The following is a 221,414-nucleotide window of genomic DNA, read 5'->3' as shown; positions in this document are numbered from 1 at the left end:
TGAGCGTTACCCGCGTCGTCGCGGACGGCGATAACACCGATCCCGTCTTCGAAGGCGACACCGCCTATACTGGCAGCGGCCAGCTGGTGAACTCCGGCCCGCTCGACGGGATGGACGTGGAGGCCGCCAAGGCCGCCGTTATCGCCCGCGCCGAAAGCGAAGGCTGGGGCCAGGGCCAGACCGTGTACCGCCTGCGCGACTGGGGCGTCAGCCGCCAGCGTTACTGGGGCACGCCGATCCCGATCATCCATTGCGACGATTGCGGCGCGGTGCCGGTGCCCAAGGACCAGCTGCCGGTGACGCTGCCCGAGGACGTCACTTTCGATGTCCCCGGCAACCCGCTCGATCGCCATGCGACGTGGAAGCATGTCGACTGCCCCAATTGCGGCAAGCCCGCCCGGCGCGAGACCGACACGCTCGACACCTTCGTCGATTCGTCCTGGTATTTCATCCGCTTCGCCAGCCAGCCCAACGATCGCCCGTTCGATCCCGAGGTCGTGAAGAAGTGGCTGCCCGTCGGCCAGTATATCGGCGGCGTCGAGCATGCGATCCTGCATCTGCTCTATGCCCGCTTCTGGACGCGCGCGTTGAAGCATATCGGCCTGATCGACGTAGCGGAGCCCTTTGCTGGCCTGTTCACGCAGGGCATGGTCACGCACGAGACCTATTCGGTCGAGATCACCAATTCCGAAGGTCTCACGATCCGGCAATGGTTCTCTCCGAATGATATTTTTTGGAAAGAAGGCGCTGCCCGCACCAAGATATTTACTGGCATGGAAGTGCCGGTCCATGTCGGCCGCGTCGAGAAGATGTCCAAGTCCAAGAAGAACACCGTCGATCCCGAACCCATTGTGGATCAGTACGGCGCGGACGCGGTCCGCTGGTTCATGCTGTCCGACAGCCCGCCCGAGCGTGACCTGCCCTGGTCGGAATCGGGCATCGAGGGTTCGTGGCGCTTCGTCCAGCGCTTGTGGCGTCTGTTCGACGGTTCGGAAGCTGCCGAGGGCGAGGACAAGGCTCTGGCGCGCAAGCTGCACCAGACCATCGCGGGCGTGGCGGCGGACATCGAGGCGCTGGCCTTCAACAAGGCGGTCGCCAAGCTGTACGAACTGGTCAACGCGATCGAAAAGGCCAAGCCCTCCGCCACGCGCGCTGAGGCGATCCGCACCACCATGCTGCTCGTCGCGCCGATGGTCCCGCATCTGGCCGAGGAAGCCTGGTCGGGCATGGGGCAGGACGGCCTGATCGCCGACGCCGCCTGGCCGGTGGTCGATGAGAGCCTGCTGGTCGAGGACGAGGTCACCGTTGCGGTGCAGGTCAACGGGAAGCTGCGCGACACGCTGACCGTCGCCAAGGGGCTGCCCAAGGACGTATTGGAGGCGACCGCGCTGGCGTCGGACAAGATTGTCCGCGCGCTCGACGGCGCAACGCCCAAGAAGGTGATCGTGGTGCCCGACCGTCTGGTAAATATCGTCGCATGACCCGCCCCCTCCCCCTTCCCCTGCCCCTCTTCTGTCAAATCGCCGCCGGTCTGGCGCTGACGCTGGGCCTGTCGGGCTGTGGACTGCACCCGCTTTACGCGGGGGGCAGTTCGGGCCCGGTCGCCAGCGCCCTGTCACAGATCGAGGTCGCACCGATTCAGGGGAAAGCGGGCTGGCTGATGGCCAACGCGCTCAGCGACCGGCTGGGCGGCAAGAACGGTACGGCGCGCTATCGCCTGGACGTGAAACTGGACGACCAGATTCGCGGGCTTGGCGTGCGGCGCGACGACTCTGTGGTGCGCGAGCGGCGTATCCTGCGCGCGCGCTACCAGCTGGTCGACCAGACGAGCAATGCGGTGCTGGTCGATGCTACCGCCGGGTCCGATGCCGGGATCGATGTGGTCCGATCCGAATATGCGACCATCGCGGCGGAGAATACCGCGCTGGAACGGCTTTCGGTCATCGTCGCGGACGAAATCGTCGCGCGGCTGGCTACCTATGCCCGGTCGCGTCCCGGCGAGTCGATGGTTTCCGCGCGGCCGTGAGGGCTCACGGATCGTGAAAGCCAGCGCCAACCAGATTCGCCAGGCGCTGAGCCGCCCATCCGCCGATATTCGCCTCTATCTGCTGCACGGCCCCGATGAGGCGGGGGCGAGCGAATTGGCACGGTTGCTCGCTACCGCAATGGGTCGTGAAGCCGAACGGATCGATCTCGATTCGGCGACGCTCAAAAGCGACCCCGCCCGGCTGACCGATGAGGCCGCCGCCATGTCGCTGTTCGGCGGACCGCGCCATATCCGCATTGCCAGCGTGGGCGAGGAAGGCCTGGCGGCGTTCACCGCGCTGCTGGAAGCGGAATCGGCGGGTAATCCGGTCGTCGCCATCGCTCCGACGGTCAAGACGACCGCCAAGATCGTCAAGCTCGCGCTCGATTCGCCGCGTGCCATGGCCTTTGGCTGCTACGCCCCCACCGCCGCCGATGCCGAGCGACTGGCGAACACCATCGCGGGCGACTTGGGTCTGCGCTTGGCAGCGGGCGTCGCTGCACGGCTGGTGGAGGCCGCTGGCGCCGATCGGTCGGTCATTACCCGCGAGTTGGAGAAGCTGTCGCTCTATCTGGACGCTGCGCCCGACCGTCCGCGTGAGGCCGATCACGCCGCCATCGACGCGATCGGCGCCGATCTGGGCGAAGTCGAGATGGGCGATGCGGTCGAGGCCGTCATCGAAGGGCGGGTCAGCGATCTGGGCGGCGAATTGGCCCTACTGGACGAAGGTGGCGCGTCACCCATCCCGTGGCTTCGCGCACTGGCCCGACGGCTGGTTGCACTGGCCGATATGCGGGCCGATATCGACGCGGGGGAACCGGTCGATGCGGTGATGAAGCGGCACCGTGTCTTCTTCCGCGACGAGGCTCGCACCGCCCGCGCGCTGCGCCGTTGGACCCCGGCGATGCTGGCGCGGGCTCTAGCCCGAATCCGTGCCTCCGAACGTGCGGTCATGGCGCCGGGCAATGCCGGAGCGGTGCTGGCCGAGTCGGAAGCGACGATCATCGCGCAGGGAATCGCGCGGCGGGGATGAGAGATTCCCTTGGAATCCGGCTTCGCTCAGCCTGAACGGGGTATGGGGTTAGTCTGCCTCATACCAACAACCGTTCGGGCAGAGCGAAGTCGCAGCCCCCGCCCACCCCGCTCAAAAATCAAAAACGAGCTGCGCCTGTCTGCGAAGCAGACCGGCGTCCCGCTTTCAAATACCCTCACCGGTCAGTCGCTGGCACACCATGTCGAGCTGATCGAGCGTCGAATAGCTCAGGGTCAGTGTACCGCCCTTTTCGCCATGCGCGATCCGTACCGACAGGCCGAGTAGATCGGCTAGCTGCCCTTCTAACGCCGCAATATCGGCGTCGGCGGCATCCTGCCCGGACGGCTTGGTTGAACCCTTGTCGCCCGAAGCCGCCTTACGCCCGCCGCCCTTGGCCTCACGGGTCAGCTTCTCGGTTTCGCGGACGCTCAGGCCCCTTGCGATGACCTGATCGGCCAGCGATTCGACCTCGTTCGCGCCCAGCAACGCGCGGGCATGGCCCATCGACAGAGCCCCGCTGACGACCTGGCTCTGCACCGTGTCCGGCAGTTCGAGCAGACGCAGCAAATTGGCGACATGGCTGCGCGACTTGTGGACGATCTTGGCCAGCGCCTCTTGCGTATGGCCGAACTCGCCCGCCAGCCGCTGATAGGCCTGTGCCTCTTCGATCGCGTTGAGGTCCTGCCGTTGGATATTCTCGATCAGCGCGACTTCGAGCGTCTGGGCATCATCGAAATCCCGGACGACGACCGGCACCTCGTGCAACCGGGCCCGCTGCGCCGCCCGCCAACGCCGCTCACCCGCGACGATCTGATAATCCTTGCCGTGCGGACGGACGACGATGGGCTGGATCAGCCCGCGTGCCGCGATCGACGCGGCAAGTTCGTCCAGTGCCGCTTCCTCAAAATGACGGCGCGGCTGATCGGGGTGCGGCGACAGCGAACCGACCGGCAGCATCCGCACGCCGCCCGGCGTCGGCTGATCGCCGGGGCGAATCGGTGCCTCGCGCGCCATATCGCCGAGTAGGGCACCCAATCCACGACCCAGACCGGGCCGAGGGCGTTTGGCCGCAGGTTCGGCGCTCATGCCGCTGCTGCCCCCGGCTGCGTGCCTAGCGGCAGCCGCGCGATCAACTCACGGGCCAGCGCAATATAGGCCTGGCTCCCCACGCAACGATAATCATAGATCAGCGCAGGCAAGCCATGGCTGGGCGCCTCCGACAGCCGGACATTGCGCGGTATTACCGTATCGAACACGACCCCTCCCAAAACGGCGCGCACATCCGCCGACACCTGGTCGGTCAACCGGTTGCGCCGGTCATACATCGTCAAAGCCACGCCAAGGATTGCCAGCCCCGGATTGAACCGGGCCCTGATCCGCTCGACCGTGGTCAAAAGTTGCGAAAGCCCCTCCAGCGCGAAAAACTCGCATTGCAGCGGCACGAAAAGCGAATCGGACGCGACCATCGCGTTGATCGTCAGCAGCCCCAGCGAGGGCGGACAATCGATCAGGACAATGTCCCAATTCCCCTGCGACCGCCGCATCGCCTGATCGAGCCGATGGGTCCGATTTTCGAAATCGACAAGCTCCAATTCCGCGCCGGACAGATCGACCGTGGCCGGCACCACGTCCAGCCTCGGAACCTGCGTATGCACGACCGCATCGTCGATCCGCGCTTCGCCCAGCAAGACATGATAGCTGGAGAACATGCGCTGGCTGTTGGAGATACCCAGACCGGTCGAGGCATTTCCCTGAGGATCGAGATCGATCAACAGGACGTTCAGCCCCGTCGCAGACAGTGCGGTGGCAAGATTGATGGCGCTGGTGGTCTTGCCCACCCCACCCTTTTGGTTCGCGATGGCAACGCAGATCATCGGGCCCCTACTCGGTCGAGGATCACGATCGACGAGTCCGCCGATGTGATGCTATGTTCCACGTGAAACACGAAGCGCCATTGCCGCTTGAGGGTCTTGATTTCGCGCTCGTCCAGGCGGCCGCGCGGTAGCAACCACCGCGTATCCTGTTTGCCGCAGTGAGCGGCCGCGCGCAAAAGATTTTCGACTGTTGCCACGGCACGAGCAGAAATAATGTCGGCCTTGACCTGCACCGCCTCGATCTTGGACGCATGGACGGTTACGCGATCCGCCACGCCCAGAGTTTCAGCACATTCGCGCAGGAAGTCGGCGCGACGCTTGCGGGGTTCGACCAGTGCGACACGACCGGGCCAGGCCAGCGCCACCACCATGCCGGGAAAGCCCCCGCCGGTGCCGATGTCTACCCACTGGCCGTCCGAGCGCTCTGCCAGCGGAATCAACTGCACCGAGTCGAGCGCGTGCCGCGACCAGATGCTGCCAATGGTCGATGGCGCGATCAGGTTCTGCTGGTCGTTCTCGACGATCACCAGATTGAGGAAGTGGTCGATACGCTCGGCCGCCTCTTCGCCGAAACGCTGGACGACCCAGTCGCGCGCCTGCTCTTCGGTCATGCCGCCATCTTTCGTGCGTGGAGAAGGACCGCCGACAGGGCGGCGGGGGTAATCCCCCGAATGCGCGAAGCCGCCGCCAGAGTGGCAGGACGGGCCATGCTCAAGCGGTCGATCATCTCCTGCGACAGGCCAGGGATCGCCATATAGTCGATCATGGGGGGCAGCAGGATCTGCTCATCGGCACGAAGCCGTGCGACCTCCTCCGCCTGTCGTTCGACATAGGGGGCGTAGCGCGCGTCCTCCAGTGTCTCCGCTACGATCGCGGGATCGCAACCTTCGGACGCCTCTGGCGCAACATGCGCGAGCGTGACACCATCGAAGCGTAGCCATTCATAGGCCGTCCGCCGCGCGCCATCCTGGGCGATCGCGGCACCGCTCCGCGCGAGATCGGACGCGGTGCGGACCACCGCAAGCCGCTCGCGCAACAGGCTCTGCTGCTCCTGCCGCCGGCTTCGATGCGCCAGCCTTTCGGGGGAGAGACACCCCGCCGCTTCCGCTATTCCACCGAGCCGCGTTTCGGCATTATCGGCCCGCAGCGACAGCCGATATTCGGCGCGCGCCGTCAGCATTCGATAGGGTTCGGTCACGCCCTGAAGGACCAGATCGTCGATCATCACACCCAGGTAGCTGGATGCCCGGTCGAGAATAACCGGGCTCAGGTCGCAGGCATGCGCTGCGGCATTGAGTCCGGCGATCAGCCCCTGCCCCGCCGCTTCTTCATAACCGGTCGTGCCATTGATCTGCCCCGCGCAGAACACACCCGCCAGCGCACCCAGCGCGAGCCGGGCGTCGAGCGAGCGCGGATCGATATGGTCATACTCCACCGCATAGCCCGGCAGCGTGATGACGGCACGTTCCAATCCCGGCATGGAGGCGATCATTGCCTCCTGCACATCGGTCGGCAGCGAGGTCGACAGGCCGTTGGGATAGACAAGCGGATCGTCCAGCCCCTCGGGCTCGAGGAAGATTTGATGGCTGTCGCGATCGGCGAAGCGCTTGATCTTGTCCTCGATCGACGGACAATAGCGCGGCCCGTTCGCCTCGATCGCACCGGTGAATAGCGGCGAACGGTGAAAGGCCGCCGCGATGATCGCATGCGTCTGTTCGGTCGTCCGGGTAATCGCACAGGCGATTTGCGGCAGCGGCCGCACGCCCGTCATGGGCGACATGGTCCAGGGATCGAGATCGGAGAGCTGTTCGTCCAGCTTCGCCCAGTCGATGGTCCGGCCATCCAGACGCGGTGGCGTGCCGGTCTTCATCCGTGCCATGGGCAGCCCCAGCGCACGCAACTGCTCGGCCATCCGCGTGGCGGCACGCTCGCCGATCCGCCCGCCCAGATGCCGCTCGTCCCCCCGGAACAGTCGTCCGCCCAGGAACGTCCCGGTCGCGAGCACCACTGCGCGAGCCGACAGGATCGTGCCATCGCCAAGCTGCACGCCCGTCACCCGGTCGCCATCCAGCAGCAGCGCTTCGGCCTCGCCCTCAACGATGGTCAGGTTCGATTGTGCCGCCAACATCGCCTGGATCGCCCCGGCATAGCGTCGTCGGTCGGCCTGGACGCGCGGGCCCTGAACCGCGGTTCCCTTGCTACGGTTGAGCATCCGATAGTGGATCGCGCCCTGATCTGCCGCGCGGCCGATCAGCCCGTCAAAACTATCGACCTCGCGCACGATATGGCCCTTCCCCAATCCGCCGATCGCCGGATTGCAGGACATGGCGCCCAGGCCATGACGGTCGAAGGACAAAAGGGCCGTCCGCGCACCCCGGCGCGCAGCCGCCGCAGCGGCCTCGGTTCCCGCGTGACCGCCACCGATCACTACGACATCAAACATGGCTTTGCCCTACCGGAAGCCGCGGTCAGCGTCAAAGCGATCTATGGTAAACGTTCCACGTGGAACAATTATTTGCCGAGGCAGAACCGTCCGAACAACGCGTCCAGCATGGTCTCCGTCGCGCTGACCCCAAGCAATTCCGCCAGTGCCTGACGCGCAATCCGAAGCTCTTCCGCCATCAACAAAAGGTCACCCGCGGGAGCGGCCATCAGCGCACCGGCCGCCCGGCGGCACTGCTCCTGCTGATGACGTTTGAAGCCGATGCTATCCTCGCGGGGGAGAAGCATTGCTGCTGCCTCTGCAATCACGTCCCACACCGCCGCCACGCTCGCCGCATCGTCACGTCGAACCGCCAGCCGCCGCCCCCCCGGCAGTGCCTCCCGGCCGACGAGATCGGCCCGGCTATGAAGCCAGATCGCATCCGCACGAAGGGGCGTCGTGTCCGCCATCCATAGCAAAATGTCCGCTTGTTGGATCGCCTCCTGCGCGCGGGTGACACCGATCGCTTCGATCACATCGTCCGTATCCTCCGCCAGCCCGGCGGTGTCGGTGAGGATATAGGCGATGCCACCGCGCAGCACGCTCGCCTCGATCCGATCGCGTGTGGTGCCCGCAATCGGGGAGACGATTGCCGCCTCCCGCTCCACCAGCAGATTGAGCAGGGTCGACTTGCCGCTATTGGGCGGCCCCGCCAGCACGACGCGAATACCGTCATGCAAGCGATCGACCGGGGGCCGCTCCACGACCTCCAGCATCGCCGCCGCAAGCGCATCCATGTCCTGCCTGATCCGCGCCGCCACAGCGGTATCGAGCGGGACGTCATCCTCTTCGGCGAAATCGAGCATCGCCTCGATCATGGCGGACAGCGCCGACAAGCGGTCCATCCATCCCCGCAGCGCCTGACTGACCCGCCCCTCGACCGCGCTGATCGCGGCGCGGCGCTGACGTTCGGTCTGGGCTTCGAGCAGATCGGCCAGCCCTTCCGCCTCGGCCAGATCGATCCGACCATTGAGCAGCGCGCGGCGGGTGAACTCGCCCGGCTCGGCCCGACGGACACCGGGCTGCGCGGCAAGCGCCGCCTCGACCGCCGCGACCACAGCACGCCCGCCATGACAATGAAGCTCGACCAGATCCTCGCCGGTCGCCGTCGCCGGTCCGGGGAAGCATAGCATCAAGGCGGAGTCGAGCAGCGCCCCCTCCCCATCCCGCAACGGTCGCAGTCCGGCCCGACGTGGCGCCGGCAAGCGTCCGCCCAGACGCTCGGCCACGGCGAACGCCACCGGGCCGCTGACGCGGATCACCGCGATCGCGGCGGGCGGCTGTCCACTGGAGACGGCGAAGATTGTGTCGGTCATGCCTTTAATCCTTGGGGGCGATCAGCCCTTCTGCCCCTCGAACATGCGACGCCACATCGCCATGCTCGCCTCGCCCATCGGCGCCCAGCTGCGCATCATCGCCTCGACCATTTCAGGCTTCACCCCCGACTGCATCGTGTCGAGCATCATCTGGACATAGCGTTCATGGATCGGCGTCAGGTCGGGCAGCCCCATGGCGCGGCGCGCTTCTTCGGGCGTGCAGTCGATTTCCACATTCACTTTCACGGTGCCATTCTCCTCACGCGACCAAGTGAGGCATAAGGCGTTATCGTCGCGACGACCACAGGAGACCAGCATGACCGGAACCAAGACCATCGCCGCCCCGCACGGCGAAGGCCCGTTCAACGCTTATTATGCCGAGCCGGAGGGCACAGCTTCGGCCGCGATCATCGTCATTCAGGAGATTTTCGGGATCAATGCGGGCATCCGCCGAAAGTGCGATACGCTGGCCGAAGCGGGCTATCTGGCGGTTGCCCCCGATCTTTTCCACAAGATCGCGCCCGGTATCGAACTGGACCCGGACGTTCCCAACGAGATGCAGCAGGCGCTCGATCTGATGGGGCAATTCGACCAGGATGGCGGCATTCGCGATATCGAGGCGACGATCAAGGCGATCCGCGAAGAGCATGGCCCGGACTTCAAGGTCGGCGTGGTCGGCTATTGCTTGGGCGGGCGTCTCGCCTTCATGACTGCGGCGCGCACCGATGTGGACGCCAGTGTCGGCTATTATGGTGTCGGCATAGACGGGTTGCTCGGTGAGAAACACGCCATCGCCAAGCCGGTGCTGCTCCACATTCCGGAGGAGGATCATTTCGTCGACAAGGACGCGCAGAAGCGGATGCACGAGGGGCTGGACGATCACCCCAAGGTCACGCTGTACGACTATCCCGGCGAGGATCACGGCTTCGCCACCGAATTCGGTCAGCGCCGGTCGGACGAGTCCGCCAAGCTGGCGGACGAACGCACCATGGCGTTTTTTGCGGAGCATCTCCGCTAAACAATTCTACCCTCACCCTTCCCACCCGCTTTCAGCGGGCGGGCCCCTTCCCTCTCCCAATGGGAGAGGGAGGGAGGCGCGAAGCGCCGGAAGGGTGAGGGCAGCCAGCCGTTACGCGGCCTTGGCCAATGCCTCGGCGATCAGTTTGCGGCTGTTATCCACACCGTAAAGCGCGATGAAGCTACCCATGCGCGGCCCTTGCGCCGACCCCAGCAACGTTTCGTACAGCGCCTTGAACCAGTCGCGCAGCGACGGGAAGGCGTCGGTTTTGCCGATCTCATAGACGATGTTCTGGATATCCTCGGCACTCGCCCCTGCCGGGAGCGCCGCCAATTGCGCGTCGAGCTGGCGCAGTGCCTCGGCCTCATGCGGCTCGGGCGCGCGGCGCTGGAGCGTCGGGGCGACGAAGTCACGCGCATAGGCCAGCGCATGGTCGATCAGCCGGTCCAGCTCGGGATATTTCTCCGCCGAGGCTTCTGGCACATAATTGGCAAGATAGCCCCAGACCTGCTCCTTGGTCGCCTCGCCCATCACCCCGACCAGGTTGAGCAGCAGGCCGAACGTCACCGGCAACTCTCCCTGCGGCAGCTTGCCGTCATGGATGTGATGCACCGGATTGCCCAATTGCTCCTTGAGCGACTGGTTGGGATAGTTGACCCGAAACTGCCAATATTCGTCCACCGCGCGCGGAATGACGCCCATGTGCAGCTGCTTGGCCTTTTTGGGCTCGCGATAGGCGAAGAAGGCCAGGCTCTCTTCGGGGCCATAGGTCAGCCACTGGTCGAGGCTCAGGCCATTGCCCTTGGACTTGGAGATCTTCTCGCCATGTTCGTCGAGGAACATCTCATAGTTAAAGCCCTCGGGGGGACGACCGCCAAGTACTCGGGCGATCTTCGACGACTGGGTGACCGAGTCGATCAGGTCCTTGCCCGCCATCTCGTAATCCACGCCCAACGCGACCCAGCGCATCGCCCAGTCGACCTTCCATTGCAGCTTGGACAGGCCGCCCAGCGCCGACTGGACGATCCGCTCGCCCTCGTCGTCGAAGGCGATCAAGCCCGCCTCGGCGTCGATCACCTCGACCGGCACCTGAAGCACGATACCCGATTTGGGGCTGATCGGCAGGACCGGCGAATAGGTCGCGCGGCGCTCGGCGCGCAGCGTCGGGAGCATCACATCCTGAATGCCCTGATAGTGTTTCAGCACCAGCCGCAGCGCGTCGTCGAACCGGCCCGAATGATAATATTCGGTGGAGGAGGCGAATTCATAGTCGAAGCCGAAGCGATCGAGAAACTGGCGCAGCAGTGCGTTGTTGTGCGCGGCAAAGCTATCGAACTTCTCGAACGGATCCGGCACCTGGGTCAGCGGCTTGCCGAGATGCTCGCGCAGCATCTCCTGGTTCGGGACGTTGTCGGGCACCTTGCGCAATCCGTCCATATCGTCCGAAAAGGCGATCAGCCGGGTCTTCTGGTCCGACAGCGCATGAAAGGCGTTGCGGACCATGGTGGTGCGCAGCACTTCGTTAAAGGTACCGATATGCGGCAGGCCCGATGGGCCATATCCGGTTTCGAACAGGATCGGCTCACCACCAGGCTTGCCGTCGGGATAGCGTTTGAGGAGCTTGCGGGCCTCCTCATAGGGCCAGGCCTTGGACTCGAGAGCGGTGGAGCGAAGTTCGTCTGTCATGGATTTGCCTCTGGCAAGGCAGGGCGCGATGCACAAATGCATTTTACACGATCCACCCAATATCCCGCTTCGATCCACCGCTTCTCATCACATTATTCACAGACTTATCCACAGAAGCTCATGTTCCACGTGGAACAGAGCAAGAGGGATTTTGCAGGCGATTAAAAGCGGTGCGCCCCGTTGCCATCCTGTTCCGGGTCGCCGATATCCTCGCTTGTGACCGCGCCTCCCTACCCCGCCCTGCACGCCAGCCATAGCGGCGTGTGGATATCCACCCAGGGACAGACGCGCGCCGTCTCGCGTGGCGAAGCGATCGGACTCGCCGCCGAGACGCCGGTGATCCTGCTCAACGCGCCGCTGATCGGGCAGCGCCTGGGCTATGCCGAGCTGTCGGGCCTCGACCTGCTCGAACTCTTCGCCTTTTTGCGACCCGCCCAGTTCGCGGTGCCGACCCCGCATGGCCTCGCCCGTGCCTGTGGCCTGGAACCGCCGCGAAGTGACGCGGAGGTGGCCGCCTTTCTGCTCCAGGCGACCGAGACGTTGCTCGCCACCCCCGATGGTGCCTGGCCCGAGCGCGAGGGGGCATGGACCGCCGCGCAGAGTCTCGCCCGGCTGCGCTGGCCATGGGCGCCGCTGATCGGCCCGCGCCTCACTCGCCCCGAACGCAACGAGCGATGGCTGTTCAGCGCCCTGCCCGAATGGGAGGAGGACGCCCCACGCCCCGCCCCGCGCACCATCGATCTGCCCCCGCAAGACGCGGAAGTCCGCTTGCGCCGTCTGACCGGCGAGGGCGCGGAAGAACGCCCCGGTCAGCGCGCCTATGCCGCCGCCGTCACCGCCGCCTTCGCGCCGCGCGCGGTGCGTGACACCCCCAATATGGTGTTGGCCGAGGCGGGCACGGGCATCGGCAAGACGCTGGGCTATCTTGCCCCCGCCAGCCTCTGGGCCGAGCGGGCGGGCGGCGCGGTGTGGATCTCGACCTATACCAAAGCGCTGCAACGTCAGTTGAGCGGCGAGACCGCGCGCATCTTCCCCGACGCCGTGCTGCGCAAGGAACGTGTCGTCACCCGCAAGGGGCGGGAAAATTATCTCTGCCTGCTCAATCTGGAGGATGCGCTGCAAGGCGGCTTTGCCGGACGCGCGGCGGTGCTGGCGCAATTGGTCGCGCGCTGGGCCGCCTATACCAGCGATGGCGATATGGTGGGCGGCGACCTGCCCGGCTGGCTGACCACCCTGTTCCGTCGCAACGGGTCGGCCGCGCTGACCGACCGGCGCGGCGAGTGCGTCTATGCCGGGTGTCCGCATTATCGGAAATGCTTCATCGAGCGGGCTGCCCGCGCCTCGGTGCAAGCGGATATCGTCATCGCCAACCATGCGCTGGTCATGGTCAACGCCGCGCGTGGGCGCGAGACTCAGACGCGGCCGACCCGCTATGTCTTCGACGAGGGACATCACCTGTTCGATGCGGCGGATTCGATGTTCGCCACCGCGCTGACCGGGGCGGAGACGATCGAGTTGCGGCGCTGGATTCTCGGCCCCGAAGCCGGATCGCGCGGACGCCGCCGGGGTCTGGCCGCACGGCTATCCGATGTCGCCAGCTATGATGAGGGCGGCAACCGCGCGATCGGCGATGCGGTGCAGGCCGCCCATGCGCTGGCGAGCGAAGGCTGGCTCGGCCGACTGGCAGAGGGGCAGCCCTTCGGCCCGATCGAGGCGCTGCTGGCGGCGGTGCGAGGCCTGGCCTTCGCTCGTGCCGAACAGTCGGGCGATGCGGGCTATGGTCTGGAGACCGAACTCGCCGACCCCTCGCCCGAACTGATCGACGCTGCTGGACCTGCCGCCCATGCGCTCGACGCGCTGCTGCGCCCGCTCGTGACTTTGGGGCAGCGGCTGGAGGCGGTGCTGCATGAGGCACCGGACTGGCTCGACGGACCGGCGCGCGCGCGAGTGGAGGGTGCGATCGCCTCGATCGCGTGGCGCGCGGAGACGGTGGCCGCCTGGCTATCGCTGCTCGCGCGGATCGGCGGGCCGGTCGATCCCGATTTCGTCGACTGGCTGGCGGTCGATCGGGTGGAGGGGCGCGAATATGATATCGGGCTCCACCGCCATTGGCTGGACCCCACCCGGCCTTTTGCCGAAATCGTGCTGAAACCCGCGCATGGCGCGGTCGTCACCTCCGCGACCTTGCGCGCCGGAGGGGATTGGGATGTGGCCGAGGCGCGAAGCGGAGCACCGCATCTGGCGCGAAGCCCTGCTCATTTCGTCGCGGAAAGCCCGTTCGATTATCCCGATCGTGCCGAGGTCCTGATCGTGACCGATGTGAAACGTGGCGACATTCCGCAACTCGCCAACGCCTATGCACGACTGATCGAGGCGGCGAAGGGCGGGACGCTGGGGCTGTTCACCGCCATCCGGCGCCTGCGCGGTGTCCATGGCCGCATCGCCGACCGGCTGGCGCGCGAGGGGCTGGCCCTTCATGCTCAGCATGTCGATCCGATCGATACAGGCACGCTGGTCGATATTTTCCGCGACGATCCGTCCGCCTCGCTGCTGGGTACCGATGCGCTTCGCGACGGCGTGGACGTGCCGGGCTCCTCGCTGCGGCTGGTGGTGATGGAGGGGGTGCCATGGCCCAAGCCCACCGTCCTTCATGCCGCGCGCAAACTGGCCGGGGGCGGCAGCGCCTATGACGACCGGATCGTGCGCGCGCGCATGGCGCAGGCGTTCGGACGGTTGATCCGGCGTGCGGACGATCGCGGTGCGTTCGTGCTTCTGTCCGCCGCCATGCCGTCGCGGTTGCGCGACGCCTTTCCGCCGGGGGTCGCGGTCACCCGGGTGACGCTGGACGAAGCGGTCGCGCGGGTCGCGGCGCGGCTTTCCTCCGACGCCGGGATCGGGCATGGAAACAGCGAAACGCTGCCCGCCGCCGCGACGGAGTATCCGGTCCGATGAAGACGCTGACGCTGCTTCGCCATGCCAAATCGAGCTGGGACGATCCGGTCTCCCGCGATTTCGATCGGCCCCTCAACGCCAAGGGCCGCCGCGCCGCCGCGATGATCGGGCGGCATCTGAAATCGCTCGATCTGCAATTCGACCATATCGTCGCCTCCCCCGCCATTCGCGTGATGGAGACGCTGGACGAAGTGTGGGGCGGCTATGGCCGGACGCTGGCGCCGGTGTGGGACAAAGCGATGTACCTCGCCTCCGCCCCCAGCCTGCTCGACCGGGTGCATGCCCTGCCGGACGAGGCGGATCACGTCCTGCTGGTCGGCCATAATCCGGGGCTGGAGGATCTGGTCCTCGAACTGGCGCTGGACAGCGAATTGCGCGAGCGGGTGGAGGACAAATATCCCACCGCCACCGTCGCGCAGATGACCTTGCCGATCACCCGCTGGGCCGAGGTTCAGCCGCATAGCGCAACGCTGGTGGCGTTCATCCGGCCGCGCGATCTGGACCCGACGCTGGGGCCGGATACGCCTTAACGGGGCGTCCCCTCGCCCCTGCCGCTCCACAGCTTCAATTGAATCAGGACTTGCCCTCGAGCTTTGCCTTCAGCCCGGCCAACGCGCCGAAGGGTCCGGCCTCGTCCTCGCTGATGACCCCTGCTTCCTTGAGCGCCGTCGCGGCATTGGGGCTGCGCGGGAACGGGTCCAGCGACAGTGCCATGGTTTCCGCCGCTGCCTCGCCCAGGTCGATCGTGCCGCCTTCGATCTCGATCGTGTCGAGCGAGTCTTCGGACAGTTCGATTTCCTCCTCCGCCCCATGGGCGGTTGGCTCTACGAAGCGAAGCGCTACCGGCTCGTCGACCGTCGCGGGAACGGGATCGCCCGTGACCGAGCAGGGCTGAACCACCGAACCCCGCACCGTGCCGGTGACGAGGATGCCCATCGCGTCGGGTCGCACCACCAGTTCGGCGTTCAGTGCGTCGATCGCCAGCAGCCCGAACCGTCCGGCCAGCGCACGGCGTTCATCGTCATTGGCCTCGATCGCGATCGGCTTTTCCCGCTCGCCGATCGTATCGATCTTTTCGGGGCGGCTCCATTCGGGGGTCACGGTAATTCTCCAAGCAGCAGTCGGGCGAGCGATACGTCCGCCAACCCGCTATGTAGGGTACGAAGCGCCTCGCGAACATGGGCGATGGCGTTCGGATCGGCGGGGACCTCTCCGCGGTACAGATTGCGGAGCAGGGCGGCGTCGAACGCCTCCCCCTCCCCCGCCAGCCCCGCGCGATAGGCGGTCAGGCGGCCGCCAAGCATCGCCATCATCCGGCCGATATGCTTGCCGACCACGATGTCGCCGATGCCCAGTTCGCGAAGCTGTCCGTCCATGTCGGTGACGAAGCGCTCGGTCAACCGCGCCGCCGGGCCTGCGCCTTCGGGCATGGCCTCCAGACGGATCAGCACCATCGACAGGACGGCCGCGATCATGTCGAACCGGCCATCGACCGTGTCGGGCACCGCACCGGCCAGATACCAATGTGGTTCGCGTGCCCGCAGCACCACCGCATTGTACAGCGGCAGGGCTTGATCGCCGTCGCGTCCGAAATAGCGCGCGATTCCCCGCTTGAGCGTTCCCAGAACCATGCGCCCCTCCCTCCTTGCCGCACGATCAGCCGCGCGCGAATTGCTTGTATGCGCCTTTCCCTTCGCATATCGAGGGGGCGACGGTCGAGCGGATCGGTCGCCTGTATACCTGCCTGTGCGGCCGATGATCCGGCCCGGAGATGATGATGAGCGTTTCTTCCACCCGCGCCGCCCTCGGGCTCGGCCTGGCGATGGCCCTGGCCGCGTCCGCCTGTACGCCGCTGCGGTCGCATCAGGGTTATGTGGTCGATGTCGATCTCGTCAACTCGATCCAGCCGGGCGTCGACAACCGCCAGTCGGTGCTCCAGACGCTGGGCACTCCGACGATCAGCAGCCAGTTCGGCGGGACCGACTGGTATTATGTCGCGCGCGACAGCCGCAATCTGGGCTATACCCTGCCCCATCCCTCGTCGCAGATCACGCTGCAGATCAGCTTCGACAAGGCGGGCAATGTGACGACGATCCGTCGCGCCGGGCTGGATCAGGTCGCGGACATCTCGCCCTATGGCAAGACCACGCCGACCCTGGGTCGCGAGCGCGGCTTCTTCCAGGATCTGTTCGGCAATATCGGCGCGGTGGGTGCACCGGGCGCGGGTGCTGGCCAGGGCGGTGGCATGGGCGGCGGGCGCACCCGGCCATAAGGGCTGAAGCGCCTCTCACTTCCCTCCATTCCCGCTGAGCGACGTCGAAGCGCATGGTCCGCGTTTCGCCAACGGACACCCTTGGCCTTCGACCCCGCTCAGGCTGAACGGAGGGGGAGAAACGGTGGGACTGGGGCGCTCCCCCGTTTGGCCGCGTCGCGTGGTAAGCAACGACGCGGCCGTGCCGTGCTTGGACCGGCACGATCCCGAAAGGGGGTGGGATCGGGCCTGCTAACGCCCCAAAACGAAAATGGGTTCGCAAGCGGGCCTATTTCCCGCCGGCGAACCCATCAAACCGTAGCGTCGGCGGGGTTGGTGCCCCCGCCCCGCTCTTACTGGTTCATCGAGTCGAAGAAATCCTCGTTGGTCTTCGAGTTCTTCATCTTGTCGAGCAGGAACTCCATCGAGTCGATCGTGCCCATCTGCATGAGGATGCGGCGAAGCACCCACATCTTGGACAGCTTGTCCTTCTCGACCAAAAGCTCTTCCTTGCGGGTGCCCGACTTGCCCACGTCCATCGCCGGGAAGATGCGCTTGTCGGCCACCTTGCGGTCGAGGACGATTTCCGAGTTGCCGGTGCCCTTGAACTCTTCGAAGATGACCTCGTCCATGCGGCTGCCCGTGTCGATCAGCGCGGTGGCGATGATCGAGAGCGAGCCGCCCTCCTCGATGTTGCGCGCCGCGCCGAAGAAGCGCTTGGGCCGCTGGAGCGCGTTCGCATCGACACCGCCGGTCAGCACCTTGCCCGACGACGGGACCACGGTGTTGTAGGCGCGGCCGAGGCGGGTGATCGAGTCGAGCAAAATGACCACATCCTTCTTGTGCTCGACCAAACGCTTGGCCTTTTCGATCACCATCTCGGCGACCTGGACGTGGCGCTGCGCCGGTTCGTCGAAGGTCGAGGAAACGACCTCGCCGCGCACCGAGCGCTGCATGTCGGTGACTTCTTCCGGGCGTTCGTCGATCAGCAAGACGATCAGGAAGACTTCGGGGTGGTTGTCGGTGATCGCCTTGGCGATGTTCTGCAGCATCACCGTCTTACCCACGCGCGGAGGCGCGACGATCAGCGTGCGCTGGCCCTTGCCCTGGGGGCTGACGATGTCGATGACACGCGCCGACTTGTCCTTCTGGGTTGGGTCGGCGGGGTCCAGGATCAGCTTCTGCTCGGGGTAGAGCGGGGTCAGATTGTCGAAATTGACGCGGTGGCGGACCGCTTCCGGGTCATCGAAATTGACGCTGGTCAGCTTGGTCAGCGCGAAATAGCGCTCGCCGTCCTTGGGCGCGCGGATTTCGCCTTCCACCGTGTCGCCGGTGCGCAGGCCGTGCTTACGGACCTGGTTGGGCGAGACATAGATGTCGTCGGGCCCGGCGAGATAATTCGCTTCCGGCGAGCGCAGGAAGCCGAAACCGTCGGGCAGCACCTCGATCGTGCCGAGACCCATGATCTGGTCGCCCTGCTCCGCCTGCTCCTTGAGGATGGCGAACAGCAGGTCCTGCTTGCGCAGCGTCGACGCGCTCTCGACCCCCAATTCCTCGGCCAGTTGCACAAGGTCGGCGGGGGTTTTCTTCTTGAGGTCTTTCAGATGCATGATCGGTCCGGATGGTCGGAGGGCGTCGGTCGGCGATGATCGCGGCGAAACGAGGCTGTCGATAAGGAAGCGTACCCGACGCGAGGACCGCGCCGTACAGGTGCCGAGTTAGGATTCGAAGACCCCCAAGTCAATGGGGAATGGAGACGCGGGCGCTTCGCTCGCGTCTCCGGCTCCTGTTCAGAACGGCTTGATGACCACCAGCACGACGATGATCGTCGCCGCCAGCGCGGGCACTTCGTTGATCATGCGCAATTGCTTGCCGGTCAGCTTCGTCTCCCCGCACGCCAGCTTCTTCGCATAGCCGACCATCCAGCCATGATAGCCGCTGAGCAGCAGCACGAAGAACAGCTTGGCATGGAGCCAGCCCAGTCCGGGCACGCCCGAGAACAGCCCCAGCGATACCGCCAGCAGCAGCCCCAGCACCCAGACCGCGATCATCGCAGGCGTCAGGATGATCGAACGCAGCTTGCCCTCGCGCTCGACCCAGCGCGCGGCGTCCGTCGCGTCACCCGCGACCAGAGCCTCCTGATGATAGACCAGATAGCGCGGCATCATGAACAGCCCCGCCATCCAGAAGATGACGAAGATGATATGCGCCGCCTTCACCCATTCATAGGCGGCCCCCAATAGTCCGATCATAGGTCGTTCCTCACACGGGCGATCAGCCGCTCGACATGCGCGATCGGCGTGTCGGGCAATATGCCATGCCCCAGATTGAAGATATGCGGCCGGTCGCCAAAGGCGGCGAGGATGCGATCGACCGCTCCGTCCAGTGCCTCGCCCCCGGCGATCAGCGCCAGCGGGTCGAGATTGCCCTGCACCGGCAAGCCCTTGGGCATATAGGTATCTGCCCAGACCGGATCGACCGTCTCGTCCAGCCCGACCGCGTCCACCCCCGTCTCGCGGGCATAGGCGGGCAGCTTGCCACCGGCGCCCTTGGGGAAGCCGATCACCGGCACGCCGGGGCAGCGTTTGCGGAAGCCGTCGACGATCGCGGCATTGGGCGCGATCACCCAGCGCTCGAACTGCGCCGGGGACAAGGAGCCCGCCCAACTGTCGAACAGCTGCACCGCCTCGACCCCGTTGGCGACCTGCCCCGCCAGATAGTCGACCGTCATGTCCACGATGGCCTGGATGATCGCCCCGAACCCGGCCGGATCGGCATAGGCGAAGCGCCGCGTCTCGCCCTGGTCCTTGGACCCCTGCCCCGCCACCATATAGGTCGCGACCGTCCAGGGAGAGCCCGCAAAGCCCAGGAAGCTGGTCTGGGACGGCAATTGCGCCTTCACCCCTGCCACGGTGGCATAGACCGGGTCGAGCCGCTCAGGGACGCGCTCCAGGGCATTCAGCGCATGATCGACCAGCGCAGGCGCCAGACGCGGCCCCTCGCCCACCCCGAAGCTCAGATCCTGGCCCAGCGCCCATGGGACCATCAGGATGTCGGAGAACAGGATCGCGCCATCGAACCCGAACCGCCTGATCGGCTGCACCGTCACCTCGGCCGCCGCCGCCGGATCGGTGGCCAAAGCCAGGAAGCCCCCCTTCTCTGCCCGCAATGCGCGATACTCCGGCAGATAGCGCCCGGCCTGTCGCATGAGCCACATCGGTGGCGTTGCCTGCCGCTCACCGGAAAGCACGGCGAGCAGGGGTTTTTGAATCGCAACGTCGGTCAGGAGACCCCCCTTCTTCTAAATAAGAAGATTCTAAGAATGGATTGTTGAAGTGGTTGGCACGTTGGTTGTCGGGATTATGCGGCTCTCCCCGATATGCCAACACGTTGACTCATGGGGAATCGCCGATTCAACGGGATTCGGATTCATGACCCCCGTAACTCACAGGCTGTGGAAAAGAATCGGGCCTGTGAGATTCATTGTGGACGAATCGGTCGTTATCCACCGCCGGTCCGCCGCTTGGCCGGTCGGCGAAGTTACGCTACCGATTCTTCCCATGTTATCCACAGAGTCATTAGGCCGGTCATGACGACGCGGCTCCACCTCCACCTTTTGTCCGATTCCACGGGCGAAACGCTGGAGAACATCGCCAAGGCGGCGCTGGCGCAATATGACGATGTGGAAACCGTCCGGCACTTCTGGCCGATGGTCCGCACCGAAAGCCATCTGGAGCGTATCCTTCAGGAGATCGCGCAGAATCCGGGGCTGGTCATCTACACGCTGGTCAACCCGGCGACCCGCCGCATCCTGGAAAGCCGGTGTCATGCGCTGGGCCTGCCCACCGTCGCGCCGCTCGACCCGGTCAACGCCGCATTGTCGGGGCTGTTGGGTGTTCAGGCCAAGATGCGGCCCGGCCGCCAGCATGTCCTGGACGCCGCCTATTTCGCGCGGGTCGATGCGATCCAGTTCACCATCGCGCATGACGACGGCATCGCCTGGGAGGAATGGGAGGAAGCCGATATCGTGTTGGCCGGGGTCAGCCGCTCGTCCAAGACGCCGACCTCCATCTATCTCGCCAATCGCGGCTTCAAGACCGCCAACATCCCGATCGTGGTCGAAAGCCCCCCGCCCCCGTCGCTGTTCACGCTTAGAAATCCGCTGGTCGTCGGGCTGACCACGAGCGCGGATCGGTTGATCGCGATCCGGCGCAACCGGCTGCTCTCGCTCAACCAGGCGCCCGACACCGACTATGTCGCGCAGGAGGCGGTGAACCGCGAACTCACCTTCGCCCGCCGGATGTTCGCCGATAATGACTGGCCGGTGATCGACGTGACCCGCCGTTCGATCGAGGAAACGGCGGCGGCGATCATCTCCCTCGTAAATCAAAGAAAGACCGACGCATGATCATCCTCGCCTCGCAAAGCGCCTCGCGCCGGGCGATGCTCGACGCCGCCGGGGTCGCCTATGAAGCCCTGCCCGCCCGCGTCGACGAAGCGGCGGTCAAGGCGGCGATGGCGGGTTCGTCCCCCCGCGACCTGTCCGACGCGCTGGCCGAGATGAAGGCGGTGAAGGTGTCGGCGAACGCCGGGCCGGTCCCGGTGCTGGGGTCGGATTCGATCGTCGCGCTGGCCGACGGCACGCTGCTCGACAAGCCCGAGAGCCGCGAGGAAGCGGCCGAGCATCTCGCGCGGATGAGCGGCGGCAGCCACGAATTGTGGAGTGCCGCCGTCATCGCCGAGCATGGCCGCCCCGTCTGGCGGCAGGTCGAGCGCGCCAGGCTCCATGTTCGTCCCCTCTCCCCGGCCTTTATCAACCGCTATCTGGATCAGGAATGGCCCGCCATATCGGGTTGTGTCGGCTGTTTCCGGATCGAGGGACCGGGCGTCCAGCTCTTCTCGCGGATCGAGGGGAGCCATTTCACCATTCTGGGCATGCCGCTGCTTCCCATACTGGGCTATTTGCGCGAGCGCGGATGGATGCCCGCCTGATGGCCAGGCCCTATGCGGAGGTGATCGGCGATCCGATCGGCCACACCAAATCGCCGCTTATCCACAGCTTCTGGCTGGAGGCGCTGGGGATCGACGCGGAGTATCGCGCCACCCACGTCACGCCCGACGCACTGCCCGGCTATTTCGCGACGAGGGCCGCAGATCCCGACTGGCGCGGCTGCAACATCACCGTGCCGCACAAGGTCGCGGCGCTGGCGCATGTCGAGGATCGCGAGGATGTTCGCACATCGATCGGCGCGATCAACACGGTCATCCGGGCGGAGGATGGTGCGCTGACCGGCACCAACACCGACGCGTCCGGATTCGCGGCGCCGCTGGCCGGACTCGATCTCGCGGCCAAGCCGGTGACGGTGATCGGGGCAGGGGGGGCGGCCCGCGCCGTCCTGTTCGCGTTGTCGGATATGGCGGTCGGCCCGGTGACCCTGTTCAACCGTGATGTCGCGAAGGGAGCGGATTTGCTGTCGTCCTTTGGGCTCGAGGGGCAGGCGCTGCCGATCGGGGAAGCGGTTCCGCCATCGGCGCTGCTGGTCAATGCGACCAGCCTGGGGATGACGGGCCAGCCGCCGCTCGCCCTCGACCTGTCGGCCTTGCCCGCAGAGGCGGTGGTCTATGACATCGTTTATGCGCCGCTCGAAACCGGGCTGCTGGCGGCGGCGCGGGGTAGGGGTCTGGTCGGGATCGACGGGCTGGAGATGCTGATCGGCCAGGCGGCGGTGGCGTTCCGGTTGTTCTTCGGGGCGGAGCCGCCGCGCGACCGGGACGACGAATTGCGCCGTCGCCTGCTGGCATGATCGTCCTTGGCCTCACCGGTTCGATCGGGATGGGCAAATCCACCGTCGCGCAGATGTTTCGTGACGAGGGGGTGCCGGTGTTCGATGCCGATGCCTGTGTCCATGAACTGCAAGGACCGGATGGGCGGCTGGTCGCGGCGATCGAGACGGCTTTTCCCGGTACGACCGATTCGGGGGGTGTGAATCGCGCCGCGCTCGGTCGTGCCGTGCTGGGTGATGATTCCGCGATGCGACGGTTGGAGGCGATCGTCCATCCGGCAGTTCAGACGGAGAGGGCGGCCTTTTTGGCGCGCCATGCCGCCTCGCCCCTGGTGGTGGTGGACGTGCCGCTGCTGTTCGAAACCGGTGGTGATAAGGCTGTGGATAAGACGTTGGTTGTATCGGCAGAACGGGCCGTGCAGGAGGCAAGGGTGTTGGCAAGACCCGGTATGACCAAAGCCAAGTTCGCCGCGATTCTGGGGCGTCAAATGCCCGATGCGGAAAAGCGTGCGCGCGCCGATCACGTCATCGCGACCGACATTCCGCTGGCCGAAACGAAGGCGGCGGTGCAGCGGCTGATCGCTTGCATGAGGGGCGATGAAGGCCGATAGTCGGCTCATGAGAGAGATCGTTTTCGACACCGAAACGACAGGGTTCAAATTTTCGGAAGGCGACCGGCTGGTCGAAATCGGCTGTGTCGAACTGGTCAACCGGGTCGAGACCGGCCGCACCTATCACGCCTATTTCAACCCCGAACGGTCCATGCCGCCAGAGGCGCAGGCGATCCACGGATTGTCCGACGCGTTCCTGAAGGACAAACCGGTCTTTGCCGCGGGCGTGGCCGAGTTTCTGGACTTTATCGGCGACGCGCCGCTGATCGCGCACAACGCGACCTTCGACTTCGGCTTCATCAACGGCGAACTGGGTGCGCTGGGCTTTGCGCCGGTGTGCGAGAAGACCCGCATGGTCGACACGCTCGTCATCGCGCGACAAAAGCACCCCGGCGCCAAGCATACGCTGGACGCGCTCTGCTCGCGCTATGGCATCGACCGGTCGCACCGCGTGCTGCACGGGGCGCTGCTCGACGCGCAACTGCTGTCGCAGGTCTATGTCGAGCTGATGGGCGGGCGCCAGATCGGTCTCGGTCTCCTGGCGGAGACGGCGATCGATTCCGGCCCGACCATCGTCGCCCGCGCGCCGGCAAAAGTCCGTCCGCCCCGCATCTTCCGCCCCAATGACGCGGAACTTGCCGCCCATGCTGCGTTTCTAAAGGGGATCAAAGATCCGATTTGGGGGGCCGAGGCGTCCGGTTGACGCCACGGGACAGGCCAAAAGGACCGTCCCACCACGTGCATAAGGAGAAGACGATGGATATCCGGATTTCTGGTCATCAGGTCGAAACGGGCGACGCGCTGCGGACCCATGTGACGGACCGGCTTCAGGGTATCGCCGAGAAATATTTCGCCCGTGCCATGTCGTCCGAGGTGACGTTCGGCAAGGGCCCGCACGACATCGGCTTCAAATGCGATATCGTGATGCATGTCACTCGCGGCCTGGTGCTGAAAGGTCGTCACGACGCGCAGGACGCGCATCTTTCGTTCGACGGCGCGGCGACCAAGATTGAGAAACAGCTTCGCCGCTATTCCCGCCGCCTGAAGGATCGCAATGCCGGGCAGGCGATCGAACTGGCCGAAGCCGGGGCCTATGATGCGGGCTATACCCTGTTCGCCGAACAGGTCGATGAGGACGAAGCGGGCGATGCGCCCCTGATCATCGCCGAAACGCGGGTCGATATTCCCGATGCCAGCGTGTCGGACGCGGTCATGATGCTCGATTTGCGCAATACTGCGGCGCTGTTGTTTAAGAATTCGGGCACCGGTTCGTATAATATGGTCTATCGCCGGGGCGACGGAACCATCGGCTGGGTGGAACCGCAAAGAGCCTCGTCGGCGGGATAACCCCTATCGTTCTTCCGCGCGGGCCGCTAATAGGCGGGCCGCGCGGGGGCGCACCGGAAAGACCATGAACGATTTCAGCGATCTGTTGCGCCATGAAACGGTGCTGGCGGGTGTATCCGCCGCCAACAAGAAACTCTTGTTCCAGACTCTGGCGGCTGCGGCCGCCGAACCTGCGGGACAGGATGCCAAGCTGTTGGCCGATGTTCTGACCGAACGCGAAAAGCTGGGCTCGACCGGCTTTGGCGGGGGCGTGGCGATTCCACACGGGAAGGTGGCGGGACTGGACCAGATCGTCGGCGTGTTCGCCCGGCTGGCCCAGCCGGTGGATTTTCAGGCGGTCGACGATATGCCGGTCGACCTGGTCTTCGCGATGTTTTCCCCCGCCGATGCGGGATCGGCGCATCTCAAGGCGCTGGCCCGGGTGTCGCGCCGTCTTCGCGACAAGGGTTTCGTCGCCAAGCTGCGTGGCGCGGGGTCTCCCGATGCGATCTGGGCCTTGCTGACCCAGGACGAGGCGCGTGACGCCGCGGCCTGAGGGCGAGGCGGCGCATTTCCGGGCGCTGGAGGCTCTTTATGCCGAGGCTCCGATCAATCGCCTGTTCGACTCCCGTCTCGAAATTCCCGAGCCGGGAATCGCGCGTATCCGCTTCAAGGTGGACGAGCGGCATTACCACGCCGCCGGGGCCGCACATGGCACCAGCTATTTCAAGATGCTCGACGATGCGGCCTTCTATGCCTGCAACAGCCTGGTCACCGATCGTTTCCTGCTGACGACCCAGTTCAACCTGCTGCTGACGCGTCCGGTCAAGGCCGGGGAGGTGATGGCCGAGGGACGCTGGGTCAGCGGGCGGCGGCGCGTCTTCGTCGCCGATGCGCGGCTGATCGACGCCAGTGGAGAAGAGGTGGCGCGGGGCACCGGGACCTTCATGCGCTCGCAGATCGCGTTGGCGGGGCTACCCGGCTATCGGACGGCCTGAGCGCGATGGACGGCCGCCTGCCCAGCGGAATGCTGGTCACCGCGCTGCTGCGGCGGATGAACGATAGCGGCGGCATGGGCATGGTGCTGGCGCGAGGCGATGCGCAGGCGGGCGGCATATTGGTGATCGCCATCGGCCCCGACCGGACCGAGCGCGTGCTGGAGCGCGGAATCGGTCCCGATGGCCGCATCACGCTGATCGATACCACCCCGAAAGACGACGTCGCGGGCTATTGGCAACGCCGCCGGTCGCGCGATCCGGACCTCTGGGTCTTGGAACTGGATGGCGCTGCGGCGGAACGGTTCACCGCTGAAACGATCCTGAACGATTGACGAACGAGGCCGGATCGGCCACGAGCGCCCTCATCTTAATATCGCGTTGTGCTTATCGGGTGCGATCCGGTGGGTTACGCAGTCGGGGGGAAGCCCGGACGAGCGCCTTTGGGCAATGCTCGGGTCCGTGATCCAACCGCATGTCTGTTCGAGTGAATGACGGTATTCAAACGAGTCGCGGCGTCTGCGGCCATGGCTCTTTCCCTGGCGGGCCTCCTCGCCACCAGCACGCCCAGCTTGGCCAATGTCGCCGGCGGTGTTGCACCAGCCACTGCAATGGCTGTTTCCGGGATCAACGCGGCCGACCTGCCGCTGGTTCCCACGAGCGCCCGGGCCACCATGTCCCCGCTCCCCAATTTTTCCGAAGTTTCTGAAACGGATGAAGACGGCGACGACGATTTCGAGTCGCTGGCCGAGGCCGTTGCGGCCCAAGACGACATGGCGTCGAGCGAAGAGCTCCGCTGTCTCGCCGGTGCCATTTATTTCGAATCGCAGGGTGAACCGCTCAGCGGACAACTCGCCGTGGCGCAGGTCATCCTGAACCGCACCAAGTCGGGCCGCTTCCCCACCGGGGTGTGCGATGTCATCAAGCAGCGCGGGCAATTCAGCTTCGTGCGCCACGGTGAGATCCCGTCGGTCAGCCCGTCGCGCAGCGCCTATCGCACCGCCGTCGCGGTGGCGAAGGTCGCACTGGCCCAGGCTTGGGACAGCACCGCGGGCAAGGCCCTGTATTTCAACACCCCTGGCAACCGCCCGGGCGTGCGCGTGCAGAAGGTCGCGGCGATCGGCAACCATATCTTCTATCGCTGATCCTCCAGCCCCGCCGATGCGGGGCTTTGCTTTTGTTCGCCAAATGTTCTAAGCGGGTGGTATGTTGGACATGCCGCCCGCTTCGTGCGTCGACGATCCGCTGTCTCCGCTCTGCGCCGCCGATGTCGCGCGTGGGGTGACCCGGATGCTGCTCCGCCACGATCTCATCACCATTCCCGAAGTCCCGCTGGAGGGCGGCCGTCGTGCCGATCTGATGGCGCTGGATGCTCGGGGCGGGATCGTCGTGGTCGAGATCAAGGTGTCGCGGGCGGATATGCTGGGTGACGGCAAATGGCCCGATTATCTGGCGCATTGCGACCGTTTTTACTGGGCGGTGCCCGCCGGCTTCGACTGGTCGCCGCTGGAAAGTCCGGCCTTTCTGCCCGAGCGGACGGGGATCATCGTCGCCGACCGTTACGACGCCGCGATCGTGCGGGAGGCGCATAGTGTTCCGCTGCCCGCACATATCCGCAAGAAGACGACGCTGAACTTCGCAAGGCGGGCAGGGCGGCGGATGATCGGGCTGACCGATCCTGACGCGGGGATGTGAGGGCGGTTTCGCGTGGCCTTCGGCTTCGCTCAGCCGGAGCGTAGCTTGGTATCACGCCCCACAAATCTCCATGACCCGTTCAGCCTGAGCGCAGCCGTAGGCCACGTGCCACTCAACCCTACCGCGTCAAGACCAAGGTCACGATCGACCGCGGCGGCGCGACCTCGCCCGGAACCGCTTCCGCCTTGTGAGTCGCATCGGTCAGGAAGATCTGCCGCCGCCACTCACCCGGCACCGCGACGGTCAGCGGACGCGGCGACAGCCCCGGATTGACGTGTACCAGCACCAGCCGCCGTCCGTCGGGGGACAGTGCGCCCACCGTATCCTGATCGTCCACCGGGATCAGCCGGTCACCGGGACGAATATGGCGGCTGAACTGCGCCATCGCCCAATATTTGCCGGTAACGTGGATCGCATGGGGCTGATCGGGTGCGCCCATCAGATCCGCCTTGACGATGCCCCAGTTGGAGCCCTTCTCGCCCTTGCGCGTGCTCAGATCCTCCACCGCCTGCCAGAAGACCCAGGCGGCGGGCTCCAGCCGCTTGAGATCGCCGACGACATGCTCGGCAAAGGCGAGGGGGGTCGCCATACCGGTGAAATCCTCCGGATCGCGCGACAGCGGCGTGTCGTTCTCGCTCATCCACAGCTTGATGCCAGAGGCGCGGGCGATGTCGCGCACCGCCGTCTGGTGGACGGTGCCATAGCTGTGGACGTTGAGCTGCCCGATCCGGGCACGGGTGGCGGCGGGATAGGCGGCCCAGTCCTCGACGAACAGGTTGGATGAGGTTTCATCGGGCGCCGCGATGACGGTGGAAAGATTGCGCGTCTTCAGCGCGGCGGCGGTGGCGTCGATCATCTGCGCCTGCCGCGCGGGCGACCAATGCGCGCCTTCCTGCGTGTTGGTGGCGAACCAATAGTCGGTATTGGGTTCGTTGACCGGTGACAGGGTCCGGAAACGAATGCGGTGCCGCCGTTGCAGCTCGTCGGTGACTTGGACGAGATAGGAGGCGAAGGCGGTTTCCTGACCGGGGCGCAGATTGTCGTCAGTGCCCTTTTCGGCGCCCGACACGCGCCCGCTGACCGTCATGAACCAGGGGGGCGAGTTGGAAAAGGCCTCGAAGATCGGTTGCTTCACCCGTGCCGTGATCGCGTCCAGCCACCAACGCTGATTGGCGTCCTGACTCCAGTCCCACATGGCGGGATCGTCGGCATGCCACCAGTCCTTGCCGGTCGCCCCGGCCGGTTGCCGCCAGAAGCCGGGGACCGCGCGCCCGACCTTCATATAGGGCGCGGTGTCCGCCGCATTGCCACCGCCGATATTGTAGCGCGCGATCGTCCAGCCTAGCCCTTGTGGGCCATAGAAGAGATCGACCAGCCGCGTCCGTTCCGCCTCCGGCCAACCGCCGGTGACATGCGCGAACCACGCCAGCGCGGTGCCCCAGCCCTCGAACACCGTCGACGGCCGGTCGATCGCGGGACGCAGCGTGATCGGTACGGCGGGGTCGGCATGGGAAGCGGGAGGGGCCGTGGTGCCATGTTGCGCCATGGCCGGAGCCGCAAGACTTTGGGCGAGGGCGAGGGCGAGGGTCGCGCCCCAGCCCACCCGTCCGCCTCGCACGGCCCGATTTGTCTGTGCAACCCGCCGCCCCTGCCGCTTCATCGACCCACTCCTGATAATAGGTCAGGCTATAAAAACGGGCTATATGGATTCGTCAATGCCCGTAAACCGTAAACAATTTCAGTATCTAAGACGAAAAAGGCCAAAAATTGCGCTCAAAATGATGATAGGGTCCATATTTCCTATTGCGGCCGAAACGGCATATTCTTATAAATCAGACAAATAATCGACGCATCTCGAACGAAGATGCGGTTTCAAAAGGGGGGATGCACGATGAAGATCGTCAGTGTTTTGCTGTGCGGCACGTCCATGGCGGCGGTCGCACTTACGCCGGGCGCGGCCCAGGCACAGGTTCAGGCCACGGTCCAATCCGCTCAGGCGCTGACCGCTGACCAGGCCGCGACCCGATCCGATGTCAGCGATCAGGATATCGTCGTCACCGGCGTTCGCGAGAGCCTTCGTTCGGCGCAGGCGATCAAGCGCAATGCCGACCAGATCGTCGATTCGGTCCAGGCGCAGGACATCGGCAAGCTGCCCGACGCCAACACCACCGAAGCGCTGCAGCGTATCACCGGCGTCCAGATCCAGCGCCGCTACGGTGAAGGCGCGACCGACTTCGATCACCGCACCCAGCCCGCCGTGACCGTGCGCGGCCTGACCCAGGTGCAGAACTTCCTCGACGGGCGCGCGGTCTATTCGGCCTCGGGCGGCCGCGCCTTCGATCTGGAAGGGGTTCCGCCCGAACTGCTCGCCGGTATCGATGTCTACAAGAACGCACCCGCCAATATCATCGAGGGCGGCATCGGCGGTGCGGTCAATCTGCGCACCCGCAAGCCGTTCGACGCGGCGGGCCAGGTCATCTCGCTGACCGCGCGCGCCAATTATTACGACCGCGTCGACAAGTTCGGCGGATCGATCTCCGGCCTGTACAGCAACCGTTACGACAGCGCGATCGGTGAGATCGGAATCCTGGTCAACGCGGTCTATTCCAAGAGCCAGTATCGTCAGGACGGCCTGCTCGCGGGTCCCTTCGCCGAAGCGCAGCCGGGCACCATCGCCAATGCTCCCGCCAATGCCAAGATTCCCTATGGCTTCGAAATCTATGACGATACCGGCGACCGCCGTCGCTTCGGCATCGCCGCCGCGCTGCAATGGCAGGCCAATGACGATGTGTTGGTGACGGCACAGTATCAGGGGACCAAATATTGGTTCAACCGCACCGGCGCCTATTATTACGATTACAACAACCGCTCCAACCAATATAATTCGGCGGGGCAGGTCACCTCCTATGGCACCAGCGCGGCGCCGGGGGCGAACTTCACCTTCAACAACGAAGGATATGCGACCAGCGGGGCGCTATCGCCCCAGACCTTCGAGACGGGCCGTTTCGACCAGCAATTGTGGAGCGCCAGCCAGAACTATACCTTCAATGTCGGCTGGCAGGCGACCGATCGGGCCAAGGTCAATTTCGACGTCCAGTTTCTGAAATCCTATTATAATGCCGATCGCAACGGCCATGTCCTGTCGCTCTACAGCGCGTCGGGTCAGAATGCGCTGACGGCGCCGCACCCCTCGACCGTGGTGTTCGACCTGCGCGGCAAATATCCGCGTTGGGACGTGACCAATCCCTCGGTGCTCAACAATCCGGCCAATTATACGCTGCCCTTCATCGCCGACTCGCTCCAGCGCAACGATGCCGAAACGCTCGCGCTGGCCTATGACATCGAATATGAATTCGAGGGCGGCGTCCTGCAAAAGCTGCGCGGCGGTGCGCGCTATGCGGGCAATACGATCGATCTGCGCGGCACGTGGAACGGTGTCGGCCTGTACCAGGGTTATGCGCCGGGTGCGGACGCCCCCAGCGGCACCGCCCTGATCCCGCTGTCGCGCTTCCCGCAATTGTCGATGCGCGGACCCTCGTCCAACTGGTTCGACGGCAACACGGTGAAGGGCGGTATCCTCTACCCGGCCTTCCCGCAGGGTGACGGCGTCTGGGCACAGACCAAGGCGCTCTATGCGCTGTTCGGCGCCAAGACCAAGGACAGCTTCACCCCCGGCGACCTGAACAACCAGACGGAAAAGACCTATACGGCCTGGGGCATGGCCGATTACGAGTTCGAGGCGGGCGGCATCCGCTTCGACGGTAGTGCGGGCGCCCGGATCATCCGTACCGACCTGACTTCGAACGGCACCCAGTTCAATTCCGACGGCACCAATGCGCCGCTGGCGTTGAAGAACCGCTATAACCGCGTCCTGCCCAGCGTGAATCTCCGCGCCCGCCTGACCGACGAGTTCCAGATGCGCTTCGCCTATTCCAAGGGGCTGGCGCGTCCCAACTTCGACCAGCTGTCGACCAACATCACGCTGAACAATCCGAACCAAGTCAATCCCGCGACCGGACGGCCCAGCGCCAGCTCGGGCAATCCGCGGCTCAGCCCGATCGACTCGGACAATCTGGACCTGACCGCAGAATGGTATTTCGCGCCCGCGGGCTCGCTGACCGGCGGCCTGTTCTACAAGAAGGTCAACGGCTTCCTCGCAAGCGGCCGGATCGTCGGCATCTATGGCGGTCGTGCCTATGACGTGAACACGGTGGTCAATTCGGGCAGCGGCACGGTGAAGGGGGCGGAGATCGGTTATCAGCAGTTCTTCGACTTCCTGCCGGGTCTGCTGAGCGGACTGGGTATCCAGGCGAATTACACCTATGTCGACTCCAACGTCGCCAATCCGTTCGCGGGAAACAATGCCAATGCTCCCGCGTCGTTGCCGCTCGAAAAGCTGTCCAAGCACAGCTATAATCTGATTGGCCTGTACGAGAAGGGTCCGGTGACCGCGCGTGTCGCGTGGAACTGGCGGTCGAGCTATCTCGATGCCACCACGGGCAGCGGGGCGAATGGCGAGGCGCAATATGCCAGGCCCTATGCCTCGCTCGATGCGTCGCTGAACCTCAACCTGACCAAGAATCTGGCGGTGTCGATCGACGCGGTGAACCTGAACAACCGGATGAACGTGCTGTATATCGGGACGCCCGCCGCGCCGCTGCAATATCAGCTCAACGACCGGCGCTTCGGTGCGTCGATCCGCGTCCTGTATTAAGGCCCCAAACTCGGCATGGGGGCTCGACCGTCCCCATGCCGGTCTTTCGACTGGGGTAGCGGACGAATGAGGCAATCACCCGATAGCGGCCCGGATCTTGGGCAGGATGCGGCGATCCGGCGGATCGTCATCCTGGGGGGTGGCACCGCCGGTTGGATGGCGGCGGCGGCCTTTTCGCGTGTTTTGGGCGCGAACGGACCCGCGATCACCCTGATCGAATCGGAAGAGATCGGCTCGGTCGGCGTTGGCGAGGCGACCATCCCGCCGATTCAGGCCTTCAACGCACTGCTCGGTATCGATGAGCGTGAATTCGTGGCGGCCACCCATGGCAGCTTCAAGCTGGGTATCGAATTCGTCGACTGGCGGCGGACCGGGCACCGCTATTTCCACCCCTTTGGCACCTATGGCCATGATTTCGGGCTGATCCCATTCGAGGCGATCTGGCAGCGCATGGCACAGACGGGCCGGGCGGAGCCGCTGGACAGCTATGCGCTGGCGACTTTGGGCGCGCGGGCCAACCGGTTCACCACGCCGCGGCCCGGCAATACGCCGCTGGGGCATATCGGCTATGCCTATCATTTCGACGCCGGGCTCTATGCCCGCTTCCTCCGGGGCCGGGCGGAGGCGCAGGGCGTCACGCGGCGCGAGGGGCGGGTCGGCCATGTCGAACGCCGCGCCGATGGCCTGATCGATGCGATCGTCATGCAGGACGGCACCCGGATGGCGGGTGATCTCTTCATCGACTGTTCGGGTTTCCGCTCGCTGCTGCTGGGGGAGACGCTGGGCGTCGGGTTCGAGGATTGGGAGCATTGGCTGCCCAATGACCGGGCGATCGCGGTCCCATGCGCGCGAAGCGGCGCGCTCACCCCCTATACCCGCTCGACCGCGCATGGGGCGGGGTGGCAATGGCGCATTCCGCTTCAGCATCGCACCGGCAACGGCATCGTCTATGCTAGTAGGTATTTGTCTGAGGATGAAGCGACCGCAGGATTGCTCGCCGGACTGGACGGGGCGGCGATGGGCGAGCCGCGTGCGCTCCGTTTCCGGGCGGGACGGCGCGACCGTCTGTGGCAGGGGAATTGCGTCGCGCTCGGCCTTGCCGGGGGATTTCTCGAACCGCTCGAATCGACCAGCATCCATCTGATCCAGGTCGGTATTGCGCGGTTGCTCGAAATGCTACCGACGATGCGGTTCGAAGCGGCGGACCAGCGCCGCTATAACCGGCTGATGGTCGAGGAAATGGCGGATATACGGGATTTTCTGATCCTGCACTTCCACCTGACCGAGCGCGACGACACGCCCTATTGGCGGTATCTGCGCCATATGGACGTGCCGGAATCGCTGCAGGACCGGCTGGCCATCTATCGCGCGACCGGCCGAATCCATCGTGAGGGCGAGGCGCTGTTCACTAAGACGAGTTGGCTGGCGGTGATGGACGGGCAGGGGCTGAAGGCACAGGGATTCGATCCGCTGGCACTGGGCATGGCGGAGGATGAGGCCGCCGCACGGCTGGCGCATATTGCACAGGTCACGCGAAAATCGGTCGCGTTGATGCCGGATCATGACGCATTTCTCCGACAACATGGCTATGGCATGATCAACAGCGCATGAGCGCGGAGACATAAAGGGGAGTGCGATGAAGTGGCATCTGGCGGCCGGCGTGGCCGCATGGGGGCTGACCGGCCCGGTCCTGGCGCAAAACGGGCCGCAGGTCGCCCCTGTCCAGGCCGATTCCAACCGCCCCGACTGGGAAAACCCCGCCGTCAACGCGCGGGGCACACGGCCCGCCAGCGCCACCGCCTTTCCCTATGAAAGCCGCGCGCTCGCGCTCGCCGGGGATCGCACCCGGTCCAGCCGCTTCCTGAGCCTGGACGGCCCGTGGTCCTTTTCCTTCTCCCCCTCGGTGGACGGCACGCCCAAGGGGTTCGAGCGGCCCGATTATGATGTGTCCAGCTGGAAGACGATCCCGGTCCCGGCGATGTGGCAGGCCCACGGCTATGGTCAGCCCAAATACAACAACATCACCTATCCCTTTCCCGCCAACCGCCCGCTGGTGCCGCATGAGGATAACGAGACTGGGGCCTATCGCCGCGACTTCACTTTGCCGGAAGGGTGGCGCGGGCAGGATGTGATCCTTCAGATCGGTGCGGCGGGGTCGGCCTATCGCGTCTGGGTCAACGGGCAGGAGGCCGGTTACTCGGAGGATTCCAAACTTCCGACCGAATATGACGTCACCCCTTTTCTGAAGCCCGGCCGCAATGTCGTGGCGATCCGAGTCCATCGCTGGTCGGACGGCAGCTATCTGGAGGACCAGGATTTCTGGCGCGTCTCGGGGATCGAGCGTTCGGTATTCCTGCGCGCGGTGCCGAAGGCCCGGATCGACGATCTGTTCGTCCATGCCGGGCTCGACAAGGCCTATCGCGACGGAACGCTGTCGACCGAGCTGACGCTGCCGGCTTTGCCCCAGGCGATGACCGCGCGGATGACGCTGCTCGATGGCGAGCGCATGGTGATGACGCACGAGGTGACGCTGGCGAAGGGGGCGACCTCGGCCACGCTCGATACAACCGTGCCCGGCGTGCGCGCCTGGTCGGCGGAGACGCCCAACCTCTACACGCTGCTGGTCGAACTGGTCGATGGTCAGGGCCGGGTGGTACAGGCCACGCCACAGCGGATCGGTTTCCGCACCGTCGAGATCAAGGACGGGCAGGTCATGGTCAATGGCCGCCGCATCGTGATCCGCGGCGTCAACCGGCACGAGCATGACCCCGTCACCTTCCACGTCATCTCCGAAGAGTCGATGCGCCGTGACCTGGAGTTGATGAAGCGGAACAACTTCAACGCGATCCGCACCTCGCACTATCCCAACGATCCGCGCTTCCTGGCGCTGGCGGACGAATATGGCTTCTACCTGATGGACGAGGCCAATATCGAGAGGCACGCCTATATGGAGCAGGGCAACCGCCACGCCGGTGAGCGGGCCAAGTACCAGATCGGCTTCGACCCCGCCTGGGAAAGCGCGCATGTCAGCCGCGTGATGAACATGGTCGAGCGGGATAAGAACCATCCCTCGATCATCTTCTGGTCGCTGGGCAATGAGGCGGGGATCGGACCTAATTTCGAAAAGGCCGCCGCCGCGATCCGGCGACGCGATTCCTCGCGGCTGATCTCCTATCTCGGCTGGGGCACGCTCGACTGGAGCCATCAGCCGAATAGCTATGTCGACATCTATGCCCCCATGTATGACGATATCGAGAAGATGGTCGACTGGGCCGAGGACCCGACCCGGACCCAGCCGATGATCCAATGCGAATATGCCCATATGCAGGGCAATTCGGGCGGCAATTTCCAGGATTATTGGGACACCATCTACGCGCACCGAAAATTGCAGGGCGGCTTCATCTGGGATTGGGTGGACCAGTCCATGTACCGTTATACCAAGGATGGGCGGCGTTACTGGGGTGACGGCGGCGAATATGGCCCGAATCCGGGCGGCGATATCGAGTTCGGCGACGGGCTGAACCAGCCCGACCGGACGCCCAATCCGCAACTCTACGAGGTGCAGAAGGTCCAGTCGCCGATCCGCTTCGACGGTTACGATCCAAAGACCGGCCGTCTGACTGTACACAATCGTCATGACTTTATCGATCTGTCGGGTTTCACCTTCGACTGGGTGGTGGAGAAGAACGGCGTCACGGTGGCGAGTGGGCAACTCCCCGCATTGGCGACGACGGCCGGACAGGTGCAGACGGTAGCGCTTGCCCCCAAATTCGCGCGCGAGCCCGGTGCGGAATATCTCCTGACCGTTCGCGCCCATGCCAAGGACGGCACGATCCATGCGGTCCCGGCGAATTACGTGGTCGGTTGGGAGCAATTCGCCCTGAGCGATGCGCCCGTCCTACCGGTGGCGCGCAAGGGCCAGGTCGCGGTCGCCGACACCGCCGACAATGTCACCCTGTCGGCGAACGGCGTGGAACTCGTCATCGATCGCAAGACCGGGCTGGTCGCGCGCTATGCGGCGGGCGGCCGGATGCTGGCACAGGGTGGCAAGCCCAATTTCGTCCGGGCGGAAACCGACAACGACACCGCCAATGGTACGGTCGCGCAGCAAGGCCCGTGGCTTACGATGAACGGCCGCTATCAACTGCGCAGTATCGTGGTCGGCCCCGATCGCAGCGTGACCGTCGATCACGAAATGGGCGCGGGCGCGGCGCGCTTCGTCACGACATACACGATGGCGGGGGACGGCGCGGTGGATGTCGACGGGCGGTTCGTGCCCTTGAAGGCGGACCTGCCGCCGCCGGTCCGTATCGGCCTGTGGTACACCATGCCCACCGCCATGAAGACGGTGCAATGGTATGGTCGCGGCCCCCATGAAAGCTATGTCGATCGCAAGACATCGGCCGCGATCGGATTGTGGCGTGGCGCGATCGCCGAGCAGAACCATGATTATATGCGGCCCCAGGATACCGGCAACAAGGTCGATGTCCGCTGGATGGAGCTGGTGGGTGAGGGGACGGGGCTTCGCGTCCGTGCGGCCAAGCCGCTCATGATGCAGGCGCTCGCCTTCCCCTATACCGATCTCTACCGCCGGGAGCCGGGCACGTGGAAGTCGACCGACATCGTCCCCCATGGCGAAACGACGTTGATCGTCGATGCGGCCCAATGGGGCGTCGGCGGCGACACGACATGGAGCCATGTCGGCCAGCCGCACATGAAGTACCGCACCGCGCTGGAGCCGACCCGCGTCGCCTTTCGCCTGGAGCCTTTTAGCGGCGAAGGCACCATGCCCGAAAAGGCCCGGCCCGCACGCGCGACCGAGCCGCAATAGGGCTGTTCTTTACTCGGACAATAAGCCATCATGCCGTTTCAGGCAGAGGAGAATCCATGAAAAGGGCAACGAAATTCCTGTTCGCGGCGGCGGTGGCCACGCTGTTTGCGGGCACCGCGACGGCGCAGACCGCGCCCGCGAGCACGGGCGACACGGTCGCGGTGCATGGCGACCGGCCCGGCGCCGTCTACAATCGCCGCATCTTCGGCCAGTTCGCCGAGCATCTGGGCACCGGCATCTATCCCGGTATCTGGGTGGGCAAGGGCAGCAAGATCCCCAACATCAACGGCTATCGCCGCGACGTGATCGACGCGTTGAAGGCGATCCGGGTGCCGGTGATCCGCTGGCCGGGCGGCTGTTTCGCCGACGAATATCATTGGCGCGAAGGTGTGGGACCGCAGGCCAAGCGCCTGACCAAGGTCAACACCAACTGGGGCGGCGTGACCGAGGACAACAGCTTCGGCACCAACGAATTCATGAATTATAGCGAGATGGTGGGCGCGGAAGCCTATGTCTCGGGCAATGTCGGTTCGGCCGCCCCGTCCGAGATGGCCGAGTGGGTCGAATATATGACCTTCCCGTCCAAATCGACCTATGCCGAGGAGCGTCGCCGGAACGGTCGCGACAAGCCGTGGAAGCTGGCGATGTTCGGCATCGGCAACGAGCTATGGGGCTGCGGCGGCAATATGCGCCCCGAATATGCGGCCGACGTGACGCGTCGCTATTCCACCTTCCTGAAGGTCCCCGCGGGTGAAAAGCTGATGCGCATCGCCAGCGGTGCGAATGGCGACGATTACAACTGGACCGAAGTGATGATGCGCGATGCGTCCAGCGCGTTCGACGGCATCGGCGTTCATTATTACACCGTCCCAGGCGCATGGGAAAAGAAGGGCCCGGCGACCGGCTTCGACGAGGAAGCCTGGGCGCGCACCCTCTCCAAGACGCTGAAGATGGAAGAACTACTCACCCGTCACTCGGCGATCATGGACAAATACGACCCGAAGAAGCGGGTCGCGCTGCTCGTCGACGAATGGGGCACCTGGTATGATGTCGAACCCGGCACCAATCCGGGCTTCCTCTACCAGCAGAACTCGCTCCGCGATGCGATGGTCACCAGTCTGAACCTCGACATCTTCGCCAAGCACGCCGACCGCGTGCGCGGTGCGAACATCGCGCAGATGATCAACGTGCTCCAGGCGATGATCCTGACCGATGGCGCGCGTATGGTGAAGACGCCGACCTATTGGGTGTTCGACATGTACAAGGACTATCAGGACGCCACCGTCCTGCCGGTCGATGTCCAATCGCGCTGGTACAATAAGGACCAGTGGGTGATGAAAGCGGTCAGCGCCTCGGCGGTCCGCGACAGGGCGGGCGTGGTCCATGTCGGCCTGACCAATGTCGATCCCAACCAGCCGGCGACCGTCTCGGTCAAACTGGACGGCGTGACGGCGGGCCAGGTGTCGGGTCGTATCCTGACCGGTACGACGATGGATGCCCACAACACCTTCGACGCGCCCAACCAGGTCGCGCCGCAGCCGTTCAACGGCGCGACGCTGTCGGGCGGCACGTTGACGGTGCAGATCCCGGCCAAGTCGGTCGTGATGCTGGACCTGCGCTGATGAAAGCCCGCGCCGGAGCGTTGCTGCTCACCGCCGTCCTGCTTGCCGGGACGGCGGGGTCCGCCGCGCCCCGGCGCGAGGCACGATGGAACACGCCCGGGGCGGGCAACCCCTTGCTCCCGGGCTATTTCGCCGACCCCTCCATCGTGCGCGATGGAGGCCGTTGGTATATCTTCGCCACGATCGATCCCTGGGGCGATGATCGTCTGGGTCTCTGGACCTCGGACAATGGCCGCGACTGGACCTTCTCGCAGCCCAACTGGCCAACCAAGCAAGCCGCGACCAGCCCGACCTCTGGCGATTCGAAGGTCTGGGCGCCCTCGGTGGTCAAGGCCCCCAATGGCCGCTGGTATATGTATGTCTCGGTCGGCAGCGAGGTGTGGGTCGGATCGGCTCCCTCGCCGGCGGGGCCCTGGGCCGATGCCAATGGCGGCAAGCCGCTGATCGCGCGCGACTTCGCGCCCCAATATCACATGATCGACGCGGAAGCGTTCGTCGACGACGATGGCCAGGCCTATCTCTATTGGGGATCGGGGCTGAACTGGGTCAACGGGCATTGCTTTGTGGTGAAGTTGAAGCCCGACATGGTCCATTTCGATGGCGTACCGAAGGACGTAACCCCCGCCCATTATTTCGAAGGCCCCTTCATGGCGAAGGAAAAGGGCCGTTACCTGCTGACCTATAGCGACGGCAACACGACCAAGGACACGTACAAGGTGCGCTACGCGGTCGGCACATCGCCGATGGGGCCCTTTATCGAGGCGGCGAACAGCCCGATCCTGGAAACCGACGCGGGCAAGCAGATCATCAGCCCCGGCCATCACGCGATCTTCGCGGACAAGGGCCGGTCCTATATCTTCTATCACCGCCAGGCCCTGCCCTTCGCGATGGGCAGCGATCGGGTGCTGCGACAGGTGTCGATCGACCCGCTGACCGTGCGCGCGGACGGGACGCTAGAAAAGGTGGGGCCCAGCCATGATCCGGTGATCCCGGCCTTTGCGGCAAAGCGGACGCGCGGGCTGCGCTGGACGGGCAAGGGTGCCGATGCGCTGGCGGCGGACGATAATTACGCGACCGCCTGGCGGCCCGAGGCGGGGAAGGCGCCGGTGTTGACCGCCGATCTGGGCGCGGTGCGGGATGTGCGCGAAAGCCGGATCCGCCCGGCCTTCGTGATCCAGCCGCGGGATTTGCGGATCGAGGCGTCGCAGGATGGCCGGACGTGGCACGAGGTGGCGGCCGAAAAAGGGGTGAGCGGGTCCCCCATCATTCTGCGCCATGCGGGCAAGGCGCGGTTCCTGCGCATGACGGTGCAGGCGAAGGAGCCCGCGATCCTGGAGTGGTCGATCTTCTAGAAGAGACACCGAGTTCGCGCGGGAGGCGTGGAGGACGCAGAGACGTGATAGGCTGGTGATCCTGCCATGCTGATGCCCCAGGCGCGGCACCTCCGCGTTTTCCGCGCCTCCCGCGCGAACCGTCACACCCCCTTCGGCAACGCAAACGCCATCGTATAGTCCCCGTACCGCGTGCCCAGTGCGCCATGACCCCCAGCGGTGATGACGACATATTGCCGCCCGTCCCGTCCGCGATAGGTCATCGGCGTCGCCTGCGCGCCTGCGGGCAGCCGGGCGCGCCACAGCACCTTGCCGCTCTTCAGGTCATAGGCCCGCAGATATTGGTCGGTCGTCGCACCGATGAAGACCAGCCCCGAGGCGGTGATGATCGAGCCGCCCAGATTGGGTACGCCGGTCTTGATCGGCACGCCCAGATGGCTGCCGAACAGGCCGGTGTCCTGTGCGGTGCCCAGAATCTTCTTCCACACCACCTTCTTGGTGTTGAGATCGACGGCGGTCAGATGCCCCCAGGGCGGCGCGTTGCACGGTGCCCCGAACACCCCGATCCAGGCTGCGACCACGGCGACATAGGGCGTGTTATACTGGGTCTGGAGATTGGGTTCGCGTGCATTCTCGCCGCCCTTCTTCTTTGCCATATACTCCCTCACGCGCGGATCGTCGCGGCGCATCAGCCAGATCTTGAACGGCATCTCCATCGTGTTGACGGTAAAGACCTGCCGCACCGGATCGAGCGCCGCGCCGCCCCAGTCGGTGACGCCGTCAAAGGCCGGGTGGCCGATGATCGGCTTCAGTCCCGTCGGCTGATAGATGCCGGTCCCCTGGGCACGACGAATGTCGATCCGGCAGAATAGCTGGTCGATCGGCGTCGCGCCCCAAGTCGATTTCTCGGTCGGTGCGGGCGGCGTGAAGGAGGGCAGGCCGACCGACCAGGGCTGCGTCGGCGAAACCTTCACCCCCGGCGTCGCGCCGTCCTGCCGCGCAGGCCGTTCGACGATCGGCGTGATCGGCGCGCCGGTCAGCCGGTTGAGGAAATAGACCTGACCCATCTTGGTGGTCTGGATCAGCGCGGGAATCGTCTGTCCATTGGGTGCGCGATAATCGAACAGCGACGGGCCGATCGGAATATCCATGTCCCACATGTCGCGGTGGACGAGCTGGCGGACCCAGCGCAGCTTGCCGGTCGCGATCTCCAGCGCGACGATCGCCGAGCCGAACCGGTCGTCGAACGGCCGCCGCCAGCCGATCCAATAGTCAGGCGAGGCATTGCCGGTGCCCAGATAGACCAGGCCATTGCCCGGATCGGCGGTCATTGCGCCCCAGACATTGGGTGTGCCGCGCGTATAGGTTTCCCCGGCGGGCAGCGGCGGGATCGCATCCTGTGACCGGCCCACATCCCACGCCCAGACGCCCGCGCCGGTGATCGGATCATAGGCGCGCACCACACCGCTGGGGATATTGCGGTTGACGTTGTCGACGATCCGCTCGCCGACGATCAACCGGCCATTGGCGACGACGGGGGGCGAGGTGCTGATCTGATCGGCGGGCCCCGACACGCCCATATTCTGGCGCAGGTCGATGGCGCCATTCGTCCCGAAGCCGGGGCAGGGCTTGCCGGTATCGGCGTCCAGCGCCATCATCCGCGCGTCGAAGGTCGGCGCGAAGATGCGGCGGGGGCAGGGCGTGCCCGCCGGTGCCTGATAGAAGGCGACCCCGCGACAGACGAGATAGCTGTTGCCTTGACGGCTGACCTGATCCTTCCAGCTCCATTTGGTGCGCCCGGTCGTCGCGTCGATCGCCTGGACGATCGAATGCGGCGTACAGGTATAGAGGGTGTCGCCGATCTGGATCGGTGTCGCCTCCGAATGATATTCGCGCTTGTGCTCGACCGATTCCGCCCGGTCGGGCAGGTCGCCGGTCCGCTGGGTCCAGGCGAGTTCCAGCTTGTCGACATTGGCGGGCGTGATCTGCGACAGAGCCGAATAACGCTGGCCCGATAACGTGCCGCCATAGTCGGTCCAGTCGCCCACCGGTGCTTGCGCCGCGATCGGCAGGCCGGGATCCTGCGCATCGGCGGCACGGGTCTTGATGACCGGCACGGCGAAGAGCAGCGCAACGATCCCGAGCGCGGCCGGCATGGCGCGCGCCCGCGTACGCGGCGAGCGGATCGCATGGCCGATCCAGGGCAGCGCGACCAGCAGCAGCAGGACCGTCGGCGCAATCACCCGTGGTACGAGCTGGAGCCAGTCCAGCCCGACCTCCCACACCGCCCAGATCAGCGTGGCGACCCAGATTGCGACATAGAGCCACCGGCCACGCGGGTCACCACGCCCGATAAGCGCCCCCGACAGGATCATCGCCAGACCGGTCAGGACATAATAAGGCGATCCCCCCAGCAGCGTGAGATAGCCCCCCGCCACGGCGAAAAACCCGCCCAGCAGGGCCAGCACCCAAGCCAGAATCTTTGCAAAGGCGCGACCCAACACGGGCTATCCCCCTATGGCTGTAACAAAATGTTGCTGTGGCATGAACGCAGCCGAGCGGGCTTTGTTCGCATCGGATCTTGATGTGAGGCAAATTTTCAGCCGAACTCGGATGGTTGGCCGACGAAAGGATGGAGACAGTGATGGCGGCATTGCCCTCTTGGTCGGTCGACGGGCCATTCTCGCCATGGCTGACGCGCTGGATCGCGCCCGATGGCTGGGCGCATCGCCGCTTCGACCGGTCGCGGGTGGAGGGTGTGGCGCGGCGCGGACGCTTGCTGTTTCAGACCGGCCGCGCCGACATGGTCGAGAAATATGGCGATGCGATCGACCATTTCCGGGCGCAAGGCTGGGACGTCACCGCCTTTGACTGGCGTGGGCAGGGGGGATCGGGACGACTGGCGAGCGACGATACCGGTCATATCGACAGCTTCGACCGGCTGACGGAGGACCTGTCGGCCTTTTATGCCGATTGGGTGGCGGAGGAAGACGGACCGCATGTCGTGCTAGGCCATTCGATGGGTGGGTTCGTCACCCTGGCGGCGCTGGCGGCGCGTCGCATCGCGCCCGATGCGGCGGTGCTGGTCGCGCCGATGCTCGCGCTGCGTTCCCCGATCGGGCAATGGGCCGGGGCGAGGGTCGCCCGGTGGCAGGTCGGGCGTGGTGATCCGCGACGACCCGCCTGGCAAAGGCTGGAGACGGAGGCCGCCGCCACCGCACGCCAGAAGCGGCTGACGCATGACCTGACACGCTTTGCCGACCAACAGGCGTTTCGACGGCAATGGCCGGATTTATGCCTGGGTTCGCCGAGCTGGCATTGGGTGGCGGAGGCGTTTCGTGCGACCGCAGCGCTGCGCGGCGATCCCGCGCTGACGCGGATCGAGACGCCGGTGCTGATGCTGGTGGCGCTGGCCGACCGGCTGGTCGATGCGCGTGCCGCCGGACGGGTGGCGGCGCGATTGCCGCAAGGCGAAATGGTCGCCTTTGGCCGGGGTTGCGCCCATGAGATATTGCGCGAGGCCGAGCCGATGCGGAGCAACGCCTTCGCCGCGATCGATGCGTTCCTGACGCGGCGGGTTATGGGGTCGGCGTGATCCGCCTCACTTCGCGCCGCAGCGGACCGGCCCGCCACCCGTTCCGGTCATCCGGCATTTGGGCATCCCCGCGACGGTGACCCGACCCAGACCGTTATTGCCGATCGTCGCGGTGTAGCGTGCGCGAGCATCGACCTCACCCGGACCGTCCAGCACCACCAGCAGATCGCCTGCCTCCAGCCCATCGGCCATGATCGTGGCGGGGCCGCTGGCGGTCAAGCGTGCCTTTCCGACCCGCCCGCCACCGATCGCCAGCCGCCCCGACCCGAGCAGCGTCGCGGCCAGTTGCTCGCCATCCGCGCGGTCGATGCGCACGTCGCCCGCACCGTTGACCGCCAGTGACATTTGCGGGCCGCGCATCGCCTGCGCCGTCACCTGTGCCCCGCCGATGACGGTGATCGCCGACAGAGGCGGGGCGGCGATGGTCAGCGTGATCGGGCCCCGCATATTGCCGGTCCTTCCCGCGCCACGGTCGCCGGTCCGGCGTACCACCAGCGTCGCCCCGGTGATCTGGGCTTCGACCTGGCGTAGCGTCTCCGCATCGCCCGACATCCTGGCGTGTGGCGAGGATGCGGTGGTCAGGGTGACGATGAACGGACCCTCGACCCGCAATTTGTCGAAGCTGCTCAAATCGATCCGCCGCTCGGCCGCCTGCGCGGTCGCGGGCATGGCCAGGGCAGCAATGAGAAGGGCGCGGGCGAGCATGGCGTTCGGTTTCGCACCATAGGATCGTCGCGACAAGCGGCCCGCCCGCATCAGTGCGAGGAAAGGGCGAGGCCGTAGGTCGCGCTTTATCGTCCGCAGCGTGCGCTACCCGATCCCATCTTGCTGACGGTGCAGGTCGATTGTGGCCCCAGATCGGCACTGCCCGATCCCATCAGACTGACCTTGGCCGAGCCATTGACCCGCGCGACGACATCGCCCGATCCGGCGATCGAGACATCGGCCTGTCTGGCTTGCAAAGCCGCACCGCGCATATCGCCCGACCCGGCGATCGACACTTTCAGCCGGTCCGCCGTGCCGCTGGGGGTGATCGTGCCAGATCCTGCAATGCCCAGATCGGCCGCACCGACTCGCATCGCGCCGATGGTCAGGTCGCCCGATCCCGCGACGCCGGCATGGAAGTTCGGCCCGTCCACCCTGTCGACCGTCATGCGGCCCGATCCCGAAACCTCCGCATCGGCCAGACGCGGCAGGGTGACGAGGATTGGCGCACTTTTGCCGCCGCCCCAATGCACGCCGTTTTTGCGCCCGATGCGCAGCGTGTCGCCGTCGCGCTCGATCCGCAGCTGGTCCAGCACATCGGACGGCCCCTCGGCCCGCACCGAAAAGCCGCCGCCGACCCGTATATCGACGGGGTCGCTGCCGCGCAGATCGATGCCGGTAAAGTCGCGCACGGCATAGCTGCGGCTGTCGCCCGAGCCCTGCGCGGGAACATCCCGCCCCTCGTCCGACCGGCTAGAGGAACAGGCGGTGGCCGGGATGGCCAGTGCGAGGATGGCGAACAGGGGCAGACGGATTGCGGGCTTCACCATGACGATCTCCTGTATTGCTTGCACAATACACTAGAGGACGTGCGGCACGCAAATGAAAAGGGGCGGCCCCGGATGGGACCGCCCCTGATCGTCAGGTCGAGACCGACGGCGTCAGGCCGCAGGCTTTTCCTTATTATAGATGGCGGCCGCGGCGCGCAGGATTTCCAGGATCTTCTCCTGGGCGCGGGGCTCGTCCACCTCTTCCATCGCGGCGAGTTCGCGGGCGAGGCGGCTGGTGGCCGCTTCGAAGATCTGCCGCTCGGAATAGCTTTGCTCGGGCTGGTCGTCGGCGCGGAACAGGTCGCGGACCACTTCGGCGATCGACACCAGGTCGCCCGAGTTGATCTTGGCTTCATATTCCTGGGCACGGCGCGACCACATGGTCCGCTTGACCTTGGGCTTGCCCTTCAGCGTTTCCATCGCCTCACGCATGGTCTTGTCCGAGGACAGCTTGCGCATGCCGACCGACTCGGCCTTGTTGGTGGGAACGCGGAGCGTCATGCGCTCCTTTTCGAACCGCAGCACATAGAGTTCGAGCTGCATCCCTGCGATTTCCTGCTTTTGCAGCTCTATAACGCGGCCCACGCCATGTTTGGGATACACGACATAGTCACCGACGTCGAAGTGGAGCGCCTTGGCAGCCATTGGGGGCCTTTCCGGATCAGGGCCTTCACGCGAGCGCCGAACGAGCGGAAATGGGTCCACTGATCAAGTCGGCCTCGGGAAGGAAGGGTCGAACACATCAAAGGCGGGCGGTCGCGAAAACAGCTAGGCCCGTCGCGGAACCATATAGCATGGTCGCAACAAAATTACCAGCATATGTGCAGGGTAACGGGAACCATTCAGCGCCGCACCGAAACATTCCTCCCCTGCAAGGGGCGGAATGACCTTGGATCAGTCGCCCTTGCCGGGCACGTCCCGGTTAGTCGCCCTTGCCGGGTTCCGGGCTGAAGAACTGTTCGTACTTGTTCTCCACACCCTTCATCGCATCGGCGTCGGGCGGGGTCTGGTCCAGCTTGCGCGTGACGTTGGGCCATTGGGCGGAGAAGGTGTTGTTCAGCTCCAGCCACTGTTCCAGACCGCTCTCGGTATCGGGCAGGATCGCCTCGGCCGGGCATTCCGGTTCGCACACGCCGCAGTCGATGCATTCGGACGGATTGATGACGAGCATATTCTCGCCCTCATAGAAGCAGTCGACGGGACACACCTCGACACAGTCCATATACTTGCAGCGAATGCAGGCATCGGTGACGACGTAGGTCATGACAACTCCCAAGGTACGAACGCGTGCTGCTATGCCGCATGCGACGATCCGTCAACGCTTGAAACCGGCGAAGTGACCAGATCGCAGTAGCAGGCGCGTCCTTCGGCGGGTGGTCCGCGCCGGACGGGGAGCGATTCCACCCGCAGCACGCGCACCTGACCATGATGCGCGAAGGTCAGGATGCTGCCGATCCGTACCGGCGCATGGGCGCGGTCGATCGCGCGCCCATCCATCCGGAAATGCCCGTCGCACGCCATCGCCTGCGCTGTATCCCGCGACTTGGCGATCCGCGCCCACCAGAGGAAACGGTCGAGCCGCATCGATTCGGGGGCAGGGGCGCGGTTCGTCATAGGGTCAGGCGATCCTTTCCAACGGAGAAATCCAAAACATATTATCCGCCCCGGCGGAGGCCGGGGCCCAGTCGCCATGCAGCCGCGTGGCGAGCCATGACCTTCATCGCAACTGGACCCCGGCTTTCGCCGGGGTGGCGAGGTGAAGGGGACTCACGAAGGCCGTCCCCAATCGGCAAGCGCGGCGAAGGCGTTGCCGGGGCGTGCCTCGACGCGCGGCGCGGGACGGGCAGGGGGGCGGCCGCGCCAGATCCAGCGGGGGGCCTGGTCCTCGGCGTCGCCACGCACCTTGCGGAAACCCAGATCGCCCATCAGCCGGTCGAGCGTCGCGGGTTCCAGCCCGATCGAGGTCGCCAGCGCCGGGTCGGGTGCGAACGGTCCGCGCCCCTGCCGCGCGTCATGGGTGGCGCGCGCGATTCGCTCGACCAGATCGATCCGCACCGCCTGCTCGCCCAAGGGCCGAAAGCCCGAGGCCACGGTCCGCCCCGGCTCGTCCCGGCGCAAGGTGGTCGCGCCGATCCGCGCCAGTTCCGGGCTCTGCCCCCAGAGAGTCATCAGCGTGCGCCGCCACGCCGCGGCGGCAGGCTTGAGCAACCGCGCATCGAATATGTCGAGCGTCCCGATGGTAATTCCCAGCCCGCGCAGCCGCCGCCGCTCGTCGGGCGACAAGGCGTCGATCATCAGCCGCAACGGCTGGCGCGGCACGATCCCGCCCGCATCCTCCAGCGCGGCGGCGACGGCGCGCAAAGCGGGCGAGGCCTTCGCCTCCCGCGCCAGCCCAGCCAGGCGAACGATCGCGGGCACCTGCTTTTCGAGCGAGCGCGCCACCCAGCCGTCGAGCCGCGCCTTCACCCGCTCGCGAAGCGGCTGGCTCAGGCAATCCAGATCGCGCTCCAACCGGACCACCGGCCGCCCCAACGACGGGCCGGCGGTCAGCCTCGCCACGCCATGCCCGTCCCAGACCAGCCGATCCTCGACGATCGCGATCGCGTCATGCTCGGCGGCGATCAGCGCCTCGGCCCGACGCGACCGTTCGGTGCCCAGCCGCTTTTCGGCGGCGGCGAGCAACAGCCTTTTGTCATTGGCCCGCGCCCCCGCCTCGACGGTGAAGCGGAACCCCTCCAGCCGCCCGATGGGGTGATCCTCGACCAGCACCTCGCCCTCGGGGCCGATGGTGACGGGCAGCGCCCCGGCATCCGCGCCGATGCGGCGGATCAGCGCGGTGGTGCGCTTGTCGACGAAACGCTGGGTCAGGCTTGTATGAAGCCCGTCGGACAGACGCTCCTCGATCTCGCGGGTTCGCTCGGCCCAATGCTTCGGGTCGGCCAGCCAGTCGGCCCGCTGCGCGATATAGGCCCAGCTCCGGATCGCGGAGAGCCGCCCCGCCAGCGTCTCGACATCGCCCGCCATGCTGTCCAGCCGCGCGATCTCGTCGGCGAACCATTGGTGCGGGACATGGCCCAGCCCCTCGGACAAATGGCCGAACACGCGCGAGACGAAGCGGGCATGGGGATCGATGCCGACCTTGCGGAAATCGGGAATCCCGCACGCCGCCCACAGCCGCGCGACCATGGCGGGCCGCCGCACCCGGTCGCGGACCCAGGGTTCGTCGGCCAGCCGCTTCAGAACCTGTAGATCGGTGGCGAGCGGCGCGGCGCGCAGCACGCCAGGCTCGGGCTTGCGCTCCAGGCTCTTGATCAGCGCGTCGATGCTCGACAGGTCGGGATCGCCGTCGCGCCAATAAAGATGGTCGAGCCGGGGGAAGCGATGCTCCTCGATCGCCAGCATCTCTTCGGGCAGGAACGCGTCGGGGCCTTCCTCGGCCAGCGCGCCGAAGGTGCCGTCGCGGTGATGCCGCCCGGCGCGCCCGGCGATCTGGGCCATTTCGGCGACGGTCAGGCGACGGCGGCGGCGGCCGTCGAACTTGTGCAGCCCGGCAAAGGCGACATGCGCGACGTCCATGTTCAGCCCCATGCCGATCGCGTCGGTGGCGACGAGATAATCGACCTCGCCCGCCTGGAACATCTGGACCTGGGCATTGCGGGTGCGCGGGGACAGCGCCCCCATCACCACTGCCGCGCCCCCGCGCAGGCGGCGCAGCATCTCGGCGACGGCATAGACCTCCTCGGCGGAGAAGGCGACGATGGCCGAGCGCTTGGGTAGGCGGCTGATCTTCTTGGCGCCCGCATAGGACAGGGTCGAGAAGCGCGGCCGTGCGACGATCTCCGCCTCGGGCACCAGCGCGCGGATCATGGGTTTCAGGGCCTCGGAGCCCAGGATCATCGTCTCGTCCCGGCCGCGCGCGTGCAGCAACCGATCGGTAAAGACATGACCGCGCTCGGGATCGGCGCCCAGTTGCGCCTCGTCCAGCGCGACGAAGGCGACGTCGCGGTCGGGCATGGATTCGGCGGTGCACAGGAACCAGCGGGCGTCGGGCGGCACGATCTTTTCCTCGCCCGTCACCAGCGCGACCTTTTCCGGTCCCTTCAGCGCGACGACGCGGTCATAGACCTCGCGCGCGAGAAGGCGGAGGGGAAAGCCGATGATGCCGCTGCTATGCGCGCACATCCGCTCGATCGCGAGGTGCGTCTTGCCGGTGTTGGTCGGCCCGAGAACGGCCGTCACGGCGCCCGATACGCGGCTGGTCATATCCCCTACATCGGGCCTCTCGCGCCCGGTTGCAACGGCATGAAGCAAGATGGGCCCGCCGCCGCGATATTCGGCCCGGTCCGGTCACGTTTTACCGCAGCATCGGGGCAGCAGGGCGTAGCGTGTTTGACTTTGCCCGCGCCCCCCTACACCCGATCAGCGTGCGCCGGGGGGATCGGCGACATGGATCGACGATAGACGGACGCACCCTTTAGTCATGTTCCTGGCCAGCGACGACGCATTACTCGTATCCGGCGGTACCGCAGCGCGGCCGTTGAAGACGGCCTTTCCGCTCGCCCCGACCGGACGGCTGGCCTGGTGGCGACAGGCGATGCGCGGGGTCGACTGGGTGCCCGATCTGGGCGCGCAGATCGGCAGCCGCGACTGGTGGCGGGGCCTGGCGACCTGTTCCACCCTCTGCGCCGCGACGATCGCCATGGCACCGGGCTTTCACCATCGCATTCCCGCCCGCGCTCCCGCGCCGCTGACCGGCGATGCGTGGAAGAATGCACGCGCCCAGGCGATTACCCCGCTGGCCCTGGGGGCCGATAGCGGCCGGCGCATGGCGGCGGGCGATCTGGTCGAGCATCTCGCCGAAGCGCCCGAACGGCCCAGCGTCGACCTGTCCGCCACCATGGGATCGGGCGACTCGCTCGCCCGCGTGCTGCAACGCGCCGGGGTCTCCCGCGATCAGGCCCGCGCCGCCGCCGATCTGGTCGACCAGGCGACCGAGGGCGAGGCGATCGCCTCCGGCACCCGTATCGCGCTGACGCTGGGGCGGCGACCCAGCCGGATGGTGGCGCGCCCGCTGGAGGGGATGAAGCTGCGCGCGCGTTTCGATCTGGCGGTGACCTTGACCCGCACGCCGCAGGGGCTGGCGATGACCAGGCAGCCCATCGCGATCGACCGCACCCCGCTGCGCCTGCAAGGGCTGGTGGGGGCAAGCCTCTACCGCTCGGCGCGGGCCGCCGGGGCTCCGGCCAAGGTGGTGGAGGCCTATATCAAGGCGCTGTCGTCGCATGTCTCGGTCGGGCGGGACGTGCGGCGGTCGGACAGTTTCGACCTGATCATCGCGCGCGAACGGGCGGCGACCGGCGAGACGCGGCTCGGCCAGTTGCTGTTCGCCGGGCTCGATCATGGCGGGCGCAAGGTGCAACTGGCGCGGCTGGCCGATGACGATGACGGCCAGTGGTACGACGTCAATGGCCAGAGCGAACGGCGCGGCAGCATGGGAATGCCCGTCGCGGGCCGCATCACCTCGTCCTTCGGCAAGCGGATGCACCCGATTCTGGGCTTCATGCGGATGCACAAGGGGACCGACATCGGCGCCCCTTATGGCGCGCCGATCCACGCGATCATGGACGGCGTCGTCCAGTTCGCCGGGCGGTCGGGCGGCTATGGCAATTTCATCAAGCTGTCGCACAGCGGCGGCGTGGCGAGCGGTTACGGACATATGAGCCGCTTCGCCGTTCGGTCCGGCGCTCATGTCAAACAGGGGCAGGTGATCGGCTATGTCGGATCGACCGGCATGTCGACCGGCCCGCACCTTCACTGGGAAGTGTGGAAGAACGGTGTGACCGTCAATCCCCGCACCCTGAACCTGTCGAGCGTCGCGACATTGTCGGGCGCGAAGCTGCGTGCCTTCCGTCGTGAGGTGCAGAGCCTGCTCGCGGTGCAGCCGGGACGGTAACAGGCCCGGCCTTCGGTCTGCCCCCTATTTCCCCGCCGCCCGCCACCGCGCCACGGTGTCGTTCAGCACGGCTTCGCCCCGCGACGGCGTCGCCCAGAGCGAGGTGACCTTCATGTCGTTGGAGGCGGGTCGCTTGCCGTCCTCCAGAGTGTCGAGGCTGGCGCGCATCGGAAAGGCTACGCCCTCGCCCGACAATATGGCCTCGCGATTGCGCAGGGCCGAGATGGTGTCGAGCAGGCCGCGACCGCCCTCGGGCATCGCCGCGCGGACCATTGCCTGATCCCGCTCGTTGTTCAGGCGCATCGCGATGATGGTGCCGCATTGCGACAGCACGCTTTCCGACAGGTCCGACGGTCGCTGGGTCACCAGTCCCAGCGAGACGCCATATTTGCGCCCTTCCTTGGCGATGCGCGATAGGACGCGACCGACCGCCGAGCCCCGCTCGGCATCGGCGGGGATATAGCGGTGCGCCTCTTCGCAGACCATCAGGACGGGGCGGCGCTCCTCGGGCCGTGACCAGACGGCATGGTCGAAGATCATCCGCGCCAGCACCGCGACCACCACGCTCGTCACGTCGGAGGGGACACCCGACACGTCGATGATCGAGATGGGCCGTCCGCCGCCGGGCATCCGCAGGATACGGCTGAGAAAGCTCGCCATCGTATCGGCGACCAGCATCCCCGAGAACATGAAGGCATAGCGAGGATCGCCCTTCACCTCCTCGATCTTCGCCTTGAGGCGCAGATAGGGCGCGGTATCGCCCGCGCGTTCCAGCTTGCTCATCTCCTGCGACAACAGGCTGGTCAGGTCGGACAGCAGATAGGGGATCGGCGTGTCGACGGTGACGCGGGGCAGGTCCTGCGCCGCGCGGTTGCGCATCCGCGCCGCCAGAAGGCAGCGTGCCAAGACATCCATATCGCCCTGGCGATCGTCCGACCCGGCGGTGACGAGGATTTCGCAATGCTCCTCGAAATTCATCAGCCAATAGGGCATCCGCAGATTGCCGACATCGTGGATCTGGCCGCTGTCGTGAAAGGCGCTGGCATATTCGCCATGCGGATCGATCATCACGATATGACCCTGCGGCGCGAGTTCGCAGATACGGTGCAGGATCATCGCGGTGGCGGTCGACTTGCCGGTGCCCGTCGAGCCCAGCACCGCAAAGTGGCGACCCAGCAGCGCATCGACCACCAGGGTCGCGGGCACACTGCGCGCCGGATGGACGGTGCCGATCCGTATCGTCGCGATGTTGCGATTGGCGTGAATGCCCGCCAGTTCCGCATCGGTGATCGCATGGATCGTCGCCCCCGGCAGCGGATAGGAGGTGACGCCGCGGCGGAATCCGTACATCTCGCCGGTTTCGGCGTGACGCATGCCCTCGCCCATCAGGTCGATCTCGGTCGCGATGGCGGCGGCGTCGCTGGCCGGGTCGAGCGACAAGGCGCGGATCGAGCCGATGATCCAGCGATCGTCGCGGCGGATCTTGACCGGCATCGCGACCTGCCCCGCCGCCGCCAGCACCGGGTCGTCATGCTCCGCCAGAGCGCTCACCGCTTCCCGGTCGAGGACGATGCGTCCGCTCGCCCCGGCAATGCCCAGAAGCCAGCCGATGACGGGCGCATCGGGGCGGGATGGCATGGGGTGTTCGAAGACGAGCGAGGGGGAGTCCATCAAGACGACATGGTCCGATCCGGGGAAAAGGGCGATCCTTCTACCCCGGTGAACCTTAAAATGCCGTATCTACAACCGCCTAGACGCGGCGAGCGATCCAGCCGGCGGTCCAGCCCAGCAGGATCGAAAGCGCGACGGCGGTCAGGCCATAGGGGATGGCGGCGCGATCGGCGGCACGCGCGACGAACCGCTCGAACCCCGACTTGCGGATGTCGATGTCGCGCACGGCGGCGGCCAGGACGCGGCCGTCGCGGATCAGAAAGGTCTCGGCGGTGAAACGCCCCACCGGCACCCGCGCCGGAATCGTCACCCGCGCGCGGTAGAGCACATCGTCGGTGATCTCGACGGCGCGCGGTGCCTCGACATACAGGCCGGCGCGGCGGCGCTGATCGACCAGACCTTGCTGGAATCGCGCCTGGACGGCGGCGGGGGCGTTGGAGGCGGGGGATAGCTGAAGGCTGTCGAGCCCGAGTTCGTAGATGGCGCGCGTCCGGTCGTCGACGATCCGCTCGATCGGGCGGGACGAGGCGATGGCGTAGAAGGACGGTGCCGACTGATAGCGCAGCCGCCCGGCATTGACCCACAGCCCGGCGATCTTCTCCTTCTCGCGGATCAGGATCGACTGGGTCGGGCCCTTGACCACCACCACGATATCGGTCGGGCGGTCGTTGCTGGGTGGGCGGCCGCCGGGATAGAGGATCGCGCCGAACAACAGCAGTTCGGCTCCGGTGAAGCTATAGGCGATCTGAATATCGCGCTGCGACACGTCGGGGACCAGCACGGGCTTGGCCTGCGCCATCAACAGCGGCGACAGCAGCGCCAGCGCGGCGGCGGCGATCCTCATGGCGGCCGGCCTCATAGCGGCTGGACCGTGAAGATTTCCTCGGGCCGCCAGACCAGGCCCAGCAGGATGCGCAATCCCACCAGCAACACGATGACGGCCAGGGCAAGGCGGAGATATTCGGGCTTCGCATTGGTGGCGAGCTTGGCTCCGACCTGCGCCCCCGTCACCGATCCGACCAGCAGCAATCCGGCGAGCACGATGTCCACCGCCTTGGTGGTGGTGGCGTGGACCATGGTCGCGGCGGCGGTGACGAACAGCGTCTGAAACAGCGAGGTGCCCAGCACGACATTGGTCGCCATGCCGAGGATATAGATCATCGCGGGGACCAGGATGAACCCGCCACCCACGCCCAGCAGGATGGTCAGGATGCCCGTGAAGAACCCCAGCATCAACGGGGCCAGCGGCGAGATATACAGGCCGGAGGCATAGAATCGGGTGCGGAAGGGCAGGGCCGCGACGATCGGGTGATGCCGCCGCCGGGCCGCACGCTGGGGCAGGCCCCGGCGCTGCGCCAGGATCGCGCCCGCCGCCTCGCGTGCCATGACCAGCCCGATCCAGCCGAGCATCAGGACATAGACGATCGCGATGACCGTATCGATCTGACCACTGGCTTGAAGCAGGCGAAAGATCCATGCGCCCGCGAACGACCCGATGATGCCGCCCGCGACCAGCACGCCGCCCATCTTCACGTCCACCCCGCCGCGTCGCCAATGCGCGGACACGCCGGATACGCTGGCCCCCGTCACCTGGCTGGCGGCGGAGGCGGCGGCAACGGTGGGCGGGATGCCATAGACGATCAGCAACGGCGTGGTCAGGAAGCCGCCACCGACGCCGAACATCCCCGACAACAGACCCACGCCTGCCCCCAGCGCGATGATGACGAGCGCATTGACCGACAAATTGGCAATCGGAAGATACAGGTCCACGCCCGCGTTATAGACGCACGCGTCTTTCCGAACAGTATCGACGGCTCAGAAATCGCCCGCCAGCGACAGGGCAGCGCCGGAATCGGGCGAAGCCTGCCCTGCCACCCGCTGTCGCCAGTCGAGCGACAGCCGCAGGCGGCGATTCGCGACCGGCACCGCGATGCCCATCGTCGGCCCGACATCCAGCCGGTGCGCGTCGCGCTGCGCCCCGCCCCAGGCCCCCAGCCCCAGATCGATCATCGGGCTCAGTGCTGTGCTGACACGCACCGCGCCATCGGCAAAGGGCTCGATCCGCTCGCGTGCCACCGCGCCACCCTGTGCATAAGCCGCCAGGACAAGGCCGGGCGCGACCGGCTGGGGGCCGATTCCGGCCACGACCAAAGCGGCGGGGGCGTCTCGGCCCGAATCGAGGGCGATGCGCTGTTCGACCAGCAACCGGACCGGCCCATGCCGTACGGGACGCCAATCGATCCCCACGGCCATCTCGCGCCCGATACCCTGCCACGGCGTCGACAGACGCAGGCTGGCGGACAGGACGCCCCGCTTATCGATCCGCCGCAACACACGGACGCCGGCCTGCGTGCCCCCCAATTGCCCGCCGGGCAGCAATGTCCGCCCCCCGTCGCGGGCGATCGCCCATAGGCTGGCACTCCATCGTCGTGCCGGGGCGGGGGTTTCGGGCAGCGCCGGGATCGGCGATGGCGGGATGACCGACGGTGGCGATGCGATGACGGGCGCATCCTCAGGCGGGGTCTCCTCCACCATTTCCACCGAAGGCGGCATGACCATCGTCGGCCTTCGTGCGTTCGGCCGAGGCGAATGTCCGCTCGCAAGCCCCATCGGTCGCGAGTCGGGACGGAGCGGGGCAAGGTTCGTCATTGCCACCTTGCTCGCCCTCGGCTTGGCCGGTCGTTCGGGCCTGACCGCCATCTCGACCACCGCATCGGAGGGCAGCAGAAAGGCCAGGCGGCCGAGCGTCCACAGCCCGACAATGGCTCCCAGAAATCGCAAGGGTCGACCGCTCATGGTTGCGGCGACAGGTCGGGGAAGTGATGGCTTGTCTTGTCCCACTTGGCGGCACCGCCGCGCAGGACATGGATATAGCGGATCAGCGCACGGGGAATCGCCGCCAACGCCACGAAATTGCCGATGATGAATCGCGGCAGGGACCAGAACGCCTCGCGCCAGCCATAAGCGCGTCCCGTAAACGTCATCCGCACCGCCAGTCGCCAGGTCAGCAGCAAGGCGTTGATCCCGAACAGCATGCGCAGACCAGGATGGACCGGCGGCAAGGGGCTGTCGGTGACCCAGTGGACCAGCACCGCCACCGCATCGGCGGTCATGCCCAGATAGGCCGCCGCCAGCACCAGCATCGCCACAGGCCCGCGCCGATCCCGCAGGCGCCACCAATGATCCCCCATCGCCAGAGCGCGGCCCCAGCCGGTGCGGTCCCATCCGATCAGCGCGATGCCCGTCATCCAGCGCGCCTTTTGCCGTACCGCCGCCAGCAACGTGGCCGGGAAATAGGCACGGACCGCCACCACCCCGGCCCGCCGTCCATCGGCCACGCGGGCGAAGAGTCCCTGACCGCCCAGCTCGGCGATGCGCAGACCCAGCTCATAATCCTCGGTCAGGCTGGTCGCGTCGAACGGATCGCCGCCTCGCATGGCGGCGATCCGTTTCAGAATGTCCGGCGATATGGCGCAGCCCGTACCCGCCAGCGGCAGGCCCGCGCCGATCCAGGTCCGCACGACCAGTTGCTTGATATGGCTTTCCGCAAACTCGTCCGCATAGTGGCCCGATACGAGTCGCGATCCCGGTACGACCAGCGGCAATACCGGAAGCTGGACCACCGCCCGCCCTTCGATCAGCGAGTCGAAGACGGCCAGTTCGTCGGGATGCACGACATCCTCGGCATCGTGCAGGACGATCGCCTTGGCATCGAATCCCTCCGTCGCCGCGTCACGCCACAGGGCATGCCAAAGCGTGTTCAGGCAATCGGCCTTGGTCGTGGGGCCGTCACGCGGACCGATCACCAGACGGATGCGATCGTCCCGCTCCGCGACATAAGCGGCGGCGGCGATGGTGCCGGGATCATTGGGGTAAAGCCCGACATAGATGCGATAATCCGGGTGACGAAAGCGGGCGAGCGCGGTCGACAGCATCGCGCCGATCACCGCCGCTTCGTCCCAGGCGGGGATGAAGACGATCATCCGCCCCGGCTGGACGGGCGGGGTCAGGGCATAGCTGCGGATCGGGGTCGCCGGGCCCTTTACCAGGCGTCGCGCCAGATAGAGCAGGTCGACCAGAAGATCATCCAGTCCCCCGATCAACAGCCCGGCCGCCGCGAACAGCAGCAACTCGCGCGCCACGATTTCGATCACCCCCGTGACCCCACCCATTCGGCATTCCCCCTTTGCCGAACGGGATTGTGCCTGTCCGAAATGGACCGATCAACCGCGACGTGATCGACCGTTTCGGGACAGTTACGGAGGCCGGGTATCGGCGCCTTGCCAATTCTCTTTGGAAATCATTGTCACGGAAGCAAGCTGTCGGTTGCGCATCGTGTTGCGGTGCAACATATGCGTGATGAAAGGATTCTCATGCCCCGGACATTCTCCCCCGGCATCGTCCACGCTGCGCTGGCGGTGGGCGGTTTCGCGATCGGCACTACCGAATTCGCCGCGATGAGCCTGGAGCCGGACCTCGCGCGCGGGCTGCATATCGATGCGCCGACCGCGGGGCATGTCATCAGCGCCTATGCGCTGGGCGTGGTGGTGGGTGCGCCGATGCTGGCGGTGCTGTCGGCGCGGATGGCGCGGCGGACCCTGCTGATCGCGCTGATGCTGATGTTCGCGATCGGCAACGGCCTGTCGGCGATGGCGCCCGATTATCACTGGATGCTCGCCTTCCGCTTTCTCAGCGGCCTTCCGCACGGAGCCTATTTCGGTATCGCCGCACTGGTCGCCGCCTCCCTCGTCCCCGATGAACGGCGGACGGTGGCGGTGGGGCGTATCATGCTGGGCCTGACCGTGGCGACGGTGGTGGGGGTGCCACTGGCGCAGATGCTGGGTCAGTGGCTCAACTGGCGCTGGGTCTTTGGCGTCGTCGCCGCGCTGGCGCTGCTGACCGCCACGCTGGTCGCCATCGCCGCGCCGCACGACCGGCCGGAGCAGGGGGCGACGATCCGGCGCGAACTGGCGGCGCTGGGCCGGGGCCAGGTGTGGTTGACGCTGGCGATCGGGGCGATCGGCTTTGGCGGTATGTTCGCGGTCTATACCTATCTCGCCGCGACGCTGACCGAGGTGACGGGGGCGTCCACCGCGACGATCCCGCTGGTGCTGGCGGTGTTCGGCATGGGCATGACGATCGGCAATATCGTCGTGCCGCGCTTTGCCGACCGGGCGTTGATGCCGACGGCGGGTGGGTTGCTGCTCTGGTCGGCGGCGATGCTGGCGCTCTATCCGCTGGCGGCGGGAAGCCTCTGGACGATCCTGCCCAATGTCTTTGCCATCGGCCTGGGCGGCGCGCTCGGCACCGTGCTCCAGACGCGGTTGATGGACGTGGCGGGCGAGGGGCAGGGGCTGGCCGCCGCGCTCAACCATTCGGCGTTCAACACCGCCAACGCCATTGGCCCATGGGCAGGCGGCCTGGCGATCGCGCAGGGACTGGGCTGGACCTCGACCGGCTATGTCGGCTGTGCGCTGGCGCTGGGCGGCTTTGCGATCTGGCTGGTCGCGATGCGATTCGCCGGAGACACGCTCAGCGGGCCAGCGGATCGATCGAATCGTCCGGTGCTGTCGCACTGAGGCTTTTCGCCACCGCGTCTACCTTTTCCATGACGCGAAGGATGTTGCCGCTGGTCAGCGCGGCGAGGTCGGCATCGCTCCAGCCGCGCCGGACCAGTTCGGCCAGCACCAGCGGATAGCCGTCCACGCCGGTCATGTTCTCCGGCCCGGTGCCGTTGATCCCGTCATAATCGCCGCCGAAGCCGACCGCGCCGCGCCCTGCCACCTGGGCGATGTGCGCGATATGGTCCGCGACCATCGCCGCCGTCACGCGTGGGGGTGGATTGGCGGCATCCCAGGCGATCAGCGGCGCGGGACTGCGCGGGCCATAGACATTGGCGGCCACCCCGACCGACTTGGCATAGGCGGTGCGCGTCCGATCCCAGGCGCGCCAGTCGCTCGACAGGAAGGCGGGGTAGCAATTGACCATCACCACGCCGCCGCCTGCGCCGATCCGACGGAGCAGGTCGTCGGGGATGTTGCGCGGCGCATCCGCCAGCGCGCGCGCGTCGGAATGGGAGGCGATGACCGGCGCCTTGCTGGTGTCGAGCACCGCCGCCATCGTCGCGTCCGAGACATGCGCGACATCGACGATCATGCCGATTCGGTTCATCTCGGCGACGACCGCGCGGCCGAACGGGGTGAGGCCGTTGGCGATCGGCGCATCGGTCGAGGAATCGGCCCAGGCCAGGCTGTGGCCATGGGTCAGCGTCATATAGGCGACGCCCAGCGTCCGATACTGACGCAGCACCGACAGCCGCCCGTCGATCTGGTGGCCACCCTCGACCCCGATCAGCGACGCGACTTTGCCGGAGCGGGCGATGCGGCGCATATCCTCTGCTGTGCGGGCCATCGCCATCCGGTCCGGATGCGGGGCGACGAGGCGGTGGACGCGGTCGATCTGCTCCAGCGTCATCTCCACCGCGCGCGGACCCGTGACATCGGCGGGAATCCACACCGACCAGAACTGCCCGCCAACACCGCCGCGCTTCAACCGCGGCAGGTCGGTCTGAAACGGATGAGGCAGGGCGGTGGTGCCGGTGTCGAGTGCGGGCGACTCGGGTGGAACGCCGGAGTCGCGCAATTCCCAGGGCAGGTCGTTATGCCCATCGACGATCGGCGCCCGGGCCAGGACCGTTTCGACCCGGCGCGTGACGGCGGCATCGGCCATGGCGGCCTGAGCAAGAAAAAGCACGATCATAGCGTGGGCCTCCGTTCGAAATGGGTGAGCGCGGGGTCGAGCGGCGCGTCGCTTGGCACGACGTGCGCGACCCGGGCGGCGGGCGGACCGTCGGCGGCCTCGGCGATCATCCGGGTCAGGGCCGCGTTATCGCCTTGGACCAGCGCTTCGACCGAACCGTCCGCGCGGTTGCGGACCCAGCCGGTCAGTCCCAGCGAATCGGCGCGGGTCCGGAACCACTCACGATAGCCCACGCCCTGCACGCGCCCGGTAATGCGGAGATGACGACCGACCATACGCTGACTGTCGCGTGGGAGGGGGACAAAGGGAAGTCCCCTATTCCTCCTGTGCATGGGGCGGTGGCAGGGTGGAATGTCCCGACCATCCTCGACCCCGTGGGCGGGTTCGACCTGGCACGCCCCTCCCGCGATGCGCCCCAGGTCCCATCCCCTTGCAGGGGAGGAATCCTGGTTCGCGGGGAGGCGCAGAGCTCGCGGAGAAGACGTGTCTGTTCTTCTCTGCGTCCTCCGCGCCTCTGCGCGAACAAAGGCCTTAGACCTTTTCGGTCAGTTCGGGCACGACGGTGAAGAGGTCGCCGACCAGGCCGATATCGGCGACCTGGAAGATGGGGGCGTCCTCGTCCTTGTTGATCGCGACGATGACCTTGGAGTCCTTCATGCCCGCCAGATGCTGGATCGCGCCCGAGATGCCGACCGCGACATAGACTTCGGGTGCCACGATCTTGCCGGTCTGGCCGACCTGATAGTCGTTGGGGGCATAGCCCGCATCGACCGCCGCGCGGCTCGCGCCGACAGCGGCGCCCAGCTTGTCGGCCAGCGGGTCGATCAGCGCATGGAACTGCTCTTCCGAACCCAGCGCGCGACCACCCGAGACGATGACCTTGGCGCTGGTCAGTTCGGGACGGGCATTCTCGGCCTTCTCGGCACCGACGAAGCGCGACTTGGCCGCATCGCCCGTGGTCGGGATGGCCTCGATGGTGCCCGATCCGCCCTCGGCCGCCGCCTTTTCGAAGGCGGTGGTGCGCACTGTCAGGACCAGCTTGGTGTCGCTGGTCTTTACGGTCGCGATGGCATTGCCCGCATAGATGGGCCGGGTGAAGCTGTCCGGTCCCTCGACCGACAATATGTCGCTGATCTGCATCACGTCGATGAGGGCTGCGACGCGCGGCGCGATGTTCTTGCCCGTCGTGGTCGACGGCGCGAGGAACGCGTCGTGATGGCCCATCAGCTCGGCGATCAGCGGCGCGACATTCTCAGCCAGCGCGTTCGCATAGGCCGCGTCGTCCGCGACATGGACCTTGCCGACGCCCGCGATCTCCGCGGCGGCCTGCGCCACGCCGTCGACGCCCTGCCCGGCGACGATCAGGTGCACCTCGCCCAGCTTGGCCGCCGCCGTGACGGTCGCCAGCGTGGCATCCTTGACGGTCCCGCCGTCATGCTCGACCCAAACCAGCGTCTTCACTTGGCCACTCCCAGTGCCTTGAGCTTTTCCACGAGTTCATCGACCGAGCCGACCTTGACGCCCGCCTGGCGCTTGCCCGGCTCGGCGACATGGGTGATCGTCAGCCGGGGCGCGATGTCGACGCCGTAATCGGCCGCCGTCTTGGTCGCCATCGGCTTGGACTTGGCCTTCATGATGTTGGGGAGCGACGCATAGCGCGGTTCGTTCAGGCGCAGGTCGGTGGTGACGATCGCGGGCAGCGTGAGCGCCACCGTCTCCAGACCGCCATCGACCTCACGGGTGACGTTGGCCGTCTCACCCTCGATCTCGATCTTCGACGCGAACGTGCCCTGCGCCCAGCCGAGCAGCCCGGCCAGCATCTGGCCGGTCTGGTTGTTGTCGCCGTCGATCGCCTGCTTGCCCAGGATCACGAGGCCGGGCTGTTCCTCCTCGACCACCTTGGCGAGCAGCTTGGCGACGCCCAGCGGCTCGGGTGCCTGGTCGGCGGTGATCAGCACCGCCCGGTCTGCCCCCATGGCGAGCGCGGTGCGCAGCGTGTCCGCCGCCTTAGGCTCGCCGATCGAGACGACGACCACTTCCGTCGCCGCCCCCTTCTCTTTCAGCCGGATCGCCTCTTCCACCGCGATCTCGTCGAACGGGTTCATCGACATCTTCACGTTCGCCAGGTCGACGCCCGTCCCGTCCGCCTTCACACGCGGTTTCACGTTATAGTCCAACACCCGCTTCACGGGCACGACGATCTTCATCGCGATTCCTTCCCGGCTGGATAGCCCATCATGCCGCCGTCTTTGGCGGGCTTGCGACCGCATCGCAAGAGTTACGCCCGACCAACGAGAAAGGGGCCCGGACGTTTCCGCCCGAGCCCCCCTATATCGGTCCGTCAGGGCCAAAGGTGCGGTTTAGGCGACCTTCTGAACCTCGGCGACGATCTTCTTGGCGGCGTCGCCCAGATCGTTGGCGGGGACGATGGCGAGACCCGAATTGGCGAGGATTTCCTTGCCCTTCTCGACATTCGTGCCCTCGAGGCGCACGACCAGCGGAACCTGCAAGTTCACTTCCTTCGCCGCCGCGACGATGCCGTCGGCGATGATGTCGCAGCGCATGATGCCGCCGAAGATGTTGACCAGGATGCCCTTCACGGCGGGATCGCTCAGGATGATCTTGAACGCCGCGGTGACCTTCTCCTTGTTCGCGCCGCCGCCGACGTCGAGGAAGTTGGCCGGGAACATGCCGTTCAGCTTGATGATGTCCATCGTCGCCATGGCGAGGCCAGCGCCGTTGACCATGCAGCCGATGTCACCGTCGAGCTTGATGTACGCCAGGTCGTACTTCGACGCCTCCAGCTCCATCGCGTCTTCTTCGGTGGTGTCGCGCAGTTCCATCAGGTCCTTGTGACGGAACATGGCGTTGCCATCGAAGCCGACCTTGGCGTCGAGCACCATCAGCTTGCCGTCCTCGGTGACGGCGAGCGGGTTGATCTCGATCTGCTCGGCATCCGTGCCCAGGAACGCGGCGTACAGCTTCGACGCGACATTGGCGGCCTGCTTGGCGAGGTCACCGGTCAGCTCCAGCGCGGCGGCGACGGCGCGGCCGTGATGCGGCATGAAACCGGTCGCGGTGTCGATGTCGATCGAGTGGATCTTCTCGGGCGTGTCATGCGCCACGGTCTCGATGTCCATGCCGCCCTCGGTCGAGGCGACCATCGAGACGCGGCCGGTCGCGCGGTTGACGAGCAGCGCGAGGTAGAATTCCTTGGCGATGTCGACGCCGTCGGTCACGTACAGGCGGTTGACCTGCTTGCCCGCTTCGCCGGTCTGGATGGTGACCAGCGTGTTGCCCAGCATGTCGGTCGCAGCCGCGCGCACTTCCTCGGCGGTCTTGGCGAGGCGGACACCGCCCTTGGCGTCGGGGCCGAGTTCCTTGAACTTGCCCTTGCCGCGGCCGCCCGCATGGATCTGCGCCTTGACGACGTAGAGCGGTCCGGGGAGCTTGGACGACGCCTCGACGGCCTCTTCGACGGTCATCGCGGCGAAGCCGGCGGGGACGGGCACGCCGAACTTGGCGAGCAATTCCTTGGCCTGATATTCGTGGATGTTCATACGCTAGCCTTCCGCCTCTCGGGTGGTTCTAGGGAAATTGGTTGCGGCTAAAGCACAGGCCGGGCGGTAAATCCACCCCGAAACCGCTTTATTGCAATTGCATCGCAGATGCGATTTGCAATCGGTCAGGGCGTTCGATGGCGGCGATGAAGGGAATTGTGCGCAAAATCATCGCATATGCGTTATAGCACCGTCATGCATTGGGCTTTCGGTATCCTCCTGTTTCTCGGCACCGTGATCTTCATGGAGGGATTCGCCTATGCGGCGCATCGCTGGATCATGCATGGGCCCGGCTGGTTCCTGCATGAAAGCCACCATCGCCCGCGCACCGGCAATTGGGAATTGAACGACCTGTACGCGGCGATCTTCGCGGTGCCCTCCTTCGTGATGATCCTGGGCGGCGCGCAGCTGGGCTGGTGGCCGGGCTTCACCTGGATCGGGGCGGGGATCGCGGCTTATGGCGCCATCTATTTCGGCTTTCACGACGTGATCGTGCATAAGCGCCTGCCGAGCCGCTATCTGCCCAAATCCGAGTATATGAAGCGCATCATCCAGGCGCACCGGCTGCACCATGTCGTCGAGACCAAACATGGCACGGTCAGCTTCGGCTTTCTGGTCGCGCCCAGGCCTGAAGCGTTGAAGGCCGAATTGAAGCGGCGGTCGCGGGCGGGGGTGCGTCGCCCGGCGGGTGCGCCGCCCGAGCGGGATGCGGCGTTGTCGGAAAAGTAACCTTCTTTCGGATAAGATGAAGGCACTATGGAAAAACCGGTCTTTACCCCGCCGTTCGAGCCGGTTGCCGGCCAGGATCTTCGCCGTTCGCTACGCCATGCGGTGCGGATGCGCGCCCATTTGCGCGACAAAGGGCAGACCCGGTTCGAGATCGACGTGGTCGATCTGTCGCCCGAAGGCTTTCGCGCCGAAACCAGCTTCACTCTTTGGCCGGGCACCATCGTCTGGCTGACCGTGCCGGGCTTGGCGCCACTGGAGGCGGTGATCGCATGGCGCGACCGGTTCCGATATGGTTGCGCCTTTTCGAAGCCGCTTCACCCGGCGGTGTTCGAACATATCGTCGGCTTGGGGAATCGCTGATTTTCAGTCGCCATTGGGCGCCGGTATTTCCTGAGTCCATGTGACGTTGGGTGGATCGGCCCGACCCCTTGCTGGCTTTTCCGGTTCCGCAGACGTTATGGGCAAAGGTGCACCTGCGAATATAACTGGAATCACCGGGACTCGGTGTGCCCTCGCCCTGGTGGTTTTGGCTACCTTGCCACCCGAATGCCGAGTCGTCGCAATCGGGCGCTCCGCCGCTGTCGCAACCGTAGTCCCCACACTCATGGCCCCCAGCGCCATCGCGGCGAGCGCAGGCCGCAATACCGTATAGCGGACGCAAAGATTTCCAGAATTCGACTCGACCAGGTGGCGTCGCTGGTCGTCGCTCATGCTCGTCAGATCATGGACGACCTTGTCGCAAAGCGAGCAGCGCCCCGCTGTCACGATGTCATCGAGCTTGCCCGGATAGGGGCAAGGGCTTTGGATTTTCGGGAATAGAGCCATCCGCATCCACTCCATGCGTCCGGCGATCCAAGGCGAAGGCCGGTTTCGACCTTCGCCCCATAGCATCAATCGAACAGGCTCGAAACGCTCGTCTCGTCCGCGATACGCTTGATCGCCTCGCCCAGCAGCGGGGCGATCGGCAGGTGGCGGATCTTGCCGGTGGCGTTGATCGACTCGTGATTCCCGATCGAGTCGGTGATCACCAGCTCGCGCAGCTCCGAGCCATCGACGCGCGCCACCGCGCCGCCCGACAGGACGCCATGGGTGACATAGGCGACGACATCCTGCGCCCCCGCCTGACGCAGCGCGGCGGCGGCGTTGCACAGCGTCCCCGCCGAGTCGACGATGTCGTCGATCAGGATGCAGAAGCGCCCTTCGACGTCACCGATGATGTTCATCACCTCCGACTCGCCTGCACGCTCGCGACGCTTGTCGACGATGGCCAGCGGCGCGTTGTTCAGCCGCTTGGCAAGCTGGCGCGCGCGGACCACGCCGCCCACGTCGGGCGAGACGACCATGAGATTGTCGTTCTTGAACCGCGCGAGAATGTCCGCCGACATGACCGGCGCAGCATAGAGATTGTCGGTCGGGATATCGAAGAATCCTTGGATCTGACCGGCATGGAGATCAACCGACAGGACGCGGTCGGCGCCCGCGACCGTGATCAGATTGGCGACCAGCTTGGCCGAGATCGGCGTGCGCGGGCCGGGCTTTCGATCCTGGCGCGCATAGCCGAAATAGGGGATGACTGCCGTGATCCGCCGCGCCGACGCACGCTTCAGCGCGTCGATCATGATCAGCAATTCCATGAGGTTGTCGTTCACCGGATAGCCGGTCGACTGGATCACGAACACGTCCTCGCCGCGGACATTTTCCTGGATCTCGACGAAGATTTCCTCATCGGCGAAACGGCGGACAAGGGCCTCGGTCAGCGGCACTTCCAGATAGGCCGAAACCGCTTTGGCCAGCGGCAGGTTCGAATTGCCGGTCATCAACTTCATGCTACTACCCCGTCCCCGCAGACAGTCTCTGATCGCGGCCCCTTTAATCGCGCTGTCACAATAGCGCAAAGGCGATTCCCGGATTATGGCGCGGGGCATGACCGTGACCCGTTTCGCTCCCTCGCCCACCGGGCGGCTGCATGTCGGCAATATCCGCACCGCGCTCCACAATTGGATGTACGCTCAAAGCACCGGCGGCCGCTTCCTGCTGCGTATCGACGACACCGATGCCGAGCGGAGCGAGGAACGCTATGTCGATGCGATCCGGGCCGATTTGGCGTGGCTGGGCCTGATCCCGGATGCGGAGGTGCGCCAGTCGCAGCGTTTCGCGCTATACGAGGCGCGCTTCACCGAATTGGTCGCGGGCGGCCATGTCTATCCCGCCTATGAGAGCGCGCAGGAACTGGACCTGAAGCGCAAGATTCAGCTCGGGCGGGGTCTGCCGCCGGTCTATGACCGCGCCGCGCTGGCCCTGAGCAACGAGGATCGTGCCAAGCTAGAGGGTGAGGGCGTTCGCCCGCACTGGCGGTTCAAGCTCGATCACGGCGCAGCCATCGAATGGGACGATGCGGTGCGCGGAGCCCAGCGCTTCGATCCGGCGACGATGAGCGATCCGGTGATCCGCCGCGCCGACGGCACGTGGCTCTACATGCTCCCCTCGGTCATCGACGACATCGACATGGGCGTGACCCAGGTGGTGCGTGGCGAGGATCACGTCTCCAATACCGCGCTCCAGATTCAGATGTTCCAGGCGCTGGGGGCGGAACTGCCCCGCTTCGCCCATGCTGCGTTGCTGACCGGCAATGAGGGCAAGCTGTCCAAGCGACTCGGCTCGCTGGGCGTCGATCACTTTCGCGAGATCGGCATCGAGCCGCAGGCGGTGCGTGCGCTCCTCGCACGGATCGGGACCAGCGATCCGGTCGAGCCGGTCGCCGACATGGCCCCCCTGATCGCCGGATTCGACTTTTCGCGCTTCGGTCGGGCACCGGCGCGGTTCGACGAGGCGGAACTGGCGCAACTGAACGCGCGCATCCTCCACCAGACGCCCTATGACGCGGTCGCCGATCGCCTGCCGACCGGCATGGGCGCGGCGGAATGGGAGGCGGTGCGCCCCAATCTTTCCACCGTCGCGGAAGCTGCCGACTGGTGGCAGGTGATCGAGGGACCGGTCGAGGCCTCCGAACCTGCCGAGGACGACCGCGCCTATCTGGCGCAGGCGGCGCAGGTTGCGGGCGAAATCGACTGGGCGAGCGACCCCTGGCATGCGCTCACCGCCGCGCTGAAGGACGCGACCGGGCGCAAGGGCAAGACGCTGTTCCTGCCGTTGCGACTCGCGCTGACCGGGCGGGCGCAGGGACCGGACATGGCCGCGCTGCTGCCGCTGATCGGGCGCGAGCGGACGGTCGCGCGTCTGTGGGCCTGATTTACCGAACGGCCTTTCATTACCGCATCCCCTCGCCCACATAGGGCGGGCAACACGTAAAGGAGCGTCTTTTGGCCACGTTGGGAATGTCGCCCGCCGAGAAGGAGGCCGTCACCGCCTTCCGCCGCGATGTCGTAGAGCCGTCGATGACCAAGCTGGTCATCCTCGATTTCTGGGCGGAATGGTGTGGGCCGTGCAAGGCGCTGGGCCCGACGCTGGAGAAGGTGGCCGAGGCCTATGCCGACAAGGGCGTCGTGCTGGCCAAGATCGACACCGACAAGAACCAGTTCATCGCCAACCAATTCCAGATCCGCTCGATCCCGACCGTCTATGCGATGTTCCAGGGACAGCTGGTCGCCGACCTGACCAGCGCGCGCACTGAAAGCGCGCTGCGCACCATGCTCGACCAGTTGCTCAAGCAATTGCCGATCCAGTCGGAGGCAGCGGATGCGGCGGCGGAGCTGGAACCGTTGATCGCGATGGGCGAGGAAGTGCTCGAGGCCGGCGACGCCGAACGCGCGCTGTCGATCTTCGACCAGCTGCTCGACATGGCACCCGATCACCCCGCCGTTCTGTCCGGTCGCATCCGGGCGCTGATCGCCGCCGGACAGGTGGACGAGGCGGAAGCGGCGGTGGATGCGTTGCCCGAGACGTTGGCGAACGACCCCGCCATCCACCGCGCCGTCGCCGCCGTGGCGCTGGCCCGCTCGGCACCTCCGGCGGCGGACTATGCCGGATTGGCCGATGAAGTCGCCGCCAACCCAGACGATCATGAAAAGCGGTTCGCGCTGGCGAATGCGCAGATGGCGGCGGGGGACCGTGACGGGGCGGCGGACAATCTGCTCCACATCGTCGCGGCCGATCGCAGCTGGAACGAGGATGCTGCGCGTCAGCAGTTGCTCAAGCTGTTCGAGGTTGTCGGCATGACCGATCCCTGGGTGTCCCAGCAGCGGCGGCGCCTGTCCGCCATCCTGTTCGGATAAGAGCGGATGGCGCGGCTCTCGATCTTTCCGCTGGCGGGCGCGATCCTCTTTCCGGGGATGCCGTTGCCGCTGCACATCTTCGAGCCGCGCTACCGGGCGCTGGTATCCGACGCGATGGCGCGTGACCGGCGGATCGGCATGGTCCAACCATCGGGCGAGGGGGACAAGCCCTCGCTCTATGCGACCGGCTGCGTCGGCCGTATCGCCGAGGTCGAGGCGATGGAGGACGGCCGTTACAATCTGGTGCTGGAGGGCGTGTCGCTGTTCCGCATCGTCCGTGAGCTGGAGGTGACGACGCCGTTTCGCCAGGTCGAGGCAGAGCTGCTGCCCGTGGTGGACGAAGACCTGTTGTCGCTGGGCCGCCGCGCCTCGCTGGAACAGGAATCGCGCCGCTTCGCCGATCTACAGGGCTATGCGGTCGACTGGGACGCGGTCGGTCGGCTGGACGATGAGAGCCTGGTCAACGGCATCGCCCAGATCGCGCCCTTCGACATCGCCGCGAAACAGGCGTTGCTGGAAGCCCCCGATCTGGAGCAGCGCGCCGAGCTGATCATCCAGTTGATGCAATTTTTCGGTCGCCATGACGGCGAGGATCGGGTGACGCTGCAATGAGCCTGGACCCGTGGCTGCTCGAACGACTCGTCTGCCCGGTGACGCGGACGCCGCTACGCTATGACGAAGCTGCGCAGGAACTGGTGTCGGAGGCGGCGGGGCTGGCCTATCCGATCCGCGACGGCGTGCCGGTGATGCTGGTCGAGGAAGCGCGGGAAATCTGATTCCCGTCTTAGTTCAACCAACCCCCACCTCCGTTCGCATTGAGCGAAGTCGAAGTGCACGTTCCGCGTTGGCGGATAGGGTTTCTCTTGGCCTTCGACTTCGCTCAGGCTGAACGGAGGATGGGAACGGTCAAACGATTCTGCCGATCAACGCCACCAACACGATGACCAGCGCCGCGACGCTGGAATAGAAGGTCAGCGCAAAGCCGAACGCCCGCGCCGCTGCACCCCGCGTATAATTCGCCCAGAACAGCGTCCGCCCCACCGAGAACAGCGCGGCGAGCGCCGGGATCATCGCCCCCGACCCTTCCACCACCCAGGCGAGCGCCAGATAGGCGGGAATCGCCAGCACCACCTGTTCCAGCGTGTTGCGCAGCACCGCCTGCGCGATGACGACCCGCGGCGAATCTCCGCTCCCGCTGGCTGCCGCATCGATGTCGGCGGGCGATTCGAAGCGGAGCGCCGCGACATGTCCGATCGCCACCGCCAGCCAGAGCGCTGCCACCGTCGCCGTCGCCACCGCGCGGAGCACCCGGTCCGTGGGCGACAGGACGGGCGCGATACCCCAGCCGATCGCCAGCGTCAGGACCACGACGGCCAGAGCCGCCCCCATGCCGCGCGCCACGCCGGTCTGGCGGCGGTCGCGAATTGGAGCCCGAACGGGGCGGGTGGGGCGATCAGGATAATCAGGCCCAGGGATCATAGCTGCCGAAACTCCAGACATGGCCTTCCGGGTCGCGCGCCGCATAGCCTCGCCCGCCATGGGGCTTGTCCGCCGGCTCGGCTATGATCGTCGCACCGCCCGCACGGGCCTGGGCCGCATGGGCGTCGACATCCGCGACGACCAGATACAGGTCCATCGTCACCCCGCCGGCCTGGGTCGGCGTCTTCGATCCCGCCACGGCGGCATGGGGCGTGAACAGCGCGCTCGACACCATCACCATCCGCTCCTGCCATACCAGTTGCGCGTGATGGATGACGGTCGGATCGTCGGGATCGGAAAACACCGCCTGCCGCGCGAACCCGAAGGCGTCACATAGAAAGTCGATGGCGCGCGGCGCATTCTCGTACCGGAGGCAGGGAATGATATCGTGCCGCATCGCCATCTCGCTCGACTGGGTTACACCATCACGCCCTGCAACAACCGGGGCAGCTGTCCGGTTTCGCCGCGCGCCTCGGCCATGAAGCGGTTCTTGATCGGCGGGATATGGTTGATCGCGGTGATGCCCAGCCGCCGTATCGCGCTGGCCGTCTTTCCGGGCACGCCGAAGATGCGGTTGAAGCTGTCGGTCGCTACCGACACCATCAGCGTGTCGAGCCCGCGCCATTGCTGGTAGCGCTGGAGCAGCGCCGCATCGCCCAGATCCATCCCGGTCCGCTTGCCCTCGACCAGCACCTCGACCAGCGCGGCGACGTCGCGATAGCCGAGGTTCACGCCCTGCCCCGCGATCGGGTGGATGCCATGCGCCGAGTCGCCGACCAGCACCAGCCGGTCGCCGGTCATGGTCGCGGCGCGGTGGAAGCCCAGCGGATAGGCCGAACGCGGGGAGGCATGGGACAGCGCGCCCAAGAAGCCGCCCATGCTCTTCTCCGCCTCCGCCAGGAAGGCCCGGTCGGAGAGCTTGAGCATGGCATCGCCGTCGCGCCCCGGCACCGACCAGACGATCGCCGAGCGATGCCCGATCTCGTCGTCCGGCAAGGGCAGCAGCGCGAAGGGACCGGTGGGGTAAAATATCTCGAACGCGATATTCTCGTGCGAGGCTTCGTGGTGGAAGGCGCTGATGATTGCCTTATGGTCATAGGACCAGCGCGCGACCTTGATTCCCGCCGCGTCGCGAGTCGGGGATTGCCGCCCCTCCGCCGCGACCAGCAGAGGCGCGCGGACGGTGGTGCCGTCGCTAAGCTGTGCGATGACGCCGCCCGGACCACGCTCGACCGACAGGGCGCGGGTCTGCATCCGCAGATCGACCAGACCCGCCTCATTGGCGGTGGCATGGATCGCGCGGCGGAGCAGCTTGTTCTCGAACATCGTGCCCAGCGCGCCGTCATCGGCGTCGGGGATGAAGTCGAGCGCGCCGGGCTCCAGCCCGTCGCTGACCCGAATATGCCGAATCTCGCAGCCCTGGCCCGCCAGCTTCGCGCCGATCCCGATCGCGTCCAGCATCCGCCAACTGGCCGAGGCGACGGCGGAGGCGCGTCCGTCGAAACCGGGGGCCAGGATCACCGCCGGATCGGCGGGATCGACGATGATCGAAGACAGGCCATGCGCGGCCAGCCCGACGCCCAGCGTCGCGCCGACCAGGCCGCCGCCGAGGATGATGACGTCGCTATTCATAGCTTCGCTCCTAGACCTTCCTATCGCGCCAAACAATGTGGCAGGCGCTCGCGCCTTGACGTGGGAACCATCAGAGGCGATGAATTTTCCCGCATTTTCGGACATTCCTGAAGGACAACACCCATGGCCAGCCGCGCGCAGCCGGTTCTATGGCGCGAGACGGTGAAGGCGGGGGCGGTGCGCAGCGGCGCGCTGGTCACGGCGATCGCCCTTTTTGCCGTTACGCTGATGCTGGTGCTGGCGCTGGCCAGCTACCGGGCGAGCGACCCGGCGCTCAACACCGCCTCGGGCGCGGTGCCCGCCAACTGGCTGGGGCTGCCGGGCGCGTGGGTGGCCGATATCGCGCTGACCCTGTTCGGGCCCGCCGTTGCGCTGATCCTGCCGGTGGGTCCGATCATCGCGACCCGGCTGTGGCGCGACCGACCGGCGGGACGCTGGGTGCGGATGCTGCGGCAGGCGGTGATCGGCGTCGCGCTGATGGCCTGTGCCTTGTCCTTCGTGTCCGACTCGGCGGTGCTGGCGCTGCCCGCCGGATGGGGCGGGGTGATCGGCCTGTCGGCCGTCGGGCTGGTCGACTGGGTGCTGGCGTTCAGCGGACAGCCGGCGGTCGTCACCTGGGGTTCGGTCGTGGCGGGGCTTGCCTTCGGCCTGGGCGGTGCGCTGATCTGGGGACGCAGCCTGGAACTCGATCTGGCCGAACGCGGTCTGGCGCGGTTGCGCCGTCGCCGCGCCGCCATGTCGGGCGACGAGGCCGATGGCGTGCCCTGGGACGATGAAGACGAGTCGCTTTACGACGACGCAGAGGATGAGGAGCCGTTGACGCTGGCGCGCAAGGCGGTGCCGGTGCGCGAGGACCGCCCCGCCCCCGTCATCGCCGACCGCCAGGTCGCACCCGCCCCCGCCCGGCCCAAGGCGGCGGCCGACCGCGATGCGCCCTATCAGCTCCCCGGCCTCGACCTGCTGACGCCCGCGCCGCCGACGCCGGCGGGCACGATCGACAAGGCGGGGCTGGAGCGCAATGCGCGGCTGCTGGAGAATGTCCTCGACGATTTCCGCGTCCAGGGTTCGATCGTCGAGGTGCGCCCCGGCCCGGTCGTCACCATGTACGAACTGGAGCCCGCGCCCGGCATCAAGGCCAATCGCGTCATCGCGCTGGCCGACGACATTGCCCGCAACATGTCGGCGATCTCGGCGCGCGTCGCGGTGATTCCGGGGCGCAACGTCATCGGCATCGAACTGCCCAATCAAAAGCGCGAGATGGTGTCGCTGCACGAACTCGTCGCGTCGCAGAGCTTTGCCGACCAGGCCGCGCAATTGCCGATCATCCTGGGCAAGAATATCGCGGGCGACTCGGTCGTCGCCGACCTCGCGCCGATGCCCCACCTGCTGGTCGCGGGTACGACGGGTTCGGGCAAGTCGGTCGGCCTCAACGGCATGATCCTGTCGCTGCTCTATCGCCTGACGCCCGAGCAGTGCCGTATGATCATGATCGATCCCAAGATGCTCGAACTGTCGATGTATGACGACATCCCGCATCTGCTCTCCCCGGTCGTCACCGATCCGGCCAAGGCGGTCCGCGCGCTGAAATGGGCGGTCGAGACGATGGAGGACCGCTATCGCCAAATGTCCTCGGTCGGCGTGCGCAGCCTCGCCAGCTTCAACGACAAGGTGCGCGCGGCCAAGGCCAAGGGGCAACCGCTGGGGCGCAAGGTCCAGACCGGCTATCATCCCGAGACCGGCCAGCCGGTCTATGAGGAGGAGAAGCTCGAATACGAGCCGCTGCCGCAGATCGTGGTGATCGTCGACGAGCTGGCCGACCTGATGATGACGGCGGGCAAGGAAGTCGAATTCCTGATCCAGCGGCTGGCGCAAAAGGCGCGCGCGGCGGGTATCCACCTGATCATGGCGACGCAGCGCCCGTCGGTGGACGTCATCACCGGCGTCATCAAGGCGAACCTGCCGACCCGCATCAGCTTCCACGTCACCTCCAAGATCGACTCGCGGACCATCCTGGGCGAGCAGGGGGCCGAACAGCTGCTGGGGCGCGGCGACATGCTCTACATGCCCGGCGGCAAGGGCATCGTGCGGGTCCACGGCCCCTTCGTCTCGGATGACGAGGTGCACCGGGTCGCCGATCACTGGCGCGCGCAGGGGCAGCCCGACTATATCTCCTCGGTCACCGAGGAACCGGCGGAGAGCTTCGCGCTCGACGGTGCGCCCACGGGCGAGGACTCGGCCGAGGACCAGCAGTATCGCGCCGCGATCCAGCTCGTGTGCGAGAGCCAGAAGGCCTCGACCTCCTGGCTCCAGCGGCAATTGCGCATCGGCTATAACTCGGCGGCGCGGCTGATCGAGCGGATGGAGACCGACGGCATCGTAGGGCGCCCGGATCATGTCGGTCGGCGTGAGGTGCTTCGCGATACGGAGGGGCATCCGATTTAGAGATTGGGGCCGTACGCTCAGCGGGCACTTCGACTTCGCTCCGTGCGAACCGAGGTTGGGGAATCACCCCTAAACCCGTTCAGCCTGAGCGAAGTCGAAGGCCACGGCATAACGCCAGCCCCTACGACCCCACCGGCTTCAACGTCGCCGAGTCGATATGCCAGCGTAGTTGCTCCGCGCTTGCGCCCGGCACGCCGTTGACCCGGCGTACGACATATTGGCCGACGAAGCGCTGCCGTCTTCCGTCGTTCAACTGCGCATCGACCGTCACCGGGACGGTCGCATAGATCGATCCCGCCGCCCCTTCGCTGGGCGGCATCGCGCCGATCGTCACGCTAGTCGCGCGGGTGTCGGCAAAGCCCTTTTGGAAATCGGCGAAGCGCTGGCCCGGACGCCCATTTTCGCCCCACTGGCTCCAGGCGGTGGCATAGTCATGCGCGTTGATCGCCGAATAGTAGCGACGGACGACCGCTGCGGCGGCGGCATCGCTTTGGGGGGCGACCGAACAGCCGGTGGTTTTTGCGGCATCCTCGCTCAGCAATGCGCAACTCCGCGCGATCTCATCCTCGATGATCGCACAGCTATTGGCGGCATTGCACGGCGGATGGGTGGCGGGGGAGACCGAGGTACAGATCTTGACCAGCCGGTCGGCCGCCGCCTGTCCCCGCTCGGCGGAACAGGACAAGATGCCGTCCGGATCGGGCGAGGATGCGGTCTTGATCGGCGCGGAGAGGGCGGCCTGCTCCGCCTCGGGTGCCGACGGCGACGGGGCAACGGGCGCAGGGCTGGCCGTGACGGGGGCGCCGTCGTTGCGGGCAGGATCGCTGCCGCTGCTACAGGCGGTCAGCGGCAGCAGCAACGAACCCGCCAGCCAGCGGGCGATCCGGGGAGCGGCACGAGTCACGGCGAAGTCTCCAAAGAAGCGATCGGGATCAACGCCCCGTCATCGCCTCCCGCTCCTCATCCGGCCGCATCCGGCGCTTCGCCTGCCGTCGGAACCGCCAGTGCCGCGATGGTCAGATGGTGGGCGATCCCGATGCGGTTTCGGGCTCGGGCGCGGCGGGGGTCGGAGCACCCTCGGCCGGGGGTGCGTTCGTCGCTGGGGCCGTCACCGGAGTCGTCACGATCGGCGCCGGAGCGGTGACGGGCGTGACCAGCGCGGCATTCTCGATCAGGTCGAGCGCCCGGCGGGCCGCGACATAACGCTGCGCGGCATGCTGCCAGGCTTGGGCGGTCGCGGCACCGGGCAACCGCGCGACCTCGGCCCGCGCGGCCTCCACCTGCCCGCCGTCGAGCAGGCGACGCGCGCGATCCAGCCGGTCGGCGGGGTTGGACGAGGGGGCGGTGGCCTCGCGGATCACGATCAACCGGCCGATTTCCTGCCGGAGCCCTTCCCACCAACCATCGGATTCGTTGACGACCAGATCGGGTGCCAGCGTGTCCAGCCCCTGGCGCAGCGTCTCCAGCGTCACCGGCTGGCGCGCATTGCCGATCAGCACGGCGACCGCGCGCGGCTCGTTCGCGCCGAAGCGGATGCGCAACTGTTCTTCGAGATAGCCGAGCGGCTGGCCGCGATCGACCGCGCGGCGGGCGGCGGCGGCCACCAGGATCGATTCGGCGCGGCCCGCCTGCGCCCCCGCCGCCGAGGCATCGGTGGCGATGGTGGCGGCGCGCGTCTCCAGCGCGGCGAGTTGCGCGGCCAGAGCGGCCTCGCGCGTGGCAAGCGCGATCGGGTCGGCGGCGGCGCGCGCCACATCGCCCCCGGATGATCCGCCATTGGGGGGGCTGCCCGGCTTGGCGGTGGACACCGCGTTCGTCCTGGCGGCCTGGGTGCCGCCGAACCAGGACAGGTTGCGCATCGCATAGGCCATCAGAATCAGTCCGGCAGCAAAGGCGAGCAGGATCAGCGCGACGGTCGCACCCGTACGGGGGCCGCGCGACGGCGGTCGGTCGGATGGCGCGAAATTGTTCATGCCTCGCTTATCCCCGTGGCGGCTGTCCGGGTCAACGCCCGCGCGGCGGCGACCATCGCTTCGTCGCGGGGGGCCACCGCCACCGCCACGGCGCGCCAGCCCGAGCCCGCCGCCTCCGCCACCTTGGCACTGATCGCGACGATGGCGATGCCGGTGCGCGGCACCCCCGCCGCATCGACATGCTCGGCCAGCCGCGCGGCGGCGCGGGCGGAGTGGAGCAGCACGGTCTCCCCGGTCAGCGTGGCGAAGGAGGACGTCGCCACCGGCACCGGATCGGCGGCATAGACGACCCGCACCATCGCCCCCGTCTCCACCCGGTCGCGTCCCGCCAGATGAAGCAATCGGGCCAGCCCCATCGCCCGCGCCTGTGCGACCACCGTGGCGGCGTCGCTGGTCCCTGTCAGCGCCACCGACAGCCCCGCCTTCCGCGCCGCATCGGCGGTGGCGGCACCGACCGCGACGACGGGGCGATGCCTCAGTCCCTCCAGCCCCCGCCCGGCCAGCCGCACCGCCTGCGCGCTGGTGAACAACAGGGCGTCGATGCTGTTGGGATCGGGCGGGGTCCAGTCGCGCGCATGGGTCGCGAAAAAGGGCAGTGACCGTGCCTCCAGCCCCGCATCGCGCAGGGCGGCGATCGTCGCGGCATGGCCGGGTTCGGGCCGGACGACGACGACCGCCATGCGGGTCAGCCCCCAGCGAACAGGCGGCGCACTTCGGGCGGTGCGCGGTCGAGCAGGTCCATCGCCAGCCGCGCCCCCAATTCCTCGTCCAGTGCCCCCTCGACCCAGCCCGTCACCCGTGCCGAGCCATCCTCGGCCAGCAATTCGGCGCGCAGCGTCAGCATCTCGCCCGACAAGGAGGCGAGCGCGGCGACCGGGCTGTGGCAATCCGCCTGCAACGCGGCGAGCAGCGAGCGTTCGGCCATGACGCAGCCATGGGTCTCGGCATGGTCGATCGAGCCGATCAGCATGGTCGCCGCGGCATCATCGGCGCGCGTCTCGATCCCGACCGCGCCTTGGGCGGGGGCGGGCAGCATCTGGTCGGTCGGCACCGCATGCCCGACCTCGCGCCCCAGCCGGTCGAGCCCGGCGGCGGCGAGCAGGGTCGCGTCCAGGTCTCCGTTCGCAACGGCGGCCAGCCGCGTGTCGACATTGCCGCGTAGCAGCGTGATGGCCAAATCGGGGCGGTGCGACAGCAATTGCGCACGGCGGCGCGGGCTGCTGGTGCCGACCACTGCACCGGGGGGCAGTTCAGCGATGGTCTCCACCCCGATCAGCCGGTCGCGGACATCGGCGCGCGGCAGCATCGCGGCGATGTGCAGCCAGTCGGGACGGATCGTCTCCACATCCTTCATCGAATGGACAGAGGCGTCGATCTCCCGGTCATAGAGCGCGCGGTCCAGTTCCTTGGTCCACAGCGCCTTGCCGCCGATCTCGGCCAGCGCTCGGTCCTGGACCCGGTCGCCGGTGGTCTTGATCGGCACGATCTCGATCGCATCGGCGTCCCAGCCTTGCGCATCGGCCAGTGCCGCGCGCACCATATGCGCCTGGGTGAGGGCCAGCGGCGAACCGCGCGTACCGAGCCGAAAACGAACCATGATGCCGCCTTTGCCGCAATACAGCCCCCTTCGACAATATCCCGCAAGGCGCGTATGGGGTGGCCCATGCTGATCCTGGGACTGGAATCCTCGTGCGACGAGACGGCCGCCGCACTCGTCACCGATGACGGGCGCGTGCTGGCGCATCGTCTGCTGGGGCAGGAGGCGGCGCATGCCCCGTTCGGCGGCGTCGTCCCCGAAATCGCCGCGCGCGCGCATGTCGAGGCGATGGAGCCGCTGGTCGCCGCCGCCTTTGCCGATGCCGGCGTGACCCTGGCCGATGTCGACGCGATCGCCGCAACGGCGGGGCCGGGGCTGATCGGCGGGGTGATGGTCGGCCTCGTCACCGGCAAGGCGCTGGCCCATGCGGCGAGCAAGCCGCTGATCGCGGTCAACCATCTGGAGGGGCACGCCCTGTCGCCGCGCCTGTCGGACCGCGAGCTGGCCTATCCCTATCTGCTGCTGCTGGTCTCCGGCGGGCATTGCCAGTTGCTGCTGGTCGAGGGCGTCGGGCGCTATCGCCGGATGGCGACGACGATCGACGACGCGGCGGGCGAGGCGTTCGATAAGACCGCCAAGCTGCTGGGTCTCGGCTATCCCGGCGGCCCCCGAGTCGAGGCAGCGGCGCGGGAGGGCGATCCCTTTGCGGTGCCGCTTCCCCGACCGCTGAAGGGCGCGGCCGAGCCGCATTTTTCCTTCGCCGGGCTGAAGAGCGCGGTCGCGCGGGCGATCGGGCAATATTGCCCTGAGGATATTGCCGCGTCCTTCCAGCAGGCGGTGGTCGACTGCCTGCTCGACCGCACCCGCCGGGCATTGGCGGACGTGCCGCCGGTCACCGCGCTGGTGGTCGCCGGTGGGGTGGCGGCGAACGGCGTGATCCGGGCCGCGCTGGAGGCACTCGCCGCCGAGCATGGTCTGCGCTTCGTCGCGCCGCCGCTCTGGTTGTGCACCGACAATGCCGCGATGATCGCCTGGGCGGGCGTCGAGCGATTCCGCGAGGGGCTGACCGATCCGCTCGACACGCCCGCCCGGGCGCGCTGGCCGCTCGACCCGGCGGCGGAGGCGGTGCGCGGTGCGGGGGTGAAGGCATGAGGATCGGGGTGATCGGAGCGGGTGCCTGGGGCACCGCGCTGGCGCAGGTGGCGGCCTATGGCGACAGGCCGGTGCGGATCTGGGCGCGCGATCCGGCGGTGGCGGAGGCGATCAACACCACCCATGCCAACCCGCTCTATCTGCCGAACATCGCGCTATCGTCGAGTATCGAGGCGGTCAGCGATCCCGCCGCTATGGCCGAGATGGACGCGCTGCTGGTCGTGACGCCCGCGCAGGCGGTGGGTTCGGTGCTGGCGACGATGCCGGTGGGGTCCAAGCCGTTGGTCCTGTGCTCCAAGGGCATCGAGGCGGGGTCGCGGCGGCTGGTCGGCGAGGTGGCGCGGGCGATCCATCCGGATGCGCCGATCGCGGTGCTGTCCGGCCCGACCTTCGCGCATGAGGTGGCGGCGGGGCTGCCCACGGCGGTGACGCTGGCATGTGAGGAGCCGGAACTCCGCAAGGCCTTGTCCGCGCGAATCGCCGCGCCGCATTTCCGGCCCTATGCCACCGACGACGTGACCGGCGCGGAGATTGGCGGCGCGATCAAGAACGTGCTCGCCATTGGCTGCGGCGTGGTGGAGGGTGCGGGGCTGGGCCAGAATGCCCGCGCCGCACTGATCGCGCGCGGCTTTGCGGAGATGACCCGGTTCGGGCTGGCGCGCGGCGGTCGGGCGGAGACGCTGGCCGGGCTGTCGGGGCTGGGCGATCTGGTGCTGACCTGTTCCTCCACCGCCTCGCGCAATTTCTCGCTCGGCGTCGGGCTGGGGCAGGGGCGGTCGGCGGCGGAGTTGCTCGCCGACCGGCGGACCGTCGCGGAAGGTGCCTTTACCGCGCCCGTGTTGCGCCAGGCGGCGGCGGAGGCGGGTGTCGACATGCCGGTGTGCGAGGCGGTGTGCCGCTTGCTCGACGGCGCAGCGGTGGGCGAGGTGATCGGCACGCTGCTGGCGCGGCCGTTGAAAGCCGAGGGGGCTTGATCCCTCCACCGCTCCGTTCAGCCTGAGCGAAGTTGAAGGCCAAGGGACTCCGGTGGCCCAGGCCCCCTTTTGCGAGCGTTCCAACGTTGCCTTCGACTTCGCTCAGGCTGAACGGGGGCGGGATGGGCGGAGACACGGTCTTAGCGCAACACCTGTCGCGCGAGCGACCCGCAGGCCGCGTCTTGCGCCTTGGGTCCGGAGTCGCCCGTGATCGCCCGGCCGATCGATTGGAAGATATCGCCGACCGATTTCACCTCCTTGGGGATGACCAGATCGGGCTTCTCCAGCGTCCCCGACACCGTCGCCGCACCCGCCAGCCGGAGCGTCGCGTCGTGTTTGGGCGCGCCGGTCAGGCGCAGCGCCAGCCGCTCGTCGGGGAAGCTGACCGTCCCCGTGCCGTCCAGCCGACTGCGCGAGGTATCGACGATCAGCGGATCGGCGCGGCCCGTGCCGTTTTTCATGTCGACGCCCAGGATCAGGCAGCGCAGGCTTGCCCGCTTGCTATCCCCGATGAACGCCGCACCCGCATCGAAGCCCAGGGCCGCGGCATAGCGATCGGGCAATGAACCATTTGCGACGACCAGGCCGATGCGGCCGTCCGACCGCCCGACGGCGTCGCGCACCGTTTCGCCGCTGCCCGCCAGTTTCGCGCGGGCGGCGACCTGGCCGGTAATCTCGGTCTGGCCGGACAGCGAAAGGACGCTGGCCCCGGTCAATCGCAGGTCGAGCGCCAGATGCGGCATTTTGCGTCCGTTGCGCTGGTCGATCACCGCCCGACCCGTCACCACGCCTTCGCGCAGGGCCATGCGGATGTCACCGATGGTCAGCAACTGGTGATCCATCGTCATCCGCCCGGCCAGGCCGGTGATCGGCGAGGAGCCCTGCGCGCTGACCACCCGGCCGACGCGAAAGCGGATGGTGCCGTCGGTCGTGTCGATCTTGGAGATGTCGATCCGCGTATTGGGCACCAGCCGCGGCCCGATCCGCCGTTCGAGCGCGGCGGCCTCTGCCCGGCCTTCCGCCGAAGACAGGTCGTCAAAGTCGAGCTGCCGCGCGGTCACTTCGCCGTCCAGCAACGTGCGTCCCGCCTTCTTGTCGACGGTCAGATGCCCGGCCAGGTCGGAGCGGCCGATCCGCCCCTTCAGATCGGTGATGGTCCAGCGGGGGCGTTCGTGGCGGACATGGGCGGATAATGCGACCGGGCGGGTCTGGAACAGCCCCGCCTCGATCACCGCGTCGATCCGTTTCAGGTCGTCGGCCTTGGCCGTCAGGTCCAGCGTCATCGCATCGGTATCGAACGGGCGATCCATCGTCCCGCGCGCCGTCATCGACAGCGTGTTGCCCGTGATCGTCGCGGCAAAGGGCCAGCGCCCCGGTTTGACCGCCGCGCCGGTGAACATGATCCGCACCGGCGCGCCGCGCACCGATCCCGGCCCATCGGCCCGAACGCCCTGGTCGGGGTCGGCGGTGATATGCAGCACGGCGTCGCGATCCTGCTTGGCATCGCGGTAGCTGATGGTGCCATCGGTGATGGTCAACCCCTGCAGATCGGTGGAGCCGCCGCCCTCCTCTGGTTCGCCGGGGCGCGACCAGTTGGTGCGGCCTTGCTTGTCGCGAACCAGTGCGAGACGCAGGCCCGAGACGCGAATATCCTCGGGTACGAAGGAGCCTTTCAGCAACGGCCAGACCGAGAAGCGGATTTCGGCGCGCTCCATCCGTGCGAAATCTCCCTTCCCCGCCCAGTCGGCCTGGGGAATTTGCAGCTTTTCGACCGCAATGACCGGGTGGAAGCCGATACTGTCGACGCGGTGGACCGACCCGATGGTGACCGGCCGTCCGAACCGCTCGGTCGCCTCGCGCGTCACCGCGCCGCGAAGCACGCCCCAAGGAAAGATCGCGAGAATCGCCAGAAGCAGCAGCGGCACGGCCACCAACACCCCCAATACGATCCGTCCCCAATGTCGCTGCCGCGTCCCCGCACGATCCGTTGCTTGTCCCATGTTAAGCGGGACGCGCGACCCGGTGCTTCGTTCCGGCAGCGTCAGGAGTTGGTGCGCGATGATTGCCCCGACCGTCCCCGCGCCCTAGATAGAGGACAAAGACCTTCAGGAGCTCCCTGCGTTGATCCTCATCCTTCAGATTCTCCGAATTCTCCTCGATGTCGTCTGGTGGGTGATCATCGTGCAGGCGATCCTGTCCTGGCTGATCGCCTTCAACGTCATCAACACCTCCAATGATTTCATCCGGTCGATCTGGTATGCGCTGCAACGGATGACCGATCCGCTCTATCGCCCGATCCGGCGGATCCTGCCCGATTTCGGCGCGCTGGACCTGTCGCCGATGGTGGTGCTGCTGATCGTCATCATCCTGGACAAGGTGCTGGATACCGCGATCGCCCAGCAGATGTACGGGGGCGCGGTCGTCGTCGGCTGAGCCATGCCCGCCTGGGCCCTGCGGGACGACGGCATCCAGATCGCGGTGCGGGTGACGCCGCGCGGCGGTCGGGATGCGCTGACCGCCGGCACGGAGGAGCATTTTGCCGCGCGCCTGTCTGCCCCGCCGGTCGATGGCGCGGCCAATGCCGCGCTGGTCCCGCTGGTCGCCCGGCATTTCGGCGTGCCCAAGCGCGCGGTGAGGATCGTCGCGGGCGAAACCGCACGATTGAAGCGGTTGCATGTCGTCGGGGAGCCGCAAGTGCTGGCGCGCATCGCCGAGGCGCTTTATGGCGATGCGCCATGACCAGCGCCACGATCATCGACGGCAAGGCGTTCGCCGCCGGCCTCCGCACCCGCATCGCCACCCAGGTCGCGACCTTCCGCGAAGCCGCCGGCCGCGCGCCCGGCCTGGCGGTCGTACTGGTGGGCGAGGATCCCGCCTCCAGCGTCTATGTCCGCTCCAAGGGCAAGGCGACGCGCGAGGCGGGGATGGAAAGTTTCGAGCATCGCCTGCCCGCCGATACCGATCAGGCGACGCTGCTGACGCTCGTCGAACAACTCAATGCCGATCCGACGGTGGACGGCATCCTCGTCCAGCTTCCCCTGCCGGGCCAGATCGATGCGCAGGCGGTGATCCAGGCGATCGACCCGGACAAGGATGTCGATGGCTTCCACCCGGTCAATGCCGGGCGGCTGGCCACGGGTGTCGAGGGCTTCGTGCCCTGTACCCCGCTCGGCTGCCTGATGCTGCTCAAGAGCATCCACCCCAGCCTGTCGGGGATGGACGCGGTGGTCGTCGGCCGCTCGAATATCGTCGGCAAGCCGATGGCGCAGCTGCTGCTGGGCGAAAGCTGCACCGTGACGGTCGCGCACAGCCGCACCCGCAACTTGGCCGAGGTGGTCGGCCGCGCCGATATCGTCGTGGCGGCGGTGGGCGTGCCCGGCCTGGTCAAGGGCGACTGGATCAAGCCGGGCGCCAGCGTCATCGATGTCGGCATCAACCGGATCGAGACCGGTCTGGTCGGCGATGTCGAATATGACGTGGCCGTCCAGCGGGCCGGCGCGATCACCCCGGTGCCCGGCGGTGTCGGCCCGATGACGATCGCGGTCCTGTTGCGCAACACGCTGGTCTCGGCGGGACGGCGCGAGGGCGTCGCGATCGACCAGACGGCACTGTAAGCCGGTGCTCGAACTCTTCATCTCTTCGCTCATCACCTTCTTCGTGGTGATCGACCCGCCGGGTTGCGCGCCGATCTATGCGGGGCTGTCGGCGGGGGCCACGCCGCAGCATCGCCGGGCGATGGCAATCCGAGCGGTCTTCGTCGCCTCGGTCATCCTGTTCGTCTTCGCGCTGTTCGGCGAGGCGTTGCTGCACGGCCTGGGCATCGAGATGGCGGCGTTCCGCATCGCGGGCGGCATCATGCTGTTCCTGATCGCGCTGGAGATGGTGTTCGAGAAGCGGACCCAGCGGCGCGAGGACCGCGCGGCCAAGATCGCTGACGATCCGCACGAGGCGGAGGATGTGTCGATCTTCCCCATGGCGATGCCGATGATCGCGGGTCCGGGTTCGATCGCCACCGTGATGCTGCTGATGAGCCGTAATCAGGGGCTGGAGGCGTCGATCGTCGTCCTGGCGGCGATGGGGACGATCCTGCTGCTGACGCTGGTCGCGCTGCTGGCGGCGGGGCCGCTGATGCGGCTGCTCGGCGCGAAGATCGAGGCGGTGATCACCCGCGTGCTGGGCGTCCTGCTGGCGGCGCTGGCGGTGCAGTTCGTGATCGACGGGGTGACCGCGTCCTTGCGTTGATTTTTCGCGCGGAGACGCGGAGGCGCGGAGAAGAAGGCTGATTTACCGCCTTTGGCGGTAGACCCTCGAAACAGTCGGAGAGGAAGCGAAAGCTATCCAGTACTGCGCCCCCTCCGCGTTCTCCGCGCCTCCGCGAACCTTAAACCCGCAATCCGCGAGCGGTTCGACCGCGAGGGCGCGAAGACTCTCAATCGATCCGGTACAGCCGCAGCGGCGACCCCTTGGGCAGTGGCAGCGGGGTCAGCCAGTTCGGCACCCAGCCATGCGCCATCCGGTCGTAGAATCCCCCTGGCGCACGCGCGCGGTAATTGGTCGACTCGGCCATGTCGGGGCAGATCAGCAACAGGGTCGCGCCATGCCGCTTCATGATCGCCCGCGCCTGCGCCTCGCTGCCCTGAAAGGCGTGCTGCACGTCCAGGATCGCGTTGCCATTGCGGTGATAGGGGCCTGCGATCGCATCGTGATGGGTGGTGACGATCAGACGTGGCCCCAAGTCGACGAAGGTGAATACCGTCGCCTTGGGATAGGCGTTGACCCGCGTCAGCACCGAGGTCCGCACGCACTGCCCGGTCGCGCGATTGACCCGCGCGGCATAGGCGCTGGGCTGCGCGGCCGGCAGCTTCTTCAGGACCAGCGCGGCGACGACGCCGGTGGGAATCAGGATCACCGCGACCGTCAGCGGCACCCGCAACAGGGGTGAGCGCAACCGCTGGATCAGCGGGAGGAGCATCCACACCAAAGCCGCGACGCCCGGTACCGCCAGCATCTGCGCCGCCGGGGCCGCGCGCGCCTGCCACAACAGCATGGCGCAGGCGAAGGCGGTGAACAGCGCGACCGCGCTCCACCCGATCGTCCGACGCCGCCATGCCGCCAGGGCCGCACCGATCAGGCCGATGACCGGCATGATCGCCATGGGCAGCGCGACGCGAAGCGGATGCTTGTAGATCGGCTTGGCCTCGCGGACATTGTTCAGCCAGTTGCGCTGGAGCTCGGGGCTGACCTGTTCGGGGCGGGTCAGGCATTGCGGGAACAGGCTGGCGAACCCGCCCGCGATGATCGCCCCCGCCGCGACGGCGAGGCCAAGCCGCGCCCCCCGCGATTCCGGATTGATCCGCGCCAGCACGAACAGCAGCGCCCCCGCCACCACCGTCACCGACAACCAGACCGGAGTCAGCGCGTCGCAGCGCATCGCGTAATTGGCGTTGGAGGCAAAGGCGGCGAACCCCGCCGCGCTTCCCCCACCCAGCGTCAGCGCATAGACCGCCAGACGCGGCGCTTCCGCCCGGTCCCATACCCAGCGCAAGCATAATATGGCCCCCGCCATCGCGGCATAGGGCAGCATTTCCAGCCCGATCGCCAGCGACACCGCGCTGGCCAACCCGACCATCGCGCCGCCGCGCCGTCCTTGCGGATCGCACAGCCCCGCCACGGTGACGGCCAGCATCGCCAGCTGCCAGCCATGATGGTCGATACGCATCGGCATGTACATCAACTGCGTCGCGCTGGCGCAGAGCAGCAGGACGATTCCCAGCGGCCAGACATAGGGCTCGATCAACCGGCGGATGGTCGCCGCGATCGCCAGCATGGTGATCGACAAGGGGATGATCGGCGCGAGTCCGCAGGCGAGCCGTTCCGCCCAGGCGGGGGTGGTGAACAGGCGGAAGAACAGGATCAGGGCCGCGATGGGCAGGTCGACGATGCGGCTCCAGTGGATGTCGAATCCGACCGGCGGGTTCATCCGATACTGGCGCAGATCATACCAGCTTTGCCCCGCCATCCAGGCGCGAACCTGCATCAGGCGCATATTGTCGTCGGTATCGCCCAGCGACCACCAGCGTATCTGACCCCACCGGTCATACATGTACCAGGCGGCGACCGCGACCCAGGCGACCAGTACCCAGCGCCGCCAGTGCTGGTCGATCTCACGCTGCAGACGTTCCAAAGACGCTTCCCTCATACCCGCCCGCGGCTTAAGGCGCAGGACTTGGAGCCCGCTCTATCGCGGGCGGCGTAAAGGGCAAGGTCGGGGCAAAGGCGGCGGCGTGGCGACTCTTCAGCACCAGATCGATCGATGGCGGTCCAGCGGGATGCTGGGCCAGATCATCCGCTTCGGCATTGCGGGCGGCCTGTCGACGGTCGTCTATTCGGCGGTCTATCTGCCGCTGACCGCCTGGGTGCTGCCGCACAGCCAAGCCGTGCTGGCCGTTCCTCCGGCCTTTCTGGTCGCGGTGATCTTCGGCTTCTTCCTGCACAGCGCCTGGAGCTTCCGCGGGCACGGCACCCGCGATTCCAGCGGCAAGCAACATCTGAAATTCCTGGTGGTGCAGGGCTTTGGCCTTGCGTTGAATGCGCTCTTCACCTGGATCGCAACCGGGCTCCTGCATCAACCACCCTGGGTCGCGCTGATCCCGGTGGTCACGATCACGCCGATCGCGACCTTCGCGCTCAACCGCCAATGGGTCTTCGGATAAGTTCATGGACCGTATCGTTTACGACCGCATGGCCGCGCATGATTCCACCCATTGGTGGTACCGCGCCCGCCGCGACATCCTGGCCGATTATCTCGATCGCTATGGCAAGCTGCCCAAGGATGCGCGTATCCTGGAGATCGGCTGCGGCACCGGGCACAATCTGCCGATGCTGGCCAGCTTCGGCACGGTCGACGCGATCGAGATCGATCCCGCCGCGCGCGCGATCGCATCCCAGCGGCTCGGCCGTCCGGTCGGCGATGCGCCGCTTCCCGAACTGCCGGGGATCGAGCGGGGCGGCTATGACCTGATCGCGGTGCTCGACGTGGTCGAGCATATCGAGGACGATGTCGCCGCGCTCGCCGCGATGAAGTCGTGCCTGAAGCCCGGCGGCAAGATCCTGATCGCGGTGCCGGCGCATCAATGGATGTGGTCGGCGCATGACGTGGTGAACCATCACCATCGTCGCTATTCCAAGACGACCCTGGTCGCGGCGATCGAGAAGGCGGGGCTGAAACCCCACAAGCTCGGCTATTTCAACTCGCTGCTGTTCCCGCTGGCCGCCGCCGCGCGCATCGCGGGGCGGATCAGTGGCCGCGACGACAGCGACGACTCGCCGCCCCCCGCGCCGCTCAACAAGGCGTTCGAGGCGATCTTCCGGCTGGAGCGGCACTTGGTCGGGCGCGTGCCGATGACGCCGGGGGTTTCGATCGTGACTCTGGCGGAACCGGTTTGAGCTAGGCGTTCGGGAGTGGCCTTCGACTTCGCTCAGGCTGAACGGAGCGAAGTCCTTTGGGCCGCACATCCAAGCGGCCATTCAGCTTGAGCGCAGTCGAAGGCCACCCGATTCCTTCATAAATAAGGTTCCGCTCCTCAGCCTGGCTGGGTAGGGAAGCCCCATGCTGGACTTTCATCGCGCCGATCTGGCCCGACTGGCCGCGCGGGACCGATTGCGGGGGCTGGCCTCGCAGAGCGGCAAGGACTTCGCTTCCAACGACTATCTCGGCCTGGCGCACCACCCGCGCCTTGCCGCCGCCATTGCGCGAGCGATGGAAGAGGGCGTCCCCGTCGGCTCGGGCGGATCGCGCCTGTTGCGCGGCAATCGCCCGGAGCATCAGGCGCTGGAGGCCGAAGCCGCCACATTCTTCGGGGCGGAGGCGAGCCTCTATTTCTCGTCGGGCTATACCGCCAATGCCACGCTTCTCGCGACGCTGCCGCAACGGGGCGACCTGATCGTCCATGACGCGCTGGTCCATGCCAGCATGCATGAGGGGATGAAGCTGTCGCGCGCCGACAATGTGGCGGCGGCGCATAACGATGCCGATGCGTTCGACGCCGCGATCCGCGACTGGCGCGGGCGGGGCGGGAAAGGCACCGTCTGGATCGCGGCCGAGAGCCTGTACAGCATGGACGGTGACACCGCACCGCTGGCGGAGCTCCATGCGGTGGCCGAGCGGCATGACGCGATGCTGATCGTCGACGAGGCGCACGCGACCGGCGTCTTCGGCGATCGCGGGCAAGGGCTGGCGATACCCGGCGAGCGGGTGGTGACGCTTCATACCTGTGGCAAGGCGATGGGGTGCGAGGGCGCGCTGGTCACCGGGCCGGCACTGTTGCGCGACTATCTGGTCAATCGCGGGCGGGGCTTCATCTTCTCCACGGCTCCTTCGCCGCTGATGGCGTGTGCGGTGCGGGAGGCTTTGCGAATCCTGGCCGACGAGCCCGAGCGCCGCGCCGCGCTTCACCAGCGGATCGCGCTGGCGGGCGAGCGGCTGTCGAAGCACGGCGTCGCGGCGCAGGGCACTCCGATCCTGCCGCTGATCCTGCGCGACAATGGCCGCACCATGCGCACCGCCGAGGCGTTGCAGGCGCGTGGCTATGACATACGCGGCATCCGCCCGCCGACCGTGCCGGTGGGTTCGGCCCGGTTGCGGCTGTCCATCACCCTGAATGTCGAGGAGGCGGACATCATCGCGCTCGACGAAGCGTTACAAGAGGTTCTGGCATGAGCGCCGTCATCGTCACGGGCACCGATACCGAGATCGGCAAGACCATCTTCTCCGCCGCGCTGACGGGCGCGCTGGGGGCGAGTTACTGGAAGCCTGTCCAGGCAGGCACCGACGAGCAGGGGCATGGCGATGCCGAGACGGTCGCCGCGCTCAGCGGGCGTCCGGTCCTGCCGTCGGCCTATCGGTTGAAGACGCCCTGCTCCCCCCACCGCGCCGCCGAGATCGACGGTGTGACGATCGAGATGGAGCGGCTGGCCCTGCCGCCGGTCGACGGGCCGCTGGTGGCGGAAGGGGCGGGGGGCGTGCTGGTCCCGGTGACGCGACACATGCTGTTCGCCGATCTCTTCGCCCATTGGCAGCGTCCGGTGGTGCTGGTCGCCCGGACCGGGCTGGGGACGATCAACCACAGCCTCTTGTCGATCGAGGCGTTGCGGTCGCGCGGCGTACCCGTTCTGGGCATCGCCTTTGTCGGGGATGCGGTCGAGGATAGCGAGGCGACGATCGCCGCGATCGGTGGCGTGAAACGGCTCGGTCGCCTGCCGCGTCTGGCGAATCTCAACCGCGAGACGTTGGCGCAGGCCTTCGCCGCGAACTTCGATGCCAGGGATTTCCGATGACCTCGCCTGTCTGGCATCCCTTTACCCAGCATGGACTGGGCGAGCCGATCCCCAAGGTCGCCTCCGCGAGCGGCGCGGTGCTGACCACGGCTGACGGGCTCGAGGTGATCGACGCCATCTCCAGCTGGTGGGTGACGACGCACGGCCATAACCATCCGCGCATCGCGGCCGCCATCGCCGACCAGGCGCACCGGCTCGACCAGGTCATCTTCGCGGGATGGACCCACGAGCCCGCCGAAGAGGTGGCGGCCGAGTTGGTGCGGATCACGCCTGAGGCGCTGACGCGAGTCTTCTTCTCCGATTCCGGTTCGACCGCGGTCGAGGTCGCGTTGAAGATGGCGCTGGGATATTGGCTCAACCGGGGCGAGCCGCGTCATCGCATCCTGGTCCTCGAACACAGCTATCATGGCGACACAATCGGCGCGATGTCGGTCGGCGCGCGCGGCGTGTTCAACCGGCCCTATGCGCCACTCTTGTTCGATGTCGGCACCATCCCCTATCCCGTCGATGCCCAGGCGACGCTCGATGCGCTGGAGGCGGAGTGCCGGGCGGGCGCGGCGGCGTTCATCGTCGAGCCCCTGGTGCTGGGGGCCGGCGGCATGTTGTTCTACGCCCCGGAGACGCTTGCGGCGATGCGCGACATCTGCGCGGCGCATGGCGTCCTGTTCATCGCCGATGAGGTGATGACCGGATGGGGCCGTACCGGCACGCTGCTGGCGTGTGAGCAGGCGGGGGTGGTGCCCGACATTCTCTGCCTGTCCAAGGGGCTGACCGGCGGCGCGGTCCCGCTGGCGGTGACATTGGCGACCGAAGCGATCTTCCAGGCGCACTGGTCGGAGACGGATCGGTCCAGGCAATTCTTCCACTCGTCCAGCTACACCGCCAATCCCATCGCCTGCGCGGCGGCGGCGGCCAATCTGGCGATCTGGCGCGACGAGCCCGTGCAGGACCGGATCGACGCGCTGGCGGCGGCGCAAGCCCGGCATCTGGCGACGGTCGGCGGCGAGGGGGCGGTGCGCAATCCCCGTGCGCTCGGCACCATCGCCGCCTTCGAACTGGGCGCGGGGCAGGATTACTTCTCCGACCTGGGGCCCCGGCTGCTCGCCCATTTCCGCGAGCGGAACCTGCTCGTCCGGCCGCTGGGCAACACCATCTATGTCATGCCGCCCTATGCGATCACCCCGGAACAGCTCGGTAAAGTCTGGACCGGCATCCATGAGGCGATCGGCCGCTTCGGGGGTTAGGACGGGGAAGCTTTGACTTTACGACCAATCATTTGCTTTATCCGGCAGCGATAAAAAAGGGAGCAGGCATGAGCGTGGCGGCGGCAAGAGCGATGGGAGCTCTGGCATCAATGACGGCGCTGGTCTGGAGCCTCGCCGCCTCCGCGCAGACGGCACCCGCCACCCCGACGGCCACGCCCCCCGCGACACCCCTCGGCCCTATCAATGCCGATCTGCCGCCGGGTGGCGACAGCTATCGCCGCGCGATCGTACAGACACCGGTGGTCGCGCCCAACTGGACGCTGTCCGCCTGGGTCCAGCCGCGCGGCGTCATGGGCAAGGGCACCACCATGCTGATCGGCGGCTTCGGCGATCCGACGCGGGGGCCGCGCCGCTATCTGGCGCTGGTCGACGGACAGCCCGCGCTCGTCACCGAAGCGGGGGTGGTGCAGGGCGGCGGCACGGCGGATCGCAACAAATGGACCCATATCGCGGCCAGCTATGACGGGAAGGTCGTTCGCCTGTTCGTCAACGGACGGCAGGTGGTCCAGCGCGGCCTGTCGCTGGAACCGGTAACGGGCGTGGCGACGCTGGCGCCGCGTAGCTATCAGCCGGTCTTCGCGGGCAAGGTCATCGATTTCCGCATGGTGCGCGAGGTGGTCGATCCGCTGACCATCCGCGTCGCCGCGCGGCGCGCCCCCGATCCGGCCAGGATGGCGCTCCAGACCGGCAGCCCGAACTGGCCCTATCAGGTTCGCCAGATGCAGGGGCAGACGGCGCCGCAGGATGCCTGGACCCTTCCCCAGTCCAAGGCCCCGATCCCGACCAGCGGCACGGCCAGGCCCGAGCCCAAGGATCCCGCGCTGGTCTCCACCGCGACCGGGCAATGGGCGGTGAATGGCTGGCGGCTGATCGAGGCGGCCAAGGTCGGCCCCGGCGGCGCGGACCTGTCACAGGGAAGTTTCGACGCAAGCAAATGGTATGCCGCGACCGTGCCGGGCACGGTCCTGACCACGCTGATCGATCGCGGCGTCTATCCCGATCCGGCGGTGGGGCTGAACAACCTGTCCATCCCCGAGACGCTGGCGCGGCAGGATTATTGGTATCGCACCGAGTTCGATACGCCGCCCGAGGCCGCCGGGCGGCAGATGTGGCTGACCTTCAACGGCGTGAACTATTCGGCCGAGGTGTGGGTCAATGGCCGGATGGCGGGGACGATGAAGGGCGCGTTCATCCGTGGCCGTTTCCCCGTGACGCTGGCCGCCGGGCGCAACGCCGTCGCGGTGCGGGTCTCGCCGCCGCCGCATCCGGGGCTCGCGCATGAGGAATCGATGACGGCGGGCGTCGGCGAGAATGGCGGCGTCCAGATGCTCGACGGCCCGACCTTCGTCGCGACCGAGGGCTGGGACTGGATTCCCTCGGTCCGCGATCGCAACACCGGGCTGTGGCAGGGGGTGACGCTGGCCGCGACCGGCCCGGCGGTGATGGGCGACCCGCAGGTCGTCACCACGCTCCCCAAGCCCGACAATTCCGTCGCCGATGTCGAGATTGCGGTGCCCGTCACCAATAACGGCCAGACCCCGGTGACGACGACGGTGCACGCGGTGTTCGACGATGTGGTCGTCGAAAAGCCGGTCACCGTGGCACCGGGACAGACGATCCGCGCCGTCCTGTCGCCCGCCGAGTTCCCGCAACTGTCGGTCAAGAATCCGCGTCTCTGGTGGCCCAATGGCTATGGCGATCCGGCGCTGCACGATCTGGCGCTGACGGCGGCGGTCGATGGTGCGCTGTCCGATTCGAAGGCGCTGCGCTTCGGCATGCGGCAGGTCAGCTATGACCTGTCGTTGTTCGACGATGACGGCAATCTGGAGCGGGTGACGCTGGACCTCAACCGGGTGCGCGGCAGCCAGCGGGTGGTGGACACCAGCCATGCCGGTATCCGCAAGACGGCAAATGGCTGGGCGATGAGCTTCACCCCGGGCGGCGACCAGTCGGCGGCGGTGACGAAGGTCGCCGACGATCCGCGTCTTGCTCCCTATCTCGTGCTGCGCGTCAACGGCGTGCGGATCGCGGCGCGTGGCGGTAATATCGGCATGGACGATTATAGGAAGCGCGTCGACCGCGCCCATCTGGAGCCGTTCTTCCGCCTCCACCGCGACGCGCATCTGAATATCATCCGCAACTGGGTGGGCCAGAATAGCGAGGAGAGTTTCTTCGATCTGGCCGATGAATATGGCCTGATGGTCCTGTCCGACTTCTGGGAGTCGACCCAGGATTACAATATGGAGGCCGAGGACCCGCAACTCTTCCTCGCCAACGCCGCCGATGTGGTCCGCCGGTTCCGCAATCATCCCTCGATCATCGCCTGGTTCGGCCGGAACGAGGGCGTGCCGCAGCCGATCCTCAATAGCGGGCTGGACACGCTGCTGCGCGCCGAGGACGGGACGCGGCTCTATATGCCCTCGTCCAACGCGGTGAACCTGCAAGGCTCGGGGCCGTATAACTGGCGGCCGCCGGTCGAATATTTCACTGACCATGCCAAGGGTTTCTCGGTCGAGGTCGGCACCCCCTCGCTGCCGACGCTGGAGGCGTGGAAGCGTGCCATTCCGGCCGAGGCGGATCGCTGGCCGATCGGCGATGTCTGGGCCTATCATGACTGGCACCAGACCGGGAATGGCGCGGTGAAGAGCTTCACCGACGCGCTCGAACGCCGTTTCGGCCCCGCCACCGGCCTGGAGGATTTCGAGCGCAAGGCGCAGATGATGGAGTATGAATCCTATCGCGCCATCTTCGAGGGGATGAATGCCGGGCTCTGGACCGAGAATTCGGGGCGGATGCTGTGGATGACGCAACCCGCCTGGCCGTCCTCGGCGTGGCAGATCTTCTCGTCCGACTATGACACCCACGCTGCCTTTTACGGGGTGAAGAAGGCCGCCGAGCCGATCCATGTCCAGATGAACCTGCCCGACCACCGCGTCGTCCTGGTCAACAACACCCGCGACGCGCTGAAGGGCGTGCAAGTGCGTGCCAAGATCGTCGGACTGGATGGCCGGGCCGAAGGCGAGCAGGAGGCGAAGGTCGCCGCCAATGCCGAGGGGGTGACGCCGGTGCTCAACCTCGACCTCGGCTCGGCGATGAAGCGTGGGCCGGTGCTGGTCCGGCTGGAGGCGAGCGATGCGGGTGGGCAAATCCTGTCGACCAACAGCTATTGGCAGGCGCCGGACGATGCGGGCTACCGTGCGCTGACGACGATGGGCGCGGCGACCGTCACCGCGACGACCAGCCTTCAGGGGCAGGGCGACGAGACGACCGCCAACATCACCCTGACCAATAGCGGCACCGTCCCCGCGATCGAGACCAAGCTGACCGTGATGAACGCGGACGGCAGCCAGGTGCTGCCCGCCTATTTCAGCGACAATTACATCACCCTGTTGCCCGGAGAGACTCGCGTGATCGAGATTCGCTATCCCACGGCCAAGGCGGACAAGCCGAGCGTCACGCTTCGCGGCTGGAACGTCACCGCGATCGCGGCGGAGCTGCGCCCGTGAGCCGCCTGTCCCTGGCCGCATTGCTGGCGCTGACCCTCGCCACGTCCGCCTCTGCGCAACAGAAGGAGACGGACGGCCAGCGCTGGGCGCGCGAATGGGAAGAGCGGTTGCACAACGACTTCGCCTATCTGGCGCGCTACCGGGACGATAATGCGAAACTCGGCGCGCCCGTGGCCGGACAGCCGCGCGTGGTCTTCATGGGCGATTCGATCACCGAGGGCTGGGTCGGCAAGATGCCGCAATTCTTCACCCCCGGGCGGGTCGGACGCGGGATCAGCGGACAGACGACCTCGCAGATGCTGCTCCGTTTTCGACAGGATGTGATCGACCTGCATCCGACGGTGGTTCAGATCATGGCGGGCACCAACGATATCGCGGGCAATACCGGCCCCACGACCGATGCGCAGGTGCAGGGCAACATCATGTCGATGGTCGAGCTGGCGCAGGCCAACGGCATCCGCGTGATCCTGGCTTCGATTCCGCCCGCCGATCATTTCGAATGGAAACCCGGCGTGAAGCCTGCCCCGCGCATCGCCGCGATGAATGCATGGGCGAAGGATTACGCGGCCCGCATTGGCGCGACCTATGCCGATTACTGGTCGGTCCTGCACGTCGGCGACGCGCTGAACCCGGCCTTCGGTACCGACGGCGTGCATCCCAATGCGGCGGGCTATGCCGCCATGGCCCCGGTCGCCGATGCCGCGATCAAGCGCGCTTTGGCCAAGCCTCAGCCACGTAAGATGCGGTAGTTCAGCCGCGCGGTCGCGATCGGTTTCTCGCGATCCTCCTGCCACGCCGTCGCCTCGACATTGGCGACCCGCTGGCCGAGGCGCAGGATGGTGCCGACCGCGCGCGTTGGGTGATCGCGGCCGGTGCGCAGATAATCGGTCGTCACCGTCACCGGCTTGATCCGGCCGCCGCCCTCGCTGGCCAGCCTATGGGTGAGCGCGGCGATCCCCGCCACCTCCAGCAGCCCCGCGATCGCCCCGCCCTGGAGCAGTCCGGGCCAGCCCATGACATGGTCGCCGAACGGCATGACTAGGTGCGGAGCATCATCCACCCAGTCGATCGAGCAACCGAGCCATTCCGCATAGGGCGGCAGGACCATCGCATGCCCGATCGCGGTGCGGGGCATCGTCATGGCTTCATCCCCATGAAGGTGCCCGCGACATGCGCGACGGGATCGCCCGGATCGCCGTCATGCGCGATGCCCCGGACAAAGGCGACGCTGCGGGTGATGCGATAGCATTCGCCCCGTCCGATCACCGTCCGCTCGGGGACTGCGGGGCGGAGATAATCGACGCGCAGGTCCAGCGTCACATGCGCCTCGAAGCGCCCACGCTTCAGCCAGACGGCGACGCTGGTCGCCATGTCCATCATCGCGACGATCGGGCCGGAGGCGATGACCCCGCTCGCCGGATCGCCGATCAGCCGTCGGTCATAGGGCAGCGCGAGTTCCGCCCAGTCTTGCCCATGCGCGTGATAGGCGATCCCCAGATGCCGGCCATGCCCGCCGCCCAGGCCGCCCATCGCGACGAAGCGTTCCATATCGAACCCCATGGTCCGATGGTCTACACGAGCGCAAAGCCAGTGCAAAAGGAGAGCGATATGCGGGACCGGGTGGCCATCGAGGTGGCGGGCGGCGTTGCCGATGTCCGGCTGGCGCGGGGCGAGAAGCTGAACGCGATCGACCGTGCGATGTTCGACGCGTTGGCCGAGGCGATCGCGACTCTCGCGGCCCGCACCGACCTGCGCGCCGTCGTGCTGTCGGGGGAGGGGGAGGGGTTCTGCTCCGGCCTCGACATGGCGGCGATGGCGGGGGGCGATCTGGCGGGGCTGGACCTGTCGGCCCGCGACTTCGGCCCGGCGAATCTGGTGCAGCAGGTCGCCTGGGGCTGGCGGACGCTGTCGGTGCCGGTGATTGCGGCGGTCCACGGCGTCGCCTTTGGCGGCGGGACACAGATCATGGGCGGCGCGGACATCCGGATCGCGCACCCCGCGACGCGCTTCGCGATCCGCGAGGTGCATTGGGGGATCGTTCCCGACATGGGCGGCTTCGCCCTGTGGCGCGGTGTGCGCGAGGATATATTGCGCGAATGGGTCTATACCGCGCGCGAATTCGATGCGGCCGAGGCGCTGGCGGCGGGGTTCGTCACGCGGTTGGCGGAGGACCCGAGGGCCGAGGCGCTGTCGCTCGCCCGCAGGATCGCCGAGCGTAGCCCCGATGCGGTGCGCAGCGCCAAGCGACTCTTCGGCGCGATGGCGACCACCGAACCGGCGACGATGCTGGCGATGGAAAGCGCCGAGCAGGTAGGTCTGATGAAGGGCGCGAATCACCGCGAGGCGGTGCGAGCAAATATGGAGCGGCGGCGGCCGGATTTTCGCGATTCGTAATACCCAGGATTCCTCCCCTGCAAGGAGAGGAATTGTGAAGCCTCTGCCGGGGGGCAACGAAAAAAGGGGAGCCTCTTTCGAGACTCCCCTTCAAAACCATCCGGTTCGCGGGAAGATTACTCCGCGGTCGCCTTCAGGATCTTGCCCGGATTGCGGGGCGGCTCGCCCTTGGGGAGCGCATCGACATGCTCCATGCCGCTCTCGACCTGGCCCCAGACGGTGTACTGGCGGTCGAGGAAGCGCGCGTCGTCGAAGCAGATGAAGAACTGCGAATTGGCCGAGTTCGGGTCGTTGGTCCGCGCCATCGAGCAGGTGCCGCGCACATGCGGCTCGGCGTTGAATTCCTGCTTCAAGTTCGGCTTGTCCGAACCCGACATGCCGGTGCCGGTGGGGTCGCCGCCCTGCGCCATGAAGCCGGGGATCACGCGGTGGAACACGACGCCGTCGTAAAAGCCTTCATTGGCGAGCCCGCCGATGCGCGCGACATGCTCGGGCGCGAGGTCGGGGCGCAGGGTGATGACGACATCGCCGCTGTCGAGCGTCAGGGTCAGCTTGGAAAAAGTCTCGGCCATAAGGGTCTTCCTTGGTTGATGCCCCGCAGGTAGGGATTCCTGTGCCCGCTGGCAAATCCAGGCGCCTCTCTATAGAGGCGTGACACCGCGTTCATCCACGATCGAGGGAGGCCGAGATCAGCGACACCGAACTCCCCGAACTGGAAACCGAGACCCCGCTGCCCGAGACGCAGCTGGACGAGGACGACCGGCTGAAGCCTGAATATGTGACGGCCGTGCTCGACGCGCTGGAGGCGGGCGACGACGAGGGTGCGCGCGCGCTGGTCGAGCCGCTCCACCCCGCCGACATCGCCGACCTGTTCGAGCTGGTCGGGGACGAGGAACGCGTCAACCTGGCGCGTGCGGTCGCGGATTTGCTGAACGGCGACGTCTTCGCCGAGATGAACGACTATGTGCGCGAGCAGCTGATCCAGGCGCTCGAACCGCATGAAGTCGCCGACATCGCCTCCGAACTCGACACCGACGACGCGGTGGCGATCATCGAGGACATGGACGAGGACGAGCAGCGCGCGGTGCTGCGCGCGCTCGACCCCGACGACCGCGCCGCGATCGAGGAGGCGCTGTCCTTCCCCGAGGAGTCCGCTGGCCGCCTGATGCAGCGCGAGCTGATCGCGGTGCCTGAACATTGGACGGTGGCCGAGACGATCGAGTTTCTGCGCGACGACGAGGAACTGACTACCGATTTCTGGGAAATCTTCGTCGTCGATCCCGGCCACCGCCCGATCGGCACCTGTCAGCTTTCGTGGATTCTTCGCGCGCCGGGCCAGATCGTGATCGGCGATGTGATGAAGCGCGAGCAGACGCTGATCCCGGTCGACATGGACCAGGAAGAGGTGGCGCTGCGCTTCCAGAAATATGCGCTGATCTCGGCCGCGGTGGTCGATGGCAGCGGGCGGCTGGTCGGCATGATCACGGTCGACGATATCGTCCACATCATCCAGCAGGAAGCGGGCGAGGACGTGCTGCGCCTGTCGGGTGCGGGCGAGGGCGACATCAACGAGCCGATCCTCGACAGCTACAAGAGCCGCGTCCGCTGGCTGCTTGCCAACCTGATCACCGCGATGGTCGCCTCTTCGGTGATCGCCGCGTTCGAGGGGACGATCGCGCGGATGGTGGCGCTGGCGACGCTGATGCCGATCGTCGCCGGGGTCGGCGGCAATGCGGGGACGCAGACGCTGGCGGTGACGGTACGCGCGCTGGCCACCAACCAGCTGACCCGATCCAACACGGCGCGTGCGATCATGCGTGAAATCCGCGTGGCGATGATGAACGGCGTCACCGTCGCGGCGGTGATCGGGGTGGGGGTGAGCCTGGTCTTCGGCAATCCGGCGCTGGGCATGGTGATCGCGGCGGCGATGATGACCAATATTCTGGTCGCGGGGCTGGCGGGCGTGCTGGTGCCGGTGACTTTGGATCGGTTCGATGCCGACCCGGCGGTGGCGTCGTCGGTGTTCGTGACGATGACGACCGATTCGATCGGCTTCCTGGCGTTCCTGGGACTGGCGACGGCGGCCGGGCTGACGGGGTAATCCTCCCCGTGCCGGGGAGGAATTTTGCGCTCCGATCAAAACTATGGCGGTCATGCTTCACCATGCTTATGGTGCACCCCCGCGCAGCCGGGGGGCCGCGTATATCCACCACCCGCCCCAAAGCGGCCCAGTTAAGCAGCGCGCATGAATCGTTTCGCCATCGGTATCGCGGGTATTCTTGTTATTCTGGGCATCGCGGTTGCCCTCTCCACCGATCGCCGCGCCATCCGCCCGCGCGTCGTCGGCGCGGCTTTCGCGTTGCAGGCCGGGATTGCGGTGCTCGTCCTCTATGTCCCCTGGGGCAAGAAGGTGCTTCAATGGCTGTCGGGCGGCGTGGCTGGGCTGCTCGGCTATGCCAATGAGGGGACGAAGTTCCTGTTCGGGGCGCTGGCCTCCGACCCGCTGGGCCGGAATTTCGCGATCCAGGCGCTGCCCGTCATCATCTTCTTCGCCGCGCTCGTCTCGATCCTTTATTATCTGGGGATCATGCAGCTGGTCGTGCGCTGGCTGGGCGGCGCGATCGAGAAGGTGATCGGCGTATCAAAGGTGGAGTCGCTCTGCGCGGCGGCCAACGTCTTCGTCGGCCAGTCTGAATCGCCTCTCGTCATCCGCCCCTATCTGGCGAGCCTGACCCCGGCGCAGTTGTTCACCGTGATGACCAGCGGCATGGCGGGCGTGGCGGGCACGATCCTGGCGGCCTATGCCTCAATGGGCATCTCGATCGAATATCTGCTTGCGGCCAGCTTCATGGCGGCGCCCGGTGGCATATTGATGGCCAAGATCATCATGCCCGACCGGATCGAGCCGCCCGTGGGCGAATTGCCCTTGGAGGACATGTCAGGTGAGGATCGGGACATCCGCCTGGCCGCCAGCCGCCGGATCGGCCCTGGGCTCGGCTTAGCGGCCCTGCCCAGCGAGGGCGCGGCGGGCGAGCCTCTTCCCGAAGCGAGCCATGACGAGGAAAAGCCCGCCAACATCATCATGGCGGCCGCGCAGGGCGCGCAGACCGGCGTGAAGCTGGCTGTGGCGGTCGGCGCGATGGTGCTGGCCTTCGTCGCGCTGGTCGCGCTGGCGAACGGGTTGCTCGGCGGCCTGGGCAATCTGATCGGCATTCCGGGGCTCAGTTTCCAGGCGCTGCTGGGTTATGTGTTCCAGCCGATCATGGCGCTGCTCAACGTGCCGTGGAACGAGGCGGGAATCGCGGGCGGGCTGTTCGGCGAGAAGATCGTGCTCAACGAGTTCGTCGCCTATATCGACCTGGGCAAGCAGGCGGCGCAGCTGTCGCCGCGCACCGTCGCGGTCGTGACCTTCGCGCTGTGCGGTTTCGCCAATTTTTCATCGATCGCGATCCAGATGGCGGTGACGGGCAGCCTCGCCCCCAACCAGCGCCCGACCATCGCGCGCCTCGGCATCCGCGCGCTGATCGCGGGGAGCCTGGCCAATCTGATGTCGGCGGCGCTGGCGGGGTTGTTGATCGCCTGACGTCCATTCGGGGTTGATCCAGCGCGACAGGGCGTTATGGCGCGCCCTGTCGGTTGCCAGCGTGGCCGACCAACACAACAGGATCATAATGCCCCGATCTAGTCCCTTGTCCGGCGACGAGGACAGTAGACGCTTCGGCGTCCACGTCTTTGCCGACCGTCTGACGGGCCTGACGGGGTCGCCGATAGCGGCCCGCTAAAAGCCGTTCCTCGCCGACCTTCCGCCGGGCTCGACCATATGAACCCGAAGGAGGTCCGCCATGACCCGTACCATGTTCCGCGCGCATATCCGCGCCCAGTCCCTCGCCACCGTGATGGCGAGCGTCCCGCGCGAGCGCGCACGCCTGCTCCGCGCGCTCGCGTCCACCCGTCCGCAGACGATCCGTCGCACCCGCCCATCGGTCTGATGCTGCGACCCCGGCACGCCTGACGACCGATCCTCCCCATACTGGATGGGGAGGATCTGGGGCTCACCGCGTCGGGACGGGCTCCGCGCCCGTATAGTCGTAGAAGCCGCGCTTGGTCTTGCGGCCATACCAGCCCGCCTCGACATATTTGATGAGCAGCGGGGCGGGGCGGAATTTGGGATCGCCGGTCCCCTCGAACAGCACGCGGGTGATCTCCAGGCAGGTGTCGAGCCCGATGAAATCCGCCAGCGTCAGCGGGCCCATGGGATGGTTGAGCCCCAACTGACACGCCGCATCGATGTCGGGGATGGTCGCCACGCCCTCGCCCAATGCGAAGATCGCTTCGTTGATCATCGGCATCAATACGCGGTTGACGATGAAGCCCGGCGCGTCGTTTGCGTGCACCACGCGCTTGCCCAGTTCCTGCGCGAACGCCTCGACCCTGGCGACCGTCTCGTCCGAGGTGGCGAGACCCCGGATCAACTCGATCAGCCCCATGACCGGCACGGGGTTGAAGAAATGCACGCCGACGAACCGCCCCGCATCGGGTGCCGCCTGCGCCAGCCGGGTGATCGGGATGGAGGAAGTGTTGGTCGCCAGGATCGCGGTGTCGGATAGCCCCTTGCCGACCTCCTCGAAGATCGCGCGCTTGACGGCCTCGCGCTCGGTCGCGGCCTCGATCACCAGTTCGCACGACCCCATGGCGGAAAGGCTGCCGACCGGCTCGATCCGTGACAGCAGCGCATCGGCGTCTGCCCGAGTCGTCTTTTCCTTGATCACCAGCCGGTCGAGCGCCTTGGCGATTCCCGCCTTGCCCGCTTCGGCCCGCTCGGCGGAGACATCAGCCAGCTTGACCGAATAGCCCGCCGCCGCCGACACTTGCGCAATGCCCGCGCCCATCTGGCCGGCACCGATCACGCCCACTGACTTCATCGCGACACTCTCCTTATTCTTTGACAGTCGCCCTATCCGTTTCGGAACGTCACCGCCAGCAAAGGGGTTGGTCCATCATGATTCGCAGTGCCGCTTTTACGATCCTGGCCGGGCTGGCGATGCCCGTCATGGCGGCGACACCCGATACGCCGACGCCCGCCAGACTGAAGCTGTTCCGCGACTGGATCGTGACATGCGACAATGGCGGCGGGTGCGAGGCGGCGTCGCTGTCGTCCGAGGACGGCGCGTTGCAGGATGCGGGCTTGCTGATCCGCCGCGCGGCCGATGGGACGCTCGCCGTGAAGGTGGCGGACATGACCGGCAAGGCGAAGGCGGCGACGATACGGATCGACGGACGATCGGTCGCCACCGTCACGCTGCCCGAACAGGCCGAGGGCTGGCTGCGCGGGGCGTCGGCCGACACCCTGCTCGCCGCGATGGTCAAGGGACGCCGCGCCGCCATCCTGACGCCGGAGGTCAGATCCGTCTCGCTGAACGGGGCCACCGCCGCCCTTCGCTATATGGACGATCGGCAGAAGCGGGCCGGGACGAGGGGCGCACTGGTCGCCCGGGGAAGCGCCCGCTATCGCGGCCGGGCGCCCATCCTGCCGGTCGTGCGGGTGGTGACGCCGCCGCCGGGCGCGGCCCCGGCGATTCCCAATGCGGCGCTCAACGATATGCGACGGCGGCTCGACTGCCGGAACAGCCTGGGCAGCCCGGTCAGTGCCGAGGCCTATCGGCTGGACAGGCGATCGACGCTGGTGCTGCTATCCTGTGGTGCGGGGGCGTATAATTATCTGGTCAAGCCGCTGATCTGGCAGGGCGGGCGACTTGCACCTGCGACGTTCGACTTCGCCTTCCCCTTTGCCGAGGAGGCGAAGCGAGGTGGCGCGGTGACCCTGGTCAACAGCGAATGGTCGCCGACCGGCCGCCTGTCGAGCTGGGGCAAGGGACGCGGCCTGGGCGATTGCGGCGATCGCCAGCTTTTCGGTTGGGACGGGACACGCTTCCGCCTGCTCGAAGCGGCGAGCATGACCGAATGTCGCGGCGCGATCGACACGCTGACCGTCTGGCGGACGCGTCCCATGGCCATGGCGGCGCGATAGGCAAGGGAGACAGGATCATGCTCGAACATCTGCCCGCCTGGTTGGGCAAGGCGATGAGCGGCTGGCGCGCCGGGGTCGAATCGATCGCGTTGGTGCGGCCCGAACTGGCGCCGCCCGCCGCCCTGTCGCTTCACAGCCCGGCCTTTGGTGACATGGCGCGCCTGCCCGAGCGCTTTACCGCCGATGGGGAGGGGGTATCGCCGCCGCTGGTCTGGGGCGATCCACCGAGCGGAACGGCGATGCTCGCGCTGCTGGTCGAGGATGCCGATGCCCCCACGCCACAGCCGCTGGTCCATGCGATCCTGTGGAAGCTGCCGCCCCATGCCGGGGAATTGGCCGAGGGCGCGATCGCGCCGGACGGAACCGGAACCCCCGATGGCGGGGATGTCGGGCGTAATTCCTATCTGGGCGAAGGCTGGTTGCCGCCCGATCCGCCGCGCGGCCATGGCGAGCATCGTTACGTGTTTCAGCTCTTCGCGCTGGATCACATGGTCGAGATGGACGGCACGACGCCGGGGCGCAGTGCGCTGGTCGAGGCGATGGCGGGGCATGTGCTCGCCGCCGGGGTGCTGACCGGCACCTATTCGCGGGAAGAGGAAGCACCGGTGGGCCCGGTCGGTGCGGTGGCTCCCGCCTGATCGTTCGGAAAGGGACGGTCGGGCATCGGGACAGGATCGCCCGACCGCGCCTTGAAAGGCCGCGTCACGCGTCAGGCGATCGGAAAGATCGGCGCGGCGCTGGTGATGGCAAGACCGGCGAAGACGATCGCGCCGAAGCAGGAAACGAGGATCTGGCGAGCCTGGAACGAATTGAACATGGTGAAACTCCCTTGATGATCCGGTCGTCCAACCATTTGGCGACCGATACCAGACGCTTTGCAGGGAGCGTGCCAATTCAATAAGCGACAGAAATCAGGGCTTTTTAATTTCCGGCGGGTCAGGTTTGGGAATCTGCGCCAGCGATAGTGCGGATTTTACGCCATGACGTGGCGGAAAATCAGCTATCGGCAACGGCGCGGTCGCGACCCTCGTTTTTCGCGCGATACAAAAGCGCATCGGCCCGTGCGAAAAGCGTTTCCTGCGTGTCATCCGGACGAACGGCAGTGATCCCGGCCGAGAAGGTGATCGGCCCCAGCGCTGCTCCGGTCTCCCGCACCTTCATCTGCCGTCCGCGCAGTGTATCGCGGGCCCGCTCGACCAGCGTGAAGGCTTCCGCATCGGTCAGGTGCGAGATGAGGATGGCGAACTCCTCGCCGCCATGACGGCTGACCAGATGCCCCTTGCATTCCTCCGCCAGGATATTGCCGATCGCCAGCAACACCCGGTCGCCCACCCCATGGCCCTGTTCGTCGTTGATCCGCTTGAAACGGTCGACGTCGCACAGGACGAGGTGACAGCGATGCCGCGCCTGGAAGCACTGGACGAGCGCTTCGTTGAAGCCCAGTCGGTTGGCGAGCCCGGTCAGCGGATCGCGCCGGGCCGCCGCCCGCGCCTCGGTCAGCTTTTCGCGGAGCGTCTCCGCCTCGGCCGTCGCCCGTTGCAGCCGGTGTTCGGAGGCGTGGATCCGCTTCAGCATCTCGCCGGTCAGCGTCGCCAGCGTGGACAGGCCGATCGCGTCGCCGCGCTGAAGCTCCGCCGCGTTGCGCGCCAAGTCGACGCCGAAGGCCGAGGTATCCTCCTGAATCGCGCGAATGACTGCCGCGAAGGTCTCCACCTGATCCTGGGTCTGTTCGGCGAGCGCGGCGGTCTGCGCCTCGGCGGTGGGAACGGCCAGGCGGATCGGGGCGGGTCGTGGCGGTGGTGCGGCTACGGCGCCGGGCTGGCTCGCGGCCTGTGGCCCACCCAGTCGCGAGATGTCGTCGCGATGCAGCCGCACGCCGCCATCGATCAGGGCCGCCACGGCGCGCGCCAGATTGCCATTCGGCTCGGTCATGATGGCATGGACGAACGCGTAATGCGCCGGATCGGGCGACAGGCGGTGGTCGCTCAGGAAGCGGCCGATCCGCCGATACAGGTCGTCGGTCGCGTGGGCCGTGCCGCCCGCGCCCGCTTCAAACGGATCCCCCAAAGCCATGGAACGCCCCCCCGGCATGTTCGGGTCAGCGACGGCTCTTGAGATCGCGCACAGCCGCCAGCGTCGTGGCGACATGTTCGGCCGGATTCATGTCGTCGTGGACAAAGGCGATCTTGCCGTCGCGACCGATGACATAGCTGGTCCGCGAGGTGATATCGCGCCCTTCCATCTGGCGGCCGAGCGCGACGTCATAGCCCTTGACGATGGCGGGCCCTGCGCTGGCCACGGGGAACTTGCCCGCGCATTCGGCCTTGGAAAAGGCGGCGAGCTTGTCGACCGGGTCGGCGGACATGCCGATCACGCGGGCGCCGGCGGCGCGGAAGGCGTCGATCTTCTCGGCAAAGGCGCGCGCCTCGGCGCTGCATCCGCTAGTGAAGGCGGCGGGGAAGAAATAGAGGACGACCGGTCCGTGGCGCAGCTGGTCCTTCAAGTTCAGCGTGAAGACCTTGCCCGCCACCGCGCCGCGCGTGGTGAAGTCGGGGGCCGCCGCTCCCGGACGGAGGGCAGCCGCGGCGGGAACGGCCGCCATCGCCAGAAGAACGCCGAGCATCACGCGCATCACTCTACCCCTACAAACTTCTCCAAGAAGTACCGCGTCATGGAGATGGCGTCCATTGCTGATACATCCAAGCTACCCTATCGATTGACCCATGTCCGTACATTCTGCCGATATCGATCTGGCAATAAGGCTGGCCGATGCCGCCGGTTCCGCCATCCGCCCCTATTTCCGTCGTGAAATGGGCCTGGAAATCAAGGAGGATCGCTCCCCCGTTACGCTCGCCGATCGCGAGGCGGAGGCGGTGATGCGCCGCATCCTGGAGGCGGAGCGCTCGGGCGACGGAATCCATGGCGAGGAATATGGCGTCAAGCCGGGCGTGACGGGGCGGCAATGGGTGCTCGACCCGATCGACGGCACGCGCAGCTTCACGGTGGGGCGGCCGATTTTCGGCACGCTGATCGCGCTGGTCGACAATGGCTGGCCGGTATTGGGCATCATCGACCAGCCGATCGGGCGGGAGCGCTGGCTGGGCGTCACGGGCCGCCCGACCCTGTTCAACGGCCAGCCCGCCCGCACGCGCCCCTGTACCGAGCTGGCGGGCGCGACGATCGCGACGACCAGCCCGCATCTGTTCGACGATGAGGACGTGCCCCATTTCATGGCCTTGGTCGGCGCGATCAGTGGGAACAGCCCGCGTCAGGGTCCGGTCTATGGCGGCGATTGCTATAATTACGGCCTGCTGGCGAGCGGGCATATCGATGTGGTCTGCGAATCGGGGCTGAAACTCCACGACTTTGCCGCACTCGTGCCGGTGGTCGAGGGTGCAGGCGGGCGGATGTGCGACTGGAACGGCGATCCGCTGACCGTCGACAGCGCGGGCCATGTGCTCGCCATCGGCGATCCGGCGCGCACCGAAGAGGTGCTAGAGGCGCTGCGCAACGTGCCGCATTCGCACGATCACGGGCACGATCACTGAGCATTCCCCGACCGGCACGGCCGGGGGCTATTTGAAACGCGCCCCTGCAGATTTTCTGGGCGAAGTTCAGAAAATGCCCAGGAATTTCTTGCGCTGCGCCTTGGCTTCGCCGGGATTGCCGCGGCCTTTTTCGTCCTTGGCGGTGGTGCCGCGACCCACATCGTCGCGCGGCTGGCCCTTGGTCGTCCGCTGAGCCCCCGCCCGCGCGCCTGCCAGCACCGGCCCGCACGCCGCCGCCTTGGCATCGCCGACATCGACAAAGGCGAGCACCCCCGCCAGCGGCGTCGCCACCACCGCCAGGCCCAGCCCTGTGCCGGCGCGGGCGAGCAGGTCGCCGCTGATCGGGTCGATTCCCGGCGAGACGAAATGGCCGGTCAGCCCGACCGGGGACTGGCCGGAAAAGAGGCTGAACTTCTTGGCGTCGGCGCGAATGGCGAGGTCGATCGCCTCGTTGCGGAAGCTGAATCCGCCGCGACCGACGATGACGTTCTTGGACGTGTCGATCAGAATCGGGTCCGCCGCCGCCACGCCGCTGCGCACGGTAAAGGCGATCAACCCGCAATTGATCCGAACCGGTTCTTTCAGCCGTTCCTCGAACATCTTCTGGACGAAGGTGCCCAGGTCCAGCTCCGCCAATTGCGCGTTGCGAGTCCAGAGCGAACCAGCGGGGAGGATGAAGGCCATGCGGCCGTCGGCGCTGGCCAGAGAATCATGGATCGTATCGCCGCGCCCGGCCAGCTGGATGCGGCCCTTGACCGTGCCGGTCGTCCCCGCCTCCGCCACGCCCCATCCGGCGAGCAACCGGCCCAGCGGCGTCGGCGACAGCCGGATGTCATAGCTGATCCGGCTGGGGCGCGGGCGGGTGTCGAAGACCAGGTCTGACGCCACGTCACCCCGCGCCATCGCAAAGCGCAGTGGCGACAGGGTCAGCTTCCCGCGATCCAGCGCCAGCGTCATGTCGACATCGGAAATCGGCACGCGGCGCGACCGGACGGTGCGGATCGTCCATTTCAGATCGGCATCGAATCGCTGCATCGTCGCCACGGGCAGCGCGGCATCGGGCAACAGCCTCTGCGCCCCCGCGCCCGTCGCGGCGGCGGCGGCCTGTGCGCCCTTGGACGCGACGATGTCGGGATTGTAACCGATAAAGGGGGCGGCATCGACGATGTCCAGCTTCTTCGTCGCCAGTTCCGAATCGAGGTGCAGCCGCTCGCCATTGGTGACCGTCAGCCTGCCCGCCAGATCGCTGTCGCCGAAACTCCCCGTCATCCGGGTGAAGCGATAGGCCTCGCCGTCCTTCACCAGTTGCGCGCGCAGGTCATAGCTGCGGGTGCGCGGGATGACGACGCCGATCACGTCGAGCAGGGTGGACAGGTCCTTGCCCCGCGCCCGCGTCTTCAGCGGGACATTCTCGATGTCGGCGATCGAGGGCAAGGTACCCGATAGGTCGACCACATTCCCCGCCGCCCGCATCCGCGCGATCAACTCGTTCCTGCCGCGATTGGCGGTGGCGTCGGGGGACAGGAGTTGCGCGGTCAGGGTGAAGGGGGTGGCGCGGATCACGCCCTTGCCCCGCACGCCGACCGCCTTGCCGATCCGCGCGTCCTGCGACCGGATGTCGTCCAGTGCGAGGTCCGCCGTCACCCGCATCCGGGGATCGCGATAGCGCACCGTCGTCCCGGTCACCGCCGCCACATCGATGCGCGGGAACTCCAGTGGCTTGCCGCCCTTCTTCTCGCTGAACGTCCATGTGTTGGTTCGGTGGTCGGGCGTCCATTCCAGATCGATCGCGCCGTTCGTCAGCTCCAGCCAGGTGAAGCGCCGTTTGCCGAACAGCAGCGACAGCGGCGCGATCCGCGAATCGATCCGGTCGGCGGTGAACAGGTTGGGGCGGCTGGCCCAGCCGGGGTTGGAGATCGCGATCTTCTCGGCGACGAACTTGATTCGCCACGGCGCGAAATAGAGCTGGAAGTCGCCGCCCACCGTCACCGTGCGATGCGTCTGCCGCCCGACGATCGACTCGAACGGATGGCGCAGGAACCGCCCCTTGGTGACGAACAGCACCAGCCAGATCGCGGCGACGAGGGCGAACAGCCCGACGACGATCCGCAACGCCCATCGCCGCCATCCCGCACGGGCGGCGGTTGGGTCGGCGGGGGTGTCGGCCGCGGGCACCTGATCCATGACAGCCCCAAGCGCGCGAAGCGAGGCGGTGGTTCCCTGTGCCCCATCTCAGAGCGCAAGGTTGCAATCCGCCCCCGCTTGGGCTAAGCGCCCCGCTTCCCGAGCGAGGTGTCACGAACGGCCCGGCCATCAGGGCTGCCGCGGCCGTTTCTGCCTTGCTCAAAGCGAAAGGACCAAAATGCCCAAGCTCAAGACCAAGAGCGGCGTCAAGAAGCGCTTCAAGCTCACCGCGACCGGCAAGCTCAAGCACGGCGTGGCCGGCAAGCGCCACCGCCTGATCAGCCATAACGGCAAGTATATCCGCCAGAACCGCGGCACCTCGGTCCTGTCCGATGCCGACACCAAGACCGTGAAGGCCTGGGCGCCTTACGGCCTGAACTGATTTCTGGAAGGATAGAGAGATATGGCACGCGTCAAGCGGGGCACGACCACCAAGGCGAAGCATAAGCGGATTTTGGAACAGGCGAAGGGCTATTATGGCCGTCGCAAGAACACCATCCGCATCGCGCGCCAGGCCGTCGAAAAGGCCGGTCAATATGCGTATCGCGACCGCAAGGTTAAGAAGCGGACCTTCCGTGGTCTGTGGATCCAGCGCATCAACGCCGGTGTCCGGGCCGAGGGCCTGACCTATTCGCAGTTCATGCACGGCCTGAAGCTGGCGGGCGTCGAACTGGACCGGAAGGTCTTGGCCGACATCGCGATGCACGAGGGCGAAGCCTTCTCGGCGATCATCGCCCAGGCGAAGGCCGCTCTGCCGCAGGCTGCGTAATCCGCAACCGACGGTTAGCGCCGGAAATCAGAAAAGGGCGTCGATGGGTTTCCATCGGCGCCCTTTCTGTTTGGGCAAAGCCGCACGGATGGGGTGAAGCGGTCTCGTCGAAACGATTGGCCCCGCCGTCCGGCGGCGTTGGCCGCGTTCATAGAGTCGCAGCCGCCCAGGCCTAGCGATCCTGCCCCTTCGCCCCCACATGGTCGGCGACATGGCGCTTCATCTGACCAAGGTCGCGTTCGGGGCGGCCAGTATCGATCATCTGGCGGAACGACTGAAGATACGGGCGCAGGAAGGGCCGGTCTTTCTGACCACGCGCTATCTGCCCAAACGGCATGAGGAAGTGGCGGGGCAGGGCTCGCTATTCTGGATCCTCAAGCATCAACTGGTCGCGCGCTCGCCGATCCTGTCCTTCGGCGAGGCCGAAGGCGGGCGGTGCGCGATCCATATCGATCCGGCACTGGTGCTGGTGCAGGCCTTGCCCCGCCGCGCGCATCAGGGATGGCGCTATCTCGAAGCGATCGACGCCCCGCCCGATCTCACCGGCGCGGCCAGCGGCATTGAGGCGATGCCGCCGGTCCTGGTCGGCAAGCTGGTGGAACTGGGGCTGATCTGATCCCCCCCTTTCGGGGAGGATCGAGGATTTAGAGCTTTGGCCCGGACACCGCCGCGCGGGTCTTTTTGGGGGTTTCGGCGAACAGCTTGGCGATGGCGGTGTTGCGGGCGTCCTGCGACGCATATTCGCGCGCGGTCAGCCCGGCGACATTGTCGGCCTGATCGGGATCGGCCCCGGCACTCAGCAATTCGCGGACCATGCCGATGTCATGACGCTGCACCGCGCGGATCAGCGGGGTTTCGCCGGAGGCGTTGCCGATATTGGGATTGGCCTTGGCCGCGGTCAGGATGCGGATCATCTCCGGCTGGCCGCCCGATACTGCCAGCAGCAGCGGGGTATTGCCGCGCCCGTCGCGCAGATTGGGGTCGGCGCCCTTTTGCAGCAGGAAGCGCAGATAGGTCTCGTCGCCGCGCTTGATGACGATGTGCAGCGCGCCTTCGCCGCTGGTCACGTCGCGAGTGTTGATGATGCTGGCGCCGGGACGGTCCAGCATGTTGGTCACGTCGTTGCCCTTGGCCTCGCGGACCGCCTGGAGGAATTTATAGCTTTCCGACTGCATCATCTGGGCGGTCGCGGGCACGGCGATGACACCCAGAAGCGCAGCGGCGAGCAGGGGGCGAAGGGACATGAAAGGTGATCCTGAGCAATGGAGCATGGCTTGCAACCGGCGATTTATCACAGCAAGGCTATCGACGTCATGACCCGAATATTCCTGTCCGCCCTGCTGCCGCTCGCCTTTGCGCTGGCCGGTTGCGGTTCCTCCCAGCCGGAAGCGCAGCCGCCGCTGGCGGGGACGAAGATTGGCGGCCCGTTCCGCCTGACCGGGGCGGATGGACGGACCGTCACCGACCGCGACTATGCCGGGCGGTATCGTATCGTCTATTTCGGCTATAGCTTCTGCCCCGATATCTGCCCCACCGACATGCAGGTGATCGGTGCCGGCCTGAAGCTGCTGGAGAAGAGCGCGCCGGCCAAGGCGGCGCGGATCGTGCCGATCTTCATCACGGTCGATCCGGCGCGCGACACGCCGCAGGTGGCCGGCCGTTTCGCCACCACCTTCCACCCGCGTTTCGTCGGACTGACCGGCACCGAGGCGCAGATCGCGGCGGTGGAGAAAGCCTATGCCGTCTGGGCGCAGAAGGGCGATCCCTCGCCCGGTGGCGGTTACCTGATGAACCATAGCAAACAGGCCTATCTGATGGGCCCGGACGGCATGCCGATCGCGCTGTTGCCTTCGGACGAGGGGCCCAAGGCGGTGGCCGACACGCTGGACCAATGGGTCCGGTGATGGAGCGTTTCTGGGAAAAGCCGATCGAAAGCCTCGACCGCGCGCAATGGGAGGCGCTGTGCGATGGCTGCGGCAAATGCTGCATCCACAAGCTGGAGGATGAAGAGACGGGCGAGTTGGTCGCGACCAATGTCGCCTGCCGCCTGCTCGACCGGCGGAGCGGGCAATGCTCCAACTATCGCCATCGCCGCGCCTATGTCAGCGAATGCGTGCGTCTGACCATGGGCAATGTCCGGTCGATCGACTGGTTGCCCACCACCTGCGCCTATCGCCTGCGCGCGGCCGACGAGCCCCTGCCCGACTGGCATTATCTGGTCTGCGGCGACCGGGAGGCGGTGCACCGCGCGGGTCAGTCGGTGCGCGGCTGGACGATCAGCGAGGATGACGCTGGCGATTTCGAGAATCACATCGTGGACCGCGAATTGTGATCGACGAAGTCGTCCGCCATCCGACTGCCAAGACCATCCGCCTCAGCGTCGATCCTGCCACCGGCACCGCCAGGCTGATCGTGCCGCGCCGCGCGGGCCTGAAGTCCGCGCTCGCCTGGGCCGAGGACAAGAAGGACTGGATCGCCGAACAGCGCGCGCGGTTGCCGACTCCGCGCCCCTTCGTGCCCGGCGCGTCCATCCCGTTCGGTGACCGGGTGCTGACGCTGGAATGGCAGGAGGGTCGCGCCCGCGTCATCCAGTGCGAGGGGGACCGGCTCTGCGCGTCCGGCCCGATCGAGACGCTGGAGCGTCGAGTCGAGGCCTGGCTGAAGCGTCAGGCGCTGGAAGTGCTGGCGCGCGAAACCGCGGAGATCGCGCGGGCGGCGGGCGTCACCGTGACCAAGGTCAGTGTCGCCGATCCCAAGGCGCGCTGGGGCAGTTGCGCCTCGACGGGGGCAATCCGCTATAGCTGGCGGCTGATCCTCGCGCCCGCCTTCGTCCGCCGGGCGACCGTCGCGCATGAGGTCGCGCATCGGGTCCATATGAACCATGCGCCGGTCTTCCACGCGCTGGTCGCCGAATTGCTGGGCGAGGACCCGGCGCCCGCCATCGCCTGGCTACGACGGCATGGCGCGGGGCTTCACTGGTACGGACGATCGTCCTGACGATCGCGCGCTGACCCGCGCGGCGGGTTGGAGTTGGCCCGACCGTCGCGCGGGGCCGCACCATTGCCGCGCCCGGTCACCCGGTCGATCCACGCCTGGTCCAGCCGCTGTTGCGGGGCCGGATTCTGTGCGGGCGGCTGGCCAGAGGGCGACGGGGGAACGGGCGCGCCCGGCTGCGGCTGCTGGAGGGGGACGGGCGCGGCGGGATCGCGACGGGTGGGAATCTCCATCGTCTCCTCGCCGTCCTGCGCTTCCCCGGCGACCGGCGGGGGCAGCGGATTGCCATCGGCATCGACCCCGCTCACGCCATTGTCGGGCTGGCCGAAATAGCTCTCCTCATCGGGCTCCAACTGCCATTCGGGCAGCGTCACCTGGGTCTCGAACTGCTCGATCGGGCGGCTGGCGGTGGCGACCCGCATATAGTCGGCGAACGCCTTGGCGGGCGCGGTGCCGCCATGAAGCCCCGCCACCGGGCGGTTGTTGTCGCGACCCATCCACACGCCGGTGGTGATCCCACTGGAGAAGCCCAGGAACCAGCCATCCTTGGAACTGCTGGTGGTGCCGGTCTTGCCCGCGACCGGGCGGCCGATCTGCGCCGCGCGGCCGGTGCCGGTGTTGACCGCCGTCTGGAGCAGATCGGTCATCTCGGCGGCGACGAAGGGGGCGACCAGCACATGGCTGCGATCCACCTCATGCGTATAGATGGTCTGGCCATTCGCCACGACCTTGGTGATGCCATAGGGGGTGACCTTCACCCCCTTGTTCGCAACGCTGGCAAAGGCGCTGGTCATGTCGATCACGCGCACTTCCGACGTGCCCAGCACCATCGACGGATGGGTGTTGACCGGCGTGGTGATGCCGAACCGGCGCGCCATGTCGGCGACGGTCTGGAACCCGACTTCCTGGCCCAGCTTGGCCGCGACGGTGTTCAGCGAATAGGCGAAGGCGGTACGAAGCGAGACGCTGCCCGAATTGCGGCGCGAATCGTTGCGCGGCGACCAGCCATCGATGGTGACGGGTTCGTCGACCACCTGGTCCTCGGGCTTGTGCCCGGCCTCCAGCGCGGCGAGATAGACGAACAGCTTGAAAGCGGACCCCGGCTGGCGGACCGCCGTCACCGCGCGGTTATAGTTGGTGGAGACATAGTCCTTGCCCCCCACCATCGCGCGCACCGCGCCGTCGCGGTCCAGGCTGACCAGTGCGCCCTGCGTCCCCTCGGGCGCATCGGCGCGAATCGCGGCATCGGCGGCGCGCTGCATGGTGAGGTCGAGCGTCGTCCACACGTCGAGCGGGGCGGTCTGCTCGTCGATCAGCAGGTCGAGTTGCGGCAGCGCCCAGTCTGTGAAGTAGCGGACCGAATTCTGCTTGGGCTCGGGCGCGAGCTTAAGGGCCTGGGGATCGGCGCCCGCGGCCTGCGACGCGGTGATGAAGCCGTTGCGTTCCATCTGGCTGATGACCACGCCCGCACGCCCCACGGCGGCCTCGGCATCGGCGGTCGGGGAATAGTTGGACGGCGCCTTGACCAGCCCCGCGATCACGGCGGCTTCGGACAGGCTCAGATGATCGGCGCCGTGGCCGAAGAATTTGCGTGATGCCGCGTCGATGCCGTACGCGCCGCCGCCATAATAGACCTTGTTGAGATACAGCTCGAGAATCTGGTTCTTGGAGAATTTCAGCTCCATTGCCAGTGCCAGGATCGCCTCGCGGAACTTTCGACCGAACTTCTTTTGGTTGTTCAGGAAGATGGTGCGCGTAATCTGCTGGGTGATGGTCGAGCCGCCCTGTTTCCAGCGCCCCTTTTCCAGACGCACCTCGACCGAGCGCGCGATGCCGATCGGATCGACGCCGGGATGTTGGCGGAATCGGCGATCCTCCACCGCGATCGTGGCGTCGCGCATCACGATCGGGATGCGGTCATAGGGCAGCCACTCGCCATAGCTGGGCCCGAGCGACACGATCACCGTGCCGTCGGCGGCATGGACGCGGATCATCTGGCCGTTGGGCGAGGATTTGAGCTCCTCGAAGCTGGGCAGTTGCGACTTGGCGACAAAGACCGCGATCGCCAGCGCACCGATCGCCAGTACGGCCAGGCCGATCAGAATCTGCAGGGTTACGACGATCCGGCGCCGCCAGGGAGAGCGGGGCTTGGAGGAGCGGGGCCGGGGTGACCGGGAAGACGACGCGCGAGGCATGGGACGGATCGCGAATTACAGGGCTTTGAACATGACCACAAGACGGCGATGCCCGACCCCATATTGCGCCGTGATGAACCAAAGATCGGTACGTCTCTGCAAGGCTGTTAATTTTTTGTCCGTGATGCGTTAATAGAGAAGGGAAGCCGAATTCCGTCAGGGGGCGTAATTGGCGGGAAGGATAGGCATGGAACAGATCGAACAGCAGGAAAGCGCCTCGGCTGAACGTCGTTCGGGCCAGCGGCATTCGGCTGTACTTCTGCTTGGCAAGGTGTGCGGCGACGTGCCAGGCGTCTGCCTGGTCCACAATATCTCGGGCAGTGGCCTGATGGCACGGTTCGTCAACGTGCCCGCCGTCGGCGATTCCATCTGTATCGAGGTACGCGGCCTGCCGCCCGTTCCCGGCACGGTCCGCTGGGTCCGGGGACAGAAGGCGGGCGTGCAGTTCGATACGCCGCAACCCTATCAGAACATATTCTCGGCGGAGAACGAGGACGGTACGATCCCGCGCCCGCCGCGCTTTCCGGTGACGCTGGCGGCCGAAGTGCGGCTGAGCGACCGGAAATTCGCCAGCGAGTTGATCGACGTGTCCGCCGGCGGGGCCAAGCTGGTCGCCAGCGGTACGGTCCAGCCGGGGTTGGCGGGGCATATCATCATCCGCCCGATGGGCACCGCATTGTTCGGCACGATCTGCTGGGTGAAGGACGGGCGTTTCGGCTTTCGCTTCGTGTCGCCGCTGCCCCTCGATACGCTGGCTTCGATCGTCGCGACGCGGTGATTTCGGGGCCCCTGACGCCTGGACAGGATTTCATGCGGCCGGTCGCACGCTGATCGTCGCGGCTCCGAACGGAGACCCCGCTGGTCGGGATTAGCGATGTTCCGAGGAAAATCTGGTGCGGTCGAGAAGACTCGAACTTCCACGGCCTTTCGGCCACAACGACCTCAACGTTGCGCGTCTACCAATTCCGCCACGACCGCACTCGATAGTCACCACCGGCAAGCCGGAGGGCTGGTAGGCGGCTGCCCCTAGCAAAGCGATACGGGCAGCGCAATGCCTTTCGTGAGGCGATGTCGCTTCGGCGACAATCCATGGCTTTCGCGAATGGCGCTTCGGGCATAGGGGAGGGGGCATGACGTCCTTCCTCCGCCCCGATCGTGCCGAGGCGCGCCGTCTGCTCGGGCTCGCCTGGCCGGTGATGCTCACCAGCCTGAACTGGACCATCCTGCACGTCACCGATGTCGTGGTGGTGGGTCGCGTCGGCGAGCATGAGGTCGCCGCGCTCTCGGCCAGTCGTTCGCTGACCTATGTCGCGATCGTCACGGGGCTGGCCTGGCTGTCGGGCGTGCTCGTCCGTGCCTCGCGCGCCGATGGGGCGGGGGATTGGCCCGAGACCGGCCAGGCGCTGCGCGACGGACTCGTGTTGGGCCTGATCCTGGGTATCGCGGCAATGCTGATCCTGGGACTGGGGGGATCCGGGCTGTTGCGGGGAATCGGCGTCGATCCCTCGCTGGTCGAGCCGGGCGCGCGGGTCGTCGCGGTGATGGCGCTGGGCTATCCGTTTCAGCTGGTGCTGGTCGCCGCCAGCTTCTTTCTGGAGGGGATCAGCCGCCCGCGACGGGTCACGATGGTCAATCTGTCGATCCTGCCGATCAACGCGGCGTTGGCCTGGGCGCTGGCGGGGGGAGAGATGGGATTGCCTGCGCTGGGTGCGGTCGGCGCGGCGCTGGCGACGGTGATCGCCTCGGCATTGGGGGCCGTCGCGATGGTGGCCAGCGCGATGACCCTGCCGCGCGGGGCCTTGCGTGGCGTGCGTCGGATGGACCGCGCGGCCTGGGCCCCGACCTGGCGCGGCGCGATCGGCCTGGCGCGGTTCGGCTTCGTCCCCGCCATCGCGTCGGGGCTGGAACTGGCGGGGTTCGCCATCCTGATCGCGCTGTCGACCCGGTTGGGCGACGCCACCGCCCATGGTTTCCAGATCGTCTTTTCGGTTCACAACGTCACCTTCGCGCTGGCGCTCGGGCTGGGCTCGGCGGCGGGGGTGCGCGCGGGCAATGCGGTGGGCGAGGGCGTGGCGTCGGCCGCGATCGCCCGCACCCTGCTGGCGGTCGCGCTGGCGGCGCTGGCCATGGCCGCCTGCGGCCTGGTGATGCTCGTCGGTGCGGGGCCGCTGGTCGGGCTGTTCCCCGCCCAGGCCGATGCGCGGGCGGTGGCGGTGGCGATGCTGGTCATCTGGGCACCGTTCATCCTGTTCGACGGAATCCAGGTGGTGCTGGTCTATGCGCTACGCTCGCTGGGGGATCAGGTGGCGGCGGGGATCAACAGCATCATCGCCTATTTCATCGTCACGGGCGGCGCCGGATGGTGGCTGGTCGCGCATGGGTGGGGCGCACAGGGGCTGGCCATCGCGTCGGGCGCCGGGATGCTGATCGCCGCGCTGCTCCATGGCGCGCGGTTCGGGATCGTCGCCCGGCGGCTCTGGCGGGCTTAGGTTCCGCTTCCCTCACCCGCAAAGCTCAGGTCCAGCCGCTTGGAACTGGGCGGCACGTCGAGCTTCGCCGAGTTGAAGTCCATCGACGCGCCCGGCCCCAGGGTCCGCTGCTGCGGCGCGATCGCCCAGGAGAAGACGACGCGCCCCTGCGCATCCTTCAGTTCGGCGCGCAGGTCCGGCACCCGCTGCTGCGTCGAGGAGGGGTTGATGATCTGGCCCGAAATGGCGAACAGTTCCGAGCCATTCTCCAGTTCGCGTCGCTCGATCGGGTTGGAACGGAGTTCCAGCGCCGACTCGGTGCTGCCCAGACCCAGCCAGCCGCCGATGCCCGGCATGCCGGTCCACAGGATCGCGGCCGTCGCGATCAGCATCAACAGCCCTGCCGCGACCGCGCCGATGGTCCAGCGCCGCACCGGATTGCGCCGTGCGCGGAATGGCGGGCGGTGCGCGAAGGCGTCGAAGCCGGGTTCGTCCTGCGATAGGATCGGCGGGGCGGGGGACGGCGCGACGATCGGTGGGGGCGGTGGGGGTGGCGGCGGCGCATCGACCGCATCGTCCGGAATCGTCTCATCCGGCTCTGCGGCCAGGACGGGCGGAAGAGGCAGTTCGGGATCGGGTGGCGACTGGAACCAGCTGTGTCGGCAATTGGCGCAACGCACGGTCCGACCCTCCAGCCCGATCGCGCTGTCGGGCACCAGATAGCGGGTGCGGCACTCGGGGCATTCGAGGATCATGCGGTCGGGCACTTCAACGGACAGGACGGATCGACAGACGGACAGGCCATCCGGATCAGGCCCCCCGAAAGTCCAGTAAGCACGCCGCCCATATGCGTGGCAAGCTTGAAGCGCGGGGCGGGCCATGCCAAGGCCATGAGAGCATGGCGAACATCGTCCAGTTCGAGAATGTCGGCCTTCGCTATGGTGCGGGCGAGGAAACCCTGTGCGACGTCAGCTTTACGTTGCGCTCGGGGCAATTCTATTTCCTGACCGGGGCCAGCGGTGCGGGAAAGACCTCGCTCTTGCGGCTTTTATATCTGTCGCAGCGTCCCAGTCGGGGAATCATCCGGTTATTCGGCGAGGATGCGGTGATCCTGCCGCGCGACCGTCTGCCCGGATTCCGGCGACGGATCGGGGTGGTGTTCCAGGATTTCCGTCTGATCCCGCACCTGTCGGCGGCGGACAATATCGCGCTGCCCCTGCGCGTGGCGGGCATGGCCGAATTGGAGATTGCGCGGGCGGTGCGCGAGATGCTGGCCTGGATCGGCCTGTCCGAACGGTCGGGCGCTCGCCCGGCGACGCTTTCGGGCGGCGAGCAGCAGCGGGTGGCGATCGCGCGGGCGGTGATCGCGCGCCCCGAACTGCTGGTTGCCGACGAACCGACGGGCAATGTCGATCCGGTCATGGCGGAGCGGTTGCTTCACCTGTTCAACTCACTGCACCGGCTGGGGACGACGGTGGTGATGGCGACGCATGACTGGCATCTGATCGACCGGATCACGGGTGCGCACCATATGCATCTGGAGCACGGACGGCTGGTCGATCCCGAACCGTCCGAGGCGACCGCCCCGCCAGGCGTCGCCCCCAGGGCCGAACCACCCCGGTCGACCATCGTGCGGAGCGGGTTGTGACGCGCGCCGACACGACACGGCGCGCGACGGGGGCGGAGGCGCGGGCGCTGGACGATGTCGGCGGTGCGCATGTCATGAGTTGGGTGATTGCGATCATGTTGTTCCTGACCCTGCTGGCCGGGGCCGCCGGACTGGGCACGGCGCGGGCGGCGGGGGCGCTGGACCGACAGATGGCGGGGCGACTGACCGTTCAGATCGTCGAGGGCGAGACGCAGCGTCGCGACGCCGCGGCCGCGCGGGTGCTGGCCGTGCTGCGCACCCTGCCCGATGTCGCCCGCGCGACGCCGGTGCCCCAGGCCGAGCTGGCGCGTATGCTGCAACCCTGGCTGGGGGGTGATGCCGCCGCCGCCGGGCTGCCGGTGCCCGCGCTGATCGATGTCGATCTGACCAGCGACCGGAGCGACGCCATTGCCCGTGTCGGCGCGGCGGTGGCGCGCACCAGCCCGGCGGCGCGGGTCGATGCCCATGCGACCTGGCTGGGCCCCGTCGGGCGCCTGCTCGACACCGCCGCCTGGCTCGCGGGGGCGATCATCCTGTTGATGCTGGGGGCGACGGCGGCGGTGGTCATGCTGGCGGCGCGCGCCGGTTTGGAGGCGCATCGCGCGACGATCGAGGTCATCCATATGCTCGGTGCGACCGACCGGCAGGTCGCCCGGCTGTTCCAGCGGCGAATCGCGCTCGATGCCGGAATCGGTGCTGTGGTGGGCAGCGTGGTCGCGGGCGGCGCGATCGCGCTGGTCGCGCGGCAAGTGGGTGCGCTGGACTCGGAATTGCTGAGCGGCATGCGACTGGGGATGGGGGATGTGGCGATGCTGATCGCGCTGCCCTTCGCCTTTATCGCACTGGCGGTGGTCGCGGCGCGGCTGGCGGTAATGGCCCAGATGCGGCGGATGCTCTGATGCTGCGCCTGTTCGGTCTGGCGGCGCTGGCGTGGTGCCTGGGGTTCGCGGTCTTCATGCTGACCCTGCCGCACCCCCTGGAGAACAACACCACCGATGCGATCGTGGTGCCGACCGGCGGCCCCGGGCGCATCGATCGGGGGATCGCGCTGCTCAAGGCGCATCAGGCCAAGCGGATGCTGGTGACGGGCGTCGCGCCGGGAGTGCGACCGATCGATCTGGCGCGCACCTATCACACCTCGCCCGCGCTGTTTGCCTGCTGCATCGATCTGGGCGGCGAGGCGGTCGATACCCGTTCCAATGCCGAGGAGACGGCGAACTGGGTTCGCGAACATGGCTATCGCACGGTGCGGCTGGTCACTTCCGACTGGCATTTGCCGCGCGCGAAGATGGAATTGACCGCGACCTTGGGCTCGCAGGTGCTGGTGCTGGGGGACGGCGTGCCGTCCGAGCCGCGGCTGGGGACGCTGGTCAACGAATATAACAAGCTGATCCTGCGCAGGGTCGCGCTTTGGACGGGGTTTGGTGCGTGATTCTGCTTCGTAACATCGTCTTCGTGGCGATCTTCTATCCGGTATCGGCGATCATGGCGCTGCTGTCGCCAGTGATCGCGCTGGGTGGGCGTCAGGCGGTGATCCACTGGGCGACCGGTTGGACCCGGTTTCACCGGATCTGCACCCGCTGGATCCTGGGCATCCGCGTGGTGGTGGAGGGGACGCGCCCGACCAGCCCGGCGCTCTACCCCGCCAAGCATCAGGCGATGTTCGAGACGATGGAGTTGCAGCGGATGCTGGGCGCGCCCGCCATGGTGCTGAAGCGCGAACTGGCGAATATTCCGCTCTGGGGCTGGGCGGTGCGCAAATATGGCGCGATCGTGGTGGACCGCAGCGCCTCGGCCAGGGCGATGCGCGGGATGATGCGCGACGCCCAGGTCGCGGTGGGCGAGGGGCGGGCGATCATGATCTTTCCCGAGGGGACGCGGGTGAAACCCGGCGAAACGCCGCCGCTGAAACCCGGATTCGCGGGACTATACCGGATGCTCAACCTGCCGGTGGTGCCGGTGGCGACCGATTCGGGGCTGGTCTGGCCGCGCAAAGGCTTGAAGAGGCCGGGTGTCGTGACGCTGCGCTTCGGCGAGGTGATTCCGCCCGGGCTGCCACGTGCGGAGGCGGAGGCTAGGGTTCATGCGGCGATGAATGCCCTGGAATCCTCACCGGCGCGGGGCGGTGGCAGAGCATAAACCCTGACGGAGGGGGGCTTCCGCAAGGGACGCCCATTTTTACGTCTACCCCCCTTCCGCCATGCTCCCCATGGCCCTCCCGTGCCGGGGACGATTTATCCCCCGTGACTCCGCCCGAAATCCTCGCGGGCGTCGTCCTGGCCTTGGTCGATGATCGAGCGACGGATGGCGCGGGTGCGGCTGAACAGGTCGAACAGGGTATCGCCATCGCCCCAGCGGATCGCGCGCTGGAGCATCGTCACATCCTCTGTCAGGCGTTGTAAGATCTCCAGCACCGCCTCGCGATTGTTGAGGAACACGTCACGCCACATGGTCGGATCGGAGGCGGCGATCCGGGTGAAGTCTCGAAAACCGCCAGCGGAGAACTTGATGACTTCGCCTTGCGTCACGTCTTCCAGGTCGGAAGCGGTGCCCACGATCGAATAGGCGATCAGGTGCGGAACGTGGCTGGTCACCGCCAGGACGAGGTCGTGATGGCGCGGTGTCATCAACTCGACATTCGCGCCCAGCGCTTCCCAGAAGGCGCGCAGCCGGGCGACCGGGGCTTCGGGGCAATGTTCCTCCGGGGTCAGGATGCACCAGCGGCCGCGGAACAAGGTCGCAAAGCCGCTTTCCGGGCCGCTATTCTCCGTGCCTGCCACCGGATGGCCGGGGACCAGCATCGCATCCGGCAAGACGGAACGCAGCGCCGCGACCACACTTTCCTTCGACCCGCCGACATCGCTGACGATCGCCTCGGCGGGCAGGTCGTCGGCGAACGTGGCCGCGACCGCCGCCATGGCGCCGACGGGCACGCACAGCATCACCAGATCGGCATCGATCACTGCCGCACCCGCGCTGTCGGCGACATCGTCACACAGGTCGATCCGCCGTGCCGTCTCGCGCACGCCGGCATCGGCGTCATAGCCGGTGAGCCTCGCCGTGGGCATGTTCGCGCGCACCGCGCGCGCGACCGAGGAGCCGATCAGCCCCAGGCCGATGATGGTGATCCGGGCAAAGGGCAGCATCAGTCCGCAGCCATCCGGCGGAGCGCGGCGATCACGCCCTTCACCTCATCCTCGGTGCCGATGGTGATGCGCAGGGCATGGCCCAGCCCCTGGCTCGGCAGCCAGCGGACGATGTAACCCGCGTCCATCAGTCCATGATAGGCGCGCTCTGCGGTCAATTTGCCCTCGAACAGGACCAGCGAGAAATTGGCCTTGGATGGCACGCAGCGAAGCCCGGCATTGCCGAGGTTTGCGATCTGCTCCTCGAACCAGGCCAGCCAGCGGGCGTTATGGGCACGCGACGATTCTACGAAGGCGCGGTCGCGGATCGCCTCGATCGCGGCGTTCTGCCCGGCGATGGTCACGTTGAACGGCGCGCGGATGCGGTGCAGCGCATCGATGATCGGCGCGGCGGCATAGCCCCAGCCGATCCGCTCGGCGGCGAGGCCATGGATCTTGGAGAAGGTGCGCGAGACCAGCACGTTCGCCGCGCGTTCGGCCAGCGCCAGCCCGCCATCATCCTCGCCCTCGGCCAGATATTCGGCATAGGCCTGGTCGAGGACCAGCAGGACATGGGGCGGCAGCCCGGCGTGCAGCCGGGCGATCTCACCCGCGCCAGCATAGGTGCCGGTCGGATTGTTGGGATTGGCGACGAAGACGACCCGTGTCTTGTCCGTGACGGCCGCCAGGATCGCGTCGACATCGGTGGCGTATTCGTGATCGGCGACCACCACCGGCTCCGCCCCGACGCGCCGGGTGGCGATCTCGTACACGGAAAAGCCGTAGCGGACATGGATGACCTCATCCCCCGGCCCCGCGAACGCACCCGCCGCAAGGTGGAGAATCTCGTCCGAGCCGGTGCCATAGATGATTCGCGCCGGGTCGAGGCCGTGGACCGCGCCGATCGCCTCGCGCAGCGCGGTCGCGCCCGCATCCGGATAGCGCTCTAGATTCCGCGCGGCGGCGGCGAAGGCGGTGCGCGCCTTCTCGCTGGTGCCCAGCGGATTCTCGTTGGACGAGAGTTTGGCGACCTTGCGCCCGTCATCGGTCGTCGCGCGGCCGGGGACATAGGGCGCGATCGCCTTGACCCAGGAGATCGGTTCGGGGGCGGTAAGCTCGGTCATGGCAAACGCCATAGCGGCCATGGCCTTGCGTTGCCAAGCATCGCGGCCTAGCGGATAGGGCTCCATGGCCGCTTCCGTTTCCGCACAATCCCTTGGCGACGACCAGCGTTTCGGTCTGTCACGCCATATCGTGCTGCCCGGGCCGCTTCGGCTCGATGGCGGGGGGCTGCTGTCGCCGGTCGAGATCGGCTATGAGACCTATGGCACGCTGAATGCCGATGGCTCGAACGCGATCCTGATCTGCCACGCGCTGACCGGCGACCAGCATGTCGCCTCGCCCCATCCGCGCACCGGCAAGCCTGGCTGGTGGACGCGGCTGGTGGGGGAAGGCAAGCCGATCGATCCGGCGCGGCATTTCATCATCTGCTCGAACGTGATCGGCAGTTGCATGGGATCGTCCGGCCCCGCGACCACCGATCCCTCCACGGCCGAACCCTGGGGAATGCGCTTTCCCGTCATCACCATCCGCGACATGGTGCGCGCGCAAGCCATGCTGCTCGACCATCTGGGCGTGGGGCAGTTGAAGGCGGTGGTCGGCGGATCGATGGGCGGGATGCAGGCGATCAGTTGGGCCGCGACCTTTCCCGAGCGGGTCCGCGCCTGCGTCATGGTCGCCTCGACCGCCAGGCATTCGGCCCAGAACATCGCGTTCCACGAGGTCGGGCGACAGGCGATCATGGCCGACCCGAAATGGCGCGGCGGCGCCTATTACGAGGCCAACGATCCCCCGGCGGCGGGTCTAGCGGTCGCGCGGATGGCGGCGCACATCACCTATCTGTCCGAGGCAGGGTTGACCGAGAAGTTCGGGCGGCGGCTCCAGGCACGGCCCGATCGGCCGGACGGCGCCAAGAGCTTCGGTTTCGACGCCGATTTCCAGGTCGAAAGCTATTTGCGGCATCAGGGGTTGAGCTTCGTCGACCGGTTCGACGCCAACAGCTACCTCTACATCACCCGCGCGCTGGATTATTTCGATCTCGCCGAGGAGCATGGCGGGCTGCTCGCCAACGCCTTTCGGGGGACGAAGACCCGCTTCTGTCTGGTCAGCTTCGACACTGACTGGCTCTATCCGACCTCCGAGTCGCGTGCCGTGGTGCAGGCGCTCAACGCGGCGGGCGCGGCGGCGAGTTTCGTGGAATTGTCGAGCCCCTATGGCCATGACGCCTTCCTGCTCGAAGCGCCCGAGATGAACCGGGTGATCGACGGCTTCCTGCGGGCCGAGCCATGAGCGAGATGCTTCGCCCCGATCTGGCGATCATCGCCGCGCATGTCGCACGGGGCGCTCGCGTGCTCGATATCGGATGCGGCGACGGGCAGTTGATGGCGGCGCTGCGCGACGATTCGGGCGTGGATGCGCGGGGGCTGGAGATCGACCCGGTCAACGTCGCCTCCGCCGTCGCGCGCGGGCTGGCCGTGGTGCAGGGCGACGCCGACGTCGATCTGGCGGGCTATCCCGACAAGGGGTTCGACTATGCGATCCTCAGCCAGACGCTTCAGACCGCGCGTGCGCCCGACCAGGTGCTCGACCATCTGCTGCGCATCGGCCAGCGGGCTTTCGTGTCCTTCCCCAATTTCGCGCATTGGCGGGTGCGGCTGTCGCTTTTGTGGGGCGGGCGGATGCCGGTGACGAAATTGCTGCCCGAACAATGGTATGACACGCCGAACATCCATCATGTGACGATCGACGACTTCCGCGCCTTCGTCCGGCAGCGGCGGATTACTGTGGAGGGAAGCTGGTTCCTGTCGCGCGGGCGACCCACCAGTGCGGCGGCGGCGAACGTCCGCGCGGAGCACGCCGTATTTTTGTTGCGTCGTTAGAACCGCTACACAGTCGGAACTTTATTTCGATCAAGGCCGTTATTGGCGAAAGTGACGGGAATTTGACATGAGACAAACCGCCCTGATCGTGGAAGACGAAATTTTCGTGGCCCTCGATCTAGAGCGCATTCTGACCGATGCGGGCTATCAGGTGGCCGGCATAGCGGCAGACAGCCGCACCGCCTTTGAGACCGCGCCGGGTTGCTCCTTTGCCTTTGTCGATGTGAACCTGCGCGACGGGGCGACAGGCCCCGACATCGCACGTCGGCTGGCCGACGATTATGGGGTGAAGATCGTCTTCGTCACTGCCAACCCCGCCCAGATTTCGACCGATATCGAAGCGCTCGGCTATATCCGCAAACCGTTTAGCGAGCGGGCGATCCTGGCGGCGGCGGCCATGGCCACCGGTTCCGCCGCGGACATGATGTCCGAGGAATTGATGCCGCTCAAGCTGGCGATGTAAAGCCTCTCCCGCCGGGGCCTTTCATGGCCCAGGCCTCTTTGCCAATCCATGATCATGCGTTCGGAAAGCTGCTCAGCGGCCGGGGCCCAGCCCCGCCGGACGGCTGAACGCGGCCAGCGGGACCTCGATCGTCACGACCAGTCCTTCCGCACGCCAGTCGCGCCCGACCGTGCCGCCCAATTGCCGCACCGCCGACAGCTCGACCAGTTGCGATCCGAATCCGATCCGGGTCGGCGCGGCATCGAGCGCGGGGCCGTCATGCTCCTGCCAGCACAGCGTCACCATGTCGTCGCGCCGCGTCACCGTCAGCACGACATGCCCGGTCATGACCGATAGTGCGCCATATTTGGAGGCGTTGGTCGCCAGCTCGTGGAACAACAGCGCCAGCGGCGTCGCCGAACGGTCGTCGACCGGCACATCGTCCCCGTCCAGCCGGATGCGCGCCTCGGTATCGCCGCGATAGGGCTCGAACAGATCGCCGAGCAGGCCGTGGAGCGAATCCTGCCGCGCCTTGGGCTGCGACTGCGGACTATGGGGGCGGACGAAGTCGTGCGCACGGCCCAGCGCGGTGATCCGGTCGCGCAGGTCGCTGGCGATCGCGCCAAAGCCCGGATGGCTGCGCGCGGCAAAGGCGATCAGGCCGGAGATCACCGCAAAGATATTCTTGATCCGGTGGCTCAGCTCCTGGCTGACGATCTCGCGTTCTTCCAGTGCCAGCTTCTGTTCGTGAATGTCGGTGCAGGTGCCGAACCAGCGGGTGATCTGCCCGTTCGCGTCCCGGATCGGCAGCGCGCGGCCCAGCACCCAGCGATAGGTGCCGTCGCGATGCCGCAACCGATATTCGATCTGATAGGGATCGCCGGTCGCCAGGCTATGACGCCATAGCGTCCAGGCGCGCTGCTGGTCGTCCTCATGGAACATGCCGTTCCAGGCCTCGCCATCGGTCGAGCCGTCGGGCATCCCCGTAAACTCATACCAGCGCGCATTATAATAATCGTGAAAGCCGTCGGGCAGCGTCGACCAGACCATTTGCGGCATGGTGTCGGCCAGGGTTCGAAAACGCTGCTCGCTATCGGCAACGCGCGCCTCGGAGGCCTCGACCGTCTGTTCATGCTCGCGCTGGGCACGACGGTCCTGCAACCGGCCCATGACGGCGGTCGCCAGGATCTCCAGACCGCGCTGCTGGAATGGGGTCAGCCCCTGCGGTCGGGGCTCGGGCGAGATGACGCAGATCGCGCCCAGCGGCACCCCCTCATGCGACAGGAGCCGCGCACCCGCATAGAAGCGGATATAGGGCGGCCCGGTGACGAGGGAGAAATCGGCGAAGCGCGGGTCGGCGCGCGCATCCGGCACCACCATCGTCGCCTCGCGGCCGATCATCGCATGGGCGCAGAAGGATGTATCGCGAGGCGACTGATCCGCCTCCAGCCCGACCACGGCGAGAAACCGTTGGGTCTCCTCCTCGACCAGGCTGACCAGTGCCACCGGGGTTGCGCAGAGTTCGGCGGCAAAGGCCGCCAGATCGTCCAGGTGCCCGCTTTCGCGATACCCCGCCAGGTCATAGGATCGGATCATCGCCGCGCGCCGTTCGTATGTCAACACCGATGGGTCGAGCATATCCGTCTTCCCATCCGTCTGGCCGAATATCAGGCCGGTCCTAAAACCTTCTCGATCCATCCTCGCACCATGGAACCCGTGCCCCGATCAGAAGGGAACGTCGTCATCCAGATCGTCGGCGAAACCGCCGCCCTGTCCGAACCCGCCACGATTGCCACCGTTCCCGCCCGAGGACGAAGAACCGCCGCGCTGACCGCCGCCATAGCCGCCGCCCGACGATCCGCCGCCGAATCCGCTCGATCCGCCGCCAAAGTCGCCGCCGCCGAAATCATCGCCACCGCCGAAATCGCCGCCGCCACGGCTACCGCCGCCGCCCTGACCGCCACCGGGGCCGTCGAGCATGGTCAGCACCGAGTTGAAGCCCTGCAGCGTCACTTCGGTCGAATAGCGGTCATTACCCTGTTGGTCCTGCCACTTGCGGGTGGTCAGCGCGCCTTCGATATAGACCTTCGAGCCCTTGCGCAGGAACCGCTCGGCGACGTTGGCGAGACCTTCGTTGAAGATCTTGACCGTGTGCCACTCGGTCTTTTCCTTCCGCTCGCCGCTATTGCGGTCCTTCCACGATTCGGACGTGGCGATGCGCAGCTCGACCACCTTGCCGCCATTCTGGAAGGAGCGGCTCTCGGGATCGCGTCCCAGATTGCCGACGAGAATCACCTTGTTGACGCTGCCCGCCATGTATTCAGTCCCGTGCTTGGTTCAGAGGCCGGCGAAAACAGCCAGCCAATATGTGATGCCCGCCATGACATAAGCGGTCACGAAAAGGTACCCCACCATGAAGGCGGGCCAGCGCCATCCGTTGGTTTCCCTTCGCGTCACCGCGATGGTCGAGATGCACTGGGGTGCGAAGACGAACCACATCAGGAAGGCGAGCGCGGTGGGCAGCGACCAGTTGCGCTTGAGCTTGTCGGTCATCGCCTTCTGCCCGCCCTCATGCTCGGTATCGTCGATGGCGTAGACGGTGCCGATTGCGGCCACCGCCACTTCGCGTGCCGCCATGGCGGGGACGAGTGCCAGGGAGATATCGCGGTTGAAGCCGATCGGGCGCACCACGACCTCGATCCCGCTGGCGATGCGACCCGCAACCGAATAATCGACCGGCGAGATGCCCGAGCCTTCCGGCGGCTTGGGGAAGGACAGCAGCGCCCACAGGATCACGGTGGTCAGCGCGATGGTGGTGCCCGCGCGCTTCAGGAAGATCAGCGCACGGCTCCACAGGCCGAGCAACACGTCGCGGATATGCGGCCACTGGTACTTCGGCATCTCCATCATGAAGCCCGACGACGCGCCCTTGGTGACGGTACGCCGGAGCAGCAGCGCGGCGACGAACGCACCGACAATGCCCATCAGATACAGGCCGAGCAGCACCAGCCCCTGTAGCCCGACAAAGGGCAGCACCTGCCGGTCGGGAATGAATGCGCCGATGATGATGGTGTAGACGGGCAGGCGCGCCGAACAGGTCATCAGCGGCGCGATCAGAATGGTGGTCAGCCGGTCCTTCTCGTCATCGATCGTCCGCGTCGCCATGATGCCCGGCACCGCACAGGCGAAGGACGACAGCAGCGGAATGAAGGCGCGGCCCGACAGCCCGACCTGCGCCATCAGGCGGTCCATCAGGAAGGCGGCGCGGACCATATATCCGCTCGCCTCCAGCACCAAGATGAACAGGAACAGGATCAGGATCTGCGGCAGGAAGACGATGACCGCGCCGACACCGGCGATCAGGCCATCGGTGATGAGGCTGCGGAACCAGCCCTCGGGCAGGGCGGCGCCGACCTGGGCCTCCAACCAGACAAAGCCCTGCTCGATCCAGCCGACCGGCGCTTCGGACCAAGCGAAGACCGCCTGGAACATGACGAAGAGCAGCGCGACCAGCAGGATCGGCCCCGCAATGGGGTGCAGCGCGACCGAGTCGAGCATGTGCGTCCAGCGGCGGACGGGCGTCTCCGCCACGGTCGCCGCCGCCGCGATCTGGCGGGCGCGGCGTTGCAGCGTGACGATGTCGTCGATCTGGTCGGCAGGGGCGATCGGACGGGCACGCTCCTCGGACACCAGCCGGTCGACCTCGGCCTTCAGCGCATCGAGGCCACGGCGGCGCACCGCGACGGTCGGGATCACCTTCACGCCCAGTTCGCGCGCTAGAATATCGGGATCGAGCGTCAGCCCGTCACGCTCGGCCAGATCGACCATGTTTAGCGCGACCACCACCGGCAGGCCCAGAGCGATCAGTTGCAGCGCGAAGCGCAGATGATTGTCGAGATTGGCGGCATCGACCACCACGACCAGCGCATCCGGGCGCCGCTCGCCCGCCTGCGACCCCATCACGACATTGCGGGTGACCTGCTCGTCCAGGCTGCCCGGATCGAGACTATAGGCACCGGGCAGGTCGACCAGTTCGACCGGTCGGCCATCCTCCAGCACGAGGCGGCCCGAATGCCGCTCGACGGTGACGCCGGGGTAATTTCCGACTTTCTGCCGCGCGCCGGTCAGCGCGTTGAACAGGGCGCTTTTGCCGGCATTGGGATTGCCGACGAGCGCAACCAGCGGTGCGGCGTTCATCAGATCAGGCGAACCTCAAAAATTCAGGCGCCGGTCGCGACGCGGATCGATGCCGCAACCCGGCGACGCAGCGCCACGGTCATCCGGCCGATCCGGCAGGCGATCGGCCCACCGCCCAGCGTTGCGCGGTGCAGCACCTCCACACCCACGCCTTCATCGAAACCCAGTTCGCGCAGCCGGCGCGCCTCGGGCAGCGCCAGCTGAGTCCAGTCGATCGCGGCCACGGTCGCCGGTTGCCGCCGGGGAAGGGTTTCGAGACTGCTGAGCATCGCCATGGAGACTACATAACCCCAGTGCGATTGATTATCAATTACCCGTTGATGAAATGGATGTCGGGGTTTGGGGCGTGGCCTTAGACTTCGCTCAGCCTGAGCGAAGTCTAAGGCCAGGGGAATCCCTCAACCCCGAACCGCCTCACACCGCCGGATAGCGCAACCGCCCGATAAACCGCGACAGGCTGGGCATATTCTCGCCCCGCTTGACCATGCCGGCCTTCCATTTCTCGAACCGCATGATCCCCTCGATCCGGCGAGCCAGGAAGGCGCGGGTGTCGGCATGCCCTTCGCTCTCGTCGTTCAGGAAGGCAGCGATGGTCGCGGCATAGACGGCGAATAGCGTCGCGCGCTTGGTATAGTGATTATAATCGGTCGCCGTATCGCCCGCCTGCGCCCAGATCGTGTCGACCGTCCGCCAGCCGAGTCGCGCCCCGCTCGCGGCATTTTGCGGCATGGCGAGAATGGTCAGCGCGCGGCGCAGCGCCTCGCGATTGGGGGCGAGGGCCTCCAGTCTTGCTTCGACCAGTGCGGTGATGCGCTGGCGGATCTTCATCGCGGCGGCCTGTTCGCGCGGCACCGCCGCGACCATCGCGGCATCGATCGCGGCAAACCAGGCGTCGATCATCGCGACCGGCCCGTCCTTGAAGGCGAGCCGGGCGATGTCGCGGTCGATACCGGCCGCATCCGCCGCCATGTCGCGCGCTTCGTCGCCCCAGCCGTCGAACGCGGCGTTGGACGCGATGCCGTCGGCCAGCGCAACGCGCACCTCGTCGAGGGTCAGGTCTTGAACATCGGTCATGGCAATCTCGGTCATAGGCTTCTCTCGTCGTCCCTATCGTCCGGCTTGGCAACCGCCTTGGATGATCCGCGCCGCACCAGCACCAGCGCGACCGCCACCATCGCTACCCCCGCCAGATCGGGCAGGGCCAGCGTCTCGCCATAGACGATCCAGCCAATCGCCGTCGCCACCATCGGCTGTACCAGCAGCGCGAGACCGACGACCAGCGGGCTGAGCAGCCCCAGCGCATAGATCATCAACCCCTGGCCGATGATCTGGCTCCCCAGCGCCAGCAGGATCAGCGGGCTCCACTGATCGGGCCATACCCGCTCGCCCAGTACCACCGCGAAGACGAACAGTGGCACGATGCTGGCCAGTGTCGACCAGGCGAGCGCCGGCACCGGCGGCATGGCGACGCGGACCCGCGACATCAGGATGAAGTAAAAGGCATACAGCACCCCCGCGAGCACGCATAGAAGATCGCCGACCAGATGGCGCGGATCGACCTGATAGCTACGCCCCATCAACAGCCCGGCCCCCACCGCCGCCAGGATCAGCGCGATCCCCTGCATCCGCGAGGGCCAGGCGCGTGCGACCAGAAAGCCATAGAGCGGGAAGATGAAGGTCGCCGAATTGCCGAACAGCGTGGCGTTGGCCATCGTCGTCTGGCGGATGCCGATATGCCAGGCGCCCAGATCGCCCGCAAAGGCGATCCCGCCGATCAGCAGCAGCGCCCAGAGCCCGGCCTGCCCCCGGCCCGGCATACGCGGCCGCGCGGAGCCTAGCAGCGTGACCAGCACCAGCACGGGCGCGGCCAGCGTGATCCGCCAGAAGGCCGAGGCGACCGGCCCGGTATAGGCCATTCGCACCAGCAGCGGCCCGAAGGCGAGCGCGACATTGGCGAGGATGACCGCCGCGAAGGCCAGAGGCGGCGTGGTGGTGGGCCCGCTCCGGTCCGAAAGACGAACGCTTTCAGACAATTCACTTTTTCTTGGGGGGGCGGATACGGGCATGGGCTCCCTTAACGTCCTATCTGCGTTGCGTCAGGCCGGAAAGGCCACAGAAGGATTTGATTTTGATGCCAACGCTGTTCGATCCCATCGATCTGGGTGCCATTCACGCGCCAAACCGCATCCTGATGGCCCCGCTGACCCGCGCGCGGGCGACGCGCGAGGCGGTGCCGACGCCGATCATGGCGCAATATTATGCCCAGCGGGCGAGCGCGGGCCTCATCATCTCCGAGGCGACCGGTATCAGCCGCGAAGGCCTGGGCTGGCCCTATGCGCCGGGCCTTTGGACCGACGAACAGGTCGAGGCGTGGAAGCCCGTCACCGCGGCCGTGCACAAGGCGGGCGGCCGGATCGTCGCACAGCTCTGGCATATGGGCCGCCAGGTGCACAGCTCGGTGACGGGGATGCAGCCGGTCTCGTCCTCCGCGACCCGGACCGAGGGGCAGGCGCATACCTTCGAGGGCAAGCAGGATTTCGAGACCGCCCGGCCGCTCGAACTGTCCGAGATTCCGCGTCTGCTCGATGATTATGCGCTCGCCACCCGCAATGCGCTGGCCGCCGGGTTCGACGGGGTGCAGATCCATGCCGCCAATGGTTATCTGATCGACGAATTCCTGCGCGACAACGCCAATCATCGCGAGGATGAATATGGCGGCTCGCCGGAGAACCGCATCCGCCTGCTCCGCGAGATCACCGAGCGGGTGATCGCGGTCGCGGGCAAGGAGCGGGTCGGGGTGCGCCTGTCGCCCAATGGCGACAGCCAGGGCGTGGACGACAGCGATCCGGCCTCGGTCTTCGTGCCCGCCGCGAAGATGCTGTCGGACCTTGGCATCGCCTTTCTCGAACTGCGTGAGATCGGGCCGGATGGTACCTATGGCAGCACCGACGTACCCAAGCTGTCGCCGCAGATCCGCGAGGTCTTTACCGGTCCGCTGATCCTCAACAGCGATTTCGACAGCCGGGAAAAGGCGCAAGGAGCGCTCGATTCGGGCGTGGCGGATGCCATCGCGTTCGGTCGCACCTTCCTGGCCAATCCGGACCTGCCCGAACGACTGCGCACCGATGCGCCGCTGACCCAGAGCGACATGAAGACCTGGTACAGCCAGGGGCCGGAGGGATATATCGACTATCCGACGCTCGACGAGCAGGCCCGCGCGGCGTGAGTGACGGGGGGCGGGGGTGATTCTCCCGCCCCCGCAGTATCTCTCCTGACCTATATTCCCTGCTCCGTTCAGCCTGAGCGAAGTCGAAGGCCAAGGGAGTCCGAAGCCGCGAGCCCAAAGCGTAGGCAGCGACTTCGCCCAGCGTGAACGGAGGTGGGGGTTATTCGGTGGTATCCAGCCCGTCGAGAAAGGCGGTCACCTGATCGCGCACCGTCTCGCGGCTCTTGGAATTGAACAGCAGCAGCGGTGCTCCCCAGACGATGGGAATGGCGAACGCCAGCAACACCCAGATGACCACCATCGCCACCAACCCGGCTCCGGCATAGCGCAACTTCTGCATCGCGCCTGTATCCAGCGTCAGCGTGCGCGGCCCCTTGGCGTCGTAGAAGCTATCGGTCGCCCAGCTTCCCCCGCCGTCGAAGCGCAGCTTCTCCGGTAGCTGGAATCGCGGCTTGCTCGGCGAGGCGATCGGGCGCGGCGTCGGCGTCCGCTGCGCGGGCGGCGATTTGCCCGCCTGGGTGTCGATCACTTCCAGCCGCCGGCCCCGCTCGACGACGCGAAAGCGGGTGGGCGGCATGTCGGTCATGCGGAGGCTGTACCCCGCCGGGCGCGCCATTGGTCGGCGCTCTGGCCCCAAGCGTCAACGCGAAAGGACTCAAGCGGTGCGGGCAGGCGAGTCGGTCCCTCGTTCACCGCCCCCAGCCGCTGCGCCAGCCTGATCGAGCCGATATTCTCCGGGTCGATGGTGTGGATCACATGGTCCCAGCCCAGCACATCGATGGCATAGTCGATCGCCGCGACCGCCGCCTCATGGGCATAGCCGCGCCCGGCGAACTCGCGCGCCACGCCCCAGCCGACTTCGCGGCCCGGCCAGCCCTCGGGCTGCCAGGGCCCGATCCGGCCGACCCAGCGGCCGGTGGCGCGCTCGATCACCGAGAACATCGCGAAACCGCGCACGCTCCACGCGCCCACCATGGTGCACAGGCCTCGCCATGCCGCACCGCGCGCCTGCACGCCGCCCAGGAAGCGCATCGTGTCCTCCTCGGCATGGAACGCCGCCCAGGCCTCGAAATCCTCCGCCGAGGGGAGCCGTAAGGTCAGCCGCTCGGTCTGGAGGATGGGCGATGTCACCCGAACCGGCCCTTGAGCGCCAGCATGGCGAGCGCCGCCTTGGCCGCCTCACCGCCCTTGTTCTTCTCGTCCGGCTTGGCGCGGGTCAGCGCCTGCGCTTCGTTCTCGGTGGTGATGATGCCGTTGCCGATGGGCAGGCCATCCATGGTCAGAGCCATCAGCCCGCGCGCGCTCTCGTTCGAGACGATCTCGAAATGATAGGTCTCGCCGCGGATCACCACGCCGATCGCGACGAAGGCGTCGTAACGCCCCGTGTCCGCCGCCATCGCCACCGCGCCCGGAATCTCCAGCGCGCCGGGGACGGTGATCGTCTCATGGCTGTGGCCCGCCTCCTCGATCGCGGCGCGCGCGCCCGACAGGAGCAGGTCGTTCAGATGCTCGTAGAAGCGCGCCTCGACGATCAACACATGCGCCATCAGGCGTCTCCCTCAAAATTTTCGATGCGACGTTCGCCGACGATCGACAGGCCGTACCCGTCGAGCCCGATCAGCGTGTGATGGGTGTTGGTCAGCAGCACCATGTCCTGCACGCCCATTTCGGCCAGGATCATCGCGCCGACGCCGTAATCGCGCAGTTCCTCCATGTCGATCTGCACCTCCTCGCCCGCTTTCAGCCGGACGGCGGTGGTGAAGGCGTCGGTGCGCGGGCGGTTGATGACGACGATCACGCCCGAGCCCTCCTCGGCGATCATCCGCATCGACTTGGCGAGCAGATGGCCGCGCGGCCCGGCCTCGCCGAACATGTCCGCAAAGGGCGTCATGGCGTGCATCCGCACCAGCACCGGCTTGTCGGTGTCCAGCTTGCCCTTGACCAGAGCGACCTGCTCGGTGCCCGTCGCCTTGTTGCGATAGGCACGCGCGGTCCAGGTGCCGCCCCATTCGCTCTCGAACGTGGCTTCGGATTGCAACTCGACCAGATGGTCGTAGCGGCGACGATAGGCGATCAGGTCGCGGATCGTGCCGATCTTGAGATTGTGGAGCTGCGCGAAGGAGACGAGGTCGTCCATCCGCGCCATCGTCCCATCCTCGTTCATGATCTCGCAGATCACGCCCGAGGGGTTGAGCCCCGCCAGCCGCGCGACATCGACCGCCGCCTCGGTATGGCCGGCGCGCACCAGCACGCCGCCGTCGCGCGCGACCAGCGGAAAGACATGGCCGGGCGTGACCAGCGAGTCGGGGCCTTGGCTCGCGTCGATCGCCACCGCGATGGTCCGTGCGCGATCGGCCGCCGAAATGCCGGTCGTCACGCCCTCGCGCGCCTCGATCGAGATGGTGAAGGCGGTTTCGTGCCGCGTCCCGTTCTTGGGGCTCATCAGCGGCAGGCCGAGCGTGTCGACCCGCTCGCGCGTCATGGCGAGGCAGATCAGGCCGCGCCCGTGCCGCGCCATGAAGTTGACCTTCTCGGGTGTCGCCATCTGCGCGGGGATGACCAGATCGCCTTCATTTTCGCGATCCTCGTCATCGACCAGGATGAACATGCGGCCGTTGCGCGCCTCGTCGATGATCTCTTCGGGGCTGGACAGGAAGCCGCGCCGCAGGCCGGCCAGAGCGTCGGGATTAGCGGCCACGATAATGCTCCATGCGCTGCAGGTAACGGGCGAGCACATCGATCTCGATATTGACGCGCTGGCCTTCCACGATGCCGCCCAGCGTGGTGACCGCGGCGGTGTGCGGGATGATGTTCAGGCCGATCACCGTGCCGTCGTTCGTATCCTCGACACTGTTGACGGTCAGCGAGACGCCGTCGATCGTGACCGAACCCTTGGTCGCCATGAAGGGGGCGAGGTCGGACGGAACGGCCACGAAGACGCGGTGCGATCCGCCTTCCTCGGCAACCGATATGACCTGACCGACGCCATCGACATGGCCGGTGACGATATGACCGCCCAACTCGTCGCCCAGCTTCATCGCGCGTTCGAGGTTCAGGCGCTGGCCGCTGATCCACTGGTCGGCGGTGCGCCCGATCGTCTCGGCCGAGACGTCGACCGCAAACCAGTCGGGGCCTTTCTCAACCACGGTCAGGCAGACGCCTGAACAGGCGATCGACGCGCCCAAGTCGATGGTCGCCGTATCATAGGCGGTGGCGATGACGACTCGCGTGTCGCCGCGCGCCTCGACGGCGGTGACGGAGCCGATGTCGGTGACGATCCCGGTAAACATATCAGTCGCGCTCGTAGACCTCCAACCGGTCGCTGCCAAGCATCCGCGAGTCGGCAAGGCGCCAGCGGCCATGCGCATCGGCCAGCCTGTGCAATCCGATATCGCCCAGCGCCGCGCGACCCTCGCCGATCAGGATCGGCGCGCGATAGAGGAGCAGCCGATCGACCAGATCGGCGGCGAGGAACGCCGAGGCAGTTTGCGCGCCGCCCTCGACCATGAGACGGTCGACGCCCGCCAGATCGGCGATGGCATGGGGGGAGGGGATCGTTTCCCAACCGGGTGCGGGGGTGCGGGAGAGCAGGATTCGGCGGGGGCTGCGGTCTTCCAGGCCCGGCAGGCGGACGTCTAGCCTGGGCACATCCGCCTCCAGCGTTCCACGCCCGACCAGAATCGCCTCGTGGCGGCTGCGCTCCAAATGGGTATGGGCGCGGGCTTGCGGGCCGGTGATCCAGCGGCTCTCGCCATCGGGCCGCGCGATCCGGCCGTCGAGCGAGGTGGCGAGCTTCAGCGTGACGAAGGGGCGACCCCTGGCCCGGCGGGTCAGGAAAGCCGCGATCATCGCGCGTGCCTCTGCCTCACGCACGCCGGTCGTCACCGAAATCCCGGCGGCGCGGGCGCGGGCAAAGCCCTGGCCGTTGGTCCGGGGATCGGGATCGCCCATCGCCGCGACGATTCGTGCGACTCCGGCGGCGATCAGCAGGTCGGTGCAGGCGGGGCCGCGGGGCGAGACATGGGCACAGGGCTCCAGCGTGACATAAGCGGTCGCCCCACGCGCCGCCTCGCCCGCCTCCGCCAGCGCCATCGCCTCGGCATGGGGGCGCCCGCTTGGCTGCGTCCATCCGCGCCCCAAGACGCGACCGTCACGAATCAGGATGCAACCGACATTGGGATTGGGCGCGGTCCGCCCGACGCCGCGACCCGCCAGGGCCAGCGCGGCGCCCATCCAGCGATGATCGGTCAGATGCCCCACTTGTTCAGCGCATCGTCCACACGTTTGAATTCGGCCTGGCGCTGTTCCTTGGCGGCCTTTTCCTCGGCCAGCCGCTGCTTCTTCTTTCCATAATCGATCTTCTGCTGCGCCCGGATCTCCGCATCGGTGCGGTCGGCGCGCCATTGTTCGACATAGATGATGTCCGGCTTATACGGCACCGGCACATAATCGTCGCGGGCGAAGGCATAGATGAAGAAGCCGGTGATCCCGATCGCGATCATCAGGAAGACCAGCTCATAGGGCTGGCGCTGCGACAAGAAGAATCGCAGGTCGCGGATCGCGCGAACGGGGGAGAAGCGGCCGAAGAACGACATGGGGAGAAGATAGGCGCGGCGCGCGCGGGATGCCAGTGGGGATGGGAATGCGGCTCGGCGTCGTTTTCGAAAAGCCTCTCTCCCGGCCCGGGGACGGGGGAGGCAAAAGCCGTTCGCGGTCCGCCTGTCCAATGGGCGTGATCCACCACACGCACAAAAAAGGGCGGCCGCATCGGCGACCGCCCTCTTCATTCCGGTGATGGAACCCTTCGCGGATTAGGCGACGGTCTTCATCTTTTCGGCGGCGACCGCGAAGCGGTTGCTCAGCGGCTGGGCGATCTCGCCAGCCAGCTTCATCATCGTCTCGGTCGAGCGCGAGGTCTGCGCGACCATCGAGTCGAAGGCCGAACGGGCGAAGTCCGACTGAAGCTTCAGAAACTCGGTCGGCGACTTGACCGACGACAGGGTCTGGAGCGTCTGGGTCGCGGTTTCGAACGAACGCTTGGCATAGTCCGCCGCGCCCTGGCCCAGCGACTCGGCGCCCTTGGCGGCGATCTTCGACGATTCGACGACCGCTTCCAGATTGCCCTTGTTGAAGGCGACCATGTCCTCGAACAGCTTGGCGCTCTTCTCCATGGTAGCCTGGGTGCGGGCCTGGGCGTCGCCGAAAAAGGCCTGGGTCTTGGCGGCGGTGTCCTGGGCGGCGTTTTCGATGGTGCTCGTGGCGTCCATGATCATGTCCTTGGGCTTTGAGTCCGCCGAAACCGCGGCGGTCGGGGAAGAAATTTCGGGGGTCTCCGCCACCCGAGCCGGTGCCGGAGCGGGCTTGGGCGGCTCCACCGGCTTGGCTTCGGGCGCCACCGCCACCGGCTTGGGGGCAGGCTTGGGCGCGGCGACCTTCGGAGCCTTGGGCGTCGGGGCAGGCTGCGCGACCTTTACGGCCAGCGGCAGGCTCGGGCTCTCAGGCGCAGCAGTCTCGATGGCGACGGGCTTGGCGGTCGGCGTGGGATCGGAAGGAAGGCCCGGCAGCGTCTTGGCGGCGACTGGCTTGGCCGCGCGACGCGCTTTGGCCGCTGGCTTGGCAACGGTGACGGTCGGCTTGTTCTTGTCCAACAGCACTCTCCCGATTTGTTGCGCTGCACAATAGCGATTCGCGGGCGAAAATCAAGTCCATTGTGCAGTGCAGCAAAAGCGGATCAGCGTTGCCTGACGTAAAGTCCGGGGGCGTCTTCAAGGGCGGGGAGAGAGCCTTGTCCTGGTATGCGCGCGCCTTCCACCACGATGGTGGCGGCGTCGCGGGTGCGAAGCCACGCCGCCCAATCGGGCCACCAGCTACCCTTCGTCTCTTTGGCCCCGGCGACGAACTCGGCGAGCGTTTCGGCGGGCGTATCATTGGTCCAATATTGATATTTGCCCGCCGCCGGAGGATTCACCACGCCCGCAATATGCCCCGACCCCGCCAGCACGAAGCGCAAGGGGCCGGTAAAGGCCTCGGTGATCTTCCACACGCTTTCGGGCGGGGCGATATGATCCTCTCGCCCCGCCTGGATATAGGCCGGGGTCGCCACCTTGGTCAGATCGAGCGGCACCCCCGCCACCGCCATCGCGCCCGGCGTCATCAAAAGATTGTCGCGGTAAAGGTCGGTCAGATAGCTGAGATGCCATTTGGCGGGCAGGTTGGTGACGTCGCCATTCCAGTGGAGCAGGTCGAACGGCATATAATCGCGCCCGAGCAGATAGTTGTTGGTGACGTAATTCCAGATCAGGTCGCGCCCGCGCAACAGGTTGAAGGTCGCCGCCAGATAGCGTCCGTCGAGGAAACCATCGGGCGACAGCGCGCCGATCAGCGCCAGTTGCTCGTCATCGACGAAGTGGAGCAGCTCGCCCGCCTTCGAGAAATCGACCTGCGCGGTGAAGAAGGTGGCGCTGGCGACCTTGGCCGCCTCGCCTTTGGCCGAAAGATAGGCGAGCGTCGCGGCGAGCGTGGTGCCCGCGACGCAGTAGCCGACGGTATGGACCGCTTCCACGTCGAGCAGGTCGCGCACCGTGTCGATCGCGTCGACCTGCGCGGTGACGTAATCGTCCCAGATCACGTCCTTCATCGTGGCGTCGGCGGATTTCCACGACACCATGAAGACGCTGAACCCCTGGTCGACCAGCCATTTGATCAGGCTCTTCTCGGGCGCGAGGTCGAGGATGTAGAAGCGGTTGATCCAGGGCGGAAAGATCAGGATCGGCACCGCCGCGACCTGCCCGGTGGTGGGCGTGTACTGGATCAGTTCGTAAAGCGGCGTGCGCTTCACCACCTTGCCCGGCGTGGCGGCCAGATTGCGGCCGACCTCGAATGCGCGCGAATCGCTATGGGTGAGCTGCCCGCGGCCCAGATCGGCGAGCATGTTTTGCAAGCCTTTCAACAGATTCTCGCCGCGCGTCTCGACGATCTTGTCGAGCACTTCCGGGTTGGTCGCCGGAAAATTGGTCGGGCTCATGGCGTCGACAAAGGCGCGCGCGGCGAAGCGGATCTGCTCCTTCTGCTTGGGCTCCACCCCCTCCAGCGCGTCGACGCCGCGCAGCATATGGTCGGAGATCACCTGATAGCTTTGCCGAATCCAATCGAAGAGCGGCGACTGCCACTGTTCCGCCTTGAATCGGCGATCGGGCTTGGGGGCCATGCTGGGTTCGGCGGCCGGGTCGATGAAGCGTTGCCACAGCTTCATCGAATCGGACCAGAAGTCGCGGACCCGTTCGACGGTGGCGGGGTCGTTGAAGCCCGGCACCACCGGCACGCCCTCGGGCGGCGGGGTCAGCGCGGCCTCCATCATCATCTGCTGCGCCCGGCCCATCACCCAGGTCCAATGCTGCAATTCTTCCAGGGTCGGCAGGGCGCCTGTGGAATTGGGGGCTGTCGCGTGGGCGGCCGTCATCGCATCCTCTCGTTCGTTTGGGCCCACTCTAGCGTCAGGATATTGCGCCGTCATGTCGGGTCGCGTTGTTCAACGAAAGGCGCTAAGTATCGGGTCCCAATTCGTTACACAGAGGGACCCATGTCCGAAGAGTTCTACCGCATCAAGCGCCTGCCACCCTATGTCATCGCCGAAGTCAACGCGATGCGGGCGGCGGCGCGCGCGGGGGGCGAGGACATCATCGATCTGGGCATGGGCAATCCCGACCTGCCGCCGCCGGACCATGTGCTCGACAAGCTCGTCGAGGTGGCCAAGAAGCCCGACGCGCACGGCTATTCCCAGTCCAAGGGGATTCCGGGCCTCCGCCGCGCGCAGGCGAACTATTATGGCCGCCGCTTCGGCGTCGATCTCGACCCCGAGACCGAGGTGGTCGTCACCATGGGGTCGAAGGAGGGGCTGGCGTCGCTGGCGACCGCGATCACCGCGCCGGGCGACGTGATCCTGGCGCCGAACCCCTCCTATCCGATCCACACCTTCGGCTTCATCATCGCGGGGGCGACGATCCGGGCGGTGCCGACCACGCCCGACGAAGCCTATTTCGAGAGCCTGGAGCGGGCGATGCACTTCACTGTGCCGCGCCCCTCGGTGCTGGTCGTGAACTACCCGTCCAATCCCACCGCCGAGACGGTGGACCTGGCCTTTTACGAACGGCTGGTGGCGTTCGCGAAGGAGCATGAGCTGTGGATCCTGAGCGACCTCGCCTATTCCGAGCTATATTATGACGGCAATCCGACCCCCTCGATCCTGCAGGTCAAGGGCGGCAAGGACGTCGCGGTCGAGTTCACCTCGCTGTCCAAGACCTATTCGATGGCGGGCTGGCGGATCGGCTTCGCGGTCGGCAACAAGAAGCTGATCGCGGCGATGACGCGGGTGAAGTCCTATCTGGATTACGGCGCCTTCACGCCGATCCAGGCGGCGGCCTGCGCCGCGCTCAACGGACCGCAGGACATTGTCGAGCGGAACCGTCAGCTTTACCACAAGCGTCGCGATGTGCTGGTCGAAAGTTTCGGGCGTGCCGGGTGGGACATCCCTTCCCCCCGCGCCTCGATGTTCGCCTGGGCCCCGCTACCCCCCGCACTGGCGCATCTGGGCAGCCTGGAATTCTCCAAGCAGTTGCTGACCGAGGCCAAGGTCGCGGTGGCGCCGGGCGTCGGTTATGGCGAGAATGGCGAGGGCTTCGTCCGCATCGCCATGGTCGAGAACGAGCAGCGGCTCCGCCAGGCGGCGCGCAACATCAAGCGCTATCTGCAATCCATGGGCGTCAACACGCCGGGTTCGGCCAAGGCGCTGTAAGGATGCGGGCGGCGGCAGGGTGATTCCCCGCCGCCGCCTGGCCTGTCGCATAGGCGACCGGGCTGCCGGCGTGGCGAACGCGCTTGATCGCATACATGGCGGCATCCGCCTGCTCGATCAGGGAATCGAGATTGCCATCGACCCACCCCCGCGACAGGCCGATGCTGAGCGAAGGATAAAGGGGTCCGTCCGCCAGGGCCGCGACCGCGCGGTCGAAACGGTGGGACAGCCGGGTCGCGATCGACCGCACCGTCACTTCGTCATGATCCGGCAGGATGCACAGGAACTCGTCGCCGCCGATCCGCACCAGGGTGCCGCCCGTTCCCATTTCCCGCTGCGCGAGATCGGTCAGCATCCGCAGCGCCGCATCGCCCGCCGCATGTCCCTGTCCATCGTTCAGCGCCTTGAACCGGTCGATGTCGATCAGCAGCAGCGTGACCATGCCGCGAAGCTTCGACTCGATCTCTCCCATGCCGAACCGGTTGAGCGCCCCGGTCAGATGATCCCGCGAAGCCTGTTCGCTCAATCCGCGTTGCACCCGTTCCGCATTGATCAGCAACAGCGCGAAATGGCTGAGCGAGACGAGGATGATGGCGATGCCGATGCTCCAATCGGCGGTCCATTGCGCGGTGTCGGCCCAGCTCGGGTCGTTCCACGCGGCCAGCAACAGCGTGGTGCGCACCACGAACAGCGGTACCGATGCCGCGAACAACAGCCCCATGACCCAGGCGGTCCGCAGCTTTTCCGTTTGCGCGATGGAGATCAGCATCCAGGCGGTGGTCGCGTTCAACACCGTCCGCGTGCCGCCGAGCACGACGATCGGCAGCCGGTAATCATGATCGCTGTACAGCAACAGCAGCACGCTGAAGCTCATCATCCCCGCCAGGAAAAAGATCATCGCGGGTGGTAGGCGACGTCGCGAGAAGATCGACAGGCCGGTGACGCACAAACACAGGCCGGTGAGAAGGAACAGGTCGCTGATCCGCTCCAGAAGGGAAAGCCGGCTGCCGTCGAAACACAGGCCCAGGGCATTGCTCGCGCCGACCAGGATCTTGCCGGTGCCCCACCAATAGGGCCAGCGTCCGGGCTCACGAGCGACCATGCCGGGGAAAAAATGGATCAGCCCGGATAATATGCTGCCGAGCGCCGCCACGACTTGCAGGCTGGCTATATCAAGTGTGAACAATCCGGCCCCCGATTCGTGTCGGCGGCCCCCCGACGAACACATGCTGGTCTTAATGCAGGATAAGTTACCAGGTCATTTCGTGAAGATGGTAAATTTAACGCGGGCCTCGTGGGTTTTGCGCGACCCGGGAGGCCGGTGACCGCGTGAAGGATTGATCCGGGCCACCCCTAGCCGCTACGGCGGGGGCAATCCCGCAAACCGGTCCGGCTCGCCCTCTTCGGGGCGGACCATGCGGCCGACGGAGTGAAGTGTGAGCAACGAACTCGAAAATATGCGCGAGCATCTGCTCGTCGCGATCGCCGCCGCCCCCGCGCTCGACGCGCTGGAGGTGGTTCGCGTCGATGCGCTGGGCAAGCAGGGCCGCATCACCCAGCTGCTCAAGACGCTGGGCAAGATGAGCCCCGAGGAGCGACAGGTCGAAGGCCCCAAGATCCATTCGCTTCGCGAGGCGGTGACCGAGGCGCTGGCGACCCGCAAGGCGGCGCTGGAGCAGGCGGCGCTCGACGCGCGGCTGTCGTCCGAGCGGCTGGACATGACCTTGCCGGTCGATACCACCGGCTTCGGCACCGTCCACCCGGTCAGCCAGGTGATGGACGAACTGGCCGAGATCTTCGCCGATCTGGGCTTCGCGGTCGCGACGGGTCCGGAGGTCGAGACCGACTGGCACAATTTCACCGCGCTCAACATTCCCGAGACGCATCCGGCGCGCGCGATGCACGACACCTTCTATCTGGCGGGCGTCGAGGCGGGCGGCGACGAGCGGACGGTGCGCCGCGTGCTGCGTACCCATACCTCGCCGGTGCAGATCCGCACCATGCTGGACCAGAAGCCGCCGATCCGCATCATCGCGCCCGGCCGCACCTATCGCTCCGACTCGGATGCGACCCACACGCCGATGTTCCACCAGGTCGAGGGGCTGGTGATCGACAAGGGGATCACGCTCGGCCATTTGAAATGGACGCTGGAGACCTTCCTCAAGGCGTTCTTCGAGCGCGACGACATCGTCCTGCGCCTGCGCCCCAGCTATTTCCCCTTCACCGAACCCTCGGCCGAGGTCGATGTCGGCTACACGATCGAGAAGGGCAAGCGCGTCATCGGCGGGTCCGGCGGCGGCTGGATGGAAGTGCTGGGCAGCGGCATGGTCCACCCGAAGGTCATCGAGGCATGCGGGCTTGATCCGAACGAGTGGCAGGGCTTCGCCTTCGGCTGCGGCATCGACCGTCTCGCCATGCTGAAATACGGGATGGACGATCTGCGCGCCTTTTTCGACGGCGATATTCGCTGGTTGAAGCATTACGGGTTCGCGAGCCTCGACGTACCCACGCTGTCGAGAGGAGTCGGCGCATGAAATTCACCCTGGGCTGGCTGAAGAGCCATCTGGACACCGACGCCTCGCTCGACGCCATTGTCGAGGGGCTGACCCGTATCGGCCTGGAGGTCGAGGGCGTGCACAATCCGGGCGAGGCGCTGGCCTCGTTCCGCGTCGCGCGCATCCTGTCGGCCGAGCGGCATCCGCAGGCGGACAAGCTGCAAGTGCTGTCGGTCGATGCGGGCGACGGCCCGATGCAGGTCGTGTGCGGCGCGCCCAATGCGCGCGCGGGCCTCGTCGGGGTCTTCGGTGCGCCGGGAGCCTATGTTCCCGGTCTTGACGTGACCCTCAAGGTCGCGGCGATCCGCGGCGTCGAGTCGAACGGCATGATGTGCTCGGCGCGCGAGTTGCAGATCGGCGAGGGCCATGACGGCATCATCGAACTGCCCGAGGATGCGGCCATCGGCACATCCTTTCCCGATTATGCCGGGCTCAACGATCCGGTCATCGACGTGTCGATCACGCCCAACCGGCAGGACTGTATGGGCGTCCACGGCATCGCGCGCGACCTGGCCGCCGCCGGGCTCGGCACGCTGATCGCGCCGACCGTTCCGGAGGTGAAGGGCGAAGGCCCCGGTCCCGACGTGCGGATCGAGGATGCCGAGGGCTGCCCGGCTTTCTATGCGCAAGAGGTGTCGGGCCTGACCAATGGCGAGGCCCCCGAATGGATGCGCCAGCGGCTGACCGCGATCGGGCAGAAGCCGATCTCTGCCTTGGTCGACATCACCAATTATATGACGGTCGATCTCGGCCGCCCGCTGCACGTATACGACAAGGCCAAGCTGTCGGGCGGTCTGGTCGCGCGCAAGGCCCGTGAGGGCGAGACGGTCGAGGCGCTGAACGGCAAGACCTATACGCTGTCGGAAGGCATGACCGTCATCGCCGACGACGCGGGTGTCCACGACATCGGCGGCATCATGGGCGGCGCGCATTCGGGCGTGTCGGATACGACCACCGATGTCATCATCGAATGCGCGTACTTCACCCCCGAGGCAATTGCCCGCACCGGCCAGAAGCTCGGCCTGACCTCCGACGCGCGGACGCGGTTCGAGCGGGGCGTGGACCCCGCCTTCCTGGACGACGGCCTCGCCATCGCGACCTTCCTCGTCCAGCATATCTGCGGCGGCAAGGCGAGCAACGTCACGCGGGCCGGTGAGCCGCCGGTCGTGGCGAAGACCATCGCCTACGACCCCAATCTCGCTGAGACTCTGGGCGGCCTCGCCATCGCGCCCGACCGGCAGAGGGCGATCCTCGAATCACTCGGCTTCACCGTCACCGACGACTGGCAGGTGACGGCACCGAGCTGGCGTCGCGACGTGGACGGCCCCGCCGATCTGGTCGAGGAGGTGATCCGCATCGAGGGGATCGACCATGTTCCCCCCGTCGCGCTCCCCCGCACCCCCGGCGTCGCGTGTCCCACCGCCACGCCGCAGCAGAAGCTGGAGCGCCGCGCCCGCCGCGCCGCCGCCGCGCGTGGGCTCGATGAAGCGGTGACGTGGAGCTTCATCAGCGAGGCGCAGGCCGCGCCCTTCGGCGGTGGCGCCTTCACGCTCGCCAACCCGATCAGCGAGGATCTGAAGGTCATGCGGCCCTCGCTCCTCCCGGGCCTGCTCGCCGCGACCGAGCGCAACATCAAGCGCGGCGCGACCAGCGTGCGGCTGTTCGAGATTGGGCGCCGCTATCTGGAAGAGGCCGAGCGGCCGACGCTCGGCGTGGTGCTGGCGGGCGACAAGGCGCCCCGCAACTGGCGCTCGGGCAAGGCGCAGGGCTTCGACGCCTATGACGCCAAGGCGGAGGCGATCGCGCTCCTCGCCCAGGCAGGGGCCCCTGTGGATAACTTGCAGGTGATGGGCGAGGCGGGCGAGGCCTGGCATCCCGGCCAGTCGGGCACGCTGCGGTTGGGGCCGAAGACGGTGCTGGCGGCGTTCGGCATGGTCCACCCCTCGGTGCTCAAGGCGTTCGACCTTGACGGCGCGGTGGCGGCGGTGGAGCTCTATCTCGATGCGATCCCGCCCAAGCGCGCGACCGGCTTCATGCGCCCGGCCTACACGCCCCCGGCGTTGCAGTCCGTGAAGCGCGACTTCGCCTTCCTGGTGCCCGACACGCTGGCCGCCGACATGCTGATCCGGGCGGTGCGGGGTGCGGACAAGGCCGCCATCACCGCCGCGCGCGTGTTCGACGTGTTCGCAGGCCAAGGCGTGCCCGAAGGCCACAAGTCGGTCGCGGTCGAGGTGCTTCTGCAACCGTCGCAGAAGAGCTTCACCGACGAGGAATTGAAGGCCATCGCCGACAAGATCGTCGCGGCGGCCGCCAAGCAGGGAGCGCAACTTCGTGGCTAATGAGGAAAACTGGGTCCGCATCGGCAACGACCATCTGTCGGCGGCGATCAATCCGTTCGGCGCGGAACTGTCGTCGTTACAGGACGCCGAAGGTCGTGAGCTGATGACCAATGCGGACCCGGCTTTCTGGACCGGCCGCGCGCCCTTGCTGTTCCCGGTGATCGGCGTGACCCGCGACGGCATCCGCCTGAACGGCCAGCACTACCCGATGGCCAAGCACGGCTTTGCCCGCCACTCCATGTTCGAACTGGTGACGCACGAGGCCACCCGCGCGGTCTTCTCGCTGGGCGATAGCGAGGAAACGCGCACCTCCTATCCCTTCGCCTTCCGGCTGGAGGCGGAGTTCCGGCTGGAGGAGGCGACGTTGGTGATGGAAATCCGCGTCCTCAACCGGGGCGAGGTGGCGATGCCCGCCAGCTTCGGCTTCCACCCCGCCTTCGCCTGGCCGCTGCCCTACGGCCGTCCACGCGCCGATCACCGCATCGTCTTCGAAAAGGACGAGCCCGCTCGCCTGCGCAAGATCGCGCCCGACGGCCTGATCGCCGAAGACCGCCGCGACAGCCCGCTCGACGGCCGCGTGCTGCATTTGGCCGACGACCTGTTCACCGACGACGCGTTGGTCTGGGACCCGGTTGAGAGCCAGTCGCTGACCTACGGCGTCGAGGGCGCGCCGCAGCTCCGCATCGCCTTCCCCGACACGCCCAAGCTAGGCATCTGGACCAAGCCGGGCGCCGCCTATGTCTGTGTCGAGCCCTGGCACGGCATTGCCGACCCGGAAGGGTATGACGGCGACTTCGCCGACAAGCCCGGCGTGTTCGTCGTGCCGGTCGGGGGCGAGAAGGTCATGCAGATGACGGTGACGTTGTCGGTTTAAGGAGGGGCGCTGGGCAGTATAGTATATTGCCCATCCTGCGGGGATTTCGAACAGCCGAGATAACTGCCCGGATAAACATATCTCTTGCTTGTCGCTGGGCACCTAAAGGCCCAAACTATAGCGGGAATTTGCCTTATTCCCTGGGTAATTACCCAAGCGGATACCAAAACCAATCCGTCTTCTACCATAACCTGATTCTTTCTGCCCAACTTTTTAATCTCAGGCGATGCAATATCTGATCGTGACAGTGCCGGCGGGCTGCGCCAGCGCATCCCCTACAAATTAAGGTAAATCCGCACGCAGATTATGCCGGCTGGAGCCGGCATGGTACGACCACCCGTGTATGCGGTATGCTGGAGGGCTAGGTCTCGTAATTTTGCTGCGACAGAACTCTGCGGAGCCGCTATGGGAATTCGCAATCCCTGTGCCGTTCGGCCGCCGGGACGGGCAACTCGCTGCCCCTGAACCTCTTTGCTATCCAGAGCCGCCCATGACTTCCCCCCGCCGTACCTTCGCGATCATCTCGCACCCTGACGCCGGTAAGACGACGCTGACCGAAAAGCTGTTGTACTTCGGCGGCGCGATCCACTTGGCGGGTGAGGTCAAGGCGCGCGGCCAGAATCGGCGCGCGCGGTCGGACTGGATGAAGATCGAGCAGCAGCGCGGCATCTCGGTCACCTCCTCGGTCATGACGTTCGAGAAGGACGGCGTGACCTTCAACCTGCTCGACACGCCGGGCCACGAGGATTTCTCGGAGGATACCTATCGCACGCTGACCGCGGTCGACTCGGCCGTGATGGTCATCGACGCCGCGCGCGGTATCGAGGCGCAGACGCGCAAATTGTTCGAGGTGTGCCGCCTGCGGTCGGTGCCGATCATCACCTTCGTTAACAAGGTCGATCGCGAGGGCCGTCCGCCCTTCGAACTGCTCGACGAGATCGCCGACATCCTGGCGCTCGACGTCGCGCCGATGAGCTGGCCGGTCGGCATGGGCGGGCTGTTCGAGGGTATCCTCGACCTGACCACCGGCCAGGTCAGCCGTCCCGAGGGCGACAGCCGCGCCTTCCTGGGCAAGGTCGACGACGCGCCAACGCTGCCCGCCGAAATTGCCGAAGAAGTTGAACTGGCCCAAGCCGGGTACGCTGCATTCGATGGCGAGGCCTATCGCAACGGCGACCTGACGCCCGTGTATTTCGGCTCCGCGCTGAAGGATTTCGGGGTCGCCGAGCTGATCGACGCGCTCAGCCGCCACGCGCCGCCGCCCCGGCCCCAGCCTGCCGAGCCCGCCCCCGTCGCGCCGGAGAATAAGGAAGTCACCGGCTTCGTCTTCAAGGTGCAGGCCAATATGGACCCGCAGCACCGCGACCGGATCGCGTTCATGCGGCTCTGCTCGGGCACCTTCAAGCGCGGCATGAAGCTGACCCCCACGGGCCATGGCAAGCCGATCGCGGTCCATTCGCCCATCCTGTTCTTCGCGCAGAATCGCGAAGTCGCGGACGAGGCGTTTCCGGGCGACATCATCGGCATCCCCAATCACGGCACGCTGCGCGTTGGGGACACGCTGTCGGAACGGGCGGATGTCCGCTTCACCGGCCTGCCCAATTTCGCGCCCGAAATCCTGCGCCGCGTGGCGCTCAAGGACCCGACCAAGACCAAGCAGCTGCGCAAGGCGCTGGACGACATGGCCGAGGAGGGGGTGACCCAGGTCTTCTACCCGGAGATCGGGTCGAACTGGATCATCGGCGTGGTCGGGCAGCTCCAACTCGACGTGCTGCTGTCGCGGCTGGATGCGGAATATAAGGTCGCGGCCGGGCTGGAGCCCGCGCCGTTCGACACCGCGCGCTGGATCACGGCGGACGACCCCGCCGACCTCAAGGCGTTCATGGACCTCAACCGTTCGGCCATGGCCAAGGATCGCGACGACAACCCCGTCTTCCTCGCCAAGAGCGCCTGGGAGGTCGGCTATGTCGCCGATCGCTATCCCAAGGTCCGTTTCCTCGCGACGCGCGAACGATAAGGGAACCGGCGGGCCGTTTCGCGGCTTCAACGGTCCATGCACGAACAGGGACCCATCATGGACCGTACCGCGATCGAAGCGACCTTCGAGGCCAATGAGAAGCTGATCCGCCGCCGCGCGTTGAAGGCGGGGGCCAAGGCGCTGACCATCGGCACCGAAAGCCTGGCGGAGATGATCGACCAGATCGGCGATGCCTATGGCCTGACCGGCGCGCAACGGCGACAGCTGGAACCCGGCATGGCGATCGAGGCGCAGGAAATCGCGGCCAAGCTCAAGGGTTTTGTCGGCCCGGCCGCGATCCTCGGCGACCTGCGTGGCGGATCGGGCCTGTTGTCGCAGGCGCGGGCGGCGGGAAAGCTCGCCAAGACTGCGCGGCGGATCGGGAAGGGCGGGCTGGCCGCTGGTCGGATCGCCGCGCGTGGCGGACGGGCGGCGCGGGCTGTTCCGTGGGCGGCGCTCGGCGTGGCGGCTTGGGGCGTGGGCAATGGCGGCTGGTTCTGGTGGCGTGCCCATGCCTATAACCGGGCGTGCCGGGATTTGCTGCTGGGCGGGCAGGGCGGCGTGATCGAGCCGCCTAGATAGGGCGAGCGGGTTTCGACGTCGTTCGGCCTGAGCCAAGTCGAAGCCCACGCCTCCAAATCCTATTTTTCCGCCCGGTCATCCCATGCCAGCGCTTCGGCCAGCAAATCGCGGATATGGCGTAGCGTCGTCGCCGGGTCGTCCTTGACGCGGGTTTCGCTCTCGAACAGTTGCTGCACCCCGCGCACGGTATAACCCTGCTGGTTGAGCAACCGGGCGATCCGGCGGATCAATGTCAGGTCGGCGGCACGATAATAGCGCCGGTTGCCCGCCCGCTGAACCGGTTTGAGTTGCGGAAAGCGGCTTTCCCAATAGCGCAGAACATGTTGCGCTACGCCGGTCTCGCGCGAAACCTCGCCGATGGTGCGCAGCGCACCATCGGTCTTGCCGCCGTCCGAGGGGCGTTCGGGTCTATCCAGCCGCGACAATACGATCGCGGATCATCTGGCTCGCGCGGAAGGTCAGGACGCGGCGGGGTGCGATCGGCACCTCGATCCCCGTCTTGGGATTGCGGCCGATCCGCTCCCCCTTGTCGCGCAGCACGAAGGTTCCAAAGCCCGAAATCTTGACATTCTCTCCCCGCGACAGCGCATCGCACATCTCGACGAGGATCTGCTCGACGATATCCGCCGAATCGGCGCGGGAAAGCCCCACTTCCTGATGCAGCGATTCAGCGAGATCGGCGCGGGTCAAAGTTCCGGCTTTGGTCATTTTCCATCCCCCAATGGTGTAATCGATCGCCTAACACATCGACTAATGGGACCGAAAGGGATTTATCTTGGTTAATGTCAATCGATTGTTTAAAAACGAATGACCGCCGCCCCCCATGTAAACCCGCCGCCCATCGCCTCCAGAACGATCAGATCATTCTGCCGGATACGTCCGTCGCGAACGGCCGTATCCAATGCCAGAGGAACCGACGCCGCCGAGGTATTGGCGTGTCGGTCGACCGTGACGATGACTTTCTCCGCAGGCAGGTTCAACTTGCGCGCAGTGGCGTCGAGGATGCGGGCATTGGCCTGATGCGGCACGATCCAGTCGACATCCTGGGAAGACAGGCCGGCAAGGCCCAGCGCTTCTTCCATCACCTGCGCCAGATTGACGACGGCGTGGCGGAAGACCTCGCGGCCCTTCATCCGAAGCTTGCCGACCGTGCCGGTGGTGGAGGGGCCGCCATCGACATAGAGCAGGCCGTTGTGGCGGCCATCGGCGTGGAGCTTGGTCGCCAGGATGCCGCGACCGCCCTTTTCGTCGCTCTCGCGCACTTCCAGGACCATCGCGCCGGCACCGTCGCCGAACAGGACGCAGGTGGTGCGGTCTTCCCAGTCGACGATGCGGCTGAAGGTTTCGGCACCGATCACCAGGGCGCGACGCTGCACGCCGCTGCGCAGCATCGCATCGGCGACCTGCACGGCATAGAGGAAGCCCGAGCAGACCGCCGCCACGTCGAACGCGACGCAGTCGTCGATACCCAGCATCGTCTGGACCTTGGTGGCGGTGGCGGGGAAGGTCTGGTCCGGCGTGGCGGTCGCCAGCACGATCAGATCGATATCCTGCGCCGACAGGCCCGCCGCCGCGATCGCGGCCTTGGCGGCGTCGGCGGCCAGCGTGGCGGTCGTTTCCTCCGGCCCCGCAATATGGCGGAAACGGATGCCGGTACGCTCGACGATCCACTCGTCGGACGTGTCCACCTGCTGCGCCAGTTCCTCGTTCGATACCCGCCGGGTTGGAAGCGCCGAACCCGTACCCGTGATGATCGAACGAATCATGCGGCATCCTCGAAATTCAGGAGATCCTCGGCGATACGCCGGGTCAGGTCGGCGCGCACCATCTTGGCCGCGTTGCCGATCGCGGTGGCGACGCCCAGTTCGGTCGCGCCGCCATGGCTTTTCACCACCACGCCGTTCAGGCCCAGAAAGACCGCGCCATTATGATTGTTGGGGTCGAGGTGATCGCGCAGCAATTCGGTGGCGGGGCGCGAGATCAGGAAGCCGATCTTCGACCGGGTGGAGGAGCGGAAGGCACGCTTCAGCAGATCGCCGACGAAACGCGCGGTTCCCTCTGCGGTCTTGAGCGCGATGTTTCCGGCAAATCCGTCGCACACGATGACGTCGACCTCACCGCGGGCGAGCTGGTTGCCCTCGATGAAGCCGGTGAAGTTCAGGGGCAGATGGCTCTGTCCGCGCAGCACGGCGGCCGCGTCGCGAATCTCGTCGGTGCCCTTCTGATCCTCGGACCCGATATTGAGCAAGGCGACGCGCGGATTGTCGAGTTCGAGCAAGATGCGGGCATAGGCCGCGCCCATCACCGCGAACTGGACGAGGTTGCGTGCATCGCATTCGGTATTCGCGCCGAGGTCGAGCATGACGACGTCATTGTCGCCCAGCGTAGGCAGTGGCGCGGCAAGCGCGGGCCGGTCGATGCCGGGCAGGGTGCGCAGGGACAGCTTGGCCATCGCCATCAACGCGCCGGTATTGCCCGACGACACGGCGGCGGCGGCGCGGCCACGCTTCACCAAATCGATGGCGATACCCATCGATGTCGTGCGCGCACGCCGAATCGCCTGGCTCGGCTTCTCGCTGGAGCCGACCACTTCGGGCGCGTGCACGATTTCGGACGCGGCAGACAGATTGGGATGGGTCTTCAACCCCTCCGCAATCTGCGCCTCGTCCCCGACCAGCAGGAAGCGCATGCCCTCGAAACGGCGTCGCGCTCTGGCGACACCGGCGAGCATCACCGCCAGCCCGTCGTCGCCGCCCATCGCATCGACGGCGATCCAGGCGTTATCGGCCATGCGTTCCTCTAACGGTCGTTCAGTTCAAAGGTAGAGGGATCAGCCCTCGACCGACACGACCTCACGGCCGTTATAGTGGCCGCAAGCGGTGCACAGATTGTGCGGACGCTTCAGCTCGCCGCAGTTCGGGCATTCCTGGAACGCGGCGATCGACAGCGAGTCGTGGCCACGGCGCATGCCGCGCTTGGAGGGCGAAGTCTTTCTCTTGGGGACGGCCATTGCGGCACCTTATCAATTCGAACAATGGGTGGAATACGCCACGGTCAGCACCCATTGCGCGCCCGGATCGAAGACCCGGCCGCGTGAGCACCCAGCCGGACGCATCGCGAAGCCCCGCGCCTATAGCGAGTTTTGCCGATGTTGCAAGCTTTGCCACGGAATGGCAGGCGGTGTTCGGGTTCAATATACGGAGAATGCGGCGCTTATGGTCTTGCCCGTCACGCTCAGCATCGCGGCGGCGGCCGCATTGGTCAATTTATGGCTCGCGCTGCGAATCGCCGTCGGGCGGGTAAGGGGCAAGGTTCTGCTTGGCGATGGCGGCGATTCGCGACTCGCCAGCGGCATGCGGGCACAGTCGAATTTCGTCGAATACGCTCCTTTCGTCCTGATCCTGATGGGGTTGGTCGAGCTGGCGGGTGGGTCGCCCTTCGGGCTGTGGATATTGGGCGGCGCGTTCATTCTGGCGCGCATCGGCCATGGCTGTGGCATGATGCGGCCCGCGCCCAATGTGGGGCGCGCGGGCGGCGCGATCGGAACCTGGGCGATACTGGCGCTGTTGGCGGGCTGGGCGATCGGAATCGTCTATACCGCCCAGAGCGCGCCCGCGCCGACCACCACCATTGTAAGGATCGACCGCTGATGATTCGCTTCCCCCTCATCGGTCTGGCCGCCGTCGCGCTGACTGCCGCCGCACCCGACCCCATCTCGCCGTCGCGCCTGTCGGCGGATGTGAAGGTGCTCGCCTCCGACGGGTTTGAGGGGCGCGCGCCCGGCACCCCCGGCGAAGCGAAGACCGTCGACTGGCTGGTCGCGCAGTTCAAGGCGATGGGCCTCCAGCCCGGCGGCCCGGATGGACAGTGGACGCAGGCCGTGCCGCTGATTCGCACCCAGATCGGTCAGGGCGGGATGCGTGCGGGGTCGATGCCGCTGGTGCAGGGGCAGGGCGTCTATGTCTCGACCGTCCGTCCGGTCGACCGGGTCGCCATCGCCGATGCGCCGATGGTCTTCGTCGGCTATGGCGTCCATGCGCCGGAGCGCGGCTGGGACGATTTCAAGGGCGTCGACCTGAAGGGCAAGATCGCCGTCTTCCTGGTCAACGACCCCGATTTCGAGGCGGTCGATGGCGACGATGCCAAGGGCAAGTTCGGCGACCGGCGGATGACCTATTACGGCCGCTGGACCTATAAGTTCGAAGAAGCGGCGCGGCAGGGCGCGGTGGGTGCGCTGATCGTCCATGACACGCCGGGCGCGGGCTATGGCTGGGCGACCGTCACTGCCCCGGCCGGCGAGAATTACGACATCGTCCGCTCCGATCCGACTTCGCGCGTGCTGCTGCAAGGCTGGCTGTCGGGGGAGTCTGCAACGAAGCTGTTCGCCGCCGCCGGGCTGGACCTGGCGCAGCAGCGCAAGGCTGCGCGACGGGCCGATTTTCGCCCCGTCGAGTTGAACGGCCAGCGATTCTCCGCCGATCTGCCGGTCACGACGGTGCGGGCGGAGAGCCGCAACGTTCTGGCCCGGCTGCCCGGCAAGACCCGTCCGGACGAGGTCGTCATGTTCGGCGCGCACTGGGACGCCTATGGCAAGGGCGCGGCGGATGCGGACGGACGGGTGATCCGCCCCGGCGCCAATGACGATGCGCTGGGCGTTGCGGGGGTTCTGGAACTGGCTCGCGCATTCAAGGCCGCGCCGCAGACCGACCGCAGTCTGGTCTTCGCGCTGTGGACGGGCGAGGAGCGCGGGCTGCTGGGGTCGGAAACCTATGCGGTGAAGCCGGTCTATCCGCTTTCCAAGACGGTCGCGAACCTGACGCTCGACATCCTCCAGACGGCGGGGCCTGCCAAGGACGTGATGCTGGTCGGTGACGGGCAGAATGATCTGGAAGACCGGCTGAAGAGCGCGGCCGCCGCACAGGGGCGCAGCGTGACGCCCGAGGCGCTGCCCGAACGCGGATTATTCTACCGCGCGGATCATTTCTCGGTCGCGCGGCGGGGCGTGCCGACGCTGCTGCTGATGGCGATCAGCGGGGCCCCCGATCTGGTCGAGGGTGGGCGTCCGGCGGGGCAGAAGTGGCTCGACGATTATATGCGCTGCTATCACCAGACCTGTGACGCCTGGGACGCCAACTGGGATTTGCGCGGGGCGGCGGCGGATGTCGGGCTGTTCTATCGGATCGGGCAGGGCCTGGCGGATAGCCGGGACTGGCCGGAATGGCGTGCGGGTTCGGAGTTCAAGGCGATTCGGGCGGAGAGTGCTGCGGAAAGGAAGTGATTCCCTTGGCCTTCGACTTCGCACAGGCTGAACGGGGTTGGGGAAGCGATCCTACCCTCCTTTCAGGCTGAGCGAAGTCGGAGCCCAGGCGAACCGCTTACCCCAGACCCAATACCCGGTCCGCCACGAATGCATTGCTCTGCCGCTCATGCCCGAAGGTGCTGGGCTGGCCGTGCCCCGGAATGAACGCCGTCTGATTCCCCAGCGGCCAGAGCTTCTCCACGATCGAGCGGATCAGCGTATCGTGGTCGCCGCCGGGCAGGTCCGAACGCCCGACCGAACCCTGGAACAGCACGTCGCCGACCAGCGCGAAATGCGAGGGGGCATGGTGGAAGATCACATGCCCGCGCGTATGCCCCGGCGTCTCGTACACATCGAGCGTCAGGTCGCCGATCGTGACCGTATCGCCCTCCGACAGCCAGCGCGTCGGCTCCAGCACCTGCGCCGGGATGCCATAGGCCTGCCCGTCCTCGTCCAGCCGGGCGAGCCAGAAGCGATCCTCTTCCTGCGGTCCCTCGACCGGTACGCCCAGCGCATCGGACAGCGCCTTGGCACCGCCCGCATGATCGATATGGCCATGGGTCAGCAGGATCTTCTCCACCGTCACGCCGGTCTTGGCGATGGCGTCGTGGATGCGGGGCAGGTCGCCGCCGGGATCGACCACCGCCGCCTTCATCGTCGCGGTGCACCAGACGATCGAGCAATTCTGCTGAAGCGGGGTCACGGGGACGATCGCGGCGCGCAGCGGCGGGTTCTGGGGGGCATTAGTCATGCAACCTGGGATAGAGACTGGGACAGTCGCGGCCAATCGATACTTGCATGCGCGGGGGAGGGCCGTGCATGGATCGTCCCCCATGCTGCGCCTCGATGCCCCTTTCGTGCTGCTCGACGACGCCCGTGACGGAGGAGCGGCGGCGCGGCTCTATACCGCACCGGTCGACATCGTGGTCGCGCATCTGCCGCACGAGGTCGCGCCCGCGCTGGAAAAGCTGCGGCAGGCGCGGTCGCGCGGGCTGCACGCCGCCGGGATGATCGCCTATGAGGCGGGAGCGGCGCTGGAGCCCGGCGTGCCAGCCCCGAAGGCGGGGGACGGGCCGCTTTTGTGGTTCGGGCTGTTCGAGGATTATCGAAACCTGTCGGTCGAAGGCGCGCTGCCCGATCCGGCGGGGGCGTGGATCGGCGCCTTGCGGCCCGAATGCGACGAGGAGCGTCACGCCGAGCAGTTCGCCGAGGTGCAGCGGCTGATCACGGCGGGGGACCTTTATCAGGTCAATCTGTCCTTCCGCGCGACCGCGCCGGTGCTAGGCGATCCGCTGGCCCTCTATGCCGCCTTGCGCGCCCGGTCGCGGGCGGGATGGGGTGCGGTGGTCGCCACCGGGGAGGCGACGATCCTGTCGCTGTCGCCCGAAATGTTCTTCGCGCTGAAGGGCGGTCGCCTGACCGCGCGGCCGATGAAGGGCACGGCGCGGCGCGAGGAGGACCCCGGTGCCGATGCGCGCGCCGCCCGGACGCTTCACGACGATCCCAAGCAGCGCGCCGAAAATCTGATGATCGTCGACCTGATGCGCAACGACCTGTCGCGGGTCGCGCGGGCGGGCAGCGTCGCGGTGCCCGAACTGTTCGCGGTCGAACCCTATCCGACCGTGCACCAGATGGTATCGACCGTCACTGCCGATCTGGCCGAGGGGCGCGACGCGGTGGACGTACTGGCCGCGCTCTTTCCGTGCGGCTCGATCACCGGCGCACCCAAGATACGCGCGATGCAGGCGATCGCCGCGATCGAGGATTCCCCGCGCGGACTTTATACCGGTTCGATCGGGCGGCTGGACGCGGATGGCGACGCGATGTTTAACGTCGCGATACGCACGCTGACCTGGCCCAATGGCGCGACGGACGTGACGCTGGGGATCGGATCGGGCGTCGTCGCCGACTCGGTGGCGGGGGCCGAATGGGACGAATGCCTCGCCAAGGCGGCCTTCCTGTCCGGGGGGCAGCCCGATTTCGACCTGATCGAAACCATGGCCTTCGATCCGATCGAGGGCATCCAGCATCTGGAGGCGCATCTCGCCCGGATGAAGGCGAGCGCGGCGGCACTGGGCTTTGCCTTCAACCGGCATGATGCGCGCAACGAGTTGCAGGCGGCGACCTTCCGCCTGCGCGATGCGCGGCGGATCCGCCTGCTACTCGCGCCCGGCGGCGCGCTGGTGGTCGAGGTGGCGCCGCCTCCCGCCCCCTTTGACGGGGTGGTGCCGGTGCGTATCGTGCCGCTCCCGGTCTCCCCGGAGGATCTGCGGTTGCGGCACAAGACCAGCGCACGGGGTTTCTACGATGCCGCGCGGGCCCGAGCGGGGACGGCGGAAGTCGTGTTCGAGGCCCCCGATGGCAGCCTGACCGAGGGCAGCTATACCTCACTGTTCGTGCCGCATGGCGACCGGCTGGCGACGCCGCCACTGGCCCATGGATTGCTGCCCGGTGTGCTGCGCGGCCATTTGATCGAGTCGGGGCAGGCGGTCGAGGAGCGGTTGACCCGCACCGACCTTCGGGATGGATTCTTGCTTGGCAATGCGCTTCGTGGATTGTTTCGTGCGGAGGTGGTTGCGGATTGACGCGACGGCGGGCTAAAGCGCGCCCGCACTCTCCTGTCGCAAAGGTTCCGTTCCATGCAGCCCTCCGCCGCGCTCGGCCGTATCAGCCCGTCCCCCACGCTCGCCATCACCAGCCGCGTGATGGAGCTGAAGCGCGCCGGCGTCGACGTGATCGGGCTGGGCGCGGGTGAGCCCGATTTCGACACGCCCGACTTCGTGAAAGAGGCCGCGATCCAGGCGATCCGCGACGGCAAGACCAAATACACGAACGTCGACGGCACGCCCGAGCTGAAGGCCGCGATCGCGGCAAAGTTCGCGCGCGACAACGGCCTGACCTACAAAGCCGACCAGATCAGCGTGAATGTCGGCGGCAAGCACACTCTGTTCAATGCGATGGTCGCGACGATCGACGCAGGAGACGAGGTGGTGATCCCCGCGCCTTACTGGGTCAGCTATCCCGACGTGGTGCAGTTCGCGGGCGGCGTGCCGGTGATCGTGAAGGCGGGGCCGGAACAGGGTTACAAGCTGACCCCCGAGGCGCTCGACGCCGCGATCACGCCGAAGACCAAGTGGGTCATCCTGAACTCGCCGTCCAATCCGACGGGTGCGGGCTATACCGCCGACGAGCTGAAGGCGCTGGGCGAGGTCATCCTTCGCCACCCGCATGTCTGGGTCTTCGCCGACGATATGTACGAGCATATCGTCTATGACGGCTTCCGCTTCGCCACCATCGCGCAGGTCTGCCCCGAACTCTACGAGCGCACCCTGACCGTCAACGGCTGTTCCAAGGCCTATGCCATGACCGGCTGGCGCATCGGCTATGCGGGCGGCGCGCCCTGGCTGATCAAGGCGATCGCCAAGCTGCAGTCGCAGTCGACCTCCAACCCCTGCTCGATCGCGCAGGCGGCAGCGACCGCGGCGCTGACCGGCGACCAGAGCTTCCTCGCCGAGCGCAACCAGGCGTTCCAGGCGCGGCGCGACATGGTCGTGTCGATGCTCAATGCAATCGACGGCATGACCTGCCCGACGCCCGAAGGCGCCTTCTACGTCTATCCGTCCTTCGCCCCGCTGATCGGCAAGACGACGCCCTCGGGCCGGTTGATCGACAGCGACGAGGCGTTCGTCGGCTATCTGCTCGACGATGCGAAGGTCGCGGCGGTGCAGGGCGCGGCCTTCGGCCTCTCGCCCGCGATGCGGATCAGCTATGCGACCTCGGACGCGCTGCTGCGCGAGGCGTGCACCCGCATCCAGACGGCCTGCGCCGCGCTAAAATAATTTTTCGCTTTTGCGATGCGAAAGCCAGTCGATCGGGCCAAGTGGCTCGGTCGGCTGGCTTTTTCATTGGCGACCATGCGCCGCAGCAATATGGCTTAACTGTGGCATGAACGACACGTCCACGTGCCGTTAATGCTGTGTTTCTATAAACGCCATTGTCGGAACGGCGCCGATCGACCAGATGGCGCCCGGAAGATCGCCGCCCATTCGGGGGCGACCCGTTTTAGACAGGTGAAGACGAATGCGTGCCCTCCTCAAGTCCAGCTTCGTGTGGCAGTTCGCCGGCGGATTTGCGCTTGGCGCCCTGGGTCTCGTGGTGCTTCATCCGGGCGAGGCGCCCAGCCGTTATGCTTCGGCCCCGGTTGAGGCGGTTCGCTAAGACGGATTGCTGGCGAGGTGATTCCCATGGCCTTCTAGTCCGCTTGGGGGCACGGGGGGGGGGCAAATTGACCGCCCCCAAAACCTCCGTTCAGCCTGAGCGAAGTCGAAGGCCACGCTGACACACCAGCCCCTGGCCGAACCCCAAAAACACCCCATATTCCGGTGATGCGCAATAGACTCTGCATCGCCCTGGCCGCGACCGCATTCGGAGCGGTCGCCTTGTCCTCGCTTCCCGCACGCGCCGAACGCGCCGTGCCGCTGCCCAAGGCGACGATCGACCTGCCTGCCATGGGTCGGTCGCAGACGGCGGTGCTGGCGGGCGGGTGCTTCTGGGGCATGGAGGCGGTGTTCGAACGGGTGAAGGGTGTGCGCGGCGTCACCGCCGGCTATGCCGGGGGCGGGGCGGCCGATGCCAATTACGCCGCCGTCTCGACCGAGCGGACTCGCCATGCCGAGGCAATTCGAATCACCTACGACCCCGCTCAGGTCTCCTACGCCACCCTGCTTCGCGTCTATTTCTCGATCGCGCATGATCCGACCCAGGTCGGCGGTCAGGGCCCGGACCGGGGGCCCAGCTATCGCTCCGCGATCTTCGCCCAGTCGCCGCAACAGGCGCAGGTCGCGCGCGCCTATATCGCGCAACTGACCAAGGCCCATGCCTTCGCCAGACCGATCACCACCCATATCGAGCAGGGTGGTTTCTTCCCGGCCGAGGCCGAGCATCAGAATTTCTACGATCGCAATCCGATGCATCCCTATATCACGCGCTGGGACAAGCCCAAGGTCGCGGGGTTCCGCGCGGGCTTTCCCGATCTCGCGCGCGCCGGATAGGCGTCAGGCCGCGACGGGGAAGCGCAGCATCCGGTCGCGCACCGGGACCAACGCTTCCGCCGAGCGCCCCACCGCCTCGATCAGCGCGGGGTGATCCACGTCCAGCCCGCCGGTCAGCGCCCCGAAGGCGGGCAGGACGAGCTTGTTGACGGTGCCGACGAAGCAGCGGCGCGCGACCAGCTTGCCCCGCACCCGCAGGCGAAGCTTGGGATGGAAATGGCCCGACAGTTCGGGCCGCGTTTCCGCCGGATCGGCCTCGTGGCGCAGGATCAGGCCATCGACCAGCGCCTCGTCCACCACCGCGCCGCCGCATCGGTCGCGAAGCACCGGGTCATGATTTCCCGTGATCCAGGTCCAGTCAGTCGCCCCGGTCAGCGCCAGCAACATCGCCCGCGCTTCGGGAAGCAGCCGGTCGCACCCTTCCGCATCGTGAAAGCTGTCGCCCAGGCACCAGACCTCCCGCGCGCCCGTCCGCGCCACGATCGCGGTCAGCTCGCTCAACGTGGCGAGCGAGTCGTACGGGGGCAGCATCTGCCCGCCCCCCGCATACCAGCTCGCCTTCTCCAGATGCAGGTCCGCGACCAGCAGCGCGGCCCGCGCGGGCCAGAACAGCGCGCCATCGGCCAGCGCCTCAAACGCATGCCCGCCGAACGAAAAGGGAACCATTTGCCGTCCATGCGCTTGACGCTCGGCAATATCAAGCGTTTGCAAAGGGCATGGGAAAGCCCTTGCTTCCGAGACGGAGAAGCGTAAAGCGCGCCGTCCTTTTGGCTCAGGGGGTTCCGGCGGACATGACGGGGACGGCAACCGACATTACGAGCGACCAGACCGCGGCGGAAACCGCGCACCGTCACCCCGCGCTGGCCGCGCTGACCATCGGGGCGATCGGCGTGGTGTTCGGCGACATCGGCACGAGCCCGCTCTACGCCTTTCGCGAAGCCCTGTCGCAATCCGCTGGCGACGGCATCGACCCCAGCGAGATCCTTGGCGTGCTCAGCCTGGCGCTCTGGTCGCTGATCCTGGTGGTCACGATCAAATATGTCGTCTTCCTGATGCGCGCCGACAATCAGGGCGAGGGCGGCGTGCTGGCGCTGGCTGCTCTGGCTCGCCGCTCGGTGGGGATTCGGTCGAAATTGGCGCTGGTCCTGGGGGCGGCGGGCGCCTCGCTCTTTTATGGCGATGCGATCATCACGCCCGCGCTGTCGGTCCTGTCCGCGATGGAGGGGCTGCACACCATTCCCGCCGCCGCGTCGATCTTCAACGAAGACGTGATCCGGATGTGCACCATCGTCATCCTGGTCGCCTTGTTCTTCATCCAGTCGCGGGGCACCGCCTCGGTATCCAAGCTGTTCGGCCCCATCTGTATCCTGTGGTTCCTCGTCATCGGCGGGCTGGGCCTGTGGCATATAGCCGACGAACCCTCGATCGCGCGGGTGATCTGGCCGGGCTATGGCATCAGCTTCCTGGCGAGCCATGGCGTGGTCGGGCTGTTCGTGCTGGGCGCGGTGTTCCTGACCGTGACGGGGGCCGAGGCGCTGACCGCCGATATGGGGCATTTCGGGCGATTGCCGATCCGCATCGGCTGGTTCTCGCTGGTGCTGCCGGCGCTTGCGCTCAACTATCTGGGCCAGGGGGCCTTTGCCCTGTCCGCGTTGGAGCAGGCGAGCGCCAATGGCCAGCCCTTTACCAATCAGGACTGGTTCTTCCTGATGGCGCCCGAGGCGTTTCGCCCCGCGCTGATCGTGCTGGCCGGGCTGGCCACCGTGATCGCGGCACAGGCGGTGATCACCGGCGCCTTCTCGCTGACCCAGCAGGCGATCCAGCTCGGGCTGCTGCCCCGATTGCGCGTCCGTCAGACGTCGGCTGATTTCCAGGGGCAGATCTATCTGCCAGCGATCAACTGGCTGTTGCTGTTCGGGGTGCTGGTGCTGGTCATTCAGTTCAAGACCTCCTCGGCCATGGCCGCCGCCTATGGCATCGCGGTGACGGGCACGATGGTGGTGACGACCTGCCTCGCCTATCTGGTCGTGCGGCATCGCTGGGGCTGGTCGCGTCCGCTGGCACTGGCGGCGATCCTGCCCTTCCTGGCGCTCGATCTCGTCTTCTTCGGGGCCAATATCCTGCGCGTGATCGAGGGGGGCTGGGTGCCCCTGCTGGTCGGCGCGGCCGTCGGCACGATCATCCACACCTGGGTGCGGGGGCGCGGCATCGTCGCGGCCTTCGAGAAGCGGCAGGCCATCCCCCTGGCCGATCTCGCCGCCGCGCTCGCCAAGCGTCCGCCCGAGCGGGTGCCGGGGACGGCGGTGTTCCTGACCGCCAATCCTGCCTCGGCACCCGGCGCGCTCCTTCACAATCTCAAGCACAACAAGATCCTGCACGAGCAGAATCTGATCGTGACGATCCGCACCGCCGACCGCCCCGTCGTGTCGAGCGAGCGGCGGGCGCATGTCGAACGGCTGGACGACAATTTCGCCACCGTGGCGCTGACCTATGGCTTTATGGAAACGCCCGACGTGCCGCGCGATCTGCCCCGCGACCTGGGGGTGGAGATGCGTTCCTCGGGACTGGACCCGATGAAGACCAGCTACTTCATCGGCCGCAACACGCTGAAACCCGAAGCGGAAAAGGGCATGCCGCCCTGGCAGGACCGGCTGTTCATGTTCCTTCAGCGCAATGCCAGCGATCCCACCGACTTCCTGCGGATCCCGCCGGGCAAGGTGCTGGAGCTGGGCGAGCAGGTGACGGTGTAGGTAACCACCACCGGGCTCTTGTCCGATGATGCGCGGCCTTAGCCCGTCCTTTGTTACAGCACGACCTTGGGCGGCTTGGCGGCCTCGACCGCGACCAGCACCATCTTTTCCCAGACCGCAGGGTCGCCTGCCTCGGCCATCGCCTGATCGGGTTCGCGCAAGGTGCGCAGGACCGCCAGCGCATCGGCCATATGCTCGCGCCAGTGATCGTCGACCAGCCGCGCGGCCGATTCCGAATCGCCCCCGGCATTGGCGCTGAGCCGTTGACCGCATAGGACGCGCGCGATGCGTTCGGCGGCGGGGGTGTGGGCAATATCCATGGCAACCTCTCCTGATGCGCGGATCGTTACGCGATCAACGCGGGAGAGGAGTGGGAGTTCATATGGCGTCCGGCCAATGGCGAACGGCCCGGCCTTCGCAGGGGGCGTCGGACAGTCGTTCGGCGGAGAGCTCTATCGCTCTCCGCCGCATCGAATCAGCCCTGTGCGCCGCGACCGGCACCACCGCCGCCACCGGGGCGACCCTGACCGCCACGGCCACGACCGCCGCCGCTGCGACGACGCGGCTGACGGCCCTGCGGCGCGCGGGCATCGGTCGCGCGCGGGGAATGCGTGGCGCGGGGCCGCTCCGGATCGCGCGGGCGGTCGACGCGCGGCGCGGGATCGGCACCGATCGCCTTGACCCGCTGCGACTTGATCGTCTCGGCGCGCTTCACGAAGTCCGCGGGCAGCGGCACGACTGTGATCTTCTGCCGCGTCAGCTTCTCGATATCCTTCAGATACGGACGCTCATCCTCGGCGCAGAAGGCGATGGCCAGGCCCGAGCGACCCGCACGCGCGGTGCGGCCGATGCGGTGGACATATTGCTCCGCGACATTGGGCAGCTCGAAGTTGAAGACGTGGCTGACGCCTGGAATGTCGATGCCGCGTGCGGCGATGTCGGTGGCCACCAGCACGCGGGTCTGGCCCGACCGGAACTCGCCCAGCGCGCGCTCGCGCTGGCCCTGGCTCTTGTTGCCGTGGATCGCATTGGCCGCGATGCCGTTGCCCGCCAGCAGCTTCACGACGCGGTCCGCGCCATGCTTGGTGCGGGTAAAGACCAGCGCCAGCTCGATCGCAGGATCGGCAAGCAGGATGGTCAGCAGCGCCTGCTTTTCCTGTTGCGTGACGAAGGTCACCGACTGCTCCACGCGCTCGGCGGTGGTCGAGACCGGGGTCACGGTGACGGTCGCGGGATTGTCGAGGAACTTGTCGGCCAGGTCCCGGATCGCGGCGGGCATGGTTGCCGAGAAGAACAGCGTCTGGCGCTTGCGCGGCAGCATCTTCACGATGCGGCGCAGCGCGTGGATGAAGCCCAGGTCGAGCATCTGGTCGGCTTCGTCCAGCACCAGGATTTCGATCATCGACAGGTTCAGGAAGCCCTGCTCGACCAGATCGATCAGACGGCCCGGCGTCGCGACCAGGATGTCGACGCCGCGCGACAGGTCCTGACGGTTCTTGTTCAAGCTGGTGCCGCCAAAGACGGTCGCGACCGCCAGCTTGGAGAATTTGGCATAGCCCTTTGCATTTTCAGCGATCTGGCTGGCCAGTTCACGGGTCGGCGCGAGCACCAGCATCCGGCAATGGGTCGGCAGGACGCGCTTGTTCGCCTCGACCAGACGCTGGATCGACGGCAGCACGAACGCGGCGGTCTTGCCAGTGCCGGTCTGCGCGATGCCCAGCAGGTCGCGGCCTTCCAGCAGCGTCGGGATCGAATCGCGCTGGATGGGGGTGGGTTCGGAATAGCCCTTGGCCTCGAGCGCGCGGACGAGCGGCTCGGCAAGGCCGAGTTCGGAAAAGGACATGGAATTGCTTTCGATCATGGCGCGCGAGTCACGGAAGGGCCGCGAGGAGCGGCGCCGGGGTTGATGACACCCCGCGTGACAAGGGAAGCCTGAAGACAGGGTCGGGGCGGAGCCGGGACCAGATGGTCCGTTCACGCTGCGAGTGGACGCCTCGACGGGTGGGCATGTGCGCCCTGCCTTGCGAAAAGTCAAGTTTAGGGCAGGATCGGCATGCGGTGGCGTGACAACCGTGGGCAGATGGTTACATCTGATACCAAGCAGCGAAGAGGAGTCCTGATGAAACTCGCCAGTCTGAAACACGGTCGCGACGGCAAGCTGGTCGTCGTGTCGAGCGACCTCGCCTGGTATGCGGATGCGGACCATATCGCCCCGACCCTGCAGGCCGCGCTCGACGATTGGGACCGGGTCGCCCCCGCACTCACCAATCTGGCGACCGACCTGGATCACGAAGCCATTCCGCGGGCGCGCTTTCATGAGCATGACGCGGCCTCGCCCTTGCCGCGCGCTTATCAATGGGCGGACGGATCGGCCTATGTGAATCATGTCGCGCTCGTCCGGCAGGCGCGGGGCGCGGAACTGCCCGACAGCTTCTGGCACGACCCGCTGATGTATCAGGGCGGGTCGGACGGGTTCCTGGGGCCGCGCGACGCGATTCCGCTGGCCGACGAAAGCTGGGGCTGCGACCTGGAGGGCGAGGTCGTCGTGGTCACCGGCGACGTGCCGCTGGGTGCGAGTCGAGAGGAGGCGCTGGCGGCGATCCGGCTGGTCGGGCTGACCAACGACGTGTCGCTCCGTGCGCTGATTCCGGGCGAACTGGCCAAGGGGTTCGGTTTCTTCCAGTCCAAGCCCGCCTCGGCCTTTTCGCCGGTGTTCGTGACGCCCGAATCACTGGGCGACTGGTGGCAGGACGGCAAGCTGCACCGGGTGCTGAAGGTCGATCTCAACGGCCAGCCCTTTGGTCGCGCCGATGCGGGGCAGGACATGACCTTCGACTTCGGCACGCTGGTCGCCCATGCGGCGAAGACGCGCGCGCTGGGGGCGGGGACGATCATCGGTTCGGGCACCGTGTCCAACCGCGACGCCGATGGCGGGCCGGGCAAGCCCGTCGCCGAGGGTGGCGTCGGCTATAGCTGCATCGCCGAGGTGCGGATGATCGAGACGATCCAGGGCGGCGAGGCCAGGACGCCGTTCCTCAAGAAGGGCGACACGGTGCGCATCTGGATGGAGGACGACCGCCACCATCCGATCTTCGGCGCGATCGAACAGACGGTCGAATAAGAGCCGATCCTCCCCATCGGCGATGGGGAGGATTCATGCGGGTCAGCCCACCAGCGCGTCGATGGCCTCGGCCATGTCGATGTCACGCGCCGACAGGCCGCCCGCATCATGGGTGGTCAGCATGATGTCGACCCGATTCCAGACATTGGACCATTCGGGATGGTGATCGGCCTTTTCCGCCAGCAAGGCGACGCGGGTCATGAAGCCGAACGCCTCGTTGAAATCGGCGAAGACGAACCGCCGGGTGATCGCATCGCGCGCCTCGTCCCAGTCCCATTCGGGCAGGCCGTCCAGCGCCTCGTCCCGGTCCAGCTCGCTCAGCCGCTCCACCATTGCCGTCCCTTTGCTTCTCTTGTTCTTTTGACCGGCACAGCGGTATGACGACGCGCATGAGCGGGCAAGACGGGATCGGCGAACCACCGGGTGCCGAGGTGATCGAGGCGATCGCGCGGGCTACGATCGCACGCCTGCCCGCCGCATTCGCCGCGCACCTGCACGACGTGGTGTTGATCCTCGAGGAATATGCCGATGGCGAGACGCTGGCCGCGCTGGGCATAGAGCATCCGCTCGACCTGACCGGGCTGTATCATGGCCGTCCGCTGGGCGAGAAGAGCTCGATGGATTCAGGCGGACTGCCCGATCGCATCCATTTGTATCGCCGCGCGATCCTGGACGAATGGATCGACACCGGCGTCCGGCTCGACGATCTGGTGGCGCATGTGACGATCCATGAGATCGGCCACCATTTCGGCCTGTCCGACGATGATATGCACGCGTTGGAAGACGCGGTGGATGTGTCCGCCCCGTGATCCTTTCATTGTCCGATGTCGCCTGTGCGCGGGGTGGGCGGCTGTTGTTCGCGCGATTGTCGCTGACGCTGGCGGCGGGGGAGGCGGTGGTCGTCACCGGCCCCAACGGCATCGGCAAGTCCAGCCTGTTGCGGCTCGCCGCCGGGTTGATCGCGCCGTTCGAGGGTCAGGTCGAGCATCGGGGGCCGACCGCGCTGATGGCCGAGGATTTGGCGCTCGACAGTGACCCGAGTCTGACCGGCGCGCTGTCGTTCTGGGCCAGGCTGGATGGTCGGGGCGACCCTGGCGCGCGGGTGGAGGCGGCCTTGGCAGAGGTCGGACTGGCCGGTCTAGCGGCGATACCGGTGCGGTTCCTGTCCACCGGCCAGCGGCGGCGCGCCGCACTGGCCCGCGTGCTGGCGTCGGGGGCGGTGCTGTGGTTGCTCGACGAGCCGGGCAACGGGCTGGATACCGCGGGGCTGGCGATGCTGGAACAGGCGGTGGCACGGCACCGCGCCGGGGGCGGCGCGGTGATGCTGGCGACCCATCAGCCGCTGGCTGTGCCGGGTGGCAAAGCCATCGCTCTCGATACCCTGGTTCCCGCTTGAGCGCGGCGCTGACCCTGATCGCGCGCGACGTGCGGCGTGGCTATGCCGGGGGCGGGGCGGCTTTGGTGTCCGGCTTTTTCCTGCTGGCGGTGGTGCTCTTTCCCTTTGCCATCGGTCCCGACCGGGTGACGCTGATGCGGATCGGGCCGGGGGCGATCTGGGTCGCGGCCCTGCTCGCGGCGCTGCTTCCGGTCGAACGGCTGATCGCGCCCGATTGCGAGTCGGGATGGTTCGACCAGATTCGGGTCCATGGCTTGTCGCTGACGCTGGTGATGGCGTTGCGGATCGTGGCGCATTGGCTGGCCTTCGCGCCGCCATTGATGATCGCGGCGCTGATCGCGGGGGGCTTGTTCGGGCTCGACGCGGCGGCCCTCGTGTCGGTCGAACTGGCGCTGCTGCTCGGTACGCCGGGTCTGGCGGCGCTGGCGGTGGCGACGGCGGCGCTGACGGCGGGGTTGCGCGGGGCCGGGGGGATTGCGGGGTTGCTGTTGCTGCCCTTGGCCTTGCCCCTGCTGATCTTCGGTGCGGGCGGCGCGGATCTGGGTGCGCTCAAGCTGCTGGCGGCGGTGTCGCTGATGCTGGTGGCAGGCGCACCCTGGCTGGCGGCGGCGGCGATCCGGTCGGTACGCGATTGAACGGGGCGGTGGCAGGGGTGACGGAGCAGACACCGAGCCGGGTCGCGCGTGCCTTCGACGCGGCGGCGGCCTATGATCGTCATGCCGTCGTCCAGCGTGCGGTGGCGGATTGGTTGGCCGAGCGGATCGTCGCGGTCGCGCCGCCCGGCCCGCGCGTGCTGGAGGTGGGATGCGGCACCGGGTTCCTGACCGGCGCGACGCTGCCTCGCCTGGATCGGCCCGACTGGCTGATGACCGACATCGCCCCCGCCATGCTGGCGCGCGGACTGGCGGGGCAGCCGGGCGTGCGGGGGCGGGTGATGGACGGCGAACATCCCGACCTGCCCGACGAAGCGCCGTTCGATCTGATCGTCAGCAGCCTGGCGGTGCAGTGGTTCGTCAATCTGGCCAGCGGGTTGCAGCGGCTGGCGGGCCTGCTGCGCCCCGGCGGGCGGTTGCTGGTGACGACGCTGGTCGAGGGGACGTTCGCGGCCTGGCATGAGGCGCATGCGGCGGAAGGGTTCGTGGCGGGGAGTCCTGTCTATCCGCCGGTCGGGTCGCTGGGTTGGCGGGTCGAGACCCGGCGGTTCGAGCAGCGGCACGGCTCGGCGGCCGCGTTCATGCGCGCGCTCCGGGCGATCGGGGCGGGAACACCGCGCGAAGGGCACCGACCGATCCCGCCGGGCGCGATGCGGCGGATCGCGAAGCGGTTCGAGGCTGGCGGTGCGGTGGCGACCTATGAGATCGCGTTGATCGAAATTCCCAACTCCCGTTCGTGCTGAGCGAAGTCGAAGCACACGCCCCGCCGCTATGATCTGGCGTGGCCTTCGACTTCGCTCAGGCTGAACGGAGGTTGGGACGTGTCGAGGACATGTTACCGGCTCCACCGCGCCCAGATGGCGGTGGGCAGGGTCAGGCCGCGCGCTTCCTCGCGTACGCCAAGTTCGCCGCATTCGACCTTGCCGGGCAGGTCGGCCATCACCTGGCGCATCATCTCGCCGATCGCCATCGCCGACATGCGCACCGCATACACCGTCAGGAACAGGAAGCGCGAATCAGCGTCGAGCAACTGGCGGCAATTGGCGATCAGGCCGGGCAGGTCTTCCTCCAGCCGCCACACCTCGCCCTCCGGCCCACGGCCGTATTTGGGCGGGTCGAGCAAAATGCCGTCATAGCGCCGTCCGCGCCGCACCTCGCGCGCGACGAACTTGGCGGCGTCGTCGATGATCCAGCGGACCGGCGCATCGCCCAGGCCCGACAGCATCGCATTGCTCCGCGCCGCCTCGACCGATTTCTTCGACGCATCGACATGCACCATCTTCGCGCCCGCGCTCGCCATCGCCAGCGTGCCGACGCCGGTATAGCCGAACAGGTTCATGCATTCCGGCTCGGCGAGGCCATCGACCTGCTCGCGCATCCAGCTCCACACAGGGGCCATGTCGGGGAAGAAGCCCAGATGGCGGAACGGCGTGTTCTGCGCGGTAAAGCGCACCTCGTTCCACTTCAGCGGCCAGCCCTCGCGCGGGACCGGCTCGTTGAAGTTCCAGCGGCCGCCGCCATCCTCGTCCGAACCGGGCACGAACTCGGCCGCAGCGCGCCAGTCGCTGGTCGCCGGGGCCCACATCGCCTGGGGTTCGGGGCGGATGAAGCGGAACCGGCCATAGCGTTCCAGCTTGCGACCATGGCCGGAGTCGACCAGCCCGTAATCCGCCCAGGGCTCGCCGATCATCGTTTCGAGTTTCATGCGCGCTGCGTTAGCGCAAACCATGCCCGTCGATAAAGGCCGTCACCGCGTCGAAGGTGGCGGGTAGGGTGGTGAAGCGTTCCTCGCGCTCGAACAGGTCGCCGACGCGGGGGGGCAGCGGGGGCCGCACCCCGGTCGCACGTTCGACCGCATCGGTGAACTTGGCCGGATGCGCGGTGGCCAGCGTTACGACGGGCACCGCAACGTCGCTCGCCCGCGCGGCGGACAGTGCGATGGCGGTGTGCGGATCGAGGATCTGCCCGGCCGACTCGGCCGCCCAGCGCATCGCGCGGCTCATGTCATCGGCATCGACCCGCGCGCTGGTGAAGAGCGGGGCGATATTCTGGCTCTGCGCATTGGTCAGCCGCATCGCGCCCGACGATTCGAAGCCCTTCATCTGCGCCGCCAGCGCCGCGCCGTCGCGTCCGTTCGCATCGAACAGCAGCCGCTCGAAATTCGAGCTGACCTGGATGTCCATCGACGGTGTCGCGGTCGCCTGCACCTGCCCCTTGGAATAGTCGCCCGAGGACAGGGCGCGGTGAAGGATGTCGTTGACGTTGGTCGCGACGATCAGCCGCTCGACCGGCAGGCCCATGCGCGCCGCGACATAGCCTGCGAACACGTCGCCGAAATTGCCCGTCGGCACCGAGAAGGCGATAGCCTTGCCCGGCGCGCCTAGCCGGACGGCGGCGTAGAAATAATAGACGACCTGCGCCATCAACCGCGCCCAGTTGATCGAATTGACCGCCGACAGGGTATGGCGATCGGCAAAGGCGCGGTCGTTGAACATCGCCTTCACCAGCGCCTGCGCGTCGTCGAAATTGCCCTCGATCGCGATGTTATGGACATTGGGGGCGAGGACCGTGGTCATCTGGCGGCGCTGGATCTCGGTCACGCGCCCCGCCGGGTGCAGCATGAAGATGTCGATATTGGCGCGTCCCGCCACCGCGTCGATCGCCGCCGATCCGGTATCGCCGCTGGTCGCGCCGACGATGGTCAGCCGGGTGTCGGTGCCGCGCAGGAACCGCTCGAACAACAGCCCCAGCATCTGGAGCGCCACGTCCTTGAACGCCAGCGTCGGCCCGTGGAACAACTCCAGCAGCCACTGGTCATGGTCTAGCTGGACCAGCGGCGTCACGGCAGCGTGCGAGAAGCGGCCATAGGCGGCGTCGCAGAGTCCTTGCAGTTCCTCCGCGCTCAGGCTGTCGCCGACGAACGGCGCCATGATCTTCGCGGCGGTCTGCGCATAGGTCAGACCCGCCAGCCCGGCAATCTCGTCGGCGGTCAGGCTCGGCCACTGTTCGGGGACATAGAGCCCGCCATCGCTGGCAAGACCGGCAAGGGTCGCCCCACGGAAATCGAGGACGGGGGCGGAGCCACGGGTACTGAGATAGCGCATGATGCGCTGCGGCTTAACGGCGTGCGTCGGTCACCACAACCGTTCGATTGCGTCGAAGGACGGCCAAAACATAGATTGTTGCGGCGATGGCGGCAAACAGGAACCATTGCACGGCGTAAGCGAGGTGATTGTTGGGAACGCCGCCAATGTCGGGGCTGGGATTGGCGTCCAGGCCGGGCGCGGGCGAGTCGGCTACCAGCAACATTTCCTGCGGGCGGTGGTCGAAGGCGGACTCTATCAGCGACCGACTGTCGGGCGCATGGGAGACATAGCCGGTCACGCGCCCGCCCGGCCAAGTGGTTTCGGCGCGCGGATCATGGGTGGTGCCGAGCTGAACCTGCATTTTGCCGCGCGGTACCGAACAGGTGGCGATCAGCCGGAAGCCCGCCGCGCCCGCGCCCGCGCGCCGGATGGCGATGGGTGGGCGGCAATCGGCGACGGTGCGGCGGAAGAGCAGGCGGTCATCGGGATAAAGCGGGAAGGCAATGGCCGGCCGCACCGGGTTGGCGGCGAGTTGCGCGAGATAGGCCTGCTTCTGCGGCAGCCGGTCGCGCCATTGCCAAAGGCCCAGCGCGATCATCGCGGCCACCGCCAGGCCGACGATCAGCGTGGGAAGGATCGGCACCCGCCTCATGCATCCTCGTCCTCGGTACGGACGATGGCACCCTCGCGCGCTTCGTTGCGATATTCCGCCGCCATCAGCGCGCCCTTGGCGAGCCGCAGGCTATAGACCACGCCCACCGCCGTCAGCGGCAGCCAGATCAGCATATGCAGCCAGAGCGGCGGGTGCAGCGTTATCTCGACAAGGATCGCCGCGATGGTGATGACCGTCCCCAGGATCAGGGTCAGGAACGCCGCCGGGCCGTCCCCCACATTGAACCGGGTGAAGTCGAGCCCGCAGGCCGCGCACCGATCGGCGAACCGGACCGGCCCCGCAAACAAATGGGGCTGACCGCAACGCGGACACAGCCCCTTGAGCGCGGCCTGCGCGATGGTCGGGGACGCAGGATCAGCCACTATGGACCGGCGCGCCCCAGCCACCCCAGACATAGATGGTGACGAACAGGAACAGCCACACCACGTCGACGAAATGCCAGTACCAGGCCGCGGCCTCGAACCCGAAATGCTGGCGCGGGGTGAAGTCGCCGCGATAGGCGCGGATCAGGCACACGATCAGGAAGATGGTGCCGACGATGACGTGGAAACCGTGAAAACCCGTCGCCATGAAGAAGGACGCGCCATAGTTGATCCCCTTGAAGGGGAAGGGGGCGTGCATATACTCATAGGCCTGGATCGCGCTGAAGATCAGGCCGAGCACGACGGTCAGCCATAGTCCCTTCAGCACGCCGTCGCGGTCGCCGACGCCCAATGCACCCCAAAGACCGCGCTTCTCGCCGCCCCGCTGGTTGTGGATCAGGGCATGGTGCGCCCAGGTGACGGTGGTGCCGCTGGTCAACAGGATCATCGTGTTGAGCAAGGGCAGCTTGAAGGCGTCGATCACCTCCAGTCCCTTGGGCGGCCAGGTTGCGGCAATGGCGGCGGCGCCTTCGGTCGCGCGCTCCACCTGTCCGTCGACGAAGCTCATCGCGGTCGGGAACAGCGCGAAGTCGAAAAAGGCCCAGAACCAGCCGACGAAGAACATGACTTCGGACGCGATGAACAGGATCATGCCATAGCGGAAGTGAAGCTGGACCACCGGCGTATGGTCGCCGTGATGCGCCTCGCGCACCACATCCGCCCACCAGCTTCCCATGCAGAACAGCACCGCCGCCAGTCCCGCCAGGAATGCCCAACCTCCGCCGGGCGCGCTGTGCATCCACATGATCGCACCCGAGGCCATCAGCAGTGCCGACATCGAACTGGCCAGCGGCCAGGGGCTCGGCGGCAGGATATGATAGTCGTGGTTCTTCGCGCCAGCCATGATCCCGTCCCTATATTTTGCTATTTTGAGGACAGGCTAACCCGCTTTCTTCGCCGAATCCACCGGGTAAAATGTGTAGGACAGGGTGATGGTTTCGATGTCGCGCGCGTCGGGATCGTTCAGGATCTTGGGATCGACGAAGAAGATGACCGGCATTCGCACCGTCTCGCCGGGTTTGAGCGTCTGCTGGGTGAAGCAGAAGCACTGGATCTTGGTAAAGTAGCGCCCCGCCTGATCGGGCGTCACGTTGAAGGTCGCGGTGCCGGTGATCGGCACCTTCGCATTGTTGGTCGCGGTGAAGAACACCATGTCGCGCGCGCCGATATCGACCGTTTCATGCGGGTTTTCGGGTTTGAAGGTCCAGGCCAGGCGCGAGGAGACATTGGCGTCGAAATCGACGCGAATCTGCTTGTGGACGCTGCCCGGCGCCGCCAGTCCCCGCTGCGTCGTGCCCTGATAGCCCGTCACCTGGCAGAACAGGCGATAGAGCGGCACGCTGGCCCAGGCGAGGCCGGTCATGAACACCACACCGAACAGAGCGAACACCACAGTCCGGCCCTGGCGCGTCAGCCTCATCCGTGCATCCCCGACCGGATCTTGGACAAGGTGATGAAGAAGATCAGCACCACTAGGAATCCCAGCAACAGCGCCATCGCGGTGGCGCGGGCGCGCTGCTTGGCGCGAATGCGATTCGAATCGTCGGGCGTCATGCCCAACGATCCACCACCAGCGCGCCGAAGAGAAGGAAAAGATAGAGGATCGAATATTTGAACAGCCGCTTTTCGGGCTTCATCGCATCGTCGGGCTGTGTGTGGCGAAAGGCGACGATGGCGGCGTAGAGCGCGAACAGCGCGGTCCCCGCTGTCGCGCTGAGGCCATAGACCGACCCCGTCAGCCCCAGCGGCCAGGGCGCGACCGCTGCGATCGCCATGGGAATGGTGTACAGCCCGATCTGCGCCCGGGTCACCCGCTCGCCCGCGACGACGGGGAGCATCGGCACGCCCGCATTGGCGTAATCGGTCTTCACGAACAGGGCCAGCGCCCAGAAGTGCGGCGGCGTCCAGAGGAAGACGAGGCTGAACAGCAGGAAGGGCAACAGCGCGATCTGCCCCGTCGCCGCGGCCCAGCCGATCAGCGGCGGAAACGCCCCCGCCGCGCCGCCGATGACGATATTCTGCGGCGTCCGACGCTTCAACCAGACGGTGTAAACGAGGACATAGAACAGGATCGAGACGGTCAGGATTCCGGCGGCGACGTAATTGACCGCCAGCCCCATCAGCAGGACCGAGAAACAGGCCAGGCCGACGCCGAAATGCAGTGCCGACTCGCGGCTCATCCGCCCGGCAGGCAGGGGGCGTTTGGCGGTACGCTTCATCAGCGCGTCGAGATCCGCCTCATACCATTGGTTGAGTGCCCCAGCCGCACCCGCGCCCAGCGCAATGCACAGGATGGCGGTGAAGCCGATCACCGGATCGATCCCGACCGGTGCCGCCAGCATCCCGCACAGGCCGGTGAACACCACCAGCGTCATCACCCGCGGTTTGGTCAGGGCGAGGAAGTCGCGCCAGTCGGCGGGAACGAAGACGGAGGAGGGAACGCTGGACATGGGAGCCCTGCATATAGGCGTTGGCGGCGGGGCGGGCAAATTGAAGCGAATGCAAATTCCTCCCCTGCAAGGGGAGGGGGACCATGCGTAGCATGGTGGAGGGGTGTCACCCTGTCGGGAACGGGACACCCCTCCGTCAGACCTTCGGCCTGCCACCTCCCCTTAAAGGGGAGGAATAGGGTCGGCTCAATCCTTCAGCGTCGCCATGTCGATGACGAAGCGATACTTCACGTCGCTCTTCTGCATCCGGTCATAGGCGGTGTTGACCTCGTCCATCGCGATCATCTCGATATCGGCAGTCAGGCCGTGTTCGTGACAGAAGTCGAGCATCTCCTGCGTCTCGGCGATGCCGCCGATCAGCGAGCCCGCCAGCGCGCGGCGGCGGAAGACGAGGTTGCCGACCGAAGGCGACGGGTGCGGCGAGTCGGGCACGCCGACCAGCGTCATCGTCCCGTCGCGCTTCAGCAACATCAGGAACGCATCCAGGTCGTGCGGCGCGGCGACCGTGTTCAGGATGAAGTCGAAGCTGTTGGCATGGGCGGCCATCTGCTCCGGGTCCTTCGACACGATCAGCTCCTTCGCCCCCAGCCGCTTGGCATCCTCGGCCTTGTTGGGCGAGGTCGAGAAGACATAGACCTCGGCCCCCATCGCCGCGGCGATCTTCACGCCCATATGGCCCAGGCCGCCCAGACCGACGATGCCGACCTTCTGGCCCGGCCCGACCTTCCAGTGACGTAGCGGCGAATAGGTGGTGATGCCGGCGCAGAGCAGCGGCGCGACGGCGGCCAGATCGGCGTCGTCATGGTTGATCTTCAGGACGAAGCCTTCCTTGACGACGATATGGTCCGAATATCCGCCGAAGGTGTGGCCACCCATGACGGGATCGGGGCCGTTATAGGTGCCGACGAAGCCGGTCGTCTCGCAATATTGCTCCTCGCCGTCATGGCAGGAGGGACAATGGCCGCAGCTGTCGACCATGCAGCCGACGCCGACCCGATCGCCGACCTGGTATTTGGTGACGGCATCGCCGACCGCAGTCACCCGGCCGACAATCTCGTGCCCCGGCACGCACGGATATTGGGTGCCCGCCCATTCGCCGCGTGCGGTATGCAGATCGGAATGGCAGACGCCGCAATAAAGGATGTCGATCGCGACATCGTCGGCTTGGGGGTCGCGGCGCTCGAACGAGAAGGGGGCGAGTGCGGCATCGGCCGACTGGGCGGCATAGCCCTGGGCGGGAGTGGGCATGGAAGCTCCTCTGAAATGGGGGCGACCATATGGTCGCGGCGCCCATATGGGGCCCGCCGGAGTCCATGCCAGCGAACGGCCTGGCCAGTTTTTCCGATCGCGGCTGATCGGAAAGTTACGCAAGCGCAATATGTTATATCGTTGCGATAGGCTCGGTGTGCCGGTCGCTTACCCCATGAAGCCCTGATTCCAGGTCGAGGCGTCGTAATTGCCGATATTGGGCAACACGGTGCGCAAACCGCCCGAGTCGATGCCGAACCAGCTGGCCAGCGTCGCGGCATATTGATCGACCGACATGGTGGGGATCAGTCGACCCTGGCCGACATCGTCGTCGGTGTTGGTGCCGACGATCGGTGCCTTGCCATAGAAGCGCTGCCCCCGCACCGCGCCGCCGACGATGAAGTGCATCCCGCCCCAGCCATGGTCCGATCCGTCGTCGTTCGACTGGAGCGTGCGGCCGAAATCGGACGCGGTGAAGCTGGTAACCTGGTTGGCGAGTCCCAGCGCGGCGGTGGTGTCGTAAAAGGCCTTCATCGCCGCCGATAGCTTGGCCAGCAGACCCGGATGCTGCGCCACCAGATTGTCGTGCAGGTCGAACCCGCCCATCGACACGAAGAAGACCTGCCGCTTCAGCCCGAGCGTCTGGTTCACCGAGATCATCCGCGCGACCATCTTCAACTGGTCGGCGAGCGAATTGCTGGAGGGAAAGAGCGGGAAATTGGCGGCGGGCGCCCCGGCCAGCGCGCCGCTCAACTGCGCCTGGATATCCAGCGCGCGCTTGCTGATCCGCGCATGTTCGCTGGCCATCACCGGACCCGACTCGGTCGTCATCAGCGCGCGCAGCGTATCGAGCGCGCTCGACGAGCCGTACAGCGTGCGGCTGCTGTTCAGCAAGGCGATCGGGCCGCCGGTGCCGACCGAATATTGGATGGCGTTGCGCCCGGTCAGATAGACCGCATTGCCGCTGGTGTTGATGCAGGTGAGCGCGGCATTGCCATTGCCGTTCTGGAACACGTCACCGATCCGCCCGCCCCAGCCGCTGCCCGCACCCTCGGGGCTGGACGCCTGGAAGAAGCTCTGCTGGTCGTTATGGCTGAACAGCTTGGGAGGCAGTTGCACGCTGCGCCGCTGATATTGGGACTTGCTCGTCGGTTCGACCAGCGTGCCGACATTGAGCGCGACGGCCATCTTGCCGGCCGCGAACAACTGGCTCATCTCGGGCATGCTGGGCGACAGGGCATAGGCGCGGCCGTCGGGCAGCGCGACCGAGGGGCTCAGGACCGTCCCCGCCAGCGCATCGCGCTGATAGCCGATATTGGCGCGCGCAGTGCGATAGGCGGAAAAGCTCGCCTCGTCATAGGGGACCAGCGTGTTGGCATAATCGTTGCCGCCATAGAGGAACACGCACACCAGCGCCTTATAGTCCGACGCGGTGGCGGCGGCGGCCTCGCCGATCGCGGCCAGGCTGGAGACGAAGGGGGTGGCGGTCCCGGCCAGGCCGAGCAACGCGCTGCGCTTCAGGAAAGCGCGCCTGGACTGATCATGGGGGGATTGGTCTTGCATCATGCTCATCACCGCAGGGTCAGGTAATCGGGGGAGGCCATGGTCAGCAGGATCGCGATGCCGACCCGGTTGATCGGGCCGTTGGTCGCGGTGGCGGACACGCTGTCCACCGCCGCGCGGATCGATGCCTGGGTAGCGCTGGACAATTGTCCGGCGGCGAGGATCAGATTCACTTCGTCCACCAGCGTCTTGCTGTCGGCGGCCAGCGTCAGCATCGCGGCGTAATCGGCCTTCACGTCGCCGATGCCGTTGGCGATCAGGCCGTACATGAAGTTCACATAGCCGATGACGCTCTGTTCGTTGGTGATCTGGAACTCCGGCGCGACCAGCCCGCTGCTCGCCAGGCTGGTGCCGGGCGGTGCATAGCCGGGGCGGTAGAAGTTGAAGACCGAGGGGCTGTGCCCTTTGGCCTGGCCCAACCGGTTGGACGGATTGCTGGTGTCGCCGATCGCCCAGGCGCTGGACGGCGAACTGGCCTTGAACGCCCTGGCCCAGCCGGTCAGGCGCAGCACCGGTTCGCGCAGCTTGCCCGCGGTGGCGGCGGTCGGCAGGGTGCGCGCCTCGCTGTCGAGCAGGATGGCGCGGATCACCGCCTTCATGTCGCCGCGCACCCCCTGGCCATTGTCGGCGAACTTGGTGGCGACGCGGGTGACATAGGCGGGCGACGGATTACTGGTCACCAACCGCTGGATCAGCTGTTTTGAAATGAAGGGCGGCACATTCGGATGCGCGAAGATCGCATCCAGCGCGGCGTTGATCGCCGCCATGCCGCCGCCGCTGACCGTCGTGCCCAGAAAGGTCGAGGCGCCGGTCTCGTTGTTCGCCGCGTTCATCACCAGCGGCTGGCGCAGGCGCGCAGGCGTCGAATTGTCGCTGCTGGCCGGCACCAGGCCGGTGAAGATCCGCGCCAGTCCCGTCACATCGGCCTGGCCATAGGTGTCGATCGACTGTCCGCCGTTCAGCTTGGGCGTGCCGTCCATGTTCAACTGACTGAGGCCCAGGGTGAACAACTGCATCAATTCGCGCGCATAATTCTCGTCCGGCTGGGCACCGGTCGAGGCATTGGCCTTGCGATTGTGCAGATAGGTCATGAAATTGCCCATCGCGTAATTGGTCGTCACCGCGCCCAGCAGGGTGCGGTAATTGCCGAAGGCGTTGTCGAGCAGAAGGTCGACATAGGCCCCCATCGCAAAGGCGCGCCAGTTATCGCTGGACGTGTCGATACCGACGACCAGAATGTCGAGCAGCGCCATGCCGATCCGCTGGCGAAGCTGGTCGGGCTCGACGATCATCTGCCGCCACATTGACGGGTCGAAACCGTTGATCGAATTGCTCTTGGCGGTGTCGTACCCGTTCGCGGTCAGCCAGTCCCAATGGCTGGTCGCCCGTGGCAGCGCGAACTGGTCGGTCAACCAGCCGTCATAGCCGCGCGAGAGCACCGCATCGATGTCCGCCCGCGTCGCGCCCATGCTGGCCTGTGCCAGGAAGCGGCTGGCCTCGGTCGCGGTGGGCGGTTGGGTGACGACGACGATCGGGGCGGAGGTGTCGGCCGGGGCGCTCGAACCACCCGCCGGGGTCGCCGCCGTCGTGCCGCCGCCCCCACCGCCACCACCACAGGCAGCCAGCGCGAATAGCGGGAGCAGCGAAGCACCACTGCTGGCGCGTGCCACGGCGGCGTTCGTCCCCTTCGGCATCGCAGGCGCGCCCGCCTCTTCGGTGGTGGCCGCCATCCCTGGCGACCCGTACCGTTCGTCCCACCCCGTCATCAATTGAATCCCGCAAAGCCCGCTCATTGCGGGCCACGCTCAAAATGCGGCGAGCATGGCTAATAAAGCGTGAAATGGTTCCTCGACTCGTCGCATTATTTGCGAAGTTGATCTCCGGTGAATTATTACGGAGTTGCAACAAAAAAGGCCCCGGAGCGATGCTCCGGAGCCTTTCGGGACTGGTGAGATCGAGGTCAGTCGATGCGTGGCAGCGTCTCGAACTGGTGATAGGGCGGCGGGCTGGACAGCGTCCATTCCAGCGTCGTTGCGCCATCGCCCCAGGGATTGTCCCCGGCGGGCTTGCCCGCGACCAGCGACCAGATCAGGTTGACGAAGAAGATCGCCATGCCTGCCGCCATGATCTCATAGCCATGGGTGGCGACCGCGTTCCATGTCGCATAGGCGTCCGGATAGTCGGGATAGCGACGCGGCATCCCCTGCAACCCCAGGAAGTGCATCGGGAAGAACAACAGGTTCACACCGATGAAGAACACCCAGAAATGCAGCTGGCCAAGCAGCTCGCTATACATCTTCCCCGACATCTTCGGGAACCAGTAATAGAAGCCCGCGAACAGTGCGAACACCGCGCCCAGCGACAGGACATAGTGGAAGTGGGCGACGACATAATAGGTGTCGTGCATGTAATCGTCGATGCCGCCGTTCGCGAGCACCACGCCGGTCACGCCGCCAACCGTGAACATGAAGATGAAGCCGATCGCCCAGACCATCGGCGTCTTGAACGACAGCGAACCACCCCACATGGTCGCGATCCACGAGAAGATCTTGATGCCGGTCGGCACCGCGATGATCATCGTCGCGGCGGTGAAATACATCTTGGTGTTCACGGAGAGGCCGGTGGCGAACATGTGGTGCGCCCACACCACGAAGCCGACCACGCCGATCGCGACCATGGCATAGGCCATGCCCAGATAGCCGAAGACGGGCTTGCGGCTGAAGGTCGCGATGATCTGGCTGACGATGCCGAAGCCCGGCAGGATCATGATGTACACTTCGGGATGGCCAAAGAACCAGAAGAGATGCTGGTACAGGATCGGGTCGCCGCCCCCGGCGGGGTCGAAGAAGGTCGTGCCGAAATTGCGGTCGGTCAGCAGCATGGTGATCGCGGCGGCCAGCACCGGCAGCGACAGCAGCAGCAGGAAGGCGGTGACCAGCACCGACCAGACGAACAGCGGCATCTTGTGCAGCGTCATGCCCGGCGCGCGCATGTTGAAGATGGTAGTGATGAAGTTGATCGCGCCCAGGATTGACGAGGCGCCCGCCAGATGGAGCGCCAGGATCGCCATGTCCACCGATGGCCCCGGCTCTCCGAAGGTCGATAGCGGGGCGTAAGCGGTCCAGCCCACGCCCGCGCCCGACCCGAAAAAGGGCGAGGCGAGCAGCAGCGTGAAGGCCGGGATCAGCAGCCAGAAGGACACGTTGTTCATACGCGGGAACGCCATGTCGGGCGCACCGATCATGATCGGCACGAACCAGTTGCCGAACCCGCCGATCATCGCGGGCATGACCATGAAGAACACCATGATCAGGCCATGCGCGGTGATCAGCACGTTCCACAGGTGCAGCGACTGATCGAGGCTCTGCGCCCCGCCGTGCAGCATCCCCGCCCAGATGCCCAGATACTGGATGCCGGGCTCCTTCAACTCGGCGCGCATCAGGCCGGAGATCGCGCCGCCGATGATCCCCGCGACGATCGCGAAGATCAGATAGAGGGTGCCGATATCCTTGTGGTTGGTCGACAGGAACCAGCGCGCGAAGAAGCCCGGCTTGTGATCGGCATCATGGTGCGCGTGGTGATGGTCTTCATGACCGACGAAAGCCGATCCGGGGTGAAGTGCGGTGTCGGTCATGGCTTATTGTCCAGCGTTGCCGGGGCCCGCCGGATTGCCGGTGGCGCCTTGCGCGGAAGAAGGGGATATGGCGGGCGTGGAGGCGTTGTCTGCCGGACCCGTCACCGCCTCGGAGGCATTGGCCTGCGCGGCTTCGGAGGCCGAGCCCTCGGCCCCCGGCTGCGGGATCACCGAGGAGGAGGGGGCGGCCGAACCCGGCATCTTGCCGCCCTTGGCCGCGACCCAGGCGGCGAACTGCGCCGGGGGCACCGCCTGCACCGCGATCGGCATGAAGGCATGGCGCGCGCCGCACAGTTCGGAGCATTGGCCGAAATACAGGCCCGGCTTCTCGATGGTGAAGCTCGTCTCGTTCAACCGGCCGGGCACCGCGTCCAGCTTCATCCAGAAGGCCGGGATCGCCCAGCTGTGGATGACGTCGTTGGAGGTGGTGATCAGGCGGATCGGCACGCCGACGGGCAGGACGATGCGATTGTCCACCGCCAGCAGGCGCGGACCGTCGGCATCGGTGCGCGCCCGCTCACCCGGCGCCACCTGATCCTTTTCCTTCAGCATGTTGGCGGTGATCTCGATCCCGCCATGATCCGGATATTGATAGGTCCAATACCATTGGTTGCCGATCGCCTTCAGCGTGACGGCCCCGGCGGTGGCGGGCTTGAACTGCGCCTGGAGCAGCCCGATCGAGGGGATGGCGATCAGGACCAGGACGACGACAGGGCCCAGCGTCCAAAGCACCTCGACCAGCGTATTGTGGCTGGTCTTGGACGCCACCGGATTGGCGGCGCGGCGATAGCGGAACACGACCCAGGCGAGCAGCAGCAGGACGAGCACGCAGATGGCGGTGATGACCGGCATCAGCACGCCATTGTGCATCCAGTGCGCGAACTCGCCGTTCTTCGTCACCTGCGGCTGAAGCCCGATGCGGCCGTCGATCGGCAGACCGACCTTGGGATCGATCGTCGTGGCGGGGGCTCCGTCCTGCGCCAGCAGCGGGCTGGTCGGCGCGGCGGTGGCGGGGGCGGCGGCGCTGGTCGGTGCGGTGTTGGAGACGCCCTGGCCTTCGGCGGCGGTCTGGGGGGCGGCCTGCGGCGCGGGGGGAGCGGCCGGCGTGGCGAAGGCGGCACCCGCCAGCGCGGCACATCCCAGTCCGGCGGCGATCGCTAGCGCCTTCATCCGTTTCGGCATCCTCATCCTCCGGGGTCCGGACATGCGCTTGACCTCGCTCATCCCGCTCTCGTCTCCCATCTCCCTCGCCTGTCCATCGATGGTCCGACGGGCTTTGACGGGGCATCCTGTCGTTTTTGTTAGGCGGACTATAGCACGGGACCGCGCCCCCTCAAGCCATAGCTGTCGTATGCGCGATTGCGTGCGGCGAGGGCGGATCCTATGAGGCCGGGTCATCCGCTATCGCACCCGCAGGAGTTGCCCCGCATGACCGATGAAGACGTCCTCGCCGAGTTCCGCGCCGCAGAGGCGTTGCTCGAAGGGCATTTCATCCTCTCCTCGGGGCTTCGCAGCCCGCGTTACCTGCAATGCGCGCGCGTCCTGATGGACCCGGCCCGCGCGGCCCGGCTGTGCGAGGCGGTGGCAGCGAAGATCCCGGCCGAGATCAAGGCGCAGATCAGCGCGGTCGTCGCCCCGGCGATGGGCGGCGTGATCGTCGGCTATGAAATGGCGCGCGCACTCGGCGTGTCGGGTATGTTCCTGGAGCGGCCCGATGGAACCTTCCACCTGCGCCGCGGCTTCCGGCTTGATGCAGGTCAAAAGGTGCTGATGATGGAGGATGTGGTCACCACCGGGCTGTCCAGCCGGGAGGCGATCGCGGCCATCGCGCGCGAAGGGGGCGAGACGATCGCCGCGGCCTCACTGGTCGATCGGTCCAACGGGACGGCCGATCTGGGCGTACCCTTCTTTCCGCTGATCCGGCTCGACGTGCCCAGCTACAGCCCCGACGCCCTGCCGCCCGAACTGGCCGCGATCCCCGCCATCAAGCCGGGGAGCCGAGCGGCGGCATGACCGATCACCTGCGGTTGGGGGTCAATATCGACCATGTCGCGACCGTGCGGAACGCGCGCGGGGCGGGTTATCCGGATCCGGTCAAGGCGGCCTTGATCGCGGCCGAGGCAGGCGCCGACGGCATCACCGCGCATCTGCGCGAGGATCGGCGGCACATCACCGACGACGACATCGCGCGCCTGTCCGCCGAGCTGACCGTGCCGCTCAATCTGGAGATGGCGGCGACCGAGGAGATGCTGGCCATCGCGCTGAAGCATCGCCCGCACGCCGCCTGCATCGTCCCCGAAAAGCGCGAGGAGCGCACGACCGAGGGCGGGCTGGATGCCGCCGGGCAGCGCGAATGGCTGGCCCCCATGGTGGCGAAGCTGGGCGAGGCGGGCATCCGAGTCTCTCTGTTCATCGAACCCGATCCCCGCCAGATCGAGGCGGCGCTGCACCTGGGCGTTCCCGTGGTCGAACTCCACACCGGCCGCTATGCCGAACTGGACGGCGAGGGACGCACCGCCGAGCTGCGTCGCCTGTCGGACGCGGCCGCGCTGGCGGCCAAGAACGGGATCGAGGTCCATGCCGGTCACGGCCTGACCTATGACAATGTCGCGCCGATCGCCGCGATCCCACAAGTGCGCGAGTTGAACATCGGCCATTTCCTGATCGCCGATGCGGTGTTCGTCGGCCTTCCCGAGGTCGTGCGCAAGATGCGCGCCGCGATGGACATGGCGCGTAGCGCGCCCGCGGGGCCGGCGGGGGGCCGGCGCGGGGGGGGGGGGCGGCCCCCGCGCCCCATAGGACTTGCGTCGTGGAGAACCCCCTCCACCATCGCTGCGCGACGGTCCCCCTCCCCGTGCCGGGGAGGATTTTATGATCATCGGCCTCGGCTCGGACCTCTGTAACATAGAGCGGATTCAGGCCGCGCTGGACCGGCACGGTGCTCGGTTCGAGGCGCGCTGCTTTACCGAGGTGGAGCAGGCCAAGGCGGCCAAACGCCCCTTCACCCGTGCGGGCACCTATGCCAAGCGCTTCGCCGCCAAGGAGGCTTTTTCCAAGGCGGTCGGCACCGGCTTTGCGCAAGGGGTGTTCATGCGCGACATCGGGGTCGTCAATAAAGCCGGTGGCGCGCCCACGCTGGAGCTGACGGGCGGAGCGCGCGAACGACTTGACGCGATGATCCCGGCGGGCCACGTCGCCCATATCCATTTGACCATGACCGACGATCACCCCTGGGCGCAGGCCTTTGTCGTGATCGAGGCAAGACCGGAAGTTTCCGCATGAAGGACGCGGTGTTGGACACGAACCAGGGCTCGCCTGCGGATCAACCGGCGGCCAGGCCGCTGGAATCCAAGCCGCAGCCCAAAAAGGGCACCGACTGGTGGTCCGAGGTCAAGGGGCTGTTCTGGCTGCTGCTGATCGTCCTGGGCTTTCACAGCTTCATCGCCAAGCCCTTCTACATCCCCTCCGAATCGATGCTGCCGGGCCTTCGCGTCGGCGACCGGCTGGTGGTGAGCAAATTCGCCTATGGCTGGTCCTATATCTCGCCGACCATTCCCAACCCGATCGCCTTCTTCAAGTCGGTCGTGCTGCACGAGCCCGAGCAGAGCTGGAGCGCGCAACTGCCCTTCATCCATGGCCGGTTGTTCGGATCGCTGCCGACGCGCGGCGATGTGGTGATCGTGACCCCGCCGGGCACGCATAACGACTATATCAAGCGTGTGATCGGCCTGCCCGGCGACCGGCTGGAGGTGCGCGACGGCGTCGTGATCCTGAACGGCAGGCCGGTGCAGCGCGGGCCGCTTCATTATGTCGATATTCCGGTCGACACCAACAGCCCGTGCAAGGCGTCCGACTATGGCGAGGAGGCCAAGGTGCGGCAACCCGACGGCCAGTGGGTCTGCCACCTGCCGATCGTGACCGAGACCTTGCCCAACAATCGCCGCTACGACACGGTCGAGCTGGGTTGGAGCCCGGGGGACAATTACGGACCGATCACCATTCCGGCCGACCATGTCTTCCTGATGGGCGACAATCGCGATCGTTCGGCCGACAGCCGTTTCTCGCTGGCCGAGCTGGGGCTGGGCGGGCCGGTGCCTTATGAGAATATCGGCGGCCGCGCCGAGTTCGTGACCTTCAGCCTGGACGGCGACGCGACGCTCAACCCGCTGACCTGGTGGGGTTCGCTACGCTCGGGCCGGGCGGGCAGTTCGCTTCATCCGACCACGGTGAAGCCCGGATCATGAGCGATCCCACCCCGCTGACCGATGCCCCCGCGCCCATCGAGTTTCGCGAGGGCTTCGTCCGGCGGGAGTTGACCCGCGCCGCGATCTGGCTGGGCCTGATCGCGGCGATGGCGGTGGCGGTGCTGCTGGTCCAGCCGCTGCTGGTGATCTTCGCCGGGCTGGTCTTCGCGACCCTGCTCGACGGCGGTGTGCGGTTGCTGGGCCGGGTCCTGCCGATCGGGCGCGGCTGGCGGCTGCTGATCGTCGTGCTGGCGGTGGCGGCGTTCCTGCTTGGCACCTTCTATCTGACTGGCGTCGAGGTGGCGCAGCAGGTGACCCAGCTTCGCTCGACGCTGGAGACTCAGGCGGGACGGCTGACCGGCTGGCTGGCGGAACAGGGGCTGATGCCCCAGACCTCCGACATCAACGGGTTGCTGAAGCAATCCATGGGCTCGATCGGGAAGCTGACCTCCTGGGTCGGGACCGCCGTCGGGGCGGTAACATCGCTGTTCATGATCCTGGTCATCGGCCTGTTCCTGGCGATGGACCCGGCGGGCTATGCGCGGGGATTGCAATGGATCGTGCCGCGTTCCGCCCGCGCCGAGTTCCCGATCACGCAGGGCCGCGTCATGGATACGCTGCGCAAGCTGCTCGCCGGACGGTTGCTGGGCATGGCGTTCGAGGGGGTGCTGACCGGTATCGCGCTGATGATCGGCGGGGTGCCGATGGCGCTGCTGCTGGGCATCATCGCGGGGATCCTGGCCTTCATTCCCAATATCGGGGCGATCATCACCGGCGTCCTGATGGTCGCGGTTGGCTTTTCGGCGGGAACCGATGCGGGCTTCTGGGCGATCGGCACCTATCTGGTCGTGCAGACCTTCGACGGATATGTCGTGGTGCCGATGGTCGCCAAGCGCACCGTCGACCTGCCGCCCGCGCTGACCCTGTCGACCCAGATCATGGCGAGCGCGCTGTTCGGCATACTGGGGTTGGCGCTGGCCGACCCGATGACCGCGATGATCAAGTCCGCGCTACAGCGCCGGTCGGAGCGCGAGGCGGCGCGCGACGGCGACAGCGCGCGAGCCGAGGCCGACATCGCCTGATGCGGCATCGTCGCGCCGCTGGCGCGCGGTGACGATCGAATCGAACAGCGCCAGATAGCGTTCCGCCGAATCCTGCCCCGGCTGCGGCACCGGATCGGGCCGCGGCACCACCGGGCTCAACCAGTGGCGCAACCCGGCGACCAGCGCCTGCAGATCCTCACGCGGGACGATGGTGCCGAGCGAAGGGTCGGAGACGATCTCATGCACGGCGGGGCTCGAATCGGTGGTCACCACCGGCGTGCCCACCGACAGCGCCTCGCGCAGCACGCCTGGCACGCCCTCATAGTCGGACGGGAGCGCGAGCACCGGCGCGGCGGCCATGGCGGCGGCCGGATTGGCGACATGACCGGGCAGCGACACGCGATGCTCCAGCCCCAGCACCGCGATCTGCGCGGTCAGGGCGGGGCGAAGGCTGCCCTCGCCCAGGATGGTCAGCCCGACATCCTCGGGCAAATGGGTCAGCGCGGTGATCAACCGGTCCCAGCGCTTTTGCGGCTCCAGCCGCCCGACGCCCAATATCCGTCGCCCGGGCGGCAGGATCGCGCCGGTCTCGCTAACGGGCAGGGCGGAAGGGGGATTGGGAATGACCGCGACCGACAGGCCGGTCGCCTCGCGCGCGGCGCGCGCGGTCGCCGGGGTCATCGCGACCAGCGAATCGAGGAACAGCCGGTGCCGGGCCAGCCATTGCCGCTGGCCCCAGGCGAACAGGGGGTGATGGTCCCCCCGATCGACCGCGTTGGACATCTTTCCGACGATGGGCGGGCACGACCCCGCCAGCCGCAGCCGGGCCCAGGCCGCCATGCTCGTATAGTGGTTGCCGGGGCAGAAGATGATGTCCGGCCGCACCCGCTCGATCATTGCGGGCAGGGTGGTGCATAGCCCGGTATAGCGCTGGTGCCCCAGCGTCACTATCTCCACGCCGGATGGTACGCCGCGCTGGAACTGGCCGCTTTCCTCGCCCAGGACCAGCGTCACCCGCCGTCCATGGTCGAGCCAGCCTTGAAGCATTCGGGCCAGGGCGGCTTCCACGCCGCCACGCATCGCCAACGCATAAGTGAGGATGTGATCGGCTGGCATGAGTTCCGGTAACGGATGAGGAAAGGATCGGGTACCGGGGTTACGTGCGGCTTGTCGCGTAAATATGTCAGTTTCAGCCCTAAGGTGGACACAATCGCACTACAGAGGTGAATTCTTATTCAGGTGCGAGAAAGCAGTGTTGAGGTTAGCGGGCGCCACCGGCGAACGCCGCCGAGGAATCTCCCTAACGTGCAGAATGAACGAGATGATTCTATGACCCCGCAACAGGCCGTGCCTGTCGGATCGCCGGCCGGGACCGGTGCTCCGGTGGCGCGCGACATCGCCGCGCTCGAACCGCTGAAGACGGTCAAGCGGCGCTGGCCCGCCATAATCGGCGCTCTTCTGACGATCGCGATGGTCGTCGGCCTGGGCCAGGAACTGCTTGGGCGCGGGCTGGTGGGGTTGAGCCATTCGGTGCCGACCAACCCGCTTTTCTATGTCGTGTTCGTCGGGCTCTACATGGCGCTGCCGATCGGCGACTATATCATCTTCCGCCGCCTGTGGGGCATTCCGGTCAGCGGTCTCGCCGCGTTGATTCGCAAGCGGATCGCGAACGAGGTCGCGTTCAGCTATTCGGGTGAGGCCTATTTCTACGCCTGGGCGCGGGCCCATGCGAAGATGGTCGCGGCCCCCTTTGGCGCGGTCAAGGATGTCGGGATTCTGTCGGCGATCGCGGGCAATGCGATCACGCTGCTCATGATCGGCCTCGCGCTGCCGGTTGGGCGCGAATTATTGACGGCGGAGCAGCTGCGGCTCGTCTGGGGATCGATCGCGATCGTCATGGCGACCTCCCTGCCCTTCCTGATCTTTTCGCGGCGGGTCTTCTCGCTCGACCGCAAGACCCTCTGGTGGATCTTCACGGTTCACTGCGTCCGCCTGATCGCCAACTCGCTGCTCGTCGCGCTGGCCTGGCATTACGGGATGCCGAGCGTGTCGCTGGGCATGTGGCTTTTCCTGTCGGCGGCGCGGCTGCTCGTCTCGCGTTTGCCGCTGGTGCCCAACAAGGACCTTCTTTTCGCCAATTTCGCGATCCTGTTGATCGGGCAGGATCAGGAGTTGAGCGAGCTGATCGCGTTCACCGCGGCGCTGACCCTGTTGGTCCATGTCGTCCTGATCGCAGGCTTTGGTGTGATGGAACTGGTGAAGAGGGTACGGGCATGACCCGCACGATGACGATGATGATGGCAGCCGCCCTGGGCATGGTCGCGATGCCGCAAACCGCGCCGGCGCAGATCCTGGGCAGCGATGCGGCGGCTTGTGCCAATGGCGGCCCCGCAATCCTGGCGCGGATCGAGGGGCTGAAGGATCGCAAGGGCAATCTGAAGCTGGAACTCTATCCCGCGAACGACGAGGATTTCCTGGCCGATGACGGCGTGCTGGAGCGCGCGGGCAAGACGTTTCGCCGGGTCTCGGTGCCGACCCCGGCGGGGGGCGGGGCGATCGCCATGTGCATCCGCGTGCCGCGCCCCGGCCGCTATGCGCTGCTGTTCACCCATGACCGTGACGGCAAGAACAAGTTCAATTTCTGGAGCGACGGCGCGGGCTTTCCGGCCAATACCAAGCTGGGCCGCCGCAAGCCGCCGCTCGCCTCCGCACTGATCGATGTGCCCAATGGGGTGGCGACGACGACCATTCGCGCCCAATATCTGCGCGGGCTGGGTGGTTTCGGTCCGGTGGACGCGAACTGAAGGCGGAGCGGAAAGACGATGCGCATTGTCGACGTCAATGAATTCTACTCCCCCACCGGCGGGGGCGTGCGGACCTATATCGACCGCAAGATGGCGATCCTGGCCGAGATGGGCCATGAACTGATCGTCCTCGCCCCCGGCACAGAGGATCTGGTCGAGGAGCGTCCGGGCGGCGGCAAGATCATCTATATCAAGGCGCCGCGCCTGATCTTGGATACCAATTACGGCATGTTCTGGGATGCAGGCCCCGTGTGCCGCCTGCTCGACGAGCTGGACCCCGACATCGTCGAGGTCTCTTCACCCGCCAAGCCCGCCTGGTTCGTCGCCAGCTGGCAGGGGCGGGCGAAGAAGGTCTTCTTCATGCACAACGACAATGTCGGCACCTATCCGGTCCGCTGGCTGGACGGCATCGTCGCGCAGGAGCGGGTGGAGGACTGGTTCAGCTGGTACAGCCGCTACATGAACCGCTTCCTCGACCATTACGACCTGGTGCTGTCCAACGGCCCCGCGCTGGTGAAGCGGCTGGGCAAGCGCGGGGTGCGGGTGGACGAGGGGATTCCGCTGGGGATCGAACGGCATTTCTTCTCGCCCGATCACCGCGACGATAAACTGCGCGCCGCGCTCCTTGCCCAATGCGCCTTGCCGGAGGACGCGCATCTGCTGCTGGGGCTGGGGCGGCATCACCCGGAAAAGCGGTGGCCGATGGTCATCGACGCGGTCGAGCGCGTGGCGTCGAGCCGCCCGATCGGCCTGATCCTGATCGGCGGCGGCGTCGCCAGCCGGACGCTGGAAAAGCGCATCGCGGGCAGCCCCCATATCCGCCTGTTCCGCCCCGTCTATGACCGCCCGCGCCTGGCGCGGATCATGGCGAGCTGCGACGCGCTGGTGCACGGGTGCGAGACGGAGACGTTCGGTCTGGTCGCCTCCGAAGCACTGGCCTCTGGCCTGCCGCTGGTGGTGCCCGATTATGGCGGGTGCGCCGAGGTCGCCAGCCCGCTCTTCGCCGAGACCTTCCGCGCGCGCGACGGTGCGGCCTGTGCCGAGGCGATCGAGCGGCTCCTGTCACGCGACCAGCGGGTGCTGCGCAACGCCGCACGCGTCGCGGCGGCCAAGGTGTTCAGCGACCGCGACCATGCCGAGGCGCTGATCGCACGCTATCAGCAGTTGCTCGATGGGGAGATGGGCGAGCGGGCAGCGGCCTGAGGCTCGCTTTCTCCCGCCCCCGTTCAGCCTGAGCGCAGTCGAAGGCCACGCTTCAACGCTTGCGGCTAACGATTCCCTTGGCCTTCGACTACGCTCAGGCCTAACGGAGGTGGGGCTTAAGCCGCCAGCAAATCCGCATAGCGCGACGGCGTATGGGTCTTCGCCAGCCGTGCATAGGTCTTGTCGATACTGTCGAGCAGCGCGGGCACGCCATTGTCGCCCGGATGGACCGCAACGCGCGCGACCGGGGTCGGGCGCAGGCCGTGGCGCAGCACGGCGGCGGCGGCGAGCGAACTCAATTGCCGCCCGCGCGAGCGACTCGCCCAGGTGACGACCGGCCCGCGCGCGACGATCCTGCCGTCGGTCGGGGTCCAGACGCGGAAATGATCCTCCGCCAAGCCAAAGCCCGCATCGCCCAGCGCCGCCCGCGCCTCGTCCGAATAGAGCCAGGCGGGCGCGATGAAGCCGGTCGCGCGGCGGCCGATAATGTCCTCGATCAAGGCGGTGCCGCGCTTCATCCGGCGCAGCGCCTCGGCGTGGGGCAAGCCGACGAACTCGCCTTCGCCCGCGGTCATGTGCTTGGCCTTCAGCGCGGTCTTCTGGTCGGTGTGGACCATGTCGTCCTTGTGCGACCAGCCATGGACGAACATCTCGATCCCCATGTCCGCCCAGTCGCGCAGGCGGGTGGCAAAGGGGGTGCCCGGCGCAATGGGCGCGCTGTTCCAATGGTTGGGGATGACCAGCATGGCGAGGCGCGGCCCGCCAAGATGCCCTGACAGCCGGTCGAACAGCGCATCGACCGCCCCCTCGAACCGGGGGGACACGTCATGGATCGAGGCGAGAAGGCGTTTCATCGCGTGGATTTATAGACGCTGATCATCTCATTGCCCATCGGCAGTTTCGCGGTCAGCCGGTATCCGTCCGCCATCGCCGCCAGCATCCGGGCATGGGCCTCCGCCCGCTCGCCATTATAGGGCGGGCGCATCACGACGACGGCGGGGTGTTGCGAAAGGATGCGGGTGATCTCGGCATCCTGGTCGACGCCGGTGGCTCCGGCCTCGCGCGCGCGGCTGAGATGCGCGGGCACGATCCAGCGCGACAGGGTGCATCGCTCGGTCGCGACGTACAGCATGGTGCTGCCCGAATAGACGTACAGACAGCCCGGCCCCTTGCCGACCGCCTGGGTAAGCGCGGCGAACTCGGTCGCCTCGCCCCGCTCGTGGCGCAGGCTGAACAGCACGATCTGCCCGGCCAGTGCCACGGTGAGCAATAGGGCAGGGGTGTAGCGCCGCCGCCACGCCGCGCTACCCAGCATCGCGGCGGCGGCCGTACAGGCGGGCAGCAGGATCGGCAGGCCATAATGGTCGAACCACGGCCGGAACAGCAGCACGCCGATCACGGCCGCGCCCAGCCAGACCGCGAGGAAGGTCCGCTCCCGATCGCGCTCCGCCCGTTTGAGGCCCAGCACCGCCAGCGTGACGATGGGGGAGAGGATCAGCACCATCTGCCCCAGATTGCCCGCCAGCTCCGCGATGGGATCGGGGTTGCGGTGGAAGATCGACAGGAAATTGGCGTAGAGGAACGCGTCCCACTGGCCGATCATGGCATAGACGCCCGCCGCCAGCGCGGTCGGGACCAGCGACACCATGACCAGCGCCGCGCCGTACAGGATCAGCGCGACCGGACTCCGGCTCCGCCGCCACTCGCCGCCCAGCAGCCAGAGGCCGAAGACCATCCCCTCGAACACCGCCGAATATTTGATCTGGAGGACCAATCCGACCAGCGCCATCGTGGCCAGCCCCAGGCTGCGCCCCCCCCGCCGATCCGATTCGAGGATCGCCCAGGCCGCGCTCATCACCAGCAGATTGTAGAAGACCGGTGCCTGCCCGCCCTGTCCGCCAAGCAGGCTGAGCCACAGGATATAGGCGATGCCCGCCGCCGTCGCGCCCGCGCCCCAGCCGAGCCGCTCCGCCATCCGCGCGATCAGCCATCCGGTCGCGACCACGCTGGCCAGCGCCATCGCCTGATAGGCCCAGATGCCCGCCGGAAACCCGAATGCGGCGGGCACGGCATAGAGCAGGAACAGCCCGATCGGCTTGCGGTCCCACACATCGACGAAGGGCCACGCGCCCTGCCACATCGCATGGCCGGTGAAAAAGTAGAACTCCTCGTCTACATGGACCACCGGATTGCCGAAGGTGGCCACGCGGGCGAGGATCGCTACGGCGAGCAGGATCAGGAGGCGGTGCGATCCTGACGCGGCCGGACGGTTCGCGGATGATATTGGACGTGACGACATGAGGTGAATCCAGAGGAACCCGCCCCCTCGCAGCGGATCTTGACGAAAATTGGGCCTTCCGCTCCCACACGCCCCACCCCGGCGAAGGCCGGGGTCCAGCGGTGAGACGGTGGCGAGACTATTGGCGCTTCCCCAACTGAATCCCGGCCGTCGCCGGGATGGTCCGATGGTTTGCAGCAGGGGCTAAACCCAAATTACCGCGTTGCGGTGACGAAATAGTCGAGCGCGGTCGAGTCGCTGACCATGAACCCCTTGGTCGGCGAATAGCTCAGCCCGCGCACGTCGCGCACCGTCAGTCCCGCCTGGGTCAGCAAGGCGGTCAGTTCGTCGGGGGTCAGGAATTTCGACCAGTCATGCGTGCCCTTGGGGATTGCGCCCGTCCCCTCCGCCAGCGTGATGAGCGCCAGCCTCGACAGCGGCGTGCGGTTGGGGGTCGACAGGATCATCAGCCCGCCGGGCGCCAGCGCATCGGCCAGACCGCGCACGAAGCGCGCCGGATCGGCGACATGCTCGATCACCTCCAGCGAGGTGACGAGGTCGAACGTCTCGCCCGCCAGCCCCTCGACGCTGCCCGCGCGGTAATGGATGTTCAGTTCCGACTGGGCGGCATGGGCGGCGGCGACCGCGACATTTTCGGCTGCGGCGTCCAACCCCGTCACCTCGGCACCCAGCCGAGCGAGCGGCTCGCACAACAATCCCGCGCCGCAACCGACATCGAGCGCGCGCTTGCCCTTGAGCGGGGTGAAACCCTGTCCATCGGCATCCCAATGCAGGTCGATCTGCTCGCGGATATAACGGAGTCGCGGCGGATTGAGCCGGTGCAGCATCGCGCTCGACCCCTTGGGGTCCCACCACTCGGCCGCCATCTTTCCGAAATGTGCGGCTTCGGCGCCAATAATGGTAGAATCGTTCAAATGGCTTGCGTTCGTCATGGGGGCTACCTATCAGGACCGCCGTTTTACCCCAAGGAGATTGGCAAAAACCGCATGGCCCGTATCGTGATGAAGTTCGGCGGCACCTCGATGGCCGGAATCGAGCGCATCCGCAACGTGGCGGCGCGGGTCAAACGCGAGGTGGAGGCTGGGCATCAGGTCGCGGTCGTCGTCTCCGCGATGGCGGGCGAGACCGACCGACTGGTTGGTTTCTGCCGCGAGGCCTCGTCGCTCTACGATCCCCAGGAATATGACGTCGTCGTCTCGGCGGGCGAACAGATCACCAGCGGGCTGCTGGCGATCACGCTACAGGCGATGGGCGTCCCCGCCCGTTCGTGGCTGGGGTGGCAGTTGCCGATCCATACCGACACGGCGTTCGCCAAAGCGCGGATCGGCGAGATCGACACCACCGCGCTCGACGAGAGCCTGGCGGCGGGAGTGGTCGCGGTCATCCCCGGCTTCCAGGGCGTGGCCGAGGGCAACCGGGTCACGACGCTGGGTCGCGGCGGTTCGGACACCAGCGCGGTCGCGGTCGCGGCGGCGATGAAGGCGGAGCGGTGCGACATCTATACCGATGTCGACGGCGTCTACACCACCGACCCGCGCATCGTGCCCCGTGCGCGGAAACTGTCGAAGGTCACCTATGAGGAGATGCTGGAACTCGCCAGCGTCGGCGCCAAGGTGCTCCAGACCCGCTCGGTGGGTCTGGCGATGAAGGAACAGGTGCGCGTGCGGGTGCTCAGCTCGTTCGACGACGCACGGGACGAAGACGGACATCGCGGCACGTTGATCGTGGGCGAAGAGGAAATCGACGATATGGAACGCCAGCTCATCACCGGCATCGCGCATGACAAGAACGAAGCCAAGATCACCCTGACCGCCGTGCCCGACCGGCCCGGTGCTGTGGGTTCGATCTTCGCGCCGCTTGCGGACGCAGGCATCAATGTGGACATGATCGTCCAGAACATCGCGCATTCGACCGGATCGACCGACGTGACCTTCACCGTGCCGTCGGCGGACCTCGCGCGCAGCCTGGACGTGCTGGAAAAGGCGAGCGGCGAGATCGGCTATGCCACGCTGGTCCACGATACCCGGGTCGCCAAGATCTCGGTCGTCGGCGTCGGCATGCGCAGCCATGCGGGCGTCGCCTCGACCATGTTCCAGACGCTGGGCGCGCGCGGGATCAACATCCTTGCGATCACCACCTCGGAGATCAAGGTCAGCGTGCTGATCGAAGAGGACTATACCGAACTGGCGGTGCGTGTTCTGCACACCGCCTACGGTCTGGACGCCGAGGCGGCGTAACGACCCGACCGATGCCCCGTCGTCCCAGCGAAGGCTGGGGCCTCTGGCCCGGATACGATCCCGCCCGCCAAAGATCCCAGCCTTCGCTGGGATGACGGTCGTAGGGATGGGTTCGCGCGAAGCCGCGAAGCCGCGAAGCGTTTGAAGAAAAATGGTGCGCGCGGAGGCGCGGAGACGCGGAGGTGGTGTATCCGGCCGCGCCGCCGCTCCTTTTTCAACCATCGCTGATGAAGTGATGGCGCTGCCGCGCACAGATCATCTCCGCGCCTCCGCGTCTCCGCGCGAACAAACTCTTCGCGTCATCGCGGCTTCGCGTGAACCAAATCTTGCCGTCCGCCGCGCTCCACGGCATGGAGCGCCGATGACCGACACCCTCAACACCACCACCGGCGAACAGCGTCTCGCCACCCGCATGGCGCGCGGCGCGGAATTTCTCGGCGCCGACATGGCGATCATGGCGGGTGCCATGTCCTGGGTGTCGGAGCGCAACCTCGTCTCCGCCATGTCCAATGCCGGCGGCTTCGGCGTGATCGCGTGCGGCGCGATGACGCCCGAACTGCTCGACACGGAAATCGCCGCGACCAAGGCGATGACCAGCCGCCCCTTCGGCGTGAACCTGATCACCATGCACCCGCAACTGTTCGACCTGATCGCGGTGTGCGGCCGTCACCAGGTCGGCCATGTCGTGCTCGCCGGCGGCCTGCCCCCCAAGGGCGCGCTGGAGGCGATCAAGGAGACGGGCGCGAAGGTCATCTGCTTCGCCCCCGCGCTCAGCCTCGCCAAGAAGCTGATCCGCTCGGGCGTCGACGCGCTGGTGATCGAGGGGATGGAAGCGGGCGGCCATATCGGCCCCGTCTCGACCAGCGTGCTGGCGCAGGAAATGCTGCCCGAGATCGCGGCCCAAGTCCCCGTCTTCGTCGCGGGCGGCATCGGCCGGGGCGAGGCGATCGCCGCCTATCTCGACATGGGCGCCGCGGGCGTCCAGCTTGGTACGCGCTTCGTCTGCGCGACCGAATCGATCGCGCATCCCAATTTCAAGAAGGCGTTCATCCGCGCCTCGGCCCGCGACGCGGTGGCGAGCGTGCAGATCGACCCGCGCCTGCCGGTCATCCCGGTCCGCGCGCTCAAGAATGCGGGCGGCGAGCTGTTCACCGCCAAGCAGCGCGAAGTCGCCCAGTCGCTCGACGAGGGCAAGGTCGCGATGGCCGAGGCACAACTCCAGATCGAGCATTACTGGGCGGGCGCGCTGCGCCGCGCGGTGATCGACGGCGATGTCGAGCATGGCTCGGTGATGGCGGGCCAGTCGGTCGGCATGGTCACGAAGGAAGAGCCGATCGCCGACATCCTGGCGCAACTGATGGCCGAGGCTGCCGCCGCGCTGGTCGCGCGCACGGCCTGAAGTTATTCCTCCCCTGCAAGGGGAGGGGGACCAGCGAAGCTAGTGGAGGGGTGTCCCGCTCGCGATAGGGGCTACACCCCTCCGTCAGGAATGAAGGCCTGCCACCTCCCGGCGCCGGGGAGGATTTCCAACCCTCGGACATTAGGCTCGCTTCATCGCACGGGTTACGACGCGTTAACCTAGATTCGGCATGACGTCTCCAACAGCCGGGGGCGGGGTTTTCCGAGGATCAGGGTCATGGCGAGTTTGCGTGTTGTATCGGGTATCGCGATCGGTCTCTCGCTGGCGGGATGTGCTGCGCGCGAGACCGCCAAGGTCGCGCCGCCGCCGGTGATGGTACCCGCGCCGCCGCAGGTCGCCCGCGCGCCGCTGCCCCCCGGCGCCACGCCGGGGATGCGGATCCCTGCGCTGCTCCCCGATGGGAATTACGAGACCCCGAATCGCTCGCTGACCAGCGCGGCGACCATCTGGCACCTGCGTTCGGCGTTGAACGTCGCGGCGCTGGCCTGTCGCGGCGCGGATGAGGGGCAGATCGTCACCCGATACAACACGATGCTGACGGTGCAGCGTATTGCGTTGGCGGCGGCGGAGAAGCGTTATTCGGCGGAATATCAGTCGCAGGGCGGCGACTGGCGCGATCGCTATGACGATGCGATGACCCGCCTTTATAATTTCTTCTCGATCACCCCGGCGCGCAAGGGTTTCTGCGCCGCTGCCGAACAGGTCCTGTCCGACATCAGCGCCGCGCCGGCCGATGGGTTCGAAACCCGCGCCGCGGTCCATCTGGATCAGTTGAACGCACCCTTCGTTGCCTTCTTCCGTGCCTATGATGCGTGGCGTGCGGGCACGATGGTGCCGGTCCAGCAGGCCGCGTCGCCGTTGAGCATCGCCACCAGTGCCAATCCGCCGGTCGCGCCGCGCGCGGCCAGCCAGCCGATAGTGTCGAGCCAGCCGGTTCCCGCTGCCAAGCCCTATGCGCCGCCGGTCATCAATCCGCCGAGCCTGACGGTAAATCCGGCCGCCATCCAGTAAACGGCCGGATCATCCCTCGATCCAGAACAGCGATTCGACCGACCGGCCCAATGCCCGCGCCAGCTTGAGCGCGAGCAGGGTCGAGGGTTGGAAGACGCCATTTTCGACGGTGTTGATCGTCTTACGGCTGACCCCGATCGCCTCGGCGAGCGCGCCCTGGGTCAGGCCTGCCGATTCGCGCGCGGCCTTCAGGTCGTTGCCCAGCGTCTCGTTCATCGGCTGGCGCGCAGTTCCAGTGTGGCGAAGGCGATCAGCGCGGCCATCAACCCGGCGGTGATGACGACGCGGCCCGTCATGAACGCGTCGACAGGCTGGAATGTTGCCACTGAGATCGTCAGGGCAGAGGCTAGCAGCATCGCCCAAAAACCGGCGGCAAGGCTCGACCGTCGGTGATCGCGGGTCGTCTCGTCATTGAGCAGGGCCGCCATGCCGTTCCATTTCCAGAGGCGAAAGGGCGCGCTCGTCAGGTTGAGCGCGGCGGCACCGACCATGACGAACCAGGGAATGAGGCGGGTGGAAGCGCCATCGAGATGCTGGGGAGACGTCATGGCCGACATCAATAGGCAAAGCGCCAAAAGGTAGAAGACGATCGCCCGGTCTCGGGTCTTCCGCTCGGCCTTTTCCACCAGATTCATGACGACCTCCTGTAACCTATAGGTATCATGTAACCTGTAGGTAACAGGCGCGTAAGTGCCTTTCTTCCCCCGAACGGATAGGTTAACGGGCATGCACCATGACGGTGACGGGAGAAGACCAGCCGATCGGCGGCCGCTTCGAGGGGCATGAGCATCGCTTCGCGGTGCGCGTCTATTTCGAGGATACCGACCTGTCGGGCGTGGTCTATCACGCCAATTATCTCCGCTACATGGAGCGCGCCCGCTCGGATATGCTGCGCGTGGCCGGGATCGACCAGCGTGCTGCGCACGAGGCGGGGCAGGGCGCCTATGCCGTCACCGACATCGCCATCCGCTACGCCGCCTCGGCGCGGCTCGACGACGACCTGATCGTCACCTCGCGACTGATCCAAGTCAGTGCGGTTCGCGTCGTCATTCATCAGACAGTCAGGTGCGGCACGGTCAAGCTGACCGATGCGCGCGTGACCGTCGCCTGGGTCGGCCGGAACGGTCGCCCGCGTCGGCAACCCGCCGATTGGATCGCCATCTACCAACGCCTTGTCTGGCAGGGGGACACCGAACACCCATGAATCCCGTCTTCAACATGGATGCCGCTTCCTTGTCGCCCGTCGCGCTGTTCATCCACGCCGATTGGGTGGTGAAGATCGTGATGATCGGGCTGCTGCTTGCCAGTATCTGGACCTGGACCATCATCGTCGCCTTCTCGCGCAAGCTGGCGCGGACGAAAAAGGGCATGACCCGGTTCGAACGCGATTTCTGGAAGGCGGAGGATATCGACGCCTTTCATCGGATGGAGCAGGACAGCGAACTGCCCTCGGCGCGCGTCTTTTCGGCGGGCGTGCAGGAATGGCGGCGCTCGACCGCGGGCGGGCATATCGACCGCGACGGCACGCGTGAGCGGCTGGCCACCGCGATGGGATCGGCGGTCGCAGGCGAGATCGACAAATTGTCCGACCGGCTGAACGTGCTGGCGACGGTCGGCTCGGTCGCGCCATTCGTCGGGTTGTTCGGCACCGTCTGGGGCATCATGCGCAGCTTCACCGGCATCGCCCAGGCGCAGAACACCTCGCTGGCGGTCGTGGCGCCCGGTATTTCGGAGGCGTTGTTCGCCACCGCCATCGGCCTGTTCGCCGCCATCCCGGCGGTGATCGCCTATAATCGTTTTAGCCACAGCGTGAACCGGGTCGAGGCATCGCTCAACCGCTTTGCCGACGGTTTCCACACCACGCTCAGCCGCCAGCTCGATCAGGCGCGTTGAAGGGGTCGCCGCGATGGCCATGAACCTTCCCTCCCGCTCCGGCCGGGGTCGCCGTGCGCCGATGGCGGACATCAACGTCACGCCTTTGGTCGACGTGATGCTGGTGCTGCTGATCATCTTCATGGTGACCGCGCCGCTGTTGACCACCGGCGTGCCGGTCAACCTGCCCGACAGCCGCGCCAAGGCCCTGGAGCAGGAACAGAAGCCCGAACAGATTTCGATCGACGAACAGGGACGGATGTACCTGAACGAGGATGAGATCACCGAGGCCGACCTGCCCGCCCGGCTGGACGCGATCGCAGTGCGCAAAGGCCCCGACGGGCAGGTGCCGCAAGTCTATCTGCGCGCCGACCGGGCACTGGACTATGGCCGGGTGATGCGGGTGATGGGCGAGCTGAACCGCGCCGGTCTCGACCGCGTATCGCTGGTGACGGTCGAGGGTGGTGCTGGCGAGGGGGCGGGCCCCCGCTGATGGAGCGTGGCGAGCGGATCGGATTGGCCGTTGCGGTCGCGGGGCATATCGTCCTGTTCGGCCTGTTGTCGGTCGGCTTTCTGTCGACACCGAATCCCGAAAAGCTGAAGGTCACCCCGATCGACATCTCGCTGGTCAAGGATGTCGCGCTGGAGGCCGAGTCGCCCACGCCCAACCAGCAACCGGCCCAGTCGATCGCGCCGGAGGAGGGCGCACCCGAGGACGCCGCCCCGCCCGAGCCGGTCGAGGCCGAGCCGGAGCCCCAGCCCGCACCGCCTCCGCCCGCGCCCCAGCCGAAACCGCAGCCCCAGCCCCGGCCAAAGCCCCAACCGGCGCCCGCTCCCAAGCCCGAGCCGCGCCCCGTGCCCAAGCCGGAACCCAAGCCGCAACCGCGCCCGAAGCCCGCGGAAAAGCCACAGCCCAAGCCGCAACCGGCCAAGCCCCAGCCGACGAAGCCCGCGCCTGCGAAACCGGCACCGGCCAAGCCTGCGCCCGCCAAACCGGCTCCGGCGGCCAAGCCCTCCGCGCCTGCCAGGCCCAGCCAATCGGCGGCCAAGCCGTCCCCCAACAGGCCGGCGACGCCCGCACGCGGTAGCGGCAGCAGCGCGACCGCGACGGCCGCCAAGCCGCGCGGATCGCGACTGGGCGACAATTTCCTGAAGGGCCTCTCGCCCGACGCGTCGCCGTCCAAGTCGACCGCCGCCCCCGCCGCGAAGATCGGCGCACAGCAGCTCGCCAATATCGCCTCGGCGATTCTCCGGCAGGTACAGCCCTGCGCCAATCGGCAGGTAACGCCGGGGCCGGGCGCGGAGCGGATCCGCGTGACGATGAATTTGCGGCTCAACCGCGACGGCAGCCTGGCCGGCGAACCACGCGTGATGGGGCATAGCGGCGTCGACGGCGAGAATGAACGCTATGTCGACCGCGTCGACGCGCTGGCGATCGCGACCTTCAAGGGGTGCTCGCCGCTACGTGGTCTGCCCACCGAACTTTATGACGTACCGGGCGGCTGGAGCAATTTCACGCTGCGCTACAAACTTCCGGGTTGAGGATGATGCTTATGCCCCGTTCCCTGCTGACTCTTCCGCTCACTCTGGCGCTGGCGGCCAGCGCCGTGGGTGCTCAGGACGTGCCCGCGCCCCAGCCGCAGGACCAGGCCGCCCCGCCCGCCGGGCAGCAGCCCGCGACCGCCCCCGCCAATGGTCAGGAAGGGCTGGTCGTTGATGTCGAGGGCGGCATCTCCGCGCCGATGCCGATCGCCATTCCGGCGATGCCGACCAGCGCGGTGGTCCAGACCGCGGCGGGCACGACCGATGTGGTCGGCCAGCAATTGTCGCAGATCATCGCCAACGACCTGCGCAATTCGGGGCTGTTCACGCCCGTCCCGCCAGCGCAGCTTCGCACCGTGTCCTTCCCGGAAGTGACCGCGCCCGCCTTCGACTATTGGAACGGCACCGGCGCACAGGCGCTGGTCCAGGGCTATGTCCGCGCCAATGGCGACGGGACGCTGACGGTCAGTTGCTATCTGTACGACGTGCTGGCGCGCAGCGAATTGGCGCGGCAGGGTTTCGTGGTCCCGCCTTCCGACTGGCGGCGCGCGGCGCATAAATGCGCGGACACCATCTATACCAAGCTGACCGGCGAAGGCCCCTATTTCGACAGCCGCGTCACCTATGTCTCGGAGACGGGCCCGAAGGCGCGGCGGATCAAGCGGCTGGCGATCATGGACCAGGACGGCGCGAATCATCGCTTCCTGACCAACGGCCAGTCGATCGTGCTGACCCCCCGCTTCGCGCCGAACCAGCAGTCGATCGTCTATATGTCCTATATCGACAAGCGGCCCGCCATCTATGTCTATGACATCGGATCGGGTCGCCAGCGACTGGTGGTGCAGAATGCCGCGACGACCTTCGCGCCGCGCTTCTCGCCCGATGGCCGCTGGATCCTGTTCTCGATGGCGCAGGCGGGGAACACCGACATCTATCGCGTCTCGGCGCAGGGGGGCACGCCGCAGCGGCTGACCAACGCGCCCGGCATCGACACCGGCGGCAGCTATTCCCCCGACGGTGCGAAGATCGTGTTCGAGAGCGACCGATCGGGCGGACAGCAGATCTACGTGATGAACGCCGATGGGTCGAACCAGCAGCGGATCAGCTTCGGCGGCGGGCGCTATGCAACGCCGGTATGGAGCCCGCGCGGCGACCTGATCGCCTTCACCAAGCTGGGCGGGGCGTTCCGCATCGGCATCATGAATCCGTCGGGCGGCGGCGAAAAGCTGCTGACCAATAGCTGGCAGGACGAAGGGCCGAGCTGGTCCCCCAATGGCCGCGTCATCACCTTCCAGCGTTCGACGCAAGGCGCGTCGGGCAAGGCGGACGTGTGGATGGTCGACCTGACCGGGGTGAATGAGCGTCGGATTCCGACGCCGCTCGACGGATCGGATCCGGCCTGGGGGCCGTTGCGACCGTAAGCGTTTACGAGCAAGAGTTTCGGGGGCGAAACGAACCTAAAGGGAGTGATAGTCCAGTGACCAAGATCAAGACCACGCTCGTCGTCGCCACGATGGCGCTCGCGATCGCCGGCTGTGCCAAGAAGCGGCCCGAAGTGCTGCCGCCCGCGCCGGTGGACCAGAATGCGGGCGTCGACCCCAATGCCGGTGCGAACACCAGCACCGACGGCGCGATCGTGCCGGGTTCGGACGCGGACTTCCGCCGTTCGGTGACGTCGAACACGGTTCATTTCGGGCTCGACCAATATGACATCGATCCCGAGGCGCGTGCGATCCTGGACAGCCAGGCCGCCTGGTTGCAGCGTTATCCCAATGTCCGCCTCACCATCGAGGGGCATTGCGACGAGCGCGGCACCCGCGAATATAATCTGGCGCTGGGCGATCGCCGTGCGAACGCCGCCAAGAACTATCTGGCCGCGCGGGGCGTGTCGCCGGACCGAATGAACGTCATCAGCTATGGCAAGGAGCGCCCGATCGCGCTGGGTTCGGACGAAGCCAGCTATGCGCAGAATCGCCGCGCGGTGACGGTGGTGTTGAGCTGATGTGAAAAGGCCCGGTCTTCCAAAAGGAAGCCGGGCCTTTTTTCTCGGGTTCGCGCAGAGGCGCAGAGGGATTGCCCGCCCGGCGGGCCATCCCCAAAATTCCGTTCAGCCTGAGCGAAGTCGAAGGCCACGGGACGCGCTTTCGGCAAGCTCCGGGGCGCGGACTTCGACTTCGCTCCGTGCGAACGGGTGTCGGGCGTTCAGCCTCTAAAGGCTCGGTTCAGCAGCTTCGCCAGCCGCAACCCGCCCCGCTTCACCTGCTCGCGCTCGACCGGGGCCATTGCCCGGATCGCGGCGTCATCCATCGTCATATGCGCGGGGGTCGGCTGGCAGGGATCGCCGCCCATTGCGGCGGCATAGGCGCGCTTGGCGACCGCCCAGTTCTCGCGACTCCAGGCCATCACGCCGCCCGCTGCCTCACGCCGCCGCTCGGCCGCCGGATAGGCGCGGACCAATTTAGGGGGTGTCGAGATCGCCCGCTCGGCCAGCAATCCGTCCCAGATCGAATGCAGGTTCAGCCGCGCGGTCGCATAGTCGCCATAATCGACATGGGTATCGTTGCCGCCCTTGTCGCCCTTATCCCCGGCATGGAGCGGCTGGTGAAGGTCGCCGACGAAATGGACCAGAAAGGCCAGCGCCATCACCCTGTCCTTCGGGCTGCCGTGCTTGTCCTTCAGGATCGCAAGCTGCCGCGGAATCTGCGCCGATACGCAATCGCCGGTGTCGCATGCGGGCGGCAGGCGAAAGGGCTGGCAGATGTCCACATTCTGATAATGCCAGCTATAAGCATAGCCGAAGCGCGACTTGCCATCCGCGTCCTTCAGCGGCTTGACGCAATCGGGCCAGACGCTGGCTTCCTCGATCGTCCGCACCGGGCAGGTCGGTGTGTCGAGCTCGCCTTCCGCGCGCAGGATCCGGCGGATCTCGGCGCGCGCATGGGGCGTGATATTGGCCCAGGCGATGGCCGCGACGGTCTCATGCCCATATTCCCAATAGGCGGCGGCGGGGGAGGTGAGGAACGACGCCGCGATCATCGCGACGAAAAGGCGCAAGTGCTTCATGGCGCGGGTTTTATCCCTCGTCGGCGTAGATCGCCACCCTGTGTTCGCCGCCACTCGTCGCACGGCCGCGATACATGCCCGCGGTCGTCATGCTCCATGCAATCGTGCCATCGGGCCCGGCCAGGATGGTGCCGCCGGTGCCGCCCAGCGCCTTCACCTCGGCCAGCACCAAGTCGGCGGCGGCCTGGAAGCTGTCGCCGGTGAAGCGGCGGCGTGCCGCGATCTCATGCCCGACGCCGACCCGGATGAAGACCTCGCCCGATCCGGTGCAGGACACCGCGCACGCCCGGTCGTCGGCATAGGTTCCCGCTCCGACCAGCGGCGAATCGCCGATCCGGCCCCAGCGCTTCCCCGTCACGCCGCCCGTCGAAGTCGCGGCGGCGACATGGCCCTGCGTGTCGCAGGCGACCGCGCCGACCGTGCCATATTTCATGTCGCTGTCGAACGCGTCGGCGTTGCGCGACAGGAGTTCGTCGAGTTGGCGGCGGCGTTCGTCGGTGTGGAACCAGGCGGGATCGACCTGTTCGACGCTCTGTTCGATCGCGAATCGGTCCGCCCCCGCCCCGGCGAGCAGGACATGCGGGCTGGCCTCCATCACCTTGCGGGCGAGCGACACGGGATTGCGGGTGCGGGTGACGCCTGCGACCGAGCCCGCGCGCCGGTCGCGCCCGTCCATGATCGCGGCGTCGAGTTCGTTGGTGCCCTCCCGGGTGAAGCAGGCCCCGCGGCCAGCGTTGAAATGCGGGTCGTCCTCCAGCACGCGCACCGCCGCCTCGACGGCATCCAGCGCGCCGCCGCCCGCCGCCAGCACCGCCGACCCGGCCTTCAGCGCGGCGTCGAGGCCGGCCCGCGCGCCCGCATCCTGCTCGGGCGTCAGGACGTCGCGGGTAATCCGGCCCGCGCCGCCATGGATGACCAGCGACCAGCAAGCGGACATGGACGAAACTCCGATAAGCCAAAGGGGGAAATTGCGCCGCGCCCCTATCAGATCGCGGCTTTCCTGCCATCCCCCACCGGCCCCAGATCGACCAGCGGGCCCTGGGCCGTAGGCCGATCAACGGACCCTAGGCCGTAGGCCGATCAACGGACGAAGCCAGCGCACCTCGCGTCCGATCCGGTAAAAGGCCCAGCATCCCGCCACGGTCGCGGCGATCAGCACCAGCGCGTCCAGCCATAGCGGCAGCCCGGCCCGCCGCAGATAGAAGGCGACGAGGATGATGATCGTCTGGTGGATCAGATAGAAAGGGAAGACTGCCTCGGTCAGCGTCCGCCGCCACGGGTGATCGCGGTTCCAGAATCGCTCGGCGATGCCGATCAGCGCGACGACCGCCATCCAGCCCTGCACCGCCCGCGCGCCCGCGAAGACGATGCCGAAGCCCGGCGGCGCCCCCGCCAGACCGGGCCAGCGCCATTCCAGCCCCGCCGCCACGCCATAGCTGGCAAGCGCGATCAGGCCCGCCACCGCCCAGCCGCGCCGGAAGCTGTCCAACACCCGCTCCGACCCCGCCATGCTCAATCCGAACAGCAATGCGGGAAAATAGATGGCATGGGCCAGCCAGTCGCCGAGCAGGGCATGCGTCTCCGACTGGCCGGGGAAGAAGCGAATATCGACCAGCATCAGCCATACCAGCGGCAGCACCGCGCCGCCCCATCCGCCGAACACGCGGTCGAACAGGCGCTGCGCCGCCACCGCAAAGGGACGGCCCAGCGCCAGCATCGCCGCCACCGCCATGGTATAGACCCAGAGATAGCCGACGAACCACAGATGATTCCAGGCAGGTGTCGGCACCACGCCGCCGATCGCCCGAAAGCCCAGCCAATCGTGCAGCCAGAAGGTCGCGTAGGAGCCCGGATAGCTATATTTGCTCGCCAGCTCCGCCCAGATTTGCGGCGGCACCAGCACCACGATGCCGAACAGCAGCGGAACGAGAAGGCGCAGGCTTCGCCCCCGCACGAAGCTGAGGATCGTCGGATGCCGCACCGCCAGCGCGCGGGTGGCATAACCCGAAACGACGAACAACAGCATCAGCCGCCACGGATTGCTCGCCAGCATCGGAATCGCGACCCAGGGCAGCCGGGCGAGCTGCACATGGAACCCCCAGGGCACGAACACCATGCCGATATGATAGAGGATCAGGATGGCGAAGGCGCCGACGCGCAACCAGTCTAGGCCGTAATGGCGGGGGATGGGGGCGGCGGCGGTCATGGGGTCGTGGTCATTTTGGGAGGTCTGGTACAGCACTGACTTTGAACCGCAACTCGCAGCGCGTATATAAGGGCCCATGTCCATTCGTCCCTGGCGCGACATCGTCCGCCGCCAAAGCCGTCAGATCATGGTGGGCAACGTGCCCGTGGGTGGCGACGCCCCCGTCACCGTGCAGACCATGACCAACACCCCGACCAGCGATCCGGTCGCCACGATCAACCAGATCCGGCGCTGCGAAGAGGCGGGGGCGGACATCATCCGCGTCTCCTGCCCCGACACCGATTCGACCGCCGCGCTGGCCAAGATCACCAAGGCGGCGCGGGTGCCGATCGTCGCGGACATCCATTTCCACTATAAGCGCGCGCTGGAAGCGGCCGATGCGGGCGCGGCCTGTCTGCGCATCAATCCGGGCAATATCGGATCGTCCGAGCGCGTCGCCGAGGTGGTGCGCGCCGCCAAGGCCAATGGCTGTGCGATCCGAATTGGGGTCAATGCCGGGTCGCTGGAAAAGGACCTGCTCGAAAAATATGGCGAGCCCTGTCCCGAGGCTTTGGTCGAATCGGCGCTCGATCACATCAAGCTGCTCCAGGACCACGACTTCCACGAATATAAGGTCGCGGTGAAGGCGTCCGACGTCTTCCTGGCGGTGGCCGCCTATCAGGGGCTGGCCGAGGCGACCGACTGCCCGCTGCATCTGGGCATCACCGAGGCGGGCGGGCTGATCGGCGGAACGGTCAAGTCCTCGATCGGCATCGGCTCGCTGCTATGGTTCGGCATCGGCGACACGATCCGCGTCTCGCTCTCGGCCGAGCCCGAGGAAGAGGTGCGCGTCGGCTTCGAAATCCTGAAGGCGCTGGGCATCCGCAATCGCGGCGTGCGCGTCGTGTCCTGTCCGTCCTGCGCGCGGCAGGGTTTCGACGTGATCCGCACCGTGCAGGTGCTGGAGGAACGGCTGCAGCATATCCGCACGCCCATGTCGCTGTCGGTACTGGGCTGCGTCGTCAACGGTCCGGGCGAAGCGCGCGAGACCGATATCGGCGTGACCGGCGGCGGTAACGGCAAGCACATGGTCTATCTGTCCGGCCTGACCGACCACACGGTCGAGGATGCCGACATGGTCGACCATATCGTCAAGCTGGTCGAGGCCAAGGCCGCCGAACTGGAAGCCGCCGACGTCGCCAAGGCGGCGATCGCGGCGGAGTAGCCTGTTCCAGCCCGCGAGCGAGGATGTCCCTTGCGGGTGGGAACGGCGCGCCGTTACGGTACCGTCATGACCGTCATCCACATTGCCGCCGCCCTGATCGAGGATCGAGCGGGACACGTGCTGCTGGTCCGCAAGGCCAGCAGCCGCTTCTTCATGCAGGCGGGCGGCAAGATCGAACCGGGCGAGGAACCCGCCGCCGCGCTGGCCCGCGAACTGAACGAAGAGATCGGGCTGATCGTCGCTCCTTCCGAATTCCGGCCGCTGGGACGATTTTCGGCACCGGCGGTCAATGAGCCCGACCACCGGGTCGATGCGCACGTCTTCCATCTGTGTACCGATCACGATCCGGTGCCGGCGGCCGAGATCGCCGAGGCCTTGTGGGTGGATCCGGCTGAGGCCGACGCCCTGCCACTCGCCCCGTTGACCCGCGACCATATCCTGCCACGACATCGGCAGGGTTGCTGAAGCCCTTTCCGCCGGTGTGGGATCGCAATTACAGCCGGAGCCCCAGCCGAACGCCCGCGGCCGCATCGGGCGCACCGCGACTGACCCCCGCGCTGCCCTGGACGCCCAGCGACAGGCGTTGCGACAGCGCCGTGTCGAGCCCCGCGCCGACCTCCTGCCGGTCGGTGATCTGGTCGCTGACCCGTGACGCGTAATTGTACGAGACGCTGACCTCGCTGGCCTTGCCGACGCGCAGGGCAACGCCGCCGCGAGCGCTGGTGACGTCACGCAAGGCATAGCCGTCGGGCTGTCCGACAAAGCTGTGGCCGACGGCGGCGAAGGGGGTGACCTTTCCCGGCACCGCCGCTTCCGCCGCCACCGAATAATCCGCCTTGCCCGTGCCGAGCCCGCGCGCGGCCGAGGCGGTGGGCAGCTTGGCGCTGCCGGTCAGAGCGAGGGCGAGGTGATGCGGACGTGGCTCGACCAGTTGGACCGACGCGCCGACCACCGCATCGCCCAACCCACTGCGCCGGACGCGGGTGGCGGGTCGGGTGGGGTCGGTGAAGATCGGCAGGCCCAGCGGCCCGCCCGGTGCGACGACATTGCCCGGCGCATCGACCTGTACCACCGGCAGCGCGGCAAAGACGGTCACCCGCTTGCGCCTGGCCCGCAGGGACGCGGTGGAACTGGCGCTGCGTACCAGCTGGCCGGTGCCATATTTGCCCGCCGCATAGTCCGCCCCCACCGATGCGGTGACCTGTGCCCCCGCCGGTGCTGCCGCCAACATGATCGTCGCCGCGCTTGCGATCAGAGCCGTCTTCATACCCTTTGTCCCCTGGTGCCGGTTTTAAAGGGCGAACGGATGCGGCAAGCGATTTAATCCCGAGGCGGCTTCGACGATGGCCCGATCCCGACCCTGCTGACCAGGGAAGGGCGCTCTCGCCTTTGCCGTTGCGCACCGGTAACGCGTGGGGGATGAGTGCTCGGACCTCCCCCGTCATCGCCTTTGGCGCGGCCGCCCTGGGCATCGCCGTCTATTCGGTGATGGACACACTGATGAAGCAACTGTCGATCGACAGCGGCGCCTATAGCGCGGTGTTGTGGCGGTCTTGGGTCGGGGTGGCGATCACCGGGATCCTGTTCCTGGGGCGCGGCGGGCGCTGGCCGGGGCGTGCCGCGCTGAAACTTCATATGGCGCGCGGCGCGGCCGGGGGCGCGTCGGTTCTCTTGTTCTTCTGGGGGCTGGCGCGGGTGCCGATGGCGCAAAGCGTCGCGCTGACCTTTCTGGCTCCCCTGATCGCATTGTTCCTGGCGGCGGTCGCGCTGGGCGAGCGGATCAGGCGCGCCGCGATCTGGGGTTCGGTGATCGCGGCGACGGGGGTGCTGGTGATCGCGGGAGGCGAGGTGCAGGCGCAGGCCTCGACCCAGGTGGTGCTGGGGTCGCTGGCCATCTTCGCCGCCTCGATCCTCTATGCGGTCAGCCTGGTGTTGCTGCGGCGGCAGGCACAGGTCGCGGGACCGGCGGAGGTGGCGTTGTTCACCATGCTGGTGATCGCCGTGCTGATGACTCCTGCGGCGCCCTTCGCCTCCGGCTGGCCTGCCATGGGGCAGTGGCCCGCCATCGTCATTGCCGCCGCGCTGGGCAGCCTGTCGGCGCTGCTGATCGCTTGGGCCTATGCGCGGGCGGAAGCGCAGATCCTGGCGCCGGTGGAATATACCGCCTTCGTCTGGTCTGCATGCCTGGGCTATATGGTGTTTGGGGAACATGTGTCGCCGTTCACGCTGGTCGGGGCGGTGCTGATCATCGCGGGGTGCGTCGTCGCGGTGCGGCCGGGGTCGGAAATCAAATTGGCACCCCAGAGCGAGGCGGGATTATGAGCATCACCATCCGGGCGGCGGAACGCACCGATAGCGCGACCATATTGGGCTTCGTTCGCGAACTCGCCGCGTTCGAGCGCGAGCCCGACGCGGTCGTTGCGACCGAGCCGATGCTGGCGGCGGCTTTGTTCGGCGAGCGACCGGCGGCGGAGGCGGTGATCGCCGAGCGCGACGGCGAACCGGTCGGCTTCGCGCTGTTCTTCGCCAATTTCTCGACCTGGACCGGGCGGCAGGGGCTTTATCTGGAGGACCTCTACGTCACCCCGGCGGCGCGCGGAGCGGGCGTCGGCAAGGCGTTGCTGGTCCATCTGGCCGGGATCGCGCGCGACCGGGGCTGGGCTCGGTTCGAATGGTCGGTGCTCGACTGGAACATGCCCGCCGTGGAATTCTATCGCGCGATGGGTGCACAGGCGATGGACGAATGGACCGTCCAGCGAGTTTCCGGCGAGGCGCTGGAGCGACTGGCTGGGCGCTAGGCCGAAGCTGGCTTCGCCTATCCATGCCGCAGCGAGCTACTCCCCGCTCCGTTCCGCGTGAGAGGCGCAAAAAAAAACGCCCCGGCGCTTTCGCACCGGGGCTTTTTCATGGACCTGAGAGCCGGTGCTTATTCGCGGCCGGGCACGTCGTGATCATGGGGCTCTTCGCCCTTCGCCTTGGCGTCGTCATAGCGATCGATCGCCTCGACGACGATGCGCCGGGCTTCGTCACGGTCGCCCCAGGTGCCGATGCGCACCCACTTCTTCTTCTCCAGGTCCTTGTAATGGGTGAAGAAGTGCTCGATCTGCTGGAACACGATCTCGGGAAGGTCGTCGCGACCGCCGACATTGGAATAATAAGGGAAGGTCGAGTCGACCGGCACGCAGACCAGCTTCTCGTCGCCGCCGGCTTCGTCTTCGAGGTTGAGCACCGCGATCGGACGCGCGCGGACGACGCAGCCCGGGATGAACGGCGTGCGCGACACGACCAGCGCGTCGAGCGGATCGCCATCGGGGCTCAGCGTGTGCGGCACGAAACCGTAATTGGCCGGATAGCGCATCGGCGTGTGCAGGATGCGGTCGACGAACAGCGCGCCCGACGCCTTGTCGAATTCATATTTCACGGGCTCGCCGCCGGTCGGCACTTCGATCACGACATTGATGTCGTCGGGCGGGCTCTTGCCGACGGGAATGAGGTCGATACGCATCGATCGGTCTTTCTTTGCCAATGAACCGGAAGAGTTCCGGTGGAAAATCAATGGCGGGTGCGATAGCGCAACCCGCCATAGGGTGTCGATAGAGGACGGTGACGCCGTCGTCAGGAAGACGTCAGCGTGCGGTCAGCAAACGATCGAGCCCGGTTTCGCCCGTCCCGACCTTTTGCAGACGCGGATAACGCGGCCCGCCGGTATAGTTGAGCGTCACTTCGCGGAAGCGATCCTGGTTCTTTATCACCAACTTGACCGGCTTGGCCGGATCCTTGGCGGCCAGGATCGCGGCCTTCAGGCGATCACCCGAATAGCTTTCGCCATTCACCGCCTGGATTTGCGTGCCGACATCGATCCCCGCCTTGAACGCCGGACTGTCCCAAATTGAACTGGTGACGTCGCCGCCGTTCGACACCGTCATGCCCAGCGAATAGGTGACATTGGTGCTGCCCTTTTCGCCCTGCTTGAAGGTCGCGGTCGGCTCGGCCGTATAGACCAGCTTATAGCCGTTCATCGCAAAGCCGTTGATCGGCGCGGGCTGGCCCGTCTCGGTGATGCGCTGGCGCAGGAAGCCCGCCCAGTCATAAGGGACGATGCCGTTCAGCGTGTCGGCGACATCCTGGAACGTATAGGTCACCTCGCCCCAGTCGCCGTTGCGGATACCGAAGAACGCCTTGGCGAAGTCGTCGATCGACTTGGTGCCGTTCGACTTCTGGCGGAGCATCGCATCGACCTCCATCCAGACCATCAGGCCTTCATTGTAATAATCCTCCGACCGCTGCCAGCTGGTCCAGCCCTTGGGCTTGCGCGACGAGATGATGGGGTCGTTGGTGGTGTCGAGCAGGTCGCGCCATTGCCGCGCGGGCGCGGTGTCGTAGATGCCCAGGATCGAGGCGTACTGGTCCAGCGTATCCTGCTTCGACACCAGCCCCGCGCGCGCCTGGAGCACATAGCCCCAGAATTGCGTCTGCCCCTCATAGACCCAGAGCAGCGAGTTGCGCATCGGGGTGCGGAAATCGGGCGTCCACAAATCGGCGCCGCGCCGGAACTTGCCGTCCCAGCTATGGGTGAATTCGTGCGGCAACAGGTTGCGGCGGCCCGGCCCCGAATCCCATTCGGTGAAATAGCCTGGCGTCACGCCATTTTCGGACGAGCGGTGATGCTCCAGCCCGATGCCGCCCAACTGGTCGCTGATCGACAGCAGGAACTCGTAATGATCGTAATGCTGCGCGCCGAACGCCTTGACCGCCTGATCCACCAGCCGCTGATGCGCGGCGATCTGCTCGGGCTTGGCGGCGAGTTCGGCGGGATTGTCGGCAAAGACGTTCAGGTTCACGCGCGGGGTCAGCGGGAAGACCTTGCCGTACTTGCCCGCCAGCACCGGCGAATCGACCAGGATCTCGTAATTGGTCGTGTCATAGGTGTAGGTCGAACCCGACGCCTTGGCCGGAACCGCGCCCGCCGCCGTCCAGCCGGTCGGGAAGATCGCGGTCATCTGGATCGGAATCTGGCGCGTGTAATAACCGGCCGGATAGAGGCTGACCGAATTGGGTTGCAGCGAGATCATCGTCGGGGTGACCGCGATGCGGCCCTGATCGGGCTTGGTCGCCGACAGGAACTGGAATTCCAGGTCCAGCTGCTTCGCGCCCGCCGGCACGTCGATATGGAAGGCGAAGACGTCGACCGGATCGCGCGTCCAGGGCAGGGTGCGGCCATTCGCCTTGATGACCAGGCCTGCCAGCTTTTCGATCTCGCCGCGCGGATTGTGCGCGCCGGGCAGCCATTTCGGGAAGAGCAGCGCCATCGGCCCCGCCTTGGCGACGGGGATCGTTTCCTTCACGCGGAAGATGCCGCGATCGGTATCGGTGGCGTCGACCACCAGCCTGATCGTGCCCGGATAGGGGGTGTCGACCGCATCGGGGATGGTGTTGACGAAGGGTAGGGGGGCCGCCGGGGCGGAATTGCCCGAGGGAACCTGGGCCAGCGAGACGGCGGCGGACGAAAGCAGGGACGCGACGATCAGCGAGCGAAACACGGGACGGATCATGAATAGCCTTTTGCGGCGAAAAGAGACGCGGGCAGGTTAGGCACCCGATAGGCCAGTCGTCCAGACCCTTTTGGCGGTCGCCTGGGTAGCGCGACCTGCAGCCTAACTCCCGCCGCCCAACACGTTGACAGTGAAGGCGACCACGCCGAGGTTGAAGATGAACGCCGCCAGGCACTGGCCCGTCACCACCCGCCGCATGCCGCGCGAGGTGATCGAGACGTCCGATGTCTGGAAGGTCATGCCCAGCGTCACCGAGAAATAGAGGAAATCCCAGTAATCGGGCTCCGGCGTGTCGGGAAATTGCAGGCCCCCGACATCCCCCTTCTCGCCCGCGCTATAGAAGAGATGCGCATAATGCAGCGCATAGACGATGTTCGAGAACAACCAGGCGATGATTAGCGTGCCGACGACCAGCGCGATGGTGACGACGCTGTTCCGCCCGCGCAATTCGCCGCCGACGGCGACGAGGATGACGAACAGCACCACGCCGCAAAAGACCAGCAGGACCGCGCGATTGGCGTCGTTTCGCGCCGCCCGCCGCCGCATCCGCGCCGCCTCTCCCTGCCGCAGCAACGGTACCAGCGACGCCAGGAACAGGAACGCGGCCAGATCGAACCCGGCCAGGATACCGCGCGTCAGCCCCAGTGGCGGGATCAGCAGCGCCCCTGACAGGATGAGGATCAGCGCGAAGGCCACGAAGCGCGGCGGCGCGATGCGGTCGCCGATATGGGTCTTCAGGCGCTGCCAGCGGGTGGTGGTCATGGACGCCTTTTTAGGCGCGCCGGGACAGACTTGGCTATGGCCGGGTCAATAGGATCAGGCCATATGCGCCGTGCAATCCGGCAGGTGGAAGCCGGCATTGTCCCAGCCATAGGCCAAACAACAGGGTCGGCAGGATCGAACAGGCGATCATCGGCAGAGCGACGAAGCAGAGCCGAAATTTTCCTTTACCCAAGAAGATCGTCCCGCCGCGCCTATGATGGTTGCCAAGCAATGGGGCATGGCGGACCGGGCTCGGCAAGGGGGGATCGGTACCGCGTCGGGCCGTGGATGGAATGAATACGGGCCCTGCACCGCGCTTGCACGGGCTTGTGATAGGCGGGACATATTGGAGAGGAAGCGGGGCGCCCGCCTCCTCCCCGCGACGAACTCAGTTGCGCAGGCTGTCCGGCACGATGCCGCCATTTTCGGCCAGCTTGGCCATCACCGCCTTGTGAAGCGCGATATTCTGTTCGGCCGAGCCATCCTCGGCGGCGTGCACGCCGAGTTCGTCGGCCAGTTCCTTGCGCGCGGCCAGGCTGGAATCCAGGTCCAGCAGCTTGAGCAGATCGACGATCGAGCTTTGGTAATTGCCGCCGCCATTCTTCATCGACGCCATCTCGGCGAGCACCGCGCCGACGTCGACCGATTGCGGAGCAGATGGCGCGGCGGGCGTCGCCTCCGTCACCGGAGCAGGGGCGGGGGCCGGCTGCTGCGGAGCGGCCTGGGTCGTGGTGGGCGCGGGGGCCGGTGCCGCATTGGCGGGCTTGGTGCCGCCATGATGGAAGATCTTGCCCAGAATATTGCCGAAGATGCTCATAACGCAGACTCCCTCATCGATTTGCCCAGCGGCATTGCCAGGCTCCAACGATGCGATCGGCATTCGGGTCCGATGGGTGACGGAACGTCCCGCGTCACGGCGCGCTTAGACGCCTAGTCGAATAATCTTAGGAGCTTAATGGCATGAGCATTCGCGCAACCGCCCTTGGTGCCGCCGCCCTGCTGGCCCTTGCGGGCTGTAACCGCAGCGAGCCGCAGGCGCAGAGCAACGCCGCCACCGACATGACGGTCGACAACGGCATGACCGAGGCCTCGCCCAATTCGGGCGCCACGGCGGCCGCGCTTCCTGCCGCCCAGGTCTTCGCCAATGCGGCGGCGGCAAGCGACGCCTTCGAGATCGAGACGTCCAGACTGGCCCTGACCAACGGCGCCTCGGCATCGGTCAAGTCCTATGCGCGCAAGATGATCGAGGCGCATACCGCCTCGACCGCCAAGCTGAAGACCGCGGCGGGTTCGGCCACCCCGGCGATCACCCCCGATCCCGCGTTGAACGCCGAGCAGCAGGCGAAGCTGGACCAATTGAAGGGGCTGAACGGCACCGCGTTCGACCAGGCCTATATCGCCGAGCAGACCGCCGGGCATCAGCAGACGCTCGACACGCTCAAGGCCTATGCCGCGACCGGCGACTCCGCGCCGCTCAAGACCTTCGCGACCGGCTTGATCCCGACGGTCACCGCGCATCTGAACATGGCCAAGGGCCTGAACGCCTGACGCCGACCCAGCCCCCTCTCCGCCTTGGGCGGGGTGGGGGCTGGGGCCATCCATCGCGGCGACTGAGATGGATCAACGCCGGACCGATCCGTTCATGGCATCTTGCCGCCATGGCCGATTCCGCCCCCCATTCCGCCGCGCTGATCATCATCGACATGATCAACGATCTTGATTTCGAGGGCGGCGAGCAATTGCGCGAACCCGCCGAGGCCGCCGCCCGGCGGATCACCGCGCTCCGCGACGAGGCGGATGCGGCGGAGGTGCCGGTCATCTATGTCAACGACAATTTCGGCCATTGGCATTCGGAGCGCTCCTCGATCGTGGAGCATTGCGACCGCAAGGACAGTCCGGGCCGCGCGCTGATCGCCGCGCTGCGTCCGCGCGACCGGGACTATTTTGTCGTAAAGCCCCAGTTTTCGGGTTTCTATGCGACCAACCTGCCAGTGTTGCTGCCGCAACTGGGGGTGAGCCGGGTGATCCTGACCGGGGTGGCGGCGGACATTTGCGTGCTATTCACCGCCGCCGATGCGCATATGCGCGAATATGAGCTGTGGGTACCCGGCGACACGGTGGCGAGCGAGAGCGACTCGCACCGTCGCTGGGCGCTGGAGATCATGCGGCACAGCATGTGCGCAGAAACCCGCACGACCGACGAGCTGGCACTTTCCGATTGGCTGGCCAAGGAGGCGTGATCGCACTCTAGCGCCGGGGCGCTCGCTCCCCTAGATACCGCCACCTCTATGGCACGGATCGAAACCCCCAAGCGCGTGCGCGGCACGCAGGACATCTTCGGCGACGAGCAGCGCCGCTTTGCGCATGTGCTGCGGACGTTCGAGCATGTCCACGCCCTCTACGCCTTTCAGCGGCTCGACCTGCCGGTGTTCGAGGATACGCAGGTCTTCGCCCGCTCGATCGGCGAGACGACTGACGTCGTGTCGAAGGAGATGTACACCTTCCCCGATCGCGGCGGCGACATGCTGACGCTGAGGCCCGAATTCACTGCGGGGATCGCGCGCGCCTATCTGACCGAGGGGTGGCAGCAATATGCGCCGCTCAAGCTCGTCACCTCGGGGCCGGTCTTCCGCTATGAGCGCCCGCAAAAGGGGCGGTATCGCCAGTTCCACCAGATCGACGCCGAGATCCTCGGCGCGGCCGAACCGGCGGCGGATGTCGAATTGCTGGTCATGGCCGACCAGTTGCTGCGCGAACTGGGCATATCCGAGGGCGTGACGCTCCAGCTCAACACGCTGGGCGATGCCGCGACGCGCGACGCCTGGCGCGACGCGCTGGTCGCACATTTCGAGGCGCACCGGGATCAGTTGTCCGAGGACAGTCTGGTGCGGCTGGAGAAGAACCCGCTGCGCATCCTCGATTCGAAGGACCCGCGCGACCGGCCGATCGCCGATGCCGCGCCGGATATCGATGCCTATCTGACGCCCGAAGCGCGCGCCTTTTTCGACGCGGTGACGGCGGGGCTGGATGCGGCGGGCGTCGCCTGGACGCGCAATGCGCGGCTGGTGCGTGGCCTGGATTATTATCGCCACACCGCATTCGAGTTCGTCACCGACCGGCTGGGCGCGCAAGGCACCGTGCTGGCGGGCGGCCGCTATGACGGGCTGATCGAGTCGCTGGGCGGCCCCGCCACGGCGGGTGTGGGCTGGGCGGCGGGTGTCGAGCGGCTGGCGATGCTGCTCGACGAGCCTGCCAAGCCGACCATCGATGCGGTCGTCGTGCCGATGGGCGCGGCGGCGGAGCTGCGCGCGACCGGCCTGGTCGCCGAGTTGCGGCGGGCCGGGCTGTCGGTCGATATGGCCTATAAGGGTAATATGAAGCGCCGGATGCAGAAGGCCGACGCCCAAGGCGCTCGCCACGCGATCATCCTGGGCGACGACGAACTGGCGGCGGGCGTCGCAGGCGTCAAGCTGCTCGCCGACGGCACCCAGACCCAGGTACCGCTGGCCGAGTTGGCGGGAGCGCTGGCGCAGGCATGAAAACCATCTCCGCCGAACGCATCGCGCAGATCGAGGCGCGACGCGACGAACTGCAGGCGATGATGGCCACCGGCGACCTGCCCTCGGACCGCTTCGTCGCGGTGTCGAAGGAATATGCCGAGCTGGAACCGGTCGCCAATGCCGCCGCCGAAGTGCGCCGGTTGCGGCAGGAGGCCGACAGCTTGGCCTTCATGGCGCAGGATGGCGACGACGAGTTGCGCGAGATGGCGGCGGAGGAACTCCACGCCAACCGCAATGCGTTGGCCGAGGCGGATCGGCATCTGGCGCTCGCCCTGCTCCCCCGCGACGCCGCCGACGAGCGTGCGGCGATGCTCGAAATCCGCGCCGGAACGGGCGGCGACGAGGCGGCCCTGTTCGCGGGTGACCTGTTCCGCATGTATCAGCGCTATGCCGAGCGGCAGGGCTGGCGGGTCGAACTGATCTCCGCCTCGGTGCCCGACACGGGTGGTTACAAGGAAGTCGTCGCCTCGGTCGCCGGGGCGGGCGTCTTCGCCAAGCTGAAATTCGAATCCGGCGTCCACCGGGTTCAGCGCGTGCCCGTCACCGAATCGGGGGGGCGGATCCACACCTCGGCGGCGACCGTCGCGGTGCTGCCCGAAGCGGAGGAGGTCGACCTCCAGATCGACGACAAGGATTTGCGCATCGACATCTACCGCTCGTCGGGCGCGGGTGGGCAGCATGTCAACACGACCGACTCGGCGATCCGCATCACGCACATTCCGACCGGCCTGGTCGTTATCCAGCAGGACGAGCGCTCGCAGCACAAGAACCGCGCCAAGGCGATGAAGGTGCTGCGGACCCGCCTGTATGAAGCCGAGCGCGAACGGCTGGCGGCGGAGCGGGCGGGGACGCGCCGATCGATGGTCGGCTCGGGTGACCGATCGGAGCGGATCCGCACCTATAATTTCCCGCAAGGCCGGGTGACCGATCACCGGATCAACCTGACCCTCCATCGCCTGCCCGAAATCCTGGAAGGCGAACTGGACGAACTGATCGGCGCGCTGCTGGCGGAGGATGAGGCCGAACGGCTCGCCGCGCTCGATGGGTGAGGGAGGTATCACCCTTACGTCCGACACGCGCCACCCCGGCGGAGGCCGGGGTCCAGGCGCCACGCCCTTCGAGGCGCGCCGTGACCTTCGCTTGCGAGCCGGCTGCGACTGGACCCCGGCCTCCGCCGGGGTGGTAGGTTTGGTGTAGTGGACGTCCGTACCGCGCTCTCCCAAGCCGCAGCGCGTTTCGCCTTTTCTCCCACCGCGCGGCTCGATGCCGAACTGCTGCTCGCCCATGCGCTGGGGATCGAGCGCAATGCCCTGCTGCTCGACCTGACCCGGCGCACACCCGACAGCTTCTGGCCGCTGGTCGAGCGCCGCGCCGCACAGGAACCCGTCGCCTATATCACCGGCGTCCGCGGTTTCTGGACCTTGGACCTGATGGTCGGCCCTGGCGCGCTGGTCCCTCGCGCCGATAGCGAGACGCTGATCACCGCGGCCCTGGCGCATTTCGGGGATCGCCCGCCTGCCACGCTGCTCGACCTCGGCACCGGACCGGGGACGCTGCTGCTCGCCTTGCTCGACGAATGGCCGGGGGCGAGGGGGCTGGGCGTCGACCGCTCGGCCGAGGCGCTGGGCTATGCGGTCGCCAATGCCTCCGCCTGCGGCATGGCCGATCGCGCGCGCTTCGTGCGCGGCGACTGGGCGAGCGCCTTGAGCGGGCCGTTCGACTGCATCGTCACCAACCCCCCTTATATCGGAACGGCGGAGCCCTTGTCCGCTGAGGTACGCGATTACGAACCCGGCGCCGCCTTGTTTGCCGGGCCGGACGGGCTGGCCGATTACCGGCGGCTCGCCCCCGAACTGCGCCGCCTGCTGGCGCCCGGCGGCGCGGCGGTGGTGGAGATCGGGCATGAACAAGCCGATGCCGTCACCTCGCTTCTGGAGGCGCAGGGATTCGCCGTGACGCTCCATCGCGATCTGGGCGGGCGGCCGCGTGCCCTATTGGCACATTGAACAATCGCGATGATGCCCCATATTTTGCTTGAAGGACATAGGTCCGACCCGCTAGAGCGGGCACAGGGGCACGCGAACATTCGGCACTCTCACCGTTTTTCGGGGTCGTTTGATTTCGGGCCGATGCCCATACCCTTCGTCATGCAGTCGCTGCTGTCCGGCGGCCGTGGCAAGCGCCCCCTGGGCGCCAGAGCTTCGCATCGCGCGGAACGCGCGCGGTGCCGGGAAAAGTGGACCTTGTTGGTTTGACGACTAAGGACGAACAGCTTGATCAATAATCGGCAGGCCGGCCGCCGTCGCGGTCGTGGTGGCGGCAATAATGGTGGGCAGCGTCCGGGTGGCAATCCCGGCCGTTCCGACAATGGCAATCGCATCGACAACCGCGCGCGCGGCAACGCCAATCAGTTGTACGAAAAGTACAAGAATCTGGCGACCGAGGCGCAGCGTCAGGGCGACCGGGTCAACACCGAATATTATTGGCAGTTCGCCGATCACTATTTCCGGGTGTTGAGCGAAAGCCGCTCGCGCTTCGAGGAGCAGAATCAGCGTCGCCAGCGCGAGGATTCGCGCGACGACCAGTATGACGACGGCTTCGAGAACGAATCCGAGGATTATGGCGACGAGGGCGATCCCATTCGCCCCGGCGAACAGCAGGGCGAGGCCGAGCAGCCGCGTCGCGAGCGCCAGTTCCGCGACAGTCAGCCCCGCGAAACCCAACAACGCGAAACCCAACAGCGCGAGCCTCAACAGCGCGAAGATCGCCCTCGTCGCGACCGTGACGAGCGCCCGCGCCGTGAAGCGCGTGACGATCGTCGCCCGGCCCGCGTCGAACAGCCGGTCATGACCGAAGAGGCGCAACCGGTGGTCGCCGCCGAGGCTCCCGCGCCCCAGGTCGAGGAGGAAGCGCCCCGTCGTCGCGGTCGTCCGCGTCGCGAGCGCCCGGTCGAGGTTCAGGAAAGCGCCGAGCCTGCCGGCTTCGACGCCGACCGTCTGCCGCCCGCGCTCAGCCCGGCACCCGAGGCCGAGGCTCCCGTCGAGGAAAAGCCGCGTCGCCGTCGGGTCCGCGCGGCCGCTCCGATCGAGCCGGAAGCGGCGGCGGGCTGATCCGCCCACTCGGGCGCCATGCCCGATCGGAACCGAAAAGGGCCGGTCTTCGCATCATGCGGGGACCGGCCCTTTCTCGTTCGGACATCAGCGCCGGTCGACATCCTCGTCATGGCCCGACCCGGAGCTGAGGAAGACCAGCCCCATCAGCGCACCGGTCAGCAAGACCATGCCTCCGATTCCGCCGATCACCCCCAATATCGTCACCCCGTTGAGGGGGCCATGGACATGGGCCAGCACGGCCAGCGAAAAGCCGACCGCAACGGCGGCGGCCAGCGTCATCCAAGCCATGATGCGGCGGAACCGTGCCCAGGCGAAAGCCGCCGGTTCGGGATCGTCGAGACCGGGTGGGGGAGGGCTCATGCCCCGACTATGGCTGCGGTGCGCGGTCGGAACAAGCCGCGCCCATGGCGACCCCCGCCGCGATGGGGTCAGGTGGGTCGCCGGGTGGGGCGTATCGGTATCCTGGCCCAGATGCCCTGTGCGATCGCGTTGATCTCCAGCCGGATCGGATGGCGCAACGCATAGATCACGGCCAGCCATGCGAGCACCCCCGCGATAGCGGACAGACTCAGCAGCCCCAGCCCCACCGCCTCGGGCGTGGCGACCCAGCAATAGACTGCGAGCAACGGCGCCACCGTCGCCAGCGTCGCGCTCAGGCTTTGCGCATAGACGATCAGCATTCCGCGCCACCGGAATTGGGTCAGTGGTCGCATCAGCCCGGCATAGAGGATGAACCAGATCGCGCCATACAGGATGCGCGATGCCGCCGCCCATTCCAGGCCGATCGACGCGCCGAGCACCAGCAGCCCGATCGAGGCGATCGTGTCCAGCGCATTGACCAGCACCAGCCGCCGGATACGGCCGAGCAGGATCGGCAGTTCGAAATGCAACGGGATAGCGGCGAAGAAGAGCTGCCCGATCGCGATCCAGCTTAACAGCGGCGCGACCCCGGCCCAGCGGGGACCGTAAAGCAGCAGGACGATCGGCGTCGCGGCGGCCGCCAGAAACGCCATGGCGGGCCAGGTCGCCCCGCTATAGGCGGCGACCACGCGCTGATAGGGCGCGGCCAGTTCCGCGCCCGCATCGCGCAACCGGGCAAAGGCGGGGTAGAAGACGCCGTCGACCGCCCCGCTGACCAGCATCTGCAACTGCGCACCCAGGCTGGAGCCACGACTGAACAGCCCGACGGCGGTCAGGCCCAGAACGCGGCCGACGACCAGATCGGGGCTGCGCGAGCTGATCGCGTCGCTGATATAGAGGAGCGAACTGTTGGACCCGAAGCGCAGGATCGGGCCGATTCCCTTCAGGCTGGGCGGAAAGGGCGGGCGGATACCCGAGCGCCACTGGCCGATCAGCGCACGCGCGACCTGCTGTCCCACCGCGGCCCAGGCCAGCGCAAAGGCCGAGAATCCGGCCCAGGCCAACCCCAGCGACAGCGCCGCGTTGACCACCGCCGCGCCGACGCTGACCAGGAACATCGAATAATAGTCCATCCTTCGTTGCAGCATCGCACTGGGCACGATGCCGAAGGGGACGATCAGATAGGAGCTGGCGATGATGACCAGCAACGGCGTCAGCCGCGCATTGTCGTAGAATCGCGCGACCGGCCAGGCGAGCGCCAGGATCAACAGGCCGATACCGAAGGCGAAGATCACCGAGACGGAGAAACAGGTCCGGATCTGCTCTTCGGTCAGATCGCGCTCCCCCGCGACGAAGCGCCGGATGCCGAAATCCTGCAACGCCGACACCATCAGCGCGGCGGACAGGGCGATCGAATAAAGCCCCATCTCCGGCGGAGACAGGAAGAAGCGGGAGATGAGCACGCTGACGATGAACTGAACCGCGAAGGCGATATATTGCGCGCCGATCGACCAAAGCGCCGCGCCGCGCACCGATGCACCGCTCATCGCCCGGTCTCCCGATCGGCCATGCCCTCGGTACGCGCCAGCCTATGGCACCGTGATATCCGGGTGGCCCAAGATCGCAGGAGTACCCGCCGCATCATGACCGCAGAATGGCAGAGTGGATATCGTAGGGCGAGCGTCTCCATCAGCGCGCTATGATCGCCACGTCCGACCTGGGTGATCCGGTTCAAGCTGGCGATCCATCTGCTCTTGGCCTGCCGGATTACGCGAATGCCCCGGTCGAGCAGGGCATAGCGCTCGATGATGGCGGACGAGCCATCAGTCGAACGGCCCTCGACGATCGCCAGCTCGAAGTCGCCGAAGCTTTGCGCCAGGCTGCTATCCAAAGCCTCCGTCAAATAGGCGGCGTTGTCATGGGCGCTAAAGGCGACGCTGATGCGGGGCGACCTCATACTCGTATCGCTATGTCCCTAGAAAGCGGTGACTAAAAAGGCCTTAAAGCCAGGCTGGCTATGGCGTGATTCTGAGAAACTGGGATGGTTCCGTCGGTAGCGGAAGCCGAACCGGGGGCTAGCAGGCTGAAAATACGCCATTTTTCAAATTTTGCAGAAAAATGGCAATTTTCATGTTGACCGCATGTGAGGGTGAGCCTAGAGGGGTTTCACCGCAGCGGTGGTCGCAACGACTGACCGATGCAGTCACGACAGATCGGCGCACTTGGGGCCCTGGGAACGGGGTTGATGAAGTGTTGCCGGTATTTGTTGTCGGCTCTTTGACATTGTTGATTGATGAAGGGACATGCGGGCGGCGGCTTGGCGGTTGTTCTGGGCATACAAGGTGCTCGGAGATCGTTAAAGCATATAAGCCAGTTCGTATG

General features: G+C 66.8%; 221 protein-coding genes, 1 tRNA gene and 1 pseudogene (1 of these 223 running past the window's edge). 113 read left to right on the top strand and 110 right to left on the bottom strand.

Annotated features, from left to right (window positions below; genetic code table 11):
- The 3 genes in view from leuS to holA are tightly spaced (at most 13 nt apart) and all read left to right on the top strand, a layout consistent with a single transcriptional unit that may run on beyond the window.
- Positions 1 to 1,481 carry the 3' portion of a leucine--tRNA ligase gene (leuS, locus tag NZL82_RS03805; protein ID WP_261268443.1) on the top strand. The gene continues 1,066 nt to the left of window position 1, outside the view, so 1,481 of the gene's 2,547 nt are visible here — the last part of the coding sequence; the start codon falls outside the window, past its left edge; the stop codon is at positions 1,479 to 1,481.
- Positions 1,478 to 2,026: an LPS assembly lipoprotein LptE gene (gene lptE, locus NZL82_RS03800; protein WP_261268442.1), complete on the top strand. Its 549-nt coding sequence runs from the start codon at positions 1,478 to 1,480 to the stop codon at positions 2,024 to 2,026. Before leuS ends, lptE begins: the two co-directional genes overlap by 4 nt.
- A gap of 13 nt (positions 2,027 to 2,039) precedes the next feature.
- Positions 2,040 to 3,059: a DNA polymerase III subunit delta gene (gene holA / locus NZL82_RS03795; protein WP_261268441.1), complete on the top strand. Its 1,020-nt coding sequence runs from the start codon at positions 2,040 to 2,042 to the stop codon at positions 3,057 to 3,059.
- Between the two features lie 165 nt (positions 3,060 to 3,224).
- Here the strand turns inward: holA and NZL82_RS03790 are convergent, their stop codons facing one another.
- The 6 genes from NZL82_RS03790 to NZL82_RS03765 all read right to left on the bottom strand — a co-directional run bounded on the left by NZL82_RS03790 (position 3,225) and on the right by NZL82_RS03765 (position 8,977).
- A complete protein-coding gene (locus NZL82_RS03790) occupies positions 3,225 to 4,145 on the bottom strand; it encodes a ParB/RepB/Spo0J family partition protein (RefSeq protein ID WP_261268440.1) in 921 nt (306 codons plus the stop codon).
- Positions 4,142 to 4,933 carry a ParA family protein gene (locus tag NZL82_RS03785; protein WP_261268439.1) on the bottom strand — a complete coding sequence of 264 codons (792 nt, stop codon included), beginning with the start codon at positions 4,931 to 4,933 and terminating at the stop codon, positions 4,142 to 4,144. The genes NZL82_RS03790 and NZL82_RS03785 overlap by 4 nt, the downstream gene beginning before the upstream one ends.
- Positions 4,930 to 5,544 (bottom strand): 16S rRNA (guanine(527)-N(7))-methyltransferase RsmG, encoded by a 615-nt coding sequence (gene rsmG, locus NZL82_RS03780; RefSeq protein ID WP_261268438.1) that lies wholly within the window; start codon positions 5,542 to 5,544, stop codon positions 4,930 to 4,932. The genes NZL82_RS03785 and rsmG overlap by 4 nt, the downstream gene beginning before the upstream one ends.
- Positions 5,541 to 7,376 (bottom strand): tRNA uridine-5-carboxymethylaminomethyl(34) synthesis enzyme MnmG, encoded by a 1,836-nt coding sequence (gene mnmG, locus NZL82_RS03775; RefSeq protein WP_261268437.1) that lies wholly within the window; start codon positions 7,374 to 7,376, stop codon positions 5,541 to 5,543. The genes rsmG and mnmG overlap by 4 nt, the downstream gene beginning before the upstream one ends.
- Before the next feature lie 68 nt (positions 7,377 to 7,444).
- Positions 7,445 to 8,731: a tRNA uridine-5-carboxymethylaminomethyl(34) synthesis GTPase MnmE gene (mnmE, locus tag NZL82_RS03770; RefSeq protein ID WP_261268436.1), complete on the bottom strand. Its 1,287-nt coding sequence runs from the start codon at positions 8,729 to 8,731 to the stop codon at positions 7,445 to 7,447.
- Positions 8,732 to 8,752: 21 nt separating this feature from the next.
- Positions 8,753 to 8,977: a DUF6489 family protein gene (locus NZL82_RS03765; protein WP_261268435.1), complete on the bottom strand. Its 225-nt coding sequence runs from the start codon at positions 8,975 to 8,977 to the stop codon at positions 8,753 to 8,755.
- Positions 8,978 to 9,047: 70 nt separating this feature from the next.
- On the opposite strand from NZL82_RS03765, the gene NZL82_RS03760 reads away from it, so the two are divergent.
- Positions 9,048 to 9,749, top strand: a complete 702-nt coding sequence (locus tag NZL82_RS03760; protein ID WP_261268434.1) for a dienelactone hydrolase family protein — start codon at positions 9,048 to 9,050, stop codon at positions 9,747 to 9,749.
- A 111-nt stretch (positions 9,750 to 9,860) separates the two neighbouring features.
- Here NZL82_RS03760 and NZL82_RS03755 read toward each other — a convergent pair whose 3' ends face one another.
- Positions 9,861 to 11,435, bottom strand: coding sequence for a lysine--tRNA ligase (locus NZL82_RS03755; RefSeq protein WP_261268433.1), 1,575 nt, complete (start codon positions 11,433 to 11,435; stop codon positions 9,861 to 9,863).
- Between the two features lie 216 nt (positions 11,436 to 11,651).
- On the opposite strand from NZL82_RS03755, the gene NZL82_RS03750 reads away from it, so the two are divergent.
- Positions 11,652 to 14,387: an ATP-dependent DNA helicase gene (locus NZL82_RS03750; protein ID WP_261268432.1), complete on the top strand. Its 2,736-nt coding sequence runs from the start codon at positions 11,652 to 11,654 to the stop codon at positions 14,385 to 14,387.
- A complete protein-coding gene (locus NZL82_RS03745; RefSeq protein ID WP_261268431.1) occupies positions 14,384 to 14,917 on the top strand; it encodes a histidine phosphatase family protein in 534 nt (177 codons plus the stop codon). The genes NZL82_RS03750 and NZL82_RS03745 overlap by 4 nt, the downstream gene beginning before the upstream one ends.
- Before the next feature lie 43 nt (positions 14,918 to 14,960).
- Here the strand turns inward: NZL82_RS03745 and NZL82_RS03740 are convergent, their stop codons facing one another.
- Together NZL82_RS03740 and NZL82_RS03735 are read right to left on the bottom strand one after the other, a co-directional pair.
- Positions 14,961 to 15,488: a DUF177 domain-containing protein gene (locus tag NZL82_RS03740; protein ID WP_261268430.1), complete on the bottom strand. Its 528-nt coding sequence runs from the start codon at positions 15,486 to 15,488 to the stop codon at positions 14,961 to 14,963.
- Positions 15,485 to 16,018 carry a ubiquinol-cytochrome C chaperone family protein gene (locus tag NZL82_RS03735; protein WP_261268429.1) on the bottom strand — a complete coding sequence of 178 codons (534 nt, stop codon included), beginning with the start codon at positions 16,016 to 16,018 and terminating at the stop codon, positions 15,485 to 15,487. The genes NZL82_RS03740 and NZL82_RS03735 overlap by 4 nt, the downstream gene beginning before the upstream one ends.
- A gap of 140 nt (positions 16,019 to 16,158) precedes the next feature.
- Here NZL82_RS03735 and NZL82_RS03730 point away from each other — a divergent pair, with 140 nt between their 5' ends.
- Positions 16,159 to 16,659 carry an outer membrane protein assembly factor BamE gene (locus tag NZL82_RS03730; protein WP_405051340.1) on the top strand — a complete coding sequence of 167 codons (501 nt, stop codon included), beginning with the start codon at positions 16,159 to 16,161 and terminating at the stop codon, positions 16,657 to 16,659.
- Between the two features lie 332 nt (positions 16,660 to 16,991).
- On the opposite strand, the gene rho is transcribed toward NZL82_RS03730, so the two are convergent.
- The 3 genes from rho to hemE form a co-directional block, all read right to left on the bottom strand.
- Positions 16,992 to 18,248, bottom strand: a complete 1,257-nt coding sequence (gene rho, locus NZL82_RS03725; RefSeq protein ID WP_007405231.1) for a transcription termination factor Rho — start codon at positions 18,246 to 18,248, stop codon at positions 16,992 to 16,994.
- 180 nt (positions 18,249 to 18,428) lie between these two features.
- Positions 18,429 to 18,890 carry a CopD family protein gene (locus tag NZL82_RS03720; protein ID WP_261268427.1) on the bottom strand — a complete coding sequence of 154 codons (462 nt, stop codon included), beginning with the start codon at positions 18,888 to 18,890 and terminating at the stop codon, positions 18,429 to 18,431.
- The gene (hemE, locus tag NZL82_RS03715; RefSeq protein WP_261268652.1) at positions 18,887 to 19,909 is read right to left on the bottom strand and encodes a uroporphyrinogen decarboxylase; all 1,023 of its coding nucleotides are present in this window, start codon (positions 19,907 to 19,909) and stop codon (positions 18,887 to 18,889) included. The genes NZL82_RS03720 and hemE overlap by 4 nt, the downstream gene beginning before the upstream one ends.
- Positions 19,910 to 20,227: 318 nt before the next feature.
- Between hemE and NZL82_RS03710 the strand changes: the two genes are divergently transcribed.
- The 11 genes from NZL82_RS03710 to NZL82_RS03660 all read left to right on the top strand — a co-directional run bounded on the left by NZL82_RS03710 (position 20,228) and on the right by NZL82_RS03660 (position 27,048).
- Positions 20,228 to 21,046 (top strand): pyruvate, water dikinase regulatory protein, encoded by an 819-nt coding sequence (locus NZL82_RS03710; RefSeq protein ID WP_261268426.1) that lies wholly within the window; start codon positions 20,228 to 20,230, stop codon positions 21,044 to 21,046.
- Complete coding sequence (locus NZL82_RS03705) at positions 21,043 to 21,630, top strand: nucleoside triphosphate pyrophosphatase (protein WP_261268425.1); 588 nt, start codon at positions 21,043 to 21,045, stop codon at positions 21,628 to 21,630. The genes NZL82_RS03710 and NZL82_RS03705 overlap by 4 nt, the downstream gene beginning before the upstream one ends.
- The gene (gene aroE, locus NZL82_RS03700; protein ID WP_261268424.1) at positions 21,630 to 22,442 is read left to right on the top strand and encodes a shikimate dehydrogenase; all 813 of its coding nucleotides are present in this window, start codon (positions 21,630 to 21,632) and stop codon (positions 22,440 to 22,442) included. The genes NZL82_RS03705 and aroE overlap by 1 nt, the downstream gene beginning before the upstream one ends.
- Positions 22,439 to 23,032: a dephospho-CoA kinase gene (coaE, locus tag NZL82_RS03695; RefSeq protein ID WP_261268423.1), complete on the top strand. Its 594-nt coding sequence runs from the start codon at positions 22,439 to 22,441 to the stop codon at positions 23,030 to 23,032. Before aroE ends, coaE begins: the two co-directional genes overlap by 4 nt.
- Positions 23,033 to 23,039: 7 nt before the next feature.
- On the top strand, positions 23,040 to 23,735 hold the full coding sequence (gene dnaQ / locus NZL82_RS03690) for a DNA polymerase III subunit epsilon (RefSeq protein ID WP_261268422.1): 696 nt from the start codon (positions 23,040 to 23,042) through the stop codon (positions 23,733 to 23,735).
- Positions 23,736 to 23,788: 53 nt separating this feature from the next.
- Positions 23,789 to 24,379, top strand: a complete 591-nt coding sequence (hpf, locus tag NZL82_RS03685; protein WP_261268421.1) for a ribosome hibernation-promoting factor, HPF/YfiA family — start codon at positions 23,789 to 23,791, stop codon at positions 24,377 to 24,379.
- 64 nt (positions 24,380 to 24,443) lie between these two features.
- On the top strand, positions 24,444 to 24,914 hold the full coding sequence (locus tag NZL82_RS03680; protein WP_261268420.1) for a PTS sugar transporter subunit IIA: 471 nt from the start codon (positions 24,444 to 24,446) through the stop codon (positions 24,912 to 24,914).
- Positions 24,898 to 25,356, top strand: coding sequence for a PaaI family thioesterase (locus tag NZL82_RS03675; RefSeq protein WP_261268419.1), 459 nt, complete (start codon positions 24,898 to 24,900; stop codon positions 25,354 to 25,356). The genes NZL82_RS03680 and NZL82_RS03675 overlap by 17 nt, the downstream gene beginning before the upstream one ends.
- A 5-nt stretch (positions 25,357 to 25,361) precedes the next feature.
- Complete coding sequence (locus NZL82_RS03670) at positions 25,362 to 25,688, top strand: DUF1491 family protein (RefSeq protein WP_261268418.1); 327 nt, start codon at positions 25,362 to 25,364, stop codon at positions 25,686 to 25,688.
- A gap of 192 nt (positions 25,689 to 25,880) precedes the next feature.
- Positions 25,881 to 26,498, top strand: coding sequence for a cell wall hydrolase (locus NZL82_RS03665; protein ID WP_314732866.1), 618 nt, complete (start codon positions 25,881 to 25,883; stop codon positions 26,496 to 26,498).
- 61 nt (positions 26,499 to 26,559) lie between these two features.
- Entirely contained in the window at positions 26,560 to 27,048 is a 489-nt protein-coding gene (locus tag NZL82_RS03660; RefSeq protein WP_261268416.1) for an MmcB family DNA repair protein, read from the top strand.
- Between the two features lie 118 nt (positions 27,049 to 27,166).
- Here NZL82_RS03660 and NZL82_RS03655 read toward each other — a convergent pair whose 3' ends face one another.
- Positions 27,167 to 28,594: a glycoside hydrolase gene (locus NZL82_RS03655; protein WP_261268415.1), complete on the bottom strand. Its 1,428-nt coding sequence runs from the start codon at positions 28,592 to 28,594 to the stop codon at positions 27,167 to 27,169.
- A 345-nt stretch (positions 28,595 to 28,939) separates the two neighbouring features.
- Here NZL82_RS03655 and NZL82_RS03650 point away from each other — a divergent pair, with 345 nt between their 5' ends.
- From NZL82_RS03650 to NZL82_RS03630, 5 genes are all read left to right on the top strand, one after another.
- The gene (locus tag NZL82_RS03650; RefSeq protein ID WP_261268414.1) at positions 28,940 to 31,762 is read left to right on the top strand and encodes a TonB-dependent receptor; all 2,823 of its coding nucleotides are present in this window, start codon (positions 28,940 to 28,942) and stop codon (positions 31,760 to 31,762) included.
- Between the two features lie 66 nt (positions 31,763 to 31,828).
- Positions 31,829 to 33,373, top strand: coding sequence for a tryptophan halogenase family protein (locus NZL82_RS03645; protein WP_261268413.1), 1,545 nt, complete (start codon positions 31,829 to 31,831; stop codon positions 33,371 to 33,373).
- Between the two features lie 25 nt (positions 33,374 to 33,398).
- Positions 33,399 to 36,593 (top strand): glycoside hydrolase family 2 TIM barrel-domain containing protein, encoded by a 3,195-nt coding sequence (locus NZL82_RS03640; RefSeq protein ID WP_261268412.1) that lies wholly within the window; start codon positions 33,399 to 33,401, stop codon positions 36,591 to 36,593.
- Between the two features lie 56 nt (positions 36,594 to 36,649).
- Positions 36,650 to 38,215: an alpha-N-arabinofuranosidase gene (locus tag NZL82_RS03635; protein WP_261268411.1), complete on the top strand. Its 1,566-nt coding sequence runs from the start codon at positions 36,650 to 36,652 to the stop codon at positions 38,213 to 38,215.
- Positions 38,215 to 39,567, top strand: a complete 1,353-nt coding sequence (locus tag NZL82_RS03630; RefSeq protein WP_261268410.1) for a family 43 glycosylhydrolase — start codon at positions 38,215 to 38,217, stop codon at positions 39,565 to 39,567. Before NZL82_RS03635 ends, NZL82_RS03630 begins: the two co-directional genes overlap by 1 nt.
- Positions 39,568 to 39,689: 122 nt before the next feature.
- Here the strand turns inward: NZL82_RS03630 and NZL82_RS03625 are convergent, their stop codons facing one another.
- Complete coding sequence (locus NZL82_RS03625) at positions 39,690 to 42,050, bottom strand: membrane-bound PQQ-dependent dehydrogenase, glucose/quinate/shikimate family (RefSeq protein ID WP_261268409.1); 2,361 nt, start codon at positions 42,048 to 42,050, stop codon at positions 39,690 to 39,692.
- Between the two features lie 140 nt (positions 42,051 to 42,190).
- Between NZL82_RS03625 and NZL82_RS03620 the strand changes: the two genes are divergently transcribed.
- The gene (locus NZL82_RS03620) at positions 42,191 to 43,141 is read left to right on the top strand and encodes an alpha/beta fold hydrolase (RefSeq protein WP_261268408.1); all 951 of its coding nucleotides are present in this window, start codon (positions 42,191 to 42,193) and stop codon (positions 43,139 to 43,141) included.
- A 6-nt stretch (positions 43,142 to 43,147) separates the two neighbouring features.
- Here the strand turns inward: NZL82_RS03620 and NZL82_RS03615 are convergent, their stop codons facing one another.
- The 6 genes from NZL82_RS03615 to NZL82_RS19805 form a co-directional block, all read right to left on the bottom strand.
- Entirely contained in the window at positions 43,148 to 43,810 is a 663-nt protein-coding gene (locus NZL82_RS03615) for a DUF2807 domain-containing protein (RefSeq protein ID WP_261268407.1), read from the bottom strand.
- A gap of 122 nt (positions 43,811 to 43,932) precedes the next feature.
- Positions 43,933 to 44,676, bottom strand: a complete 744-nt coding sequence (locus NZL82_RS03610) for a head GIN domain-containing protein (RefSeq protein ID WP_261268406.1) — start codon at positions 44,674 to 44,676, stop codon at positions 43,933 to 43,935.
- Positions 44,677 to 44,787: 111 nt separating this feature from the next.
- On the bottom strand, positions 44,788 to 45,321 hold the full coding sequence (locus NZL82_RS03605) for a CarD family transcriptional regulator (RefSeq protein WP_042486954.1): 534 nt from the start codon (positions 45,319 to 45,321) through the stop codon (positions 44,788 to 44,790).
- 277 nt (positions 45,322 to 45,598) lie between these two features.
- Positions 45,599 to 45,940, bottom strand: a complete 342-nt coding sequence (gene fdxA, locus NZL82_RS03600) for a ferredoxin FdxA (RefSeq protein WP_125959090.1) — start codon at positions 45,938 to 45,940, stop codon at positions 45,599 to 45,601.
- Between the two features lie 29 nt (positions 45,941 to 45,969).
- Positions 45,970 to 46,290, bottom strand: coding sequence for a S4 domain-containing protein (locus NZL82_RS03595; protein ID WP_261268405.1), 321 nt, complete (start codon positions 46,288 to 46,290; stop codon positions 45,970 to 45,972).
- 153 nt (positions 46,291 to 46,443) lie between these two features.
- The gene (locus NZL82_RS19805) at positions 46,444 to 48,939 is read right to left on the bottom strand and encodes a helicase-related protein (protein ID WP_405051339.1); all 2,496 of its coding nucleotides are present in this window, start codon (positions 48,937 to 48,939) and stop codon (positions 46,444 to 46,446) included.
- 217 nt (positions 48,940 to 49,156) lie between these two features.
- Here NZL82_RS19805 and NZL82_RS03580 point away from each other — a divergent pair, with 217 nt between their 5' ends.
- Positions 49,157 to 50,629 (top strand): M23 family metallopeptidase, encoded by a 1,473-nt coding sequence (locus tag NZL82_RS03580; RefSeq protein ID WP_261268404.1) that lies wholly within the window; start codon positions 49,157 to 49,159, stop codon positions 50,627 to 50,629.
- A gap of 24 nt (positions 50,630 to 50,653) precedes the next feature.
- On the opposite strand, the gene NZL82_RS03575 is transcribed toward NZL82_RS03580, so the two are convergent.
- From NZL82_RS03575 to NZL82_RS03555, 5 genes are all read right to left on the bottom strand, one after another.
- Complete coding sequence (locus NZL82_RS03575) at positions 50,654 to 52,267, bottom strand: ATP-binding protein (protein ID WP_261268403.1); 1,614 nt, start codon at positions 52,265 to 52,267, stop codon at positions 50,654 to 50,656.
- Between the two features lie 112 nt (positions 52,268 to 52,379).
- Positions 52,380 to 53,144 (bottom strand): TIGR02186 family protein, encoded by a 765-nt coding sequence (locus tag NZL82_RS03570; protein ID WP_261268402.1) that lies wholly within the window; start codon positions 53,142 to 53,144, stop codon positions 52,380 to 52,382.
- Positions 53,145 to 53,155: 11 nt separating this feature from the next.
- A complete protein-coding gene (locus tag NZL82_RS03565) occupies positions 53,156 to 54,070 on the bottom strand; it encodes a sulfite exporter TauE/SafE family protein (protein WP_261268401.1) in 915 nt (304 codons plus the stop codon).
- Positions 54,071 to 54,115: 45 nt separating this feature from the next.
- On the bottom strand, positions 54,116 to 55,096 hold the full coding sequence (locus NZL82_RS03560; protein WP_261268400.1) for a hypothetical protein: 981 nt from the start codon (positions 55,094 to 55,096) through the stop codon (positions 54,116 to 54,118).
- A complete protein-coding gene (locus NZL82_RS03555) occupies positions 55,093 to 56,472 on the bottom strand; it encodes a glycosyl transferase family protein (protein ID WP_261268399.1) in 1,380 nt (459 codons plus the stop codon). The genes NZL82_RS03560 and NZL82_RS03555 overlap by 4 nt, the downstream gene beginning before the upstream one ends.
- A gap of 201 nt (positions 56,473 to 56,673) precedes the next feature.
- Here NZL82_RS03555 and NZL82_RS03550 point away from each other — a divergent pair, with 201 nt between their 5' ends.
- Entirely contained in the window at positions 56,674 to 57,879 is a 1,206-nt protein-coding gene (locus tag NZL82_RS03550; protein WP_261268398.1) for an MFS transporter, read from the top strand.
- Here the strand turns inward: NZL82_RS03550 and NZL82_RS03545 are convergent.
- From NZL82_RS03545 to sucC, 5 genes are all read right to left on the bottom strand, one after another.
- The gene (locus tag NZL82_RS03545; protein WP_261268397.1) at positions 57,833 to 59,059 is read right to left on the bottom strand and encodes a dipeptidase; all 1,227 of its coding nucleotides are present in this window, start codon (positions 59,057 to 59,059) and stop codon (positions 57,833 to 57,835) included. The two genes, NZL82_RS03550 and NZL82_RS03545, sit on opposite strands and share 47 nt — an antisense overlap.
- Positions 59,056 to 59,334, bottom strand: coding sequence for an acylphosphatase (locus NZL82_RS03540; RefSeq protein WP_261268396.1), 279 nt, complete (start codon positions 59,332 to 59,334; stop codon positions 59,056 to 59,058). Before NZL82_RS03540 ends, NZL82_RS03545 begins: the two co-directional genes overlap by 4 nt.
- Positions 59,335 to 59,590: 256 nt before the next feature.
- Positions 59,591 to 60,520, bottom strand: a complete 930-nt coding sequence (locus NZL82_RS03535; RefSeq protein ID WP_261268395.1) for an electron transfer flavoprotein subunit alpha/FixB family protein — start codon at positions 60,518 to 60,520, stop codon at positions 59,591 to 59,593.
- On the bottom strand, positions 60,517 to 61,266 hold the full coding sequence (locus NZL82_RS03530) for an electron transfer flavoprotein subunit beta/FixA family protein (protein ID WP_261268394.1): 750 nt from the start codon (positions 61,264 to 61,266) through the stop codon (positions 60,517 to 60,519). The genes NZL82_RS03535 and NZL82_RS03530 overlap by 4 nt, the downstream gene beginning before the upstream one ends.
- A gap of 153 nt (positions 61,267 to 61,419) precedes the next feature.
- On the bottom strand, positions 61,420 to 62,619 hold the full coding sequence (gene sucC / locus NZL82_RS03525; RefSeq protein WP_056438953.1) for an ADP-forming succinate--CoA ligase subunit beta: 1,200 nt from the start codon (positions 62,617 to 62,619) through the stop codon (positions 61,420 to 61,422).
- 195 nt (positions 62,620 to 62,814) lie between these two features.
- Here sucC and NZL82_RS03520 point away from each other — a divergent pair, with 195 nt between their 5' ends.
- Positions 62,815 to 63,348, top strand: coding sequence for a sterol desaturase family protein (locus NZL82_RS03520; RefSeq protein ID WP_261268651.1), 534 nt, complete (start codon positions 62,815 to 62,817; stop codon positions 63,346 to 63,348).
- Between the two features lie 27 nt (positions 63,349 to 63,375).
- Positions 63,376 to 63,708, top strand: a complete 333-nt coding sequence (locus NZL82_RS03515; protein WP_261268393.1) for a pilus assembly protein PilZ — start codon at positions 63,376 to 63,378, stop codon at positions 63,706 to 63,708.
- A gap of 530 nt (positions 63,709 to 64,238) precedes the next feature.
- Here NZL82_RS03515 and NZL82_RS03510 read toward each other — a convergent pair.
- Entirely contained in the window at positions 64,239 to 65,174 is a 936-nt protein-coding gene (locus NZL82_RS03510) for a ribose-phosphate pyrophosphokinase (protein ID WP_261268392.1), read from the bottom strand.
- A 97-nt stretch (positions 65,175 to 65,271) separates the two neighbouring features.
- Here NZL82_RS03510 and gltX point away from each other — a divergent pair, with 97 nt between their 5' ends.
- The 4 genes from gltX to NZL82_RS03490 all read left to right on the top strand — a co-directional run bounded on the left by gltX (position 65,272) and on the right by NZL82_RS03490 (position 68,356).
- Positions 65,272 to 66,597 carry a glutamate--tRNA ligase gene (gltX, locus tag NZL82_RS03505; protein WP_261268391.1) on the top strand — a complete coding sequence of 442 codons (1,326 nt, stop codon included), beginning with the start codon at positions 65,272 to 65,274 and terminating at the stop codon, positions 66,595 to 66,597.
- An 86-nt stretch (positions 66,598 to 66,683) separates the two neighbouring features.
- Positions 66,684 to 67,580 carry a tetratricopeptide repeat protein gene (locus tag NZL82_RS03500; RefSeq protein ID WP_261268650.1) on the top strand — a complete coding sequence of 299 codons (897 nt, stop codon included), beginning with the start codon at positions 66,684 to 66,686 and terminating at the stop codon, positions 67,578 to 67,580.
- 6 nt (positions 67,581 to 67,586) lie between these two features.
- Positions 67,587 to 68,192, top strand: coding sequence for an LON peptidase substrate-binding domain-containing protein (locus tag NZL82_RS03495; RefSeq protein ID WP_261268390.1), 606 nt, complete (start codon positions 67,587 to 67,589; stop codon positions 68,190 to 68,192).
- A complete protein-coding gene (locus NZL82_RS03490) occupies positions 68,189 to 68,356 on the top strand; it encodes a Trm112 family protein (RefSeq protein WP_230483936.1) in 168 nt (55 codons plus the stop codon). The genes NZL82_RS03495 and NZL82_RS03490 overlap by 4 nt, the downstream gene beginning before the upstream one ends.
- Before the next feature lie 130 nt (positions 68,357 to 68,486).
- Here the strand turns inward: NZL82_RS03490 and NZL82_RS03485 are convergent, their stop codons facing one another.
- The 3 genes from NZL82_RS03485 to NZL82_RS03475 are packed head-to-tail and all read right to left on the bottom strand — an operon-like array spanning position 68,487 to position 70,691.
- Positions 68,487 to 69,059 carry an MAPEG family protein gene (locus NZL82_RS03485; RefSeq protein ID WP_261268389.1) on the bottom strand — a complete coding sequence of 191 codons (573 nt, stop codon included), beginning with the start codon at positions 69,057 to 69,059 and terminating at the stop codon, positions 68,487 to 68,489.
- Positions 69,043 to 69,456 carry a VOC family protein gene (locus tag NZL82_RS03480; protein WP_261268388.1) on the bottom strand — a complete coding sequence of 138 codons (414 nt, stop codon included), beginning with the start codon at positions 69,454 to 69,456 and terminating at the stop codon, positions 69,043 to 69,045. The genes NZL82_RS03485 and NZL82_RS03480 overlap by 17 nt, the downstream gene beginning before the upstream one ends.
- A 20-nt stretch (positions 69,457 to 69,476) precedes the next feature.
- The gene (locus tag NZL82_RS03475; RefSeq protein ID WP_261268387.1) at positions 69,477 to 70,691 is read right to left on the bottom strand and encodes a UbiH/UbiF/VisC/COQ6 family ubiquinone biosynthesis hydroxylase; all 1,215 of its coding nucleotides are present in this window, start codon (positions 70,689 to 70,691) and stop codon (positions 69,477 to 69,479) included.
- 123 nt (positions 70,692 to 70,814) lie between these two features.
- Between NZL82_RS03475 and NZL82_RS03470 the strand changes: the two genes are divergently transcribed.
- A complete protein-coding gene (locus NZL82_RS03470) occupies positions 70,815 to 73,133 on the top strand; it encodes a DNA translocase FtsK (protein WP_261268386.1) in 2,319 nt (772 codons plus the stop codon).
- A 121-nt stretch (positions 73,134 to 73,254) separates the two neighbouring features.
- Here the strand turns inward: NZL82_RS03470 and NZL82_RS03465 are convergent, their stop codons facing one another.
- The 4 genes from NZL82_RS03465 to hemC all read right to left on the bottom strand — a co-directional run bounded on the left by NZL82_RS03465 (position 73,255) and on the right by hemC (position 76,703).
- Entirely contained in the window at positions 73,255 to 74,037 is a 783-nt protein-coding gene (locus NZL82_RS03465; RefSeq protein ID WP_261268385.1) for a hypothetical protein, read from the bottom strand.
- 112 nt (positions 74,038 to 74,149) lie between these two features.
- Positions 74,150 to 75,106, bottom strand: a complete 957-nt coding sequence (locus NZL82_RS03460) for a hypothetical protein (RefSeq protein ID WP_261268384.1) — start codon at positions 75,104 to 75,106, stop codon at positions 74,150 to 74,152.
- Entirely contained in the window at positions 75,103 to 75,786 is a 684-nt protein-coding gene (locus tag NZL82_RS03455; protein ID WP_261268383.1) for a uroporphyrinogen-III synthase, read from the bottom strand. The genes NZL82_RS03460 and NZL82_RS03455 overlap by 4 nt, the downstream gene beginning before the upstream one ends.
- 5 nt (positions 75,787 to 75,791) lie before the next feature.
- Complete coding sequence (hemC, locus tag NZL82_RS03450) at positions 75,792 to 76,703, bottom strand: hydroxymethylbilane synthase (RefSeq protein ID WP_261268382.1); 912 nt, start codon at positions 76,701 to 76,703, stop codon at positions 75,792 to 75,794.
- A 66-nt stretch (positions 76,704 to 76,769) separates the two neighbouring features.
- Here hemC and tsaD point away from each other — a divergent pair, with 66 nt between their 5' ends.
- Together tsaD and NZL82_RS03440 are read left to right on the top strand one after the other, a co-directional pair.
- On the top strand, positions 76,770 to 77,795 hold the full coding sequence (gene tsaD, locus NZL82_RS03445) for a tRNA (adenosine(37)-N6)-threonylcarbamoyltransferase complex transferase subunit TsaD (protein WP_261268381.1): 1,026 nt from the start codon (positions 76,770 to 76,772) through the stop codon (positions 77,793 to 77,795).
- Positions 77,792 to 78,769, top strand: coding sequence for an NAD(P)H-dependent glycerol-3-phosphate dehydrogenase (locus NZL82_RS03440; RefSeq protein ID WP_261268380.1), 978 nt, complete (start codon positions 77,792 to 77,794; stop codon positions 78,767 to 78,769). Before tsaD ends, NZL82_RS03440 begins: the two co-directional genes overlap by 4 nt.
- A 140-nt stretch (positions 78,770 to 78,909) precedes the next feature.
- Here the strand turns inward: NZL82_RS03440 and NZL82_RS03435 are convergent, their stop codons facing one another.
- Positions 78,910 to 80,769 (bottom strand): AsmA family protein, encoded by a 1,860-nt coding sequence (locus tag NZL82_RS03435; RefSeq protein ID WP_261268379.1) that lies wholly within the window; start codon positions 80,767 to 80,769, stop codon positions 78,910 to 78,912.
- 121 nt (positions 80,770 to 80,890) lie between these two features.
- On the opposite strand from NZL82_RS03435, the gene NZL82_RS03430 reads away from it, so the two are divergent.
- The 4 genes from NZL82_RS03430 to NZL82_RS03415 are packed head-to-tail and all read left to right on the top strand — an operon-like array spanning position 80,891 to position 83,011.
- On the top strand, positions 80,891 to 81,202 hold the full coding sequence (locus tag NZL82_RS03430) for a YggT family protein (RefSeq protein ID WP_261268378.1): 312 nt from the start codon (positions 80,891 to 80,893) through the stop codon (positions 81,200 to 81,202).
- A gap of 3 nt (positions 81,203 to 81,205) precedes the next feature.
- Positions 81,206 to 81,508 carry a DUF167 family protein gene (locus tag NZL82_RS03425; protein ID WP_261268377.1) on the top strand — a complete coding sequence of 101 codons (303 nt, stop codon included), beginning with the start codon at positions 81,206 to 81,208 and terminating at the stop codon, positions 81,506 to 81,508.
- On the top strand, positions 81,505 to 82,383 hold the full coding sequence (gene folD / locus NZL82_RS03420; protein WP_261268376.1) for a bifunctional methylenetetrahydrofolate dehydrogenase/methenyltetrahydrofolate cyclohydrolase FolD: 879 nt from the start codon (positions 81,505 to 81,507) through the stop codon (positions 82,381 to 82,383). The genes NZL82_RS03425 and folD overlap by 4 nt, the downstream gene beginning before the upstream one ends.
- A 4-nt stretch (positions 82,384 to 82,387) precedes the next feature.
- Complete coding sequence (locus tag NZL82_RS03415; protein WP_261268375.1) at positions 82,388 to 83,011, top strand: MarC family protein; 624 nt, start codon at positions 82,388 to 82,390, stop codon at positions 83,009 to 83,011.
- A 187-nt stretch (positions 83,012 to 83,198) separates the two neighbouring features.
- Here NZL82_RS03415 and NZL82_RS03410 read toward each other — a convergent pair whose 3' ends face one another.
- Positions 83,199 to 84,968, bottom strand: coding sequence for an AcrB/AcrD/AcrF family protein (locus NZL82_RS03410; RefSeq protein ID WP_261268374.1), 1,770 nt, complete (start codon positions 84,966 to 84,968; stop codon positions 83,199 to 83,201).
- Between the two features lie 130 nt (positions 84,969 to 85,098).
- Here NZL82_RS03410 and NZL82_RS03405 point away from each other — a divergent pair, with 130 nt between their 5' ends.
- The 7 genes from NZL82_RS03405 (at position 85,099) to NZL82_RS03375 (ending at position 93,625) form a co-directional block, all read left to right on the top strand.
- The gene (locus NZL82_RS03405; RefSeq protein WP_261268649.1) at positions 85,099 to 85,482 is read left to right on the top strand and encodes a GtrA family protein; all 384 of its coding nucleotides are present in this window, start codon (positions 85,099 to 85,101) and stop codon (positions 85,480 to 85,482) included.
- 4 nt (positions 85,483 to 85,486) lie between these two features.
- A complete protein-coding gene (locus NZL82_RS03400; RefSeq protein WP_261268373.1) occupies positions 85,487 to 86,215 on the top strand; it encodes a bifunctional 2-polyprenyl-6-hydroxyphenol methylase/3-demethylubiquinol 3-O-methyltransferase UbiG in 729 nt (242 codons plus the stop codon).
- Positions 86,216 to 86,378: 163 nt separating this feature from the next.
- Positions 86,379 to 87,488: an 8-amino-7-oxononanoate synthase gene (locus tag NZL82_RS03395; protein ID WP_261268372.1), complete on the top strand. Its 1,110-nt coding sequence runs from the start codon at positions 86,379 to 86,381 to the stop codon at positions 87,486 to 87,488.
- Positions 87,485 to 88,105 carry a dethiobiotin synthase gene (gene bioD / locus NZL82_RS03390; protein ID WP_261268371.1) on the top strand — a complete coding sequence of 207 codons (621 nt, stop codon included), beginning with the start codon at positions 87,485 to 87,487 and terminating at the stop codon, positions 88,103 to 88,105. Before NZL82_RS03395 ends, bioD begins: the two co-directional genes overlap by 4 nt.
- On the top strand, positions 88,102 to 89,349 hold the full coding sequence (locus NZL82_RS03385) for an adenosylmethionine--8-amino-7-oxononanoate transaminase (protein ID WP_261268370.1): 1,248 nt from the start codon (positions 88,102 to 88,104) through the stop codon (positions 89,347 to 89,349). Before bioD ends, NZL82_RS03385 begins: the two co-directional genes overlap by 4 nt.
- Before the next feature lie 110 nt (positions 89,350 to 89,459).
- Entirely contained in the window at positions 89,460 to 92,876 is a 3,417-nt protein-coding gene (locus tag NZL82_RS03380) for a glycosyl hydrolase 2 galactose-binding domain-containing protein (protein WP_261268369.1), read from the top strand.
- Positions 92,873 to 93,625: an SGNH/GDSL hydrolase family protein gene (locus NZL82_RS03375; protein WP_261268368.1), complete on the top strand. Its 753-nt coding sequence runs from the start codon at positions 92,873 to 92,875 to the stop codon at positions 93,623 to 93,625. The genes NZL82_RS03380 and NZL82_RS03375 overlap by 4 nt, the downstream gene beginning before the upstream one ends.
- Here NZL82_RS03375 and NZL82_RS03370 read toward each other — a convergent pair.
- A complete protein-coding gene (locus NZL82_RS03370) occupies positions 93,604 to 94,017 on the bottom strand; it encodes a PaaI family thioesterase (RefSeq protein WP_261268367.1) in 414 nt (137 codons plus the stop codon). The two genes, NZL82_RS03375 and NZL82_RS03370, sit on opposite strands and share 22 nt — an antisense overlap.
- Complete coding sequence (locus NZL82_RS03365) at positions 94,014 to 94,436, bottom strand: PaaI family thioesterase (RefSeq protein WP_261268366.1); 423 nt, start codon at positions 94,434 to 94,436, stop codon at positions 94,014 to 94,016. Before NZL82_RS03365 ends, NZL82_RS03370 begins: the two co-directional genes overlap by 4 nt.
- Positions 94,437 to 94,484: 48 nt before the next feature.
- Between NZL82_RS03365 and NZL82_RS03360 the strand changes: the two genes are divergently transcribed.
- Positions 94,485 to 95,270 carry a crotonase/enoyl-CoA hydratase family protein gene (locus NZL82_RS03360; RefSeq protein ID WP_261268365.1) on the top strand — a complete coding sequence of 262 codons (786 nt, stop codon included), beginning with the start codon at positions 94,485 to 94,487 and terminating at the stop codon, positions 95,268 to 95,270.
- A gap of 116 nt (positions 95,271 to 95,386) precedes the next feature.
- Here NZL82_RS03360 and NZL82_RS03355 read toward each other — a convergent pair whose 3' ends face one another.
- Complete coding sequence (locus tag NZL82_RS03355) at positions 95,387 to 95,842, bottom strand: peptidylprolyl isomerase (protein WP_261268364.1); 456 nt, start codon at positions 95,840 to 95,842, stop codon at positions 95,387 to 95,389.
- Between the two features lie 116 nt (positions 95,843 to 95,958).
- Between NZL82_RS03355 and mgtE the strand changes: the two genes are divergently transcribed.
- The 3 genes from mgtE (at position 95,959) to NZL82_RS03340 (ending at position 99,259) form a co-directional block, all read left to right on the top strand.
- A complete protein-coding gene (gene mgtE / locus NZL82_RS03350) occupies positions 95,959 to 97,371 on the top strand; it encodes a magnesium transporter (RefSeq protein WP_261268648.1) in 1,413 nt (470 codons plus the stop codon).
- A gap of 144 nt (positions 97,372 to 97,515) precedes the next feature.
- Positions 97,516 to 98,853 carry a NupC/NupG family nucleoside CNT transporter gene (locus tag NZL82_RS03345; protein ID WP_261268363.1) on the top strand — a complete coding sequence of 446 codons (1,338 nt, stop codon included), beginning with the start codon at positions 97,516 to 97,518 and terminating at the stop codon, positions 98,851 to 98,853.
- Between the two features lie 259 nt (positions 98,854 to 99,112).
- Positions 99,113 to 99,259: a hypothetical protein gene (locus NZL82_RS03340; protein WP_261268362.1), complete on the top strand. Its 147-nt coding sequence runs from the start codon at positions 99,113 to 99,115 to the stop codon at positions 99,257 to 99,259.
- 63 nt (positions 99,260 to 99,322) lie between these two features.
- On the opposite strand, the gene NZL82_RS03335 is transcribed toward NZL82_RS03340, so the two are convergent.
- Positions 99,323 to 100,192 carry a 3-hydroxyacyl-CoA dehydrogenase NAD-binding domain-containing protein gene (locus tag NZL82_RS03335; RefSeq protein ID WP_261268361.1) on the bottom strand — a complete coding sequence of 290 codons (870 nt, stop codon included), beginning with the start codon at positions 100,190 to 100,192 and terminating at the stop codon, positions 99,323 to 99,325.
- A 77-nt stretch (positions 100,193 to 100,269) separates the two neighbouring features.
- Between NZL82_RS03335 and NZL82_RS03330 the strand changes: the two genes are divergently transcribed.
- Entirely contained in the window at positions 100,270 to 101,298 is a 1,029-nt protein-coding gene (locus tag NZL82_RS03330) for a DUF1176 domain-containing protein (RefSeq protein ID WP_261268360.1), read from the top strand.
- Between the two features lie 17 nt (positions 101,299 to 101,315).
- A complete protein-coding gene (locus NZL82_RS03325) occupies positions 101,316 to 101,936 on the top strand; it encodes a YbhB/YbcL family Raf kinase inhibitor-like protein (protein WP_261268359.1) in 621 nt (206 codons plus the stop codon).
- Positions 101,937 to 102,294: 358 nt separating this feature from the next.
- Here NZL82_RS03325 and NZL82_RS03320 read toward each other — a convergent pair whose 3' ends face one another.
- Positions 102,295 to 103,371, bottom strand: a complete 1,077-nt coding sequence (locus NZL82_RS03320) for a diguanylate cyclase (protein ID WP_261268358.1) — start codon at positions 103,369 to 103,371, stop codon at positions 102,295 to 102,297.
- A gap of 25 nt (positions 103,372 to 103,396) precedes the next feature.
- Positions 103,397 to 103,930: a peroxiredoxin gene (locus NZL82_RS03315; protein ID WP_261268357.1), complete on the bottom strand. Its 534-nt coding sequence runs from the start codon at positions 103,928 to 103,930 to the stop codon at positions 103,397 to 103,399.
- 91 nt (positions 103,931 to 104,021) lie between these two features.
- Here NZL82_RS03315 and NZL82_RS03310 point away from each other — a divergent pair, with 91 nt between their 5' ends.
- Complete coding sequence (locus tag NZL82_RS03310) at positions 104,022 to 104,846, top strand: inositol monophosphatase family protein (protein WP_261268356.1); 825 nt, start codon at positions 104,022 to 104,024, stop codon at positions 104,844 to 104,846.
- A gap of 66 nt (positions 104,847 to 104,912) precedes the next feature.
- Here the strand turns inward: NZL82_RS03310 and NZL82_RS03305 are convergent, their stop codons facing one another.
- The gene (locus NZL82_RS03305; RefSeq protein WP_261268355.1) at positions 104,913 to 107,030 is read right to left on the bottom strand and encodes an AsmA family protein; all 2,118 of its coding nucleotides are present in this window, start codon (positions 107,028 to 107,030) and stop codon (positions 104,913 to 104,915) included.
- 178 nt (positions 107,031 to 107,208) lie between these two features.
- On the opposite strand from NZL82_RS03305, the gene rpmI reads away from it, so the two are divergent.
- The 3 genes from rpmI to NZL82_RS03290 all read left to right on the top strand — a co-directional run bounded on the left by rpmI (position 107,209) and on the right by NZL82_RS03290 (position 108,415).
- Positions 107,209 to 107,412, top strand: a complete 204-nt coding sequence (gene rpmI / locus NZL82_RS03300; RefSeq protein WP_007406658.1) for a 50S ribosomal protein L35 — start codon at positions 107,209 to 107,211, stop codon at positions 107,410 to 107,412.
- Positions 107,413 to 107,433: 21 nt separating this feature from the next.
- The gene (rplT, locus tag NZL82_RS03295; protein WP_261268354.1) at positions 107,434 to 107,799 is read left to right on the top strand and encodes a 50S ribosomal protein L20; all 366 of its coding nucleotides are present in this window, start codon (positions 107,434 to 107,436) and stop codon (positions 107,797 to 107,799) included.
- Between the two features lie 211 nt (positions 107,800 to 108,010).
- Positions 108,011 to 108,415 carry a DUF1489 family protein gene (locus tag NZL82_RS03290; RefSeq protein WP_261268353.1) on the top strand — a complete coding sequence of 135 codons (405 nt, stop codon included), beginning with the start codon at positions 108,011 to 108,013 and terminating at the stop codon, positions 108,413 to 108,415.
- Positions 108,416 to 108,443: 28 nt separating this feature from the next.
- Here NZL82_RS03290 and NZL82_RS03285 read toward each other — a convergent pair whose 3' ends face one another.
- Positions 108,444 to 109,043: an ankyrin repeat domain-containing protein gene (locus NZL82_RS03285; protein WP_261268352.1), complete on the bottom strand. Its 600-nt coding sequence runs from the start codon at positions 109,041 to 109,043 to the stop codon at positions 108,444 to 108,446.
- A gap of 69 nt (positions 109,044 to 109,112) precedes the next feature.
- Between NZL82_RS03285 and NZL82_RS03280 the strand changes: the two genes are divergently transcribed.
- Genes NZL82_RS03280 through NZL82_RS03270 form a run of 3 tightly spaced genes read left to right on the top strand, consistent with a single transcriptional unit; the run spans position 109,113 to position 110,796 of the window.
- The gene (locus tag NZL82_RS03280) at positions 109,113 to 109,703 is read left to right on the top strand and encodes an SCO family protein (protein WP_261268351.1); all 591 of its coding nucleotides are present in this window, start codon (positions 109,113 to 109,115) and stop codon (positions 109,701 to 109,703) included.
- Positions 109,703 to 110,131, top strand: a complete 429-nt coding sequence (locus NZL82_RS03275; protein ID WP_261268350.1) for a YcgN family cysteine cluster protein — start codon at positions 109,703 to 109,705, stop codon at positions 110,129 to 110,131. The genes NZL82_RS03280 and NZL82_RS03275 overlap by 1 nt, the downstream gene beginning before the upstream one ends.
- Entirely contained in the window at positions 110,128 to 110,796 is a 669-nt protein-coding gene (locus NZL82_RS03270) for a M48 family metallopeptidase (RefSeq protein WP_261268349.1), read from the top strand. The genes NZL82_RS03275 and NZL82_RS03270 overlap by 4 nt, the downstream gene beginning before the upstream one ends.
- Here the strand turns inward: NZL82_RS03270 and NZL82_RS03265 are convergent.
- Positions 110,772 to 112,988, bottom strand: coding sequence for a transglycosylase domain-containing protein (locus tag NZL82_RS03265; RefSeq protein WP_261268348.1), 2,217 nt, complete (start codon positions 112,986 to 112,988; stop codon positions 110,772 to 110,774). The genes NZL82_RS03270 and NZL82_RS03265 overlap by 25 nt on opposite strands.
- 187 nt (positions 112,989 to 113,175) lie before the next feature.
- Here NZL82_RS03265 and NZL82_RS03260 point away from each other — a divergent pair, with 187 nt between their 5' ends.
- The gene (locus NZL82_RS03260; RefSeq protein ID WP_261268347.1) at positions 113,176 to 113,766 is read left to right on the top strand and encodes a PilZ domain-containing protein; all 591 of its coding nucleotides are present in this window, start codon (positions 113,176 to 113,178) and stop codon (positions 113,764 to 113,766) included.
- A 113-nt stretch (positions 113,767 to 113,879) separates the two neighbouring features.
- Here the strand turns inward: NZL82_RS03260 and NZL82_RS03255 are convergent.
- Positions 113,880 to 113,966 (bottom strand) — tRNA-Leu (locus NZL82_RS03255).
- 152 nt (positions 113,967 to 114,118) lie between these two features.
- On the opposite strand from NZL82_RS03255, the gene NZL82_RS03250 reads away from it, so the two are divergent.
- On the top strand, positions 114,119 to 115,477 hold the full coding sequence (locus NZL82_RS03250) for an MATE family efflux transporter (RefSeq protein WP_261268346.1): 1,359 nt from the start codon (positions 114,119 to 114,121) through the stop codon (positions 115,475 to 115,477).
- On the opposite strand, the gene NZL82_RS03245 is transcribed toward NZL82_RS03250, so the two are convergent.
- Positions 115,474 to 116,211: a zinc-ribbon domain-containing protein gene (locus NZL82_RS03245; protein ID WP_261268345.1), complete on the bottom strand. Its 738-nt coding sequence runs from the start codon at positions 116,209 to 116,211 to the stop codon at positions 115,474 to 115,476. The genes NZL82_RS03250 and NZL82_RS03245 overlap by 4 nt on opposite strands.
- 143 nt (positions 116,212 to 116,354) lie before the next feature.
- Here NZL82_RS03245 and ftsE point away from each other — a divergent pair, with 143 nt between their 5' ends.
- From ftsE to NZL82_RS03225, 4 genes are read left to right on the top strand one after another with little or no spacing between them, the layout of a single operon-like run.
- Complete coding sequence (gene ftsE, locus NZL82_RS03240; protein WP_261268344.1) at positions 116,355 to 117,104, top strand: cell division ATP-binding protein FtsE; 750 nt, start codon at positions 116,355 to 116,357, stop codon at positions 117,102 to 117,104.
- Positions 117,101 to 118,003 carry an ABC transporter permease gene (locus NZL82_RS03235; RefSeq protein ID WP_261268343.1) on the top strand — a complete coding sequence of 301 codons (903 nt, stop codon included), beginning with the start codon at positions 117,101 to 117,103 and terminating at the stop codon, positions 118,001 to 118,003. Before ftsE ends, NZL82_RS03235 begins: the two co-directional genes overlap by 4 nt.
- Entirely contained in the window at positions 118,000 to 118,536 is a 537-nt protein-coding gene (locus tag NZL82_RS03230) for a YdcF family protein (protein ID WP_261268647.1), read from the top strand. The genes NZL82_RS03235 and NZL82_RS03230 overlap by 4 nt, the downstream gene beginning before the upstream one ends.
- Positions 118,533 to 119,243, top strand: coding sequence for a 1-acyl-sn-glycerol-3-phosphate acyltransferase (locus NZL82_RS03225; protein WP_261268342.1), 711 nt, complete (start codon positions 118,533 to 118,535; stop codon positions 119,241 to 119,243). Before NZL82_RS03230 ends, NZL82_RS03225 begins: the two co-directional genes overlap by 4 nt.
- A gap of 95 nt (positions 119,244 to 119,338) precedes the next feature.
- Here NZL82_RS03225 and NZL82_RS03220 read toward each other — a convergent pair whose 3' ends face one another.
- Positions 119,339 to 120,250: a prephenate/arogenate dehydrogenase family protein gene (locus tag NZL82_RS03220; protein ID WP_261268341.1), complete on the bottom strand. Its 912-nt coding sequence runs from the start codon at positions 120,248 to 120,250 to the stop codon at positions 119,339 to 119,341.
- Positions 120,250 to 121,353, bottom strand: coding sequence for a histidinol-phosphate transaminase (gene hisC / locus NZL82_RS03215; RefSeq protein ID WP_261268340.1), 1,104 nt, complete (start codon positions 121,351 to 121,353; stop codon positions 120,250 to 120,252). The genes NZL82_RS03220 and hisC overlap by 1 nt, the downstream gene beginning before the upstream one ends.
- A 64-nt stretch (positions 121,354 to 121,417) precedes the next feature.
- Between hisC and NZL82_RS03210 the strand changes: the two genes are divergently transcribed.
- From NZL82_RS03210 to NZL82_RS03200, 3 genes are all read left to right on the top strand, one after another.
- Complete coding sequence (locus NZL82_RS03210) at positions 121,418 to 122,578, top strand: homoserine O-acetyltransferase (RefSeq protein ID WP_261268339.1); 1,161 nt, start codon at positions 121,418 to 121,420, stop codon at positions 122,576 to 122,578.
- On the top strand, positions 122,575 to 123,168 hold the full coding sequence (gene metW / locus NZL82_RS03205; RefSeq protein ID WP_261268338.1) for a methionine biosynthesis protein MetW: 594 nt from the start codon (positions 122,575 to 122,577) through the stop codon (positions 123,166 to 123,168). Before NZL82_RS03210 ends, metW begins: the two co-directional genes overlap by 4 nt.
- 67 nt (positions 123,169 to 123,235) lie before the next feature.
- A complete protein-coding gene (locus tag NZL82_RS03200) occupies positions 123,236 to 123,631 on the top strand; it encodes a response regulator (RefSeq protein WP_261268337.1) in 396 nt (131 codons plus the stop codon).
- Between the two features lie 72 nt (positions 123,632 to 123,703).
- On the opposite strand, the gene NZL82_RS03195 is transcribed toward NZL82_RS03200, so the two are convergent.
- The 6 genes from NZL82_RS03195 to NZL82_RS03170 all read right to left on the bottom strand — a co-directional run bounded on the left by NZL82_RS03195 (position 123,704) and on the right by NZL82_RS03170 (position 129,873).
- Entirely contained in the window at positions 123,704 to 125,248 is a 1,545-nt protein-coding gene (locus NZL82_RS03195; RefSeq protein WP_261268336.1) for a sensor histidine kinase, read from the bottom strand.
- Positions 125,249 to 125,335: 87 nt separating this feature from the next.
- A complete protein-coding gene (gene ssb / locus NZL82_RS03190; RefSeq protein WP_261268335.1) occupies positions 125,336 to 125,926 on the bottom strand; it encodes a single-stranded DNA-binding protein in 591 nt (196 codons plus the stop codon).
- Positions 125,927 to 125,947: 21 nt separating this feature from the next.
- Positions 125,948 to 127,807, bottom strand: coding sequence for a ferrous iron transporter B (locus NZL82_RS03185; protein WP_261268334.1), 1,860 nt, complete (start codon positions 127,805 to 127,807; stop codon positions 125,948 to 125,950).
- Positions 127,808 to 127,830: 23 nt separating this feature from the next.
- Positions 127,831 to 128,082 (bottom strand): FeoA family protein, encoded by a 252-nt coding sequence (locus NZL82_RS03180; RefSeq protein WP_042488197.1) that lies wholly within the window; start codon positions 128,080 to 128,082, stop codon positions 127,831 to 127,833.
- Between the two features lie 139 nt (positions 128,083 to 128,221).
- Positions 128,222 to 128,896 carry a COQ9 family protein gene (locus NZL82_RS03175; RefSeq protein ID WP_261268333.1) on the bottom strand — a complete coding sequence of 225 codons (675 nt, stop codon included), beginning with the start codon at positions 128,894 to 128,896 and terminating at the stop codon, positions 128,222 to 128,224.
- A complete protein-coding gene (locus tag NZL82_RS03170) occupies positions 128,893 to 129,873 on the bottom strand; it encodes a DMT family transporter (RefSeq protein ID WP_261268332.1) in 981 nt (326 codons plus the stop codon). Before NZL82_RS03170 ends, NZL82_RS03175 begins: the two co-directional genes overlap by 4 nt.
- A 65-nt stretch (positions 129,874 to 129,938) precedes the next feature.
- Here NZL82_RS03170 and NZL82_RS03165 point away from each other — a divergent pair, with 65 nt between their 5' ends.
- Positions 129,939 to 131,033 (top strand): alkene reductase, encoded by a 1,095-nt coding sequence (locus tag NZL82_RS03165; RefSeq protein ID WP_261268331.1) that lies wholly within the window; start codon positions 129,939 to 129,941, stop codon positions 131,031 to 131,033.
- A 160-nt stretch (positions 131,034 to 131,193) separates the two neighbouring features.
- On the opposite strand, the gene NZL82_RS03160 is transcribed toward NZL82_RS03165, so the two are convergent.
- The 9 genes from NZL82_RS03160 to NZL82_RS03120 all read right to left on the bottom strand — a co-directional run bounded on the left by NZL82_RS03160 (position 131,194) and on the right by NZL82_RS03120 (position 138,492).
- A complete protein-coding gene (locus NZL82_RS03160) occupies positions 131,194 to 131,619 on the bottom strand; it encodes a hypothetical protein (RefSeq protein ID WP_261268330.1) in 426 nt (141 codons plus the stop codon).
- Positions 131,616 to 132,164, bottom strand: coding sequence for a GNAT family N-acetyltransferase (locus NZL82_RS03155; protein ID WP_261268329.1), 549 nt, complete (start codon positions 132,162 to 132,164; stop codon positions 131,616 to 131,618). The genes NZL82_RS03160 and NZL82_RS03155 overlap by 4 nt, the downstream gene beginning before the upstream one ends.
- A complete protein-coding gene (ribH, locus tag NZL82_RS03150; RefSeq protein WP_076714215.1) occupies positions 132,161 to 132,580 on the bottom strand; it encodes a 6,7-dimethyl-8-ribityllumazine synthase in 420 nt (139 codons plus the stop codon). Before ribH ends, NZL82_RS03155 begins: the two co-directional genes overlap by 4 nt.
- Positions 132,580 to 133,731 carry a 3,4-dihydroxy-2-butanone-4-phosphate synthase gene (gene ribB / locus NZL82_RS03145; protein WP_261268328.1) on the bottom strand — a complete coding sequence of 384 codons (1,152 nt, stop codon included), beginning with the start codon at positions 133,729 to 133,731 and terminating at the stop codon, positions 132,580 to 132,582. The genes ribH and ribB overlap by 1 nt, the downstream gene beginning before the upstream one ends.
- Positions 133,721 to 134,323, bottom strand: coding sequence for a riboflavin synthase (locus NZL82_RS03140; RefSeq protein WP_261268327.1), 603 nt, complete (start codon positions 134,321 to 134,323; stop codon positions 133,721 to 133,723). Before NZL82_RS03140 ends, ribB begins: the two co-directional genes overlap by 11 nt.
- Position 134,324: 1 nt before the next feature.
- Positions 134,325 to 135,266, bottom strand: a complete 942-nt coding sequence (ribD, locus tag NZL82_RS03135; RefSeq protein WP_261268646.1) for a bifunctional diaminohydroxyphosphoribosylaminopyrimidine deaminase/5-amino-6-(5-phosphoribosylamino)uracil reductase RibD — start codon at positions 135,264 to 135,266, stop codon at positions 134,325 to 134,327.
- 14 nt (positions 135,267 to 135,280) lie between these two features.
- A complete protein-coding gene (locus NZL82_RS03130) occupies positions 135,281 to 135,628 on the bottom strand; it encodes a hypothetical protein (protein WP_261268326.1) in 348 nt (115 codons plus the stop codon).
- A 216-nt stretch (positions 135,629 to 135,844) separates the two neighbouring features.
- Complete coding sequence (gene phaP / locus NZL82_RS03125) at positions 135,845 to 136,687, bottom strand: TIGR01841 family phasin (protein WP_405051338.1); 843 nt, start codon at positions 136,685 to 136,687, stop codon at positions 135,845 to 135,847.
- Positions 136,688 to 136,764: 77 nt separating this feature from the next.
- Positions 136,765 to 138,492 carry an alpha/beta hydrolase gene (locus NZL82_RS03120; RefSeq protein WP_261268324.1) on the bottom strand — a complete coding sequence of 576 codons (1,728 nt, stop codon included), beginning with the start codon at positions 138,490 to 138,492 and terminating at the stop codon, positions 136,765 to 136,767.
- A gap of 120 nt (positions 138,493 to 138,612) precedes the next feature.
- Here NZL82_RS03120 and NZL82_RS03115 point away from each other — a divergent pair, with 120 nt between their 5' ends.
- Entirely contained in the window at positions 138,613 to 139,824 is a 1,212-nt protein-coding gene (locus NZL82_RS03115; RefSeq protein ID WP_261268323.1) for an LL-diaminopimelate aminotransferase, read from the top strand.
- Here the strand turns inward: NZL82_RS03115 and NZL82_RS03110 are convergent.
- Positions 139,793 to 141,010: a GGDEF domain-containing protein gene (locus NZL82_RS03110; RefSeq protein WP_261268322.1), complete on the bottom strand. Its 1,218-nt coding sequence runs from the start codon at positions 141,008 to 141,010 to the stop codon at positions 139,793 to 139,795. The genes NZL82_RS03115 and NZL82_RS03110 overlap by 32 nt on opposite strands.
- A gap of 271 nt (positions 141,011 to 141,281) precedes the next feature.
- Between NZL82_RS03110 and pheS the strand changes: the two genes are divergently transcribed.
- The 5 genes from pheS (at position 141,282) to NZL82_RS03085 (ending at position 148,191) form a co-directional block, all read left to right on the top strand.
- On the top strand, positions 141,282 to 142,358 hold the full coding sequence (pheS, locus tag NZL82_RS03105; RefSeq protein ID WP_261268645.1) for a phenylalanine--tRNA ligase subunit alpha: 1,077 nt from the start codon (positions 141,282 to 141,284) through the stop codon (positions 142,356 to 142,358).
- Positions 142,355 to 144,718 (top strand): phenylalanine--tRNA ligase subunit beta, encoded by a 2,364-nt coding sequence (pheT, locus tag NZL82_RS03100; protein WP_261268321.1) that lies wholly within the window; start codon positions 142,355 to 142,357, stop codon positions 144,716 to 144,718. The genes pheS and pheT overlap by 4 nt, the downstream gene beginning before the upstream one ends.
- Entirely contained in the window at positions 144,711 to 145,592 is an 882-nt protein-coding gene (locus NZL82_RS03095) for an aldose 1-epimerase family protein (RefSeq protein WP_261268320.1), read from the top strand. The genes pheT and NZL82_RS03095 overlap by 8 nt, the downstream gene beginning before the upstream one ends.
- Before the next feature lie 490 nt (positions 145,593 to 146,082).
- A complete protein-coding gene (locus NZL82_RS03090; protein ID WP_261268319.1) occupies positions 146,083 to 147,609 on the top strand; it encodes a peptide chain release factor 3 in 1,527 nt (508 codons plus the stop codon).
- 57 nt (positions 147,610 to 147,666) lie between these two features.
- Entirely contained in the window at positions 147,667 to 148,191 is a 525-nt protein-coding gene (locus NZL82_RS03085; RefSeq protein WP_261268318.1) for a hypothetical protein, read from the top strand.
- A gap of 59 nt (positions 148,192 to 148,250) precedes the next feature.
- On the opposite strand, the gene NZL82_RS03080 is transcribed toward NZL82_RS03085, so the two are convergent.
- From NZL82_RS03080 to rpmF, 5 genes are all read right to left on the bottom strand, one after another.
- Positions 148,251 to 148,616 (bottom strand): MerR family transcriptional regulator, encoded by a 366-nt coding sequence (locus NZL82_RS03080; RefSeq protein ID WP_261268317.1) that lies wholly within the window; start codon positions 148,614 to 148,616, stop codon positions 148,251 to 148,253.
- Positions 148,600 to 148,899 carry an integration host factor subunit alpha gene (locus tag NZL82_RS03075; RefSeq protein ID WP_261268316.1) on the bottom strand — a complete coding sequence of 100 codons (300 nt, stop codon included), beginning with the start codon at positions 148,897 to 148,899 and terminating at the stop codon, positions 148,600 to 148,602. Before NZL82_RS03075 ends, NZL82_RS03080 begins: the two co-directional genes overlap by 17 nt.
- 89 nt (positions 148,900 to 148,988) lie before the next feature.
- Positions 148,989 to 149,957, bottom strand: coding sequence for a beta-ketoacyl-ACP synthase III (locus tag NZL82_RS03070; protein ID WP_261268315.1), 969 nt, complete (start codon positions 149,955 to 149,957; stop codon positions 148,989 to 148,991).
- A complete protein-coding gene (gene plsX, locus NZL82_RS03065; protein ID WP_261268314.1) occupies positions 149,954 to 150,982 on the bottom strand; it encodes a phosphate acyltransferase PlsX in 1,029 nt (342 codons plus the stop codon). Before plsX ends, NZL82_RS03070 begins: the two co-directional genes overlap by 4 nt.
- 39 nt (positions 150,983 to 151,021) lie before the next feature.
- Positions 151,022 to 151,201, bottom strand: a complete 180-nt coding sequence (gene rpmF / locus NZL82_RS03060) for a 50S ribosomal protein L32 (protein ID WP_230482852.1) — start codon at positions 151,199 to 151,201, stop codon at positions 151,022 to 151,024.
- Between the two features lie 205 nt (positions 151,202 to 151,406).
- Between rpmF and NZL82_RS03055 the strand changes: the two genes are divergently transcribed.
- Together NZL82_RS03055 and NZL82_RS03050 are read left to right on the top strand one after the other, a co-directional pair.
- Complete coding sequence (locus NZL82_RS03055) at positions 151,407 to 151,841, top strand: MAPEG family protein (protein ID WP_261268313.1); 435 nt, start codon at positions 151,407 to 151,409, stop codon at positions 151,839 to 151,841.
- The gene (locus tag NZL82_RS03050; RefSeq protein ID WP_261268312.1) at positions 151,841 to 153,469 is read left to right on the top strand and encodes a M28 family metallopeptidase; all 1,629 of its coding nucleotides are present in this window, start codon (positions 151,841 to 151,843) and stop codon (positions 153,467 to 153,469) included. Before NZL82_RS03055 ends, NZL82_RS03050 begins: the two co-directional genes overlap by 1 nt.
- Positions 153,470 to 153,566: 97 nt before the next feature.
- Here the strand turns inward: NZL82_RS03050 and NZL82_RS03045 are convergent, their stop codons facing one another.
- Entirely contained in the window at positions 153,567 to 154,241 is a 675-nt protein-coding gene (locus NZL82_RS03045) for an MBL fold metallo-hydrolase (protein WP_314732865.1), read from the bottom strand.
- Positions 154,242 to 154,323: 82 nt separating this feature from the next.
- Between NZL82_RS03045 and pabB the strand changes: the two genes are divergently transcribed.
- The 3 genes from pabB to msrA all read left to right on the top strand — a co-directional run bounded on the left by pabB (position 154,324) and on the right by msrA (position 158,541).
- Positions 154,324 to 156,075: an aminodeoxychorismate synthase component I gene (gene pabB / locus NZL82_RS03040; RefSeq protein ID WP_261268311.1), complete on the top strand. Its 1,752-nt coding sequence runs from the start codon at positions 154,324 to 154,326 to the stop codon at positions 156,073 to 156,075.
- A gap of 54 nt (positions 156,076 to 156,129) precedes the next feature.
- Positions 156,130 to 157,329, top strand: coding sequence for a pyridoxal phosphate-dependent aminotransferase (locus tag NZL82_RS03035; RefSeq protein WP_261268310.1), 1,200 nt, complete (start codon positions 156,130 to 156,132; stop codon positions 157,327 to 157,329).
- 546 nt (positions 157,330 to 157,875) lie between these two features.
- The gene (gene msrA / locus NZL82_RS03030; RefSeq protein WP_261268309.1) at positions 157,876 to 158,541 is read left to right on the top strand and encodes a peptide-methionine (S)-S-oxide reductase MsrA; all 666 of its coding nucleotides are present in this window, start codon (positions 157,876 to 157,878) and stop codon (positions 158,539 to 158,541) included.
- 3 nt (positions 158,542 to 158,544) lie between these two features.
- Here msrA and pdeM read toward each other — a convergent pair whose 3' ends face one another.
- Entirely contained in the window at positions 158,545 to 159,207 is a 663-nt protein-coding gene (pdeM, locus tag NZL82_RS03025; RefSeq protein ID WP_261268308.1) for a ligase-associated DNA damage response endonuclease PdeM, read from the bottom strand.
- A 125-nt stretch (positions 159,208 to 159,332) separates the two neighbouring features.
- On the opposite strand from pdeM, the gene NZL82_RS03020 reads away from it, so the two are divergent.
- Positions 159,333 to 161,291 carry a potassium transporter Kup gene (locus NZL82_RS03020; RefSeq protein WP_261268307.1) on the top strand — a complete coding sequence of 653 codons (1,959 nt, stop codon included), beginning with the start codon at positions 159,333 to 159,335 and terminating at the stop codon, positions 161,289 to 161,291.
- A 53-nt stretch (positions 161,292 to 161,344) separates the two neighbouring features.
- Here the strand turns inward: NZL82_RS03020 and NZL82_RS03015 are convergent, their stop codons facing one another.
- Positions 161,345 to 161,611, bottom strand: coding sequence for a hypothetical protein (locus NZL82_RS03015; RefSeq protein WP_261268306.1), 267 nt, complete (start codon positions 161,609 to 161,611; stop codon positions 161,345 to 161,347).
- Between the two features lie 155 nt (positions 161,612 to 161,766).
- On the bottom strand, positions 161,767 to 163,134 hold the full coding sequence (locus NZL82_RS03010) for a DEAD/DEAH box helicase (RefSeq protein WP_261268305.1): 1,368 nt from the start codon (positions 163,132 to 163,134) through the stop codon (positions 161,767 to 161,769).
- A 276-nt stretch (positions 163,135 to 163,410) separates the two neighbouring features.
- Between NZL82_RS03010 and NZL82_RS03005 the strand changes: the two genes are divergently transcribed.
- Positions 163,411 to 164,412 carry a fumarylacetoacetate hydrolase family protein gene (locus tag NZL82_RS03005; protein WP_261268304.1) on the top strand — a complete coding sequence of 334 codons (1,002 nt, stop codon included), beginning with the start codon at positions 163,411 to 163,413 and terminating at the stop codon, positions 164,410 to 164,412.
- Positions 164,413 to 164,454: 42 nt separating this feature from the next.
- Here NZL82_RS03005 and NZL82_RS03000 read toward each other — a convergent pair whose 3' ends face one another.
- Positions 164,455 to 164,832 carry a 4a-hydroxytetrahydrobiopterin dehydratase gene (locus tag NZL82_RS03000; protein WP_261268303.1) on the bottom strand — a complete coding sequence of 126 codons (378 nt, stop codon included), beginning with the start codon at positions 164,830 to 164,832 and terminating at the stop codon, positions 164,455 to 164,457.
- On the opposite strand from NZL82_RS03000, the gene NZL82_RS02995 reads away from it, so the two are divergent.
- The 4 genes from NZL82_RS02995 to NZL82_RS02980 are packed head-to-tail and all read left to right on the top strand — an operon-like array spanning position 164,802 to position 167,204.
- Positions 164,802 to 165,221, top strand: coding sequence for a metallopeptidase family protein (locus NZL82_RS02995; RefSeq protein WP_261268302.1), 420 nt, complete (start codon positions 164,802 to 164,804; stop codon positions 165,219 to 165,221). The two genes, NZL82_RS03000 and NZL82_RS02995, sit on opposite strands and share 31 nt — an antisense overlap.
- The gene (gene ccmA, locus NZL82_RS02990) at positions 165,218 to 165,808 is read left to right on the top strand and encodes a heme ABC exporter ATP-binding protein CcmA (RefSeq protein WP_261268301.1); all 591 of its coding nucleotides are present in this window, start codon (positions 165,218 to 165,220) and stop codon (positions 165,806 to 165,808) included. Before NZL82_RS02995 ends, ccmA begins: the two co-directional genes overlap by 4 nt.
- The gene (locus NZL82_RS02985) at positions 165,805 to 166,443 is read left to right on the top strand and encodes a heme exporter protein CcmB (RefSeq protein WP_261268300.1); all 639 of its coding nucleotides are present in this window, start codon (positions 165,805 to 165,807) and stop codon (positions 166,441 to 166,443) included. The genes ccmA and NZL82_RS02985 overlap by 4 nt, the downstream gene beginning before the upstream one ends.
- 8 nt (positions 166,444 to 166,451) lie before the next feature.
- Positions 166,452 to 167,204: a methyltransferase gene (locus NZL82_RS02980; protein ID WP_261268299.1), complete on the top strand. Its 753-nt coding sequence runs from the start codon at positions 166,452 to 166,454 to the stop codon at positions 167,202 to 167,204.
- Positions 167,205 to 167,296: 92 nt separating this feature from the next.
- Here the strand turns inward: NZL82_RS02980 and NZL82_RS02975 are convergent, their stop codons facing one another.
- From NZL82_RS02975 to coxB, 13 genes are all read right to left on the bottom strand, one after another.
- Entirely contained in the window at positions 167,297 to 168,166 is an 870-nt protein-coding gene (locus NZL82_RS02975; RefSeq protein WP_261268298.1) for a class I SAM-dependent methyltransferase, read from the bottom strand.
- A gap of 10 nt (positions 168,167 to 168,176) precedes the next feature.
- Positions 168,177 to 169,565 carry a threonine synthase gene (gene thrC, locus NZL82_RS02970; RefSeq protein WP_261268297.1) on the bottom strand — a complete coding sequence of 463 codons (1,389 nt, stop codon included), beginning with the start codon at positions 169,563 to 169,565 and terminating at the stop codon, positions 168,177 to 168,179.
- Between the two features lie 13 nt (positions 169,566 to 169,578).
- Complete coding sequence (locus NZL82_RS02965) at positions 169,579 to 170,199, bottom strand: SURF1 family cytochrome oxidase biogenesis protein (protein WP_261268296.1); 621 nt, start codon at positions 170,197 to 170,199, stop codon at positions 169,579 to 169,581.
- Entirely contained in the window at positions 170,196 to 170,615 is a 420-nt protein-coding gene (locus NZL82_RS02960) for a DUF983 domain-containing protein (RefSeq protein WP_405051337.1), read from the bottom strand. Before NZL82_RS02960 ends, NZL82_RS02965 begins: the two co-directional genes overlap by 4 nt.
- On the bottom strand, positions 170,575 to 171,486 hold the full coding sequence (locus NZL82_RS02955) for a cytochrome c oxidase subunit 3 (RefSeq protein ID WP_261268294.1): 912 nt from the start codon (positions 171,484 to 171,486) through the stop codon (positions 170,575 to 170,577). Before NZL82_RS02955 ends, NZL82_RS02960 begins: the two co-directional genes overlap by 41 nt.
- Positions 171,487 to 171,522: 36 nt before the next feature.
- Positions 171,523 to 172,062 (bottom strand): cytochrome c oxidase assembly protein, encoded by a 540-nt coding sequence (locus NZL82_RS02950; RefSeq protein ID WP_261268293.1) that lies wholly within the window; start codon positions 172,060 to 172,062, stop codon positions 171,523 to 171,525.
- The gene (locus NZL82_RS02945) at positions 172,059 to 172,196 is read right to left on the bottom strand and encodes a hypothetical protein (protein ID WP_261268292.1); all 138 of its coding nucleotides are present in this window, start codon (positions 172,194 to 172,196) and stop codon (positions 172,059 to 172,061) included. The genes NZL82_RS02950 and NZL82_RS02945 overlap by 4 nt, the downstream gene beginning before the upstream one ends.
- On the bottom strand, positions 172,193 to 173,092 hold the full coding sequence (locus NZL82_RS02940) for a heme o synthase (RefSeq protein ID WP_261268291.1): 900 nt from the start codon (positions 173,090 to 173,092) through the stop codon (positions 172,193 to 172,195). Before NZL82_RS02940 ends, NZL82_RS02945 begins: the two co-directional genes overlap by 4 nt.
- Positions 173,093 to 173,278: 186 nt before the next feature.
- Positions 173,279 to 174,340: an NAD(P)-dependent alcohol dehydrogenase gene (locus tag NZL82_RS02935; RefSeq protein ID WP_261268290.1), complete on the bottom strand. Its 1,062-nt coding sequence runs from the start codon at positions 174,338 to 174,340 to the stop codon at positions 173,279 to 173,281.
- Positions 174,341 to 174,508: 168 nt separating this feature from the next.
- Positions 174,509 to 175,912 carry a DUF1501 domain-containing protein gene (locus NZL82_RS02930; RefSeq protein ID WP_261268289.1) on the bottom strand — a complete coding sequence of 468 codons (1,404 nt, stop codon included), beginning with the start codon at positions 175,910 to 175,912 and terminating at the stop codon, positions 174,509 to 174,511.
- Positions 175,912 to 177,633, bottom strand: coding sequence for a DUF1800 family protein (locus NZL82_RS02925; RefSeq protein WP_261268288.1), 1,722 nt, complete (start codon positions 177,631 to 177,633; stop codon positions 175,912 to 175,914). Before NZL82_RS02925 ends, NZL82_RS02930 begins: the two co-directional genes overlap by 1 nt.
- A gap of 230 nt (positions 177,634 to 177,863) precedes the next feature.
- Positions 177,864 to 179,537 carry a cytochrome c oxidase subunit I gene (ctaD, locus tag NZL82_RS02920; protein ID WP_261268287.1) on the bottom strand — a complete coding sequence of 558 codons (1,674 nt, stop codon included), beginning with the start codon at positions 179,535 to 179,537 and terminating at the stop codon, positions 177,864 to 177,866.
- A gap of 3 nt (positions 179,538 to 179,540) precedes the next feature.
- Complete coding sequence (gene coxB / locus NZL82_RS02915) at positions 179,541 to 180,707, bottom strand: cytochrome c oxidase subunit II (RefSeq protein WP_261268286.1); 1,167 nt, start codon at positions 180,705 to 180,707, stop codon at positions 179,541 to 179,543.
- A 258-nt stretch (positions 180,708 to 180,965) separates the two neighbouring features.
- On the opposite strand from coxB, the gene pyrE reads away from it, so the two are divergent.
- The 5 genes and pseudogenes from pyrE to NZL82_RS02890 all read left to right on the top strand — a co-directional run bounded on the left by pyrE (position 180,966) and on the right by NZL82_RS02890 (position 184,863).
- Complete coding sequence (gene pyrE / locus NZL82_RS02910; protein WP_261268285.1) at positions 180,966 to 181,550, top strand: orotate phosphoribosyltransferase; 585 nt, start codon at positions 180,966 to 180,968, stop codon at positions 181,548 to 181,550.
- A pseudogene (locus tag NZL82_RS02905) lies at positions 181,547 to 182,272 on the top strand (pyridoxine 5'-phosphate synthase); the annotation flags it as partial. The gene pyrE and the pseudogene NZL82_RS02905, both read left to right, overlap by 4 nt.
- A 136-nt stretch (positions 182,273 to 182,408) precedes the next feature.
- Positions 182,409 to 182,819: a holo-ACP synthase gene (acpS, locus tag NZL82_RS02900; RefSeq protein ID WP_261268284.1), complete on the top strand. Its 411-nt coding sequence runs from the start codon at positions 182,409 to 182,411 to the stop codon at positions 182,817 to 182,819.
- On the top strand, positions 182,816 to 183,781 hold the full coding sequence (gene lepB / locus NZL82_RS02895) for a signal peptidase I (RefSeq protein WP_261268283.1): 966 nt from the start codon (positions 182,816 to 182,818) through the stop codon (positions 183,779 to 183,781). The genes acpS and lepB overlap by 4 nt, the downstream gene beginning before the upstream one ends.
- A complete protein-coding gene (locus NZL82_RS02890) occupies positions 183,778 to 184,863 on the top strand; it encodes an AI-2E family transporter (RefSeq protein ID WP_261268282.1) in 1,086 nt (361 codons plus the stop codon). The genes lepB and NZL82_RS02890 overlap by 4 nt, the downstream gene beginning before the upstream one ends.
- On the opposite strand, the gene NZL82_RS02885 is transcribed toward NZL82_RS02890, so the two are convergent.
- Entirely contained in the window at positions 184,792 to 185,940 is a 1,149-nt protein-coding gene (locus tag NZL82_RS02885) for a glycosyltransferase (RefSeq protein ID WP_261268281.1), read from the bottom strand. The genes NZL82_RS02890 and NZL82_RS02885 overlap by 72 nt on opposite strands.
- A gap of 213 nt (positions 185,941 to 186,153) precedes the next feature.
- Between NZL82_RS02885 and NZL82_RS02880 the strand changes: the two genes are divergently transcribed.
- The 3 genes from NZL82_RS02880 to NZL82_RS02870 are packed head-to-tail and all read left to right on the top strand — an operon-like array spanning position 186,154 to position 188,831.
- Positions 186,154 to 187,101, top strand: a complete 948-nt coding sequence (locus NZL82_RS02880) for a hypothetical protein (protein ID WP_261268280.1) — start codon at positions 186,154 to 186,156, stop codon at positions 187,099 to 187,101.
- Positions 187,098 to 187,628, top strand: coding sequence for a DUF2141 domain-containing protein (locus NZL82_RS02875; protein ID WP_261268279.1), 531 nt, complete (start codon positions 187,098 to 187,100; stop codon positions 187,626 to 187,628). Before NZL82_RS02880 ends, NZL82_RS02875 begins: the two co-directional genes overlap by 4 nt.
- An 18-nt stretch (positions 187,629 to 187,646) precedes the next feature.
- Entirely contained in the window at positions 187,647 to 188,831 is a 1,185-nt protein-coding gene (locus tag NZL82_RS02870) for a glycosyltransferase (protein ID WP_261268278.1), read from the top strand.
- A 116-nt stretch (positions 188,832 to 188,947) separates the two neighbouring features.
- Here NZL82_RS02870 and NZL82_RS02865 read toward each other — a convergent pair whose 3' ends face one another.
- From NZL82_RS02865 to ubiG, 3 genes are all read right to left on the bottom strand, one after another.
- On the bottom strand, positions 188,948 to 189,685 hold the full coding sequence (locus tag NZL82_RS02865; RefSeq protein ID WP_261268277.1) for a polysaccharide deacetylase family protein: 738 nt from the start codon (positions 189,683 to 189,685) through the stop codon (positions 188,948 to 188,950).
- Positions 189,682 to 191,130 (bottom strand): hypothetical protein, encoded by a 1,449-nt coding sequence (locus NZL82_RS02860; protein ID WP_261268276.1) that lies wholly within the window; start codon positions 191,128 to 191,130, stop codon positions 189,682 to 189,684. The genes NZL82_RS02865 and NZL82_RS02860 overlap by 4 nt, the downstream gene beginning before the upstream one ends.
- 194 nt (positions 191,131 to 191,324) lie before the next feature.
- Complete coding sequence (gene ubiG, locus NZL82_RS02855) at positions 191,325 to 192,062, bottom strand: bifunctional 2-polyprenyl-6-hydroxyphenol methylase/3-demethylubiquinol 3-O-methyltransferase UbiG (protein ID WP_261268275.1); 738 nt, start codon at positions 192,060 to 192,062, stop codon at positions 191,325 to 191,327.
- Between the two features lie 54 nt (positions 192,063 to 192,116).
- Here ubiG and NZL82_RS02850 point away from each other — a divergent pair, with 54 nt between their 5' ends.
- From NZL82_RS02850 to NZL82_RS02840, 3 genes are all read left to right on the top strand, one after another.
- The gene (locus tag NZL82_RS02850) at positions 192,117 to 193,367 is read left to right on the top strand and encodes an aspartate kinase (RefSeq protein ID WP_261268274.1); all 1,251 of its coding nucleotides are present in this window, start codon (positions 192,117 to 192,119) and stop codon (positions 193,365 to 193,367) included.
- Between the two features lie 361 nt (positions 193,368 to 193,728).
- Positions 193,729 to 194,766, top strand: a complete 1,038-nt coding sequence (locus NZL82_RS02845) for a nitronate monooxygenase family protein (RefSeq protein WP_261268273.1) — start codon at positions 193,729 to 193,731, stop codon at positions 194,764 to 194,766.
- A 237-nt stretch (positions 194,767 to 195,003) separates the two neighbouring features.
- Entirely contained in the window at positions 195,004 to 195,798 is a 795-nt protein-coding gene (locus NZL82_RS02840; protein ID WP_261268272.1) for a hypothetical protein, read from the top strand.
- 9 nt (positions 195,799 to 195,807) lie between these two features.
- Here NZL82_RS02840 and NZL82_RS02835 read toward each other — a convergent pair whose 3' ends face one another.
- Positions 195,808 to 196,014 (bottom strand): helix-turn-helix transcriptional regulator, encoded by a 207-nt coding sequence (locus NZL82_RS02835; protein ID WP_261268271.1) that lies wholly within the window; start codon positions 196,012 to 196,014, stop codon positions 195,808 to 195,810.
- The gene (locus NZL82_RS02830; RefSeq protein WP_261268270.1) at positions 196,011 to 196,433 is read right to left on the bottom strand and encodes a hypothetical protein; all 423 of its coding nucleotides are present in this window, start codon (positions 196,431 to 196,433) and stop codon (positions 196,011 to 196,013) included. The genes NZL82_RS02835 and NZL82_RS02830 overlap by 4 nt, the downstream gene beginning before the upstream one ends.
- Positions 196,434 to 196,531: 98 nt before the next feature.
- On the opposite strand from NZL82_RS02830, the gene NZL82_RS02825 reads away from it, so the two are divergent.
- Genes NZL82_RS02825 through pal form a run of 6 tightly spaced genes read left to right on the top strand, consistent with a single transcriptional unit; the run spans position 196,532 to position 201,214 of the window.
- Positions 196,532 to 197,002, top strand: a complete 471-nt coding sequence (locus tag NZL82_RS02825; protein ID WP_261268269.1) for a YbgC/FadM family acyl-CoA thioesterase — start codon at positions 196,532 to 196,534, stop codon at positions 197,000 to 197,002.
- Positions 196,999 to 197,691 carry a protein TolQ gene (tolQ, locus tag NZL82_RS02820; RefSeq protein ID WP_261268268.1) on the top strand — a complete coding sequence of 231 codons (693 nt, stop codon included), beginning with the start codon at positions 196,999 to 197,001 and terminating at the stop codon, positions 197,689 to 197,691. Before NZL82_RS02825 ends, tolQ begins: the two co-directional genes overlap by 4 nt.
- A 13-nt stretch (positions 197,692 to 197,704) precedes the next feature.
- A complete protein-coding gene (tolR, locus tag NZL82_RS02815) occupies positions 197,705 to 198,163 on the top strand; it encodes a protein TolR (RefSeq protein WP_261268267.1) in 459 nt (152 codons plus the stop codon).
- Complete coding sequence (locus tag NZL82_RS02810) at positions 198,163 to 199,212, top strand: cell envelope integrity protein TolA (RefSeq protein ID WP_261268266.1); 1,050 nt, start codon at positions 198,163 to 198,165, stop codon at positions 199,210 to 199,212. The genes tolR and NZL82_RS02810 overlap by 1 nt, the downstream gene beginning before the upstream one ends.
- A gap of 11 nt (positions 199,213 to 199,223) precedes the next feature.
- A complete protein-coding gene (tolB, locus tag NZL82_RS02805) occupies positions 199,224 to 200,633 on the top strand; it encodes a Tol-Pal system beta propeller repeat protein TolB (protein ID WP_261268265.1) in 1,410 nt (469 codons plus the stop codon).
- A 56-nt stretch (positions 200,634 to 200,689) separates the two neighbouring features.
- Positions 200,690 to 201,214, top strand: a complete 525-nt coding sequence (pal, locus tag NZL82_RS02800) for a peptidoglycan-associated lipoprotein Pal (RefSeq protein WP_261268264.1) — start codon at positions 200,690 to 200,692, stop codon at positions 201,212 to 201,214.
- Positions 201,215 to 201,414: 200 nt separating this feature from the next.
- On the opposite strand, the gene NZL82_RS02795 is transcribed toward pal, so the two are convergent.
- From NZL82_RS02795 to NZL82_RS02785, 3 genes are all read right to left on the bottom strand, one after another.
- A complete protein-coding gene (locus NZL82_RS02795) occupies positions 201,415 to 202,275 on the bottom strand; it encodes a S1/P1 nuclease (RefSeq protein ID WP_261268263.1) in 861 nt (286 codons plus the stop codon).
- A gap of 10 nt (positions 202,276 to 202,285) precedes the next feature.
- Positions 202,286 to 203,212, bottom strand: a complete 927-nt coding sequence (locus tag NZL82_RS02790) for an isoaspartyl peptidase/L-asparaginase family protein (protein ID WP_261268262.1) — start codon at positions 203,210 to 203,212, stop codon at positions 202,286 to 202,288.
- Positions 203,213 to 203,329: 117 nt separating this feature from the next.
- Positions 203,330 to 204,481, bottom strand: a complete 1,152-nt coding sequence (locus NZL82_RS02785; protein ID WP_261268261.1) for an acyltransferase — start codon at positions 204,479 to 204,481, stop codon at positions 203,330 to 203,332.
- 76 nt (positions 204,482 to 204,557) lie between these two features.
- On the opposite strand from NZL82_RS02785, the gene ispG reads away from it, so the two are divergent.
- Both ispG and NZL82_RS02775 read left to right on the top strand, forming a co-directional pair.
- Positions 204,558 to 205,685, top strand: coding sequence for a flavodoxin-dependent (E)-4-hydroxy-3-methylbut-2-enyl-diphosphate synthase (gene ispG, locus NZL82_RS02780; protein WP_261268260.1), 1,128 nt, complete (start codon positions 204,558 to 204,560; stop codon positions 205,683 to 205,685).
- A gap of 36 nt (positions 205,686 to 205,721) precedes the next feature.
- Complete coding sequence (locus NZL82_RS02775) at positions 205,722 to 206,150, top strand: NUDIX domain-containing protein (RefSeq protein ID WP_261268643.1); 429 nt, start codon at positions 205,722 to 205,724, stop codon at positions 206,148 to 206,150.
- Between the two features lie 28 nt (positions 206,151 to 206,178).
- Here NZL82_RS02775 and NZL82_RS02770 read toward each other — a convergent pair whose 3' ends face one another.
- Complete coding sequence (locus tag NZL82_RS02770) at positions 206,179 to 206,952, bottom strand: transporter (protein ID WP_261268259.1); 774 nt, start codon at positions 206,950 to 206,952, stop codon at positions 206,179 to 206,181.
- A 152-nt stretch (positions 206,953 to 207,104) separates the two neighbouring features.
- Between NZL82_RS02770 and NZL82_RS02765 the strand changes: the two genes are divergently transcribed.
- Together NZL82_RS02765 and NZL82_RS02760 are read left to right on the top strand one after the other, a co-directional pair.
- The gene (locus NZL82_RS02765; protein WP_261268258.1) at positions 207,105 to 208,007 is read left to right on the top strand and encodes a DMT family transporter; all 903 of its coding nucleotides are present in this window, start codon (positions 207,105 to 207,107) and stop codon (positions 208,005 to 208,007) included.
- Positions 208,004 to 208,483 (top strand): GNAT family N-acetyltransferase, encoded by a 480-nt coding sequence (locus NZL82_RS02760; protein WP_261268257.1) that lies wholly within the window; start codon positions 208,004 to 208,006, stop codon positions 208,481 to 208,483. The genes NZL82_RS02765 and NZL82_RS02760 overlap by 4 nt, the downstream gene beginning before the upstream one ends.
- 128 nt (positions 208,484 to 208,611) lie before the next feature.
- Here NZL82_RS02760 and ppa read toward each other — a convergent pair whose 3' ends face one another.
- From ppa to NZL82_RS02740, 4 genes are all read right to left on the bottom strand, one after another.
- Entirely contained in the window at positions 208,612 to 209,190 is a 579-nt protein-coding gene (ppa, locus tag NZL82_RS02755; RefSeq protein WP_261268256.1) for an inorganic diphosphatase, read from the bottom strand.
- Positions 209,191 to 209,311: 121 nt separating this feature from the next.
- Positions 209,312 to 211,237, bottom strand: coding sequence for a M61 family metallopeptidase (locus tag NZL82_RS02750; RefSeq protein WP_261268255.1), 1,926 nt, complete (start codon positions 211,235 to 211,237; stop codon positions 209,312 to 209,314).
- Between the two features lie 102 nt (positions 211,238 to 211,339).
- Complete coding sequence (locus NZL82_RS02745) at positions 211,340 to 211,999, bottom strand: DUF1345 domain-containing protein (RefSeq protein ID WP_261268254.1); 660 nt, start codon at positions 211,997 to 211,999, stop codon at positions 211,340 to 211,342.
- Between the two features lie 388 nt (positions 212,000 to 212,387).
- Positions 212,388 to 212,816, bottom strand: a complete 429-nt coding sequence (locus NZL82_RS02740) for a DUF3597 domain-containing protein (protein ID WP_261268253.1) — start codon at positions 212,814 to 212,816, stop codon at positions 212,388 to 212,390.
- A 143-nt stretch (positions 212,817 to 212,959) separates the two neighbouring features.
- On the opposite strand from NZL82_RS02740, the gene NZL82_RS02735 reads away from it, so the two are divergent.
- The 6 genes from NZL82_RS02735 to NZL82_RS02710 all read left to right on the top strand — a co-directional run bounded on the left by NZL82_RS02735 (position 212,960) and on the right by NZL82_RS02710 (position 218,669).
- On the top strand, positions 212,960 to 213,547 hold the full coding sequence (locus NZL82_RS02735; RefSeq protein ID WP_261268252.1) for a DUF4142 domain-containing protein: 588 nt from the start codon (positions 212,960 to 212,962) through the stop codon (positions 213,545 to 213,547).
- Between the two features lie 110 nt (positions 213,548 to 213,657).
- A complete protein-coding gene (locus NZL82_RS02730; RefSeq protein WP_261268251.1) occupies positions 213,658 to 214,239 on the top strand; it encodes a cysteine hydrolase family protein in 582 nt (193 codons plus the stop codon).
- A gap of 48 nt (positions 214,240 to 214,287) precedes the next feature.
- A complete protein-coding gene (hisS, locus tag NZL82_RS02725) occupies positions 214,288 to 215,538 on the top strand; it encodes a histidine--tRNA ligase (protein ID WP_261268250.1) in 1,251 nt (416 codons plus the stop codon).
- Entirely contained in the window at positions 215,535 to 216,608 is a 1,074-nt protein-coding gene (prfA, locus tag NZL82_RS02720; RefSeq protein ID WP_261268249.1) for a peptide chain release factor 1, read from the top strand. Before hisS ends, prfA begins: the two co-directional genes overlap by 4 nt.
- A 147-nt stretch (positions 216,609 to 216,755) precedes the next feature.
- Positions 216,756 to 217,565 (top strand): peptide chain release factor N(5)-glutamine methyltransferase, encoded by an 810-nt coding sequence (prmC, locus tag NZL82_RS02715; RefSeq protein WP_261268248.1) that lies wholly within the window; start codon positions 216,756 to 216,758, stop codon positions 217,563 to 217,565.
- A gap of 267 nt (positions 217,566 to 217,832) precedes the next feature.
- Complete coding sequence (locus NZL82_RS02710) at positions 217,833 to 218,669, top strand: DUF4167 domain-containing protein (protein ID WP_261268247.1); 837 nt, start codon at positions 217,833 to 217,835, stop codon at positions 218,667 to 218,669.
- An 87-nt stretch (positions 218,670 to 218,756) separates the two neighbouring features.
- Here the strand turns inward: NZL82_RS02710 and NZL82_RS02705 are convergent, their stop codons facing one another.
- The 4 genes from NZL82_RS02705 to NZL82_RS02690 form a co-directional block, all read right to left on the bottom strand.
- A complete protein-coding gene (locus NZL82_RS02705; RefSeq protein WP_261268246.1) occupies positions 218,757 to 219,032 on the bottom strand; it encodes a hypothetical protein in 276 nt (91 codons plus the stop codon).
- A 68-nt stretch (positions 219,033 to 219,100) separates the two neighbouring features.
- Complete coding sequence (locus NZL82_RS02700; RefSeq protein ID WP_261268245.1) at positions 219,101 to 220,579, bottom strand: oligosaccharide flippase family protein; 1,479 nt, start codon at positions 220,577 to 220,579, stop codon at positions 219,101 to 219,103.
- Positions 220,576 to 220,989: a glycosyltransferase gene (locus tag NZL82_RS02695; RefSeq protein WP_261268244.1), complete on the bottom strand. Its 414-nt coding sequence runs from the start codon at positions 220,987 to 220,989 to the stop codon at positions 220,576 to 220,578. The genes NZL82_RS02700 and NZL82_RS02695 overlap by 4 nt, the downstream gene beginning before the upstream one ends.
- 118 nt (positions 220,990 to 221,107) lie before the next feature.
- Positions 221,108 to 221,414: hypothetical protein (locus NZL82_RS02690; RefSeq protein ID WP_261268243.1), on the bottom strand; the 307-nt coding region annotated here is incomplete at its 5' end.

The organism is Sphingomonas sp. LC-1, from assembly GCF_025371035.1.
GTDB classification, from domain to species: domain Bacteria; phylum Pseudomonadota; class Alphaproteobacteria; order Sphingomonadales; family Sphingomonadaceae; genus Sphingomonas; species Sphingomonas sanguinis_E.
The sequence above is the reverse complement of the archived record's forward strand: the minus strand, read 5'-3'. Positions and strand labels throughout refer to the sequence as shown.

What these genes read in the sequence shown, in the direction of transcription:
- lptE (WP_261268442.1), top strand. Translation starts at nt 1,478, where the DNA reads ATGACCCGCCCCCTCCCCCTTCCCCTGCCCCTCTTCTGTCAAATCGCC.
- NZL82_RS03790 (WP_261268440.1), bottom strand. Translation starts at nt 4,145, where the DNA reads ATGAGCGCCGAACCTGCGGCCAAACGCCCTCGGCCCGGTCTGGGTCGT.
- NZL82_RS03785 (WP_261268439.1), bottom strand. Translation starts at nt 4,933, where the DNA reads ATGATCTGCGTTGCCATCGCGAACCAAAAGGGTGGGGTGGGCAAGACC.
- rsmG (WP_261268438.1), bottom strand. Translation starts at nt 5,544, where the DNA reads ATGACCGAAGAGCAGGCGCGCGACTGGGTCGTCCAGCGTTTCGGCGAA.
- mnmG (WP_261268437.1), bottom strand. Translation starts at nt 7,376, where the DNA reads ATGTTTGATGTCGTAGTGATCGGTGGCGGTCACGCGGGAACCGAGGCC.
- mnmE (WP_261268436.1), bottom strand. Translation starts at nt 8,731, where the DNA reads ATGACCGACACAATCTTCGCCGTCTCCAGTGGACAGCCGCCCGCCGCG.
- NZL82_RS03760 (WP_261268434.1), top strand. Translation starts at nt 9,048, where the DNA reads ATGACCGGAACCAAGACCATCGCCGCCCCGCACGGCGAAGGCCCGTTC.
- NZL82_RS03755 (WP_261268433.1), bottom strand. Translation starts at nt 11,435, where the DNA reads ATGACAGACGAACTTCGCTCCACCGCTCTCGAGTCCAAGGCCTGGCCC.
- NZL82_RS03745 (WP_261268431.1), top strand. Translation starts at nt 14,384, where the DNA reads ATGAAGACGCTGACGCTGCTTCGCCATGCCAAATCGAGCTGGGACGAT.
- NZL82_RS03735 (WP_261268429.1), bottom strand. Translation starts at nt 16,018, where the DNA reads ATGGTTCTGGGAACGCTCAAGCGGGGAATCGCGCGCTATTTCGGACGC.
- NZL82_RS03730 (WP_405051340.1), top strand. Translation starts at nt 16,159, where the DNA reads ATGATGATGAGCGTTTCTTCCACCCGCGCCGCCCTCGGGCTCGGCCTG.
- rho (WP_007405231.1), bottom strand. Translation starts at nt 18,248, where the DNA reads ATGCATCTGAAAGACCTCAAGAAGAAAACCCCCGCCGACCTTGTGCAA.
- NZL82_RS03720 (WP_261268427.1), bottom strand. Translation starts at nt 18,890, where the DNA reads ATGATCGGACTATTGGGGGCCGCCTATGAATGGGTGAAGGCGGCGCAT.
- NZL82_RS03710 (WP_261268426.1), top strand. Translation starts at nt 20,228, where the DNA reads ATGACGACGCGGCTCCACCTCCACCTTTTGTCCGATTCCACGGGCGAA.
- NZL82_RS03705 (WP_261268425.1), top strand. Translation starts at nt 21,043, where the DNA reads ATGATCATCCTCGCCTCGCAAAGCGCCTCGCGCCGGGCGATGCTCGAC.
- aroE (WP_261268424.1), top strand. Translation starts at nt 21,630, where the DNA reads ATGGCCAGGCCCTATGCGGAGGTGATCGGCGATCCGATCGGCCACACC.
- coaE (WP_261268423.1), top strand. Translation starts at nt 22,439, where the DNA reads ATGATCGTCCTTGGCCTCACCGGTTCGATCGGGATGGGCAAATCCACC.
- dnaQ (WP_261268422.1), top strand. Translation starts at nt 23,040, where the DNA reads ATGAGAGAGATCGTTTTCGACACCGAAACGACAGGGTTCAAATTTTCG.
- hpf (WP_261268421.1), top strand. Translation starts at nt 23,789, where the DNA reads ATGGATATCCGGATTTCTGGTCATCAGGTCGAAACGGGCGACGCGCTG.
- NZL82_RS03680 (WP_261268420.1), top strand. Translation starts at nt 24,444, where the DNA reads ATGAACGATTTCAGCGATCTGTTGCGCCATGAAACGGTGCTGGCGGGT.
- NZL82_RS03670 (WP_261268418.1), top strand. Translation starts at nt 25,362, where the DNA reads ATGGACGGCCGCCTGCCCAGCGGAATGCTGGTCACCGCGCTGCTGCGG.
- NZL82_RS03665 (WP_314732866.1), top strand. Translation starts at nt 25,881, where the DNA reads ATGGCTCTTTCCCTGGCGGGCCTCCTCGCCACCAGCACGCCCAGCTTG.
- NZL82_RS03660 (WP_261268416.1), top strand. Translation starts at nt 26,560, where the DNA reads ATGTTGGACATGCCGCCCGCTTCGTGCGTCGACGATCCGCTGTCTCCG.
- NZL82_RS03655 (WP_261268415.1), bottom strand. Translation starts at nt 28,594, where the DNA reads ATGGCGCAACATGGCACCACGGCCCCTCCCGCTTCCCATGCCGACCCC.
- NZL82_RS03650 (WP_261268414.1), top strand. Translation starts at nt 28,940, where the DNA reads ATGAAGATCGTCAGTGTTTTGCTGTGCGGCACGTCCATGGCGGCGGTC.
- NZL82_RS03645 (WP_261268413.1), top strand. Translation starts at nt 31,829, where the DNA reads ATGAGGCAATCACCCGATAGCGGCCCGGATCTTGGGCAGGATGCGGCG.
- NZL82_RS03640 (WP_261268412.1), top strand. Translation starts at nt 33,399, where the DNA reads ATGAAGTGGCATCTGGCGGCCGGCGTGGCCGCATGGGGGCTGACCGGC.
- NZL82_RS03635 (WP_261268411.1), top strand. Translation starts at nt 36,650, where the DNA reads ATGAAAAGGGCAACGAAATTCCTGTTCGCGGCGGCGGTGGCCACGCTG.
- NZL82_RS03630 (WP_261268410.1), top strand. Translation starts at nt 38,215, where the DNA reads ATGAAAGCCCGCGCCGGAGCGTTGCTGCTCACCGCCGTCCTGCTTGCC.
- NZL82_RS03620 (WP_261268408.1), top strand. Translation starts at nt 42,191, where the DNA reads ATGGCGGCATTGCCCTCTTGGTCGGTCGACGGGCCATTCTCGCCATGG.
- NZL82_RS03615 (WP_261268407.1), bottom strand. Translation starts at nt 43,810, where the DNA reads ATGCCCGCGACCGCGCAGGCGGCCGAGCGGCGGATCGATTTGAGCAGC.
- NZL82_RS03610 (WP_261268406.1), bottom strand. Translation starts at nt 44,676, where the DNA reads ATGGTGAAGCCCGCAATCCGTCTGCCCCTGTTCGCCATCCTCGCACTG.
- NZL82_RS03605 (WP_042486954.1), bottom strand. Translation starts at nt 45,321, where the DNA reads ATGGCTGCCAAGGCGCTCCACTTCGACGTCGGTGACTATGTCGTGTAT.
- fdxA (WP_125959090.1), bottom strand. Translation starts at nt 45,940, where the DNA reads ATGACCTACGTCGTCACCGATGCCTGCATTCGCTGCAAGTATATGGAC.
- NZL82_RS03595 (WP_261268405.1), bottom strand. Translation starts at nt 46,290, where the DNA reads ATGACGAACCGCGCCCCTGCCCCCGAATCGATGCGGCTCGACCGTTTC.
- NZL82_RS19805 (WP_405051339.1), bottom strand. Translation starts at nt 48,939, where the DNA reads ATGACCAGCCGCGTATCGGGCGCCGTGACGGCCGTTCTCGGGCCGACC.
- NZL82_RS03580 (WP_261268404.1), top strand. Translation starts at nt 49,157, where the DNA reads ATGTTCCTGGCCAGCGACGACGCATTACTCGTATCCGGCGGTACCGCA.
- NZL82_RS03575 (WP_261268403.1), bottom strand. Translation starts at nt 52,267, where the DNA reads ATGCCATCCCGCCCCGATGCGCCCGTCATCGGCTGGCTTCTGGGCATT.
- NZL82_RS03570 (WP_261268402.1), bottom strand. Translation starts at nt 53,144, where the DNA reads ATGAGGATCGCCGCCGCCGCGCTGGCGCTGCTGTCGCCGCTGTTGATG.
- NZL82_RS03560 (WP_261268400.1), bottom strand. Translation starts at nt 55,096, where the DNA reads ATGAGCGGTCGACCCTTGCGATTTCTGGGAGCCATTGTCGGGCTGTGG.
- NZL82_RS03555 (WP_261268399.1), bottom strand. Translation starts at nt 56,472, where the DNA reads ATGGGTGGGGTCACGGGGGTGATCGAAATCGTGGCGCGCGAGTTGCTG.
- NZL82_RS03550 (WP_261268398.1), top strand. Translation starts at nt 56,674, where the DNA reads ATGCCCCGGACATTCTCCCCCGGCATCGTCCACGCTGCGCTGGCGGTG.
- NZL82_RS03545 (WP_261268397.1), bottom strand. Translation starts at nt 59,059, where the DNA reads ATGATCGTGCTTTTTCTTGCTCAGGCCGCCATGGCCGATGCCGCCGTC.
- NZL82_RS03540 (WP_261268396.1), bottom strand. Translation starts at nt 59,334, where the DNA reads ATGGTCGGTCGTCATCTCCGCATTACCGGGCGCGTGCAGGGCGTGGGC.
- NZL82_RS03530 (WP_261268394.1), bottom strand. Translation starts at nt 61,266, where the DNA reads ATGAAGATCGTCGTGCCCGTGAAGCGGGTGTTGGACTATAACGTGAAA.
- sucC (WP_056438953.1), bottom strand. Translation starts at nt 62,619, where the DNA reads ATGAACATCCACGAATATCAGGCCAAGGAATTGCTCGCCAAGTTCGGC.
- NZL82_RS03520 (WP_261268651.1), top strand. Translation starts at nt 62,815, where the DNA reads ATGCATTGGGCTTTCGGTATCCTCCTGTTTCTCGGCACCGTGATCTTC.
- NZL82_RS03515 (WP_261268393.1), top strand. Translation starts at nt 63,376, where the DNA reads ATGGAAAAACCGGTCTTTACCCCGCCGTTCGAGCCGGTTGCCGGCCAG.
- NZL82_RS03510 (WP_261268392.1), bottom strand. Translation starts at nt 65,174, where the DNA reads ATGAAGTTGATGACCGGCAATTCGAACCTGCCGCTGGCCAAAGCGGTT.
- gltX (WP_261268391.1), top strand. Translation starts at nt 65,272, where the DNA reads ATGACCGTGACCCGTTTCGCTCCCTCGCCCACCGGGCGGCTGCATGTC.
- NZL82_RS03500 (WP_261268650.1), top strand. Translation starts at nt 66,684, where the DNA reads ATGTCGCCCGCCGAGAAGGAGGCCGTCACCGCCTTCCGCCGCGATGTC.
- NZL82_RS03495 (WP_261268390.1), top strand. Translation starts at nt 67,587, where the DNA reads ATGGCGCGGCTCTCGATCTTTCCGCTGGCGGGCGCGATCCTCTTTCCG.
- NZL82_RS03490 (WP_230483936.1), top strand. Translation starts at nt 68,189, where the DNA reads ATGAGCCTGGACCCGTGGCTGCTCGAACGACTCGTCTGCCCGGTGACG.
- NZL82_RS03485 (WP_261268389.1), bottom strand. Translation starts at nt 69,059, where the DNA reads ATGATCCCTGGGCCTGATTATCCTGATCGCCCCACCCGCCCCGTTCGG.
- NZL82_RS03480 (WP_261268388.1), bottom strand. Translation starts at nt 69,456, where the DNA reads ATGCGGCACGATATCATTCCCTGCCTCCGGTACGAGAATGCGCCGCGC.
- NZL82_RS03475 (WP_261268387.1), bottom strand. Translation starts at nt 70,691, where the DNA reads ATGAATAGCGACGTCATCATCCTCGGCGGCGGCCTGGTCGGCGCGACG.
- NZL82_RS03470 (WP_261268386.1), top strand. Translation starts at nt 70,815, where the DNA reads ATGGCCAGCCGCGCGCAGCCGGTTCTATGGCGCGAGACGGTGAAGGCG.
- NZL82_RS03460 (WP_261268384.1), bottom strand. Translation starts at nt 75,106, where the DNA reads ATGAACAATTTCGCGCCATCCGACCGACCGCCGTCGCGCGGCCCCCGT.
- NZL82_RS03455 (WP_261268383.1), bottom strand. Translation starts at nt 75,786, where the DNA reads ATGGCGGTCGTCGTCGTCCGGCCCGAACCCGGCCATGCCGCGACGATC.
- hemC (WP_261268382.1), bottom strand. Translation starts at nt 76,703, where the DNA reads ATGGTTCGTTTTCGGCTCGGTACGCGCGGTTCGCCGCTGGCCCTCACC.
- tsaD (WP_261268381.1), top strand. Translation starts at nt 76,770, where the DNA reads ATGCTGATCCTGGGACTGGAATCCTCGTGCGACGAGACGGCCGCCGCA.
- NZL82_RS03440 (WP_261268380.1), top strand. Translation starts at nt 77,792, where the DNA reads ATGAGGATCGGGGTGATCGGAGCGGGTGCCTGGGGCACCGCGCTGGCG.
- NZL82_RS03435 (WP_261268379.1), bottom strand. Translation starts at nt 80,769, where the DNA reads ATGGGACAAGCAACGGATCGTGCGGGGACGCGGCAGCGACATTGGGGA.
- NZL82_RS03425 (WP_261268377.1), top strand. Translation starts at nt 81,206, where the DNA reads ATGCCCGCCTGGGCCCTGCGGGACGACGGCATCCAGATCGCGGTGCGG.
- folD (WP_261268376.1), top strand. Translation starts at nt 81,505, where the DNA reads ATGACCAGCGCCACGATCATCGACGGCAAGGCGTTCGCCGCCGGCCTC.
- NZL82_RS03410 (WP_261268374.1), bottom strand. Translation starts at nt 84,968, where the DNA reads ATGAGGGAAGCGTCTTTGGAACGTCTGCAGCGTGAGATCGACCAGCAC.
- NZL82_RS03405 (WP_261268649.1), top strand. Translation starts at nt 85,099, where the DNA reads ATGCTGGGCCAGATCATCCGCTTCGGCATTGCGGGCGGCCTGTCGACG.
- NZL82_RS03400 (WP_261268373.1), top strand. Translation starts at nt 85,487, where the DNA reads ATGGACCGTATCGTTTACGACCGCATGGCCGCGCATGATTCCACCCAT.
- NZL82_RS03395 (WP_261268372.1), top strand. Translation starts at nt 86,379, where the DNA reads ATGCTGGACTTTCATCGCGCCGATCTGGCCCGACTGGCCGCGCGGGAC.
- bioD (WP_261268371.1), top strand. Translation starts at nt 87,485, where the DNA reads ATGAGCGCCGTCATCGTCACGGGCACCGATACCGAGATCGGCAAGACC.
- NZL82_RS03385 (WP_261268370.1), top strand. Translation starts at nt 88,102, where the DNA reads ATGACCTCGCCTGTCTGGCATCCCTTTACCCAGCATGGACTGGGCGAG.
- NZL82_RS03380 (WP_261268369.1), top strand. Translation starts at nt 89,460, where the DNA reads ATGACGGCGCTGGTCTGGAGCCTCGCCGCCTCCGCGCAGACGGCACCC.
- NZL82_RS03370 (WP_261268367.1), bottom strand. Translation starts at nt 94,017, where the DNA reads ATGACGATGCCCCGCACCGCGATCGGGCATGCGATGGTCCTGCCGCCC.
- NZL82_RS03365 (WP_261268366.1), bottom strand. Translation starts at nt 94,436, where the DNA reads ATGGGGTTCGATATGGAACGCTTCGTCGCGATGGGCGGCCTGGGCGGC.
- NZL82_RS03360 (WP_261268365.1), top strand. Translation starts at nt 94,485, where the DNA reads ATGCGGGACCGGGTGGCCATCGAGGTGGCGGGCGGCGTTGCCGATGTC.
- NZL82_RS03355 (WP_261268364.1), bottom strand. Translation starts at nt 95,842, where the DNA reads ATGGCCGAGACTTTTTCCAAGCTGACCCTGACGCTCGACAGCGGCGAT.
- NZL82_RS03345 (WP_261268363.1), top strand. Translation starts at nt 97,516, where the DNA reads ATGAATCGTTTCGCCATCGGTATCGCGGGTATTCTTGTTATTCTGGGC.
- NZL82_RS03340 (WP_261268362.1), top strand. Translation starts at nt 99,113, where the DNA reads ATGACCCGTACCATGTTCCGCGCGCATATCCGCGCCCAGTCCCTCGCC.
- NZL82_RS03335 (WP_261268361.1), bottom strand. Translation starts at nt 100,192, where the DNA reads ATGAAGTCAGTGGGCGTGATCGGTGCCGGCCAGATGGGCGCGGGCATT.
- NZL82_RS03330 (WP_261268360.1), top strand. Translation starts at nt 100,270, where the DNA reads ATGATTCGCAGTGCCGCTTTTACGATCCTGGCCGGGCTGGCGATGCCC.
- NZL82_RS03325 (WP_261268359.1), top strand. Translation starts at nt 101,316, where the DNA reads ATGCTCGAACATCTGCCCGCCTGGTTGGGCAAGGCGATGAGCGGCTGG.
- NZL82_RS03320 (WP_261268358.1), bottom strand. Translation starts at nt 103,371, where the DNA reads ATGGCTTTGGGGGATCCGTTTGAAGCGGGCGCGGGCGGCACGGCCCAC.
- NZL82_RS03315 (WP_261268357.1), bottom strand. Translation starts at nt 103,930, where the DNA reads ATGCGCGTGATGCTCGGCGTTCTTCTGGCGATGGCGGCCGTTCCCGCC.
- NZL82_RS03310 (WP_261268356.1), top strand. Translation starts at nt 104,022, where the DNA reads ATGTCCGTACATTCTGCCGATATCGATCTGGCAATAAGGCTGGCCGAT.
- NZL82_RS03305 (WP_261268355.1), bottom strand. Translation starts at nt 107,030, where the DNA reads ATGGATCAGGTGCCCGCGGCCGACACCCCCGCCGACCCAACCGCCGCC.
- rpmI (WP_007406658.1), top strand. Translation starts at nt 107,209, where the DNA reads ATGCCCAAGCTCAAGACCAAGAGCGGCGTCAAGAAGCGCTTCAAGCTC.
- rplT (WP_261268354.1), top strand. Translation starts at nt 107,434, where the DNA reads ATGGCACGCGTCAAGCGGGGCACGACCACCAAGGCGAAGCATAAGCGG.
- NZL82_RS03290 (WP_261268353.1), top strand. Translation starts at nt 108,011, where the DNA reads ATGGCGCTTCATCTGACCAAGGTCGCGTTCGGGGCGGCCAGTATCGAT.
- NZL82_RS03285 (WP_261268352.1), bottom strand. Translation starts at nt 109,043, where the DNA reads ATGTCCCTTCGCCCCCTGCTCGCCGCTGCGCTTCTGGGTGTCATCGCC.
- NZL82_RS03280 (WP_261268351.1), top strand. Translation starts at nt 109,113, where the DNA reads ATGACCCGAATATTCCTGTCCGCCCTGCTGCCGCTCGCCTTTGCGCTG.
- NZL82_RS03275 (WP_261268350.1), top strand. Translation starts at nt 109,703, where the DNA reads ATGGAGCGTTTCTGGGAAAAGCCGATCGAAAGCCTCGACCGCGCGCAA.
- NZL82_RS03265 (WP_261268348.1), bottom strand. Translation starts at nt 112,988, where the DNA reads ATGCCTCGCGCGTCGTCTTCCCGGTCACCCCGGCCCCGCTCCTCCAAG.
- NZL82_RS03260 (WP_261268347.1), top strand. Translation starts at nt 113,176, where the DNA reads ATGGAACAGATCGAACAGCAGGAAAGCGCCTCGGCTGAACGTCGTTCG.
- NZL82_RS03250 (WP_261268346.1), top strand. Translation starts at nt 114,119, where the DNA reads ATGACGTCCTTCCTCCGCCCCGATCGTGCCGAGGCGCGCCGTCTGCTC.
- NZL82_RS03245 (WP_261268345.1), bottom strand. Translation starts at nt 116,211, where the DNA reads ATGATCCTCGAATGCCCCGAGTGCCGCACCCGCTATCTGGTGCCCGAC.
- ftsE (WP_261268344.1), top strand. Translation starts at nt 116,355, where the DNA reads ATGGCGAACATCGTCCAGTTCGAGAATGTCGGCCTTCGCTATGGTGCG.
- NZL82_RS03220 (WP_261268341.1), bottom strand. Translation starts at nt 120,250, where the DNA reads ATGCTGCCCTTTGCCCGGATCACCATCATCGGCCTGGGGCTGATCGGC.
- hisC (WP_261268340.1), bottom strand. Translation starts at nt 121,353, where the DNA reads ATGACCGAGCTTACCGCCCCCGAACCGATCTCCTGGGTCAAGGCGATC.
- NZL82_RS03210 (WP_261268339.1), top strand. Translation starts at nt 121,418, where the DNA reads ATGGCCGCTTCCGTTTCCGCACAATCCCTTGGCGACGACCAGCGTTTC.
- metW (WP_261268338.1), top strand. Translation starts at nt 122,575, where the DNA reads ATGAGCGAGATGCTTCGCCCCGATCTGGCGATCATCGCCGCGCATGTC.
- NZL82_RS03200 (WP_261268337.1), top strand. Translation starts at nt 123,236, where the DNA reads ATGAGACAAACCGCCCTGATCGTGGAAGACGAAATTTTCGTGGCCCTC.
- NZL82_RS03195 (WP_261268336.1), bottom strand. Translation starts at nt 125,248, where the DNA reads ATGCTCGACCCATCGGTGTTGACATACGAACGGCGCGCGGCGATGATC.
- ssb (WP_261268335.1), bottom strand. Translation starts at nt 125,926, where the DNA reads ATGGCGGGCAGCGTCAACAAGGTGATTCTCGTCGGCAATCTGGGACGC.
- NZL82_RS03185 (WP_261268334.1), bottom strand. Translation starts at nt 127,807, where the DNA reads ATGAACGCCGCACCGCTGGTTGCGCTCGTCGGCAATCCCAATGCCGGC.
- NZL82_RS03180 (WP_042488197.1), bottom strand. Translation starts at nt 128,082, where the DNA reads ATGGCGATGCTCAGCAGTCTCGAAACCCTTCCCCGGCGGCAACCGGCG.
- NZL82_RS03175 (WP_261268333.1), bottom strand. Translation starts at nt 128,896, where the DNA reads ATGACCGAGATTGCCATGACCGATGTTCAAGACCTGACCCTCGACGAG.
- NZL82_RS03170 (WP_261268332.1), bottom strand. Translation starts at nt 129,873, where the DNA reads ATGCCCGTATCCGCCCCCCCAAGAAAAAGTGAATTGTCTGAAAGCGTT.
- NZL82_RS03165 (WP_261268331.1), top strand. Translation starts at nt 129,939, where the DNA reads ATGCCAACGCTGTTCGATCCCATCGATCTGGGTGCCATTCACGCGCCA.
- NZL82_RS03160 (WP_261268330.1), bottom strand. Translation starts at nt 131,619, where the DNA reads ATGACCGACATGCCGCCCACCCGCTTTCGCGTCGTCGAGCGGGGCCGG.
- ribH (WP_076714215.1), bottom strand. Translation starts at nt 132,580, where the DNA reads ATGGCGCATGTGTTGATCGTCGAGGCGCGCTTCTACGAGCATCTGAAC.
- NZL82_RS03140 (WP_261268327.1), bottom strand. Translation starts at nt 134,323, where the DNA reads ATGTTTACCGGGATCGTCACCGACATCGGCTCCGTCACCGCCGTCGAG.
- ribD (WP_261268646.1), bottom strand. Translation starts at nt 135,266, where the DNA reads ATGGGCGCCGCGCTGGCCCTGGCGGGTCGCGGCGTCGGGCGGACCGCG.
- NZL82_RS03130 (WP_261268326.1), bottom strand. Translation starts at nt 135,628, where the DNA reads ATGTCGTTCTTCGGCCGCTTCTCCCCCGTTCGCGCGATCCGCGACCTG.
- NZL82_RS03120 (WP_261268324.1), bottom strand. Translation starts at nt 138,492, where the DNA reads ATGACGGCCGCCCACGCGACAGCCCCCAATTCCACAGGCGCCCTGCCG.
- NZL82_RS03115 (WP_261268323.1), top strand. Translation starts at nt 138,613, where the DNA reads ATGTCCGAAGAGTTCTACCGCATCAAGCGCCTGCCACCCTATGTCATC.
- pheS (WP_261268645.1), top strand. Translation starts at nt 141,282, where the DNA reads ATGCGCGAGCATCTGCTCGTCGCGATCGCCGCCGCCCCCGCGCTCGAC.
- pheT (WP_261268321.1), top strand. Translation starts at nt 142,355, where the DNA reads ATGAAATTCACCCTGGGCTGGCTGAAGAGCCATCTGGACACCGACGCC.
- NZL82_RS03090 (WP_261268319.1), top strand. Translation starts at nt 146,083, where the DNA reads ATGACTTCCCCCCGCCGTACCTTCGCGATCATCTCGCACCCTGACGCC.
- NZL82_RS03085 (WP_261268318.1), top strand. Translation starts at nt 147,667, where the DNA reads ATGGACCGTACCGCGATCGAAGCGACCTTCGAGGCCAATGAGAAGCTG.
- NZL82_RS03075 (WP_261268316.1), bottom strand. Translation starts at nt 148,899, where the DNA reads ATGACCAAAGCCGGAACTTTGACCCGCGCCGATCTCGCTGAATCGCTG.
- NZL82_RS03070 (WP_261268315.1), bottom strand. Translation starts at nt 149,957, where the DNA reads ATGATTCGTTCGATCATCACGGGTACGGGTTCGGCGCTTCCAACCCGG.
- plsX (WP_261268314.1), bottom strand. Translation starts at nt 150,982, where the DNA reads ATGGCCGATAACGCCTGGATCGCCGTCGATGCGATGGGCGGCGACGAC.
- rpmF (WP_230482852.1), bottom strand. Translation starts at nt 151,201, where the DNA reads ATGGCCGTCCCCAAGAGAAAGACTTCGCCCTCCAAGCGCGGCATGCGC.
- NZL82_RS03055 (WP_261268313.1), top strand. Translation starts at nt 151,407, where the DNA reads ATGGTCTTGCCCGTCACGCTCAGCATCGCGGCGGCGGCCGCATTGGTC.
- NZL82_RS03050 (WP_261268312.1), top strand. Translation starts at nt 151,841, where the DNA reads ATGATTCGCTTCCCCCTCATCGGTCTGGCCGCCGTCGCGCTGACTGCC.
- NZL82_RS03045 (WP_314732865.1), bottom strand. Translation starts at nt 154,241, where the DNA reads ATGACTAATGCCCCCCAGAACCCGCCGCTGCGCGCCGCGATCGTCCCC.
- pabB (WP_261268311.1), top strand. Translation starts at nt 154,324, where the DNA reads ATGCTGCGCCTCGATGCCCCTTTCGTGCTGCTCGACGACGCCCGTGAC.
- NZL82_RS03035 (WP_261268310.1), top strand. Translation starts at nt 156,130, where the DNA reads ATGCAGCCCTCCGCCGCGCTCGGCCGTATCAGCCCGTCCCCCACGCTC.
- msrA (WP_261268309.1), top strand. Translation starts at nt 157,876, where the DNA reads ATGCGCAATAGACTCTGCATCGCCCTGGCCGCGACCGCATTCGGAGCG.
- pdeM (WP_261268308.1), bottom strand. Translation starts at nt 159,207, where the DNA reads ATGGTTCCCTTTTCGTTCGGCGGGCATGCGTTTGAGGCGCTGGCCGAT.
- NZL82_RS03020 (WP_261268307.1), top strand. Translation starts at nt 159,333, where the DNA reads ATGACGGGGACGGCAACCGACATTACGAGCGACCAGACCGCGGCGGAA.
- NZL82_RS03015 (WP_261268306.1), bottom strand. Translation starts at nt 161,611, where the DNA reads ATGGATATTGCCCACACCCCCGCCGCCGAACGCATCGCGCGCGTCCTA.
- NZL82_RS03010 (WP_261268305.1), bottom strand. Translation starts at nt 163,134, where the DNA reads ATGTCCTTTTCCGAACTCGGCCTTGCCGAGCCGCTCGTCCGCGCGCTC.
- NZL82_RS03005 (WP_261268304.1), top strand. Translation starts at nt 163,411, where the DNA reads ATGAAACTCGCCAGTCTGAAACACGGTCGCGACGGCAAGCTGGTCGTC.
- NZL82_RS02995 (WP_261268302.1), top strand. Translation starts at nt 164,802, where the DNA reads ATGAGCGGGCAAGACGGGATCGGCGAACCACCGGGTGCCGAGGTGATC.
- NZL82_RS02975 (WP_261268298.1), bottom strand. Translation starts at nt 168,166, where the DNA reads ATGAAACTCGAAACGATGATCGGCGAGCCCTGGGCGGATTACGGGCTG.
- thrC (WP_261268297.1), bottom strand. Translation starts at nt 169,565, where the DNA reads ATGCGCTATCTCAGTACCCGTGGCTCCGCCCCCGTCCTCGATTTCCGT.
- NZL82_RS02965 (WP_261268296.1), bottom strand. Translation starts at nt 170,199, where the DNA reads ATGAGGCGGGTGCCGATCCTTCCCACGCTGATCGTCGGCCTGGCGGTG.
- NZL82_RS02960 (WP_405051337.1), bottom strand. Translation starts at nt 170,615, where the DNA reads ATGTCTGGGGTGGCTGGGGCGCGCCGGTCCATAGTGGCTGATCCTGCG.
- NZL82_RS02955 (WP_261268294.1), bottom strand. Translation starts at nt 171,486, where the DNA reads ATGGCTGGCGCGAAGAACCACGACTATCATATCCTGCCGCCGAGCCCC.
- NZL82_RS02950 (WP_261268293.1), bottom strand. Translation starts at nt 172,062, where the DNA reads ATGAGGCTGACGCGCCAGGGCCGGACTGTGGTGTTCGCTCTGTTCGGT.
- NZL82_RS02945 (WP_261268292.1), bottom strand. Translation starts at nt 172,196, where the DNA reads ATGACGCCCGACGATTCGAATCGCATTCGCGCCAAGCAGCGCGCCCGC.
- NZL82_RS02940 (WP_261268291.1), bottom strand. Translation starts at nt 173,092, where the DNA reads ATGTCCAGCGTTCCCTCCTCCGTCTTCGTTCCCGCCGACTGGCGCGAC.
- NZL82_RS02935 (WP_261268290.1), bottom strand. Translation starts at nt 174,340, where the DNA reads ATGCCCACTCCCGCCCAGGGCTATGCCGCCCAGTCGGCCGATGCCGCA.
- NZL82_RS02930 (WP_261268289.1), bottom strand. Translation starts at nt 175,912, where the DNA reads ATGAGCATGATGCAAGACCAATCCCCCCATGATCAGTCCAGGCGCGCT.
- NZL82_RS02925 (WP_261268288.1), bottom strand. Translation starts at nt 177,633, where the DNA reads ATGGCGGCCACCACCGAAGAGGCGGGCGCGCCTGCGATGCCGAAGGGG.
- ctaD (WP_261268287.1), bottom strand. Translation starts at nt 179,537, where the DNA reads ATGACCGACACCGCACTTCACCCCGGATCGGCTTTCGTCGGTCATGAA.
- coxB (WP_261268286.1), bottom strand. Translation starts at nt 180,707, where the DNA reads ATGAAGGCGCTAGCGATCGCCGCCGGACTGGGATGTGCCGCGCTGGCG.
- pyrE (WP_261268285.1), top strand. Translation starts at nt 180,966, where the DNA reads ATGACCGATGAAGACGTCCTCGCCGAGTTCCGCGCCGCAGAGGCGTTG.
- acpS (WP_261268284.1), top strand. Translation starts at nt 182,409, where the DNA reads ATGATCATCGGCCTCGGCTCGGACCTCTGTAACATAGAGCGGATTCAG.
- lepB (WP_261268283.1), top strand. Translation starts at nt 182,816, where the DNA reads ATGAAGGACGCGGTGTTGGACACGAACCAGGGCTCGCCTGCGGATCAA.
- NZL82_RS02890 (WP_261268282.1), top strand. Translation starts at nt 183,778, where the DNA reads ATGAGCGATCCCACCCCGCTGACCGATGCCCCCGCGCCCATCGAGTTT.
- NZL82_RS02885 (WP_261268281.1), bottom strand. Translation starts at nt 185,940, where the DNA reads ATGCCAGCCGATCACATCCTCACTTATGCGTTGGCGATGCGTGGCGGC.
- NZL82_RS02880 (WP_261268280.1), top strand. Translation starts at nt 186,154, where the DNA reads ATGACCCCGCAACAGGCCGTGCCTGTCGGATCGCCGGCCGGGACCGGT.
- NZL82_RS02875 (WP_261268279.1), top strand. Translation starts at nt 187,098, where the DNA reads ATGACCCGCACGATGACGATGATGATGGCAGCCGCCCTGGGCATGGTC.
- NZL82_RS02870 (WP_261268278.1), top strand. Translation starts at nt 187,647, where the DNA reads ATGCGCATTGTCGACGTCAATGAATTCTACTCCCCCACCGGCGGGGGC.
- NZL82_RS02865 (WP_261268277.1), bottom strand. Translation starts at nt 189,685, where the DNA reads ATGAAACGCCTTCTCGCCTCGATCCATGACGTGTCCCCCCGGTTCGAG.
- NZL82_RS02860 (WP_261268276.1), bottom strand. Translation starts at nt 191,130, where the DNA reads ATGTCGTCACGTCCAATATCATCCGCGAACCGTCCGGCCGCGTCAGGA.
- ubiG (WP_261268275.1), bottom strand. Translation starts at nt 192,062, where the DNA reads ATGACGAACGCAAGCCATTTGAACGATTCTACCATTATTGGCGCCGAA.
- NZL82_RS02850 (WP_261268274.1), top strand. Translation starts at nt 192,117, where the DNA reads ATGGCCCGTATCGTGATGAAGTTCGGCGGCACCTCGATGGCCGGAATC.
- NZL82_RS02845 (WP_261268273.1), top strand. Translation starts at nt 193,729, where the DNA reads ATGACCGACACCCTCAACACCACCACCGGCGAACAGCGTCTCGCCACC.
- NZL82_RS02840 (WP_261268272.1), top strand. Translation starts at nt 195,004, where the DNA reads ATGGCGAGTTTGCGTGTTGTATCGGGTATCGCGATCGGTCTCTCGCTG.
- NZL82_RS02835 (WP_261268271.1), bottom strand. Translation starts at nt 196,014, where the DNA reads ATGAACGAGACGCTGGGCAACGACCTGAAGGCCGCGCGCGAATCGGCA.
- NZL82_RS02830 (WP_261268270.1), bottom strand. Translation starts at nt 196,433, where the DNA reads ATGAATCTGGTGGAAAAGGCCGAGCGGAAGACCCGAGACCGGGCGATC.
- NZL82_RS02825 (WP_261268269.1), top strand. Translation starts at nt 196,532, where the DNA reads ATGACGGTGACGGGAGAAGACCAGCCGATCGGCGGCCGCTTCGAGGGG.
- tolQ (WP_261268268.1), top strand. Translation starts at nt 196,999, where the DNA reads ATGAATCCCGTCTTCAACATGGATGCCGCTTCCTTGTCGCCCGTCGCG.
- tolR (WP_261268267.1), top strand. Translation starts at nt 197,705, where the DNA reads ATGGCCATGAACCTTCCCTCCCGCTCCGGCCGGGGTCGCCGTGCGCCG.
- NZL82_RS02810 (WP_261268266.1), top strand. Translation starts at nt 198,163, where the DNA reads ATGGAGCGTGGCGAGCGGATCGGATTGGCCGTTGCGGTCGCGGGGCAT.
- tolB (WP_261268265.1), top strand. Translation starts at nt 199,224, where the DNA reads ATGCCCCGTTCCCTGCTGACTCTTCCGCTCACTCTGGCGCTGGCGGCC.
- NZL82_RS02795 (WP_261268263.1), bottom strand. Translation starts at nt 202,275, where the DNA reads ATGAAGCACTTGCGCCTTTTCGTCGCGATGATCGCGGCGTCGTTCCTC.
- NZL82_RS02790 (WP_261268262.1), bottom strand. Translation starts at nt 203,212, where the DNA reads ATGTCCGCTTGCTGGTCGCTGGTCATCCATGGCGGCGCGGGCCGGATT.
- NZL82_RS02785 (WP_261268261.1), bottom strand. Translation starts at nt 204,481, where the DNA reads ATGACCGCCGCCGCCCCCATCCCCCGCCATTACGGCCTAGACTGGTTG.
- ispG (WP_261268260.1), top strand. Translation starts at nt 204,558, where the DNA reads ATGTCCATTCGTCCCTGGCGCGACATCGTCCGCCGCCAAAGCCGTCAG.
- NZL82_RS02770 (WP_261268259.1), bottom strand. Translation starts at nt 206,952, where the DNA reads ATGAAGACGGCTCTGATCGCAAGCGCGGCGACGATCATGTTGGCGGCA.
- NZL82_RS02765 (WP_261268258.1), top strand. Translation starts at nt 207,105, where the DNA reads ATGAGTGCTCGGACCTCCCCCGTCATCGCCTTTGGCGCGGCCGCCCTG.
- NZL82_RS02760 (WP_261268257.1), top strand. Translation starts at nt 208,004, where the DNA reads ATGAGCATCACCATCCGGGCGGCGGAACGCACCGATAGCGCGACCATA.
- ppa (WP_261268256.1), bottom strand. Translation starts at nt 209,190, where the DNA reads ATGCGTATCGACCTCATTCCCGTCGGCAAGAGCCCGCCCGACGACATC.
- NZL82_RS02750 (WP_261268255.1), bottom strand. Translation starts at nt 211,237, where the DNA reads ATGATCCGTCCCGTGTTTCGCTCGCTGATCGTCGCGTCCCTGCTTTCG.
- NZL82_RS02745 (WP_261268254.1), bottom strand. Translation starts at nt 211,999, where the DNA reads ATGACCACCACCCGCTGGCAGCGCCTGAAGACCCATATCGGCGACCGC.
- NZL82_RS02740 (WP_261268253.1), bottom strand. Translation starts at nt 212,816, where the DNA reads ATGAGCATCTTCGGCAATATTCTGGGCAAGATCTTCCATCATGGCGGC.
- NZL82_RS02735 (WP_261268252.1), top strand. Translation starts at nt 212,960, where the DNA reads ATGAGCATTCGCGCAACCGCCCTTGGTGCCGCCGCCCTGCTGGCCCTT.
- NZL82_RS02730 (WP_261268251.1), top strand. Translation starts at nt 213,658, where the DNA reads ATGGCCGATTCCGCCCCCCATTCCGCCGCGCTGATCATCATCGACATG.
- hisS (WP_261268250.1), top strand. Translation starts at nt 214,288, where the DNA reads ATGGCACGGATCGAAACCCCCAAGCGCGTGCGCGGCACGCAGGACATC.
- prfA (WP_261268249.1), top strand. Translation starts at nt 215,535, where the DNA reads ATGAAAACCATCTCCGCCGAACGCATCGCGCAGATCGAGGCGCGACGC.
- NZL82_RS02705 (WP_261268246.1), bottom strand. Translation starts at nt 219,032, where the DNA reads ATGAGCCCTCCCCCACCCGGTCTCGACGATCCCGAACCGGCGGCTTTC.
- NZL82_RS02700 (WP_261268245.1), bottom strand. Translation starts at nt 220,579, where the DNA reads ATGAGCGGTGCATCGGTGCGCGGCGCGGCGCTTTGGTCGATCGGCGCG.
- NZL82_RS02695 (WP_261268244.1), bottom strand. Translation starts at nt 220,989, where the DNA reads ATGAGGTCGCCCCGCATCAGCGTCGCCTTTAGCGCCCATGACAACGCC.